We start from the raw sequence: 230,686 nt of genomic DNA on the forward strand, positions 1-230,686 counted from the left end.
CCCTACGGCATAAGCCATCGTTAATACGGTTAAACCAAATGCTAATGCCACACCGGCAAACCCTATCCCCAATTCAGGATATGCCGCCGCCAGCACCGCACTACCACAACCACCAAATACCAACCAGAATGTGCCAAAGAATTCTGCTGCTAATTTCCTGAACATAACACCACCTCTGTATTTCAAAAAAGAATCACGGGCGAGGAAAATAAAAGCGCCTGCCCGATTATTGTTGGTTACCCCCTAAGAGGTGTGCCGCCAATAAAAAAGAGCAGTGATATTAATGAGTTCGCGTAGTCAGAACCAGTCTAATAGATTGGTATAAATTGATTTAGGGCAATGAGATGGCATTCCTTTACGAATATACACGCTGGAAGTATAGAAGATTTTTAATAAAGCAGGATTATTCTTACATTAATTATGTTTGGCGAAGGTTTCCCAGAAAATAGCTAATAAAAATAGCATGGTCATTATTAAAGCAAATAAAAATGGAAAATTGTGCCGTCGCCTGCTACGCGATAAATAACGAGTGATGCGCATCAGCAATTTTAAGTATGAAGGGTTTATACTCGAACGATACGGTGAGTTTGTGTCGGTAAGGAAAGCAACAGTCAATCTGGAGGGAGTATGTTTCTCGAGCGGGTGGAGATTGTCGGATTCAGGGGTATTAACCGCCTTTCGTTAATGCTTGAGCAAAATAACGTCTTAATCGGCGAAAACGCGTGGGGTAAATCCAGCCTGCTGGATGCACTGACTTTGTTGCTCTCGCCGAACGAAACGCTTTATCACTTCAGTCGGGATGATTTCTACTTTCCGCCGGGGGATGTGCAAGGGCGAGAACACCATTTACATATTGTGCTGACCTTTCGGGAAACCGCGCCGGGGCATCATCTTGGGCGGCGCTATCGTTCACTGTCACCGGTTTGGGTCGAGGGCAACGATGGTTTTCAGCGCATCATGTATCGGCTGGTGGGAGAGTTGGCGGAAGATGGCTCGATTGTGACCGTGCGTAGCTTTCTTGATAACAAAGGCCATGCCGTCGAGCTGGATGAAATTGATAATCTGGCGAAACAAATTACCCGTCTCAATCCGGTGCTGCGCTTGCGAGATGCCCGCTTTATGCGCCGGTTGCGAAACGACAGTTTGCCAGCTTTACCCGACACGGAAATGACTGCCCGCCAGCTTGATTTCCTGGCTCGCGAGTTGGTATCCCGCCCGCAGAATCTCACCGATGCTCAGTTGCGCCAGGGGTTATCGGCGATGGTGCAGTTGCTGGAGCACTATTTTTCCGAACAGGGCGCGGCGGCCCATCATCGTTTAATGCGGCGTCGCTCGCATGATGAACAGCGGAGTTGGCGCTATCTGGACATCATCAACCGCATGATAGACAAACCCAACAGCCGCGCTCACCGCATGATTTTGCTGGGTATGTTCTCCACGTTGCTACAGGCAAAAGGCAGCGTGGCGCTGGATAAAGATGCGCGTCCCTTGTTGCTGGTGGAAGATCCTGAAACGCGTCTACACCCCATCATGTTGTCGGTGGCCTGGCATTTATTAAACCTGCTGCCGCTGCAAAAAATCACCACCACCAATTCGGGCGAGCTGTTATCGCTCACGCCAGTGGAACACGTCTGCCGCCTGGTGCGTGAATCGTCAAAAGTTACTGCCTGGCGGCTCGGCCCCGGCGGTATGAATGCTGAAGATAGCCGCCGAATCGCGTTTCATATTCGCTTTAACCGCGCTTCATCGCTGTTTGCTCGCTGTTGGCTGTTAGTCGAAGGGGAAACGGAAGTCTGGGTAATGAACGAACTGGCGCGTCAGTGCGGGCACCATTTCGATGCTGAAGGGGTGAAGGTGATTGAGTTTGCGCAGTCGGGTCTACGTCCTCTGATCAAATTTGCGCGACGAATGGGTATTGAATGGCATGTACTGGTGGATGGTGATGAAGCCGGGAAAAAATATGCGGCCACGGTGCGCGGTATTCTGGAAAACGACCGTGACCAGGAGCGCGATCACTTAACGATGCTGCCTGCGATGGACATGGAACACTTTATGTACCGTCAGGGTTTTGCAGATGTCTATCATCGCGTAGCAATGATTCCTGAAAATGTGCCGATGAATATGCGTCGCATCATTGTGAAAGCCATCCATCGCTCTTCTAAACCCGATTTGGCGATTGAAGTGGCGATGGAGGCCGGAAGGCGGGGCGTGGATGCTGTCCCGTCGCTACTGCGCAAAATGTTCTCAAGAGTCCTGTGGCTTGCGCGTGGCCGGGCTGATTAGCCCGACTGTTTACCTAAAGCTGATGCGCAATTTGTGTTGTCATATCGTCTAGCAAACCGTAGCGGCGGCGGTACTCTGCTCGTTTTTTACTGGCGATCTCTTCAATCGGTTTACGTGCTACACCCATTGGTAGAGCAAACAGCCCATCAGGCAATAGTTCACCGCCCATTGATGCCCAAAAACTGTCGTAATCGGCGTGCATTTTATCTTTTTTCTTTTTCCAGTAACGCCACGAGCGATAGATATGTGCGCTGTTACTGACCGCCAAAATTTGACTTACCCCTAAATGACGCGCGAGCTGGCAGGCCGCCTCCAGCGCCAGACGTTTCGGGAACAGGCCATGGCACGCTTTGGTCGCAAGCTGTATATATTCATGGGGGATATCATTTTTGGCCCCTTGCAGGCCGCCAATAAGCAAGGTGAATTTTCCCTGGTATTCGCACAGCGTGAAGGTTAATTCAGTTAGCACCACGCCATCTTGTCGGGTGAGGGTGATTGTCGCTTCCCCCTCTTTATCAAGATTGGCGAGAGCGCATAAATCAAGATGGTAGAAGTTCTCATCTTTACCCGTTATTGTTGCCAGACGCGCGCCGTGGGCTGAATAGTGCTGCTGTAACAAGCGCTCAGGCAGTTTGTGGCTTATGGCGTGATAGTGGAAAGACAATGCATTAACCGCATCCTTACGGGTAAAATTTGCCGTTAAATAGGGACGATGAGCGCGACATGGCAAGCCTGGCTGCGCGGTTAGCAGCTTTTCCAGCATTGGGTGATGCGATAATTCATTCAATAAATGGGTGGTGGTCAGCGGGGTTGCCAGTGAACGCAGGACAAACTTCCGACGATAAGCCGGGTTCTGCCACGCACTTCCTGGCATCCAGTGTCCTTTTGCTAAAGAAAGAAACAACTGCCAACCATTGAGTTGGGTTGTTGATGTAAATTCGTTGACGGCAACTGGCAACATGATTGAGACCCGGTTGAGAAGTGGTGATGTAATTTCACCACCTGGAAGCTCAACGAACGTTCAATCATGGGCAGGCCGCTAGCGGCTTATGACTTTTGTTGAGACTTTATTTAATTAGCCAGTCTTTTTGCAGGATACCTATGAGATTCAAGGGAAAAATAAAAAAACGTTATTGGCTTCTGGGCCTGTTGATTCTGTTGTTGGGCATCTGGCTTTGGCAATTCCTTAACGCGCCAGCGCCGGTTTATCAGACCATGATTGTGCGCAAAGGCGAGCTGCAACAAAGCGTGCTAGCGACGGGAAAATTGGATGCATTGCGCAAAGTTGACGTTGGCGCTCAGGTGAGTGGGCAGCTTAAAACGTTGTCGGTGAATATCGGCGATAAGGTGAAGAAAGATCAGCTGTTGGGGGTAATCGATCCCGAACAGGCGCAGAACCAGATTAAAGAAGTTGAGGCCACGTTGATGGAGTTGCGTGCCCAGCGCCGCCAGGCCGAGGCACAGGCTAAGCTCGCGCAAGTCACGTTAAATCGCCAGCGTGCGTTGGCAAAAACCCAGGCCATTTCACAACAGGATCTGGACACTGCGGTCACCGATCTGGAAGTCAGGCAGGCACAAATCGGGACTATTGATGCGCAAATTAAACGTAATCAGGCCTCTTTAGATACCGCAAAAACCAATCTCGATTACACGCAGATTGTTGCGCCAATGGCCGGTGAAGTGACTGAAATTACCACCAAACAGGGCCAGACGGTCATTGCAGCCCAGCAGGCGCCAAACATTCTGACCCTTGCCGATCTCAGTACGATGCTGGTGAAAGCGCAGGTTTCGGAAGCTGATGTGATTCATCTTAAACCTGGCCAAAAAGCGTGGTTTACGGTGCTTGGCGATCCGCTGACGCGCTATGAAGGGGTGCTGATCGATATTCTCCCTACGCCTGTAAAAGTGAACGATGCGATTTTCTATAACGCCCGGTTTGAAGTGCCGAACCCGAAAGGCGTGCTGCGCCTGGAGATGACGGCCCAGGTGCATATTCAACTCGGTGGCGTAAAAGACGTGTTAACTGTTCCGCTTGCAGCACTTGGCGAGCCGGTTGGCGATAACCGCTACAAAGTGTCGGTTTTACGCAACGGCGAAACCCGGGATCGCGAAATTACTATCGGCATGCGGAACGATACACAGGTGCAGGTGGCAACCGGTTTGACTGAAGGCGAAGAAGTGGTGATAGGTAAATCCACCGCCGGGAGCGCCCCATGACGGCACTGCTTGAGCTGCGGGATATTCGTCGTAGCTATCCGTCGGGAGACGAGCAAGTTGAGGTGCTAAAAGGTATTAACATCACCATTGAAGCGGGTGAGATGGTGGCGATTGTCGGGGCGTCAGGTTCTGGTAAATCGACGCTGATGAACATTCTCGGCTGCCTCGATAAACCCTCCAGCGGTAGCTACAAAGTGGCGGGGCAGGATACCGCATTGCTTGATAGTGACGCCCTGGCAACGTTACGCCGCGAACACTTTGGATTTATCTTCCAGCGCTATCACTTGCTCTCGCATCTGAACGCTACGCAAAACGTCGAAGTGCCCGCCGTGTATGCGGGTACCGCGCGGGTTTATCGCCAGCAAAGAGCGCGGGCGTTGCTGATGCGTCTGGGGCTTTCCGAGCGTGTGGATTACCTGCCTTCGCAGCTTTCAGGCGGCCAGCAGCAGCGTGTGAGTATTGCCCGTGCGCTGATGAACGGCGGTCAGGTGATTCTTGCCGATGAACCGACAGGGGCGCTGGATAGCCATTCGGGCGAAGAAGTGATGGCAACGCTCAAGCAGCTACGTGAGCAGGGGCATACCGTCATTATTGTGACCCATGACCCGACCATTGCCGCCCAGGCGCAGCGTGTTATTGAAATTCGTGACGGCGAAATTATCAGTAACCCGCCGTCGGTGGTTCAGGAATCTGCCGCGCAGAAAGAGGTGAAACCTCAGCCCGCTAATTCACCCTTCCAGCAAACGATCAGCAGTTTTCGGGAGGCCTTTACCATGGCGTGGCTTGCGCTGGCGGCCAACAAAATGCGTACGCTGCTGACCATGCTAGGGATCATTATTGGTATCGCCTCGGTGGTGTCGATTGTGATTGTCGGCGATGCGGCAAAGCAGATGGTGCTTGAGGATATTCGGTCAATTGGGACTAACACGATTGATGTCTATCCGGGTAAAGATTTTGGCGACGACGACCCGCAATACCAGCAGGCGTTGAAATACGATGATTTGGCGGCAATCAGCCAACAGCCGTGGGTGAGCTCAGCGACACCGGCGTTGTCGAGTAATTTGCGCGTGCGCTATGGCAACGTCGATGCTGCCGCGAGCGTTAACGGCGTTAGCAGCCAATATTTTAATGTTTACGGTATGACCTTCAGCGAAGGTACTACGTTTAACGACGAGCAACTGGCGGGGCGTGCACAGGTTGTCGTGCTCGACAGCAATACCAAACGCCAGCTATTCCCTGATAAAGCCAATGTGGTGGGGGAAATTGTACTGGTGGGGAATATGCCCGCGACGGTAATTGGTGTGGCGCAGGAGAAGCAGTCGATGTTTGGCAGCAGTAAAATCCTCCGCGTCTGGTTGCCGTATAACACGATGGCCGGTCGGGTGATGGGGCAAAGCTGGCTGAACTCCATTACGGTGCGCGTCAAAGAGGGCTATAACAGCCACGAAGCCGAGCAGCAGCTCAATCGTTTATTGCAGTTACGTCACAGCAAGAAAGATTTTTTCACCTACAACATGGATGGTCTGTTGAAAACGGCGGAAAAGACCACACGTACTCTTCAGATGTTCCTGACATTGGTGGCGGTGATTTCCTTGTTGGTGGGCGGTATCGGCGTGATGAATATTATGCTGGTGTCGGTTACCGAGCGTACCAAAGAGATTGGTATTCGTATGGCGGTAGGCGCGCGTGCCAGCGACGTATTGCAGCAGTTTTTGATTGAGGCCGTGTTGGTGTGCCTGGTTGGCGGCGCGTTAGGGATTTCGTTATCGCTGCTGATCGCCTTTACGTTACAGCTAGTTTTACCCGGCTGGCAGATTGGTTTTTCGCCGATGGCGCTGCTAACGGCGTTTGCCTGTTCTACCGCGACAGGGATTATTTTTGGCTGGCTACCGGCGAGAAATGCCGCAAGACTGAACCCTATTGATGCGCTTGCGCGTGAATAATTTCATCTGAGGTATGACGTTTGGTTATAAAAATGCCAGCCGATGGGCTGGCATTTTGACCTCACGATGTACACAATGAAACAAAAGGTCAGGCGACCGCTGCTTCGAGCTCCAGAGGCACGATCAAACTGGCGTGATTGCCTTTTGGCCCCTGATGTACATCAAACCTGACAGTTTGTCCGGCTTTAAGCGTTCTGTAACCATCCATCTGAATGGTGGAGTAATGTGCGAAGATATCTTCGCCACCGCCTTCAGGGCAGATAAAACCGAACCCTTTGGCATTATTGAACCATTTAACTGTACCCGTCTCCATGCTTCTACATCCTTCGTAAATCTTATAAGTGAGATGGAATGAACCGGTGGATGAGGGCGGGCTGTTCAAAACCTCGCCAGCTCACGCTTGTACAATGTAGATAATTTAACCATGTCGTCAAGCGTTCCACGGGGGGGTAAGAATGAAAATGAATCAAAATTTTGAAGCAGTTAACGCTATTGTGATTAATGTGACAGAGCTCTCGCAAATCAATCGCCGACTGTTTTGAACACGATGAGTCACGTTAACTGAAAGCGTATTACACTCAACCTATGGGCTTCGCCTTAATGACAATGGGCGATTAAACATGATGACGATTTGCAATGGGTAAGACGAACGATTGGTTGGATTTTGACCAGGTAGTGGGTGATAAACTGCGCGAAGCGCTAAAACCACCTTCAATGTATAAAGTGATGTTAATGAACGATGACTACACGCCGATGGAATTTGTTATTGACGTGCTGCAAAAGTTCTTTTCTTATGATGTAGAACGTGCAACGCAATTGATGCTCACTGTGCACTATCAGGGTAAAGCTATCTGTGGCATTTTTACTGCAGAAGTGGCGGAAACCAAAGTCGCGTTAGTGAATCAGTATGCAAGGGAGCATGAGCATCCGTTGCTGTGTACGCTAGAAAAAGCCTGAAGAAGGCAAAATTTGGGGGAGGTGCCTATGCTCAATCAAGAACTGGAACTCAGTTTAAACATGGCTTTCGCCAGAGCGCGCGAGCACCGACATGAGTTTATGACTGTCGAGCATCTGTTACTGGCTTTGCTCAGTAACCCATCGGCTCGCGAAGCGCTGGAAGCGTGTAGTGTAGATCTGGTGGCGCTACGACAGGAACTCGAGGCCTTCATCGAACAAACCACACCGGTTCTGCCTGCCAGTGAAGAAGAGCGTGATACTCAACCTACGCTTAGCTTCCAGCGCGTGCTGCAACGTGCGGTGTTCCACGTCCAGTCTTCTGGTCGCAGTGAAGTGACGGGCGCAAATGTGCTGGTCGCTATCTTCAGCGAACAGGAGTCCCAGGCAGCGTACCTGCTGCGTAAACATGAAGTCAGCCGACTTGATGTGGTGAACTTCATCTCTCACGGTACACGTAAAGACGAACCTAATCAGGCACCGGGTGCTGAAAATCCGGTCAATGAAGAGCAAGCAGGCGGGGAGGAACGTATGGAAAACTTCACCACCAATCTCAACCAGCTTGCACGTGTGGGAGGGATCGATCCGCTGATTGGCCGCGAGAAAGAGCTTGAGCGTGCCATTCAGGTACTGTGCCGTCGCCGCAAAAACAACCCGCTGTTAGTGGGTGAATCTGGCGTAGGTAAAACGGCCATTGCTGAAGGGCTTGCCTGGCGTATTGTGCAGGGCGATGTTCCAGAAGTGATTGCCGATTGCACCATTTACGCGCTGGATATCGGTTCATTGCTGGCGGGTACCAAATACCGTGGCGACTTTGAAAAACGCTTCAAAGCGCTGCTTAAACAGCTTGAACAGGATCAGAATAGCATCCTGTTTATTGATGAAATTCATACCATTATTGGTGCGGGTGCCGCATCGGGTGGGCAGGTTGATGCGGCGAACTTGATTAAACCGTTGCTCTCCAGCGGTAAAATTCGCGTCATCGGTTCAACAACTTACCAGGAATTCAGCAATATCTTTGAAAAAGATCGCGCGCTGGCGCGTCGTTTCCAGAAGATTGATATTACTGAGCCAAGCGTTGAAGAAACCGTGCAAATTATTAACGGCCTGAAACCGAAATACGAAGCGCACCATGACGTGCGTTATACCGCGAAAGCGATTCGTGCGGCGGTAGAACTGGCTGTGAAATACATCAACGACCGCCATCTGCCTGATAAAGCCATCGATGTTATCGATGAAGCGGGGGCGCGTAGTCGTCTGATGCCGGTGAGCAAACGGAAGAAAACGGTGAATGTCGCTGACATCGAAACCGTGGTTGCACGTATTGCACGAATTCCTGAGAAAAGCGTTTCGGCAAGCGACCGCGATACGTTGCGCAGCCTGGACGATCGTCTAAAAATGCTGGTGTTTGGCCAGGATAAAGCCATTGAGGCGTTAACCGAAGCCATCAAAATGAGCCGTGCCGGATTAGGGCACGATCATAAGCCAGTCGGGTCATTCCTGTTTGCCGGGCCAACGGGTGTCGGTAAAACGGAAGTCACCGTTCAGTTGGCGAAATCGCTGGGCATTGAGCTGTTGCGTTTTGATATGTCGGAGTACATGGAACGCCACACCGTGAGCCGTTTGATTGGCGCACCTCCGGGTTACGTTGGTTTCGACCAGGGCGGCCTGTTAACGGATGCCGTGATTAAACACCCGCACTCTGTGCTGCTGCTTGATGAAATTGAAAAAGCGCACCCGGATGTCTTTAACCTGCTGCTGCAGGTGATGGATAACGGTACGCTGACCGATAACAACGGGCGCAAAGCAGATTTCCGTAACGTGATTCTGGTAATGACCACCAACGCAGGTGTTCGTGAAACCGAGCGTAAGTCTATCGGCCTGATCCGTCAGGACAACAGCACCGATGCGATGGAAGAGATCAAGAAGATCTTTACTCCAGAATTCCGTAACCGTCTGGATAACATTATTTGGTTCAACCATCTCTCTACAGAGGTGATCCACCAGGTGGTCGACAAATTTATTGTCGAACTTCAGGTGCAGTTGGATCAGAAAGGTGTCTCTCTGGAAGTGAGTCAGGAAGCGCGTGACTGGCTGGCAGAAAAAGGCTATGACCGTGCAATGGGCGCTCGTCCAATGACGCGTGTGATTCAGGACAACCTGAAAAAACCGCTCGCTAACGAACTGCTGTTTGGTTCCCTGGTGGATGGTGGACAGGTGACGGTGGCGCTGGATAAAGAAAATCAGAAACTGATTTATAACTTCCACGGCGCTCAGAAGCATAAGCCGGAAACTGCGCACTAATCGCTCTTTTGTAGGTCGGATTCGCGTAGCTACATCCGACCTACATTAAGACTGAGTGAAGCAATAAAAGAAGGCCAGGTCATTGACCTGGCCTTTCTATTTAAATTTGTTTACGCCGCCTGTTTACGCAGCGCTAAATAAAACTATCAGCGACTACGGAAGACAATGCGGCCTTTGCTCAGGTCGTACGGGGTCAGCTCTACAGTGACTTTGTCACCCGTCAGGATGCGGATATAGTTTTTACGCATTTTACCGGAGATATGAGCGGTTACCACGTGCCCGTTTTCCAGCTCAACGCGGAACATGGTGTTAGGTAACGTATCAAGAACGGTACCCTGCATTTCAATATTGTCTTCTTTGGCCATCTAATCCTCGAGGGTATCACTACCATAGTTTTGAACCGGCAAGATAATGCCCAAGTTCACGTATCATGTAAAGAATTGTTGGTGAAATCACCAGCGAAAGTGCAATTTGCGCATTACCCAAGACCCACTCAAAAGCTGCACTATTGGCGCTTACGATGAGGGCTGCGAAGAGATAAACGATGGGCGATCCCTGTTAAAGCTAATCCCAAACGGCGGTGGGGTAATGAGCAGAGCTCACTCTGCGGTGCTAATTATAACACTCTTAACTGTATTGTGCCGTAAACATTATCGTTCCGAGAGGATTTGTGGTACCCAGCAATAAGCGGCGAGCTGTTGTGGACGAAATATCGACAAATGTTCCAGATATTGGCGACGAGGAATTTCTATCGCACCTAATGAGGCGGTATGCGCATTAAGTACCTGGCAATCAATTAATTTACCGCCATAGCCTAAAAAGTGTTGGCAGAATATTAACAGCGCCGTTTTGGAGGCATTTTCCCGGCGGCTAAACATCGATTCACCACAAAAGAGCGCACCTTGCGCCACGCCATACATTCCCCCCGCCAGTTCATCGCCTTCCCAAACTTCAATTGAGTGGGCGTGGCCTAACTCATGCAGGCGAAGATAGGCGTCAATAATATCTGGCGTAATCCAGGTTCCTTCATCACGGTCATCAGCACACTCGCTAATAACTCGTTCGAAAGCATGGTTTAACGTCACACGATAGGGTGAATGGCGATGAAACCGTTTCATGCTACGGCTGAGATGAAATTGCTCCGGAAAAAGCACCGCACGCGGATCGGGGGACCACCATAAAATAGGGTCACCGGGTGAAAACCAGGGAAAGATGCCGCGCTGATAAGCCATCAACAGGCGAGCGGGGCTTAAATCGCCCCCCAGCGCCAGTAACCCATTAGGTTCACGCAACGCGCCTTCCGGTGAAGGGAAGGCAATTGAGTCACGAGAAAGCTGAATAAGGCGCATGACTTCTGAACTCCAGGGAGCAATAGCAATAATTATTGATAATAGACTAAGTACGAAACCTACAGGCGCTGGTGGAAATGATAATAACGTCCACCGCTCGCCATCAGATCGGCGTGATTACCCTGCTCAATAATTTGCCCGTTGTCCATCACAATGATGTTGTCGAAATTAGCCAGTCCGCGCAGCCGGTGGGTGACCATCAATACGGTTTTCGCTTTCGTGACTTCAGCCAGCAAATCAAGCACCTGACTTTCTGTTTCTGCGTCTAAACCTTCGGTAGGTTCGTCGAGCAAGAACAGGGGGGCATCATGTAATAACGCACGCGCAATCGCCAGGCGGCGCAATTCACCCCCAGAAAGTTGCCGGCCACCTTCGCCCAGCCAACTATTTAAACCCGCATCGCCCAGCAGTTTCTCAAGACCCACGCGCGTTAACGCATGACTTAATGCTTCGTCATGTGCTCCGGGGGCGGCAAGTAACAAGTTGTCGCGCAATGTCGCGCTGAACAAATGAACACGCTGAGACACTACGCTAGTAGACGCGCGCAAAGCGGTTTCATCAAACTGGCTTAGAGCCTCGTTGTTAAGACGAATCTCGCCTTGGTGCGGTTCCCATGCGCGGGTCAAAAGCTGAAGCAGCGTCGATTTCCCACAGCCGGTGCGTCCCAAAATAGCGACATGCTGACCCGCCGTAACGTTAAGAGAAACGTCACGTAGCGCCATCTGAGTCTGTTCAGGGTAGGCAAAGCTCAGGTTGCGAATCTCCAGAGCGACACTTTCAGGTATGGCATGAGACTGCTGCGAGAAAACGACTTCTGGTTTTTGGCTGGTGATTTCAGTTACACGTAGCGCAGAAGCGATAACCTGACCAAGATGTTGGAATGCGCTCGTGACGGGGGCGAGCGCTTCAAAAGCGGCAAGCGCACAGAAGACAAATAACGCGATGAGCGCACCCGGCGTGGTATTTCCACCCACGCCTGCAGCAGCCATCCACATCATTAATATGACGGCTACACCGCTAATCAGCAGCATAATGGCTTGTGAAAGCGCGGTAAGTTCCGCCTGGCGACGCTGCGCTTCTTGCCAGCGATCTTCCGTTTGATCAAGCTGCTCGCGATAACGCTTTGTTGCACCAAAAATGGTGAGTTCGGCGTGACCCTGTAGCCACGCGGTGAGCTGCTGGCGGTATTGTCCGCGTTGAACGGTAATAGCTTCACCCGTCGAGCGACCCGCGTAATAAAACATCGGCGGCAGCAGGACTAAGGTCGCAAGCAAAATACCGCCAAGCGTAAGCGCCAACTGCAAATCCAGCCAGCTCAAGCCAAACGTCACTACCACAATTACTACAAATGCGCCGACCAGCGGGGAGATCACGCGCAGATAAAGGTGATCCAACGTGTCGACGTCCGCAACCAGGCGATTAAGCAATTCGCCCTGACGAAAGCGTGCCAGCCCGGCAGGGGAAAGAGGAAGCAGTCTGCTAAAAGTTGAAACGCGTAAGTGCTGAAGAACGCGGAACGTGGCATCGTGGCTCACCAGGCGTTCAAAATAACGCCCCGCGGTACGCGTAATCGCGCCGCCACGCACACCGGCGGCAGGCAGCATATAGTTAAAACTATAAATGCCCGCCACGCCGACCACCGCTGAAGCCGAAAGGAACCAGCCTGATAGCGTCAGTAATCCAATGCTTGCCAGAAGCGTAATAATTGCCAGCACCACACCTAAAGCGAGGAGCCATTTATGACGGCAATAAAGTGCCAGATACGGAAGTAGAGCGCGCATCAAATTTCCTCCTGACGATGGGCCAGTAATGTCGCAAACGGACCAGGCTGTGAAGCCAGCGCTGCGAAATTCCCTTGTTGCACGATACGACCCTCTCGCATCACCCAAACTTCATCCCAGTCTTTGATGTAATCCAACTGGTGCGTCACCATCAGCGTGGTTTGCTGTTGCGAGGCCTCACTCAAGGCATCCATCACGCGCTGTTCGCTATGGGCATCCAGACTTGCCGCAGGTTCATCCAGCAGTAATAACCCGCATGGCATTAGCAACGCGCGTGCAACGGCAACTCGCTGTGCCTGCCCAACAGATAAGCGTGCGGCGGATTCACCCAGCGGGGTGTCTATTCCCTGCGGCAACAACGGCAAGAACTCGCTGACCGAAGCTTTATTTAGCGCGGCGGTTAACTGCTCGGCGCTGGCATCGGGCGCGGATAATAGTACGTTCTCACGAATCGTCCCCGCCGGTAGCTGCGGGTTTTGCCCAACCCAACTGATTTGCTCGCGCCACCATGTAGGGTCCAGTTCCGCAAGCTCCACACCGTTAATCAGTAATTGCCCTTGATAGGGTAAAAAACCTGACAGCACGTTCAGTAATGAGCTTTTCCCCGCGCCGCTTTGCCCGACCAACACTACGCGTTGCCTGGCTGAAAGAGTGAAGTTCAGGGGCCCTGCGAGCACTTTTTCTTCCGTTGAAAGAATAACTAAATCACGTGCTTCAATGTTTATCGGCTCATTATTGTTGAACTGAGCGGTGCCCTGTTTACGCTGCTGGAGCGGAGCATCCAGGAAAGTCATTAGGCTGTCGGCGGCGCCCACGGCCTGCGCTTTGGCATGATAAAAAGTGCCGAGATCGCGCAGCGGCTGGAAAAATTCAGGTGCCAGAATCAAGGCCAGGAAACCGGCGAAAAGCGTTACGCCTGTGCTGTAGTGGCCAAAGTTTAACTCGCCTAAATACGAGAAACCGAAGTAAACCGCGACGAGGGCGATAGAAAGCGAGGCGAAAAACTCCAGAACGCCAGATGAAAGGAACGCCAGGCGCAACACTTCCATTGTGCGCTGACGAAAATCCTGTGAGGCAAGGCGAATATTTTCGGTTTCTGCATTTCCTCGGTTAAACAGACGCAGCGTTTCCATCCCGCGCAGACGGTCAAGAAAGTGACCACTCAGCCGTGCAAGCGCCTGGAAGTTACGACGGTTAGCATCGGCTGCACCCATTCCCACCATTGCCATAAATAACGGGATAAGCGGGGCGGTGCATAGCAAAATAAGTGCTGCCACCCAGTTTGATGGGAAGATGGCGACCAGAATAAGCACCGGCACCATGACCGCCAGCGACATTTGCGGCAGGTAACGCGCATAGTAATCGTGCATATCCTCGATTTGTTCCAGCACAAGCGTAGCCCAACTGCCGACAGGTTTATCCTGAATCCAGGCGGGGCCCGCTTGATGGACGCGGTCGAGCACTTTTCGGCGAATTTCCTGGCGAATATGCACGCCCGCATAGAAGCCGACTTTTTCGCGCAGCCAGACCACCCAGGCACGTAATACGAAAATCAGTATCAAAATAATGAACAGCAGAAGCAGGGCTTCGCGAGGGATATTATCCATAATCATATGCTGCAACATCCGGGCTAACAGCCAGGCCTGGGCAACAATTAAAAGTCCACTGACCAGACCCAATACGCGGGAAAGTCCTAACCAGCGGCGTGAAATAATACTTTGTTGTTTTAGCCAGCGGCTAAGTTCTTGTTGACGGGTTTTGTTCATAGATGCCAGTCGTTGCCAGTGCAGGTAAATAATGAATTATCAGGCAAAATTTGCGGGCAATGTTACAACGGAGTTAGAAGAAAGGCGACCTATTCAGTCGCCTACCCCTATCCTTCGAGCCAACACCCTTGTGACTCGAATCATAAGGGTAGGAAGCATGTAGAAATTACTTATTCTGTTCCGCTAACCCGTCGAGATAACGTTCAGCATCCAGGGCTGCCATACAGCCAGTCCCTGCAGAGGTAATCGCCTGGCGATAGATATGATCCATTACGTCACCCGCAGCAAACACGCCTGGGATGCTGGTTTGTGTCGCGTTGCCGTGAATACCGGATTGCACTTTGATATAGCCGTTTTCCAGCTCTAGCTGATTGGCAAAAATCGCCGTGTTCGGGCTATGGCCGATAGCTACGAACAAGCCTGCAACTTCCAGTTCTTCAATGGTGTCGGTGTTGTGCACATCGCGCAGACGTAGGCCGCTGACACCCATTTGATCGCCGGTCACTTCTTCTAAAGTGCGGTCGGTGTGCAACACGATATTGCCGTTTTTCACCTTATCCATCAGGCGATTAATCAGGATTTTCTCAGCGCGGAAGCTGTCACGGCGGTGAATCAAATGCACTTCAGAGGCAATGTTTGCCAGATAAAGCGCTTCTTCAACCGCGGTATTTCCGCCGCCAATCACCGCAACTTTTTGATTGCGATAGAAGAAACCGTCGCAGGTTGCGCAGGCAGAAACGCCGCGACCTTTAAACGCTTCCTCAGAAGGCAGACCCAAATACCGAGCAGATGCGCCTGTTGCGATGATCAACGCATCACAGGTGTATTCGCCGCTATCGCCGGTCAAGCGGAACGGACGGTTCTGGAGATCAACTTTAGAGATGTGATCGAACAGAATTTCAGTTTCGAATTTGGTCGCGTGCTCATGCATACGTTCCATTAACGCAGGGCCCGTCAGATCGTTAGGATCGCCCGGCCAGTTCTCAACTTCGGTCGTTGTGGTCAGTTGGCCACCTTTTTCCATCCCGGTAATCAACACGGGCTTGAGGTTGGCGCGCGCCGCGTAGACTGCTGCGGTATAGCCCGCAGGGCCGGAGCCAAGAATTAGCAATTTACTGTGTTTAGCGGTGCCCATGAGATCCTCATTGTTCGTTGGCAGACAATCGAGGGATTGTAGGGAATTTGGCGGGGTAAAAAAAGGGTGCAGCCTCGGTGTAGGCGAATAGTGTTAACTATATGTGTAATAGCTCCCCCCAATTGGCGACGGTTAATGCATGAAAAGCGCATAAAAACCCATCTAACGAGGGTAGTTAGTCACGTAGCTAAAGTGATGAATAATCGTCAAGTGCCCCAGATATATGGCACGTTCCACTAAATTTCGATGTTTTGCTTTGACAATCCGCTAAGCATTTGCGAAAACATTCGAGGAAGAAAAACATTTGGTGTGAGAGCTGTAAAATAATCACGCATACCTGATGCAATTTTACCGGGTTATTGAAATCTACTCATGGCGTGGACAGACGCCATAAGTGATGTCGATATCAGCCATTGGGCACCGGTCTTCTCACGTACACCCGGAACAGTGACGTTACCAGGGTTTTGGCAGGTGAAGGAAGGAACACAGAGAGACAATAATAATGGTAGATAGCAAGAAGCGCCCTGGCAAAGATCTCGACCGTATCGATCGCAACATCCTTAATGAGCTGCAGAAGGATGGGCGTATTTCTAACGTCGAGCTTTCGAAGCGTGTAGGGCTTTCACCGACTCCGTGCCTTGAGCGCGTGCGTCGTCTGGAACGACAGGGTTTCATTCAGGGCTACACAGCGCTGTTGAACCCGCATTATCTGGATGCATCACTTCTGGTTTTTGTTGAGATTACTCTGAATCGTGGCGCACCGGATGTGTTTGAGCAATTTAATGCCGCAGTTCAAAAACTTGAAGAAATTCAAGAATGTCATTTGGTATCCGGTGATTTTGACTATCTGTTGAAAACCCGTGTACCTGATATGTCAGCGTACCGCAAATTATTAGGCGAAACCTTGTTGCGACTGCCGGGTGTGAACGATACCCGTACCTATGTGGTCATGGAAGAGGTCAAACAGAGCAATCGTCTGGTTATTAAGACCCGCTAACAACGGGCCAGGTGCAAAATCTGCGTATTTTGGTTACACTCCTGGTAATTCATACAGCAACAGTGCCGGGAATGCCCGGCGCTGTTGCTCTCCATACTTATTAAGGACCTGGAGAGTCTTACTTGAGCCAGGAATACACCGAAGAAAAAGAAGTTACATTGAGGAAACTCAGCAGCGGGCGTCGTTTATTAGAGGCGTTACTGCTTCTTGTCGCCATTTTTGCCGTCTATTTGATGGGGGCGTTGCTCAGTTTTAATCCTTCCGATCCGAGTTGGTCACAAACCGCATGGCATGAACCTATCCATAATTTGGGCGGGATGCCGGGTGCGTGGTTGGCCGACACTCTGCTATTCATTTTTGGCGTAATGGCCTACACCATCCCGATAATTATTATTGGCGCGTGTTGGTTTACTTACCGCAACCGCGATAGCGAAGAGTTTATCGATTATTTCGCCGTTTCCTTGCGCCTGATTGGCGTATTGGCAATGGTGCTTACGGCTTGTGGCCTTGCTGCTATTAACGCCGATGATATCTGGTACTTCGCCTCGGGCGGTGTCATTGGCAGTTTGCTGAGCACGGCGATGATGCCGGTGCTAAACAGTAGCGGCGGAACTATTGCATTGTTGTGCGTATGGGCTGCAGGCTTAACGCTGTTTACCGGTTGGTCGTGGGTGAGCATTGCTGAGAAAATTGGCAGCGCAACGTTGAGCGTGCTGACTTTTGCCAGCAACCGCACACGCCGTGATAACACATGGCAGGACGACGATTACGACGACGAAGAAGAAGCACATGACGAAGAACACGCGCCAGCAGTAGAAAAGCGCGAATCCCGTCGTGCGCGCATTTTGCGTGGTGCCTTAGCACGTAAGCAGCGTATCTCTGAGAAATTTGCCAATCCTAATGCACGTAAAACAGACTCAGCGCTGTTTTCCGGTAAGCGTATGGATGATGCTGAAGACGATGTTCTGTTCTCGGGCAATAAAGCAACGTTACCGGAAGATGATGTCCTATTCTCAGGTAACAAAGCGACTATGCCTGAAAGTGACGAATACGATCCGCTCCTGCACGGCCAGTCAATCGTTGCTCCAGTCGCAGCATCGGTGGCTACCGGCGCGACAATGGCAAACCCTGCTTATGCGGCAACGGTCATGCCTACGGCAACCGTGTCTCCGGTTAGCGCGCCTGCGCCTGAAGTCGAACAGACTCTGGCTATAGCGTGGGAGCCTGCACCAACGCCTGTCACCCCAGAACCGGTTATTGCCCCTGCGCCTGAGAGTTACCACGCACCTCGCGAAGCAGATCAATACCACCCGCAGCAGGTCACCACCCATTGGGCAGAGGCCGTAGCAGCACAGCCTGTTGTTGAGCAAGCTCCGGTTGAACCAACGTACTATGATCCCTCGTACTTTGAACCCATAAATTCTGAACCGGCGTACCATGAACCCGCTCCGGTTGAGACAGTTGTTCAACCTGAACCTGTTGAAGAGATAAAACCGGCTGTACGCCCGCCTATCTATCACTTTGAAGAAGTTGAAGCGAAGCGTGCTCGCGAACGCGAACAACTTGCAGCCTGGTACCAGCCGGTCAATGAACCTAAGCCTGATCCATACGGCTACGACAGCTCTCCGGCCTTTGCATCTACGTTATCAACGGACAGCTCGCGTGTTGAAGCACCGGCAATGCCGCAAACCAACGCTAATGTAGTGCCTGAAGTTCCGGTCATACCGACGCCGCCAATGCCGCAGGGTGTTAAAGAGGCAGCAAAAGTTGCAGGTGCAGCAGGTGCATTTAGCCCGGTATTTGGTATTGCAGCCGATGCACCGCGTCCGCAGGTAAAAGAGGGGATAGGCCCGCAATTACCCCGTCCAAATCGTGTTCGGGTGCCGACGCGTCGTGAGCTTGCCTCATACGGAATTAAGTTACCGTCGCAGCGCATGGCTGAAGAAGAAGCCCGTCGCCAAAATGGTATAAACAACGAAGAAGATGATTATGCCGATGAGGTAGAAGAACTTCAGCAGCATGAGCTGGCTCGTCAGTTTGCGGCTCAACAACAGCAACGTTATGGCGATGAGTATGAAGAAGACGCATCGCAGCAAGACGAAGATGAGGCCGAGCAGGCAGAATTAGCGCGTCAGTTTGCGGCACAACAGCAACAGCGCTATTCGGCCGTTGAGCAACAACCGGCTCAGCAACAGGTAAGAAATGCCCCATTAACACTGGATGACTTTGAATTTTCGCCTACGAAAATGTTAGTCAACGATGGGCCAAGCGAGCCATTGTTCACGCTGAGTCCGGTTGAGGAACCTGCGCCTGTCCAACAGCCACAAAGCTGGCAGGCAGCAGTGCAACAGCCTGTGCAGCCACAATCTGCACCGGTCGCCGCACCGCAGATCAAAGAAAGTTTGATTCATCCGTTCTTAATGCGTAACGGAGACGATCGTCCTTTACAGCGCCCGACAACGCCGTTGCCGTCTCTGGATTTGCTGACCTCTCCGCCAGCAGAAATTGAGCCGGTAGACACGTTTGCATTAGAGCAAATGGCGCGCCTTGTTGAAGCTCGTTTGGCGGATTACCGCATCAAAGCCGATGTGGTGGATTACTCTCCGGGTCCGGTGATCACCCGTTTTGAACTCGATCTCGCCCCAGGGGTTAAAGCCGCACGTATTTCTAACTTGTCGCGTGACCTTGCGCGTTCGTTATCAACGGTGGCGGTGCGTGTTGTCGAAGTTATTCCAGGCAAACCTTATGTCGGCCTGGAGCTTCCAAACAAAAAGCGCCAGACCGTCTACCTGCGAGAAGTGCTGGATTGCGCTAAATTCCGCGAAAGTGCTTCGCCTTTAACGGTCGTATTGGGTAAAGATATCGGCGGCGAACCGGTCATAGCCGATCTGGCAAAAATGCCGCATTTGCTGGTTGCCGGTACCACCGGTTCTGGTAAGTCCGTGGGCGTTAATGCCATGATCCTCAGCATGCTGTATAAAGCGACGCCAGATGAAGTCCGCTTCATTATGATCGACCCGAAAATGCTTGAGCTATCAGTGTATGAAGGTATTCCACATCTGTTAACTGAAGTGGTTACGGATATGAAAGACGCCGCCAATGCATTGCGCTGGAGCGTAAATGAAATGGAACGCCGCTACAAACTGATGTCTGCATTGGGCGTGCGAAATCTGGCGGGCTATAACGAACGCGTGCTAGAAGCCGAGCGCATGGGCCGCCCGATTCCGGATCCGTTCTGGAAACCAGGCGACAGCATGGAAGTTTCACATCCAATGCTTGAAAAACTGCCGTATATCGTGGTTCTGGTGGACGAATTTGCTGACCTGATGATGACGGTTGGCAAAAAAGTGGAAGAGCTGATCGCTCGTCTCGCGCAGAAAGCACGTGCCGCAGGTATTCACCTGGTGCTGGCAACTCAGCGCCCATCTGTGGATGTTATTACCGGTTTGATTAAAGCGAACATCCCGACGCGCGTTGCGTTTACGGTGTCGAGCAAAATTGACTCCCGCACGATCCTCGATCAGGGCGGCGCTGAATCCCTGCTGGGAATGGGTGACATGCTCTATTCAGGGCCAAACTCGACCCTGCCAGTGCGTGTTCACGGCGCGTTTGTTCGCGATCAGGAAGTGCATGCTGTGGTTCAGGACTGGAAAGCGCGTGGTCGTCCGCAATACATCACCGGTATTACATCTGATAGCGAAGGTGAAGGTGGTTCAGGTGGTGGTCTTGACGGTGATGAAGAGCTCGATCCGCTGTTTGATCAAGCCGTCGCTTTTGTGGTCGAAAAACGTAAAGCGTCTATTTCGGGTGTTCAGCGTCAGTTCCGTATCGGTTACAACCGCGCGGCACGCATTGTTGAGCAGATGGAAGCGCAAGGTATTGTGAGCCCGCAGGGGCATAACGGTAACCGTGAAGTGCTTGCGCCACCGCCATTCGAGTAATTCTTGCAAAGAGTCGCTGTTGCGGCTCTTTTGCAAAGAAGGGTAAATTACCGGAAAATCAGCTTTTTCTTCTGTTGCCCTTCATTTGCTCTCCATTAAAGTGGGCAACAGAAAGCCACAGTGCAGTCGCTTTGTGGCGCATGAATTTAAAGGGATCATAATGAAAAAAATCGCTATTACTTGTGCTTTGTTGACTGCATTGACGGCAACCGCCGCTTGGGCTGATGCCGCAGGCGATCTAAAAGCGCGTCTGGATAAAGTCAGCAGCTTCCACGCCAGTTTTACTCAGAAAGTGACGGATGGCAGCGGGGCGGCTGTTCAGGAAGGTCAGGGTGATTTATGGGTTAAGCGCCCGAACCTGTTCAACTGGCATATGACTCAGCCCGATGAAAGTATTCTGGTGTCAGACGGTAAAACATTATGGTTCTACAATCCGTTTGTTGAACAAGTGAGTGCGACCTGGCTGAAAGATGCAACGGGCAACACACCGTTTATGTTGATTGCACGTAACCAAAGCAGTGACTGGCAGCAATATAACATCAAACAAAACGGTGATGATTTTGTCCTGACGCCAAAAACCAGCGCCGGGAACCTCAAGCAGTTCACGATTAATGTCGGCCGTGACGGGACTATCCATCAGTTCAGTGCGATTGAGCAAGACGATCAACGCAGTAACTATGCGTTGAAAACTCAGCAAAATGGTGCGGTGGATATGAGTAAGTTTACGTTTACCCCGCCTAAAGGCGTGACGGTGGACGACCAACGTAAGTAGAGGTATGAGTGGGCAACCTGTCGCTCGATTTTTCTGAAAATACCTTCCAGCCTCTGGCCGCGCGTATGCGGCCGGAGAACCTCGCGCAGTATATCGGTCAACAACATCTCCTTGCACCCGGCAAGCCGCTTCCTAAAGCAATCGTAGCAGGGCATCTCCATTCAATGATTTTGTGGGGGCCGCCGGGTACCGGCAAAACGACGCTAGCTGAAGTGATTGCTCACTATGCCGATGCGGATGTAGAACGCATTTCTGCTGTTACTTCAGGTGTAAAAGAGATCCGTGAAGCGATAGAGCGAGCGCGTCAAAATCGCAATGCCGGGCGGCGCACAATTCTGTTTGTTGACGAAGTGCATCGCTTCAACAAAAGCCAGCAAGATGCGTTTTTGCCTCATATTGAAGATGGCACCATCACATTTATTGGGGCAACGACCGAAAACCCTTCGTTCGAACTGAATTCAGCACTTCTGTCGCGCGCTCGCGTTTACTTGCTCAAGTCCCTCACCACTGAAGATATTGAGAAAGTGCTCGATCAAGCGATGAGTGATGCTGCGCGCGGCTACGGTGGGCAGAATATTCTTTTGCCAAATGAGACGCGTCTTGCGATCGCAGAGCTGGTCAATGGTGATGCCCGTCGCGCATTGAATACGTTAGAAATGATGGCTGATATGGCTGAAATTGATGCCAGCGGTCAGCGTGTTCTGCACATTGCGTTGTTAACTGAAATTGCAGGTGAGCGCAGCGCGCGCTTCGATAATAAAGGCGACCGTTTCTACGATCTGATTTCTGCCTTACACAAATCGGTTCGCGGTTCATCCCCCGATGCGGCGCTGTACTGGTATGCGCGTATTATTACTGCGGGCGGCGATCCGCTATATGTGGCTCGCCGCTTACTGGCGATTGCCTCTGAAGATGTGGGGAATGCCGATCCCCGTGGTATGCAGGTGGCTATTGCGGCATGGGATTGTTTCACTCGCGTTGGCCCGGCGGAAGGTGAGCGTGCAATTGCTCAGGCCATCGTTTACCTGGCTTGCGCACCCAAAAGTAATGCGGTTTACACGGCATTCAAGGCGGCAATGGCGGATGCCCGTGAGCGCCCGGATTATGACGTTCCTGTTCATCTGCGTAATGCACCGACCAAACTGATGAAAGAAATGGGTTACGGGCAGGAATACCGCTACGCCCACGACGAGCCTAATGCTTATGCTTCAGGTGAGGTCTACTTCCCGCAGGAAATGGCACAAACACGCTACTATCAGCCGACAAACAGAGGTCTTGAAGGCAAGATTGGTGAAAAGCTCGCCTGGCTTGCTGAACAGGATCAAAATAGCCCGACAAAACGCTACCGCTAAAGCAGACGTTGCGGTAAGGTTAGCAAGACTATCAAAGCGGTTGCAGGCTGTGACCGCTATCCCCTTCATTTAATTCGATAAGCACAGGATAAGCATGCTCGATCCCAATCTACTGCGTACAGAGCCAGACGCAGTCGCTGAAAAACTGGCACGCCGAGGCTTCAAGCTGGATGTAGAAACGCTGCGCTCCTTAGAAGAGCGTCGTAAAGTTTTGCAGGTAAAAACGGAAAATCTGCAGGCTGAGCGTAACTCACGATCGAAATCCATCGGCCAGGCGAAAGCGCGTGGGGAAGATATCGAGCCGTTGCGTCTGGAAGTTAACCAGCTCGGCGAAGAGTTAGATGCAGCGAAAGTTGAACTCGACGAGTTGCAGGCACAAATCCGTGATATCGCGCTGGCGATCCCGAATATGCCAGACGACTGCGTACCGAACGGTAAAGACGATAGCGAAAACGTGGAAGTCAGCCGTTGGGGTGAACCACGCAAGTTCGATTTCGAAGTGCGCGATCACGTCACTCTGGGCGAAATGTCTAAAGGTCTGGATTTTGCCTCTGCGGTAAAATTGACCGGTTCTCGCTTTGTGGTGATGCAGGGGCAAGTTGCTCGTATGCACCGCGCCCTGAGCCAGTTCATGCTCGATTTACACACCGAGCAGCATGGTTACATTGAAAATTATGTGCCGTATCTGGTGAATCACGACACGCTGTTTGGCACAGGCCAATTGCCTAAATTTGCAGGGGATCTGTTCCATACGCGTCCGCTGGAAGAAGAAGCCGATGCCAGCAACTATGCACTGATTCCAACGGCAGAAGTTCCGTTGACCAACCTGGTGCGTGATGAAATTCTTGACGACGATTCACTGCCGCTGAAAATGACCGCTCATACACCGTGCTTCCGTTCTGAAGCAGGTTCTTATGGTCGTGATACTCGTGGTCTGATTCGTATGCACCAGTTCGATAAAGTCGAAATGGTTCAGATCGTGCGTCCGGAAGATTCCATGGATGCGTTGGAAGAACTGACTGGTCATGCCGAGAAAGTACTGCAATTGCTGAACCTGCCATACCGCAAAGTATTGCTTTGCACGGGTGATATGGGCTTCGGTGCTTGCAAAACTTACGATCTGGAAGTGTGGTTACCTGCGCAAAATACCTATCGCGAAATCTCATCTTGTTCCAACATGTGGGATTTCCAGGCGCGTCGCATGCAAGCTCGCTGCCGCAGTAAATCCGATAAGAAAACCCGTCTGGTGCATACCCTGAATGGTTCTGGTCTGGCAGTAGGCCGTACACTCGTCGCTGTACTGGAAAACTACCAGCAAGCAGATGGTCGTATTGAAGTTCCTGAAGTGTTACGCCCGTACATGAAAGGGCTTGAGTTCATCGGCTAATGCATTTGTGCTGTTTTATTCTTTAAAAGCGCCTTCGGGCGCTTTTTTATTGCTTAAATATCCCCATTCCCCTGGATAATCTGCCTTTATTGATACCCGACAATAACCCGTACCTCCAAGTGGGTATTATCACATCCGGAAAGAGAGTGATGATTACTCATACAACTCATTCAGTACCTTTATCATTTGGCAGCTTCAGGTTGCACGAGGTAACCGAACTGTCAGGCGTAGGACTGGCATAAATTAAGACACTCCTTTCTCTTTTGGCTGAGCAATGGAAACGCGGGCCGCACTTCCCCTGAGTCACCACTGCCGGCTTGTTTAAATGTGAGCACGAAACAAGTGGGTCATTATGAAAGAGAAAACTTCTAATGCGGTTCTTGCCGCACAAGTGAGCCGCCGTAAACTAATGAAAACTACGGCTATCGGTGGACTTGCTGCAGCGAGTGGCGCATTAACTCTTCCCTTTAGCCGTCTGGCTTATGCACAAACCGCCGCTGATAATGCGAGTGCGGCTGAAAAAGTGGTTTGGAGCGCATGTACTGTAAACTGCGGCAGCCGTTGTCCACTCAGGATGCATGTTGTGGATGGCGAAATTAAATATGTCGAGACAGACAATACCGGTAACGATGATTACGAAGGGTTGCATCAGGTTCGGGCCTGTTTGCGTGGTCGTTCAATGCGACGTCGCGTCTATAACGCCGATCGTCTGAAATACCCTATGAAACGCGTTGGGGCGCGTGGAGAAGGGAAATTTGAGCGCATCAGTTGGGATGAGGCTTTCAGTACCATCGCCAACAGTATGAAAGACATCATCAAAGAGTATGGTAACGAAGCCATTTATCTGAACTACGGCACAGGTACATTAGGTGGCACCATGACTCGCTCATGGCCGCCGGGTTCGACACTCATCGCTCGCCTGATGAACTGCTGCGGTGGTTATCTGAATCATTATGGTGACTATTCAACCGCGCAAATCGCCGCAGGTCTGAACTACACCTATGGCGGCTGGGCGGATGGTAATAGCCCGTCCGATATCGAAAACAGCAAGCTGGTTGTGCTGTTTGGCAATAACCCTGGCGAAACACGGATGAGCGGCGGCGGGGTAACCTATTACCTCGAACAAGCACGCCAGAAATCCAATGCTCGCATGATTATCATCGACCCGCGTTACACCGATACGGGAGCCGGGCGTGAAGATGAGTGGATTCCGATTCGCCCGGGTACGGACGCAGCTCTTATCTCTGCGTTGGCGTGGGTAATGATCACCGAAAACCTCGTTGATCAGCCATTCCTTGATAAATATTGTGTCGGTTACGATGAGAAAACGCTGCCCAACACTGCCCCTGCTAATGGTCACTATAAGGCTTATATTCTCGGCGAGGGTGCTGATGGTTTGGCGAAAACGCCACAATGGGCAGCCCAAATCACCGGTATTCCTGCTGAACGCATCACGCAACTGGCTCGCGAAATTGCTACGGCAAAACCGGCGTTTATCAGCCAGGGCTGGGGGCCGCAGCGCCACTCAAATGGCGAACTGGTTTCCCGTGCCATTGCCATGCTGTCGATCCTTACGGGTAACGTGGGGATTCACGGCGGTAACAGCGGGGCCCGTGAAGGATCTTACAGTTTGCCTTTTGTGCGTATGCCGACGCTGGAAAACCCGGTACAGACCAGTATCTCGATGTTCCTCTGGACCGATGCCATTGAGCGCGGCCCGGAAATGACCGCCACACGCGATGGCGTGCGTGGCAAAGATAAACTGGATGTGCCGATCAAAATGGTCTGGAACTACGCCAGTAACTGTCTGATCAACCAGCATTCGGAAATTAACCGCACCCACGACATCCTCCAGGATGACAAAAAATGCGAGATGATTGTGGTGATCGATAACCACATGACCTCCTCAGCGAAATACGCTGACATTTTGCTGCCGGACTGCACGGCTTCCGAACAGATGGATTTCTGCCTCGATGCCTCTTGCGGCAACATGGCGTACGTGATTTTTGCCGGACAAGCCATCAAACCGCGCTTTGAGTGCAAGACCATTTACGAGATGACCACTGAACTTGCCAGACGCATGGGCGTGGAGTCGCAATTTACCGAAGGCCGCAACCAGGAAGAGTGGATGCGCCATCTGTATAAACAATCTCAGGAAGCGATCCCTGAACTTCCAGGTTTTGAAGAGTTTAGCGAGCAAGGCATTTTCAAAAAACGCGATCCTGAAGGGCATCATGTTGCTTATAAAGCGTTCCGCGAAGATCCCGTTGCTAACCCATTGACTACGCCGTCCGGGAAAATTGAAATCTACTCTGAACAACTGGCAGAGATTGCGGCGACCTGGCAACTCAACGAAGACGATGTCATCGATCCACTGCCGGTTTATAGCGCGGGCTTCGAAAACGTTGGCGATCCTCTGGCCGAGAAATGGCCGTTGCAAATGACAGGGTTCCACTACAAAGCTCGCACTCACTCAACTTACGGCAATGTGGATGTGCTAAAAGCAGCCTGTCGTCAGGAGATGTGGATCAATCCTATTGATGCGCAGCAGCGTGGGATTAAGAACGGCGACATGGTGCGTATCTTCAACGGACGTGGCCAGGTTCAAATCAATGCCAAAGTGACACCGCGTATTATTCCAGGCGTTGTCGCGATGGGGGAAGGGGCATGGTATAGCCCGGATGCCAATAAAGTTGACCATGCTGGCAGCATTAACGTGTTAACCACTCAGCGACCATCGCCGCTGGCGAAAGGTAACCCATCCCACAGTAACCTTGTCCAGGTCGAGAAGGCGTAAGGAATAGCTGATGACAACCCAATACGGATTTTATATTGATTCCAGCCGCTGCACCGGTTGCAAGACTTGCGAGCTGGCTTGTAAAGATTACAAAAACTTAGGCCCGGATGTCAGTTTCCGCCGTATTTATGAATATGCGGGCGGCGACTGGCAGGAAGACAACGGCGTCTGGCAGCAAAATGTGTTCGCCTATTATCTGTCGATTGCCTGTAACCATTGCGAAGATCCGGCGTGCACCAAGGTTTGCCCAAGCGGTGCAATGCATAAGCGTGAAGATGGTTTTGTGGTGGTAAACGAGGATGTTTGTATTGGCTGCCGTTATTGCCACATGGCTTGTCCATACGGTGCGCCGCAATACAATGCCGAAAAAGGTCACATGACGAAATGCGACGGTTGCTATTCGCGTATTGCGGAAGGCAAAAAACCAATTTGTGTCGAGTCGTGCCCGTTGCGTGCGTTGGATATGGCGCCTATCGACGAATTGCGTAAAAAGTATGGCGAGCAGGCGGCTATTGCTCCGCTGCCATCGGCACATTTCACCAGGCCAAATATCGTTATTAAACCGAACGCCAACAGCCGCCCCTGTGGGGATAAAACGGGCTACCTGGCAAACCCTAAGGAGGTGTGAGATGGGTAACGGATGGCATGAATGGCCGCTGATGGTCTTTACCGTGTTGGGGCAGTGCGTCGCTGGTGGTTTTATCGTCATGGCGCTGGCTTTGCTGACAGGTGTTTCCGATCGCGCACAGCAAAAGCGTGTGCACTGGGCGATGATCGTGCTGTGGGTGCTGATGGGGATTGGGTTTATGGCCTCTGTTCTTCATCTCGGTTCACCAATGCGCGCCTTTAACTCACTTAATCGTATTGGTGATTCGGCGCTGAGTAATGAGATTGCCAGTGGGTCGGTCTTCTTTGCGGTAGGCGGTTTCTGGTGGTTGATTACTCTATTGGGCAAAATGCCGCAGACACTGGGTAGGATCTGGATGATTCTGACGATGATTCTGGGCGTGTTTTTTGTCTGGATGATGTGCAAGGTCTATCTGATTGATACTGTGCCGACATGGGATAGCGCTTATACGCCGTTCAGTTTCTTCCTGACGATGTTTATTGGTGGGCCGTTGCTCGGTTATTTGCTACTGCGAGTTGCAGGTGTCACTGGCTGGGGAATGCGTATTCTACCTGCAATTTCTCTGCTGGCAGTGATTGTGAGTACGACTGTGGTGCTGTTGCAGGGTATGGATCTGGCAACGATTCAAAGCTCAATCGCCCAGGCATCTACCCTTGTGCCGCAATACGGCGCGTTAATGTCATGGCGGCTGCTGGTATTGGCTGCAGCTCTGGTTTGTTGGATTATCCCGCAGTTGAAAGGCGGGATGGCAAGCCCTGCAATACTGGCGTTTGCCTTTGTACTGGTGATTGCCGGCGAGCTAATCGGACGCGGTGTGTTCTACGGTCTGCATATGACAGTAGGTATGGCGATCGCCAGCTGAACAATGCTCACTTCTAAATGCGCCTTATGGCGCATTTTTTTAGATTCAGATAAGAAAATATCATCTGATTTACCATGAAATTTTTCATCCAACCCGCTTCGATTTACAATCCCCGATCCCATCAAAAACAGCGAGATAGCCTTTGTGGTTGCTGTTTCGCTTAATAGTTAGATAAGTTTTATCAATCGACAGTTTTCAAATCGTGCCAGCCCCCGTCAGCACTGGATTGACAATCATTTTTCCAGTGGCATGATGCGCACAAATTATTCTCTTCCTCGCGGTTTTTACATGTCCACCTATACCCGGCCAGTGATGCTTTTGCTCTGTGGTCTGATGCTTTTGACCCTGGCGATTGCGGTTTTAAACACGCTGGTTCCACTCTGGTTAGCCCATGAAGATCTTCCCACCTGGCAAGTCGGGATGGTGGGGTCGTCATACTTTACTGGAAACTTACTGGGTACTTTGCTGACCGGCTGGCTGATTAAGCGCCAGGGCTTTAACCGTAGCTACTATCTTGCCTCGCTGATCTTTGCCGCCGGTTGTGCTGGGCTCGGTTTAATGACCGGATTCATGAGCTGGATGATGTGGCGTTTTATCGCAGGCATTGGCTGCGCAATGATTTGGGTGGTGGTTGAGAGCGCATTAATGTGCAGTGGAACCTCCCGTAATCGTGGACGCCTGTTGGCGGCATACATGATGGTTTATTACGTTGGAACGGTTCTCGGCCAATTAATGATCAGCAAAATGCCGACGGATTTAGCCAGCGTTTTGCCGTGGGTTACCGCGCTAATCTTAGCAGCCATTCTTCCTTTGTTGTTTACTCGTATTGTGAACGATAACCGTGAAAACCAGGAAGCGACAGCCGTGTGGCCAATGCTGCGCCTGCGGCATGCGCGTCTTGGCGTGAATGGTTGCATTATTTCGGGCATTGTTCTCGGTTCACTGTACGGATTAATGCCGTTGTATTTAAATCATCAAGGCATTAGTGACGCTGGTATTGGGTTCTGGATGGCGGTGATGGTCAGCGCGGGTATCGTTGGGCAGTGGCCGGTAGGGCGCCTGGCGGATCGTTTTGGCCGGTTACTTGTGCTTCGTGTGCAGGTATTTATTGTTATCCTGGGCTGCATGGCGATGCTGACGCATGCCGCAATGGGGCCGACATTGTTTGTGTTGGGCGCGGCGGGATTCACACTCTATCCGGTGGCGATGGCGTGGGCCTGCGAGAAAGTTGAGCACCATCAACTGGTGGCAATGAATCAGGCTTTATTACTGAGTTACACCGTTGGCAGTTTGCTTGGCCCAACGTTGACTTCCATGCTGATGCAAAGTTATTCCGACAGCCTGCTCTTCGTCATGATCGCGGGCGTTGCGTTTGTTTATTTGCTGATGCTGCTGCGCAAGGCAGGGCATCACTCAACGCCGGTGGCGCATGCCTGATATGAAAAAGCCCTCAATATTTGAGGGCTTTAGACGCTTTGTAGTGGGATAAGCTTGAAACGAGCTTGCGGCGGGTGGCACTTCATTTATCCGCACTACGAATGAAATTAGTACATCACCTTATGACCATACTGTTCCAGAATGCCTTTTACGCGTTCCATGGTCTCTTTCTTCGGAGGGTGTACGCCATCAAGTTTGTACTCTTCGCCCATCGCGACCCATTTGTGTTTGCCCAACTCGTGGTACGGCAGCAGTTCAATTTTTTCCACGTTGCCCATATCACGGGTAAACTCGCCTAAGCGGTGCGCTGAATCGTCATCGTCAGACCAGCCTGGTACCACAACGTAGCGAATCCAGACGTTAACGTTTTTATCTTTCAGATAGCGGGCAAATTCCAGCGTACGATGGTTAGAAACACCCACCAGATTCTGGTGAATTTCATCGTTCATCTGTTTTAAATCCAGCATCACCAGATCGGTCACTTCCAATAATTCGTCGACAACCGGATCATAGCGGCGCACAAAACCGTTTGTATCAAGACAGGTATGAATGCCTTCTTTGCGGCAGGCGCGGAACCAGTCACGTACGAATTCAGCTTGCAACATTGCCTCACCGCCCGAGGCGGTCACGCCGCCACCGGATGCGTTCATAAAGTGGCGATAGGTCACCACTTCTTTCATCAGTTCTTCAACGGTAATCTCTTTGCCGCCGTGCGTATCCCATGTATCACGGTTATGGCAATACAGGCAGCGCATCAGGCAGCCCTGGAAGAAGGTGATAAAACGAATACCGGGACCATCCACGGTACCGCAGGATTCAAAGGAATGAATTCGGCCAATTACTGACATTGCGGTGTTCTCTCCAGTATTGGTTCATGCGTTAAAAGCATGAGCCAGGTTGAGCGCGGTCGAATAAAATCCTTGCCGCGTCGAATCAATTTTGCGAGATACCTTAAACGTAGCAGTTATCTTGCAAAATCGGTTCATACATAAGAAAAGGCCCCACCGGAGTGGAGCCTTCATTCTATACCCGTCGCCCTTCAAATTGCAGGGGTGTTGGCTGCATTCCCTCACCCGAATCACTTACCTGAGTAAGCTCATCGGGATTCACTCTCTTGCCGCCTACCTGCAATTCGAATGTCATAGGGTAATGCCTTTTCAGACAAACCGTGAATTACATGGTTTGAGTGAAGGTACGGGTAATAACGTCCTGCTGTTGTTCTTTAGTCAGGGAGTTAAAACGTACAGCGTAACCAGAAACACGAATGGTCAACTGAGGATATTTCTCAGGGTGTTCCATCGCATCCAGCAACATTTCACGGTTCATTACGTTCACGTTCAGGTGTTGACCACCTTCGATGGACGCTTCGTGGTGGAAGTAACCATCCATCAGACCCGCGAGGTTAGTTTTACGAACTTCGTCGTCTTTACCCAGTGCGTTAGGAACGATAGAGAAGGTGTAAGAGATACCATCTTTAGCGTAAGCAAACGGCAGTTTAGCAACGGAGGTCAGAGAGGCAACAGCACCTTTCTGGTCACGACCGTGCATTGGGTTAGCACCAGGACCGAATGGAGCGCCTGCACGACGACCGTCTGGGGTGTTACCGGTTTTCTTACCATAAACCACGTTAGAGGTGATGGTCAGAACAGACTGAGTCGGGATAGCGTTACGGTAAGTAGTCAGTTTCTGAATTTTCTTCATGAAACGTTCTACCAGGTCAACAGCGATGTCATCTACGCGAGAATCGTTGTTACCGAACTGCGGGTATTCGCCTTCGATTTCGAAGTCTACAGCCAGGCCGTCTTCGTCACGAATTGGTTTAACTTTCGCGTACTTGATTGCAGACAGGGAGTCAGCTGCAACAGACAGACCCGCGATACCACAAGCCATGGTGCGAACAACGTCACGGTCATGCAGAGCCATCAGAGACGCTTCGTAGCTGTACTTATCATGCATGTAGTGAATGATGTTCAGCGCGGTGACGTACTGTTTAGCCAACCAGTCCATGAAGTGATCAAGACGGTCAAGAACGTTATCGTAGTCCAGAACGTCAGCCATGATAGGCGCTTCTTTAGGACCGATCTGCAGTTTCAGTTTTTCATCAACGCCGCCGTTGATTGCATACAGCATGGTTTTCGCGAGGTTAGCACGAGCACCGAAGAACTGCATTTGCTTACCAACAACCATTGGGCTTACGCAGCAAGCGATCGCGTAGTCGTCGTTGTTAAAGTCAGGACGCATCAGATCATCGTTCTCGTATTGCAGAGAAGAGGTATCGATGGAAACTTTAGCAGCAAATTTCTTGAAGTTCAGTGGCAGTTTTTCAGACCACAGAATAGTGATGTTCGGCTCCGGAGACGGCCCCATGGTGTACAGGGTGTTCAGGAAACGGAAGCTGGATTTGGTAACCAGAGTACGGCCATCTACGCCCATACCGGCGATAGATTCAGTTGCCCAGATTGGGTCACCAGAGAACAGCTCATCATACTCAGGGGTACGCAGGAAGCGAACCATACGCAGTTTCATGACCAGGTGGTCAATCATTTCCTGAGCTTCTTGCTCGGTGATTTTGCCTGCTTTCAGGTCACGTTCGATGTATGCATCCAGGAAGGTGGATACGCGGCCGAAGGACATTGCAGCGCCGTTCTGAGATTTAACCGCAGCCAGGTAGCCGAAGTAAGTCCACTGAATCGCTTCTTGAGCATTTTTAGCAGGACCAGAGATATCGCAGCCATATTTAGCAGCCATTTCTTTGATCTGACCCAGAGCACGGTGCTGCTCGGAGATTTCTTCACGCAGACGGATAGTTGCTTCCAGATCTTCGCCGTTTTCCAGTTTGTTCTGCAGAGAATTGAACTGAGCAAATTTGTCTTTCATCAGGAAGTCGATACCGTACAGTGCTACACGACGGTAGTCACCAATGATACGACCACGACCGTAAGCATCCGGCAGACCGGTGATTACGCCTGATTTACGGCAGTTCAGGATGTCTTTGGTGTAAACGTCGAACACACCCTGGTTGTGAGTTTTACGGTATTCGGTGAAGATCTTTTTCAGCATTGGGTCAAGTTCACGACCGTATACTTTGCAAGAACCTTCAACCATTTTGATGCCGCCGAACGGAATAATTGCACGTTTCAGAGGAGCATCAGTTTGCAGACCCACGATAGTTTCGAGGGACTTGTTGATGTAACCAGCATCATGAGAGGTGATGGTGGAAGCGAGGTCAGTGTCGAAATCAACAGGCGCGTGAGTGCGGTTTTCCTGTTTAACACCTTCCATGACGCTGTCCCACAGAGTGGTAGTTGCTTCGGTAGCACCTGCCAGGAAGGATTCGTCGCCCTCGTAAGGGGTGTAGTTTTTCTGAATAAAGTCACGCACGTTGACTTCATTCTGCCATTCGCCTTTGGCAAAACCTTCCCAGGCTGTGGCTAACTTCTCATTAAGCTCGGACATTTAACACCTACCTTCTAATGTGGATTTCTTATTCCCTACGCCGTGGTTAGCACTTAGTGCTTATCGCCACCGCGCAGATAAATTACCCAGTACGTCAACCCAACCAGTAAACCACCGCCGATAATGTTCCCGATTGTCACAGGAATCAGGTTGTCAGTGATGAAGTTCAACACGGTCAAGTGTGTGAAATTGTCCGGAGACGACCCAACTGCGGTCCAGAATTCCGGGCTTGCAAAGTTGCGTACTACAATACCCATAGGGATCATAAACATATTTGCAATGCTGTGTTCAAAACCACAAGCAACAAACATGGCGACCGGGAGGATCATAGCAAACATCTTGTCCATCAAACTGCGACCAGAGTAGCTCATCCAGACGGCCAGACAGACCATCAGGTTAGCTAAAATACCGAGGCACACAGCTTCAATAAAGGTGTGATGCATTTTGTGGTCTGCGGTTTGTAAAACATTCAGACCCCACGCACCGTTCGCTGTCATATACATGCCCGACAGCCAAATCAGCAACACAAAGAGCAGTGCGCCAACCAAGTTACCAACGTAAACGTTGATCCAGTTTTTGGCGAGCTGTCCCCATGTAATACGGCCACTGGCTTTAGCGACAACAATCAACACCGTTGAGGTGAAGAGGTCTGCACCGCAAATGACACAAAGGATAAGCCCTAAGGAGAAGCAAGTCCCGCCAATCAGTTTCGCAATCCCAAAGGGAATGGTTGCAGTACCTGTAGTGGCAGTGATGTAAAAGACAAAGGCAATCGAGATGAACATGCCCGCAGTGATCGCTAAATAAAACGTGGTCAGCGGGTGTTTTGTTGCTTTATAGACGCCAGCATCTTCGGCGACTTTCGCCATAGCAGCGGGGAGCAATAGATCAAAAGGGTTGTCAGCTTTCACACTAACTCTCTCTTATTTAATTCGGCGAGGAGATACTAACAAAGCATTATAGAGTAAAATTTGATATGGATCATATCTCGCCAAGCTTATAGGCCTGAAAAAAGAAGGTGTTTATTCGTTTTTCAGTTCAAGTTGTTGATTGTAATGATAAAAATAAAGTTTAAAATTTATAATGTAATTTGATATTTAGCCTCTCAGCATCAGTGCCAGGTTAATTAGAATGGAGTATTTCAATAATTTGGCAACAATATTTGCAGTATAAAATAATAATATTTTCACTGATATTTAACTATTGAGTTACAAATGAAATTATTACGCTGCCAATAAAAACACGGGGCAATAAAAATCGCCCCGTAATATAGCGTAAACATTATAGTTTACGCACCTTTGAGTGATGTTTTGTTACTTTATTTCCAGAAAGCCGCTTTAGCTCGTTGCAGTTTTTCATAAGCTGCCAGCAGCGCCTGATGAGCCGGGAAAGCTTTAAGGTCACTGTCTACTGCTTGCAGGCCGTAGAATGGCGCTTCACCACTTAGCGCAGCACTGGCGGCCTCAACCGTTTCTGCACCGTACATGCGTACGAAGGCATTCAGATACTGCAGCGGCTGGCGATCTTCTTCCATCGCCAGCAACAGTAACGTTTGCAGGCAACGGTAGTAATTAGCACGCTCGGCGCTGAAAATAGACGCGTTAAACTCCATCGTCCATTCAGTCCAGATGAGTGCTTGCTCGGTATCACCGCCCGCCAACGCTAGCATGGCTTTCAATTCACCAATACGCAGCGTGTACCAACCATTGTCTTTGCCTGTTGCCAGACCAAGCAGTTCACGTACGCGGGTGAAATCATCGTGGCCTTCTTCATCTAATTGCGCGATGAGATCCAGATAGTCTTGCTTCTCCCACTCGCTCCCCGGCAGAGCCAGGATCGTGTCGCGAAGGTGATAACCCATATTGTTGTTAGCAAGCAGCAGATCTTCCGCAGGATAAATATCAGACATGCCAGGCACGATGATACGGCAAGCGTACACATCCAGATGTTGGTAGTCCGCGATGTAAACTTCCTGATCTTCTGCGTTAAAGATTGCCATTAATGTGGCGAACTCTTCTTCGGTTGTACCGGAGAAACTCCAGTCAACAAATGGATAGTCAGCATCTTGCTTGAACATATCCCAGGAGATCAGACCGCTGGAGTCGATAAAGTGAGTTTCGAGGTTGGCGTGCTCAGCCACTTCTTCGTCATCAAACGTTGGTGGAGTGAACACATCCAGATCTTTCAGGCCACGGCCTTGCAAAAGTTCGGTCACGGTGCGCTCTAATGCCACACCAAAGTCTGGGTGAGCACCGAACGACGCAAAACAGGTACCGTTTGCCGGGTTGAACAGTACAACACAGATAACCGGGTATTTGCCGCCTAAAGAACCGTCGTATGCGAAGATTGGGAAACCTTCAGCTTCCAGCGTGTTAATTGACTCAACCACGCCCGGATAGCGAGCCAGCACTTCTTGTGGGATCTCTGGCAGACTGATGCTCTCGGCAATAATGCGATTCTTGATATGGCGTTCGAAAACCTCTGAAAGCCCCTGTACGCGAGCTTCGTTTGCGGTGTTCCCTGCAGACATCCCATTTGAAACATACAGATTACCGATAATGTTCATCGGAATATAAACCGTTTCTAAATCGGACTGACGGGTAAATGGCAGAGCGCAAATTCCGCGTTCTTCATTACCGGATTGCAGGTCGATAAGCATACCCGCAGTCACTTCGTTTTCAGGATCGTAAAACGCACGCAGACGATCGTCGAGAATGCCTTCCGGCAGTTGCTCATCTTCTGGAATCGGGAACCACTTCTCGTTTGGGTAATGTACAAACGGGCCGTTGGCGATGGTTTTACCCAACCAGAAATCAGCAAAGAAATAGTTAGTCGACAGACGTTCGAAATATTCACCGAGGGCTGATGCTAACGCCGCTTTTTTTGTCGCGCCTTTACCATTGGTAAAGCACAGCGCGCTGTCTTTATCACGGATATGCACTGACCAGACGTTAGGCACCGGGTTTAACCAGGAAGCTTCTTCAATATTAAAGCCAAGGTCGGCGAGCTTAGTCTGGAAGCGAGCGATGGAATCTTCCAGTGCGGCATCTTTGCCAGGAATAAAGGTTTGAGTCATGAGGTTTCACTTTTGTCGTACGCAAAGCGCGCAATGATACGGGTTTTAGCGGGCGGACGCTATTGTCAGCCGCAAGCAGGCGGCAATAGCATAACAGGCTATGCTTACTGTCAGTAACCCACTGTTATGGCGGTATAAATGAAGAGCTTTGATCTCCAACGGATGGCTTTAAACGATGTTCCTCTCGATTTTCTCTGGGAAGTCTCTCTTCGTAGCCTCTACACCTTTATATTAGTGTTCCTGTTTTTGAAGATAACCGGGAGACGTGGCGTACGGCAGATGTCGCTCTTTGAAGTGTTGATAATCCTGACGCTCGGCTCAGCGGCTGGGGACGTTGCGTTCTATCATGACGTTCCGATGTTGCCAGTTTTCGTCGTATTTATCACACTCGCCTGTTTGTACCGTTTGGCAATGTGGTTGATGAGCCACAGCGAAAAACTGGAAAATCTCCTCGAAGGAAAACCGGCGGTTATTATCGAAGATGGGGAGTTTGCCTGGGAGAAAATGAATGCCCAGAACATGACCGAATTTGAGTTTTTTATGGAGTTACGCCTGCATGGCGTGGAGCATCTGGGGCAGGTGCGCCTGGCGATTCTTGAAACCGATGGTCAGATTAGCGTTTATTACTTTCCGGACGATCTTGTCCGCCCTGGGCTGTCGATATTGCCAGAATATTGCAGTGAACGCTTCGAAGTGACGCCCGAGGATGGAGATTATGCCTGCATTCATTGTAGCGAAGTGCTGACATTCGATGCCGGGACAAAAATGAAGTGCCCGCGCTGCCAGCATCATTTATGGGTCAAAGCCAGTACCGCCAAACGAGTGACCTGACGGGCATTTATCGGGCGTTTAAATCAGCGGCTGGTTGATTCTGTTGTGTGATTTTGCGCACATTACCCCGCCGCGCCTGATTAACCATTGCAGCCTCTGCCACTGAATGATAAAACCGATACCGTGATAAAACTTATTGCTCTAAGCGTGGTGAGGGGAAATGACTCAGGTATACAATTTTAGTTCCGGCCCGGCGATGCTACCGGCTGATGTGCTCCGTCGTGCGCAACATGAACTTTGCGACTGGCAGGGTTTAGGCACTTCCGTAATGGAGATTAGCCACCGTGGTAAAGAGTTTATTCAGGTTGCTGAAGAAGCAGAAAAAGATTTTCGCGATCTGCTGCAAATCCCCTCGAACTACAAAGTTTTGTTCTGTCATGGCGGCGGTCGCGGTCAATTCGCAGGTGTTCCATTAAACCTGCTGGGCGACAAAACCACGGCTGACTACGTTGATGGCGGCTACTGGGCGAGCAGCGCAGTCAAAGAAGCGCATAAATACTGCACCCCTAATGTTATAGATGCCAAAGTCACCGTCGACGGCTTACGCGCCATCAAACCGATGAGCGAATGGCAGGTTTCTGAAGACAGCGCCTACCTGCATTACTGCCCGAATGAAACGATTGATGGTATCGCAACTCACGAAACGCCTGATTTTGGCGATAAAGTCGTTGTGGCTGATTATTCTTCTTCTATTTTGTCGCACCCGCTTGATATTAGCCGTTTCGGCGTAATCTACGCTGGTGCGCAGAAAAACATCGGCCCTGCGGGGTTGACGTTGGTAATAGTACGTGAAGATTTGCTCGGTAAAGCGCATAAAGCCTGCCCATCAATCCTTGATTACACCGTACTTAACGACAACGACTCCATGTTCAACACCCCGCCAACGTTTGCCTGGTATCTTTCCGGCCTGGTCTTTAAATGGCTGAAAGAGCAGGGGGGGGTGGAAGCCATGGATAAAACTAACAGGGCGAAGGCTGAACTGTTATATGGTGTTATCGATAAAAGCGATTTCTACCGTAACGATGTCGCCGCTGCTAACCGTTCACGCATGAACGTGCCATTCCAGTTGGCTGACAGTGCGCTGGATAAGCTCTTCCTTGAAGAGTCGTTTGCTGCTGGTCTGCATGCTCTGAAGGGCCACCGCGTAGTAGGCGGAATGCGAGCCTCTATCTACAATGCTATGCCGCTGGAAGGCGTAAAAGCATTAACCGACTTTATGGTCGACTTCGAACGTCGCCACGGTTAATTTTTGCTCGTTGTTATTCTCCCCGCGGCATGGTTCGCGGGGTTTTTATTCTGTTTGAGTTGAGAGTATTTTCCCCATGCTGGAATCCCTGACGTTACACCCCATCGCACTGGTCGACGGCACGATTAATCTTCCTGGTTCAAAAAGTGTTTCTAACCGCGCGCTGCTGCTTGCCGCACTCGCTTCTGGCACGACTGAACTGACTAATTTGCTGGATAGTGACGATGTGCGCCATATGCTTAACGCGCTGAAAGCATTGGGTGTAAACTACACGCTTTCTGCCGACCGTACGCGTTGTGAAGTGACAGGTATGGGGGGGCCATTACAGGCTGCAGGTGAACTGGAGTTGTTTTTGGGGAATGCGGGTACAGCAATGCGCCCATTGGCGGCAGCATTATGCCTGGGGAACAACAACATTGTGTTGACCGGTGAGCCGCGCATGAAAGAACGCCCGATTGGCCACCTGGTAGATGCTTTACGGCAGGGCGGCGCGCAGATTGATTATCTGGAGCAGGAAAATTATCCTCCATTGCGTTTACGTGGTGGCTTTAGCGGTGGTCAGGTTTCTGTTGATGGTAGTGTTTCTAGCCAGTTCCTGACCGCTCTCTTAATGACGGCTCCACTTGCTGCAAATGACACAGAAATCGCCATTAAAGGTGAGCTGGTATCGAAACCCTACATCGACATCACATTACACCTGATGAAAACCTTTGGTGTGGAAGTGGAGAACCGCGATTACCGCAGTTTTGTTATTCGTGGCGGCCAGCAATACATTTCACCGGGTGCTTATCTGGTGGAAGGTGATGCGTCTTCAGCGTCTTACTTCCTCGCTGCTGGTGCAATCAAAGGTGGCACGGTAAAAGTGACCGGTATCGGGCGCAACAGCGTGCAGGGCGATATCCGCTTTGCTGACGTTCTGGAAAAAATGGGCGCAAAAATCACCTGGGGTGAGGATTTCATCTCATGCGAACGTGGTGAGTTAAACGCTATTGATATGGACATGAACCACATCCCTGATGCGGCAATGACTATCGCTACAACTGCGTTATTTGCCAAAGGCACAACCACGCTGCGTAATATTTATAACTGGCGCGTCAAAGAAACTGACCGCCTGAGCGCGATGGCAACCGAGTTGCGTAAAGTCGGTGCCGTTGTGGAAGAGGGTGAAGACTACATTACCGTGACGCCACCGGCTCAGCTACAAATCGCGGAAATTGGGACTTATAACGATCACCGTATGGCGATGTGTTTCTCGCTGGTGGCATTGTCTGACACCCCGGTTACAATCCTTGACCCGAAATGTACTGCGAAAACTTTCCCTGACTATTTCGAACAATTAGCACGTATTAGCACCCCCGCTTAATGCGTGAAAACTTGCTCCGGTAGCACTGCGCACCGGAGCGATTTTCTGCAATAAACCTTTCACCGATGCAACTCCGTTTCCGTACCTCTTCCCTTATTGCACCCGCCTGCGCCGCTGTTAATCTCTCTTCCGATTTAGCTGATAAATTAATGATTTATTAAATTTATGATTCATCAACGGAAGATAATTATGAAGATTTTTAAAACGGTAGCACTGGTGACATTCATTGCAGGGGCGCTTGCGGGCTGTCAGGGTATGAATGGCGATAAAATAGCGTCGTCCGGTATGTCAGCTTACAAAGCGGCAACTCTTACCGATGCGGATGTTAAAGCGGTTGCCAACCAGTCTTGCAAAGAGATGGACAACCAAAATGAAATCGCCGGTAAATCGAGCAAGTACACAAAACGCCTGAACAAAATCGCGAAAGCGCTGGGCAACCAAATTAACGGCACCCCGGTAAATTACAAAGTCTATATGACCAGCGATATTAATGCCTGGGCAATGGCGAATGGCTGTGTCCGTGTGTATAGCGGTTTGATGGATATGATGAACGACAATGAAGTCGAAGGCGTTCTGGGCCATGAAATGGGGCACGTTGCGCTGGGGCATTCTCGCGAGAAACTACAAACTGCTTATGCCACTCTCGCCGCGCGAGATGCGGTTTCTGCTACCAGCGGTGTTGCCTCTCAACTTTCCCAGTCTCAGCTCGGTGATTTGGCAGAAGGCGTCATTAATGCCACGTTTTCCCGCAGTGAAGAATCAGAAGCCGATGACTTCTCTTACGATCTGCTGAAAAAACGTAAGATTAACACCCAGGGGCTGGCGAGCAGTTTTGATAAACTTTCCACGCTTGACGGCGGCACATCTAAATCTATGTTTGACTCACACCCTCCATCGGCCGAGCGCGCACAACATATTCGCGATCGTATCGCAGCTGACAAAAAATAATTCTATTTCACACTCTACGAACTGGCCTTCTGCCAGTTCGTACTCAAGTTGCGCAATTCTTCTACACTCAGCTTCATTAACGACGATAATTGGCATGAAAGATAACGGTCAGGATTCTGGCGGCGTATAATATGCGGCGTTGATATTTTAGGTCCGCAATTCCAGCGAGAGGAGAGTACGATGACGGCACCCGCCCCGGTAATAACGATTGATGGCCCAAGCGGCGCAGGTAAAGGCACGCTGTGTAAAGCCATGGCGGAAGCGTTACAATGGCATCTGCTTGATTCTGGAGCAATTTATCGAGTGCTAGCATTGGCGGCCCTGCACCATCAGGTTGACGTTGCCTCCGAAGATGCGCTGGTCCCGCTAGCGGCACACCTTGACGTCCGTTTTGTTGCGAATAATGGCAATCTGGAAGTGATCCTCGAAGGCGAAGACGTTAGCGCAGAAATTCGTACTCAAGAAGTGGCGAACGCGGCTTCCCAGGTGGCGGCTTTCCCTCGAGTTCGCGAAGCATTATTACGTCGTCAACGTGCATTCAGAGAGGCACCAGGCCTGATTGCTGATGGCCGTGATATGGGGACCGTGGTTTTCCCTGATGCGCCAGTAAAAATATTCCTTGACGCCTCCTCCGAAGAACGTGCGCACAGGCGTATGCTGCAGTTGCAGGAGAAGGGCTTTAGTGTTAACTTTGAGCGCCTTTTGGCAGAAATTAAAGAACGTGATGACCGCGATCGCAATCGGGCTGTAGCGCCGTTAGTGCCTGCCGCAGATGCGTTGGTGCTGGATTCAACCAGCATGTCCATCGACGATGTCATCAAACAAGCGCTGACATACGCGCAGAAAATTTTAACACCAGCACAGTAGAAATAGTGTGCTGGTGGCTGTTTTGTCATATTTGTCATGATATTGCCATAATGGTATCCTGACATATCGGGTAGTTTTTTACCCCTGTAACCTAAACCCTGTCGGCATGGAGCCAATGGCGGGGTATGTGAAACAACCCCATTCGGCGGGATGCTAAATGGACGTTAAACTAAAGAACCTTGAAGATTAACAACATGACTGAATCTTTCGCTCAACTCTTTGAAGAATCCCTGAAAACAATCGAAACCCGTCCGGGTTCCATCGTTCGTGGCGTAGTAGTTGCTATCGACAAAGACGTAGTACTGGTTGACGCCGGTCTGAAATCTGAGTCTGCAATTCCTGCAGAGCAGTTCAAAAACGCTGCTGGCGAGCTGGAAATCCAGGTTGGTGACGAAGTTGATGTTGCTCTGGACGCTGTTGAAGATGGCTTTGGCGAAACTCTGCTGTCCCGTGAAAAAGCTAAGCGTCACGAAGCTTGGATCACGCTGGAAAAAGCTTACGAAGAAGCTGAAACTGTGGTCGGTATCATCAACGGCAAAGTTAAGGGTGGCTTCACTGTAGAGCTGAACGGTATTCGTGCGTTCCTGCCAGGTTCCCTGGTTGACGTTCGTCCGGTACGTGACACTCTGCACCTGGAAGGCAAAGAGCTTGAGTTCAAAGTCATCAAGCTGGACCAGAAGCGTAACAACGTTGTTGTTTCTCGTCGTGCAGTTATCGAATCCGAAAACAGCGCAGAACGTGATCAACTGCTGGAAAACCTGCAAGAAGGCATGGAAGTTAAAGGTATCGTTAAGAACCTCACTGACTACGGTGCATTCGTTGATCTGGGCGGCGTTGACGGCCTGCTGCACATCACTGATATGGCATGGAAACGCGTTAAGCATCCAAGCGAAATCGTGAATGTTGGCGATGAAATTACCGTTAAAGTACTGAAGTTCGACCGTGAGCGTACTCGTGTGTCTCTGGGTCTGAAACAACTGGGCGAAGATCCATGGGTCGCAATCGCTAAGCGTTATCCAGAAGGTACCAAACTGACTGGTCGCGTGACTAACCTGACTGATTACGGCTGCTTCGTAGAAATCGAAGAAGGCGTTGAAGGTCTGGTTCACGTTTCCGAAATGGATTGGACCAACAAAAACATCCACCCATCCAAAGTTGTTAACGTTGGTGATGTAGTGGAAGTTATGGTTCTGGATATCGACGAAGAACGTCGTCGTATCTCCCTGGGTCTGAAGCAGTGCAAATCTAACCCATGGCAGCTGTTCGCTGAAACCCACAACAAGGGCGACCGCGTTGAAGGTAAAATCAAGTCTATCACTGACTTCGGTATCTTCATCGGCCTGGACGGTGGCATCGACGGCCTGGTTCACCTGTCTGATATCTCCTGGAACGTTGCAGGCGAAGAAGCAGTTCGTGAATACAAAAAAGGCGACGAAATCGCGGCTGTGGTTCTGCAAGTTGACGCAGAACGTGAGCGTATCTCCCTGGGTGTTAAACAACTCGCAGAAGATCCGTTCAACAACTACGTTGCGCTGAACAAGAAAGGTACTATCGTTACTGGTAAAGTAACAGCAGTTGACGCGAAAGGTGCTACAGTTGAATTAGCAGATGGCGTAGAAGGCTACCTGCGTGCTTCTGAAGCTTCCCGTGACCGCGTTGAAGATGCAACTCTGGTTCTGAGCGTAGGCGACGACGTTGAAGCTAAATTCACTGGCGTTGACCGTAAAAACCGTGTTGTAAGCCTGTCTGTTCGTGCTAAAGACGAAGCTGACGAGAAAGATGCAATCGCTTCTGTTAACAACAAACAGGAAGATGCACCGAACTTCTCTAACGCTATGGCTGAAGCATTCAAAGCAGCTAAAGGCGAGTAATCGTCTGAGCACTAAATCAGGGCGGCTACGGCCGCCCTTGTTCGATTGATTGGTGTAAGCTAATTTTCCTGAAAGGAAACCGGAGGAATCATGACCAAGTCAGAATTGATAGAAAGACTTGCAACTCAGCAATCTCACATCCCAGCGAAAGCTGTAGAAGATGCAGTAAAAGAGATGCTGGAGCATATGGCCTCTACTCTTGCCCAAGGTGAGCGTATTGAAATCCGGGGTTTCGGCAGTTTTTCCTTACACTATCGCGCACCTCGCACCGGACGTAACCCAAAAACTGGCGATAAAGTGGATCTGGAAGGTAAATACGTTCCGCACTTTAAACCAGGTAAAGAGTTGCGTGACCGCGCCAACATTTACGGTAATTAAATCTTCGGATTTAATCCCTAAGAACGGTACCTACGGGTGCCGTTTTTTTATGCCCAAAATCTCTCTTTTCGAGCAGGTTCGCAAAATCGTTAGCTCTATTTTCATTCTTCATAAAATGTCTGGAAACCTCCTCGTAATACTAATAAAGCGTCGCTGACGCAAACATAGAGATACCTCAGACTGCCCGTAACAGGGAGGTGGTCGTGGGAAATCTTATTGGGTTATGTTTCAGCGCAGTGTTTGGCATTGTCCCTTTAATGTGGCTGCCGTCGATTCCTCGTCTTCCGATTATGGCAGCCCTGTTTATTGCTACATTATGTATCGCGCTCATCCGCCATCAATGGGCGCGTTACGCAGCATTTGGCCTGCTCTGTTTGTGCTGGGCGTTATTTAATGCCAGAGAAACTCTGATGCCCTTTGAGCAATGGACGAGAAAAGCAGTAGTTGTTGAAGCCGTTGTTGAACGTAGTGATGGCAAACAGAATCATGAATTAAAAATCGTTTCTCTGGAGGGTAAAAGAGTTTTTCCTCCTGTAGGAATCAGAAGCTTGGGCAGCTATTTATCAGACGATCTTTGTGCTGGGCAACGTTTTCGCATGAAGGTGCACCTACGGCCAGTCCATGGGCAGCTTAACGAGGGGGGCTTCGATAGCCAGCGGTACGCCCTCGCGCAGCACCAACTTTTAAGCGCGCGTATTCTCGATGCAAAACGAATCTCTTCGGTATGCAGCTTGCGTTCCTACTGGCTTACTGCGGTAGAAAAGACGACACAACAGTTACCTTATCAAGGGGTCATTCTGGCCCTCGCTTTTGGTGAACGTGCTGGAGTGAGTGACGAGCAGAAAAACTTACTGCGCCAGAGTGGAACCGCTCATCTTATGGCTATCTCAGGGATGCATATTTCACTGGCTGCGATGGTCGGCTGGCTCATCGCTCGTTTAGTGCAATTCGCTTTTCCCGCTCATCGAATCCATTTCAGAATGCCTCTTCTCGCCAGCGTCTTTGCTGCGGCTATTTATACCTGGCTTGCAGGAGGAAACCCACCTGCTGCAAGAGCGCTAATTGGCGTAACGATCTGGTTATTTCTTCGGTTGCAGGGGCGTTATTGGTCGAGCTGGGAGGTATGGCTTTGTTGTATCGCAGGAATATTGATTTATGATCCCCTAACGGTATTGTCAGATAGCTTTTTGTTATCAGTATTGGCCGTGGCGTCTCTTATCTTCTGGTACCAGTGGATGCCGCTTCCTCGATTCATTGCTACGGCGAAAGGGATTTTTCGTTATCCATTGGCGTTATTGCACTTACAAATTGGCATTATGGTTTTGCTGTTGCCGCTACAAATTTTCATTTTCCACGGGCTCAGCCTCAGTGCACTGCTAGCAAATTTAGTGGCGGTGCCGTTGATTTCTTTTGCCGTTGTGCCGCTGCTATTGGCGGGCTTAGTACTCACTAATATTCCGTGGATAGGGGAGTATTTATGGTGGGGAGTGGATCGACTCTTAGCCCTGCTTTTTACTACGTTGGCATGGTTGCCAGATGGTTGGTTTGAAGTGGCTAAACGCTTTCAGATTCTCAGCCTCAGTGGTTGGATTGCCGTGTTTATCTACCGTTTATCGCTATGGCGCAGTGCGCCTTTCTCTATGATTGCGCTGATGCTGACGCTGGCTGTCTCCACCTCTCGGGAAGAGGAAAAAGACGATGCGTGGCAAGTTAATATGCTCGATGTGGGACACGGCCTGGCGATTGCCATTGTCCGGCAGGGTAAAGTCTTTTTATACGATACAGGGAATGCCTGGCCTGGAGGAGACGCGGCCCGGCAAGTGATTATTCCCTGGCTACGTTGGCACAATTTATCTCTTGAGCAGGTGGTCATCAGTCATGAGCACCTCGATCATCGGGGTGGATTGAATAGTTTGCTCTATGAATGGCCTGCGCTGAAAATTCGAAGCCCTTTGCGATGGGCAGGGCATCATCCCTGTTTTCAGGGGGAGCGGTGGGAATGGCAAGGTTTACAGTTTACCGTGCAGTGGCCACCGCCTCAGCCCGTAATGACGGGTAATAATGGCTCATGCGTGGTGATGGTCAGTGACGGGCACTTTCGCATTTTGCTTACCGGTGATGTGGAAGTCGAAGCGGAATTAGCTATGCTGAAGAGGCGATGGGGGCTGTTACATGCTGATATTGTTCAGGTGCCTCATCACGGTAGCCGTACTTCTTCGGGCGCACCGTTGTTACGTGCGGTAAAGGGAAGTGCTGCCTTAGCGTCCACATCGCGCTACAACGCCTGGCATTTACCGTCCAGTAAAGTAATCAAACACTACCAATCTCAGGGTTACGTTTGGTACGACACAGCACAATCAGGCCAACTCACTATCGATATAAATAGTGATAAATGGCAAATCAATGGCTTCAGAGCGCAAATTTTACCCCGTTGGTATCATCAGTGGTTTGGTGTATCGAGGGATAATGGGTAGAATATGCGGCTATTTCATCTAATGCTGGTTTGACTTAATGCATAACGATAAAGATCTATCCACGTGGCAGACCTTCCGCCGTCTTTGGCCGATAATCGCACCTTTTAAACCCGGTCTGATTGTGGCAGGGATTGCGTTAATCCTTAACGCTGCCAGTGATACCTATATGCTGTCTTTGCTTAAACCGTTACTGGATGATGGTTTTGGAAAAACCGATAAATCGGTTCTGCTATGGATGCCGTTAGTTGTTATCGCACTGATGGTGTTGCGTGGCGTTACGAGCTACGTCTCAAGCTACTGCATATCCTGGGTTTCCGGTCAGGTCGTCATGAACATGCGTCGCCGCCTGTTCAGCCATATGATGGGGATGCCGGTTGCGTTCTTCGACCAACAATCTACCGGTACGCTGCTTTCTCGTATTACTTATGATTCGGAGCAGGTTGCCTCTTCATCCTCAAGTGCACTGATAACGGTTGTGCGCGAAGGTGCGTCCATTATCGGCTTGTTCGTGTTGATGTTCTGGTACAGCTGGCAGCTTTCGTTGATTCTGATTGTCCTCGCACCAATTGTCTCTTTTGCGATTCGCATGGTTTCTAAGCGTTTCCGTAATATCAGCAAAAATATGCAAAACACGATGGGGCAGGTGACTACCAGTGCTGAGCAGATGCTGAAAGGCCATAAAGAAGTTCTGATCTTCGGCGGCCAGGAAGTTGAAACCGAACGCTTCAACAAAGTCAGCAACCGTATGCGTCGCCAGGGGATGAAACTGGTGTCGGCATCGTCTATTTCTGACCCAATTATTCAGCTGATTGCTTCTCTGGCACTGGCTTTCGTTATTTATGCCGCAAGCTTCCCAAGTGTGATGGAAACGCTGACCGCCGGTACCATTACCGTTGTGTTCTCTTCCATGATTGCACTGATGCGCCCACTGAAATCACTGACTAACGTGAATGCTCAGTTCCAGCGCGGTATGGCTGCTTGCCAGACGTTATTCTCTATCCTCGATTCTGAACAGGAAAAAGACGAAGGGACTCGCGTAATTGAGCGTGCTAAAGGCGACGTTGAATTCCGTGACGTAACCTTCACCTATCCTGGTCGTGAAGTGCCTGCGCTTCGCAATATCAATCTGACTATCCCTGCCGGGAAAACCGTGGCACTGGTTGGCCGTTCTGGTTCTGGTAAATCTACCATCGCCAGCCTGATGACGCGTTTTTACGATATTCAGGAAGGTAATATTCTGATTGATGGCGTGGATATTCGTGAGTACACCTTATCTTCTCTGCGTAACCAGGTCGCACTTGTTTCTCAGAATGTCCACTTGTTCAACGATACGGTAGCGAACAATATCGCTTACGCACGTACTGAGCAGTACGGCCGGGAAGATATCGAAAAAGCGGCACGCATGGCTTACGCTATGGACTTCATCGGCAAAATGGATAATGGTCTGGATACCATCATTGGCGAAAACGGTGTGTTGCTGTCTGGTGGTCAACGCCAGCGTATCGCCATCGCTCGTGCTTTGTTGCGCGACAGCCCAATCCTGATTCTTGATGAAGCGACATCTGCTCTGGATACAGAATCAGAACGTGCTATTCAGGCGGCGTTAGATGAGTTGCAGAAAAACCGTACTTCACTGGTGATTGCTCACCGTTTATCAACCATTGAACAGGCGGATGAAATCGTGGTGGTGGAAGACGGGCGCATCGTAGAACGCGGTTCACACGCAGAATTGCTTGAACATCGCGGGGTTTACGCCCAACTGCATCGGATGCAATTCGGTTCATGATAGAACGCATTTGGTCGGGGAAATCTCCTCTCTACCTTTTGCTGTTACCGCTCTCCTGGCTTTATGGCCTGGTGAGCGGTGCTATTCGTCTGAGCTACCGCTTAGGGCTTAAAAAGAGCTGGCATGCGCCCGTACCCGTGGTCGTTGTTGGAAATCTGACAGCGGGTGGTAATGGCAAAACGCCGGTTGTGATCTGGTTGGTAGAACAGTTGCAGCAGCGAGGGATTCGCGTGGGTGTGGTTTCTCGCGGCTACGGCGGTAAAGCAGAGCACTATCCGTTATTACTTGACCAAAAAACCACTACCGCCCAGGCGGGTGATGAACCGGTTCTTATCTACCAGCGTACCGGTGCGGCAGTTGCGGTTGCTCCGCGGCGAAGTGACGCGGTGCAAATGCTGGTGGAAAAAGTACAGCCGCAGTTAATCATCACCGATGACGGTTTGCAGCATTACGCGCTGGCGCGTGATAAAGAGATTGTAGTTGTCGATGGGGTCAGGCGGTTTGGCAACGGCTGGTGGCTTCCTGCCGGGCCAATGCGAGAACGTACTGGTCGCCTTGCTTCCGTTGATGCAGTTATCGCCAACGGTGGTGATGCAAAAGCGGGTGAAATTGCCATGACGTTGCAGCCCGGCGAGGCGGTGAATCTGCTGACGGGTGATCGTCGCCCGGTAAATCAATTGGAAAACGTAGTCGCCATGGCGGGTATTGGCCATCCACCACGCTTTTTCGCTACATTACAACAATGCGGCGTTACCCCTGTTCAGACTGTTAGCCTTGCCGATCATCAGGCTCTGAGCGAAAGCGATGTTGTAAAATTAGTCCAGGCGGGGCAAACCCTGCTTATGACTGAGAAAGATGCGGTGAAGTGCCGGGCATTTGTGAACGGCCACGATAACTGGTGGTATTTACCGGTTGATGCGCATCTGGCACAGCCCCAGGCTGATGCATTATTGCAGTCCCTTGTGGCGCTGGTGCGCGATGCGTAAGTGAGTGCGCCAGGCAAAATCTGAGTTTGCTGACGACAGGATCCCTTCATGTCTGTACCGCAACTGACTTTACGTGCAGCGCGCAACCTTCATCTTTCCGCCCAAGGCTTATTGCTAAAACCTCGCCGTCGCCCTAAGCCTGCCGATGTTACCGCCACGATTTCCCGCATGTCACTGCTTCAGATTGATACCATCAATATCGTTGCCCGCAGCCCCTACCTGGTGCTATTCAGCCGCTTAGGTAATTTCCCGCAACACTGGCTTGATGATGCGCTGCTTCGTGGCGAACTCATGGAGTATTGGGCGCACGAAGCCTGTTTTTTACCCCGAGAAGATTTTTCGCTAATACGCCATCGAATGTTGAACCCAGAGAAAATGGGCTGGAAATACCGCTCTGAATGGATGGTTGAGCATGCTGAAGAGATTGAAAAGTTACTAGCGTACATTGAGAGCAATGGCCCGGTGCGTTCAGTCGATTTTGAACATCCCCGCAAAGGTGCGAGCGGCTGGTGGGAATGGAAGCCTCATAAAAAGCACCTTGAAGGTCTGTTCACCGCTGGCAAAGTGATGGTGATTGAGCGGCGTAACTTCCAGCGCGTCTACGATCTGACTTCTCGCGTGATGCCGCACTGGAATGACGACCTGCATCTGATTCACAAACTCGATGCTGAGCAACAAATGCTGGAAAACAGTGCGCGTAGCCTCGGCATTTTCCGCCCTGAGTGGCTGGCAGATTACTACCGGCTGCGAAATATCCCGCTTAAACCGCTGTTAGCCCAGTGGCAGGAGAAGGGCATTGTGATGCCGGTGAATGTCGATGATATGGGTGAGATGTGGCTTCATCGCGACCAACTACCACTGCTGGAGAAAGCTGAACAAAATGTGCTCCGTGCTACCCATAGCGCAGTGTTATCGCCTTTTGATCCCGTCGTCTGGGATCGCAAGCGTGCTGAGGCACTATTTAACTTTTCTTATCGCCTTGAATGTTATACCCCTGCTGAAAAACGTAAATACGGCTATTTTGTTTTGCCGCTGCTACATCAGGGTGTGTTAGTCGGGCGAATGGATGCAAAAATGCACCGTAAAACTCAGGAGCTGGAAGTGATCAGCCTTTATCTTGAAGAGGGCATTAAGCCCACTCAATCATTGAATAACGGCTTGCACACAGCGCTCACGGATTTCGCTCGCTGGCAGGGGGCAACGCTGATTCGCCTTGGAAATATTCCCGCAATGTTAGCGTCATCATGGGGTAAAGGTTGGGAAATTAGCCCGGTGAACGAATGAGTTATGATATTCTGTTGCCTTTGATGGCAGCCATTCTGGAGTAACCATGGATCATCGATTACTTGAAATCATTGCTTGCCCTGTTTGTAACGGCAAGCTCTACTTTAATCAGGAAAAGCAGGAGCTTATCTGCAAACCTGATCGCCTGGCCTTCCCTCTGCGCGATGGTATTCCCGTGCTGCTGGAGACCGAAGCTCGCGTTCTGACTTCTGACGAGACGAATCCATGAGTTTTGTGGCAATAATTCCAGCTCGCTATGCCTCTACGCGCTTGCCGGGCAAACCGCTTAAAGATATTAACGGTAAACCGATGGTCGTTCACGTTATGGAACGTGCTCGTGAATCGGGCGCCGAACGTATCATCGTAGCAACCGATCACGAAGAAGTGGCTCGCGCGGTTGAAGCCGCAGGCGGTGAAGTTTGTATGACCCGAGCCGACCACCAGTCTGGTACAGAACGTCTTGCTGAAGTCATTGAAAAATGCGGATTTAGCGACGATACCGTGATTGTGAATGTGCAAGGTGATGAGCCGATGATCCCTCCTGCAATCATCAGCCAGGTTGCCAGCAATCTGGCGAATAGCCAGGCGGGCATGGCAACACTTGCCGTGCCAATTGACTCTGCGGAAGAAGCGTTTAACCCGAATGCAGTAAAAGTGGTGATGGATGCGCAAGGCTACGCGCTCTATTTCTCCCGTGCGACCATTCCATGGGACAGAGACCGTTTTGCTCAGTCGCGTGAAGCGATTGGTGATTCTCTACTGCGTCACATTGGTATCTACGGTTACCGCGCTGGTTTCATCCGCCGCTATGTGACCTGGGCACCAAGCCAACTTGAGCAAATCGAAATGCTCGAACAACTGCGTGTTCTGTGGAATGGTGAAAAAATCCACGTCGCCGTAGCGAAAGAGATCCCAAGTATCGGTGTTGATACGCCAGAAGATCTGGAGCGTGTGCGTCAGGCAATGTCTTAATAGCCGTCTTTTAAGGCTCACACGTTAAAAACCGGTGCCCAGCGCCGGTTTTTTTATTATCTGAAGCCATATTGATCTGAGGTGATGACATCTCTAGCAAGCAAGCTCATTATAAAACCACCAGTGTTGTAAGGGGTAATGAGTCATGGAGTTGCTACGCAAGGAATTGAGTCATCTGCTGGGTGAAAAACTAAGCCGGATTGAATGTATCAATGAACAGCCAAACACCTCGCTGTGGTCGCTGTATGACAGCGACGGGAATGCGATGTCGTTGCTGGCAAAAAGTTTTAGTACCCCAGGCATCGCCGCCCAGTTAGCCTGGAAAATGTCCATGCTGGCGCGTTCCGGCACGGTGCGTATGCCAGTGGTTTACGGTGTAGTAACACATGAAGATACGCCGGGGCCGGACGTATTATTGATGGAGCGCTTGCGCGGTGTTCCGGTGGAAGCGCCAACCCGCACGCCTGACCGCTGGGAGCATCTCAAAGATCAAATTGTTGAAGGGCTTCTGGCCTGGCATCGCGTTGACAGTCGCGGCTGCGTTGGCAATGTCGATAGCACCCAGGAAAATATCTGGCCATCCTGGTATCGGCAGCGCGTCGAAACACTCTGGGCCACCATCAATCAATATCCGAATAATGGCCTCACCATGCAGGACAGGCGCATTCTGTTCCGCACCCGCGAATGCTTACCGCGTCTGTTCGAGGGTTTCAACGATAATTGCGTGCTGGTGCATGGCAACTTTACGCTTAGCAGTATGCTAAAAGATGGACGCAGCGACCAGCTACTGGCAATGCTTAATCCAGGCATGACGCTATGGGCACCGCGAGAATATGAAATTTTCCGCCTGTACGAGCAGGGGCAGTCGGAAAGTCTGATGTGGCACTACTTGCAACGCGCACCCGTAGCGGAATCATTCCTGTGGCGGCGCTGGCTGTATGTTCTCTGGGATGGTGTTGCGCAACTGCTACAGACGGGCCGACTCAATCGACCCGCCTTCGATATTGCGGCGAAAAACTTACTGCCCTGGATCGCCTGATGGTCCTTTCAGCCATTGCCAGATGCGACCCAGGGTTTCATACCCGACGCGGTCGCTGTGCATTAACCAAATTGGCGACGGAATGATGCGCTCCCAGGGATTGAGAGGCGAGTCGATCGCCAACTGATTAGCGGGGGCCGGAATAGGGTGCAGGCCAGCATTGCGGAAGAAGATCATCGCCCGTGGCAAATGAGATGCAGATGTCACCAGTAAGAACGGTTGTTGCCCAATCGCTTTTGCAACGGCCTGCGCCTCTTCTTCGGTATCTTTCGGATCATCCAGAGTGATGATTTGCGAACGCGGCACCCCTAAACTTTCTGCAACCCGCGCACCCGCTTCTGCGGTGCTGACTGAATTCGTCATCGCCCGAGCACCGGTAAAGATCATTTTAGCGCCAGGATTTGCCTGCCATAAACGCACACCTTCGGCGAGGCGAGGCAAACTATTGTTAATGAGATTGGAGCTTGGCGCCCATTCTGGGTTCCAGGTATAGCCGCCGCCGAGCACCACGACGTAACTGACCCGCTCACCACCGCGCCACGTCGGGTAAGTATTCTCGATAGGTTTGAGCATTTTATCAGCCACCGGCTGAAGGCTAATCAGCAGCAAAACTAACCAACTCACGCTTAACAGCGCTTTGGCGCTTTTTTGCCAGCGGGTGAACCACAGTAAGCCAAGCGCTGCACCCATCACCAATAACAAAAAGGGTAAAGGCAGCAGTAATCCGCCGATAAATTTTTTAAGGATGAAAAGCATGAATATTGGGTCCTTTTTTAGCCATACAGCAGGTAAACGCCGGTGATATTACACCAGACGGGTTCATTCTTGGCTCGGCTGTGCCAAAATAGCGCCTTTCTGAAATGATCCTTTCCCCTGGAGCCGTACCCGTGCGTGACCGCAATTTTGACGACATTGCTGAGAAGTTCTCACGCAACATCTACGGTACAACCAAAGGGCAGCTCCGCCAGGCCATCTTATGGCAAGATCTTGATGCTTTGCTTACGACTTTACCTGAAAAACTCCGCGTTCTGGATGCGGGTGGCGGAGAAGGGCAAACGGCATGCGGGCTTGCCGAACGTGGTCATGATGTCCTGCTTTGTGATGTCTCCGCCGAAATGATCTCTCGCGCCCAGGCTCAAGCCTGCGAAAAAGGTGTGAGCAGCAACATGCATTTCATACATTCTTCGGCCCAGGATATTGGTCAACATTTGGAAAAACCGGTTGATCTGATATTGTTCCACGCTGTGCTGGAATGGGTTGTCGACCCGCAGGCCGTGCTCAAAACGCTGTGGGATTGCCTGGCACCCGGCGGTGCTTTATCCCTGATGTTCTACAATGCTAACGGCTTGCTGATGCGCAACATGTTTGTCGGCAACTTCGAATATGTTCTTCAGGGTATGAAAAAGAATAAAAGAAAAACACTTTCGCCTGACAATCCGCTACAGCCAGAACAGGTTTATCACTGGCTGGAGCAAATTGGCTGGCAGATTACCGGAAAAACCGGGGTACGAGTGTTCCACGATTACTTGCGTGATAAGCACAAACAACGCGATGGTTTTGACGATTTGCTTGAACTTGAAACGCGTTATTGTCGGCAGGAGCCTTTTGTGAGCTTAGGCCGCTATATCCACGTGACAGCTATCAAGCCGCTTGAGCCAAGGAAAAATTATGAGTGACGTTTCCCAGACAGTGCCGGAACTGGTTGCCTGGGCCAGAAAAAATGACTATTCGATTTCGCTCCCGACGGAACGCCTGACGTTCCTGCTGGCGATCGCCACCTTAAATGGTGAGCGCCTGGACGGCGAAATGAGCGAGGGTGAACTGATCGATGCATTCCGTCACGTGAGTGATGGCTTTGAGCAGACCAGTGAAACCATTAACGTTCGCGCCAATAACGCCATAAATGACATGGTGCGCCAGCGTTTGATCAACCGTTTTGTCAGTGAAATCAACGAAGGTAATGCTATCTATCGCCTGACACCGCTCGGCATTGGCATTACTGACTACTACATTCGCCAGCGCGAATTTTCTACGCTGCGTCTATCTATGCAGTTGTCGATTGTGGCCGGTGAACTGAAACGCGCCGCTGACTCAGCAGACGAAGGCGGCGATGAGTTCCACTGGCACCGTAACGTCTTCGCCCCGCTGAAATACTCCGTGGCCGAGATTTTTGACAGTATCGATCTCACCCAGCGCATTATGGATGAACACCAGCAACAGGTTAAAGACGATATTGCGCAACTGCTGAACAAAGACTGGCGTGCGGCCATTTCCAGTTGCGAAATGTTGCTATCTGAAACCTCCGGCACATTACGTGAGTTACAGGACACCCTGGAAGCCGCGGGTGACAAACTCCAGGCGAATCTGCTGCGTATTCAGGATGCGATCATCGGGCGTGACGATCTGCACTTTGTCGATCGTTTAGTATTTGATCTGCAAAGCAAACTCGACCGCATCGTTAGTTGGGGCCAGCAAGCCATCGACTTATGGATCGGTTATGACCGCCACGTGCATAAATTCATTCGTACCGCTATCGACATGGATAAAAACCGCGTCTTTGCACAACGTTTGCGTGTCTCAGTACAGAACTATTTCGATGCGCCATGGGCTTTGACTTACGCCAACGCCGATCGTCTGCTGGATATGCGTGATGAAGAAATGACGCTCCGCGACGAGGAAGTGACGGGCGAACTGCCAACGGACCTGGAATTCGAAGAGTTTAATGAAATCCGCGAACAGCTCGCCGCCATGATTGAAGCGGCGCTTCAGGTCTATAAAACCAGACAAGTGCCGCTAGATTTAGGTGTAGTAATGCGGGACTATCTCGCGCAATACCCGCGCGCGCGCCATTTTGATGTGGCGAGAATCGTAGTCGACCAGGCCGTGCGCCTGGGTGTGGCTGAAGCAGACTTTACTGGCTTGCCGCCGCAGTGGCAGGCAATTAACGATTACGGAGCCAAGGTACAGGCGCATGTCATCAACAAATATTGAAAAAGTGATGCCAGTTAAACTGGCACAGGCGTTGGCCAATCCGTTATTTCCAGCGCTCGATAGTCAGTTACGTGCCGGTCGGCATGTGGGGCTCGATGAGCTGGATAATCATGCTTACTTGATGGACTTCCAGGATGAGCTGGAAGAGTTTTACACCCGTTATAACGTGGAGCTAATTCGCGCGCCGGAAGGGTTCTTCTATTTGCGCCCGCGCTCCACCACACTCATTCCACGTTCGGTCTTGTCTGAGCTGGACATGATGGTCGGTAAAATTCTCTGTTATCTCTACCTCAGCCCGGAGCGCCTCGCCAACGAAGGTATCTTCACCCAGGCAGAGCTGTACGACGAACTCCTGACGCTGGCTGATGAAAACAAACTGCTAAAACTGGTTAATAACCGCTCCACGGGGTCTGACCTTGACCGCCAGAAGTTGCAAGAAAAAGTCCGCGCCTCGTTAACGCGTTTGCGCCGCCTTGGCATGATCTGGTTTATGGGCCACGACAGCAGCAAATTCCGCATTACCGAATCCGTATTCCGCTTTGGTGCCGATGTGCGCGCCGGTGACGATGCGCGTGAAGCGCAATTACGCATGATCCGCGATGGTGAAGCCATGCCGATAGAAACTCGTTTGCAACTCAATGATGAAACGGAAGAAGAGTCGCAAACTGCTCAGGATAACGCGGAGGATGAACAGGAATGATTGAACGCGGAAAGTTTCGCTCACTAACGCTGATTAACTGGAATGGTTTCTTCGCGCGTACTTTTGATTTAGATGAACTGGTTACCACGCTTTCAGGCGGTAACGGTGCAGGTAAATCCACCACCATGGCGGCGTTCGTTACGGCGCTGATCCCTGATTTAACGCTGCTGCACTTCCGTAACACCACCGAAGCGGGGGCCACATCGGGTTCACGTGACAAAGGTCTGCACGGTAAGTTAAAAGCGGGCGTCTGTTACTCATTACTGGATGTGGTCAATTCACGTAACCAGCGCGTTGTTGTGGGTGTGCGTCTGCAACAGATCGCGGGCCGTGACCGTAAAGTCGACATCAAACCGTTTGCGATTCAAGGTTTACCGTCTTCCATTCAGCCTACTCAGTTGCTGACGGAAACGTTAAACGAGCGCCAGGCGCGTGTGCTGACGCTGCAAGAACTGAAAGACAAAGTGGAAGCCATCGAAGGCGTTCAGTTTAAACAGTTCAACTCAATTACCGATTACCACTCGCTGATGTTCGATTTGGGCATCGTGGCGCGCCGTCTGCGCAGTGCGTCAGATCGTAGCAAGTACTATCGTCTTATCGAAGCCTCGCTGTACGGCGGGATTTCCAGCGCCATCACCCGCTCACTGCGCGACTACCTGTTGCCAGAAAACGGCGGCGTGCGTAAAGCCTTCCAGGATATGGAAGCCGCATTGCGCGAAAACCGTATGACGCTAGAAGCGATTCGCGTCACTCAGTCCGATCGTGACCTGTTTAAGCATTTGATTTCTGAAGCGACCAACTATGTGGCTGCGGATTACATGCGTCACGCCAACGAACGTCGTATCCATCTGGATAAAGCGCTCGAATTCCGCCGTGAATTATTGACCAGCCGTAAGCAACTGGCTGCGGAGCAATATAAACATGTCGAAATGGCGCGTGAGCTTGCGGAACATAGCGGAGCAGAAGGGGATCTGGAAACGGATTACCAGGCGGCCAGCGATCACCTGAACCTGGTGCAAACCGCGATTCGCCAGCAGGAAAAAATCGAGCGCTATGAAGCCGACCTCGACGAACTGCAAATGCGCCTCGAAGAACAGAATGAAATTGTTGCCGAAGCCGCTGAACAGCAGGAAGAGAACGAAGCTCGCGCCGAAGCTGCTGAACTGGAAGTGGACGAACTCAAGAGCCAGCTTGCCGACTACCAGCAAGCGCTGGACGTTCAGCAAACCCGTGCGATTCAGTATCAGCAGGCGTTGCAGGCGCTTGAACGCGCGCGCACGCTTTGCCATATCCCGGATTTAACCGCGCAAAGTGCGGAAGAGTGGCTGGAAACCTTCCAGGCTAAAGAGCAGGAAACCACTGAAAAACTGCTGACGCTCGAACAGAAAATGAGCGTAGCGCAAACGGCGCACAGCCAGTTTGAGCATGCTTATCAGCTAGTTACCGCCATCAGCGGGCCGGTTAGCCGCAGTGAGGCGTGGGAGGTTGCACGCGAATTATTGCGCGACAGCAACAACCAGCGCCACCTGATGGAGCAAGTTCAGCCCCTCCGATCGCGTCTTAACGAACTTGAGCAACGTCTACGCGAGCAGCAAGAAGCGGAGCGAATGCTCGCTGAGTTCTGCAAACGCCAGGGCAAACACTTTGATCCTGAAGATCTTGAAGTGCTGCATGACGAACTGTCTGAACGCATCGAAACCTTACAGCAGCGCGTTTCTGATGCCAGCGACCAGCGTGCAAACCTGCGTCAGGAGCAAGAGCAGATCCAGGCGCGTATTAAACGCCTCCAGCAGCGCGCGCCTGTCTGGTTAGCCGCACAAACGAGCCTTACGCAACTGTGCGAGCAGAGCCACGAGCAGTTTGAAAGCAGCCAGCATGTTACCGAATACATGCAGCAACTGCTCGAGCGTGAGCGTGAAGTTACGGTGGAACGCGATGAAGTCGGGGCGCGTAAACGAGCTATTGACGAAGAAATCGAACGTCTGAGCCAACCTGGCGGTGCGGAAGATCCACGTTTAAATGCGCTGGCTGAACGCTTTGGCGGCGTGCTGTTGTCAGAAATTTATGACGATATTAGCCTTGATGATGCCCCGTACTTCTCGGCGTTGTATGGACCATCACGTCACGCCATTGTGGTGCCAGATTTATCGCTGGTTCGCGAACAGTTAGACAACCTCGAGGATTGCCCGGAAGACCTGTATCTGATTGAAGGGGACCCCTCTTCCTTCGATGACAGCGTGTTTAACGTTGAAGAGCTAAATGCCGCAGTTCTGGTGAAAACCGCCGAACGCCAGTGGCGTTATTCGCGCTTGCCGACGTTGCCAATCTTTGGCCGCGCCGCGCGTGAAAACCGCCTTGAAAACCTGCATGCCGAACGTGAAACCCTGGCTGAACGTTTTGCGACGCTCTCATTTGATGTTCAGAAATCGCAGCGTTTACATCAGGCATTTAGCCGTTTCATCGGCCAGCATCTGGGCGTGGCCTTTGATGACGATCCGGAAGCGGAAATTCGCCAGCTCAACACCCGCCGTGGCGAAGTTGAACGCGCGATTAATAGCCATGAAAACGACAACCAGCAGCAACGTCAGCAGTATGACCAGGCGAAAGAAGGTGTCGATCAACTGAACCGCCTGTTGCCGCGCATCAACTTGCTTAACGATGAAACGCTGGCCGATCGCTGCGATGAAATCCGTGAACGCCTCGATGAAGCGCAAGAAGCTGCTCGTTTCCTGCAGCAGTTTGGCAATCCACTTGCGAAACTCGAAGCCGTGGCGTCGGTGCTGCAAAGCGATCCTGAGCAATTTGAGCAGTTAAAAGAAGATTACCAATACGCACAGCAAGTGCAGCGCGATGCGCGTCAGCAGGCATTTGCCTTGACCGAAGTCGTGCAGCGTCGGGCGCATTTTAGCTACTCCGACTCCGCTGCAATGCTCGACGGCAACAGCGATTTAAATGAGAAATTGCGCAACCGTCTGGAACATGCCGAAGCGGAGCGCACACGTTCTCGCGAAGCATTACGCCAGCACGCGCAGCAGCTCAGCCAGTTCAGCCAGCTAATGGCCTCGCTGAAAAGCTCTTTTGATACCAAAAAAGAGCTGTTAAACGACCTGCACAAAGAGCTGCAAGATATTGGCGTACGTGCCGATCTCGGGGCTGAAGAGCGTGCCCGTGCGCGCCGTGACGAACTTCATACCGCCTTGAGCAACAACCGTTCACGTCGTAACCAGCTCGAAAAAGCGCTGACTTACTGTGAAGCGGAAATGAGCAACCTGACCCGTAAACTGAAACAGCTAGAGCGCAGCTATTTCGAAATGCGCGAGCACGTTGTGACGGCGAAAGCAGGCTGGTGCGCCGTGATGCGTATGGTGAAAGACAATGGTGTTGAGCGCCGTCTCCATCGTCGCGAACTGGCGTATGTCACCGGCGATGAGCTGCGTTCTATCTCGGATAAGGCGTTGGGGGCATTGCGTCTGGCGGTTGCGGATAACGAACACCTGCGCGACGTGCTGCGCATGTCAGAAGATCCAAAACGCCCTGAACGTAAAATCCAGTTCTTCGTTGCGGTTTACCAGCACCTTCGCGAACGTATCCGCCAGGATATTATCCGCACCGACGACCCGGTAGAAGCCATCGAACAGATGGAAATCGAACTGAGCCGTCTGACGGAAGAGCTGACTTCGCGTGAGCAAAAACTGGCGATCAGCTCGCGTAGCGTGGCGAATATTATTCGCAAGACGATCCAGCGCGAGCAGAACCGTATCCGTATGCTCAACCAGGGCTTGCAAAGCGTCTCCTTCGGCCAGGTGAATAGCGTCCGCTTAAACGTGAACGTGCGTGAAACTCACGCCATGCTGCTGGATGTGCTTTCCGAACAGCACGAGCAGCATCAGGATCTGTTTAACAGCAACCGCCTGAGCTTCTCAGAAGCACTGGCGAAGCTGTATCAACGCCTGAATCCACAAATCGATATGGGGCAGCGTACACCGCAAACCATTGGTGAAGAGCTGCTGGATTACCGTAACTACCTGGAAATGGAAGTTGAAGTTAACCGTGGTTCAGACGGCTGGCTGCGTGCGGAAAGTGGTGCGTTGTCCACCGGTGAGGCTATCGGTACCGGGATGTCGATTCTGGTCATGGTTGTGCAAAGCTGGGAAGAGGAGTCACGCCGTCTGCGCGGGAAAGACATTTCGCCTTGCCGTTTGCTGTTCCTTGACGAAGCCGCGCGACTGGATGCCAAGTCGATTGCCACACTCTTTGAGCTGTGCGAACGCCTTGAAATGCAATTGATCATTGCTGCACCAGAGAACATCAGCCCAGAAAAAGGCACCACCTATAAGCTGGTTCGTAAAGTGGTTCAGAACCACGAACACGTACACGTTGTAGGACTCAGAGGCTTCGCGCCAACGCTCCCCGAGCCGGTTGCGGGCACGGTAGATGTAGAGTAAAGAAAGATGTCATAAAAAACGCGAGCTTCGGCCCGCGTTGTGTTTTTCGCTTTTAAAGCCACCTTTTGAAGAGGTGGCTTTTTACTTTTAGCGTCAGGTATTACTTAACGGCCATACCTGCCTGTGCGCCGCTGTCCGGGCTTAGCAGGAAGATATCTTTCCCGCCAGGACCCGCTGCCATCACCATCCCTTCGGAGATGCCAAAGCGCATTTTACGCGGTGCCAGGTTTGCGACCATCACCGTCAGGCGGCCTTCCAGCGCGGACGGTTCAGGGTACGCTGAGCGAATGCCAGAGAACACATTGCGTTTCTCACCGCCCAGATCCAGTGTCAGGCGCAGCAGTTTGTCAGAACCTTCAACAAACTCTGCTTTTTCAATCAGCGCAACGCGCAGATCCACTTTCGCAAAATCATCAAAGGAGATGGTTTCCGCGATCGGATCGTCAGCCAGAGGGCCCGTTACCGGCGCGCTTGCTGCTTTCACTTCTTCTTTTGACGCTTCAACCAAGGCTTCAACCTGTTTCATTTCAATGCGGTTATACAGTGCTTTGAAATTATTCACTTTATGGTTCAGCAGCGGCTGCTGAATAGCATCCCAGGTCATTTCGCTGTTCAGGAACGCTTCAGCACGTTCAGCCAGGGTTGGCAGGACGGGTTTCAGCCAGGTCATCAGCACGCGGAACATGTTGATACCCATGGTGCAGATGCTTTGCAGATCGGCATCACGGCCTTCCTGTTTCGCAACAACCCACGGAGCCTGTTCGTCAACATAGCGGTTTGCCACATCGGCCAGCGCCATGATTTCGCGCACGGCGCGGCCAAACTCACGGCTTTCCCATGCTTCACCAATACTTTGTGCAGCGTCAGTAAAGGTTTTGTACAACGCCGGGTCAGCAATTTCAGCAGACAATTGGCCATCAAAGCGCTTGGCAATAAAGCCTGCGTTACGCGATGCCAGGTTGACGACTTTGTTGACGATGTCGCTGTTCACACGCTGCACGAAATCTTCCAGATTCAGGTCGATATCGTCGATGCGCGAAGACAGTTTTGCGGTGTAGTAATAGCGCAGGCTGTCAGCGTCAAAGTGGTTCAGCCAGGTGCTGGCCTTAATGAAGGTGCCGCGTGACTTGGACATCTTCGCGCCGTTTACCGTCACGTAGCCGTGAACGAACAGGTTAGTTGGCTTGCGGAAGTTGCTGCCTTCGAGCATTGCTGGCCAGAACAGGCTGTGGAAGTAAACGATATCTTTGCCGATGAAGTGATACAGCTCAGCGGTAGAGTCTTTCTTCCAGTATTCGTCAAAGCTTTCGGTATCACCGCGTTTGTCGCACAGGTTTTTGAACGAACCCATATAACCGATTGGCGCATCCAGCCAGACGTAGAAATATTTACCCGGAGCATTCGGGATCTCAAAGCCGAAGTACGGTGCATCGCGGGAAATATCCCACTGTTGCAGACCGTGCTCAAACCACTCCTGCATTTTGTTCGCCACTTGTTCTTGCAGCGCACCAGAACGGGTCCATGCCTGCAACATTTCGCTAAACGACGGCAAATCAAAGAAGAAGTGTTCGGAATCACGCATTTCAGGCGTCGCGCCGGACACTACGGATTTTGGATCGATAAGCTCGGTTGGGCTGTAAGTTGCGCCGCAAACCTCGCAGTTATCGCCGTATTGATCCGGAGATTTACATTTCGGGCAGGTGCCTTTTACGAAACGGTCCGGCAGGAACATGCCTTTTTCCGGATCGTAGAGCTGAGAAATGGTACGGTTTTTAATAAAACCGTTCTCTTTCAGGCGACCATAAATCAGCTCTGACAGCTCGCGGTTTTCATCACTGTGCGTGGAATGATAGTTGTCATAGCTGATGTTAAAGCCAGCAAAATCAGTCTGATGCTCCTGGCTCATTTCGCCAATCATCTGCTCTGGAGTGATCCCTAATTGCTGTGCTTTCAGCATGATAGGGGTGCCGTGAGCATCGTCTGCGCAGATGAAGTTTACCGTGTTGCCGCGCATTCGTTGGTAACGGACCCAGACATCAGCCTGAATGTGCTCCAGCATGTGACCGAGGTGGATTGAACCGTTAGCGTACGGAAGTGCGCACGTTACCAATATTTTTTTCGCGACATGAGCCATAGTAGGAATTGCATCTTCTATAGATAAAAGGGCTTTGATGTTAACCGAAAGCCCGCCCCGCGGTAAACCACACAAGGTGATCAAGGAAATTTTATCGTGGCTGCGGGCCATCTGGTATGCTTGAAGCATTCCAATGTCCGATAAAAAAACATAAGGAGCCGGGATGAATTCTCAATCCCCGTCAAGCCGTTCCCCTGAGCAGTTACGTGCTATGGTCGCCGGGACGCTGGCCAATTTTCAGCACCCAACCCTCAAACACAATCTGACCGCGCTTAAAGCGTTGCACCATGTCGCTATGCTTGATGACACGCTGCATGTCGAATTGTTGATGCCGTTCGTCTGGAGCAGTGGTTTTGAAGCGCTGCAAGAGCAGTGCAGCTCGGATTTGCTGCGTATTACCGGCGCTAAAGCGGTGGACTGGAAACTCAGCCATAACATCGCCACGCTTAAACGCGTGAAAAATCACCCTGGCATTAACGGCGTGAAGAATATTATTGCGGTGAGCTCTGGCAAAGGTGGCGTCGGAAAATCGAGCACTGCGGTAAACCTGGCGCTGGCGCTTATCGCTGAAGGGGCGAAAGTCGGGATTCTGGATGCGGATATTTACGGCCCGTCGATCCCCACAATGTTAGGCGCGGAACACGAACGTCCAACCTCTCCAGACGGCACGCACATGACGCCTATTATGGCGCACGGCCTGGCAACCAACTCCATTGGTTATCTGGTCACGGATGAAAATGCCATGGTGTGGCGCGGCCCGATGGCCAGCAAAGCGCTGATGCAAATGCTGCAAGAAACCATGTGGCCGGATCTGGATTACCTGGTGCTGGATATGCCGCCGGGCACCGGTGACATCCAACTGACGCTTGCGCAAAACATTCCGGTAACGGGGGCCGTTGTCGTCACCACGCCGCAGGATATTGCCCTGATTGACGCCCGCAAAGGCATTGTGATGTTCGAGAAAGTTGACGTGCCGGTGCTGGGTATCGTTGAGAACATGAGCATGCATATTTGCAGCAACTGCGGTCATCATGAAGCGATTTTCGGTACCGGAGGTGCGCAGAAACTCGCGGATCAGTACCACACTAACTTGCTGGGGCAGATGCCGCTGCACATCACGTTGCGCGAAGATCTTGATGCCGGTAAACCGACGGTTATCAACCGCCCGGAAAGCGAATTTACGGCAGTCTATCGCCAGTTAGCAGGTAGCGTTGCGGCACAGCTTTACTGGCAGGGCGAAGTGATCCCTGCGGAGATTTCATTCCGCGCAGTGTAAGTCCAAAAGTCGGGCGGCATTTACGCTTGCCCGACCCATTCATCCCCGCGATTGTCTTAATTTTTGCTTTCATCCCCACTAAATCAAAAATTATTGAAACCCTTCAAAGAAAGTTATGCCGCCAACGTGTATGTTACGCCGCCTCTGAAACGGATTGGCGGATGCAATGTACGAATTTAACCTGGTGTTACTGCTGCTTCAGCAGATGTGTGTCTACCTGGTTATTGCCTGGTTGATGAGTAAAACGCGGCTGTTTATCCCGCTGATGCAGGTCACCGTACGTTTGCCCCACAAACTACTTTGCTACGTCACTTTCTCCATTTTCTGCATTATGGGCACCTATTTTGGGCTGCACATTGATGATTCCATCGCCAACACGCGCGCAATCGGCGCAGTGATGGGCGGACTACTCGGTGGGCCAATGGTCGGCGGCCTGGTAGGGTTAACCGGAGGCTTACATCGCTATTCGATGGGCGGTATGACCGCGTTGAGCTGCATGTTTTCCACCATCGTGGAAGGGTTACTGGGCGGCCTGTTACACCGCTTGCTGATTCGCCGTGGCCGCAGTGATTTGCTGTTTAATCCTCTCACCGCAGGCGGTATTACGCTGGTGGCTGAATTCTTCCAGATGGGCATTATTTTGCTAATTGCCCGCCCGTTTGCCGACGCTCTGCATCTGGTGAAAAGTATTGCCGCGCCGATGGTCGTCACCAACACCGTAGGGGCCGCGTTGTTCATGCGTATTCTGCTGGATAAACGCGCGATGCTTGAAAAATACACCTCGGCTTTCTCAGCCACCGCCTTGAAAGTGGCTGCCTCTACAGAAGGGATTTTGCGCCAGGGTTTTAACCAGGAAAACAGCATGAAAGTGGCGCAGGTGCTGCATCAGGAGCTGGACATCGGCGCGGTCGCGATCACCGATAATGAGAAATTACTGGCTTTTACCGGCATTGGCGCAGACCACCATTTGCCAGGCCGCCCGATCTCCTCTGACTATACCTGGCAGGCCATTGAGCGCGGGGAAGTGGTATATGCCGATGGCAATGAAATGCCGTACCGCTGTTCGCTGCACCCAAATTGCAAATTGGGGTCGACGCTGGTTATCCCGCTATACGGCGAAAATAGCCGCGTGATTGGCACTATCAAACTCTATGAAGCGAAAAACCGACTTTTCAGTTCGATTAACCGCACGCTAGGTGAAGGCATCGCACAACTGTTATCCGCGCAGATTCTGGCGGGTCAGTACGAACGGCAAAAGCAGATGCTGACGCAATCCGAGATCAAACTGCTGCACGCCCAGGTGAATCCCCATTTTCTGTTTAATGCCCTCAATACGCTGGTGGCGGTGATCCGCCGGGATAACGAGCAAGCCTGCCAACTGGTGCAGTATCTTTCGACCTTTTTCCGCAAAAACCTGAAACGCCCGACGGAAATCGTCACGCTGGCTGATGAAATTGAGCATGTGAACGCCTATTTGCAAATTGAACAGGCACGTTTTCAGTCGCGCTTGTGCGTGCAACTGAATGTCCCGCAGGAGTTAGCGCAGGTAAGGCTCCCGGCGTTTACCCTACAGCCGATTGTCGAAAATGCGATTAAACACGGGACTTCGCAGCTACTCGGCGTGGGTGAAATAAGCGTGAGCGCGTGCCAACAAGGTGAGCATCTGCACTTGTCCATCGAAGACAACGCCGGTTTGTATCAGGAAAATATCAGCGCCAACGGATTGGGCATGAGTCTGGTCGATAAACGACTGCGCGCCCGTTACGGTGACGATTGCGGCATTAAAGTGGATGTCGAGCCAGACCGATTTACCCGCATTACCCTACGTTTACCTCTGGAGGAAACCCCATGTTAAAAGTGCTGATTGTCGATGACGAGCCGCTGGCGCGTGAAAATCTGCGAATAATGCTACAAAACGAGCCTGATATTTCAATCGTGGGGGAGTGTGGGAATGCGGTGGAAGCGATTGGCGCGGTGCATCGTTTGCACCCGGACGTGGTGTTTTTAGATATCCAGATGCCGCGCATCAGCGGGCTAGAAATGGCCAGCATGCTCGATCCTGAACAGCGGCCTTACATTGTGTTTCTCACCGCGTTTGATGAATACGCGGTGCAGGCCTTTGAAGAACACGCTTTTGACTACTTGCTCAAACCGATTGATAGCAAACGATTAGAGAAAACCCTGCACCGCTTGCGCCATGAACGTGCCGATCAGGACATCACGCTGCTCGCACCCAATCAGGAAGATCTCAAATTCATTCCCTGCACCGGCCAAAGCCGTATTTACCTGCTGCAAATGGACGATGTGATGTTCGCCAGCAGCCGCATGAGCGGCGTGTATGTCACCAACGTGCAGGGTGCCGAAGGTTTTACCGAGCTAACCTTACGCACGCTGGAAAGCCGCACATCCTTAGTGCGCTGCCATCGGCAATACCTGGTGAATATGGCGCATCTCAAAGAAATCCGCTTTGAAGAGGGTGGGCAGGCCGAGTTGATGCTGCGCGACGGGCAATCTGTACCGGTAAGCCGCCGTTATCTGAAGAGCCTGAAAGAGGCTTTGGGGCTTAAAGCGGTGTAGTTTTTGTACCAATAGTGACATATACTTGTACTGTAAATTGTACAAGTGGAGTGGTTATGCAAGTTATTACTTTTTCTGAAGCACGCAATCGTCTCAAATCCGTTCTTGATGAAGTTGCGGATAATGCAGATATCACCGTTATCACACGCCGTGATGCAGAAGATTCGGTGGTGATGTCCCTGGATTACTACAATTCTCTAATGGAAACGGTTCATCTGCTTAGTTCCCCAGCTAATGCAATGCGTCTGATGGAATCAATGGCGCAAGCCCAGGCAGGCAAAATCTCAAGGAGAGAGATTATTGATGAAGACGACGAATAGAATGCTGGCATGGACGGACCATGCCTGGGACGATTACCTGTGGTGGCAAACGCAGGACAAAAAAACGCTAAAGCGAATCAATAAGCTAATTGAAGATGCCAAACGCGAGCCTTTTACCGGTCTGGGGAAACCTGAACCATTGCGTGAAAATCTCAGTGGATTATGGTCAAGGCGCATTAATAATTCTGACCGTCTGGTGTATAGCGTCAGCGATGAACTCCTCATCATCATTCAATGCCGTCTTCATTACTAAATCTGCATACGGCAGCAGAACGCTATATACTGCCCGCTTTCAAGATTTAGAACGAGAGAATCACCACTATGATGAATAACGATGTATTACGCAGCGTGCGCTACATGCTGAATTTGGGCAATGACGATATGGTGAAAATTTTCGCCCTGACCGACACCGCCGTTACCGCTGAGCAAATTGTTACCTGGACCAAAAAAGAAGACGAAGAGAACTTCAAACTTTGCCCGGACATTCTGATGGCAAACTTCCTTAACGGTTTGATTTACTTCAAACGCGGCAAAGACGAAAGCAAACCGGCTCCGAAAATCGAACGCAAGATGACGAATAACATCATCCTGAAAAAACTGCGTATTGCGTTTGATTTGAAAACCGACGACGTGCTGGAAATTTTGACCTCTCAGGAATTTCGCATCTCCATGCCAGAAATTACCGCGATGATGCGTGCGCCAGAGAACAAAAACTTCCGCGAGTGTGGCGACCAGTTCCTGCGCTACTTCCTGCGTGGGTTAACTTCACGCGTGCACGTCGCGAAGAAGTAAGCTTTATTGCGGCGGATGGCGCTTGCGCTTATCCGCCCTACAAATCATCATCCGACATCAAACCGCGATTATCCCCGCGCTTCGTTCTTCCTTTTCACAATATCTGCCATTACCGCCAGCGCTATTTCAGCCGGCGTTTTGCTGCCCAATGGCAAACCGATTGGCGCGTGAATGCGTTGAAGCTGCGCCGGGCTTAACTCCGCAATTTTCTGCAAACGTTCCAGCCTTCGCGCACTGTTCTTCTGCGAGCCCATCGCCCCTATGTAAAACGCAGGCGTATTTACCGCCTCCATCATCGTCAGGTCATCCATACGCGGATCGTGGGTCAGCGCCACAATTGCGGTGTTGGCGTGGCAGGCGTTTTGTTCGAGATAGTTCGCAGGAAATTGCTTCAGCAGGGTAATGTCAGATTTAAGCGACGCGGCGAAATTTTCCAGCGCGTCCGGGCGATTTTCACAAACCAGCACTTCAAACCCTAACGAACTGGCAAAGTCGGCGCAGTACAACGCAACGCTCGACAGCCCGGCAATCAGCAAGCGCGGCGCGGCGGCAACATGGACCGTAACCTGTTGCCCATTACGTTCGACCTGCGTCACATCAGCAAATTCTGTGATCTCCAGGTGGCGGCACGGCTCGGGAAGCGTGAGGCATTTTTGCAAGGCAAAATGCCCCTTCAGCGCATCAGCCATTTTTTCCAGATACTGCACACTCCCTGTAGTGGCAGGCAGGTACTCAACCAGAATATCCAGAACGCCACCGCAGGGTAGCGCGATTCCCGGCTCCAGCCCGCCTTCTCCATACCGCACAATCTGGCTGGCTTGCTGGTATTCCCCCTGAGCAATACGCTGCAAAAAATCCTCTTCAACACATCCGCCTGAAAGCGAGCCGCAAAAGTGTCTATCGGCGGTTGCTGCCATTAACGCACCGGGCGAGCGGGGCGATGAACCAAAGGTATTTAACACCGTACACAGCCAGACAGGTTGTTGCTCAAGCCACTCACTCGCCTTGCGAATAACACTCATATCAAGATGTTGCATGGTTATGTTCACTCCTTTGAGCCAGATGCGAGGGAAGATCGATATCGCGTTGCGAACCGGCATCATCAATATCTACAAAGTGCATCATGTCCTCGTGTAGTAGTTCACGTGCGCCGCCATCCCCGGTTAACAGACAAAGTTTTGGGTACCAGCACCGGGCAAATCCTACCGGATGCCCTGGTTGCGCATTTGCGCGTGGGCGAGCCAGCTTGTGGGAGTCCAGCGCATCAGCCACCTGTAAAAACACCGCTGGCGGAACAAAAGGCATATCAGCCAGATGAATCAGCCAGCCGTGCCAGTTGGGCGTTGCGCAAACCCCAGCGGCAATTGACTCGCCTAATCCGTTGCTATCAATAAGCGTGACGGGAACCCGTTGTGCGCGGCAAACCGCTTGAATTTCACTATTTTCAGGGCGAGTGACAACATGAATTGCCAGGCCTGACAGTTGGGCATGCCGTAGCGTTTGCGCAAATACCGTGCAATCGCTCAGGCAAGCATTGAGTTTGTTGCCTGTTCCACCCGCTTTTTGGAAGCGTTCTGCCCGTCCGGCGGCGGTAATAATAATGCCTGGTTTCATGTCGGGTGCATGGTCCTTGATTGCGCAAATAAATTTAACAATTAGCTATTGATGTTTTTTTTATGAAAATGAGATGTTAATTCTTACATGATTTAGGTTAAATGAATATACTCATAATCACTACGGAGATGTGTTTTAAATACGCTCAATTAGCTCAAAATAAAGACAATAATAAATTTCAACGGGATGTTTTATGAGTAATTTCAATCCATCACGGCGTCGCTTTATCAAAAGCGCCGTGGTCGCAGGAGTAGCGGTTTACCTGGCCCCTCTTTATAGCCGTGCTTATGCCGCGCTATTCGAACAAAAAATCCTCCACTCCCCCAACTGGGATGACAAAAATAAGCGCATCCGCTTCCGCATTGACGGTCAATCGAAAGTGATGGGGCATAAAGTGTTCGTGCGTGATATTCGTGCCGTGGACATGCCGCACTGGCCGCAGAAACAGGCGCACGCTTTTATTTTACGCACCACCAAAGCAGACAGGCTGTTTAGCGGTATCGACCTCTCATTGTTAGGTGACGATCTGAAACCTGATCGCCTGGTCACCGCTGAGGATTTAGCGCGTGATGGCCTGGCCTTCCCGGCGTTTTATGGCGAAGACATGCTGCTGCCAACCGGCAAAACCCCGGCGTATCTGGGCCAGGCCGTCGCTATTTTGATTTACCATGACTTTGCCCGCTTCCGCTTTGCCAAAGACAAACTGAAATTCAAAGATGAAGTGATCCAGTACGGGGCCGAAACCGGCCCGCTGGAGCGCGATCCCTGGGGAACCTTCCGCTTTGTGCGCGTAGGCGGCGCGACCTCACAAGATGATGACCAATTCTCCAGCCTGAAAGACATGCCTATCTTCCCGGTGTCGATGAAAAAACATCTCCCGGTTTGGCCCGAAGGGCGCGAGGGCGGCAAGCTGGATGAAGAAGGGATGCATTACGCCAGCCAAATTTCTGATGAATTAAAGAATCCGCCGGAAGACTGGCTGGTATTGCAACGCCGCTACACCACGCAATCTATCGACACCGCCGCGCTTGAGCCAGATAACGCCAACGGCTGGTTCGACGAAGCCACGCAAACTTTACATATGGTGGTGCCAACTCAGTCGCCGCAGGAAGTGGCCGACGAGATGCCGCGCATGCTGGCAAAACGCACTCAGCCGGTAAAACAACTGATCCTGCATCCATGTTACACGGTGGGTTACGGCTCAAAAGATCACTATAACTTCCCGTATTACGGCGCAGTGGCGGCGATGTATGGCGACGGGCACCCGGTGCGCCTTGCCAACGACCGTTACGAACAGTTCCAGAGTTCACTCAAACGCCACGCGTTTGACATGGACTACACCATCGCGGTGAATAAAAAGACCGGCATCCTGCAATCATTCCTCGGGGCGATGACCGCTAACGGCGGCGGGCGCAGCAACTTTACCCCGTCCGTATCGATGGTAGGTGCGACCGCCGCGCAATCCATTTATTACTTCCCGAAAAGCGATTTATCGGCAGTGGGCGTGGCTTCCCGGGCAATCGACGCCGGTTCCGCTCGTGGCTACGGCACGTTGCAAAGCATGGCGGCTACGGAAATGATGGTCGATGAAATCGCCGCAGCCTTGGATATCGACCCGATTGAATTTCGTATGCGTAACGCGCTGAAATCCGGCATGAAAAATACCCAGGGGGCGATTCCCGCCGGAGCGATTCGTGTCGACGAAGTATTGGCGAAAGCAGCAAAGCATGAAATCTGGCTTAAACGTGCAGAACGCAAAGCTGAATTTGAAATGAAAAATCCAGGCAAACGCTACGGCGTGGGCTTTGGTTGCGTGCAAAAAGACTTTGGCACGGGGGCTGAAACCTCATTTGCCCGCGTGGAGGTAAGCGCTGATGGGCGCATTACTTTGCACCACAGCGGCGCAGAAATGGGCACCGGGATGTCCACCTCGCAATCCGTACTGTGCGCACAGTGGCTGGGCAAACCGGCGGATGAAGCGCACTTCTCGGTGACTGACTGGTCAACGCTGCCAATTGTCACCAGCGGCGACCCGTACATCATGTCCCAGGAAGAACAGGACAAACTGGCCGCTAATCCGGCCTGGTCACCGTCTTACTGCTCGCCATCCAGCGCCAGTAACTCTGCTTATTACTTCTCACACAGCACCCGTGAAGCGGCGCGTTTAGTCTTTGAACAGGGCTTATGGCCTGCGGCGATGGCTATCTGGACCACCGGCATTGGCGGCGGCCAGGCGGCTCCGCTAGTGGTGCGCATCGACGACGCTCGTTGGGTTGAAGGTGGCTTAACCGCTGCGGGGATGGAAATTTTAAGCCTCGAAATCCTTGCGAAAAAAGCGCATGAAATGGGGCTGATGACCGGAGCCGTGGTTCACGTATTTAACCGCTGGCAGTGGGCAGAAGCCGATTTCAAACTGGGCGAGCAAAGCAAACGCCTGCCGATTGATGCCCTGGCGGTGCGCCACGGCAGCGGTCAATTCACAACGCTTGCGCGCGAGCACGTTTATTACCCGCCAACCCAGCGCAACAACGCGGCGGTGACCTATTACAGCGCCGTCGGCACGCTGGCAGAAGTGGCGGTAAGCCTTGCCACCGGCGACGTTGAACTGCTCAACCACCACTCGATTATGGAGTGCGGCAACTTAATCGTGCCGGAACTGGTCTCCGGGCAGTTGCAGGGCGGGCTGGCAATGGGAATCGGCCACGCGCTACACGAATATTTACCTCTCTATGAAGACGGACCAGGCAACGGGACATGGAACTTCAACCGTTATCACCTGCCGCGAGCAAGCGACGTTGCGGTCTGGAAACAGACCGGCGATGTGCTGCCTGCGCTTTCGGAAACCGACCCGCCAAAAGGTATGGCTGAAGTCGTGATGATTCCGGTTGTCGCCGCCATCGTCAACGCCATTGCCGACGCGACCGGCCACCGTTTCCGTGATCTGCCCGTCCGTGCTGAAAATATTCGTGAGGTATTACCATGAGCATCAAAACTAAACCAATGACCCTGACCATCAACAACAAATCCTACGGCCCGATTGACGTGCCGGAAGGGCTGATGATGATCGATTTCCTGCACGAATACGTCTATCTGACCGGTTCGCGCCTGGGCTGCGGGCAGGGTATTTGCCACGCTTGCGTGGCGATTGTCGATAACCCAAGCGGCACCAGCGAAGAAGTGCGTACCTGCATTACCGGCGCTCATTTCTTTAACGGCAAAAAAGTGCGTACCGTTGAAGGCCACGCCAAAGTGGATGAGCAGGGCGAAGTCGTCGAACTCTCGCCTATTCAGCAGTCATTCCTTGACCACTACAGCTTCCAGTGCGGCTACTGCACGCCGGGCTTTGTGAACGCGGCGACCATTTTTGTGGAAAAGCTCAAACGTGAACCGATCGCTCGTGACGAGCTGGAAGGCGCAATCTCTCACGCGTTGGAAAACCATATCTGCCGTTGTACCGGCTATGTGCGTTACTACGAAGCGGTGCGCGACGTGGTACTGAAAACGCCGGGGCTGGTGAAGGAGGCGGTGAAATGAAAAAGCGTCTCGCGCTGATTGTGCTGGCGATAATCATTATTGTGGTGGCGATTTTGTACTGGCGGGAATACCGAACGTATGACGGCCCGGTGCAAAAAGTGGCCGCCAGCAAAGAGCAAATCGAACGCGGCAGTTATCTGGCAAAAGCCGCTGACTGCGCGGCTTGCCACACGGCTTCTGGCGGTGCGCCGCTTGCGGGGGGCTATCCGCTGGAATCCCCCTACGGCACGATTTATGGCAGCAACCTGACACCATCGGCTGATTACGGCATTGGCCGCTGGACGAAAGATGATTTCTACAAAGCGCTGACTGAAGGCGTGACACCAACCGGTCGTCATCTGTTCCCGGCGATGCCGTATACCTCGTACAAAAACATCTCGCGCCAGGATTCAGACGATATTTATGCTTACCTGATGACGCGCCCGGCGGTAGACGTGGCGACGCCGGATAACGAAATGAGCTTCCCGTTCAACCAGCGTATTGCGCTGATTGGCTGGAATATTCTGTTCCACAGCCAGGTTCCGCTTCCGGCAATTTCAACCGGTGATTCCGCCGACTGGCATCGCGGGCGCTACCTGGCAGATGTGCTTGGGCACTGCGGCGAATGCCATACCGAGCGCGGCTTGTTAGGCCAGATGAAGCTGGATAAAGCAATGCAGGGCGGGGAATTAGGGCGCTTTATGGCGCCGGATATTACGCCTAAAGCATTAGCGCAACGTGGCTGGACGCCGCAGGATGTGAGCCAATTCCTCTCGACCGGCTTCGCACCGCAGGGCAGCGCGTTTAGCGAAATGCACATGGTGGTGGATTTGAGTACTCAACACCTGACCGCCGCCGATCAAAAAGCGATGGCGACATATCTAATGGGTGAGGCGCCTCCCGCTGCGGTTCCGGCACCTCTGGGTAACGGCAATGAAGCAGGGCGCATGACCTATCTGGATCAGTGTTCTGGTTGCCATGCGCGTGAAGGGGAAGGCAAACCACACGTTGCCGTATCGATGCTTAACAACGCAACGCTGCGCCAGCCGGATGCAAAAAACCTGATTGTTTCAGTGCTCGACGGCCTGCCTGCGCAGAGTTTCCCGAACGGGGAAAGTATGCAAAGTATGCCGGGTTTTGGCGACCGTTTGAATGACGAACAAGTGGCCGAACTGGTGAACTACCTGCGAGTGACCTGGGGTGGATTGCCGGGTGATGTGACCGCCGAGCAGGTGAAGGCGTTGCGGGCGGCGAAATAAGGTATCGGCAAGAATCCAGTTCGGACCCCACCCCAACCCTCCCCTTACCAGGTGTACAGTCCGGGGACATGGTAGACAGGTGTTCGGACACATGGTGAACACTTTTTAACATCCTTTACCCATCGTGATCGACCTGTTTTTCAGGTCGATCACGCCCACTCTTGTGCTGTACCACCACACTTCATATTGTCCCTCTCCTGTCTCCTTCAACCCGACATGCTCGCCGATAAACGCCTTGCCCGCCTTCAGTTGCATCCCCTTAATACTGAGTTTTCCGCTTATATCCACCTTCCTGACCATCATCCCGGCATCATACTCTGCCGCCGCCGGACGGGCCTGATACTGCCGCGATGAGGGCTGGTAGCGTGATGCCGGCACCTGCATTCCCAGGGCCTCATGAGGCCGTTCCAGGTTGTATCTGTCCCGCCAGCTGTCGAACGTCTGCTGCAGCTGCTCACTGCTGAGGAACCAGCGCCCCTGCAGCAGTTCAGCCTTCAGGCTGCGGTGAAACCGCTCCAGCTTGCCCTGGGTCTGCGGGTGATAAGGCCGTGAGTGCCCGACGCAGATACCCTGGCGCATCAGCCACAGCTCCAGCGCTGTCCACGTTCCGGTGGTATCTCCCCAGGGCGCGCCGTTGTCCATGGTCATCCGCTCCGGCAAACCGTAGCGTTCGAAGACCTGCCGCAACTGAGCCTGTACGGTCCCGCGGCGCTCGTCGGCACAATGGGCCAGGCACAGGGAGAAACGGGAGTGGTCATCGAGCAGGGTGAGTGGATGGCAGCGACCGGCGGCAAACGGAAAATGCCCTTTAAAATCCATCTGCCAGAGCTGGTTAGGGGCAGCATGTTCGAAACGCCCGGTGGCAGGAATGCCGGACGGGAGGCCGGGCAACAGCCCATGGCGTGCCATCAGGTTATGGACGGTGCTGAAGGCAGGCAGGGTGTGGCCCTGGCGCTCGAGTGCGACCTTTATCTTGCGGGCGCCCCATGCCGGATAGCGTGCGTGAGCCTGGCGTAACAGGTCGACAACAGCCTCAGGCGTGCAGTGGGGAGAATGACGGGGTGTTCGCGGGCGCTCAGTGAGGCCCGCGTGGCCTTCAGCCAGCCAGCGGCGCAGCCACTTGTAACCTGTGGCAGGCGCAATGTTAAAGCGACGACAGAGCGCCCGGATGTTGGCCCCGTCCTGCGAGGCAAAGTGAACGAACTCGGTACGTAATGACATGGTATCTCTCGCATCCCACGGCATAAGCGGCTCCTGAAAGAAGTACTCATGCCTTAGTTGTAAGTGTCTACCATGTCCCCGAACAAGTGTTCACGATGTCCCCGGACTGTACACCAGGGGAGGGAGCTATTAGCGCCGCCATCTGCAACGTCTTTAACTCCTCCCCCTGGTAAGGGGGAGGCTGGGTGGGGGTCATTTAGTTCCCGGCACTGACAGAGAAAAACCACTCATCCCACCAATCCAACCGCTTAACGCCCAATATGACCACTCACTAAAACTCCCACCTATTGCTTCTCAAACCCATGCCAGCATAGCGCTGAATTTTTTCTCTTTGGCCTGGAGTGGGTTATGCAACACGCACTAACTTTTGTTATCGCGACTCTGTGTATTCTTGCTATTTGCTATCGCCTTTATGGGGTGTTCTTCGTCCGTAAAGTGCTGAATGCTGATGACTCAGAAATCACACCGTCACATATTCTTGAGGACGGCAAAGACTACGTCCCGACTAAAAAATGGGTGAACTTCGGCAGTCACTTTGCTGCAATCGCCGCCGCGGGCCCGCTGGTAGGGCCGGTTCTGGCTGCACAATACGGTTATCTGCCAAGTTTCTTATGGCTACTGATTGGTTGTGTTGTCGGCGGGGCGGTGCACGACACCGTGGTGCTGTTTGCCTCCATGAAACATCGCGGTAAGTCGCTCTCAGAAGTGGCAAAAGCGGAACTTGGCCCCGTTGCTGGCTGGTGTACCGGCCTTGCGATGCTGTTTATCATCACTATCACCATGGCAGGTTTGTCGATGGTGGTGGTTCACGCCCTGGAGCGTAACCCGTGGGGCACCTTCGCGGTGTTTATGACTATTCCGGTCGCGATTTGCGTTGGCCTGTGGGAGCGTTATACCGGAAGCATGCGCGGAGCGACCTGGGTCGGCATTATCGTGATTTTTGCCTGCGTCATCATCGGCCCGTACATTCAGGAATCTTCTTTCGGTGAATGGCTGAGCCTGCGCGCCTCAACGGTTAGCCTGGTGCTGCCATTCTATGCGTTCTTCGCAACCGCCCTGCCAGTCTGGATGCTGCTGACTCCGCGCGGTTACCTTTCCAGCTTTATGAAAATTGGCGTGTTCGGCGCGCTGGTGATTGGCGTGGTGTTCATCAACCCGGAAATCCAGTTCCCGGCGGTGACGCAGTTTATCCACGGTAATGGCCCGGTTCTCGCAGGCCCGGTTTGGCCGTTTATCTCCATCACGATTGCCTGTGGCGCGATTTCTGGCTTCCATGCGTTTATCGGTTCCGGCACCACGCCGAAGCAAATCGACAAATGGAACGATATTCTGCCGGTCGCGTTTGGCGCTATGCTGGCGGAATGTGTGGTGGGTGTGATGGCGCTGATTGCCGCCACCGCGCTGCATCCTGCTGACTATTTTGCCATTAACTCCTCGCCGGAAGTGTTTGCCGGCCTGGGGATGAACGTGGTGAATCTGCCGCAGCTCAGCGAGTCTATCGGCCTCGATCTTTATGGTCGTACCGGTGGAGCGGTGACGCTGGCGGTGGGTATGGCGGACATCTTCACCCGCATTCCATGGTTCAGCCATTTAGCCTCTTATTTCTTCCAGTTCGTGGTGATGTTTGAAGCGGTGTTTATTCTGACTGCGGTCGATTCCGGCACCCGTGTTGCGCGCTACCTGCTGCAAGATTTCCTGGGTGACATTTGGGCTCCGCTCAAACGTACTAACTGGATGCCGGGCGCGATTGGTTGCAGCATCGTGGCTTGCCTGCTGTGGGGCTATCTGCTGAACTCCGGCGACATCAATTCCGTGTGGGCGTTGTTTGGTGTTTCTAACCAGTTAATGGCATCCATCGGCCTGATGATTGGGGCAACCATCATCCTGCGTATGTCGGAAAAACGCTGGTATGTGCTGACTTGCCTGGTGCCGCTGTCCTATCTTTATATGACCGTGAACTATGCAGCTTACTGGATGGTGAAAAACGTCTACTTCAACAGCGCAGCGAAAGGCTTCAACATTTTCAACGGCACGATTTCGATTGTGATGGTCGCGCTGGGGCTGGTGATTATGGTGGCGTCGATTCAACGCTGGTTTGTACTGTGGCGTGCTCGCGGGAATAACGAGCCGATTGAATTGCTGTCGTAAATAAAGAATTAAAAATACCTAAAGCCGGTCTTCCATGACCGGTTTTTTATCACTGAATAGTGACAGAATTAGCATGATCCGCGCGGTATTGAATCTTCACGCGTTGACCATTCAGGGTGTACTCGGTGTAAGGGTAAACTTCTTTCCAGCCTGCGGCTTTCAGTTTGCTTTCAACCTGGCTGGTGGTCAGACCCATCAGATCTTTTTTCTCAAGTTTCTTCGCGGCCGTGGTGGTAGCGGTAGTGCTGCTAACCTGCTGCAAAGCGCCATTTTTGTGAGGTGCAGCCCATTCAGCAGACACTTCGCCGTCGGTGCGGGAGAAGCTCAGGGTGTAACCGGCGCCTTTCCATTCTGCAAAATCAGGATTGTTAATGGTGCGAGTGGCTTTTTTGCCGTTGATAGTCACCTGGTTGTTTTTCACGGCGACTTTCACGGGTGCGCCCGCGCCTTGCCAGTTGCCGTTTGACAGATCCAGCGCCATTGCTGCCGGGGATAACACTAAACCGCCCACCAGGGCTGCTGCGATTACGCTGATTTTGTTCATCATTAACTCTCTTGTTGAATAATTAACTTCACATTATTAACCGTAGGTGAATATGCGAAGTGGAATGTCTACGTGGCGAGATAATGCGGCTGACCCGTCCCCATGATGTTGACTTAAATCAATTCGCTGAATGAGATAAAGCTGAGTTATTCTTTGTGATTATGCATTTGTGAAGGGATTGTAGCGGGGTTATCTTGCGGCGCTTACGTATGAAAGGCCACTGACCGATTAACAGCCAGTGGCGCTTCGCTTTACTCCTCTGCCACCGCTTTATGCGGCTGTTCAAGGATCATGGTTTGTGTCTGGCTCAGGCTGATTCCCTCGGCGCGCAGCATTTTGAGGATCTCGTATAGTAGATCGCTGCGCGTTGCGCTCACCATGCGCGGGCTATTCACATAACCCGTCACGCTCAGCACAATGCCGGTTGGTCCAAGTTCTTTAAAACTTACCGACGGCTGTGGGGTTTCCAGAATGGACTCATGCAAGTTGTAGGCTTCCAGCAGCAAATTGCGCACCTGTTCCGGGTCGATATCCAACGGGAAAGTGAGCGCAATAGTCGCAACGCCTTGCGCATTGCCCATGGTGGCGTTACGCACGTTCTGCGAGATAAGCTGCGAATTCGGCACAATCACCGTGGATTTATCGCCTAACTGAATTTCGGTGGCACGCACATTAATGCGGCGAATATCACCTTCAACGCCGCTGATACTCACCAGATCGCCCACTTTGACCGGACGTTCGGTTAACAGAATCAGCCCGGAAATAAAGTTCTTCACAATTTCCTGTAGACCAAAACCGATGCCTACCGACAGGGCGCTGACGATCCACGCCAGTTTGTTCCACTCAATGCCGAGCATCGACAGCGTCAGCATGATGATCAGCACATAGCCGACGTTGGTGAACAGTGTGACCAGGGAGGCGCGCAGGCCACGATCCATCATGGTTTTTGGCAGGAAATCGTTATCCAGCCAACGGCGAGTCGAACGCAGAACATACCAGCCGACGGCCAGGCAGAGCACCGCATTCACGGCGTGTGCCGGAATAATGTTCATGCCTTCGAGGCCTTTTCCGCCCCATATTTCTGCGATTTTAGCCAGTAACTCTAATGGCGTGGTGGTTCCAAATGTGCCGTTAAGCAGGGCCACCGCCGCCATCAGTATTAACGAGGTTTTCCCTAACGCTGAAAAAAGCGTCGCCGCAAGCGACAGATGACGGTCGTTCAGGCTGAGCGAACTTTTGAGGATTTTCCCGCTCTGCGTTGACGGTGAAAACACGGCTTCACACAAATCCACCACGAAATGGATCAGCAGATACAGGCTACTCACCACCAGGCCAATCCACAGCAGCTCGAAGGTGACAAAACGCGCCAGCGGAATGTAGCCGATCAGTAAAGCCATCAGAATAACGAAGGCCGTGACGCTGATAACCAGATGAATCAGCCCGGCAACCGTCGAGCGGGCTTCGGTTTGTTCACCTTCAGCGCGCATTTTGCGCCGCATGCGATTGACGCGGATTGGGGCGATCAGGCAGTTGAGTGCGACCAGCAACGCGGAAAGACCGTTCCCAAATAACGTAGCGGCAATACTGGTGCCTACCAACGCATTCAACTGCTCGATAATCCCGAAAATAAAGATAAACGTTGCCAGCAGAATAGGGAACGAAGCCAGCGTTTTGGCAAGGGGATCGGCGATGCCCGGCAAGCGCCAGGAAGGGTGGCTGTTAGACAGCAGGGCGATACCCAGGCCCGCAATGACCGCCGAGAAGTAAGTCAGCTCGACTAACTGATCGGCAAATTCCAGCACTAATTGAGACGTGTCTGGCAATCGGGTGAATATATAGCACAGTAGCTGCATGCTGATTCCCAGCGTCAGCGTGGTGCTTAATGTGGTGAAACAGGCGAGGAAACTGCGACGAAAACGCCCCTGCGGCAACCAGCGTGGCAGGATCCAGTTCATCGGTTTATCCAGCCCGCGGCGGCCAAATAGCCCAATGCCTAAGGCTAATATCAGGTAAATGCCGGTGCCCAGGCGCCATTCGTCGCTCCAGGCCTGGCTCCACGCGTTGCTGACCTGAGAGCCAAAATCATCAAAACGCGTGGCGTCTTTATCACTGGGATCGATGAGCGGCGTCCAGAATTTTTCCCCCAAAATACTCCCGGTATTGAGCGCAATTTGGGTTTTCAGGGCGTCACGACGTAACCCAGAAATATGGGCCGACAGGGTTTGCGCCCCCAAAGCGATCGCTTTCGCCTGCTCAATTTGCGTGGTGAGAAGCGTTTTGCTGTTATTCAACTGCTTGCGTTGGCTGACCATCTGCGGGGTTTCAGTCAGCGTGCCGGGCTCTGGGGCAGGGCCGAGGACTTCAAGCTGGGCCTGAACCTGCGTGAGCTGCGGGGCAAGAGCTACCGCGAGCTTATCGGCATCGCCAATCAGCTTTTGTGCATCATCGGTCAGGCTGGTGAACTGTTTGTCCGCTTTTGCCGTTGAGGCTCGTTGTTTAAGCGCATCCAGCCGTTTTTGCAACGCGGGTAACTCCGTGTTGGCGTTGACTTTTACGGGTTGCTCGGTAGCTGGCTGCCCGGAGGGCTCGTCCGCGAACGTTTGGAAGGGCATTGTCATTAAACAAGACAACAATGCCAGCAGCAGCGGCAATCTTAATAATTTTTGCATAGTCAGGATCTATCCTGGAAATCAATAAAGTAAAGGCGTAAGAACAATCGGCTAAGAATACCTGTTATCTACGGTAAGGGTACCAGGTATTATCTGTTTAGATTTGTGTCCGCAGATTTTAACCCTTTCGCCGGGCAAGTTATAGCCTCGCTCTCATCGTTAACAAACTCGAAGCATGACGGAGAGAACATCCCAGCACTTTCTTAGGGCTTATTAAGACATTGCTTAGGCCAGATAAAGCCTTCGCATATATTATTCAATTCAGAAAATACTTAAATTGATTAAGTCGAAAACACGTGTTTTGACAAGACGATCTCTTAATCGTTATCGCAAAGGTAACTTAATATCTCTCCAGGGAGAGGAGAGGGGTAAGATCTGTTCAAGACTCAATTAATTTAGCCGGAATAATGAAGGATGCATTATTCGAAAGCATATTTAAATCCGGAAGGGATGTTTATGAAATTCAATAAAATGGCTTTATCTTTGGCTGCGGGAATTGCATTCGCCAGCGGCGCTGCACATGCCGACACAGTTACAGTCAATGGTGGCACTATTCATTTTAATGGTGAGCTCGTCAACGCAGCTTGCGCGGTAAGTACCCAATCTTCCGATCAGACGGTGAAACTCGGCCAATACCGTACCGCGGCGTTCGCTAAAGTAGGTGACACTTCAGCTCAGGTTCCCTTCACCATCGTTTTGAACGACTGTGATACCAGTGTCTCAACTATGGCTTCTGTCTCTTTCTCCGGCCAGACTGATGCAACTGACCCAACGCTGCTGTCGATTAACTCTGGCGGCAATAGCTCCACCGCAACGGGTGTCGGTATCGAGATCCTTGATAGCGCCTCTAAAGTACTGACCCCAGATGGCAGTACGTTCTCTACCAAGAAGACTCTCATTAACGGTACCAACACCCTGCCATTTACCGCGCGTTATAAATCGACAACAACGACTGCAACAGCAGGCCAGGCTAACGCTGACGCCACATTTGTCATGAAATACGAGTAATCGAAAGAGACAGGGACGACTCAAGCCTTACGGATGAGGCTGCCCCAATGAAATTCCTCTTTCTTATTGAATAGCGATCGGCAATTAATTATTCCCGAGCACCATCCGCTGACCTCGGAATAATAACGCTGATATTGGGACGTCTTTATATGCCCGTGAACGCTGGATATTCATAATGACAATAATGATGGTATCTCGTAATGAATAATTTATTTAAATCAGCAATGGCGATAATACTTTGCCTGCTGGTCACCTCTTTTAGTGCGCAAGCGAGTGGGGGAATTGGGTTGGGGGCGACGCGGGTTATTTATCCCGCTGACGCGAAACAAATCTCCCTCTCGATTAATAATAGCGACGTAGAGCAACGCTATCTGATTAACTCATGGATTGAGAATAATCTCGGTGTGAAAGATAAGCATTTTATCGTGACGCCGCCGCTGTTTGTCAGTGAAGGCAAAAGCGAAAACAAGCTGCGAATTATTTATGTCGGGCCGCCGTTGTCATCTGACCGCGAATCCCTTTTCTGGATGAACGTGAAAGCCATTCCGTCAGTCGACAAAGAGAGTCTCGACGGGGCTAACGTCCTGCAACTGGCGATCCTCTCGCGCATCAAGCTGTTTGTCCGTCCTAAAAACCTGGAAATGCAGCCGGAAGAGGCGGCTAAACAATTGCGCTTTAGCCGCAGCGGTGGCGCTCTGAACATTCACAACCCTTCTCCGTACTACGTGACGGCGGTCAATCTGAAAGTCGGCAGCGAAAAGCTGGCTAACACCATGATTGCGCCAAAGAGCGATGCGAAAGTAGCTGTTCCGGCCGGGGTGAGCGGGAAGGTCTCTTTCCAGACGGTGAATGATTATGGCGCGCTAACACCTGTGCAAGCAGGGGCGATGTTGTAACGCAGGCAAGCTGTAGAAAAAGGATACCTGGCAGATGATGAACAAGTCGGTCACCCCGCTTGCGGCGATGATTATGGCGGTACTTTGGCCTGGAACGAGCCTCGGAGCAGGCTACTTTAACCCCGGTTTCTTATCGGCAGATGACACCTCCGTTGCCGACCTGTCGCGTTTTGAAAAAGGCAGCCATCAGGCACCGGGCGTCTACCGCGTCGATATCTGGCGTAATAACGAATTTATTGACACCCAGGATATACGTTTTCTCGCAAGCGATAAGGCGACGGGAAAGGCGAAATCAGGCGGCCTTGTGCCGTGTCTGGACGTTGACTGGCTAAAACGCCTCGGCCTGAACACGGTTGCCTATCCCGCGCTTGCGAAATTTAAGCCCGGAGAATGTGTGCCGATGGCGGAGATGATTCCCGATTCAGAAACCACGCTGGATTTTGCCAATCTGCGTCTGGATATCAGCCTGCCGCAGGCCTCGCTGCTTAATATTGCCCGCGGCTATATCCCGCCTGAACTCTGGGATGAAGGCATTCCGGCCGCGTTGGTCAATTACAACTTTACCGGCAACCGTGGCAGTTACGACGATAACTATTATCTAAGCCTGTTAAGTGGCCTGAACTACGGCCCGTGGCGGCTGCGCAACAGCGGGGCATGGAACTACACCAGGGGCGATAGTTACCATTCCAGCACCTGGAAAAACATCAGTACCTACGCGCAAAGAACGATTATTCCGCTCAAAAGCGAACTGCTGATGGGCGACAGCAACACCGGCAGCGACGTGTTCGATAGCCTTGGTTTTCGCGGGGTGCGACTTTATTCGTCAGATAATATGTATCCGGATAGCCTGCAAGGCTACGCGCCAACGGTGCGTGGTATCGCCCGCACCAACGCTAAAATCACCATTCGTCAAAACGGCTTTGTGATTTACCAGAGTTATGTGTCGCCGGGGGCGTTTACGATTAACGATCTCAATCCGACCTCTTCAAGCGGCGATCTGGACGTTACGCTGGAAGAGAAAGACGGCACGCAGCAAAAATATACGGTGCCGTACTCTACCGTCCCGCTATTGCAGCGTGAAGGGCGGCTGAAATACGACCTGGTTGCCGGGGATTTCCGTAGCGGTAGCGACCAGCAAGAGACGCCATTCTTCGCACAAGGCACATTGATTGCGGGCTTACCGGACGGTTTCACCGCTTACGGCGGAACGCAGCTTGCGGATCGTTACACCGCGATTGCCCTTGGCGCAGGTAAAAACCTGGGTGAATGGGGCGCAATTTCGCTGGATGTCACCTCCGCGCGGAGCAAACTCGCCGATGAGAGTGAACACGAAGGCCAGTCGCTCCGTTTTCTGTACGCTAAATCACTCAGCGGCTACGGCACTAACGTCCAGTTGCTCGGCTACCGTTACTCAACGCGCGGTTTCTACACGCTCGATGAAGTGGCATACAAACAAACTGAAGGTTACGAGTACGCCCCAGACGACCCAGGAAATCGCAACCCTGAGCCGGTGATACAGAGCTATCACAACCTGAACAACAGCAAGCGGGGGCGTTTCCAAATTAACGTTTCTCAATCGCTTGGCGATTACGGTTCGCTCTACGTTTCAGGCAGCCAACAAACCTATTGGGACACAAGTGAGAACAACACCTGGTACCAGGCGGGCTATTCCAGCGGCTGGCACGGTATCAGCTACTCGCTATCGATGTCCTGGAGTAAATCGGTCGGTATCTCCGAGAGCGATCGCATCGTGGCATTTAACCTTTCGGTACCGTTTAGCACCTTACTGGGCCACGGATATTCACGTAACAGCGCTCTCGACCGCGCTTACTCCACGTTTGCCGCAAGTAGCAATTCCGATGGCGACAGTACGCTGCAAACCGGGATTGGCGGCACGCTACTTGACGACCGCAACCTCAGTTACAGCCTGACCCAAGGGCACAGCGACAGCAATGGTTACACCGGTAGCGCAAACGCAAGCTGGCAGGCGACCTACGGCACGTTGGGGCTGGGTTACAACTACGACCACGACCAACATGATTACACCTGGCAGGCGTCTGGCGGCGTGGTCGGGCATGCCGACGGCATCACATTTAGCCAACCGCTGGGAGATACCAACGTGCTCATCAAAGCGCCCGGTGCGAGTGGCGTTAATGTCGAAAACCAGAGGGGGGTGAAAACCGACTGGCGAGGTTACGCCGTTATGCCGTATGCCTCGGTTTATCGCTACAACCGCGTCGCGCTTGATACCAACACCATGAATGACCAGACCGACATCGACAACAACGTCAGCAGCGTGGTGCCGACCAACGGTGCGCTAGTGCGGGCAGAATTTAAGGCGCGAATCGGCGTGCGGGCCATTATCACCGTGACACATGGCGGACGAGCCGTGCCGTTTGGATCGGTGGTGCGCGAAGAAACCAGTGGGGCAACCAGCATGGCTGGGGACGACGGGGAAATTTATCTCAGCGGCCTTCCGTTACAGGGAAAACTTCTCGTTCAGTGGGGCAATGGCAAAGATTCACAATGCCTGGCGCCTTATCAATTACCGCCCCGCAGCCTGACTCAGGCTGTCGTGGTAGCGACCGCCACCTGTTCATAGAGTGGCAGCGCGTTTCAGGGATCTTTTTATGAAATTGATGACATCTTTAATCGGCATAGTGCTATTAAGCTGCGCATTACCGGTAGCAGCAACGGTGTGTAAAAACTCAAATGGCGTGCCTACAGAGGTCTTTTACGATCTGTCCGATGTGTTTACCAGCGCTAACAACAACGTCGGGCAAATCGTCACCCTTGCTCAAAAATCGGGATGGGTAGGCGTCAATGCAACCTGCCCGGCGGGAACCACCGGAAACTCGACGATGCGGAGTTATGTCAGTGCGCTGCCGGTGCAGGAAACCATTGGTGGCTATCAGTACATGCGAATTAATGATTATCTGGAAGGGGCCATGAGCATAACGGATAGCTTTGCCGGGCAGTTTTTCCCGCCGAAAAACTATATCCAGATGGGCCTGCATGAAAATGTCTCCAGACAGCAACCGTTCACGGTCGAGGATTCCCAGCTCATTTTCAAACTCAAAGTGATGCGGCGTTTTATCAACATGGTGCCCATTCCGAAACAGACGATGTTTACGGTTTATGTCACCACGCATAACACCGATCCCCTCACCACGCCGGTCTATACCATTAGCTACAGTGGCAAAATCGAAGTGCCGCAAAGTTGCGAAATTAACGCCGGGCAAATCGTCGAGTTTGATTTTGGCGATATCGGTGCCGCACTTTTTAGCCAGGCTGGGGCGGGGAATCGCCCCCAGGGCGTCACGCCACAAAGTAAAACGGTGGCTATCAAATGCACCAATGTGGCGGCCCAGGCTTACCTGACGCTGCGTCTGGAGGGGGAAAAAGTTTCCGGCAATATGATGGTTTCTGACAATAACGATCTGGGGTTCATTCTCTCCGATAGCAGCGGATTACCCCTCACGCCCAATAACTTGAGCAGTAAAATCCCTTTCCGTCTGGATGATGCCGCACAGGCGCAGGTCGGTATCCGAGCCTGGCCGGTGAGTGTCACCGGGAACAAACCCGCAGAGGGGCCGTTTGTTGCGCGAGGTTATTTGCGGGTGGACTATGACTAAATACTGCTCTAACAAAGCGCTGATGTTTCTGCTATTTGCGTGCATCGTCGTAAATCCGGCGCAGGCTGAGTCGCCCTTGGGTGAAATCAATATTGAACTGCGCGCAAACGTGGTGGATTTTAGCTGTTACGTCGAAACGGCGGATGAAAATAAAACTGTGCAGCTCGGCACATGGCCAACCAAACAACTGCGTACCTCGGGCAGCACCACACAAAGCATGCCATTCACGCTGAAACTCAATGGCTGCCCGCCAGGGTCAGCATCCATCACTTTTTCAGGAAAACAGGCCAGCGGTAACCCTGGGTTGCTGGCATTAAATAGCAGCAGCGGGGCAACCAATGTAGCCGTAGAGCTGCGAGACAAAGACCAAACGCGGTTGCCGCTCGAACAGGCAAGCAAGGATGTGGCTGTTGATGCGAACGGGAATGCATCATTAACCTTTTTTGCCAACTACATTGCCCTGGCGGATAACCCGCAGCCCGGGAAGGCGAATGCCGATGCTACGTTTATGATTAATTACTATTAAAGGGATCAGATTAATCTCACTGAAATATAAAGCCGGGGCATCAGTTCCCGGTTTTATATTTCAAATTGTGATCTTTACCTACAATAATTCTTTCACGCGGGCATAGTTGATGAGTTCCACGATGGAACTGACATGCAGTTTTGAAAATATATTGGACTTATGGGCGCTGATGGTCTTGTTGCTTAGCAAAAGGTGTTCGGCGATCTCTTTATTAGAAAGACCGTTAGCGAGATGCCGTAATACCGTTATTTCCCGATTAGACAATGGCGTGTCGTCCGTTGCACCTTTGCGCGAAGCCGGGTGGCTGATAAATTCTAGTGTTTCAGAAGGAAAGAATGAATATCCTGAAAGCAGCATTTCCACAGCTTTATAGATATCCTCCTGTTCCTTTTTTTTACTCACAAAGCCATTGGCACCGGCCTGAATGGCGCGGCCAGCGTAAAACCTTTCTGATTTAGAAGATAAAAAAAGTATTCGCGTATCTTCCTGTATGCTTTTGATTCTTTTGAGTAAAGTAAACCCATCGATGGTCGGTAATTCAATATCCAGAATCACTAAGTCGACGGTATGGGCGCGCAGGTAGTTAATGACTTCATGGCTATCGTCAGTTTTCAAAACAACATGAATATTTTTATTTTTCTGGAGCAGTACTTCGATAGACATTCTGACAATAGGGTGTTCGTCCATAATAATTACGGATGCAGGTTTCATATTTTTTCCTCATACTTCAAGAAACACATCGCATGACACAGTAAGAGAATGTGAATTGATAAAATAATTAGCTGGCTACTATTTTATCACCCATGACGATGCTCCCTTTAAATTAAAGTCGTCCTTTAAATGATCTGTTTTTTAATATTTGAAATATGCAACAGATTATTCATTTCATTAGGTAAGAGAATGTTTATTATTTGTTTAATGGAAGGTTTGATTATACAGCCATATTATTTCAGAGAAAGGCTAGTGATATCGCCAGCCTATAATTCTGCGATCAAATTCTGATTGAGTAGGTTAATTATTTGTTATTTGGATAATGCATCCATGTTAAGTTAAATCTTTGGACAGAAAGTTTTTTTTAAAGATAAAAAACAGTGGAAAGTCGTAAATGTGTATTATTTGTTACTTGTGGTTAGAACTAAATGCAACCATTATAATGGTAAAGTGGTGTGTCTGGTGGAAATGGCGTTTCCCAGGAATAATTGTAATTGTTAATAACATGATCTAATTTAACAAAAAACAAATATTGAAAATAAGTAGTTTCCTAATTTTCATTCGAAAGTCGGCCAGTTAGTGTCACTAATCTTTCTCAAAACTGCCCAGGGAAAATTTATTCAGCAGGTGTTTCAGCGATTTGTTGTTGTCCAGGCCAATTCGGGCATTCACTTTACCTATTGTATAAACGACCTGGTGGTAGGGTTTTCTTAAAGAGGCGGCAATAGTTTTCAGCGAGTCTCCTTTTGCTACATTCAACAGAATGTTCCATTCCCGGTTAGAAAATGGGGCAGAGGGTAAGGATTGTGCCGGATAAATTTGCTCTGAATGGTGCGGTTTACGCACCAGGAAATCACAAAGTTTGTTAACCTCTTGACGCCGATCGACAACCTGAAAGGAAGCTGCCGCTTTTATGAGGTTGACGGTTTGAACACATCTGGAAGCGGTGAGCAGGGTGATGTTGATGAATGGCCAGCTTTTTTGCCACCGCCGCGTGGCATCAAGTATCCGAATAATGGAATCGTTAACGCAATCAAGATCGATAAGCACTCTCGGTAAAGGGCTTTGTTTAAGCAAATTATCCACCTCATCAACCGTTGCACAAACCTGCGTATGTAGGTGCTTAAAAAGACTTTGGTTAAGCCCCATAGACAGATAGCGATCGCAGGTTAGCAGAACAATATCCAGTGGCTCATGTAGCTGCTTTGCCAGAATTTTCTGTTGCAAAGACTCAAGGCGGTCGAAGACAATCGGCACCGTTGCGCTAAGTGCGTCGGCTGCATCACCATTGCTGATGCGGCGATATCTTCTTTTACGTGCGGCAATATGCAAATGCTTACTCACCCGTTAGACAAATAAAAGAAGGGCTCGCTTTTACCAGGTTTTGAATCAAATTTGAATCAGTTGAGACATTCATATTTTCACTGAAAGTATCATTGAATACGGGAAATAGAAGTCCTGCAAAATCAAACTTAACACGAAGGTTAATATTCACAGTCTCGGCTTAGCCAGGAAGGAGGTATACTGACAGGGAATAACGATAGTGGGTATGAGTAATGACTTAATAAGGCATAAGCCAATTCTTAATAAATTTTTTTATTTCGGAAGGCTACTTATAAAAAACAGGTTGGTGCGAATTTGAATATAAAGACTAATTGTTTATACGCGTTTTGAAAATCACAGTGTGCTATCCCGGAGGGAAATATCAAAAAGCCTTTTTCCAGTAGTAAAAAAGAAAGGCGCTGATAAACAACGCCCCGGACATCAAAAAGATAATCACTCCCTCTGAGGGGGGGTCAGGTTACCGAAGGCGTAAAGTCTGGCATCGGGCTGACATTTTCGACTTGAAGGTATTCCCGGCATTGATTTCGGCCATTATTTTTTGCCTGGTAGAGCACCTGATCGGCATATTTAAACAACGTCTCGTATTTTTGCCCAGCAACTTTTTTCACAATACCTGCGCTGATTGTCAGCGGAAAAGGTTCATTATCAATAATGAGTGGCGTTCGGGCGATTTCCTTGACAATTAACTCGGCTAACTCTCGATTATATTTATCTGAAGCCGTTGAAAGTAGCAGGGCAAACTCCTCCCCACCCACGCGGGCAAAAAGTTGATTGTCAGGAATGATTTTTTCGACCCGTCGACAAAATTCGATCAGAACTTTGTCACCTTTCTGATGGCCCCATTCATCATTGATTCTTTTAAAGAAATCAATATCCATTAAAACCAGTGTACAAAAATGGTTATCTTTAAGGGATGAAATAGCGGCTTCAGCAGCTTTGGTAAAGGCGCGACGATTGAGAATTCCGGTCAAATCATCATGATCTGCGAGTTTGGACAACTTAGAAAAAAGTTTATCTCTCTCGGAAATCGCCACCGCAATGGTGAGCGCGCAAAGAGCCAATACGGTTACGATGGTTCTTACAACGGATAAGTAGATGTTTTCTGTAAAGGGCAGGTGCCTGTGTGACGCATGAATGATCCATATAAAGAAGAACGCGCCATTCAGACTGATGCCAAATGTAGTCAGAAATAAATTACCCGAGAGCGCGAGCCAGATTAAGGTCGGGATAATTAATATGGCGGCCATCAAAAAATAGACTTCACTTTTAATAAAAATGAAGGCGAAGAGTAATAGAGCAGAAGGCAAAAAATGTCGCAACGTACTTAAAAAATGGTCGTCTGACGATCTCGACGTTTTAGGGAACGTTAAAATGACAGGTAAAAAGACAATAAAATTAAGGGATTCGTTAAGATACCAAAAAACCGCGGTAGGCAAAAAAGGCTTACCAAAAATGGCTGATAACCCACCGGCTCCTAATAAAGCGCTTCCAATTAATGCAGGTTGGCAAAGTAAAAGCCACTGCGGAACACTGTATAATGTGCATAACCATTCATTCTCTTCAGACCGCGAGGCGAAACGATTTAAGCAATTATAGGCAAGCCAAATGGTGATGATATTCACCGATGTCATAATAACAATCTGATGGGCGTCTGTGCCCGCTAAATAATCGGGTATCAGCATTCCCAGGGTACAAACTAAAAAATGACGCCAGTTCACGTGCTGATAAAAGCGCAATAACAAACCAATTGAGATAGCGTTTGTCAGCCAGACAAGGGAAAATGGCCCATTAACTCTCTCTAATATACCGACAATTGTCGTCAGTATAGTGATGATAAGTAACGTTATCATTGGATAACGTTTATAAGAGGTCTGTGGAAGAGACAGTATCATAATAAGTCATTTTCTAATGGAACTATTAATGTTGTACAGTTATTAGTGAATGCAAATTTATTTACATTCAGGAATGACTGCACCCACAACTCTTGTCACGAAAAGAGAGTCATCATTTCCGTAGCAACTCAACAGGAACAGGTTTTCCCGTATGATAACCCTGGAGCCAGTCTACATTCATTGATATTAACATCTGTTTTATCTCTTCGCTTTCAACAAATTCGGCGACAACTTCCAGCTTTTTAAATTGCGCAGCTTCACAAAATGATTTAACAATAAAGTGGTCGAATTTTTCATTAACAACATTTCGAATGAAAGAGCCGTCAATTTTAAGTATATCAGCCTCTAAATTTTTCAGGCGTGAATAACTGGATGCGCCGGTTCCGAAGTCATCAATCGCAATCTTACAACCGAGATTGCGAAGCTCTCGCAGAACTTTAGAGGCATTAATATTATCAATAATATCTGATTCAATAATTTCAAAGATAATGCGCTCTGGGCTGATGCCATAATTTTTAAACAAAAAGTACAATCTCTTCTGAAAGTCAGTTTTGATCAGCGACTGCGGCGTCAGATTTATTGAAAAGCGGCTGTTATCCTGCGAGGGATCGAGCGATTGCATGAAACGAAATGCCTGCTCAATGACCGTCATATCAACTTCCGCCAGCAGCCCTGCTTCTTCGGCAAGCGGCAAGAAAGTATTCGGGAAGAAGATTTTATTATTTGAAGCTTTTATTCGAATGAGAATTTCATGGTATTGATCGTCACCTTTCGCGGATACGATAGGTTGAGCCACCAGCATGAAGGATTTCTCATCCAATGCTTTCTGCAAAAAATGGCGCACTTCACCTGGGCCCGCAGCATCATTATCTTGCTGCTGCATATTCAAAACCTGTGGTTTCCCCTGCTGAAGAGAGACAAAAGTGCTGGCGTAAAGCTGACCGACAATATATGACAAATTACTGATGCAATTTTCGTAAACCATATAGGCGATCCCAAAATTCAGGCCTAATTCCATTTCTTCCCATGAAAAACGGAACGAGGACATCGCTTTGTAATAAGGATCTATCAGTGTTTCATCGACCTGATTCAGACGTAATAAAATCCCATACCCTGGGCTGTAATAGATACTTTCATTCTCTTTCAGCAGGGGGGCTATGTAACCGGCAACCGCTTTAACAAACTCAAAACGAAAGGTAATGCCGTGGGTTTGTGTCAGAGAGTTTAATTCCGGGCACTGGATGCTGCACAATCCAGCGCGGGGGTTAAGAATAATATCGTCTTTCAAGGCGCGTAGATTGGGTAAACCGGTGTGAGGTTCAGACAAAGAGACTCTTTTAAGATGCCCGATGTACCTTACAATTCTGGTGGCTAATACACCCACAATAACAATGGTCAATGAGAAGATAAATATCATTGAAGAGATAAGGGCCAGGTGGTTTGTATAATGCTCAAAATGAAATGCGTTAGTCACTGAGATATAATTATCAATATAATTTCCCAGTAGGATGAGCATGAAAACCCATATCGGGTTAATTAAAGCATGACCGAGGCATATCGAACCCCACAGCATAATAGGTAAGAGCCATATTATGGTGTAGTCCGTAAATATCAAAATGTCTTTATTGGTGGACGCCAGGCAATAAATAATCCCGGCTAACAGCGCTATCCACGAAATTTGATAGATTGCGCGCGGGCCATAAACTATCAGGTCTTTAACCTGCCGCAAAAAGTTGAAAAACCAGGCCGGCTTGTAGAAGGCTCTCAGAATGAGGTAACAGAATGGCGTGCCGGTCAGGCATGAGGTGAGCATCCACTGAATATTCAGCAGGGTAGTGATGCTGAAAATATTGGCATCAGACGCAGTGATGAAATGAAATTTCAGCAGTAACCATTGGTGGAACAGGATGAAAAGGAAAGTATTAAAGCAGATAAGCCAGCAAATTCGTTGCAAACTCAGTTGGCTGCGGCCAAAGCTGACCGCCCCGTATTTACCCGTTGCACAAAAATAGAGTTTGCTGCTCACCAGGGCTGCGACGAGTTGAGCCGCAATACCCAGAAATTCATTCAGCGGGTGCGAATAAAAACTACAAACCGCAAACAAAGCAAGGGTAGGAAGGGCGCGCAGATTGTATAAGATTAGCAGGGCCGAAATCACCGGCAGCGTCAGGTCATACAGTCTGAGAGGGGTACCCGCAATATCAATACTGTTGCTAAGACGGCTTGCTAAGGCATACAAAATAAAAAATGATCCACAAAGAACAATGTGTTTTTTTAGACCATCAGAAAATCCCATTTTCCCCAGCGGAAATAGCCAAAACTGGCTTATAAAGGACTGTTGCCCTGAATTATGATTTTTTTTACTCGGTTTAAATGCTGAAATCTCTCGAGTAGCTGATTTTGAAAGCAAGCCCCTAAACTTCATTAAACTTTCTCATAATAACATTTTAACTTTTTATTCATTTTTTTTTGCAAGCATCAAGCGTTACAGGCGTATTAATTGGCGTGAAGTATATTGAGAATATCAGGGGTTCATTAAACACATTTTCAACTAAAGAGTAATCGCTGATTTCATCTTGAATTTATCTGCGAGTCAAATGGATTGCGCCATCTTGTTAAAATCATATGTTGTACTCATGCTGCAAATGTTAGTTGTTGTGGTGGAATGTTCTTATGGCTGTCTATTTAATTACAAACTAATTACTTGAGGCATTTATCTCATTACAATTGTCACTTTGCGAGAGGATATGATCCATCTCTTTCGAGAACGGTGTCTGCAAGTTCAGCTTTAAATAAGGCAGAGGGGTATTAAACCAGGTGTTATGAAGTTTGGCGAAGTCAGGCGAGCGCCGAATTTTACACAGGCTTTGATTGACCAGCGTCTTAAATTCATTGTCATCATGAGGGAGCAGGATGACAAAAAACTGCGGTTTCCCAACCCCTTTTTCGCTGACGGAAAATGATTTTTCATCGTTTCTTGCTTCGATGATCTCTTTTAGGGAAATGTCATTAATAAAGGCCGCAGATGCCGTCCCGTCTTGCATCAAATCAAAGGCCTTTTCCATGGTCGGCGTTGAAATGACTAGCATATTCAAACCCAACTCACGGTTTGCCTGATTCAGCGCAATGGAATCGACAGACCCGGCCGTGACCGTCACGGTATGTCCCGCTAATTGTTCAATGCGGGCGATCTTTTTATCTTTAAGCGTGGCAAATCTTGTGTAGGAGTAAGTATAGGGAGTGGAGTAATCAGCAATGCTCTTCCATTCAACGACATTCGCATTAACTGAGCAGATCATATCCACTTTTTGTTCACGTAGCAGCGCATCCCTCTCAGGCAGGTATTTATTATCAATGTAATTAACTTTTAAATCAGGGATGCTCAGGCGTTTACTCATGTCATTAATAATGACATTACATAAGTCGATAACATAACCAACAACTTTTCCGTTGGCTGTTTTATATGAAAAAGGTGGGGCGTCACGATAAGCGATATTTATTTGATGTGTCTTCGTGATGTTATCTATGGTTTTTGATTTTTGCGCTGTTGCCAGGGAGCTAAACAAACAACAAACAAAAAGAACACATGTCGTTAACGGGTTAAATATTTTTGTCATTCTGTTTTATCCATGCGTTATTTTGTTTTATATAGTTATGAAACTTGTTGAGTTTATGTGTTTTTAACGGCATTTAACAAAAGTAAATATTTTTAGCTAGTTATACACGTAAAGCTGACGGGTGCCAATTTATTATATCGGCTGAGGCTTTGTTTATGGCTATATAATATTCAGGAGGTGTTATTAGCTTCTGTTGGAAAGTAATTAAAAATGTTGTGATTATGTTTTTACTAATTGGTCAAAATAATAATCCTTTAAATATATCACCCCGGCAGATTAGGCGTTTAAACAGCAGTCAGCCATGAGAGGTTTACAGAACGCAAAGGGGGCTTTATTCTGGACGGCGATTAATCATCTTTATGATTTCTCGATGACTCGGGGTGCCCTTCTTTGTGAAGGCTGAGAAATACCCGTACCACCTGATCTGGATAATGCCAGCGTAGGGAAGTCAGATGCCTGCCAGGTCATCCCTTCTTCACGCCGGGCAGGAGCTTTTACGATGCAACCTGACCTGCTACCCGGCCATCGCGCCGCGACGGTTTTACACGATTTACGACACGCTTCCCCTCTGGTTCACTGCATGACCAACGATGTGGTGCAGACTTTTACCGCCAACGTTTTGCTTGCCATAGGTGCTGCACCTGCAATGGTGATCGAGCCCGAAGAGGCCGCGCAATTTGCCGCAGTTGCCGGTGCGCTTCTTATCAATATCGGTACGCTTACCGCCGAACGCAGCGATGCAATGCTGGTCGCCATTCACGCCGCAAATGAATCCTCCACACCCTGGGTGCTTGATCCGGTTGCCGTTGGCGGGCTGACATTTCGCACCCGCTTTGCCCTCGACGTGCTGACTCTCAAACCCGCTGCCATTCGCGGTAATGCCTCAGAAATCTTAGCTCTGGCGGGGGAACAATCCGGTGGTCGTGGCGTGGACAGTACAGACGATGCCTTTTCAGCATTACCCGCGGCACAAAGGCTCGCTCAGTATACCGGGGCGATTGTCGCCATCACGGGTGAGCGAGATTATGTGACCGATGGCAAAAACACATGGCATGTTGCAGGCGGCGGGGAATTGATGACGCGAGTCGTCGGCACAGGGTGTGCGCTTTCTGCAGTTGTGGCCGCCTGCTGCGCGTTGCCCGGCTCGCGTTTGGATAATGTGGCTGCGGCCTGCCAGTTTATGAAGCGTGCGGGGGAGCAGGCGATTACCGTAAGCCACGGGCCCGGCAGTTTTACCCCGGCGTTTTTGGATGCGCTCTACGCGCTTAATGCGGAGGCGCTGGCATGAAAGGTTTAAAACGCATTAACGCGCTGACCATCGCAGGAACTGACCCGAGCGGCGGCGCGGGTATTCAGGCGGATCTGAAAACTTTCTCAGCGCTAGGCGCGTACGGTACCAGCGTGATTACCGCCCTGGTCGCGCAGAACACGCGCGGCGTACAGTCGGTTTATCGTATCGAACCTGAGTTTGTTGCCGCTCAGCTTGATTCGGTGCTAAGCGATGTGCGTATCGATACCATCAAAATCGGCATGCTGGCGGAAACGGATATTGTGGAAGCGGTGGCTGAAAGGCTGGCGTTTTATCAGGCGCAAAACGTGGTGCTTGATACCGTGATGCTGGCAAAAAGCGGCGACCCGCTGCTGGCGCCTTCCGCCGTTGAAAGTTTGCGTCGTCGATTGTTGCCGCAGGTCGCGTTGATTACGCCAAATCTGCCCGAAGCCGCAGCCTTGCTGGCTACCTCGCACGCAAAAAACGAGCGTGAAATGAAAGAGCAGGGCGATGCACTGCTAGGGTTGGGCTGCAAAGCGGTGCTAATGAAAGGCGGGCATCTTGATGATAACGAAAGCCCGGACTGGCTATTCACCCGTAACGGGGCACAGCGTTTTACCGCTCCGCGCGTGCAAACCCGCCATACCCACGGCACAGGCTGTACATTGTCGGCGGCGTTAGCGGCTCTTCGCCCGCGTTATAGCGATTGGTCACAAACCATTGAGGTAGCGAAAGCATGGCTATCAAAAGCGTTGGAGCAGGCGGACTCACTGGAAGTCGGGCATGGGATCGGGCCGGTGCATCATTTTCACGCGTGGTGGTGAGTTAATGTCGGATGGCGCTTGCGCTTATCCGACCTACGATATCCTCATGGTTTTGACGCGGGAATACCATTGCAAGACCATTGGGTTATACTGCTTTTCACCTAATCTTCCTGAGCTTACATGACATGGAACTGGTTCACACTCAGCTAATAGAGCAGCTCACCCGGCGTTTTTCGCAGGCGGATAACATGCCGCTGTATCTGAAATTTGCGGAAACGGTAAAGTCGGCGGTACGCAGCGGTATTTTGCCCCAGGGTAATATTTTGCCCGGCGAGCGCGATCTCAGCCAGTTGACCGGCGTTTCGCGCATCACGGTGCGCAAAGCCATGCAAACGCTGGAAGATGAAGGGGTGGTGACGCGTTCCCGTGGCTATGGCACGCAGATCAACCACACGTTTGAATATTCGCTGAAAGAAGCGCGTGGCTTTTCCCAACAGGTGGTATTGCGGGGGAAAAAGCCGGATACGTTATGGGTGAATAAGCGCGTGGTGAAATGCTCCCCGGAAGTGGCAGAGCAGTTGGGTGTGAAGGAAGATAGCGACGTTTTCTTGCTCAAGCGCATTCGCTATGTGGACGAAGATGCGGTTTCGGTGGAAGAGTCCTACGTGCCTGCGGATCTTATCGCCGATGCTGACGACATCGGCGTTTCGCTGTATGACTACTTCCGCAGCCAGAATATTATCCCGCAGCGTACCCGCAGCCGCGTCAGTGCCAGAATGCCGGACAGCGAATTTCAGTCGCACATTAAACTGGAAACGCCGGTGCCGGTTCTGGTTATCAAACAGGTGGCGTTTGACCCGCAAAATCGACCTATCGAATACAGCATCAGTTACTGCCGCAGCGATTTATACGTCTTTATTTGCGAAGAGTAGCGCCTCAGTCAGTTGCTCAATGAGCGGCGCACAATCGCCGCCGCGATGGCTGACCACGTAAGACGCAACCGCATTGCCGAGACAAACCGCATCACCCAGGCTCCAGCCAGCGGCGAGTCCCGCCAGTGTGCCACCGGCATGGCTGTCTCCGGCCCCAATCGTATCGACCACCTGCGCCGGGAACGGCGCTGCCAGCGCGATGTCTTCCGCTGAGGCAAACCACGCACCTTGCTTGTCGAGGCGCACAATCAGTGGCGAAGCGTAGCGCTCAAGCCACGCCCGGCAAATGCCTTCGATATCATCCCCAGCCACGTTCAACCCCTCTGCGGCAATGGCGGCTTCCTGGCGATTGAGCGACACCAGCGGTTTGCAGGCCATAATTCTTGCCAACAACGGCGCGGGAATATCGGCGATGCGCGGGCCGAAATCGATAAACGCCGTCACCTCTTTCAGCGATTCCAGCCAGCTCACCAGTAATTCTGCGCATGGGCCTGCGAGCTGATAACCGGAAAGCGAAAGCAGAGTACCTGGCGCAAGCTGTAACTGATCCAGCCACGTCTGGTTCCACTGATGTTCGACGCCGCGAAACGACATAAACGTTCTTTCACCGTCAGGCTCAACCAGCGCCAGGCACCAGCCGTTATCCCCGCTATTGGTGTGAATTTCGCTGCGGATGCCCTGTTTTTCAAGACTGGCGCGGATGATGTCGGCCCACGTTCCCTGGCCAATCGGCAGCGCATTTTTTGCCGCAATGCCGAGCCGGGAAAGGGTGAGCGCAATATTCAGGGCGCAGCCGCCGATGTTTACGCTTTGCTGTTGCAGTTCGATATCACACCCGCGCCACGGCAGGGCGTAGGCGTCGGCAATCACATCAATCACCGCCGAACCCAGGACGCAAACCGGGCGTTTTGCTGCGAGTGTCGGGAGCCGGGCGTGAAGATCACTGGCTTTCATTGCGTGCCTCCCGCTGTTTACGATAGGCCGTAAAGATGCGGCTGTAGCGGGTAAAGTCGAACTGATTAACCTCATCAAGCTGCTGTTTTAGCGATGCATCGATACTTCCCACGCCGTGGATCGCGCCGCAAATCGCCGTCGCCATCGCGCCAATGGTATCGGTATCGCCGCCCAAATTTGCGCACAATATCGCACAGCGATTGGGGTTGGTTTGCGCCAGCTCCACCATCGCAATCGCCGCCGCAACGGACTCAATGGTGCTGGTGCCGGTGCCAATCAACTGATAAATCTGCTCCATGCCGGACTCGGTGCCGCGCGCGGTTCGGGCAACGTTTAACGCCAGTTCGATACGTGCGCCGAGTGAGGCATTAAAGGTCGTGACGCGTTTTTCCTGGGCATGGCGCGCAACTGACGGCAGCTCGTCACAAATACTCTCCCAGCTTACCCCTTCTATGGCCTTCGAAATCGCCCAGGCGATAACCACCGCACCCGCAATCGCGAGATCGGATTTATGCGTCGGGCTTGATGCGAGCGCCACTTCATCCACAAACGCATCAAGATTATGCGTCGGCAGCAGGCAACCGAGCGGGGAGGCACGCATCGCCGCGCCGTTGGTGACGCCGTTGTTTTCAAGCTCGCTCACCGGCGTGCCCTGTTTAATCGCCTTGAGGGCAATTTTGGATGTCGGGCCGAGCACGTTTTTGTTAAACGCATCGAACCCTTCTGCCCAATGCAAAATATGGCGGCCAATAGCGTCCGGGTTAATTGCGCCTTCATGTTCGATAATCGCGTCGGCCAGCGCCAGCGCCATGGAGGTGTCGTCGGTAAACTGCGCGCGGTCGAAATAACAGGCGGCGTTGTTTTCGGCAGGCCCCGGCAGGAAACGATCGATCCAGCCGAAGTGCGCTTTTACTCGTGAGCGCGGCCAAAGTTCAGACGGCATGCCCATCGCATCGCCTAACGCCTGGCCGTAAAAGGCCCCGAGAATACGATTTTCCATGATTATGCTTCCTTTAACTCTTTTTCAGTTCGGTTGCCAGCAACCGCAATGGTGGTGATCTCTTTGTCCGATTCGCGGAAGAACACCATAAACAGCACGGTGATCACCGCGATCATTACCGCACCAAAACCCCACATTCCCGCCCAGTTGAAGGTCTGGCCGTTTACCGGCGTTGGGTAAGCGAACATTTTTTCCATTAACCCTGCGCCGATGCGGTAGCCAAGCAGGCTACCAAAGCCCTGGCAGCAAAGCGTGATCAGCCCCTGAGCGGCGGTGCGCATATGTACCGGTGCTTTTTTATCAACGTAGATATAAGCGGTGACGTAATAGAAGTCGTAGCTTACGCCGTGCAACAAAATGCCGAGGAACAGCAGGCCGTAAGTAAAGATGTGGTCGGCACCGCCGTAGACGAAGAAGCCATAACGAATAGCTGCGGTAATAAGACCAAGCAGTAAGACCTTTTTAATGCCAAAGCGTTTAAGGAAGAATGGCAGCGCCAGCATAAAGAAGATTTCGGAGAACTGGCCGAGCGTCATCCATCCGGTTGCGTTATGCATCCCAACTTCGGTCAGATAACCGTTGGCGAAGATGTAATAGAACGCAAGCGGCATGGCAAACAGGAAAGAGCAGAAGAAAAAGACCAGGAAGTTTTTGTCTTTCAGTAACACGATAGCGTCCAGGCCAAGCATTACTTTCAGGCTCATTTTGCCGGTGCTTTTCGGCGGCGTATGCGGCAATACCAGAGCAAAAACCCCCAGTAATGCGGAACTTGCGGCGGTTATTAGCAGCGGCACGTTGGTGGGTGAAATATCGCTATAGCCGAGCATTTGCGGCAGGAATCCGCACACCAGGCCTGATGCAATCCAGCCGATAGTGCCCATCACGCGAATCCGTGGGAAGTCGCGCTCCACATCTTCAACATGGGAAAAAGCGATGCTGTTGGTGAGCGCAATGGTGGGCATGTAAGTCAGGGAATAAGCCAGTAGCAGCGGGAAGAAATAGATGAACTCGGTCTGCTGGGCGGCCAGATACATCAGCCCTGCGCCGACAAACATCAACAGCGCCAGCATCTTTTGAGCGGCAAAGAAGCGGTCGGTTAGCGAGCCGACCAGAATCGGCGACAAAATTGCCGCGATGGCGGTACAGGCGTAAGACCAGCCGATTTCCGTGGCGCTAAATCCGCTTTTACTCAAGAACAGCCAAAGAGGGACGAACCACGCTCCCCAGATAAACCATTCAATAAACATCATGAATGAAAGGCTAAGTGTTGTACGTTTCATACGTTGAACCTTCATGCTTGTGTTGGGTACACCTTGACCATACCAATTAATAATACCTTTTAAATACCTTTGGGTTGCTTTTTTGATCGCTGTTGCAAAAATAACCCGCTGGCCGCTCCGCTTTACATCACGGTTTAGGCCGAAAGTGCTCCTGTAAGTGGCGAATACATGGCACCAGTACCAGGCTTACTGCTTGCCCATTGTTTCCATGGAATCAATGGCTCAGGAATCTTCATCCTCGGCGGGCAGGGGGCTCGCTGAATTTACGGGAGCGTATTATGACTGATATTGCGCAGTTGCTTGGCAAAGACGCCGACAGCTTGTTACAGCATCGTTGTATGACTATTCCGGCAGACCAGTTGTATCTGCCAGGTTCGGATTATGTAGACCGCGTAATGGTGGATAACAATCGCCCACCTGCGGTGCTGCGTAATATGCAGACGCTATATAACACCGGGCGCCTGGCAGGCACGGGTTACCTCTCTATTTTACCGGTTGATCAAGGCGTGGAACACTCCGCAGGGGCATCGTTTGCGGCAAATCCACTCTATTTTGATCCGAAGAATATTGTTGAGCTTGCGATAGAAGCGGGTTGCAACTGTGTCGCCTCGACGTACGGCGTGCTGGCTTCGGTTTCGCGTCGTTATGCACACCGCATTCCTTTCCTCGTCAAACTCAATCACAACGAAACGTTGAGTTATCCAACCACTTACGACCAGACGTTGTATGCAAGCGTTGAACAAGCCTTCAATATGGGCGCGGTAGCGGTTGGGGCGACGATTTACTTCGGCTCGCCAGAATCGCGCCGCCAGATAGAGGAGATCTCAAGCGCGTTTGAACGCGCGCATGAACTCGGCCTGGTGACCGTGCTTTGGGCTTATCTACGTAATTCGGACTTTAAAAAAGACGGGGTGGATTACCACGTGAGCGCCGACCTTACCGGGCAGGCGAACCACCTGGCGGCGACTATCGGGGCCGATATTGTGAAGCAGAAAATGGCGGAAAATAACGGCGGTTATAAGGCAGTGAACTTTGGGTATACCGACGACCGGGTGTACACCAAATTGACCGGCGATAACCCGATAGATCTGGTACGTTATCAGCTCGCCAATTGCTACATGGGACGCGCCGGGCTGATTAACTCCGGTGGTGCCGCGGGCGGTGAAACCGATCTTACCGACGCGGTGCGTACGGCGGTGATTAACAAACGTGCAGGCGGGATGGGGCTGATCCTCGGTCGCAAAGCGTTCAAAAAATCCATGTCGGAAGGTGTGAAGTTAATCAATGCGGTTCAGGATGTTTATCTGAATAGTAAGGTGACGATTGCCTGATTGAACGCCATCTCCCCGGCCCCCACCCCAGCCCTCCCCTTTCCAGGGGAGGGAGTTTTAGCTCTTCCCCCTTAGCAAGGGGGAGGCTGGGTGGGGGTCAGTACACACTTGTTCCCCCTCAGTTACCCCCGTCACAATTCCATAACAATTTGTGAAAAGCGTCACGCCACCCTGGACAGATGTCCAAAAAAACGCATGTATTTACGCACCTTTGACCGAGGAAAAGGTCGCTTTTTACGCATACATTGTTTGATGAAACGCTGTTTTAAATCCGAATATAACCTATCTTTCCCTGACACTCTTTTGCTCTGGCACCAAGTTCGATACTGATTTCTCTCGTATTCGTCGTTAAAAAGGACCATCACGATCGTGAAAATAGAATCCGTAAACGTAACCGTTTTTACCTACCCAACCCGCCGTGTTTCAGACAGCGCAGGCCACTCTCATCCCGGCGCGGAAAGCCTGGCAAAAATGGCAATGCTGACCATCACCACCGATGAAGGGGATTGCGGCTATTCGTTCGCGCCGCCGGAAGTGGTGCGCCCATTTGTGGTAAATGCGTTTTTCCGCAAGGTGCTGGTGGGGCAGGATCCGTTTAACCGCGAGCGCATCTGGCAAGATCTGGTGCACTGGCAGCGCGGGAGCGCACATCAACTCACCGAACGCGCACTTTCATTTGTCGAACAGGCGCTATGGGATTTAATGGGCCGCAAACTGAAAATGCCGGTCTACAAACTGCTCGGCGGTTTCCGTGACAAAGTTCCGGCCTACGGCAGCACCATGTGCGGTGACGAACTGGAAGGCGGATTATCCACACCAGACGAGTTTGGTCAGTTCGCTGAAAAGCTGGTTGCTCGCGGGTATAAAGCCATAAAACTTCATACCTGGATGCCGCCGGTCGCCTTTGCCCCAGATCCTAAAATGGATGTCAAAGCCTGCGCCGCCGTGCGCGAAGCCGTAGGGCCGGACATCGACTTAATGCTTGATGGCTACCACTGGTACAGCCGCAGCCAGGCGCTGTATATCGGCAAAGCGCTGGAAAAACTCAACTTTGCCTGGTTTGAAGAGCCGATGGAAGAAGAGAGCATGGCGTCCTACGTCTGGCTTTCGCAGAATCTTTCCATCGACGTTGTCGGGCCGGAAAGCTTGGGCGGCAAGCATCACAGCCGCGCGGACTGGGTGAAAGCTGGCGCGTGCGACATTCTGCGCGCCGGAGCAAACGGCGTGGGCGGCATTTCACCAACCATGAAAGTGGCGGCGCTGGCTGAATCTTTCGGCATGGATTGCGAAGTTCACGGCAACGGCGCGGCAAGCCTGGCAGTGGTCGGGGCGATCCGCAACTGCCGTTGGTACGAACGCGGTTTACTGCATCCGTTCCTCGAATATGACGAGCCCGCTGCGTACCTCAACAGCATCGTTGACCCGATGGACGCCGATGGTTTTGTGCATCTGCCGCAGCGTCCGGGCCTCGGTGAAGACATCAATTTTGACTATATCGAAACGCATACCGTCAGCCGCGACTGATCCATAGCTGAACAAAGTAGCTGAACAATAATAAGCCCGGCGCACGACGCTGGGTCATTTCTACCCTACAAAAACGGTATCTATCATGAATCGAAGCTCCCGACGGGGGGCGTGGCTGCTCACGCTCCTTTTCATGCTCGGCAGCGGCCCGGCGCTGGCAAAAACGCCGCCTGACCAGCTGATCATCGGCATGAATATGAACAACCTGCTGACTCTGGACCCTGCGGCGATGACCGGGAACGAAGTCGTCGGGCTGGTGGTAAACCTCTATGACTCGCTGGTGGAATTAGACCCGGCAAAACTCACGAATGTGCGCCCCGCGCTGGCAACGTCCTGGGAGATCTCCGAAGACGGGAATCGCCTGACTTTCCATCTGCGCGACGGGGTGAAATTCCACTCTGGCAACGTTTTGAGCGCCGATGATGTCGTGTGGTCGATGCGCCGCATTTTGCACCTGAACCTTGCGCAGGCGTCGGTGTGGAAGTCCTACGGCTTCAGTAAAAAGAACGTTGATGAGCATGTTAAAGCCCTGGATGCCGCAACGGTGGAAATCACGCTGCCGAAAGCCAATGACCCGCAACTGATTATTTATTCCCTGGCAGCACTCGGCAGCGTCGTAGTGCTGGACAGCAAAACCGTGCAGAAGCACGTGCAAAATGACGACTGGGGCAACCGCTGGCTAACCACCAACGAAGCGGGTTCCGGGCCGTTCAGCCTTGACGTATGGCAAGCCAAAGACGTGCTGCGCATGAAGCGAAACCCAGAATACTGGCGCGGCGCACCGAAGCTGTCGCGCGTGGTGTTCCGTCACTTCCAGGAGTCGCAAACCTTACGCCTGATGATTGCCAAGGGCGACCTGGATATTGCCAGCAACATGGCGGTATCGGACGTGAATGCCCTGCGAAAAGACCCGGAATTAACCGTCGATGCCGTTAAGAAAGGCACGATTTATTACGTCGCCATGAGCATGAAAGAGCCGCATTTCGCCAACCCTAAAGTGCGTGAAGCGGTGCGTTACCTGATTGATTATCAGGGCATCAACAAAGCGCTGATGCCGGGCTACGGCGTGCTGCACCAGCGTCCTATCCAATCTGGAATGCCTGCTACGCTTGCGAATCCTGGTTACACGCTGGATATTCCGCGCGCGAAAACGCTGCTGGCGGAGGCGGGCTATCCCGACGGGTTTGATACCACCCTGCGCGTGCTGGCTGACCAACCGTTCCTGAACATCGCCATTGCGGTGCAGTCCACGCTGATGCAGGCGGGCATTAACGCGAAAATCGTCACCGGAACGGGCAACCAGATCTACGGCGCAATGCGCGAGCGCAAGTTCGACATGCTGGTCGGGCGCGGTGGCAGCGGTGTGGAGCCGCATCCCCATTCCAGCCTGCGTTCGCTGGTCTACAACCCAGATAACAGCGACGCGGCACGCCTGACTAACTTCCAGGGCTGGCGGACCAGCTTCTATGACAAAACGCTGAATCAGCAAATCGACCAGGCGCTGGTTGAACGCGACCCGGCGAAACAGCTCGAGGAATACCAGGCGATACAGACCCGTTACGACGCGCTGATCCCCGCGCTGTTGCCGCTTTCACAAATGGTGGACTCGGTGGTGGTACGCAAAGAAGTGCAGAACTACCAGCCGCATCCGTCGGCGACCACTTTCCTGCGTGATGTTTATAAAATGCCTGTTGGGGAGGATAAATCATGAGCATGATTTTACTTGCGCCCGGCGGCCGCGCCCGGCGGTTCTCAAAACGATTAAGCCAGGTGTTGATCACGCTGTTTGGCCTGTTGCTGCTGACCTTTTTTATTGGCCGCGTGATGCCGATCGATCCGGTGCTGGCTATCGTCGGCCCGGATGCGGACCAAAGCACTTATCAGCAGGTTTATCACCAACTGGGCTTTGATCAATCTCTGGCAACGCAGTTCTGGATTTATCTTGGCGGCCTGCTGCACGGGGATTTAGGCAACGCGCTGCTGACCGGTAAACCGGTGGTGGACGATATTCTGCGCGTCTTTCCGGCAACGCTTGAGCTGGCGACGGTGGCGATTATCGTCGGCGCGGGTCTGGGGATTCCGCTGGGCGTTTGGGCGGCGGCTCGCCGCAACAGCGTGGTGGATTACGCGGTGCGCATTATCAGCCTGGCCGGTTATTCCACGCCGATTTTCTGGGTGGGCATGATGGGGCTGCTGCTGTTTTACGCCTGGCTTGGTTGGGTGGGCGGCGCAGGGCGCATTGATTTAGGTCTGGATGGGTTAGTCCCGCGTCGCACAGGGTTGCTGTTGGTCGATTCATTGCTGGCAGGCAACAGCGCGGTATTCTTTAACGCCCTCAATCACCTGATTTTACCTGCCTGTTTATTGGGCTTCCACTCGCTGGCTTACATCAGCCGTATGACGCGCAGCTTTATGCTGGCGCAGCTCTCGCAGGAATTTATTATCACCGCGCGGGTAAAAGGGCTGACCGAACGCCAGGTTATCTGGAATCACGCTTTCCGCAACATTCTTGTGCAGTTGCTGACGGTGGTGGCGCTGGCTTACGGCTCGCTGCTGGAAGGCGCGGTGCTGATTGAAACCGTGTTCTCGTGGCCGGGTTTTGGGTCTTATCTCACCGGCAGCTTGTTGCTGGGCGATATGAATGCGGTGATGGGATGCGTGCTGGTAGTGGGGGTGATTTTCGTTCTGCTCAATCTGCTGTCCGACATGCTTTACCAACTTTTTGATCCGAGGACAAAATCATGACCGTCTCCTTTGGAACTCCACAGCTCACCGCCGCCGATGAACGTTCATTGCGCTTTAAGCGCGCCGGTCTGCAGGCGGTTGGGTTTATCGGCAAAATGGCGCGTAACCCGCTGACGGCGATCGGCGGCGGAATTGTGTTCCTGCTATTGATGGTGGCGATTTTTGCGCCGTGGATAGCGCCGTATAATCCGCTGGTGCAGGATCTGAATAATGCGTTGACCGCCCCGAATGCGGCGCACTGGTTTGGCACCGACGAGTTTGGCCGCGACATTTTTAGCCGCCTGGTTTACGGTTCGCGCATTACGCTCTACATCGTGCTGCTGGTGTCGGTCACCGTTGGCCCGCTGGGTTTGCTGCTTGGCGTCACGGCGGGTTACTTCGGCGGCAAAGTCGATATGGTGCTGATGCGCATCACCGATATTTTCATCTCCTTCCCAAGCCTGGTTTTGGCGCTGGCGTTTGTGGCGGCACTCGGCCCCGGCCTCGAGCACGTGGTTATTGCGATTACGCTCACCGCCTGGCCGCCGATTGCGCGTCTGGCGCGAGCGGAAACGCTCTCTCTGCGGCAGGCCGATTTTATCTCTGCCGTCCGTTTGCAGGGCGCCTCACCGGTGCGCGTGCTGTGGCGTCACATTGTGCCGCTGTGCATGCCGTCGGTGATTATCCGTATCACCATGAATATGGCGGGCATCATCCTCACCGCCGCCGGTCTTGGCTTCTTAGGGCTTGGCGCACAGCCGCCGGAGCCGGAATGGGGGGCGATGATCTCCAGCGGGCGCACTTACATGATGGAGTGCTGGTGGGTAGTAACGATTCCGGGGCTGGCGATTTTAATCAACAGTCTGGCATTCAATTTCCTGGGAGATGGCTTACGTGACATCCTCGATCCTCGCAGCGAATAATTCGCCGCAACTGCTTGATGTACGCGACCTGAACGTCACTTTCGTTAACGGTCGCCTGCAAACCCACGCGGTGCGTGGCGTTTCATTCCAGCTCGGACGCGAGAAGCTGGCGATTGTTGGCGAGTCCGGTTCCGGGAAATCCACCGTAGGGCGCGCGCTGTTACAGCTTCACCCTAAAAAGGCGCAAATCACCGCCGAGCGCATGCAGTTTGCCGAGGTGGATTTGCTGAACGCAACGGATGCGCAAATGCGCGACGTGCGCGGCAAGCGCATCTCAATGATTATGCAGGATCCGAAATACTCGCTAAATCCGGTGATGTGCGTCGGCGATCAAATTGCTGAAGCCTGGCTGACGCACCATCCCGTGGGTCATAAAGAGGCAAAGCAGAAGGTGCTGGAGATGCTGGAAGTGGTGCGTATTCGCCAGCCGGAACGCGTCTACAACCTGTATCCGCATGAGGTTTCCGGCGGCCAGGGCCAGCGCATCATGATTGCCATGATGTTGATCACCGACCCAGAAATGGTGATTGCCGATGAGCCGACCTCTGCGCTGGATGTTTCAGTGCGTTTGCAGGTGCTGGCGCTGCTCGACGATCTCGTGCAGTCGCGCGGTTTGGGGCTGATCTTTATCAGTCACGACATCAATCTGGTGCGCAGCTTCTGCGACCGCGTGCTGGTGATGTACGCCGGGCGGGTGGTGGAATCTATCGCCGCGAAAGATCTCGACAACGCGCAGCATCCTTACACCCAGGGGCTTATCAGCGCGTTGCCGGATATGGACAAACGCCGCGAGCATCTGCCGGTTCTGCAACGCCAGGCCAGTTGGCTAACTGAATAAGGAGCAACGCATGTCATCTATGATTGAAGTCAGCCAGCTTAATTTAACCTTCGGCGAAGGGGCGAAAACCAACCAGGTGCTGTTCGATGTGAATTTTAACGTTGAGGGCGGCGAGATTTTCGGCCTGGTGGGCGAGTCTGGCTCCGGGAAAACCACGGTGCTGAAATGCCTGGCGGGGCTGTTTACCCACTGGCAGGGAAAGCTGGCGATTGACGGCACGGAACTTGAACACAGCATTAGCCGCGAGCGCTGCCGTATGGTGCAGATGGTGTTTCAGGACCCGTACGGTTCTTTGCATCCGCGTCACACTATCGGCGACATTCTGGAAGAGCCGCTGCAAATTCAGAATTTCACCGACCGCGACCGGCGCATTAACATGATGCTGGATAAAGTCGGCTTAAATCGCGCGTTTCGCACCCGTTTCCCGCATCAGCTTTCTGGCGGGCAGCGCCAGCGTGTCGCGATTGCGCGGGCGCTGGTGCTGGAGCCGGAAGTACTGTTGCTTGATGAGCCGACGTCGGCGCTGGATGTTTCGGTGCAGGCAGAAATTCTCAATTTGCTGGCCGATTTGCAGCAGGAATCGAAACTGACCTACTTAATGGTGACGCATGATTTAGGCGTGATCGCCCACTTATGCCATCGCGTCGGGGTGATGCAGCACGGTCGTATTCTGGAATCGCTCAGCACCGATGATCTGATCAGCGGTGCTGCACAGGAGCCTTATACGCAGATGTTGGTTAACGCCAGCCGCCAATATAGCCGTGAAATGGCCCAGCAGGTGGCGAAGTTCTGACGTTTTTTTGTGCCCCCGAACTGCCTGCTGCGCTTAACCGAGCAGCGGGCAATTTGGCGGCAGGCGGCAGTTCAGCGCACTGGGATGGACATCAATGCGGAATTTCTGGCCGGTCAACGGTTCGCCATCCAGGTTGAAGGTGATGTCGTGCGGGGCGGTTATCTCAAACCATGATGAACGTCCATCAATAATATTTGGGCTGTCGTCCGGGCGCGTGAGGGTGTTAAAGATGGCGGGCAGCAGCTCTTCGCCGGTAAAAATTCGCAGCTCCAGCAGCCCGTCGTTAATCAGCGCCTGGGGGCAAAGTTCTTGCCCACCGCCAGCCTGACGGCCATTACCGATGCCAATCACCAGCGCATCACCTTGCCATTCGAAACCCTCGCCGCGAATTTCACAGCGATCGGGTTTAAGGGTATCCATGCGAATCAGGCCGTGAACGAAATAGGCGATCCCGCCCAGCGCGGCTTTCAGTTTTTCCGGTGTTTCGGTGGTAATACGCGTTCCAAAACCGCCGGTCGCCATATTGATAAAGAAGGCGGATTCGTTCACCTGCACAAGATCGATAGCCGTCCCTTTCCCGACAATCGCGAGCTGCAACGCTTTGTCCAACTCCTGCGGAATACCGACGCTGGTGGCAAAATCGTTGGCGGTGCCTAATGGCAGAATCCCCAATACCGGGCGATGTTCAGGAGCAAGTTGCGCCAGCGCGGTTGCCACTTCGTTTATCGTGCCATCTCCGCCGCCTGCCACCACGGTTGCAGCGCCCATCCGGGAGGCTTCTTCGACATAACGAATCGCATCACCTTTTTCCCAGGTGACACGAATATGTAACGTGTATCCCTCATCACGCATGACGTTAACTGCGCTGCGTAAGGTTTCATTTTCGGCACCTTTGCCGTTTAGGATGACGAACGTTACCGGAAACTGCTCCATGGCACACCTCTGGAAAAATAGTTGAATTCTGAGTGTACCGTATGTGCGGGATTTGCGGGTAAGAACAGGCTGAGTCTGCGGGGTGTAGCAAAAAAGAAGGCCTGTGAAAGGGAGATTTCACAGGCCAATGAGGTGGTTCCTGGTACATATCCGTCATACTTCAAATTGCAGATGTGTTGGCTTTCCTCGTTCACCCCCGTCACTTACTTGAGTAAGCTCCCGGGGATTCACTGCGTCGCCGCTTTTCTACAATGCGAATTATTCGGATACAGCTAGCATTTATGGGTTATGTTTTTCAGCCCGGCGATAATAACCGCATCCAGCGAAGCGGTATGTGATCGATTTCTAAGAAATCTCTTACCGTGAAAAAATAACCTAAATGAACTAGTTAGCGTGCGGATCGCGAGAGGTCTGACCGGATAAATTGCGCATCAGCAGCGCATAATCCAGGGACACATCTTGCGGCACAGGCATCCATACGGTGTGCCCATCGCCCGGCGCTACATCAATCGGCTGCGCTTTACCGTTTTCCAGCACTTCAAGCGTGAAAGTGACGTTACCTTGCGGAGTCATTAATTCCAGGCTGTCACCCAGCAAGAATTTATTTTTTACTTTCACTGCGGCTAAATCGCCGCGACGCTCGCCGGTAAATTCCCCGACAAACTGCTGAGTTTCTGAGACAGAATGACCGTAATCGTAATTCTGATAAGAATCGTGGTTATGGCGACGCAGAAAACCTTCGGTGTAGCCGCGGTGCGCCAGGCCTTCCAGCGTGGTCAGCAGAGTAGGGTCGAATGGCTTGCCTGCTGCGGCATCTTCAATCGCACGGCGATAAACCTGAGCGGTACGTGCGCAGTAATAATAGGACTTGGTACGGCCTTCGATTTTCAGCGAGTGCACGCCCATTTTGGTCAGACGTTCTACGTGTTCAATGGCACGCAGGTCTTTGGAGTTCATGATGTACGTGCCGTGCTCGTCTTCAAACGCCGTCATGTATTCGCCAGGACGTTTGGCTTCTTCGAGCATAAAGACCTGGTCGGTCGGTGCGCCCGCACCCAGGGTTGGCTCAATGTTTTTCACCGGAATTGGCTCGTGAAGATGGACGATATTACCGACATCATCTTCTTTGCCTTCTTCAACTTTATATTCCCAGCGGCAGGCGTTAGTGCAGGTGCCCTGGTTTGGGTCGCGCTTGTTGATGTAGCCAGAAAGCAGGCAGCGGCCAGAGTAGGCCATGCACAGCGCGCCGTGAACGAAGATTTCCAGTTCCATCTCTGGCACTTGTTCGCGCACTTCAGCGATCTCTTCAAGGGAGAGTTCGCGGGAAAGAATCACGCGAGTCAGGCCCATTTGTTTCCAGAATTTCACGGTCGCCCAGTTTACGGCGTTCGCCTGTACGGACAGGTGAATGTCCATTTCCGGGAAGGCTTCACGAACCATCATGATTAAACCAGGGTCGGACATAATCAGCGCGTCCGGGCCCATATCAATTACCGGTTTCAGGTCACGGATAAAGGTTTTCAGCTTCGCGTTGTGCGGGGCAATGTTAACAACCACATAGAATTTTTTACCCAGCTCATGGGCTTCGTTGATGCCGAGCTGTAAGTTTTCGTGATTGAATTCGTTATTGCGCACGCGCAGGCTGTAACGCGGTTGGCCTGCGTAGACGGCATCGGCGCCGTAGGCGAAAGCGTAACGCATATTTTTCAGCGTTCCGGCAGGCGACAGGAGTTCTGGTTTAAACATGATTTTCTCGGTCTGATTTCAGGTCAGAACCACTGCATTTGTGCAATGGTTTATGGCGTGCGGTTAACCCACAATTTAAGGGCGGGGATTGTAGCGCTTATTGATGCCAGAAACTACCCTCACGCAATACGGCAGGCGTCCGCTTCCCAGCGATAACCCACACCGTACACCGCACGAATAAACGATTGTTCTTCGTCCAGCGATTCCAGTTTGCGGCGCAGGTTTTTAATGTGGCTATCAATCGTCCGGTCAGTGACCACGCGATAGTCATCGTAGAGATGGTTCAGCAGTTGCTCCCGAGAGAACACTTTGCCCGGTTCGTGGGAAAGGGTTTTTAGCAAACGAAATTCAGCCGGGGTTAAATCCAGCAGTTTGTCACGCCAGCTTGCTTGAAAACGACCTTCGTCGATAATCAGCGGGCTAATTTCATCAGCAGGAACCGGATCGCGCTGGCGTTTGCAGCGACGCAAAATGGTTTTGACGCGCGCCACCACTTCCCGTGGGCTGTAGGGCTTGCAGATGTAATCATCGGCCCCGATCTCCAGCCCCAGCAGGCGGTCGATCTCTTCGATTTTGGCGGTCACCATCACAATGGGAATTTCTGAGAAACGACGGATTTCACGGCACAGCGTTAGCCCGTCGGTGCCTGGCAGCATTAAATCGAGCAGAATTAAATCCGGCGGCGTCTGACGCACGAAAGGCAGCACTTTATCGCCGTGGGTAATCAATTCTGGCGCATAACCCGCAGCGCGCAGGTAATCAATTAATAGCTGTCCGAGCTTGGGCTCGTCCTCAACAATTAAGATACGCGGTGTGTTTTCGTCAATCGGTAACTCGGTCATACGGCTCTCAATGATTCCGGTTCAATCTTTAACTCTACTGTAATGCTAACCCCGCCGAAAGGCGAATGCGAGGCCGAGAGCTTGCCGTTGTGGGCGGCAACAATGTTCTGGCAGATAGACAGGCCAAGGCCCGAACCGCCGCTTGAGCGGTTGCGTGACCCTTCGGTACGGTAAAATCGCTCAAACAGCATAGTTAACTGCTCGTCGCTCACGCCAGGTGCGCTATCGGCAAAATGCATGATGAAACGCTGATTCACGACTTCGCCGGAAATCACTAACTGGCCGCCCGCATCGGTGTAACGCAGGCTATTTTCCAGCAGGTTATTGAATAACTGCATTAGCCGGTCGCTATCACCAAAAATGGTCACGCTGTCCGGCAGGGCGAGGCTAATGGTTAAGCCGCGTGAATTGAAACGCTCGCGGAATGCGCCCGCCGCGATCTCCAGCAAGTTTATGATATCAAGAGATTGTTTCTGATAGGCCAACGCGCCTTCGTCGGACATCGACAACTGATGCAGGTCATCCACCAGTTTGGTCAGCGTCGCCACTTCCATTTGCAATGAGGCCACGGATTCCGGGGTGAATTTGCGCACGCCATCCTGAATCGCTTCCAGCTCGCCGCGTAAAATCGCCAGCGGGGTGCGCAATTCATGGGAAATATCCGCCATATAAGCGCGGCGCATATTGTGGTTTTTCTCAAGCGTACTGGCGAGCTGGTTAAAGTCTTGCGCCAGTTTGCCTAGCTCATCCTGGCTGGTGGAAGCCACACGGGTAGTGAAATCCCCGGCGGCGAGCTGATGTGTGCCTTCTACCAGGCGTTTTACTGGAGCAAGCAAGCCCCGCGCCAGCAAGAAGGTGGCGGCAGCGGCGAGCAGCGTGGAAAGGGCGACGATAATCCAACTGGTGCGGCGTTGCTGGCGGTCAAAGTTAATATCGGTATTGCGTGTCAAGCGTTCAACGGGCGAGGCGATAACCCAACCGGCATCACGGCCATTCACCTTAATGGCGCGGCGGGTGCCGTCAGCGGGAACCGGGCCGCGTGGGCCAACCAGCACTTTATAATCCTGATCGACCACCCAGAACTGCGTGCGCCAGCCGTGCGGCGGCATATCCCGATTACGACCCTCGTCGTCGTGTTCCAGGGATTTCAGGATCTGAAAAACAAAGCGGTCGTTATTGCGTAAAAACTGCCAGTTGCCGTGCAGGGCGTACTGCTCGCCAAGCGCATCGCCAAGCATTTCCAGGCGCTGTTCATTACCGCGTTTAATGTAGTCGATAAAACCGTGCTCGAAACTGAGCCGTACACCCCAATGCATGATGGCTAACACCAGCAAGCAGGTGGAGAAAATGGCGAGGAACAGTTTGCCGGTAATGCCAGGCCGCCAGAGCTTCATGAGCTCCTCCTTTTGCGTCGTGCAATGACGACATTTTTGGTGGTGTCTTTTGGAACGCGAGCGAAAATCAGCGCGGGCAGGGCGATTACCACCGCCATGCTTAACCAGGTGTACATAAAGACGCTATGGACGACGGCGCTGTCAGCCGTCAGTTGATGATGCCCATACATGCCGAGGAATAACCCGGCGATAGTGACGCCGATACTCATGGATAGCTGCATCACCATCGACAGCATACTGTTGCCGGAGCTTGCGAGATCATCGGGTAAATCTTTCAGCGTCAGCGTGTTCATAGAAGAGAAACGGGTGGAGTTCACCATGCCGAGTAAGAACAGCACCACGGGCAGCAAATAGTACCAGCCCATTAACGCCGTCCCCATAAAGAGCAGAATCACCAGGGCTAAACCCAGCGTGGTGGCGACCAGCACGTTGCGGTAGCCAAAGCGGTTTACCACCTGCACCACAATACGTTTCATCCCCATGCTGCCCAATACCATGGGAACCATCATTAAGCCTGCATGGAAGGGGGAAAAACCAAGACCGATTTGCAGAAATACCGGCGTCATAAACGGGATCATGCCGCTCCCGATACGGCCGCAAAAACTGCCTAATAGCCCGAGGGAAAAGGTCTGCGTCTTAAATAAATTGAGGTTGAACAGGGCGTTGTCATTGGCTTTAGCGTGCCATAAATAGAGCGCCAGGGCCGCGCCACCGCCGCCGACCAGCAGCCAAAGCGTTGACGGGGTAATACCCAACCCTTTTGCGCCATCCAGCGCAATCGTCAGCGCCGCCATGCCAAACGCCAGCAGCACAAAACCCATTATGTCGAATTTGCGCGTTTGCATGGTGTAATTCGGCATCAGCCACAGCGTGGCAATCGCGCCGACAATGCCCACCGGCAGGTTAATCAGGAAGATCCAGTGCCAGGAGGCATATTCCACCAGTACACCGCCCAGCGCCGGGCCGAGTAACGGGCCGATTTGGCCGGGCAAGGTGACGAAGGTCATCGCCGCCATATATTGTTCGCGCGGCACGATTTTCATCACCGTTAAACGCCCGACGGGCACCATCATCGCGCCGCCAATCCCTTGTACCACTCGCGCCATCACCAGTTCGTCGAGCGTTGAAGCGCGAGCGCATAACAGTGAACCGATAGTGAATAATACGATGGCGGTGAAAAAGATATTTCGTACACCAACCCGGTCCGCCAGCCAGCCGCTTGCGGGCAGCATTACCGCCACCGTCAGGACATACGACACGATCACCGAGTGCATGTGCAGCGGGCTTTCCCCAAGGCTTGTCGCCATTGAGGGCAGGGCGGTGTTGACGATAGTCGTATCCAGCGACTGCATAAAGAAGCCGAAGGCGACTATCCAGAGTTGCCAGCGGACGGCTGCGGGCAGTTCGGTCATTTAATATCCTTCATACATTTTCCCCTCATCTTAATTCTTTGCGGCTTTTGACCCCACCCCACCCCTCCCCTTTTGTACAGTCCGGGGACATGGTAGACAGGTGTTCGGACACATGGTGAACACTTTTTAACATCCTTTACCCATCGTGATCGACCTGTTTTTCAGGTCGATCACGCCCACTCTTGTGCTGTACCACCACACTTCATATTGTCCCTCTCCTGTCTCCTTCAACCCGACATGCTCGCCGATAAACGCCTTGCCCGCCTTCAGTTGCATCCCCTTAATACTGAGTTTTCCGCTTATATCCACCTTCCTGACCATCATCCCGGCATCATACTCTGCCGCCGCCGGACGGGCCTGATACTGCCGCGATGAGGGCTGGTAGCGTGATGCCGGCACCTGCATTCCCAGGGCCTCATGAGGCCGTTCCAGGTTGTATCTGTCCCGCCAGCTGTCGAACGTCTGCTGCAGCTGCTCACTGCTGAGGAACCAGCGCCCCTGCAGCAGTTCAGCCTTCAGGCTGCGGTGAAACCGCTCCAGCTTGCCCTGGGTCTGCGGGTGATAAGGCCGTGAGTGCCCGACGCAGATACCCTGGCGCATCAGCCACAGCTCCAGCGCTGTCCACGTTCCGGTGGTATCTCCCCAGGGCGCGCCGTTGTCCATGGTCATCCGCTCCGGCAAACCGTAGCGTTCGAAGACCTGCCGCAACTGAGCCTGTACGGTCCCGCGGCGCTCGTCGGCACAATGGGCCAGGCACAGGGAGAAACGGGAGTGGTCATCGAGCAGGGTGAGTGGATGGCAGCGACCGGCGGCAAACGGAAAATGCCCTTTAAAATCCATCTGCCAGAGCTGGTTAGGGGCAGCATGTTCGAAACGCCCGGTGGCAGGAATGCCGGACGGGAGGCCGGGCAACAGCCCATGGCGTGCCATCAGGTTATGGACGGTGCTGAAGGCAGGCAGGGTGTGGCCCTGGCGCTCGAGTGCGACCTTTATCTTGCGGGCGCCCCATGCCGGATAGCGTGCGTGAGCCTGGCGTAACAGGTCGACAACAGCCTCAGGCGTGCAGTGGGGAGAATGACGGGGTGTTCGCGGGCGCTCAGTGAGGCCCGCGTGGCCTTCAGCCAGCCAGCGGCGCAGCCACTTGTAACCTGTGGCAGGCGCAATGTTAAAGCGACGACAGAGCGCCCGGATGTTGGCCCCGTCCTGCGAGGCAAAGTGAACGAACTCGGTACGTAATGACATGGTATCTCTCGCATCCCACGGCATAAGCGGCTCCTGAAAGAAGTACTCATGCCTTAGTTGTAAGTGTCTACCATGTCCCCGAACAAGTGTTCACGATGTCCCCGGACTGTACACCTTTCCAGGGGAGGGAGCCGTTAACTCCTCCCCCTGGCAAGGGGGAGGCTGGGAGGGGGTCTATCACCCTAACTCTCTTTCCGAAGAAACGACGGGACGCCTGAACCGCAGGCGCAAACGGTCAAAGAACAGATAAACCACCGGCGTGGTGTACAGCGTCAGCAGTTGGCTGACCACCAAACCGCCTACAATAGTTATCCCGAGCGGCTGGCGCAGTTCCGCACCGTCACCGCTGGTGAGCACCAGCGGCAATGCCCCAAACAGCGCCGCCAGCGTGGTCATCATAATCGGGCGAAAGCGCAGCAGACAGGCCTGGAAAATCGCCTCTTCAGGCTGCAGGTTCCCGTTACGCTGCGCGTCGATGGCAAAGTCCACCATCATGATGGCGTTTTTCTTCACAATGCCAATTAACAGCATGATCCCGATAAGCGCAATCAGGCTAAACGGTGCGCCAAATAATTCCAGCGCCAGTAACGCGCCGACGCCCGCAGAGGGTAGGGTTGAGAGGATCGTCAGCGGGTGAACGTAGCTCTCGTACAAAATCCCCAGCACGATGTAGACGGTAGCAATGGCGGCGATGATTAGTAGCACCTGGGATTTCATCGTGTCCTGGAACACCTGCGCGGTTCCGGCGTACATGCCGCGCACCGTTGACGGCACGCCGAGCGCGGTCATGGTGCGGTCGATAGCCTCGCTCGCTTCCGATAACGACACCCCGGTTGGCAGGTTAAAGGAAACGGTGGAGGCTGCCGACAGCCCCTGATGATTGACCGAAAGCGGCGCGTTCGCCGGTTGCCATTTGGCAAAATATGAAAGCGGAATCGCTTTGCCTTCTTTATTGATAACGAACATCTGATCCAGGGCGCTGATGTCCTGTGTGTAGCGCGGATCGACCTGCATGACCACTTTGTACTGGTTAAGCGGCTGATAGATAGTCGAGATTTGTCGTTGTCCAAACGCGTTATTTAGCAGATTGTTGGCATCGCTGACGCTAATCCCAAGCCGCGCCATGGTTTCACGGTCATACACCAGATCCATCTCCGCGCCGTTGTTCTGGCTGTCGGAGTTCACATCGGCAAGCTGCGGCAGCTTAGCAAGCGCCTGGCGGATCTTCGGCTCCCAGGTGCGCAAATCGGCCAGATTATCTGACAGCAACGTGTACTGATAGCTGGCGTTAGCCTGGCGTCCGCCGACGCGAATATCCTGAACCGCCATCAGGAACAGGCTGGCTCCGGGCTCTTTTGCCAGCGCTTTACGCAGGCGGTCAATAACCTGTTGCGCGGACTCTTTGCGCTCGGAGAGCGGCTTTAACGAGATGAACATCATGCCGCTGTTGACCCGCGAACCGCCGGTAAACCCTGTCACGTTTTCCACTGCCGGATCTTCACGAATGATTTTCATAAAGTCCTGCAATTTGCCGCGCATCGCCTGGAATGAAATGCTCTGGTCGGCCTGAATATTGCCCATCAAACGCCCGGTGTCTTGCTCCGGGAAGAAGGTTTTCGGGATGGCGATATACAGCCAGATGTTGAGTGCAATGGTCGCTAACAGCACCACGCCCACCAGTCGGGTATGGTTGAGCACCCATTTCAGCGAGCGCCCGTAGCCTTGCTGCATCGCCACTAAAAGGCGGCCAAATCCGCGATTGCGGGTCGGCGCGTGCTGCGGTTTATTCTTCAATAGCCAGCCGCACATCATCGGCGTGAGCGTAATCGACACCAATAGCGAAATGCCGATGGCGACCGACAGCGTGACGGCAAACTCTTTAAATAGTCTTCCCGGTAAACCGCCCATTAACAGCAGCGGCAGGAAAACGGCGACCAGCGATAAGCTCATCGACAGCACCGTAAAACCCACTTCGCGCACGCCCTGAAGCGCCGCCTGCAACGGTTTAACGCCCGCTTCCAGATGGCGAGAAATATTCTCCAGCACCACAATCGCATCATCCACCACAAAGCCGGTGGCGATAGTCAGCGCCATTAACGACAGATTATTCAGGCTGAAGCCGCACAAATACATGGCGATGAAAGTGCCAATCAGCGAAACTGGCACCGCAACGGCAGGAATCAACGTTGCACGCCCGGATCGCAGGAACACGAATACCACCAGGATCACCAGCGCGATGGAGATAATCAGCGACTGTTCGACTTCCGCAAGCGAGGCGCGAATGGTTGGCGAGCGATCCTGCGCAATTTGCAAATCAATCGACGCGGGAATGGTTTCGCGCAGCTCGGGGATTTTCGCCCGAATACGGTCAACCGTCTCGATGATGTTCGCTTCCTGGGATTTGCGAATCATCAGCAAAATGGCCGGTTTCGCGTTGGTCATCCCGGCGTTGCGTACGTCCTGCACGGAGTCGGTGACGTTAGCCACATCACGCAGATGCACTGCGCCCCCGCTATTGTAATGAATAATCAGCGGCTGATATTCCGCCGCGGTTTTCAGCTCGTCGTTGGTTTGCAACTGCCAGCGCTTAGAGTGGTCTTCGACGGCACCTTGCGGGCGTCGTACGTTAGCGTTGTCGATAGCCGTGCGCACCGCATCCAGGGAAACGCCCTGGTTAAACAGCGCCTGCGGGTTGAGATCGACGCGCACCGCCGGGAGCGAACTTCCGCCGACATCCACATCCCCCACGCCGTCAATTTGCGCGACGGTCTGCGCCAGTTGCGTGGAGGCGAAGTCATACAGTTGGCCTTGCGAGAGGGTGTCGGAGGTCAGCGTCAGAATAATGATCGGGGCATCTGATGGGTTGGCTTTACGGTAGGTCGGGCGGCTGGGCATTCCGCTTGGCAACAGGCTTTGAGCGGCGTTAATCGCGGCCTGCACGTCACGCGCGGCACCGTTGATGTCCCGGTCAAAGTTGAATTCCAGAATGATGCGCGTGCTGCCGAGTGAACTGGATGAGGTCATTTCACTGACGCCCGCGATACGCCCAAGCGCGCGTTCAAGCGGCGTTGCCACCGACGACGCCATGGTTTCAGGTGACGCGCCGGGCAGAGAGGCGCTGACCATAATCACCGGGAAATCCACCTGCGGCAGCGGGGCGACCGGCAGCAAACGGAAGCCCAGCACGCCACACAGCGTGAGGGCCACCGTCAGGAGAATGGTGGCGACGGGCCGATAGATGAACAGTGCAAAGAATTTCACAGCACGTCCTCATCACCACGAGCGAAGCGACGACGCACCGCGTGCGACAGGTTATCAAACAACAGGTAAATAACCGGCGTGGTGAACAGCGTTAACACCTGGCTGACCAACAATCCGCCCACCATCCCGATCCCCAATGGGCGGCGCAGCTCTGCCCCAACGCCCGTCGAGAGCATCAGCGGCAGCGCCCCAAGCAGGGCGGCAAGGGTTGTCATCAGAATTGGGCGGAAACGCAAAAGGCAGGCCTGATAAATCGCGTCGTAGGGTTTCATCCCCTGCTCACGTTCAGCCGCCAGCGCGAAGTCGATCATCATGATGGCATTTTTCTTCACGATACCGATTAGCAGGATGATGCCGATTATCGCAATCACATCCAGTTCAGCGCCCGCCAACATCAGCGCCAGCAGCGCGCCCACGCCTGCGGTGGGCAGCGTAGAAAGAATGGTTATCGGATGAATGAAACTCTCATACAGCACGCCGAGCACAATATACATCGCCACTACGGAGGCTACGATCAACCAGATGGTGCTCCCTAACGCGGCCTGGAAGGCCAGGGTGCTGCCCTGGAATTGGGTGGTGATATCCGCCGGCATAGCGAGATCTTTTTCTGCCGCCGTTATCGCGTTGACCGCCTCTTCCAGCGAATAGTTACTGGTGACGTTAAATGAGAAGGTGCTCGACGGGAACTGGTCGAGATGGTTTACCGTCAGCGGGGCTAAGCGCTGCTCGATTTTTGCAATGGCGCTTAGCGGCACGCTGCCACCCTCGGTGCTGGCAAGACGGATATTATCCAGCGCGCTCAGGCCTGGCGTGGCGCTGGTGTCGTGCTCAAGCACCACGCGATACTGGTTCGCCTGCGTGTAAATGGTAGAAATCAGGCGCTGACCAAACGCGTTGTACAGCGCGTTATCCACATCTGACATCGAGATCCCCAGGCGGCTGGCGCTGGCCCGGTCAACGTTGACGTAAGCCACCAGCCCCTGATCCTGCCAGTCGCTGCTGACATCCGCCAGTTGCGGCAAGGTGCGCAATTTTTCTGTCAATTGCGGAACCCAGGTGCTGAGCTCGTCGAGTGATGTGGCCTGCAGGCTGAACTGATATTGCGTGCGGCTCACGGTGGTATCGATAGTCAGATCTTGCACCGGCTGCAGGTAAAGCGCCACGCCAGGGACTTTCGCGACATCACTCTGCAGACGTTCAATCACCACAGGAATGCGGTCGTCACGGTCGCTCAACGGTTTAAGGTTGATTTGCAAACGCGCGCTGTTCAGCGACGGGTTAGTGCCGTCCACGCCAATAAATGACGTCAGGCTTTCCACCGCCGGATCTTTCATTATCACGTCTGCAACCTGCTGCTGGCGCTGAGCCATGTTGGCAAATGAGACGGACTGCGGGGCTTGTAGCGTGCCCTGAATAATGCCGTTATCCTGAATCGGGAAGAAGCCTTTCGGGATGAAAATCCACAGCAAAACGGTGAGCGCCAGGGTACCGAAAGCGACGCCCAGCGTCAGCCACGGGTGATTTAACACGCGCGTTAGCATTCGCCCATAACCGGCAATCACACGGTCGAAAAAGCGCTCGCTGGCGCGGGAAAAACGGTTCTGTTTACGCAGCGATTCGTGGCTTAACATGCGGGCGCACATCATTGGCGTCAGCGTCAGCGACACCACCGCAGAAATCAAAATGGCAATCGCCAGCGTGACGGCAAACTCGCGGAACAAGCGTCCCACGATATCGCCCATAAACAGCAGCGGGATTAGCACCGCAATCAGCGAGAAGGTCAGTGAAATAATGGTAAAGCCAATCTCGCCCGCGCCTTTTAGCGAGGCGGCAAGCGGCTTTTCACCTTTTTCGATATAGCGTGAGATGTTTTCGATAACCACAATGGCGTCATCGACCACAAAACCGGTGGCGATGGTTAGCGCCATGAGCGTCAGGTTATTTATCGAGAAGTCCAAAAAGACCATCACGGCAAAGGTGCCAATCAACGACAGCGGCACTGCAACCGCCGGAATAATGGTCGCCGGAACATTGCGCAGGAACAGATAAATGATCATCACTACCAGCGCGATGGCGAGCATTAATTCGTGCTGCGTATCGGTGACCGAGGCGCGAATATTGGTGGTGCGGTCGCTGAGTAATTTGACCTCGACCGATTTGGGCAAACTTTTGGTTAACGCGGGCAACATCGCACGAATGCTGTCGGCGGTATCGATAATGTTGGCCCCCGGCTGGCGCTGGACGTTCATCACAATCGCGGGCTGTTTGTTCGCCCAGGCACCGAGCCAGGCATTTTCTGCACCTTGCTCAACGGTTGCCACATCCCCAAGACGAATGGGTGCCCCGTTCTGATACGCAATAATCAGGTTGCGGTATTCATCGGCAGACTGCATTTGGTCGTTTGCCGAGAGGGTAACGGCGCGTTCCGGGCCATCCAGGCTGCCCTTTGCCGAGTTGACGTTGGCGCTGGTGATTGCCGTGCGCACCGTTTCGCTGGTTAATCCGAGGGCGGCAATGGCGGGCGCGTTGAGTTTCACGCGCACAGCAGGGCGCTGGCCGCCGGAAAGTGTCACCAGACCGACGCCGGAAACCTGCGAAATTTTTTGCGCGACACGCGTCTCTACCATGTCTTCAACTTGCGTCATTGGCATGGCGGTGGAGGTGACGGCGAGCGTCATAATTGGCGGATCGGCGGGGTTAACTTTGCTGTAAACCGGCGGGTTAGGCAGATCGTTTGGCAGCAGGTTGGTGGCGGCGTTAATCGCGGCTTGAACTTCCTGCTCGGCAACATCTAATGGCAGCGTAAGCTGGAATTGCAGCGTAATGACCGAGGCACCGCCTGCACTCTGCGAGGACATCTGTTTCAGGCCGGACATCTGCCCAAACTGGCGCTCAAGCGGCGCGGTAATCGCCGATGTCACCACATCCGGGCTGGCACCCGGATAAAGGGTGACGACCTGGATTGTCGGGTAATCCACTTCGGGGAGTGCCGAAACCGGCAGGAAGCGATAACCAATAATCCCGGCAAGCAAAATAGCCACCATTAAAAGCGTGGTGGCGACGGGCCGCAGGATAAACAGGCGAGACGGGCCTCCCGTGGCGCTCGGGGGTAACACCTGCATCAGGAAGCCGCTCCGTTACGTTTGTGCTTTTTCTGCGTTTCTGCAGGCACGGAAGGTGTGCTTGCCGTGGCAGATTGCGCCTCGACGACTTCAACTTTTGCGCCTTCGGTCAGGCGGTCAATCCCGTCGGTGACGACACGGTCGCCAGCAGACAGGCCTGCGGTAATCACTACTTTTTGGCTGTCCTGAATGCCTGTCGTCACGAGGTGTTTGCTGACTTTATCTTCGCTATTAAGCACCCAGACGAAGTTGCCTTCGTTACCCATTTGCACGGCGGCAGTTGGGATGACGACCGCATTTTGCTGGGTATCCACCAGCATGTGCGCATTCACAAACTGATTCGGGAAAAGTGCATCGTCTTCGTTATTAAAACGGGCTTTGAGTTTGATGGTGCCGGTGGTGGCGTCAATCTGGTTATCCAGGCTTAACAATGAACCGCTGCTGAGTTTCTGCTTGTTGGTGCGATCCCAGGCCTCAACGCTCAGCGTAGCGCCCGCTTTTTGCGCCTTAACGACGGTGGCGATGTCGCCTTCCGGCAGGGTAAAGATCAGGTCGATAGGGTGAGTTTGCGTCAGAACCACGATCCCGGCGGTGTCGCCGCTGGAAATCTGATTGCCGATATCTACCTGTTTAAGCCCCACGCGGCCATCAATGGGCGCGGTGATGCGGCTCCAGTCGAGCTGCAATTGTGCGCTGGCAACGGCGGCTTCATCCGCTTTGATCGTGCCGACGGACTCATTCACTAACGCTTGTTGAGCATCCATTTCCTGGCGAGAAACCAGATTAGTTTTTACCAGTTGCTGGTAACGCGCCAGATCGCGACGGGCGTTGGCGAGCGTTGCCTGATCTTTGGCGAGCTGGCCTTGTGCCTGGGCGAGGGCGATTTTGAATTGGCTTGGGTCAATTTCTGCCAGTAAATCACCGGCTTTAACCTGTTGCCCTTCCTGGAAGTGAATGGCCTGTAGCTGCCCATCTACACGGCTACGCACGGTAACGGTATTCGCGGCGGTAATCGTCCCGAGCCCGGTGAGATAACGCGGCACCGATTCACTGGCTGCTGTCGCCGCCTGAACCGGGGCGAGCGCACCACCGCGCATCCCTGGTCGACCACCAGCAGGGCGTTGCTGCGCTGATTGCGAGCGAGCGTTATCGTTATCGGTAATCGTGCTGCGCCAGTAAAAAACGGCGGCGATAACGACAATAACGGCTACAGCAATCCATAACCAACGTGCGGTGAAAGTGCCTTTCATATGTGTACTTGTTCTCTTCCTGAAACTATTCGGCCTAATGATACTAGTGTAGTGAGGGAGGAGGGCGGAAAAATGGAGGAATTATGAAGTACTGTATGGATTAGTCCTGGAAGGCGATTTTTTACGAGAAGCCTCGTAGGATTTTGATGAGAAAGTATCCTGACCACGTTTTTGCCAATAACCTGTGGTTTATATTTTAAATATAAACTATAGTTTATAAGGTGATGGTATGGGATGGATTGTTTACACAACACCACGTTTCGATGAGTGGTTTGATAGCCAAAGCGAAGAGCTTCAGGATCGTACATTACATGCGTTAGGGAATTTACAATTTTTGGGGCCAGGCTTGTCTCGCCCTTACGCAGATACGCTAAAGGGGTCTCGCTTCACCAATATGAAAGAGCTAAGAATTCAACATTGCGGCAGGCCTATTCGTGCATTTTATGCTTTTGATTTTTCCCGAAATGCCATCGTGCTTTGTGCGGGAGATAAATCGAAGAGTAAGCGGTTTTACGAAACCATGATGAGTATTGCTGACAAAGAGTTTTTGGCTTGGTTGAAGTCACAGGAGAAATAGCATGAAAAGCGACACGAAAGGTTATAGAACACTTGAAGAAATAATTGCCACGCTTTCGCCAGAAAGACAGAAACGAGTCGCTGAAGCTACCGAGGCACTCATCCTGGAAAGCTGCTTGCATATGATTCGCGAACAAATGGGCTGGTCGCAAAAGCAGTTAGCGGAAGCCATGGGAATCAGCCAGCCTGCGGTTACCGCGATTGAAAAACGGGGCAATGAAGTTAAGTTAGGGACGTTAAAGCGCTACATAGAGGCGTTGGGCGGCAAATTATCGCTGCAAATTGAATTTCCGGATGGCGTTAAGCAACTTAACATTTAAACGCCGCAGGTTTACCCGCGGCGTTGTCGTTAATCCCGGAACACTACATCTGCCCAACGGGCAAGGCCTGCGGTAACGGAGCCGAAATCATCGCCTCCTGCAAGTGGAATTCCGGGCAGTTGCTGAGCCAGCGCCTGTTTAAGCAGGGGCGAACGCGCGCTACCGCCGGTAAGATAAATCACATCGGGCTTCACTGTGCTGTTTTCCAGCGCCAGGGTGACCTGCTCCAGAATGCGTTGCAGCGGCTGGCTGATGGCGCTTTCCAGCTCCGGCTGAGTAATCTCGCAGCCCAGTTCTTTGCTGATAAACGGCAGCAGTGTGGCAACGTGTTTGCTATCGGAAAGCGCAATTTTACTCTCTTCAGCCGCGCGCACCAGGCGATAGCTCAGACGCTGACGCCAGACTTTTTGCAGGAAGGCCACTTTCTCCGGTTCGCGCGAATCGCGCACCAGTTCATTGAGCATGCGGCCATTGGCGCTGCTGTAGAAATCGTTTTGCGCTGGAACATCGTTAATGGCAACCGCATTCCACCATGGCAACACCGGCAGAGCGATACCTTTCTCGGTTTGGCCGCCCATACCCAGTAGAGGGGAAAGCTGCTTAAAGGCCAGCATAATATCGAGATCGTTACCGCCCACGCGGCAACCACTGTGGCCGAGCAGACTCTGTTCACGGTCACGACGGGCGCGCCATTGTGGCCCCATCAGCAGTACGGAACAGTCGGTCGTACCACCGCCGATGTCGACAACCAGGACGCGCTTCTCCTCCGTTAATGTGGCTTCGAAATCAAGCCCCGCGGCGACCGGCTCAAACTGGAACACCACATCTTTAAAACCGGCACGGTGCGCTGCGCGATCGAGGATCCCTTGCGCCTGCTGGTTGGCTTCATCTCCACCCAGACCCTGGAAGTTAATCGGGCGGCCAATCACGGCCTGAGTGATCGGTTCGGCGACCTGGCTTTGCGCCTGATTGCGAATATGCAGCATCATGGCGCAGACTAAATCTTCAAATAGTGCGACCTGTTGGGGTTTCAAACCGCTGGCACCCAGGAAAGATTTTGGCGATTTAACGAAGTAAACCTCTTCCGGATCTTCCATATACTGACGCAGAGAACTTAGCCCGAACTGCACGCTATTCGGCAAGACATCAATATCTTCTTCGCGATTAAAAGAGACCGCGCGACGCAGCAACGCCTGGGTTTCGGTCCCGGTCGCAGGAACATCATGGTGGCGATAGAGCCACTCGCTGACGGATTCACGCGTCGGGGCGCACAACATTGACGGAAGCAATGTCGAGCCGTTTTCCATCTCCAGCGCCTGTGGAACGCCATCGCGCATCACTGCTACCGAGCAGTTTGCTGTACCATAATCGAAGCCTATAAATTGCATAATATCCCCATGCCGGTGAAGAAGGGGGGCGACTTTAGCGGAATGTTAAGCATCGGGCAACTCGAATTATTTGAGCTCGTTAAAGAGAGGATGGAATCATGTATCAGCTGGACTATATCCCGCCTTATGACTGGAAATGGATGTTTGGTTTTCTGGCGGCTCGTGCGGTCGATGGCATCGAATCGGTGAGTGAAACGCGTTATTGCCGCAGTTTTGCCATTGACGGTCACCAAGGGTTACTGACGCTGGAACCTGACGAAACCGCCTGCAAGCTAAACGTGACGCTAAGTGAAGGCTTGCAGCCCGTTGCCCATGAGGTTTTACGCCGCATAAAACAGCTCCTGGATCTGGAATGCCAGCCGAACACTATTCTTGAAAGTCTCGGTGAATTATCAGCGGCGCGTCCTGGCTTGCGGTTACCGGGATGTATGGACACCTTCGAGCAATCGGTGCGCGCGATTTTAGGCCAGTTGGTTAGCGTGGCGATGGCGGCAAAGCTCACTGGTAAGCTTGTACAAAATTTTGGCGAACCGTTGGCTGAAAATCCTGGCTGGCGAGTGTTCCCAACGCCTGAACGGCTGGCATCATTGGTTCCGGATCAGTTGAAACAGCTCGGCATGCCCCTTAAACGCGGTGCCGCGATTATTCATCTGGCGCAATTAAGGGTAAAAGGTGAGCTGCCGCTGCACTGCCCGGCGGACGTAGAACAAGGGGTAAAAGAGCTGATAACTTACCCGGGAATAGGCCGCTGGACGGCAAACTACATCGCGTTACGCGGCTGGCAGGCAAGCGATGTTTTCTTGCCCGACGATTACCTGATTAAGCAGCGTTTCCCCGATATGACACCCGCGCAAATTCGCTGTTACGCAGAGCGCTGGAAACCCTGGCGCTCCTATGCGTTGTTGCATATTTGGTACAGTGAAGGTTTGTTGATTAAAGGTTAGACTAGAATAGTGCCAATATGACTAAAAAGTATTGTTTGAACTTGTAACTCAGTTCGGTAAGTACGAAAATCTCCAGTTGCTACTCTAATTAATAGCCATTCATAAGTAGTGATGATTTAAATCATTGATGTTATTTGAAGTCCTCAAACGAAGAAGGGTAGGCAGTGAAAATTCTGGTGACAGGAGCAACTGGGTTTGTAGGTAGTCAGTTACTTAAAGAACTCAAAACTAAACAATACGATGTGATCGGCACTTCTCGGCGTTCAGTTCAAGCAGAATCGGATCTTGTTAACATCGGTAATATCTCTGAACAAACAGATTGGTCTACAACATTAGTTGGATGTGATGTTGTTGTTCATACCGCTGGGCGAGCGCATATGATGAACGATCAAGCTGATGATAAGTTAGCTGAATTTCGCCGAGTCAACCGAGATGCGACGCTTAAATTAGCTCGTGATGCGCATGCCGCAGATGTGAAGCATTTTATCTTTATTAGTTCGATAGGGGTAAATGGCAACATTACGAAGAATGAAGCTTTTACAGAGGCATCTACCCCAAACCCAACTTCCGATTATGCTATTTCTAAACTAGAGGCTGAATTAGCCTTATGTAACGAATTCAGCAATACCTCTATGGCCATCACGGTCATTCGCCCTGCACTCATTTGTGGGGAAAATGCGCCTGGCAATATCCGACGCTTGCTCAGACTTGTTGAAAGTGGAATTCCTTTGCCTTTTAAAGGGATTAAAAATAAAAGAGGAATGGTTTCACTTAACAATGTTGTGAGTTTTATCATTGCCTGCATAGAAAACCCGTTGTCACAGAATGAGCTTTTCTTGCTTGCAGACATAGATAAACCAACAACAGAAGGCATTGTTCGCTCATTTGCTGCAGGGATGAATAAACCTGCGCGAATCGTTTGGTTCCCGTCCTCTATTTTAAAAGCAGGATTAAAAATTATTAAAAAAGAAAGTCTTTATGAGCAGCTCTTTGGCTCACTAGATATTGATGCTAGCAAAGCAACTAACCTTCTAGGCTGGGTACCCCCAGCAAATATATTTGAAACTATGAAACAAACCTCAGCGTATTATAAGGATGCAAAATAATGCAGGTAATGAGTATAGCCGTGGTCATCTTTGTTTTCTCATTTGTGTTGACCTGGTGTATCCGAATTTATGCGTTAAAGAATAATGTTATCGATATTCCTAACCAGAGAAGCTCACATTCTGTACCGACCCCTCGCGGCGGCGGGGTCGCTATTGTTGTGGCTTTTTTGATTGGTATCATTGTGTTAAACGTTACAGACACTGTCACTTTTGCACAAATGTTGTCTTTATTTATTGCTGGGTTTATTACCGCAGTTGTAGGGTTTCTTGACGATCATGGGCATATCGCCGCGCGTTGGCGTCTATTGATGCATTTCTTGGCCGCCGCCGCAGGGCTCTTTTTCCTTGCGCAATTCCCCACGATTGACCTTTTTGGTTATCAATTTTCTGCCGGATTGGCGGGAATGATTTTTGGCTTGGTTTATCTGGCATGGATGTTAAATCTCTATAATTTTATGGATGGTATAAATGGTCTTGCCAGCATGGAAGCCATTTTCTTTGCCTTAGCCTCTTGTGTCATTATTGTATTTGCTGTTCCAAATGCAATGGAAACCACTCAGGTCGCAATTTTACCTTTACTGGGCTGTGCCGCACTTGGATTTATTGTTTGGAATTTCCCGAAAGCAAAAATCTTTATGGGCGATGCCGGCAGTGGCTTCCTGGGTATTACGATTGGACTTATAGTCCTGCATGTGTCACTGCTTGATAGTAAACTATTTCTTGCTGAAATCTGCCTGCTAGGTGTGTTTATCGTTGATGCAACGACCACATTACTTCGTAGATTAATTGCCGGAAAGAAAATCTATGAAGCACATGCCAGTCATACCTATCAAATTTTTGCTCGTAAATATGGTTCACACAAGCCAGTAACCACAGGGGCTTTTATTATTAATCTCGTGTGGCTGTTCCCTATTGCACTGCTTATCTCTTCTGGAAAAGTTACTGGCGTAGTCGGTGTGTTTATCGCATGGTTGCCATTACTCATTACGGCGTATCGTAGTGGCGCGGGAGTTAAGGATAAGGTTTAAAGTCAGGTGAAAAAAAATTTACTCATTATTGGTGCGGGTGGACATGGACGCTGTATTGCTGAACTTGCAGCGCTGACAGGTGAGTTTTCGCAGGTTAATTTCCTCGATGACGCCTGGCAACCTGAGTTGGCCGCGGAGTCAAAAATTGTTGGGCGAACAGAGCATCTTGCTAAGTATAAACACTCTTTCAGTCATGTTTTTATCGGCATTGGCAACAATAGCGTCCGAGAGAAACTCCACGCGCAAGTGCTCGCGCAAGGCATGAGCCTGGCAACGTTAGTTCATCCTACCGCGTTCATCAGCCCCTCGGCGCAAATTGGTAGAGGTACGGTTGTATTCGCTGGTGTTGTAATAGGGCCAGGTTCACATGTCGGTGATAATGTAATCATTAATTGTAATTCAACAATTGATCATGATGGATTCGTGGATGATTTTGCGCACTTAGGCGTCGGGGTGCAATTGGCTGGGAGCTGCCATATTGGTAAAAGCGTGTTCATTCAGGCCGGATCGTGTGCTGGTTTTGGAGTAGTTGCTGAGCCCTACGCTGTCTTTGCGCCGGGATCCACATTGAAATCACGAGCATGATGCTCAGAGGATAATTGGTTAAAAAATATGCTTACGTATTTGCTGTCACTGCCAAGACCTTTAAAAAGACTTATCACGCTAGCTATTGATACCGTTCTTTTACTTTGTGCTTTCTGGTTCGCGTTTTGGGTGCGCATTGACTCAATGACTCCATTGAGCAGTTGGCCACATTGGGGACTCATTCTTTCAATTGTTGCTGTTACCTTAGCCTTCTTTATCAAGCTTGGTTTATATCGTGCGGTTATTCGCTACATTACAGCGAAAATATTAGTCGCTGTAACTATGGGGATGATTGCTTCAGCTGTTCTTCTCATTATTGCTGCGTTCTATACTAATATTTTCCTGCCGCGCACAATTCCTTTTATCTATTTCTCATTCGGTTTGTTAATGATTGCTGGTTCTCGCCTTGCGTTAAGGATGATCATTAACCGGAGTTTGAAATTGGGCACCAAAATTATCATTTATGGTGCTGGTGCTTCGGGGCGTCAGCTTTTACCTGCGCTAAGCCAGGCTGCTGAATATTTCCCAGTTGCATTTGTGGATGATAATCCTCGTTTACAGGGTACGGTAATGCACGGAGTGACCGTCTATCCTCCCGAAAAACTAGCCATGTTGGTTGAAAAGTTTGAAGTAAAGAAAATCCTTCTTGCTATGCCCAGTGCAAGTCGTTCGCGCAAGAATGCAGTTATTCAGATGCTTGAAGGATTACCCTGTGAAGTTTTATCTATACCGGGTATGGTCGACTTAGTTGAAGGGAAAGCGAGAATCGACAGTCTGCGGAAAGTGTCGATTACCGACCTGCTTGGACGAGATCCTGTTGATCCTGTTCCTGAGCTTATTGCCCGAAATATCACCGAAAAAGTGGTTATGGTCACTGGTGCTGGTGGTTCGATTGGCTCGGAACTTTGTCGGCAGATTTTACAGAACAAACCGAAAGTTCTGGTTCTATATGAGATGTCAGAATTTTCGCTTTATGCTATTGAGCGAGAACTCACCACCTATCTTTCCACTCATTCACTTGATGTAGCGCTTTACCCTGTACTTGGGAATGTTCAGGATCAGGAGCATGTTGAACGAGTTTTAAAAAGTTTCCATGTTCAAACCATCTACCATGCTGCGGCTTACAAACATGTTCCTTTGGTTGAATATAATGTTGCCGATGGAGTGCGTAACAATGTGTTTGGGACATTATCCTGCGCGAAAGCTGCCATTAACTGCCAGGTTGACAATTTTGTACTGATTTCAACGGATAAAGCTGTACGCCCAACAAATACTATGGGGGCGACGAAACGTATGGCTGAGCTTGTGCTGCAAGCCTTATCGGCGCAGTGTTCCTCGACGTGTTTTAGTATGGTACGTTTTGGAAATGTTTTAGGGTCCTCAGGTTCGGTTGTGCCTTTGTTTGAAAAGCAAATTGACACCGGCGGTCCTATTACCCTTACACATCCTGATATCATTCGTTACTTTATGACTATTCCCGAAGCCGCCCAGTTAGTTATCCAGGCAGGCGCTATGGGGAACGGTGGAGATGTCTTCGTATTGGATATGGGGGAGCCGGTTAAAATTATTGATTTGGCACACCGTATGGTGACATTAAGTGGTTTGACCGTACGAGATGAGCATAATGCTGATGGTGACATTGAGATTAAAACCACAGGTTTGCGCCCTGGCGAAAAGCTTTTTGAAGAGTTATTGATCGGCGAAAACGTCTCTGTTACGCAGCATCCGCGAATTTTAACTGCAAATGAAGTCATGCTTCCGTGGGAAGAGCTTAATGATTACATTGAAGAATTAAATCTTGCCTGTAGTCATTTCGATCAAAGGCGTATTAGAGAGCTATTGTTGAAAGCACCTACAGGTTTCAAACCGACAGATGAAATCTGCGATGTAATATGGAATCAATCAAGATAAAGATTACGTAATGAAAAGCCGGTATGGTAAATCCCCACCGGCTTTTTTAGCGCTTAATTAATCGCAAAATAGCTGCTGGTTAACAGCATTTCCAGCGGTGTCGGCGGGCTTACGGCTTCGCCATATATCAGGTCGATGCCGATACCGGAAAGCGTGTCCATCACCATTGGCATATCGGCTGGGCCCGCAATAGTTTGCAGCGACTGGCGTTGGGCGTGGCCGTGAATAATAGTGACCATCATTTCGTCCATCAGATTGCTGTGCACGTTTTGAATCAGCTCTTCATCCACAATAATGTAGCTGAACCAATGGGGTGTAACGCGCTTAAAGATATCCAGATCGCGCCCGACGTGGCTCAGAATCAATGGGCAGCCGCTGTCGCGCAGCCGTTGCAGGTTTCGGTCAATTTTTTCATCTTCGTTTTGCAGCGCTTCGCAGGGGATCATCAAATGCAGCAAGCGTGCAGGCAGCGTTCCGTTGGATAAATGTGCCAACAGCTCATCAACGACATGATCGTTTGCCAGACCGTGAGAGGAGAGGGTAAGCGCTACGCCAAAGCCTTTATTCGTCACCTGTTGGGCAAACTTAGTGAAGAATTCATTAAAAATCCGCCGATCGAGCGCGCATTGCAGCTCTTTGTCGGTCACTGCGTCGCGCAACATCGTTTCGTCAATCACCACGCCGTCGCTTCCCCAGAAACGTAGCGACATCAAATAGAAGCTGGTGGATTCCGGCACGCGCGGCGGGGCAACGCCTCTGGTGATCATCAGAATAGGGTTTTCATGGATGATCCGTTTTTGCTCTTCCAGCGAGAGGCTTTGGCCGTTTTTACCGATCTCATGTTCTGAAGATTCAAAGACCGTCACTCGCCCACGGCCCCCGTTTTTAGAGGCGTAGCATGCAATATCTGCCTGAGAAAGCACTTCGGAGGCGACTCGATTATCGGCATCAATTTGGGTGATTCCGGCGCTCGCACCGATGCGGTGTAAACGTCCGTTCCACGTAAAGTGATAGTCGTTAATGCTCTGGATAATACGCTCAGAAATATGGCGGGCGTTGTCCGCCGAGCAGTCCGGCAATAGCAGACCAAACTCATCCCCACCCAGACGCGCCAGGAAATCCCCGGTGCGTAACATACTGAGCATTAATGACGAAAGCTCGCGCAGCAGCGCATCTCCCGCCGCGTGGCCTGCAGTGTCATTCACCGCTTTGAAGCGGTCGAGATCGATAAACACCAGAGCGTGGCGCTGGCGATTTTCCCCCGCGCTTTGCAACAAACGTTTGAGGTGATTTTCGAAACTGGCACGGTTAGCCAGATGCGTCAGCCCGTCGTGAGAGGCGCTGTAACTCAGTTGCTTGAGCATTTTGCGCGATTCAGTCACATCCTGAATAACCAGTACTGAGCCAATGCTTTGCCCGTCGAGCGTGGTTAAAGGCGTAATGCTGTAATGGATGTCGTAGCTGCCGCCGTTGCGGCAATGCAGAACCACATCGTGTTCAATCGTAGTGCGTGAATAATCGCCGCTGTGAATGTTTTCCATCACGGGCCCTGTGTCGCCGAATGTGATGTGCAAAATCGCCAGAATATGTTGGCCAATTGCCTGCTGTTGCGGCCAGCCGCTGAGTTTCTCGGCGATAGGATTCATAAAGGTGATATTCATATCAACGTCGGTACAGACGACGGCTTCACCAATCGAATCCAGCGTGATGTGCAGACGCTCTTTTTCCTGATACAGCGCTTCGTTCAGTTGCTTAACTTCTGTCATATCCATGTTGATGCCAAGCAGGCGCTCAACATCACCATTTTTATTTAAAACGCGGTTTGCCAGGGAGCGAATATGGCGAATCCCGCCTTTAACATGGATGCGGTACTCCAGTTTAAACGGTACGCGGGCCCGCAAAGCGTCATGTACAACTTTCTCAGCGGCCGGGGCGTCGTCTGCGACAAGACGTTCAAGCCAGAGCGCGTAGGTAGGTTTTATATGCGAAGGGACTTCGTAGAGATCAAACATCCGTTTGTCCCAGCTAATGACATCGCTGCCCAAATCCCATTCCCAGATGCCAATCCCGCCCGCTTCGTTAGCCAGGGTGATGCGTTCCATCAGGCGTTTGTTCACCCATTCGGTCTGTTTGAGGTCATTAATATCTTCGATTTGCGCGATTAAATAGAGGGGCGAGCCGTCAATGTCGCGAACGATTGACACCGCCAGCAGAGCCCACACCACATCACCTTTGCTGGTGTAGTAGCGCTTTTCCATCGAATAACTATTAATGCTGCCGCTGACCAGCATATTGAGCTGCTGCAAATCGGCATGTAAATCTTCCGGATGCGTGATTTGCTGGAACGTCAGTGAACGGAGTTGTTCTGGCGTATAACCGAGAAATTTACTCAACGATTTATTGACTTGCAGCCACTGCCCATCGGTTGAAACCAGCGCCATTCCGATAGCGGAATACTCCATTGCATTGCGAAAGCGCGCTTCGCTTTCAGTGATGTGTTTACGTTCTTCACGAAACGAATACATCACCATGGTCATCACATTCGCGGGCAAGAGAATCATCAGGAAGGGGAGCCAGGGGGCATTTTCCATGACGGCGGTGTGAGGTTGTATGGTGATCGTGTTATGGGTGGCCATCATTAATGAGACAACCATTAGCGTGCCCAAAAATATAACGAAGGCTTCCAGGCGCGGCAGGCGAATTGCGCTCCACATCAGGAAAACAATAATAAAGGTAAAGGGCCACGGCATATAACGCAGCGCAAGATAGCTGAGGGTTAAAGTAATAACAAAAGTGAATATTGTTTCCAGAAATAGTTTCGGGTTTTTATGGCGTAATAAATACTCAGGCTTAAACAATAATGCGGTCGGCACTAATGCCAGGGTGCCAATCGTTTCGGATAACATCCAAACGAAAAATATTTTGGTCACGCTGCCGCCATCCGGGCCCGCCAGCCATACCGCCAGCACACCGCCGATAATCGGTGGGATTATCGCACTACAGATGACAAGGCTCACCCAATTATTCAGATTTTGTAATGGGTTATGTGAAGGTAGAAAACGCCGCAGTAATGATGCGCCCAGTAATGCTTCGATAATATTGATTGCCGTATAGCCGAGATTAATTTCATTTATGGGCAGCAAAACAGCGGAAGCACATAAACTTCCCAGCGCACAAATGACAATGAGCATGGGCCACAGGCGAAGCGGATTACGGAATAATGCCACCATCATGATAGAGGTTGGAAACCATAGCGGCGCTAAAACAGTACCCACCAGAGATAATTTCAGTGAGTAATAAGTAAATATAAAGCTTAAAACCCCCAACCCCACTGGCAGTACGAAGGAAGGCATTGCGATTAACTCTTTTGTGCTTTGTCTGGTCATTACCGCAAATCCGTTAAGGCGTGCCGCCAGGTGCCATGCCCGGATGCAAATAAAAAGATAAGTTTTGGTTTATGCTAGTACAAACAATTTACAATTCCTATGCAGTGCGCTCATAAATTAACATCAAGAACTCGTAAAAAGTGATATTTGAGATACTTATTTCCTCCTCTTGATAATAGTCATGTTATTGGAAAGGGCATTCCTTCATTTTTACCGGTCAGACAGGTGACAGGCGAAAATCGCCCGCTCGTGTGCATTACTCTGGTATCAGCGGGCGGAACTCCCTATAATTGCGGCGTTTGACGCAGTAGCGTCGCCCTTCCTCAACATTTAAGTCAACAAGGCTCGTTACAACATGACTGACAAGTCCCATCAATGCGTCATCATCGGGATAGCCGGTGCGTCGGCTTCAGGAAAAAGTCTTATTGCCAGCACACTGTATCGTGAACTGCGCGACCAGGTTGGTGATGAACACATTGGTGTCATTCCAGAAGACAGTTACTACAAAGACCAAAGCCATCTTTCGATGGACGAACGAGTTAAGACTAACTACGACCATCCTAACGCGATGGACCACAACCTGCTGTTCCAGCATTTACAAATGCTTAAAGCTGGCAACCCTATCGAACTGCCGGTTTACAGCTATGTGGAACACACCCGCACCGGTAACACCGTTCATTTAATGCCGAAGAAAGTCATCATTCTGGAAGGGATTTTGTTGCTGACGGATGCCCGTCTGCGCGAAGAGATGAATTTCTCCATTTTTGTTGATACGCCGCTGGATATTTGCCTGATGCGCCGTATGAAACGCGATGTTAATGAGCGCGGTCGTTCCATGGACTCGGTTATGGCTCAGTACCAGAAAACCGTGCGTCCAATGTTTTTACAGTTCATCGAACCGTCCAAGCAGTATGCTGATATCATCGTGCCGCGCGGGGGTAAAAACCGCATCGCCATTGATATTCTTAAAGCGAAAATCAGTCAGTTCTTTGAATAATCACCCGGCATAACCGCCACAGGCGAGCGCAATATTGACACCCGCTCGCAATTCCCAGTATTTACCCGTCGTAGCGTGGCTATCTCAGCCTCGCTGTGGCAGGGTAGACAAAACTGAGCATGAGATAAGGAGCATCACTGATGCGTTTGTGTGACCGCGACATAGAAGCCTGGCTTGATGACGGGCGCTTAACGATTACCCCTCGTCCGCCAGTTGAACGCATAAGCGGTGCTACCGTTGATGTGCGTTTGGGGAACAAATTCCGTACCTTCAGTGGTCATACCGCTCCGTTTATCGATTTAAGCGGCCCGAAAGATGAAGTGAGCGAAGCCCTGGAGCGCGTGATGAGTGACGAAATCGTCCTCAATGAAGGCGACGCATTTTATCTACATCCGGGCGAGCTGGCTTTGGCCGTCACGCTTGAGTCCGTTACGATTCCCGCTGATTTAGTCGGTTGGTTAGACGGGCGTTCATCTCTGGCGCGTCTGGGGTTGATGGTTCACGTCACCGCGCACCGTATCGATCCGGGCTGGCATGGCTGCATTGTGCTTGAGTTCTATAATTCCGGTAAACTGCCACTGGCGTTACGTCCGGGAATGATGATCGGAGCGCTGAGTTTCGAGCCGCTTTCTGGCCCGGCCGCACGTCCTTATAACAGCCGCCAGGATGCGAAATATCGCGATCAACAAGGCGCTGTTGCAAGTCGTATTGATAAGGACTGAGTTCCCATCGATTTGAGGGCAATATGAAACGATTTTTAACCACGCTGATGATCTTGCTGGTCGTACTGGTTGCCGGTCTTTCAGCGTTGGTGTTGTTGGTTAACCCCAATGATTTTCGTGCATATATGGTGCGCCAGGTTGAAACGCGCAGCGGCTACCAGCTTAATTTGAGTGGGCCGCTACGCTGGCACGTCTGGCCGCAGCTCAGTATTTTATCCGGGCGCATGTCGCTGACGGCACCGGGTGCCAGCCAACCGCTGGTCAGCGCGGACAACATGCGCCTCGATGTGGCGTTAATCCCGCTGTTATCTCACCAGCTTCAGGTTCGTGAGGTGATGCTCAAAGGGGCGGTTATCCAGCTTACGCCGCAAACCGAAGAGCGCCGCCCGAAAGATGCCCCGGTTGGGCCATCAACTACGATTACCCCTCCTGATGAAGACCGTGGCTGGTCATTTGATATCGGTAAATTAAAAGTGGCGGATAGCGTCCTGGTGTTCCAGCACGCGGGCGACGAGCAAATTACCGTGCGCAATATCAATCTGCAAATGGAGCAGAATGATAAAAAACAGGCGCACATTGAGCTGAGCAGCCGTATTAATCGTGACCAGCGAGACCTGAATTTGTCGCTGGTCGCAGACCTTGATGCCAGCGACTATCCGCAGCAACTGAATGCCACAATCTCTAAACTTGATTACCAGCTTCAGGGGGCCGATCTCCCGGCGACAGGAATTGCCGGTAACGGGACGCTCGTCCTGCGCTGGCTTGAGCAGCAGCGTCGGCTTGAACTGAATCAACTTCAACTAACCGCTAACGACAGCGATCTGCAAGGTAACGCCAGCGTTGTGCTGGAAGAGAAACCTCAGTGGGTGCTCGATCTTCATGCCAATAAGTTGAATCTGGATGGCCTTGTTGCCGCCACTGCTGTAACCAGTACCAGGGCGGTGCAACAGGCGCAGCAGCAAAACACGTTACCGCGCCCGATCATCGCCTCCGGTATTGACGACGCCAGTTACCAGAACCTGCGTGCGTTTAGCGCTCAGGTGAAAATCGCCGCTTCCTCGGTACGCTGGCGCGGCCTGGACTTCACCGATGTGCAATCGGCGATAATGAACAAATATGGCCTGCTTACGGTTTCGGAATTAACGGGGAAATTCGGCAAAGGCAGTATGTCGTTCCCCGGCGAGCTTGATGCGCGCCAGAATCACTCTCAGTTAACCTTCCAGCCTAAGGTTGAGGAAATTGAAATCGGGCCGATTCTGACAGCCTTCAACTACCCGATTGCTTTGTCTGGGGTGCTGTCGATGGAAGGTGAGTTCAGCGGCGACAAACTTAATGCCGATGCTTTCCGCCGCAGTTGGCAGGGGGATGCGAGCATCACCATGACCAACACCACCATGCAGGGGATGAACTTCCAACAGTTGATTCAGCAAGCGGTGACCCGCAGTAATGGCGATGTTCAGGCCCAGGAAAACGACGACAACGTTACGAGGCTCGACAGTTTATCCGCCCAGGCGAGTCTGGATAACGGTGATCTGGTGCTCAATAAAATGAGCGGCAAATCTTCCATGCTGGAGCTGACAGGCCAGGGGACGCTCGATCTCATTAAAGAGCAGTGCGATGCCCGCTTTAACGTTACGGTGCTCGGCGGTTGGAAAGGGGACAGCAAGCTGATTGATGTCCTGAAAACCACGCCAATTCCACTGCGCGTTTACGGCCCGTGGCAGAAGATGAACTACTCTTTGCAGGTGGATCAAGTGCTGCGTAAGCAGTTGCAGGGCGAAGCCAAACGCCGTCTGAATGACTGGTTAGATCGCCACAAAGACAGCAGCAAATCGAAAGATGTGAAGCAACTGCTGGATAATCTGTAATCTGCAAGACAAGTCAGAGAGAACCCAGGTTCTCTCTGACTGATTCACTCAAACCTCAAAATCCATCTCTTCATCATTTTCCAGCGGCACAATCTGCACTTTCTGCACGCGATGGCTTTCCACCTGTAACGTTCGCAGCAGAAAATCGCCGACCTGCACGGCTTCTCCGGTTACCGGAATATGCTGCAAGGCTTCCATTAATAACCCGGCAATGGTGTGGTAGTTGCGCTTTTCATCAAGCGGCAGCGGCACATACTGGACGAGATCATCGAGCGGCATATGCCCGTTCGCGGTCCACGTTCCGTCCGGATTTTTTTGGATGTCATGCCGGGCATCTATCTCTTCCACTTCATTCGGCAAATTACCGGCGATGGTTTCCATCACGTCACTTAATGTCACCACGCCTTCTACTGAGCCAAACTCATCCACTACAAATGCAAAGTGCGTTCTGGCATTGCGGAATTGTTCCAGAGCCGCAAGCAGAGGCAGCGTTTCCGGGAAAATCAGCGGCTGGCGAATCAGCACGTTAAGATTAAGCGCTTCGCCTTTAAGCGATTGCTGGAGCAAATCAATAACGTGTACCACGCCTAAAATCTCATCCCCATCGCCGGTAATGACGACGCGGGTATGCTGGTTTTTATCCAGCAGGGTTCGGATTTGCTCTTCCGGGTCGCTAAGCCTGATGTGTTCAACGTCATGGCGGGAGGTCATGATGCTGCTGACCGATCGTTGATTCAGGTTGAGCACGCGTTCAATCATCAGCCGCTCTTGCGGGTCAAAAATCTCATCCTGATGAGAATGGTCGGCAATTAACGATGCGGTCTGCGCGTCCAGTTCGGCCTCTTCCTTTTTGCCATTTAACAGGCGCAGCACGGCTTCGGCAGTGCGCTGGCGTAAAGACTGATCCGCAGATAAAAAGCGGCGGCGGTTAAAGATAGCGAGCTGGTTCAGGCTCTCAATCATCACCGAGAAGCCGATAGCGGCATACAAATAGCCTTTCGGAATATGGTAGCCAAAGCCATCTGCGACGAGGCTGAAGCCAATCATCAGCAGGAAGCTGAGGCAAAGAATGACGATGGTTGGGTGGTTGTTCACAAACCGGGTCAGGGCTTTGCTGGCAAGTAGCATCAGGCAAATCGCGATGATCACCGCCGCCATCATGACCGGCAAATGGTCAACCATGCCCACCGCAGTAATTACGGAATCGAGAGAAAAGACCGCATCCAGAATGACGATTTGCGTCACCACCGGCCAAAAGCGCGCGCCACGCCGCTGGGTTCGCGTTTCGCTATCTTTGCCTTCAAGCCGCTCATTTAACTCAACGGTGGCTTTGAATAACAGGAAAAGCCCGCCGAAGAGCATGATGAGATCCCTGGCGCTAAACGAAAGATCGCTAATATGAAAGAGGGGGCGCGTAAGCGTCACCAGCCAGGAAATAGAGGCCAGCAATAAGAGACGCATCAGCATGGCAAGAATAAGCCCGGTAACGCGCGCCCGGTCACGTTGCGCCGGGGGAAGTTTTTCGGCAAGTATCGCGATAAACACCAGATTATCGATACCGAGGACCAGCTCAATAACCACCAGTGTTATCAGGCCTGCCCAGATTGATGGGTCGGCAATCCATTCCATATCGCTTACGGCACCTTTTACGAGATGACAAATGTCACAATGAAAGAATGGATAACCCCGCGCAAAATTGCAATGTCATGGGCAGGACAAATCTAATACCGCTTAATTCCTCCTAATAACTAAGGTAAACCGTTATTCATTTTTGGGAAATAATAAGGAATTGGTTTTTCTTATAATGAAATTCACATGAGATATATCTGCATATTAACGTGTGACGTATCACTTATTAATTTTCTGTCAATATAAAGAAATTCCTAAACGCATGTAAATGAGTGGTTAATATTATTCTTAAAAGTCCGGGTATCGTTCTATGGTGCCTTGCCTGATATAGGGTTAACTGCAACAATCGATATCGGTGTCTGATAGTAGATTTAATTTTTTATTTTCTCTGAAGGCGGAATATTTAACCTGGCTGCGTGGTAATTATTTCCTAAGAATATTCTTTGGATTTAATCCCCGCATGGATTACCCCTTACAAATCGTCTTTTTTCAGTAGGTTGGTGACTGTAAGCCAGGGGCGGTAGCATGCTCAAAGGCCAGAGAATAAGCCTCAATTATTCTGTCAATAGGATGTCGGGAAATAAGCGTTTTTTAGGATTGATGCCAGTTACACCCAAAATAATTCGAGTTGTAGGAAAGCCAACGCACATGCAACGTGAAGTATGACGGGGATACATCAAACGGCACGCGAGTTTAAATTCATATCTCATTCGTAAACCTAACGAGTCTCTTATTTTATTCGCTCAGGATAATTACTCTGCCATAGTGATAAATACTCAATGATAAAATACAAACTTAAATTGATGCCTTTATTGGTGTCGGTAACCCTGATGAGCGGTTGCACAGTACTCCCCGGGAGCAATATGTCTACCATGGGAAAAGATGTTATCAAGCAGCAGGATTCAGACTTCAATCTGGATCGCATGGTGAATGTGTATCCGTTAACGCCGCGCCTGGTTGAACAATTACGCGTGCGCCCAGCCGTCGCCCAGCCCAATATGTCCCTCGACCAGGAGATTTCGGCTTACCAATATCGTGTGGGGCCAGGGGACGTATTGAACGTCACGGTCTGGGACCACCCTGAACTGACAACGCCTGCAGGTCAGTACCGTAGCTCAAGCGATGCCGGTAACTGGGTACAGTCGGATGGCACCATGTTCTATCCGTATGTCGGTAAAGTGAAAGTCGCGGGTAAAACCCTGTCTGAAATCCGCAGTGATATTACTAGCCGTCTTGCGACGTACATCGCAGACCCGCAGGTGGACGTTAATATCGCTGGTTTCCGCTCACAAAAAGCCTACGTTTCAGGGCAGGTGAATAAGTCTGGTCAACAGCCGATTACCAACGTCCCGCTCACCATCCTTGATGCGATTAACGCCGCGGGCGGCCTCACCGATGCCGCTGACTGGCGCAACGTTGTGCTGACGCATAACGGCCAGGAAAAGCGTATTTCCCTGCAGGCGCTGATGCAAAACGGCGACCTGAGCCAGAACCATCTGCTTTACCCCGGCGACATCCTGTTTGTTCCGCGTAATGACGATTTGAAAGTGTTCGTGATGGGCGAAGTGAAAAAACAGACGACCCTCAAAATGGACTTCAGCGGCATGACGCTGACCGAAGCGCTTGGCCAGGCCGAAGGTCTGGATATGACCGCCTCGAACGCCAGCGGGATCTTCGTCATTCGCCCAATCAAAGAGAAGCAGGGCGGCAAAATTGCCAACATTTATCAGCTTGATATGTCGGATGCGACCTCGCTGGTGATGGGCACTGAGTTCCAGTTGCAGCCTTACGATGTGGTCTATGTGACGACCGCCCCGGTCACCCGTTGGAATCGCTTGATCAACCAACTGCTGCCAACCATCAGTGGCGTTCGTTATATGACGGATACCGCCAAAGATATCCATACCTGGTAACACGCTATGTTCAACAAAATTTTGGTTGTCTGTGTCGGAAATATTTGTCGTTCACCTACCGCTGAGCGGCTGCTGAAAAGTTATCACCCGGCGCTTACCGTGACCTCTGCGGGGCTCGGGGCGCTGGTGGGCAAGGCGGCTGATGAGGCTGCTATGCGCGTGGCGCAACAGCATAACCTCTCGCTTGAGGGCCACTGCGCAAAACAGGTCTCCGGCAAAATGTGCCGTGAATACGATCTGATTCTTGCCATGGAAAAACGCCATATCTCCGCACTGTGCGAGATGGCTCCAGAGATGCGCGGCAAAGTGATGCTGTTTGGTCACTGGGATGCGGAGCGAGAAATCCCCGATCCCTATCGCAAAAGCCATGACGCTTTTGAAGCGGTTTACAGCCTTCTGGATCTCAGCGCCCAAAAATGGGCCCACGCACTCAACGCTCATCAGGGATAACAATGACAGAGAAATCACGCCGTTCGAGCGCCCCGACTGAGGGCAATGACGAAATTGATATTGGCCGGTTGTTTGGTACGGTTCTGGAAGCCCGCTGGTGGGTTTTGGGGATCACCGCCATCTTTGCCGTCCTGGCAACAATCTATGCCCTGTTTGCCACACCGATTTATAAAGCCGATGCGCTGGTGCAGATCGAACAAAACGCCGGTAACTCTCTGGTGAACGACATTAGTTCCGCGCTCTCCAACAAACCGCCTGCGTCCGCTGCCGAAATGCAGTTGATTCAGTCGCGCCTGGTGTTGGGCAAAACCGTTGACGATCTCAATCTTGATATCGCGGTTGAGAAAAACAGCTTCTGGCTGCTCGGTGCGGGCTGGGATCGCCTGCAAGGGCGTCAAAATAATACCGTCGTGGTGGATAGTTTTAATCTGCCCGCCGGTCAGGCCAAAAATGTCTTTACGGTAGAAGTGGTTAGCCCGACACAATATTTGCTGACCAGCGATAACGGCTTTAGCGCCAAAGGGCAGGTGGGGAAAACGCTGAATCAGGGTGGCATCACCATGAATATCAGCGCCATCAAAGCCGATGCTGGCGATACCTTTACCGTAACCAAATACTCCACGCTTGGCATGATAAACCAGCTTCAGGGCAACCTGACGGTGGCAGAAAATGGTAAAGATACCGGCGTATTGAGCCTCTCTTACACCGGTGAAGACAAAGATAAAATTCGCGCGATTCTCGACAGCATCACGCAGAATTACCTTGAGCAGAACGTTCAGCGTAAATCCGAAGAAGCGGCGAAAAGCCTTAAATTCCTGGCCGAACAATTGCCGGATGTGCGCTCTCGCCTTGATGCTGCGGAAAACAAACTGAATGCTTATCGCCAGCAGCAGGATTCGGTTGACCTCTCTTTAGAGGCGAAATCCGTTCTCGACACCATGGTCAATATCGACTCGCAGCTCAACGAGCTAACCTTCAAAGAGGCTGAAATCTCCAAGCTGTATACCAAAGTCCACCCGGCTTATCGCACGCTTCTGGAAAAACGTCACACCCTCGAAGAAGAGAAAGCGCGTTTGAACGGGCGTGTCACGGCGATGCCAAAAACGCAGCAGGAAATTGTGCGTTTAACGCGTGACGTGGAGTCAGGTCAGCAGGTTTATATGCAGCTGTTAAATAAACAGCAAGAGCTGAAAATCACCGAGGCCAGCACCGTTGGCGATGTGCGCATTGTGGATGCGGCGATTGCTCAGCCGGGCGTAGTGAAACCGCAGCGGGCGTTGATTATTCTTGGCAGCATTATTCTCGGCCTGATGTTATCCATCATGGGCGTGCTGTTGCGTTCCCTGTTTAATCGCGGCATCGAAAGCCCGGCGGTCCTTGAAGAAGCGGGAATCGGGGTTTACGCCAGTATTCCGCTTTCGGAATGGCAGAAATCCCGCGATAACGCCACGGTGCGCAACGTTAAAGGGGCGAAGCGCAACAAGCAGAGCCAACTGCTGGCGGTGGGCAACCCAACGGATCTCGCCATCGAATCGATTCGCAGCCTGCGTACCAGCCTCCACTTCGCCATGATGCAGGCGACGAATAACGTTCTGATGCTCACCGGGGTAAGCCCGTCCATCGGTAAAACCTTCGTTTGTGCCAACCTTGCAGCGGTTATCAGCCAGACCAATAAACGCGTACTGCTGATCGACTGCGATATGCGTAAAGGCTATACCCACGAACTGCTGGGCACCACCAACACCAACGGTCTTGCGGAAGTGTTAACCGGGCAGGCGGAAATAAGCCGCTGTGCACAAAAAACCTCCGTACCTAATTTTGACCTTGTACCGCGCGGCGTTGTGCCCTCAAACCCTTCTGAATTGTTGATGAGCGAGCGCTTTGCCGAGCTTATCGCCTGGGCAAGCAAGAATTACGACCTGGTGTTAATTGATACCCCGCCAATTCTCGCCGTCACCGACGCCGCCGTTGTCGGCCGCCATGCGGGCACCACGCTGATGGTTGCGCGTTATGCGGTTAATACGCTTAAAGAAGTTGAAACCAGCCTCAGCCGCTTTGAGCAAAACGGCATCACCGTGCGCGGCGTCATTCTCAACTCAATCTTCCGCCGGGCGGCAGGTTATGAGGATTACGGGTATTACGAGTACGAATATAAATCTGACGCTAAATAGCCGACGGGAACGTAATGCCTTTACCCCCTCCCAACCTCCCCCTTGCCAGGGGGAGGGGCTAACAGGATGTAGATAACGGCTCCCTCCCCTGGAAAGGGGAGGGTTGGGGTGGGGTCCACGGTTTGCGCCTTCTCCCTCAAGGTGAAGGCTGGGATCAGGGGATTTTATATTGTCATCAATAAAATTTTGGGGAGTGTTATGAATACCACTGCATCGCGCCCACTTATTTCTATTTATATGCCGACATGGAATCGTCAACAGTTGGCTATTCGCGCCATTAAATCGGTGCTGCGCCAGGATTATGAACATTGGGAACTGCTTATCGTTGACGACTGCTCTTCTTCTTATGAACAGCTCCAGAGTTTTATTCACGAGCTTGGCGATGAGCGCGTGCGCTATACCCGCAACGATTTTAACTCCGGCGCGTGCTCGGTGCGCAACCAGGCGATCAGCCAGGCCGCGGGTGAACTGATTACAGGTATTGATGACGATGATGAATGGACGCCCAATCGCCTGTCGATATTTCTCGAGCACAAGCCCCAACTCGTGACGCACGCCTTTTTGTACGCCAATGACTACGTTTGTGAAGGGCAGGTCTATTCCCAACCCGCGAGTTTGCCGCTGTATCCGAAATCGCCATTCTCTTTAAAGCTGTTTTATAAGCGCAATATTATTGGTAATCAGGTGTTTACCCGTGCCGATCGCTTTAAAGCCTGCCTGTTCGACACTACCCTTGCGGCAGCTCAGGATTACGATATTTTCCTGCGCATGGTGGTGGAGTACGGTCAGCCGTGGAAAGTGGAAGATGCCACGCAAATTTTGCACATCAATCACGGGGAAATGCAGATAACCAAATCCCCGAAAAAGTTTGCCGGTTACTTCCATTTCTATCAAAAGCACAAAGATAAATTCGACCGCGCCAGTAAGAAATACCAGCTCTTTACTCTCTACCAAATCCGCAATAAGCGTATGTCTTTACGCACGTTATTAGCGTTGCTGAGCGTGCGTAATACCAAACGTCTTGCCGATGGTTTATGGGGGAAATAAAGGTGCTTGAAGACCTACGCGCAAACTCCTGGAGCCTTCGCCCTTGCTGCATGGTAATGGCCTACCGTATCGCCCATTTTTGTTCGGTTTGGCGCAAGAAAAGCGTCATCAACAACCTGTGGGCCGCCCCGATAATCCTGCTTTATCGCTTTGTGACCGAGTGCCTGTTTGGCTATGAAATTCAGGCGGGAGCCACCATCGGACGGCGTTTTACCATTCACCACGGTTATGCCGTCGTCATCAATAAATTCGTTATCGCCGGAGATGATTTCACTATTCGCCACGGCGTCACCATCGGCAACCGTCGCGAAAGTCACGATTGCCCGGTCATTGGCAACGGCGTTGAGCTGGGCGCCAATGTGGTGATGATTGGTGGCATCACGGTGGGGAATAACGTCGTCGTCGGTGCGGGAAGCGTGGTGCTGGATAACGTGCCAGACAATGCGCTGGTGGTGGGTCAGAAGGCGCAGATAAAGGTTTTAAAATGAATATTATGCAATTTAACGTACGCCTCGCAGAAGGCGGGGCGGCAGGTGTGGCGCTGGATCTCCACCAGCGGGCACGTGCGGCAGGCTTTAGTTCACGATTTATCTACGGGTACGGCAAAGGCGGGAAGAAAAGCGCCAGCCACGATAAATTCCAGGGCGTTGAAAAACACACCCCGCGCCTGACCTCTATCGCCAACATCATTCTGTTCCGCTTTTTCAATCGTGACCCGTTCGGCAACCTGAACAATCTCTATCGCAAAGTCACTCGCGCAAGCGGCCCGGTGGTTCTGCATTTCCATGTGGTACACAGCTACTGGCTGAATCTTGAAGAGATGGTGAGCTTTTGCCAGCGCGTGAAAGCGCATAAACCGGATGTGACGTTTGTCTGGACGCTGCACGACCACTGGAGCATTACCGGCCGCTGCGCATTTCTTGACGGCTGCGACGGCTGGAAAACCGGCTGCCAAAAATGCCCGACGTTAGATAACTACCCGCCGGTAAAACGCGACCGCGCCCATCTTCTGGTGGATACCAAGCGCCAGTTATTCCGCGAAATGCTGGCGCTGGGCTGCCAGTTTGTCTCGCCGAGTCAGCATGTGGCTGATGCGTTCAACCGTATCTACGGGGCAGGGCGCTGCAAAATTATCAACAACGGCATTGATGTGGCGACCGAAGCGATTCTCACTGAATTGCCGCTGAACCGCGCTGCGGGCGCTAAGCCAAAAGTGGCGGTGGTGGCACACGATTTACGTTATGACGGTAAAACCAACCAGCGGCTCGTGCAGGGGATTATGGCGCTTGGGGATGCAATAGAGCTGCATACCTTTGGTAAATTCTCACCGTTTAACGGCCCAAACGTGGTGAATCACGGCTACATGACCGATAAAAAAGCGTTAATGAGCCAGCTCAATGAAATGGACTCGCTGGTGTTTAGCTCCCAGGTCGACAACTACCCACTGATTTTGTGCGAAGCGCTATCCATTGGCGTGCCGGTTATCGCTACGCAAAGTGAGGCCGCAGACGAAGTGTTACGCAAAGTCGGGGGCAAAACGTTTAATGATGAACAGGTGCTCTCGTTAATAAAAATGCCAAAAGAAGCGTTGGCGCAACAGGTGTTTGGCCAGGATTTGCAGGCTTTTAAAACGGCAAGCCGCCAGGCGTTCAGTGGACAACAGATGCTGGAGGAGTATGTCTCGTTCTATCAAAATCTGTAGTTATCTGCTGCTACCGTTCATCTATCTGGTCGTCAACGTCAAGTTGGCGTCACTGGGGGAAAGTTTCCCGATAACGATAGTCACCTTCTTGCCCGCGCTTCTTTTTTTGTACATCGAACGTATTAGCGTCAAAAAATTGATGATTGCGTTAGGCATTGGGGGAGGGCTAACGGCATTTAACTATATCTTTGGCCAATCGCTGGATGCCAGTAAATATGTTACCTCGACATTGTTGTTTGTTTATATTGTGCTGATTCTGGCAATGACCTGGAGTTGCCGCTTCAAAACTATTTCACAACACAATCACCGAAAAATACTGAGGTTATTTTATGGCGTGGTGGGCATTATTGTGCTGCTGGCCGCCGCAGAGATGGCGCAGATTATTCTTACCGGTGGAAGCAGCCTGATTGAGAAAATTTCGAAGTTTCTTATTTACAGTAATAGCTATGTACTGAACTTTATTAGCTTTGGCGGGAAGCGAACGACGGCACTCTATTTTGAACCGGCGTTCTTCGCTCTGGCATTAATCTCAATTTGGCTCAGCATCAAACAGTTCGGTATCAAAACACCAAAAACTGATGGTATGATTCTTTTCGGGATAGTACTTTCAGGTTCGTTTTCAGGGGTAATGACATTTATCCTGTTTTATCTGCTTGAGTGGGCATTTCAGTACCTTAATAAAAGTGCCATCAAGAAGAAGTTACCGCTGGCAATTATTTCTCTTTCCGTATTTTTAGTGGGGTTAATATTTGCATTTCCCTATATCGCGACGCGTTTGGGCGATTTAGGCACCGAAGGGTCATCATCGTATTATCGAATTATTGGCCCGTTGGCGATGGTCGGATATTCATTGAGCAATATTGATGGAGTAGTGCGTTTCGGATCTTTATATGAATATGTCGCATCATTCGGAATCTTTAACGGTGCGGATGTCGGTAAAACAGTAGACAATGGTTTGTATCTGTTAATTATCTATTTTTCATGGTTCGCCGTATTACTGACCATTTGTTATATGTGGAAAGTCTTTAAAATGATGCGCACGGCATTTGGTAATAACGAAAATTATCGCGTGCAGTTATGGCTTTTCACACCGGTGTCGTTATTTTTTACCGGCTCAATTTTTAGCCCTGAATATGCGTTCTTGATTGTGTGCCCGTTTATTTTACGAAAAGCACTCAAGATTTCCAGCTCCTGATTAACGAGACCATAATCATGTTATTAAGTGTCATCACTGTTGCCTTTAAAAATCTCGCTGGGATAGAAAAAACCTGGCAGTCGCTGGCCCACCTGGCGAAGGCGCAAGGCATTAAATTTGAATGGATTGTGGTAGACGGCGGCTCAAATGACGGCACGGCGGAATTCCTTGAAAATCTTCACGGGCAATATGGGTTACATTTTGTCAGTGAGAAAGACAGCGGCATTTATGATGCGATGAACAAAGGCATTGATATGTGCTGTGGTCGCTATGCTTTGTTCCTGAATTCCGGCGATGTTTTTCATCATGATATTGCTAATGTGGTACAGCAGCTTGCCGCGCTGCCGCTAACCGATAATGCAATGGTTATCGGCGACGCATTATTAGATTTTGGCGACGGCACAAAATTAGAGCGCCGTGCAAAACAGGGCTGGTATATTTACCACAGCCTGCCCGCAAGCCATCAGGCGATATTTTTCCCTCGCGATGGATTGCTGAAATACCCTTACGATCTGCAATATAAAGTCTCCTCTGATTATGCATTAGCCGCAAAAATGTATAAAAACGGTTATGCATTTAAACGCATCAAAGGACTCGTCTCAGAATTTTCAATGGGTGGTGTGTCCACGTCAAATAATATTGAGTTATGCCGTGATGCAAAAAACGTGCAGCGCAAAATATTAGGCGTGCCGGGTTTTATTGCCGAGCTCTCATACAGGCTTCGCTTACGCACCACCGGTAAAGCAAAGGCGCTCTACAACAAAGTTTAAAGCCTGTAGGTCGGATAAGCGTAAGCACCATCCGACGAAAATAAGGAAATAGTATGCAAGACCTAAGCGGCTTCACTGTGCCGAGGGGCTTTCGCGGCGCAAACGGAATAAAAGTGCAATTATGGTGGGCCGTACAAGCCACATTATTTGCCTGGTCTCCACAAATATTTTATCGCTGGCGTGCATTTTTATTACGGTTATTTGGCGCACGAATTGGCAAGGGCGTGGTGATTCGTCCGTCGGTGAAAATTACTTATCCATGGAAATTAACCCTGGGCGATTATGCCTGGGTAGGCGATGACGCGGTGTTATATACGTTGGGCGATATTACCATCGGCGCAAATTCCGTGGTGTCACAAAAGTGTTATTTGTGTACCGGCAGCCACGATTATATGAGTCAGCATTTTGATATTACCGCGGCCCCGATTGTTATTGGTGAGAAATGCTGGTTAGCCACAGATGTATTTGTTTCACCCGGCGTGACCATTGGCAATAACACCGTGGTTGGGGCCCGCAGCAGTGTTTATAAATCATTACCGGCGAAGGCCGTTTGCCGGGGAAATCCGGCAGTGAAAATACGCGATCGAGTTTTGTAGCCCTGTAGGTCGGATAAGCCTGCGCCATCCGATAAATCGGTGGATGGGACTGCGTTTATCCACCTTAGGGACCTTCAAATAAGAACCTGGTTTAACAGAGGAAAATCCATTATGACTAAAGTAGCTCTCATCACCGGTGTAACCGGACAAGACGGCTCCTATCTGGCGGAACTGCTGCTGGAAAAAGGGTATGAAGTTCACGGCATTAAACGTCGTGCCTCTTCTTTCAACACTGAACGTGTCGACCATATTTACCAGGATCCGCACTCCAGCAACCCGAAATTCCATCTGCACTACGGAGATCTTACAGACAGCTCAAACCTGACCCGTATTCTTTCCGAAGTGCAGCCGGATGAAGTCTACAACCTGGGCGCGATGAGCCACGTTGCCGTCTCTTTTGAGTCTCCGGAATACACCGCCGATGTAGATGCGATGGGGACGTTGCGTCTGCTGGAAGCCATTCGCTTCCTGGGCCTTGAGAAGAAAACCCGTTTCTACCAGGCCTCCACCTCTGAGCTTTACGGCCTGGTGCAGGAAACGCCGCAGAAAGAAACCACGCCTTTCTACCCGCGCTCTCCGTACGCTGTCGCCAAACTTTACGCTTACTGGATAACCGTAAACTACCGCGAATCCTACGGCATGTTTGCCTGCAACGGCATTCTGTTCAACCACGAATCTCCGCGCCGCGGCGAAACCTTCGTGACCCGCAAAATCACCCGTGCGATCGCTAACATCGCTCAGGGTCTCGAGAACTGCCTGCACCTGGGCAACATGGATTCTCTGCGTGACTGGGGCCATGCCAAAGACTACGTAAAAATGCAGTGGATGATGCTGCAGCAGGAGACACCAGAAGATTTCGTGATTGCCACCGGCGTGCAGTATTCCGTCCGTCAGTTCGTCGAAATGGCCGCCGCCCAGTTGGGTATCAAACTGCGCTTTGAAGGCACGGGCGTTGACGAGAAAGGGATTGTGGTTTCCGTAACGGGCCATGACGCCCCGGGCGTGAAGCCGGGCGATGTGATTGTCTCCGTTGACCCGCGTTACTTCCGTCCTGCTGAAGTGGAAACCCTGCTGGGCGACCCAACCAAAGCGCACGAAAAACTGGGCTGGAAACCGGAGATCACCCTTAAAGAAATGGTCGGCGAAATGGTAGCGAAAGATTTGGAAGCGGCGAAAAAACACTCGTTGCTCAAGTCTCACGGCTATGAGGTTGCCATTGCGCTGGAGTCCTGAGTATGAATAAACAACGTATATTTGTAGCCGGCCATCGTGGGATGGTCGGGTCCGCCATCGTCCGCCAGCTTGAGCAACGTGCTGACCTTGAGCTAGTGCTGCGCAGCCGCGACGAGCTCAATCTGTTGGATGGCGCGGCGGTTAACGCCTTTTTTGCCGAAGAACGTATCGACCAGGTTTACCTGGCGGCGGCGAAAGTGGGCGGTATTGTCGCAAATAACACCTATCCGGCAGACTTTATCTACGAAAACATGGCCATCGAAAGCAATATTATTCACGCGGCGCATACGCATAACGTGAATAAGCTGCTGTTCCTCGGTTCATCTTGCATCTATCCGAAAATGGCGAACCAGCCCATGGCGGAGAGCGAGTTGCTGCAAGGCACGTTGGAAGCGACTAACGAGCCGTATGCGATTGCCAAAATCGCCGGGATCAAACTGTGCGAGTCCTACAACCGCCAGTACGGTCGCGATTATCGCTCGGTGATGCCAACCAATTTGTATGGCCCGAACGATAACTTCCACCCGAACAACTCGCACGTCATTCCCGCGCTGCTGCGCCGCTTCCACGAAGCGACTGAGCAAAACGCGCCGGATGTGGTGGTGTGGGGCAGCGGTACGCCAATGCGCGAATTTCTGCACGTTGACGATATGGCCGCCGCCAGCATCCATGTGATGGAGCTGGACCATGAAGTCTGGCAGGAACATACCGACCCGATGCTTTCCCACATCAATGTGGGTACCGGCGTGGACTGCACGATTCGCGAGCTGGCGCAAACCATCGCGAAGGTGACGGGCTACCGTGGACGCGTGGTGTTTGACGCCACAAAACCTGACGGCACGCCGCGCAAACTGTTGGATGTCACACGTCTGCGTCGCCTGGGCTGGTATCCGGAAATCACGCTGGAGCCGGGGCTCGCCAGCACTTATCAGTGGTTCCTCGAAAACCAGCAGCGGTTCCGGGGGTAACGATGTTTCTGAGTGCTGAAGATTTCTCAACCGTCGTCCGTTCCACACCGCTGATCTCAATCGATCTGATTGTTGAAAATCAGGCGGGAGAGTTCCTGTTAGGGCAGCGCACCCAGCGCCCGGCGCAGAAATTTTGGTTTGTGCCAGGGGGCCGGGTTCAGAAAGATGAAACGCTTGAGCGGGCTTTTGCCCGCTTAACCGAGGCTGAATTAGGCACCGCTTTCACCCTGGCTGACGGCGACTTTTATGGCGTATGGCAGCACTTCTATGACGACAACTTCTCCGGGGCGGATTTTTCCACGCACTACATCGTGCTGGGTTTTCACCTGCGCGTAGATGCCGAAAAGTTGCACTTGCCGGATGCGCAGCACAGCGCGTATCGCTGGCTGACACAGGAAGCACTGCTGTCTGCGCAGAACGTCCACGACAACAGTCGCGCTTATTTCCTCGATGAGAAACGCGCGGAGGCACCCGGCCTGTGAAAATTTTAGTGTACGGCATTAACTACTCTCCCGAACTCACAGGCATCGGCAAATACACCGGCGAAATGGTGGAATGGATGACGCGCCAGGGCCATGAGGTGCGGGTCATTACCGCTCCACCTTACTATCCGGTCTGGGAAGTGCATCCCGAATATTCATCCTGGAAATACCGCAAAGAAGTGGGGGCAGCCACGGTCTGGCGCTGCCCGCTGTATGTCCCGAAACAGCCGTCAACGTTAAAGCGCCTGATCCATTTGGGGAGCTTTGCGCTGAGTTCGTTCTTCCCGTTGCTGGCGCAGCGCCGCTGGAAGCCGGATCGCATTATCGGCGTAGTGCCAACGCTATTTTGTGTGCCGGGTATGCGCCTGCTCGCAAAACTGAGCGGGGCGCGCACGCTTTTGCATATTCAGGACTACGAAGTGGACGCCATGCTTGGCCTGGGCATGGCAGGCAAAAAGCAGGGCAAAGTGGCCCGTCTGGCGACTCGTTTTGAACAAAGCGGCCTGCATAACGTCGATAACGTTTCGACTATTTCCCGTTCGATGATGAACAAAGCGGCTGAAAAGGGTGTGGATCCGAAGAAAGTGATCTTCTTCCCTAACTGGTCTGAAGTGGAGCGTTTTCGCGGTATTCCCGAAAGCGAGATCCAGGCGGTACGTGCCAGCCTGCAATTGCCTGAAGATAAAAAAATCATCCTCTATTCCGGCAATATCGGTGAAAAACAGGGGCTGGAAACGGTGATTGACGTTGCGGCGCGTTTTGCGAACCAGCCCTGGTTATTTGTGATTGTCGGGCAGGGCGGGGGCACCGCGCGTCTGAAAAAACTGGCGCAGGAGAAGGGATTGCAAAACGTGGTGTTCCACCCGTTACAGCCTTACAACGCGCTGCCAGCCCTGCTGAGCCTTGCGGATTGCCATCTGGTGATTCAGCGCCGTGGCGCAGCAGACGCCGTGCTGCCATCAAAACTGACCAATATTCTTGCCGTGGGCGGCAATGCGGTGATTACCGCAGAACCGGATACCGAACTCGGCCAACTTTGCGAGGTGTATTCCGGGATTGCCGTGTGTGTTGAGCCTGAATCGGTTGACGCGTTAGCTGAGGGAATCGAGCGCTGCCTGCAATTGCCGGAACACAACACGGTGGCACGTGACTACGCCGAGCGCACACTAGAGAAGAATAGTGTGTTGAATCAATTTATTGCCGCTATATCTTCATAACATGTCGGGGTTAAAAATGAGCCAACTCTATCCAGTCATCATGGCAGGAGGAAACGGCAGCCGCTTATGGCCGTTGTCCCGCGTACTTTATCCAAAACAGTTCCTGTGCCTGAAAGGGGAACTGACGATGTTGCAGGCCACCATTAGCCGTTTAAACGGCGTGGAGTGCGAGAGCCCAGTGGTGATTTGTAACGAAGAGCACCGTTTTATCGTGGCTGAACAGTTACGCGAGCTGAACAAACTGACGGAAAATATCGTGCTGGAGCCCGCCGGGCGCAACACGGCCCCTGCCATCGCGCTTGCAGCTCTGGCGGCGATCCGTAATCAACCTGAAAAAGATCCGCTAATGCTGATTCTGGCAGCGGATCATGTGATTCAGAACGAAGAGGCATTTCGTGAGGCGGTGCGTAACGCTCTCCCGTATGCCGAAGCGGGCAAACTGGTCACTTTCGGTATCGTGCCTGATTTACCGGAAACCGGTTATGGCTATATTCGCCGCGGCGAAGTGGCTAACCCGAACACGCCTGGTGTTGATGCTATCGCGTTCGGCGTGGCGCAGTTCGTTGAAAAACCCGATCTGAACACCGCCCAGGCGTATGTTGCCAGCGGGGAGTATTACTGGAACAGCGGCATGTTCCTGTTCCGCGCCGGGCGCTACCTCGAAGAGCTGAAAAAATTCCGCCCGGATATTCTCACCGCCTGTGAAAAAGCGATGGCGAATATCGACCCGGATCTCGATTTTGTGCGCGTGGATGAAGCGGCGTTTCTGGCCTGCCCGGATGAATCTATCGACTACGCGGTAATGGAAAAGACCGCTGATGCGGTAGTGGTGCCGATGGATGCGGGCTGGAGCGATGTCGGCTCGTGGTCTTCGCTATGGGAAATCAGTACCAAAAACTCGCAGGGCAATGTGCATCATGGTGATGTGATCAGCCACGATACCGAAAACAGCTATATCTATGCCGAATCAGGGCTTGTGACGACGGTTGGCGTGAAAGATCTGGTGGTGGTGCAGACTAAAGATGCGGTGCTGATCGCCGATCGCGATCACGTGCAAAGCGTGAAAAAAGTGGTCGAAAAAATCAAATTCGATGGCCGCCATGAACACCACAATCACCGGGAAGTGTACCGCCCGTGGGGCAAATACGACTCCATTGATTCCGGCGAACGCTACCAGGTGAAACGCATCACCGTGAAGCCGGGCGAAGGGCTCTCTTTGCAGATGCATCACCACCGTGCCGAGCACTGGATTGTGGTGGCGGGCACCGCGAAAGTGACGCTGGGCGACGAGATAAAACTGCTCGGCGAAAACGAGTCCATCTACATTCCGCTGGGCGTCACGCACTGCCTGGAAAACCCCGGAAAAATCCCGCTTGACCTGATTGAAGTGCGTTCCGGCACTTACCTCGAAGAAGACGACATTGTGCGTTTTGAGGACCGGTACGGACGCATTTAACTTTTGTCGGATGCCGCTTCGCTAATCCGATCTACACATTCTGAATATTCCACATCCCCCACAGACAACGCTGTGGGTTGGGCAACTGTTGCCTGGAGGAGACTGAAACGTGCAAAAACTGACCTGTTTTAAAGCCTACGACATCCGTGGTCGTCTGGGCGAAGAGCTGAACGAAGAGATTGCTGAGCGTATTGGCCGCGCCTACGGCGAATATCTGAAACCCAAAACTATCGTACTGGGCGGTGATGTGCGCCTGACCAGCGAGGCGCTGAAACTGGCCCTGGCGAAAGGGTTGCAGGACGCGGGCGTGGACGTGCTGGATATTGGCCTTTCCGGTACCGAAGAGATCTACTTTGCCACCTGGCATCTGAACGTGGATGGCGGCATCGAAGTGACCGCCAGCCATAACCCGATGGATTACAACGGCATGAAGCTGGTGCGCGAGGGCGCCCGCCCGATCAGCGGCGACACCGGCCTGCGCGACGTGCAGCGCCTGGCGGAAGCGAATGACTTCCCTCCGGTGGATGCAGCGAAACGCGGCAGCTATAAGCAGATTTCTGTGGTTCAGGCTTACATCGACCATCTGTTCTCGTACATCAACGTTAAAAATATCAAGCCGCTGAAGCTGGTCATTAATTCCGGCAACGGTGCGGCAGGCCCGATTGTTGACGCCATCGAAGCACGCTTTAAATCCCTGAACGTACCGCTGACGTTTATCAAAGTCCACAACCAGCCTGACGGTAACTTCCCTAACGGTATCCCGAACCCACTGCTGCCGGAGTGCCGCGATGACACCCACAATGCGGTGATTGAGCACGGCGCGGATATGGGCATTGCCTTTGACGGTGATTTCGACCGCTGCTTCCTGTTCGATGAGAAAGGGCAGTTTATCGAGGGGTATTACATCGTCGGCCTGTTGGCGGCGGCGTTCCTCGAAAAACAGCCAGGGGCGAAGATTATTCACGACCCGCGCCTGAGCTGGAACACGGTGGATATCGTTGAGCGGGCAGGCGGCACGCCGGTGATGTCTAAAACCGGGCATGCGTTTATTAAGGAGCGTATGCGCGAGGAAGATGCGATTTACGGCGGCGAGATGAGTGCCCACCACTATTTCCGTGATTTTGCCTACTGTGACAGCGGGATGATCCCGTGGCTGCTGGTGACGGAGCTGCTGTGCCTGAAAGGGAAAACCCTGGGCGAGCTGGTGTGTGACCGCATGGCGGCGTGGCCGGCGAGCGGGGAAATCAACAGCAAGCTGGCCGACCCGAAAGTCGCGATTGCCCGTGTGCAGCAGCATTTTGCCCCGCACGCCGTGGATACCGATAACACCGATGGTGTGAGCATGGCGTTTGCAGACTGGCGTTTTAACCTCAGAAGCTCAAACACCGAGCCGGTGGTACGCCTGAATGTGGAAGCGCGTGGCAATGAGCAACTGATGCAGACGCGAACGCAGGAAATTATGGAACTGTTGAATCAGTGATTCGATTGGCACTTGTCGCCCTTACGGACCCCCTCCCAACCTCCCCCTTGCCAGGGGGAGGGGCTAAAAGGCGTTAAGCTCCCACCCTTGCCAGGGGGAGGGGCTAAAAGGCGTTAAGCTCCCTCCCCTTGCCGGGGGGAGGGGCTAATGGACGTTAAGCTCCCTCCCCTGGAAAGGGGAGGGTTGGGGTGGGGTCCGTGAGAACAATAGTGAACAAAGGTAAAACGATGACAAATCTAAAAAAGCGCGTGCTGCCAAAAACGAACGCATCGTTAATCTCTATGGTGCAACGTTTTTCTGACATAACCATCATGTTTGTTGGGCTATGGGTGGTGTGCAAAGTTAACGCGATACCGTTTTTGTATATGCACTTGCTGATGGCGTTGCTTGCCCTTGTGGTCTTCCAGATGATTGGTGGAATGACCGATTTTTATCGCTCATGGCGAGGGGTGAGAATCTCCAGCGAACTCTTACTGCTGCTACAAAACTGGACGCTAAGCCTGATCTTTAGCGCAGGTCTTTTGGCGTTTAATCCTGATTTTGATGGTTCATTCTGGGTTTATCTCGCCTGGTATGTGTTGAGCAGTTTTGGCATGGTGATGTGCCGCTCAATGATTCGCATCGGTGCCGGTTGGCTGCGCAATATGGGCTACAACACCCGCCGCATCGCTATCGCGGGGTCGCTGCCGGTGGGTTATACCCTGGCGGAAAGTTTTCGCAATGAACCGTGGCTGGGCTTTGATGTCACCGGCGTGTATGACGACCATCAGCCAGAATCGCCGCACGGTGATTATGCGGGCTGTTTCGCAGATTTGGTTGAGCAGGCGCGAGCCGGGCAAATCGATAACATCTACATCGCGATGGCGATGAATGAAGAAGCGCGCATTAAATCGTTGGTACGCGAACTGACGGACACCACCTGTTCGGTCATGCTGATCCCCGATGTTTTCACCTTCAATATTCTTAACTCCCGTACCGAAGAGGTGAACGGTGTACCGGTGGTGCCGCTGTTTGATACCCCACTAAACGGCACGAATCGCGTACTGAAACGCCTCGAAGATATCGTGCTGTCCACAATGATCCTGCTGTTTATCTCCCCGGTCCTGCTGTGCATTAGCGCTGCGGTAAAACTTACTTCCCCTGGCCCGATTATCTTCCGCCAGACCCGCTACGGCATGGACGGCAAGCCTATCAAGGTCTGGAAATTCCGCTCCATGAAAGTGATGGAAAACGATGCGGTGGTGACTCAGGCAACCAAAGGCGATAAGCGCGTAACGCCGGTGGGCAATTTTTTACGCCGCACTTCGCTTGATGAGCTGCCGCAATTTATCAATGTACTGATGGGTGAGATGTCGATCGTCGGCCCGCGTCCGCACGCGGTTGCCCATAACGAGCAGTACCGCTCGCTGATTGAAGGCTACATGCTGCGCCATAAAGTGAAGCCAGGCATTACCGGCTGGGCGCAAATCAACGGCTGGCGCGGGGAAACCGATACGCTTGAGAAAATGGAAAAGCGTGTGGAGTTTGACCTGGAATACATCCGCGAATGGAGCCTGTGGTTCGACATCAAAATTGTCTTTCTGACCATTTTTAAAGGCTTTGTTAACAAAGCAGCCTATTAGATGACAAGCCTTTTGTGTGTAAACGGTGGATGGCGCTTGCGCTTATCCACCCTACAACGGCCTTGCGTAGGTCGGGTAAGCGTAGCGCCACCCGACATTCACTTGACGTAACGGATAACATCATGAGTCTGAGAGAAAAAACCATCAGCGGTGCCAAATGGTCTGCCATCGCCACGGTCATTATTATTAGCCTGGGCCTGGTGCAAATGACCTGGCTTGCGCGCATTTTTGATAATCACGAGTTCGGTTTGCTGACCGTGTCGCTGGTGATTATCGCCCTGGCCGATACGCTGTCGGATTTTGGCATCGCGAACTCGATCATCCAGCGCAAAGAGATCAGCCACCTTGAGCTGACGACGCTCTACTGGCTGAATGTTGGCCTCGGTTTAGTGGTTTTTGCGCTGGTATTTTTGCTCAGCGATGTTATCGCCTCGGTGCTGCATACCCCGGCGCTTTCCCCGCTGATTAAAACGCTCTCTTTCGCGTTTATCGTCATTCCGCACGGCCAGCAGTTCCGCGCGTTAATGCAAAAAGAGCTCGAGTTTTCAAAGATTGGCTCGATTGAGACGTTATCCGTGCTGGCCGGATTTACCGTGACGGTGAGTGCGGCGATGTATTACCCGTTCGCAATGACCGCGATTATTGGCTACTTTGTAAACACCGTGGTGCGCACCTCGCTGTTTGGTTTCTTTGGCCGCAAAATTTACCGCCCAGGCCTGCACTTCTCGCTGAAATCCGTTAGCTCAAATCTCAAGTTTGGCGCATGGCTGACCGCCGACAGCATTATCAATTATGTGAATACCAACCTCTCAACGCTGGTGCTGGCGCGTATTCTCGGCGCGGGCGTGGCGGGCGGGTATAACCTCGCTTACAACGTGGCGGTGGTGCCGCCGATGAAGCTCAACCCGATTATCACTCGCGTGCTGTTTCCGGCGTTTGCCAAAATTCAGGACGATACCGACAAGTTACGCATCAATTTCTACAAACTGCTGTCGATTGTCGGGATCATTAACTTCCCGGCGCTGCTCGGATTGCTGGTGGTGTCGAATAATTTTGTGCCGCTGGTGTTTGGTGAGAAGTGGCTGTTTATTACGCCGATTCTGCAACTGCTCTGCGTGGTGGGCCTGCTGCGTTCTATTGGCAACCCGATTGGCTCGCTGCTGATGGCGAAGGCGCGCGTGGATATCAGCTTTAAATTCAACGTATTCAAAACCTGCCTGTTTATTCCGGCAATTATTGTTGGCGGGCATCTGGCGGGGGCGCTGGGCGTGACGCTTGGTTTCCTGGTTGTGCAGGTGGTGAACACCGTTCTGAGTTATTTCGTGATGATTAAACCGGTGCTGGGTGCGAGTTTCCGCCAGTACATCCAAAGTATCTGGCTGCCGTTTTACCTGTCGATTCCAACGATTGTTATTAGCGCTCTTTTAGGTTTTGCCCTGAAAGAGCAGCTCTCCCTTGGCCTGCTGTTGGGCGCACAAATTACAGCGGGCGCACTGGCGTTTATCGTCATGCTTTTGCTTTCTCGCAATGCGCTGGTGGTTGAGATGAAGCGTCAGTTCATAACCAGAGAACCCCATTTGAAAAAGAGGTCTGTATGAAATTATTGATTCTTGGTAACCACACCTGTGGCAACCGTGGTGACAGCGCCATTTTGCGCGGATTGATCGATGCGATTACCACCCTTGATGAAACCGTCCAGGTCGACGTGATGAGCCGCTACCCGGTGAGTTCCTCCTGGTTGCTGGGCCGCCCGGTGATGGGCGACGGGCTGTATAAGCAGATGAAGCAGCATAACAATGCCGTCGGGCTGATGGGGCGGGTGAAGAAAGTATTGCGCCGCAAATATCAGCACCAGGTTTTGCTGGCGAAAGCCACCGATAACGGGCGCCTACGTAATATCTCCATTCCGCAGGGCTTTATTGATTTCGTGAAATCGCTGCAGAAATATGACGCGATTATTCAGGTCGGCGGCTCGTTTTTTGTCGATCTATACGGGGTTTCGCAGTTTGAGCATGCGCTGTGCAGCTTTATGGCGAAAAAACCGGTTTACATGATTGGCCATAGCGTCGGGCCCTTCCAGGATCCGCAGTTTAATCATCTGGCAAGCTATGTGTTCGGCAATGTGCAATCGCTGATTTTGCGTGAATCCGTCAGCCTTGAATTAATGAAACAGAGCAATATTGATTGCAGCAAAGTGGAGCAGGGGGTTGATACCGCCTGGCTGGTCGAGCATCACAATGACAGTTTTGTTCCGAGCTATGCGGTACAGCACTGGCTGAAAACTATTCAGCGCAAGAAGACGGTGGCAATCACATTGCGTGAACTGGCGCCTTTCGATAAACGCCTCGGCACCACGCAGCAAGCCTATGAGCAGGCGTTTGCTTCGGTGGTTAACCGAGTGATTGACCAGGGTTATCAGGTGCTGGCGCTGTCAACCTGTACCGGCATCGACAGTTACAACAAAGATGACCGTATGGTCGCGCTTAACCTTCGCCAGTATGTGAATGACCCCGAGCAATATCACGTGGTGATGGATGAATTAAACGATCTCGAGATGGGCAAGATTCTTGGCGAATGCGAACTGACCGTCGGCACGCGCCTGCATTCCGCCATTATCTCTATGAACTTTGGTACGCCAGCGATTGCCATCAACTACGAACACAAATCCGCAGGCATCATGCAGCAGCTCGGTATGCCGGAAATGGCGATTGAAATTCGCCAGCTTCTGAACGGTTCTCTCCAGAGTGTGGTTGCGGATGTATTAGGGCAACTCCCGGCTATTAATGAGCGCCTGGCTCATGCGGTGCGTGCGGAGCGTGAAGATGGCCTGCGCATGGTGGAGTCGGTACTTGGGCGTATTAAGGGGGCGAAATGAAAGTTGGCTTTTTCCTGCTCAAATTCCCGGTGGCGTCTGAAACCTTTGTTCTCAATCAGATAACGGCCTTTATCGATATGGGTTATGAGGTGGAAATTGTCGCCATCCAGAAGGGGGATTTGACCAACACGCACGCGGCATTCAAAGAGTACAAACTTGCCGCGAAAACGACCTGGCTGATGGACGAGCCCGCGGGGAAAGTGGCGAAACTTCAGTCCCGGGCGGTAAACACGCTGCGTGGCGCACTTCGCCCGCGCACATGGCGGGCATTAAATTCAGCCCGTTATGGTGAGGAAGCGCGCAATCTGATTCTCTCTTCTATTTGTGGCCGTAACCCGCAAACCGTGCAGGCCGATGTGTTTATTGCGCATTTCGGCCCGGCGGGTGTGACGGCGGCAAAATTGCGGGAGCTGGGTTTGCTGAAAGGCAAAATCGCCACGGTATTCCATGGGATTGATATTTCAGGGCGTGACGCGCTGGAACGCTATACGCCGGAATATCAAAAACTCTTTGTGCGTGGCGATTTGATGCTACCGATAAGCCATTTATGGGCGGGGCGCCTGCAACAAATGGGTTGCCCGGCGGAGAAAATTTCTGTGTCGCGCATGGGCGTAGATATGGAACGGTTCTCCCGGCGTGCGGTAAAAGCGCCAGCCAAAACGCTTGAGATTATTTCGGTCGCCCGTTTGACCGAGAAAAAAGGGTTGCACGTGGCGATTGAAGCCTGCCTGTTGCTGAAAAAGCGCGGCGTGAAATTCCGCTACAACATTCTCGGGATTGGCCCCTGGGAGACGCGTTTACGCACGCTTATCGAACAACATCAGCTCGACGACGTGGTATTTATGCCGGGATTTAAGCCGAACCACGAAGTCAAAGCGATGCTGGATGATGCCGACTTGTTCTTGCTGCCCTCTATCACGGGCGAGGACGGGGATATGGAGGGCATTCCCGTGGCATTAATGGAAGCGATGGCGGTTGGTATTCCGGTTCTTTCAACCGTGCATAGCGGTATCCCTGAACTGATCGATGCGGGCCGTTCTGGCTGGCTGGTGCCGGAGAAAGACGCGGCAGCCCTTGCCGACAGCTTGCAGGCGTTTGGCGATATTGATGAAAATGAGCTGAAAACGATGCTCACTCGCGCGCGCGCGAAAGTTGAAACGGAGTTTAATCAGAAAATTATCTATCGAGAATTAGCCCGCCAGCTCCATACGCTACACACTTTATGAGGCCGTATGCGCAAAAATTTTAAACTCACACCTCCTTCCTTTTCCTCCTCCCGCCGCAAATTACTAAAAGCCAGCTCTCTGCTGGCTGCGGTGCCACTCCTTGTTCCTCGCTGCGTGCTGGCTGCCGCTGGCAAAAGTGAGGCCAGCGTCCAAAAATTCTATAACGGTGACTGGATCGCTGCCTTTAAACAGGCGTTTGCCGCGGCGGACACCGTTTCTGTTCCCGCCGATTTAGTTTGCGACAACATCAACACCGCTATCTTTATGCCCGAAGGCAAAACGCTGCATGTCGCCGGTGGTTTAAAGGGCAATGGCAAAGGGCGTTTTGTGATGCAGGACGGCTGCCAGATTTTGGGCGCGAAGGGCGGGCGGTTTAACAATATCACCCTTGATGTACGGGGGTCGGGCTGCACTATCAAAGGCATTGATATGAGCGGTTTTGTTCCTGTAACGCAGATCTACATTGGCGGTAAAGAGAAGCGGACCATGCGTAATCTGGTCATCGATCAGATTACCGTCCACGACGCGAACTACGCCATTCTGCGGCAGGGGTTCCACAACCGCATGGAGAACGTGAAAATCACTAACGGCCATTTCCGCCATCTACAGGGAGATGCCATCGAATGGAATGTGGCGATTAACGACCACAACCTGCTGATCTCCGACCATGTGATTGAGAACATCGATTGTACGAACGGAAAGATAAACTGGGGGATTGGCATTGGGCTTGCGGGGAGTACTTACGATAACGAGTATCCTGAAGACCAGGCGGTGAAGAATTTTGTGGTGGCGAATATCACCGGCAGTAACTGCCGCCAGTTAATTCACGTCGAGAACGGCAAACACTTTATTATTCGTAATATTAAGGCCCGCAACATTAATCATACTTTTAGTCAAAAAGCGGGGATTGATAACGCCACTGTAGCAATTTATGGCTGTGATAATTTCGTGCTTGATAATATCGATATGAAAGATAGCGCGGGGTTTCTTATTGGTTACGGTGTGATCAAAGGCAAATATTTATCTATTCCGCAAAATTTCAAACTCAACGATATTACGCTCGATAATACCCAGATGCCGTTTAAGAGCCGGGGGATTCAGATCTCCTCAGGTAACGCAACATCGTTTGTCGCTATCACTAACGTTACGATGAAGCGCGCCACACTTGAGCTGCATAACAAACCCCAGCACCTGTTTCTGAGAAACGTGGATGTGATGCAGCATGCCGACGCAGGGCCCGCGTTGAAGCTAAACTTTGACCTGCGCAAAGATGTGCGCGGCCGCTTTATGGCGAAAGAGGATACGCTGCTGTCGCTGGCCAATGTGCGTGCCGTGAACGAGAACGGTGGCCGTTCGGTGGATATTGACCGGGTTGACCAAGTGCATGTGAATGCTAGTGGGTTGAATTTTGCGCTGCCAGTGGCGACGAAGTGAACCGTTATACAGCTTTGCGACTTTTCTGAGTATCAGCAAAGAGCAAAATCAAGGTTTTGGTTTTGCGTACTTTGTTGAGAACGTTAAGATGAAGTATAAATTTTGGGGATCAATTCATGCTGGCATCAAGGCTTGAAAAGACTATAATCCTCCAACCATTTCGAGGTGGAACTGAAGATGATTAATTTGAAAGCAGTTATTCCGGTCGCAGGTTTGGGTATGCATATGTTGCCCGCAACAAAAGCCATTCCAAAAGAGATGTTGCCGATCGTCGATAAGCCGATGATTCAATATATCGTCGATGAAATCGTAGCTGCTGGTATCAAAGAAATCGTGCTGGTGACGCATTCATCCAAGAATGCGGTAGAGAACCATTTCGATACCTCGTATGAACTTGAAGCGCTGCTTGAACAGCGTGTGAAACGCCAGTTGCTGGCGGAAGTTCAGTCCATCTGCCCTCCTGGCGTGACCATTATGAACGTGCGTCAGGCTCAGCCGTTAGGCCTGGGTCACTCTATTTTGTGTGCTCACCCTATCATTGGTGATAATCCTTTTGTCGTAGTATTGCCTGACGTTATCCTCGATGGCGCCAGCGCAGACCCATTGCGCTATAATTTAGCTGCTATCGTCGAACGTTTCCGGGAAACGGGCCGCAGTCAGGTGCTGGCAAAACGCATGACCAACGAAGATTTGTCTGAGTACTCTGTTATCACGACCGAGGAGCCATTAAGCAATGATGGACAGGTTGGGCGCATTGTTGATTTCGTGGAAAAACCAGATCAACCACAGACCCTGGATTCTGACGTTGCCGCTGTTGGGCGCTATGTCCTGTCGGCTGACATTTGGCCTGAGCTTGAGAAAACTGAGCCAGGTGCCTGGGGGCGTATCCAGCTTACGGATGCCATCGCTGCACTGAACCAAAAGCAAGCGGTTGAAGCGGCATTGATGACCGGCGAAAGCTACGACTGTGGCAAGAAAATGGGTTACATGAAGGCGTTCGTGAACTATGGCCTGCGTAACCATAAAGAAGGGCAGAAGTTCAGGGAAAGTATCCAGAAGTTGCTGGCGCGTTGAGAGTTTTGTAATCAATGAAGAACAGCGTCTGATGATAAGAACGGCAATCGATAGTGACAGGGTGGTTTCAATTTAGGACCTCCCTGCAACTGGTTGCCGTTTTTTTTGAGTTGCATGTTTCAAAGTGTAAATTTTAGGGGTTGTGCCTGATATTTGAATGATCAAGATAATTAGTGCTGGTTAAATAGTCTTCTTATCTAACTGCTTGTTCATTCAAATATTTTGTGAAAATCAGCCAAGCGTTAGTCTGCAAAATCGGCTGCGTCAGAGATTTCAGTCCACTGGTAGCTGTTAAGCCAGGGGCGGTAGCGTGGCTAATACTCCACCATTCAGCATTTCGTTTTTCCATTAATTACATCAAATAATTCAATCGCCCGATATTAATTTATCGAAGAAAATCATTACAAGATTAGAGAGATTGTTGCCGTGAAAATTCTTGTTACTGGTGGTGCCGGCTTTATTGGTTCTGCGGTCGTTCGTCATATTATAAATAATACTCAGGACAGCGTCGTTAATGTCGATAAATTAACCTATGCCGGTAATTTAGAATCATTAGCTGAAGTATCAAGTAGTGATCGTTACGCATTTATTCAGGCCAATATTTGCGACAGAAACGCTTTGGACAAAATTTTTTCTGACCATCAACCTGATGCGGTTATGCACCTGGCCGCTGAGAGCCATGTCGATCGCTCTATTACTGGCCCTACGGAATTTATTGAAACCAATATTGTTGGCACTTATACACTCCTGGAAGCCGCGCGTGCATATTGGTCGCAGTTGACTGAAGAAAGCAAAGCTGGTTTTCGCTTCCACCATATTTCAACTGATGAAGTGTATGGCGATCTGCCGCATCCTGATGAATGCCCGGCGGGTGAAGTTCTTCCATTGTTTACTGAAACCACATCGTACGCACCTAGTAGCCCGTATTCTGCATCTAAAGCGTCCAGCGACCATTTAGTCCGTGCCTGGCAACGGACTTATGGCCTGCCATGTATTGTGACTAACTGCTCGAACAACTATGGCCCATACCATTTCCCTGAAAAACTGATTCCTCTGGTCATTCTCAATGCTCTGGAAGGGAAGAACCTGCCTGTTTATGGTAAAGGCGACCAGATTCGTGACTGGCTGTATGTTGAAGATCATGCGCGCGCTTTATACACAGTCGTGACCCACGGCTCCCTTGGTGAGACTTATAATATCGGCGGGCACAACGAGAAGAAAAATCTCGATGTCGTATTAACGATTTGTGATTTGCTGGATGAACTGGTTCCAAAAAATACTTCTTACCGCGAACAAATTACTTATGTTGCGGACCGCCCAGGCCACGACCGTCGTTATGCTATCGATGCCAGTAAAATCAGCCACGAGTTGAACTGGAAACCACAAGAAACGTTTGAAAGTGGGATTCGTAAAACAGTTGAATGGTATTTAACTAATCAACAGTGGGTCGATAATATTAAAAGTGGTGCCTACAAATCCTGGATTGAACAGAATTACGGCGAGCGTAAATGAATATTCTTCTATTCGGAAAAACAGGGCAGGTAGGCTGGGAATTACAGCGTTCATTGGCACCGCTTGGCAACCTTATTGCTGTCGATGTTCATTCTACTGATTACTGCGGCGACTTCAGTAATCCTGAAGGCGTCGCTGAAACAGTGCGTCGTGTAAAACCTGATGTGATTGTTAATGCCGCTGCCCATACTGCCGTCGATAAAGCAGAAAGTGAACGTGATTTTGCACAATTGCTTAACGCAACGAGCGTTGAAGCCATTGCCAAAGAAGCTGAAAAGTTAAATGCGTGGTTGGTTCATTACTCCACCGACTATGTTTTCCCTGGCGATGGTGAAACACCATGGCAAGAAACCGACAAAACAGCGCCGCTTAATGTTTATGGTGAAACTAAGCTTGCCGGCGAAATTGCTGTTCAGCAGTATTGCACCAACCATCTGATTTTCCGGACCAGTTGGGTATACGCAGGGAAGGGAAATAACTTCGCAAAAACCATGCTGCGTCTTGCAAAAGACCGGGAAGAATTAGCCATTATCAACGACCAGTTTGGTGCACCTACTGGTGCTGAACTATTGGCTGACTGCACCGCACATGCGATTACTACCGCAATGCGTAAACCTGAAGTGGCAGGGTTATATCATCTTGTTGCTTCCGGCACGACAACCTGGTTTGATTATGCAAACCTTGTTTTTGCTGAAGCCAAAAATGCAGGCTTGGAACTTGCGTTGAATAATACTAAACCAGTACCGACAAGTGCCTATCCTACACCTGCCCGTCGGCCACATAATTCACGGCTTAATACTGATAAATTCCAGCAGGTCTTTGATTTAACGCTACCTGCATGGGATGTAGGTGTGAAACGTATGCTGGCTGAAATCTTTGCTGCTGCGAATGCATAATAAATAAATTTATTTAGTGGCCTGATTATACGTCACTTTCAAATATTGGAATATTAAAATGACTTCACGTAAAGGTATTATTCTAGCCGGTGGTTCTGGCACTCGCTTGTATCCGGTAACAATGGCGGTTAGTAAACAGCTGCTGCCGATTTATGATAAGCCAATGATTTATTACCCACTTAGCACTCTGATGCTGGCGGGTATTCGTGATATTTTGATTATCAGTACTCCTCAGGATACGCCACGTTTTGAACAGTTGCTTGGCGACGGTTCCCAATGGGGGCTGAATCTGCAATATAAAGTGCAGGAAAGTCCAGATGGCCTGGCGCAGGCATTCATTATTGGCGAAGAGTTTATTGGTAATGATGATTGCGCATTGGTGCTTGGTGACAACATTTTCTATGGTCACGATCTACAAAAACAACTGGAAAATGCGGTTGCTAAAGAATCTGGAGCAACGGTATTTGCTTATCATGTTCATGATCCCGAGCGTTACGGTGTGGTTGAATTTGATAAAGAAGGTAAGGCTATTTCTCTTGAAGAAAAACCGCTGGAGCCAAAAAGCAATTATGCTGTAACGGGCCTATATTTTTACGATAACAGTGTAGTAGAAATGGCGAAAAGCCTCAAACCATCACCACGTGGTGAATTAGAAATTACCGATATCAACCGTATCTATATGGAACAGGGGCGCATGTCCGTGGCTATGATGGGGCGCGGATATGCATGGCTTGATACCGGTACACACCAAAGTCTGATTGAAGCGAGTAACTTTATTCAGACCATTGAGCTTCGTCAAGGTTTAAAAGTTGCTTGTCCCGAAGAGATTGCTTTCCGTAAAGGATTTATTGATGCGGAGCAGGTTAAAAAATTGGCTGCACCGTTAGTGAAGAATGATTATGGTCAGTATTTGTTAAAAATGGTTAAAGGCCTCTAAAGATGAATATCATAAAAACAGAAATTCCAGATGTGTTAATTTTTGAGCCTAAAGTTTTTGGTGATGAACGTGGTTTTTTCATGGAGAGTTACAACCAGAAAGTTTTCGAAGAGGCGATAGGTCGCAAAGTTGATTTTGTGCAGGATAATCATTCGAAATCTTCTAAAGGTGTTTTGCGAGGTTTGCATTATCAATTACCGCCATATGTTCAAGGTAAACTTGTACGTTGTGTTGCAGGTGAAGTTTTTGATGTTGCAGTAGATATTCGAAAAAACTCTCCGACATTTGGAAAATGGGTAGGGGTTTTTTTATCAAGCGAAAATAAAAAACAGTTATGGATACCTGAGGGTTTTGCCCATGGTTTTCTTGCATTGAGTGATGGAGTTGAGTTCTTATATAAAGCGACTAACTTTTATCAACCTAAATACGAACGATGTTTCAAGTGGGATAGTAATTTATTGGGTATTAAATGGCCAACCGTAGAAGGTGTGACTATTTCAGAAAAAGATAATAACGGTGAAGAATTTTACTTTATTAATAATGTGAATTTAGAATGATAAATAAAAAAAATCATATCTATGGTCTACTGAATAATTTAGTTAACCTAATTGCTCCTATTGCTGTTCTACCTTTTGTTATAAATCATACGGGTATAAATAATTATGGGACTTTCGTTCAAGTAAATATTATTTACGCCCTAACAACAGCAGTACTCTTCACTTCTCTGACAGGATATTTTATTAAGGAGTTTGTTACTAATGAAAAACAAATTGGGATCATATTTTTATTACAGATGATTTTCGCGCTCGTATCAGGCATTGCTTTTCTCTTCTATCTATTAATAACTAAAACCTATTCTGACTCTTTTATTTTTTTATTGGCCATTATATCTAATTCGGTTAATTTTGAATGGTTTTTTCATGCTAAAGGAATGCAAAAAGAACTATTTTTCCGAACCCTTATAATTCGGATTTTATTTCTTTCCGCAGTGTTTTTAATAATCCCAATTTATCAAAGTATACACATTTATATTGTAATTTATTCTTTAGTTATTATTTTGGCAAATATTTTAACTTTCATTGTAGTAATAAAAAAAATAACTCTTCATACTCTTCTCTCGAGTATTTCAGATGCTCGCAATCTAAAAAAAATCAGAACCATAATATGGGACGCCAAGTACTTTATGCTGACACCGGCAGTAGGGTCTATCTATCAGTATGGTGATCAAATCCTAGTCAGTTTTTTGTTCGGAAATGCTCAATTAGTTTTTGTCAATTTAGCAAAACAAATAATTGGAGCTTCGGTTATGGTTTCAGGAACATTATGTCGTGTCGAACAGAAGAATATAATAGCAGTGAATGGTAATGAGAGGTTAAAAAGAATTAAAAAAACCTTTTCATATTATAGCCTCTATCTTTTAACCTGTTTCATAGGAATTAACTCTATCTTACCTATAATGCTTAATTTTCTTATAGCTGATACAAAGAGCTTAGCATTTTGGTATTATATTTTAATATCTTTCGTTTTTGTAATTACATCAGTTAGTATATTCATAGACTATCTTATCGGTGTGTCATATCGCCGAGAATTCCTTACTTTGAAATCGAATATAATTTGTGCGATTATTGTAACATCACTCAATCTTACATTCTTAAAGCATTTCGGAGCTTATTTCTCCTTATTTTCACTAACAATAGGTGAAGCCATAGTAGTCACTTTACTACTTTTCTTTCACAGGAAAGCTTTCGGTCGCGAGAAAATAATTTAAATGGAAAGTATTTATTTATACATCAATGTGATTTTGCTTTTCTTAATATGTGTAATATATTTATTCCTACTCAAAAGCACGAGAGCGCCTCGATTATTTATTTTTTACCTTTTATGTTTTGTATTATTTAATGAATCACATATTATTCTAACAGTGTTATCTGATTTCAAATTTGGAAATTCATCATGGTTTTTTTTAGGGGGATTTTCGGATGAAATAAAATTTCAAATGGTGAATTCTTTAAATAGTTATATCATTGGTATGATTCTATCGATGTGTTTATTTTCATCTCTAAGGTATAAGCCTTATAGATATATGAAAAATGCAAAATTTGTAAAAAAAATCTCATTAATCATTTATATTATTTCGATACCTTTTGTCCTTAAATATTTGATTGCGTTATTTTTATTAATTCGAAGTAATGGTTTCTATGCAATATATGAATTGGGAGGTGTGAGTGGTAGTGGAATACTAGATGTAATGTTCATTGCGTTATATTCATTATTAATAAATTCCGAGAAGAAAATCAGAATTTCTATTTTAATAGTTTTAAGTTCGCTCATTTACATTGTTATTGGTTTAAGATTAGAATTTATTTTCAAAATATTTCCGGTTGTATTTTATTTTGTATGCTTACGATATCAACCAAGGAGGATGTTCACCAAAAAAGTCGGCTGGATATTCTTATCTGTCTTTGTGCTAATTTATATTATGCAATATTCAGTAAATAGTAGAAATAATGACGTTACTGGTGATGCGGAACAAAGTTTTGTTTATAATTTTTTAAGCCAGCAGGGTGTAAGCATCAATGTATTAGGCATGGCTATAAAAGAAGAAAAAAATACGTTGCTACAACCTACAGTTATCCTGGCTCCAATTATTGAACCTATTAAAGTTTACATTGATAAAATAGTTAATAATAATATCCAAATAGGTAATTCGTCCCAATATGCAGAGTCATCCTTATCGTTATCTCATAAATTAAGCTATATTGAAGATCGTGATGCTTATTTAAAGGGGTATGGTGTAGGTGGTTCTGCAATTGCTGAATTGTATTTGCTTGGTGGGACTCTTGGTTGCTTCATAGGTGGTTTCTTTACATTCATTTTTATTTTAATAATCGAAAGAATAGCAACTATGAATTTATTCTTTACTCTTTTCGCAATGGGGGCTTCTGCAAAGATGATCTATTCTCCACGTGGAGAGTATCTTTCATTCCTTTCGTTGGATCGAGCGACATTACTATTAGTTTTTATATCAATTATAGTATTATTATTAAAAAATCTATCTATCCCAAAAAGATTTCATGATGGAAAAAATAATGAAACATAAAGTTAGTGTTATTATCCCTTTGTATAATCAGGGGCAATATATTGATGAAACATTAAATTCTGCTCTATCCCAATCTTATGCAAATATAGAAGTTATTGTTGTTAATGATGGCAGTACCGATAAGTACACTATTAATAAAATAAAAGAGCTGGAGCTTGCTGGTATAAATATTCTGCATAAAAGTAATGGTGGGCTAGCTTCTGCAAGAAATGCTGGTATTGAAAAAGCAACAGGTAAGTATATAGTGGCTTTGGACTCTGATGATGTAATAGATAAAGACTATATTGGTAAATTAGTTAAAGTGCTAGACCAGTCGGATGCAAAAATTGCTTATAGCCGTGCTCTACTATTTGGCGCTAGAAGTGGTCTATGGATGTTGCCTAATTATTCAATAAAAAGAATGTTACATGGAAATATTATTTATTGTTCAGCAATGTATCATCGTTCTGACTGGGTGCTAAATCACGGATATGACGAAAAAATTAAAGATGGATTAGAGGATTGGGAGTTCTGGTTATCAATTATCGAAAGAGGAGGATCGGTTGTAAGAGTAAAAGAAGCATTATTTTACTATCGTATTAGAAAGAACTCCATGCTGCGAAGTTTAGATTTTAGTAAGAAAAAAGCTGTGGTTGAATATATTTTTAAAAAACACCAATCTTTTTTTAAAGAAAATAATATAAAACAAGATTCAATATATATACAAGAAGAAAGTAGTATTATATATAGGATAATTAATAAGATTGTGTCTGTATTTCTCGGATATGTATATGCAAAGTATTGATAATCAGAATAAAATTACTATAGCAGTAGTTATGGCTACCTATAATGGGGCGCAATTTATCGCTCAACAATTAGATAGTATTTTAAAGCAAAAAATAGATGATTTTTATATAAATATATATATTAGTGACGACTCATCAATAGATGACACATGGGGAATTATTAGTGCTTATGAATCCAGTTGTTCTAATATAAAAATCGTTCTCAATGAATCTGATCATGGCCCTGCCAATAATTTCATAAATGCATTACGTCTAACAAATGATGAGCAGTATTATATCTTTGCTGACCAAGATGATGTTTGGTTTGATACTAAGGTGGCATGTTTATATAGAGCCGCCGAACAAAAAATGGATAATTACAAACCTGGATTAGTATATTGTAATGCAGAGGTGAATGATAAAACTCTTTCTAAATGTCATAAAAATTTATATGAAAGCAATTATAAACAAGTCAACAACTTTAATGATTTACTTTTTATGAACGGAGGTGTGCAAGGTGCCTCTATGATTATTAATAAAAAAATGAAACTTGAAATACTCAGTTATCGATCATATATATATATGCATGATCAGTTGGCTACTTACTTAGGAGTATTGCATAACAATATATTCTATATACCCAATGTATTAATGAACTATCGGCAGCATGATAATAATGTAATTGGTAGCAATGTTGGCTTTATTAATAAGTTTAAAAAGTTAATAACTACTCCATTGCTAAATGAAAAAAGTTGTCAATTTATTTTTGGTTTTTGCAAGACCTATTCTAATTTAATCCCTGACAGGGATTTTATAAAATTGAAACTTGTTTCTAATATAGAAAACAGCGGAAGAAAATTACTATTTATGGCTATATATAATGATATAAAAATAAACGGTAGTCGTATGCAACTCATCATTAAAATTTTCCTTAAAACCCTATTTTTTAAGGTGAATTAAAGGACATATAATATGCGAATAGCCTATATTACCCCTTCCTTGATGAAGTGCGGACCGAATGTTGTATTATATAATGTGATATTTAATCAATCTCCAGCAGCGCTTTCTCAGTCGAGAATATATTATTTTTCTGACAGTGAAGATGATTTTTTTAAAGATATTGGTATACAAAAAATTAAAGTTTCTTCTCTGAGATTGCTTGCAAAAGAGTTAATTCGATGTGATATCGTGCATTCAAATGGTTTGAGACCTGATATTGCCTGTACTTTATTGAAGATAAGGCTCTGGTTTAGTGGAAAAAAAATTAAAACGATTACTACAATTCACAACTATGTTTTCAAAGACTTGTTTTACTCTTATGGGCTATTGTCTTCCATAATATTTGGCTCCATCTGGTGTCTGTCATGGCTTTTTTTTAACAAGGCTGTTGTCCTGAGTGAACATGCAAAGAAATATTATTGGTTCTTGCCGGAGAAATATAAAACTACTATCCCTAATGGTGTGACTGTAAACTATAAGGAAAATCCGAATTCATCACTAAGGCTTTCTTTAGGGGTTCCCTCAAGTGCTATTTTGATCGGTAGTTGTGCAAATTTAACAGCTAGAAAGGGATTGGACATAGTAATAAAAGGTCTCAAGAGTGCCAGTAATGTACATTTTGTTATTGCTGGTGAGGGGAAGGAAAAAGCATCCCTTCTAAAACTCGTGCAATCATATGATTTGATGGATAAAGTTCATTTCATACCCTATGTAAGTGAACCTCTAAAATTTATAGCCCAGCTCGATATTTTTATGATGCCATCAAGATCAGAAGGTTTCGGCTTGACTATTATTGAAGCCGCGCAACTTAACGTCCCTGTTATAACGTCAGACATTCCTATTTTTAAAGAGTTATTTAGAGATATGGTTATAATGTTTGATTTAAATAAAGCTGAATCCTTATATGATGAAATTGTTTATGTTTATAATAATAAAGAGACTTTGAGCATGCAGGCTAAAAAAATTGCCTTAGAGAAATACAATTCAGAAACTATGACTGCAAGCTATCTTGCATTATATAAAGTCGTAAATAATGGTGAGTGAAGTGAATTTCTCGGTATTAATGTCTCTCTACAATAAAGAATTACCGCAATACTTAAATGAATGTTTATTAAGTTTACATTCGCAAACTTTAAAAGCTGATGAGGTGGTTATTGTATTTGATGGACATGTGGGATATGAACTTGAAAATATAGTTAATAACTGGATGCATCAATTACCTATCAAAATTGTTAAATTAGAGACATCAGTTGGGTTAGGGCAAGCCTTAAACGCAGGTCTAAAAGAATGTACGTATGATATTATTTGCAGAATGGACACTGACGATATTTGCGCTATTGAGCGTTTTAGTACTCAGATTTCCTTTCTGAATAGTCATCCCGATATCTATCTGATGGGATCAAATGTTGTGGAGTTTATGGATTCTAGAACAATTAAAGGTAATATAAAAGAAGTTCCATCAGATTATAAGGAAATACTTAAATTTGCAAAAACTAGAAATCCTTTTAATCATATGACAGTCGTATTTAATAAAAATGTCGTCCAAGAAGTCGGTGGTTATAAACACCATTTATATATGGAAGATTATAATTTATGGCTTCGTATTTTAGCTAAAGGATATAAGGCATATAACTTTTCTGAACCTTTAGTTTTCGCAAGGGCAGGGAGCAACATGGTTAAAAGACGACATGGTTATAATTATTTACTCAGTGAACTAAAATTGGCCAAGCTAAAAATTAAACTGGGTATACAGACCAAGATTGCGGCTTACTGGATCTTTATTTTAAGGGGGGGGCCGCGTATTATGCCTTTATCTTTCTTAGGGATTATTTACGGATTATTAAGAAAAAAGACTGGTAGGTAAGACAGAGAAAGGTCATCAGAATTATGCTTTTCGTATAAATAAAATTGCATTTTTGATTAAAAATCACACGATTTACTGCTCATAAAAACTACTCTTCTACTATCAATTATCATCAACTATCTCCTGATAAATAAAGGAGATAACCGATGGAACTGGAAAAATTAATGATGCACATATTCCTGATTACAGACAACCATGGAAAGTCACACATGAATTATCGGATATTCTTCTTCTGACGATCTGTGCTGTTATTTCTGGTGCTGAAGGTTAGGAAGATGTCCAGGATTTTGGCGAAACCCATCTTGATTTTCTGAAAACAGTATGGTGACTTTGAACACGGTATTCCCGTACATGATACCATCGCCCGTGTAGTTTCGTGTAAAAGCCCTAATAAATTTCATGAATGCTTTATTAACTGGATGCGTGACTGCCATAGTTCAGAAGATGGAAGCGTTATTGCTATTGATGGTAAAACGCTTCGTGGATCTTATGATAAAAGTCGCAGGCGTGGTGCAATCCATGTTATCAGTGCGTTTTGTGCAACGGAGGGAGTTGTCCTTGGTCAATTAAAAAAAGCTGAGAAAAGCAACGAAATTACAGCCATTCCGGGTTTGATTAACTTGTTGGATATCAAAGGAAAAATCATCACTACTGATGCAATAGGCTGCCAGAAAGATATAGCTGAAAAAATTGTTTCACAGGACGGTGATTATTTATTTGCAGTTAAGGGAAATCAGGGGCGATTACACAAGGCGTTTGAAGAAAAATTCCCGCTAAAAGAACTGAATAATCCAAAGTATGATAGTTACGCAATAAATGAAAAAGACATGGGCTTGAAGAAACCCGCTTGCATATTGTGAGTGATGTTCCTGATGGTTTGATTGATTTTACCTTTGAATGGAAAGGGTTAAAGAAATTATGTGTGGCAGTATCTTTTCGTGAAGAAATAGCTGCACAGATGAAAGAACCAGAAATATACGTTCGTTATTATATAAGTTCAGCGGATTTAAGTGCAGAGAAGTTTGCAAGATCAATAAGGGAGCACTGGCACATTGAAAACCGCTTGCACTGGTGCCTAGATGCGGTGATGAACGAAGATGATTGTCGAATAAGAAGAGGGAACGCCGTTGAATTATTTTCAGGCATAAGACATATAGTGGTGAATATTCTTCGACAGGAGAACGTATTCAAGGCGGGATTGCGTCGCAAGATGAGAAAAGCGGCGATGGACAACAACTATCTGGCTACAGTCCTTGCAGACTGCGGGTTTTCGTAATCTTGCCCTGGTAGGGGGGGCGTAATCTTACCCTAGCTTTGATCATGAAGTTGACTCTACCTTCATGAATGAACCTGAGTTAACATCTAAGCCACATTTCAAGCCGCACATATATCGCGGTGACCAAACCTGACAGGAGTATGTAATGTCCAAGCAACAAATCGGCGTCGTCGGCATGGCCGTAATGGGGCGCAACCTGGCGCTTAACATCGAAAGCCGTGGCTATTCCGTTTCAGTGTTCAACCGTTCAGGCGATAAAACTGAAGAGGTTATCGTAGAGAACCCGGGCAAGAAGCTGGTTCCTTACTATACAGTGCAAGATTTTGTGGAATCCCTTGAAACTCCTCGTCGTATTTTATTGATGGTTAAGGCAGGCGAAGCTACAGACAAAACCATTGACTCTCTGAAACCATATCTTGAGAAAGGCGATATCCTGATTGATGGGGGTAACACCTTCTTCTTGGATACCATTCGTCGCAACCGTGAACTATCTGCTGAAGGCTTTAATTTCATCGGTACTGGTGTTTCTGGTGGCGAAGAAGGGGCTCTGAAAGGCCCATCAATTATGCCTGGCGGTCAAAAAGAAGCTTACGAATTGGTTGCTCCAATCTTGAAGCAGATCGCTGCCGTTGCTGAAGATGGCGAACCATGCGTGACTTATATTGGTGCTGATGGTGCTGGTCACTATGTGAAGATGGTTCACAACGGCATCGAATACGGTGATATGCAGTTGATCGCAGAAGCGTACTCACTGCTGAAAGGCGGCCTGAATCTGACCAATGAAGAACTGGCAGAAACCTTCACCGACTGGAACAAAGGTGAGCTGAATAGCTACCTTATCGACATCACCAAAGACATCTTCACTAAGAAAGATGAAGACGGTAAATATCTGGTTGATGTGATTCTTGATGAAGCGGCTAACAAAGGTACTGGCAAGTGGACCAGCCAGAGCTCATTGGATCTCGGTGAACCGCTGTCTTTGATCACTGAGTCAGTGTTCGCACGTTATATCTCCTCTCTCAAGGAACAACGTGTTGCCGCATCTAAAGTGCTAAGTGGCCCACAGGCTAAGCCATTTGCGGGTGATAAAACTGAGTTTGCTGAGAAAGTTCGTCGAGCATTGTATCTGGGTAAGATTGTTTCTTATGCGCAGGGCTTCTCCCAGTTGCGTGCGGCATCTGAAGAGAATAACTGGGATCTGAACTACGGTGAGATTGCTAAGATCTTCCGCGCTGGCTGCATCATCCGCGCTCAGTTCCTGCAGAAAATCACTGATGCGTATGCTGAAAACCCAGCTATTGCAAACTTGTTGCTGGCTCCATACTTCAAGCAAATTGCTGATGAGTACCAACAAGCGCTGCGTGACGTTGTTTCTTACGCGGTACAAAATGGTATCCCAACGCCGACTTTCTCTGCTGCTATCTCTTACTACGACAGCTACCGTTCAGCGGTTCTGCCTGCCAACCTGATTCAGGCGCAGCGCGACTACTTTGGGGCGCACACTTATAAGCGTACTGACAAAGAAGGTGTATTCCACACCGAGTGGCTCGAATAAGTTTTCCAAGTGATATTTTAGAGTAATAATTATACGACCCTCTTATGAGGGTCTTTTTTTGGGATTTACCCTCTGGTTTTCGTTTATATCTATAAGATACAGTAGGCGCTAAAGCGTAGCTCAATGGTGTTTTGATGGTTTTATATTAAAAGTGATGCGATAAAAAATACTTACTTTTCAGTGAGGTATTTTCTTGTGTAGCCATCTATACTTTGCCAAATTTGACAGCAATGAATGTGAACAATTTCTCTTAGGGTAATCATGAACCAGGATAACAATAAAGTTGTGAGTAATGGCTACAATGACTCATCTGAATCCATTGATTTAATTGATCTTTTAATGCAGTTGTGGAAGGGGAAAGTCACCATTATCGCTTTCGCTGTTGCAGCTATCATCCTTGCAGTCATCTATCTGTTTGTTGCCAAAGAGAAATGGACCTCTGAAGCGATCATCACATTGCCAGACTCAGGGCAAATAGCGAACTACAATAATGCCATGGGTGTTCTTTATGACACAGGCGCTCCCACTATTGTTGATGTTCAGCAACGTTTCTTTGGGCGCTTTAACTCTGCTATCTCTGCTCTTTCCGAGCAATTAGATAACCAGGCAAAACCTGAAAAATTAACAATTGAAGAAACAGTAAAAGGTCAGCCTGTTCCTCTGAAAGTGAGTTACGTGGCGACAAGTGCTGGTGAAGCTCAAAAAACGCTCAACACTTATATTCAGCAGATTAATAAACGTGTTGTCACAGAACTGGATGAAGACTTGCAGACCAGCATTAACTCTAAAGTTGACGATCTGAAAGTCGATTTGGCAACCAAAGAGAAAATCGCTCAAGAGAAGAAAGACAAGCGTCTGGAAATTCTGAATCAGGCATTGATTGTCGCGCAGCAATCCAACATCAAAAATACCCTGGTGCAGCAGGCAGAAACGCTGTCAGAAGATACGCTGTTTGTGCTGGGTAGCGATGCGCTTTCGTCCATCATTAAGAATGAAGCAACGCGTCCGCTGCCGCTGGATGAGTCTTACTTCGGAGCACGTCAGGCGTTGTTAGCGATTAATGCGTTGAAGTCTAAGCCAGATACCACCTACGCCTTCCGCTATGTGATGAAACCAAGCTTGCCTATTCGCCGCGATAGCCCGAAAAAAGGTCTGACGTTAGTGTTAGGTGCTCTGGTCGGTCTGATTATTGGTTCCGGTGTAGTCCTTGGTCGTAATGCACTGCGTAACTATAAACCTGTCGTATAAGCACAACGCTTACAACAAAGGCCGCAATCGCGGCCTTTCTCACATCTGAATGCACAACCAAACCTATTTATGCCGTTCCCGCAAATTCTCAATCACCGCGCTTAAATCCAACTCCTGATCCTGCAGCAAAACCAGCAAGTGATACACCAAATCCGACGCCTCGTTCTTGAGCTCAAAGCGATCATTCACCGTTGCGGCGAGCGCGGTTTCCACGCCTTCTTCCCCCACTTTCTGCGCAATGCGCTTGGTGCCGCTGGCATACAACTTCGCGGTATACGAGCTTTGCGGATCGGCGCTTTTTCTCGATGCCAGCAACTCCTCAAGCTGATATAAGAAGTGCCAGTCGTGATGCGTTTCGCCAAAGCAACTCGACGTCCCTAAATGGCATGTTGGGCCAATCGGGTTTGCCAGCACCAGCAGGGTATCGTTGTCGCAATCTGGCGCAATATTTACCACGTTCAGGAAATTGCCGGAGGTTTCGCCTTTGGTCCACAAACGTTGTTTGGTACGCGAGAAGAACGTGACTTTGCCGCTTTCAATCGTCTGCGCAAGCGCCTGCTGATTCATATAGCCCAACATTAATACTTCGCCAGATTTTGCGTGTTGGACGATAACAGGCATCAATCCGTCGGTTTTTTCCCAGTCCAGTTGGTCTTGCTGCTGTTGTGTTAGCACACTCTTATCTCCACGCCTTGCTGAGCTAAATAGAGTTTCAGCTCGCCAATATTAATAATTTGTTTATGGAATACCGATGCGGCAAGGGCTCCGTCGATATCCGCATCGCGGAAGGCTTCGAGGAAGTGTTCCATCGTTCCCGCGCCGCCAGAGGCAATCAGCGGAACGTGGCAAACTTCGCGCACTTTCTTCAGCTGCTCCAGGTCATATCCATTGCGCACGCCATCCTGGTTCATCATATTCAGTACGATTTCCCCGGCCCCGCGTTTTTGCACTTCCTGCACCCAGTCTGCCGTTTCCCATGTTGTAACACGCGTGCGGCTTTCATCGCCGGTATATTGATTGACGTGATATTTCCCGGTTTCGCTATCAAACCAGGTATCAATGCCGACAACAATACACTGCACGCCAAAACGATCCGCCAGACGGGTAATCAGCTCCGGATCCGCCAGAGCAGGGGAGTTGATGGAAATCTTATCCGCGCCAAAGGAGAGGATCTGCGCCGCATCATCAATTGACTTAATGCCGCCTGCCACGCAGAAGGGAATATCGATAACTTCAGCCACGCGTGACACCCAGCTTTTGTCGACTACGCGGCCATCGCTTGAGGCGGTGATGTCGTAAAACACCAGTTCGTCTGCGCCTTCTGCGGCATAGCGCTGAGCCAGCGGCACGATATCGCCGATGATTTCATGGTTGCGGAACTGCACACCCTTCACCACTTGCCCGTTGCGAACGTCCAGGCATGGAATTATCCGTTTTGCCAGCATGAGATCGCCTCCGTTACGTTGAATTTCCCTTCCAGTAGTGCACGCCCGACAATCACCCCTTGCACGCCGGTGCCACGCAATGCCGCGATATCATTGATGCCGCCAATGCCGCCGGAGGACTGAAATGCCACCTGCGGGAAACGGGCGCAAACTTCTTCATACAAAGAGACGTTGGAACCCGCCAGCGTGCCGTCACGGGAAATATCCGTGCACAGCACATGTTTGAGGCCGACCGGCAGATAAGTTTCTACCAATTCTTCGAGCGTTATGCCGGAGTTCTCTTGCCAGCCGCTGACTGCGACTTGCTTGTTGCCTTGTTCGTCAATGCGTACGTCAAGCGCCAGCACCAGGGCGTCCGCGCCAAAACGGTTAAACCAGCCTTTGACCAATTCGGGGGATTTCACCGCCGTTGAGCCGATGACTACGCGCGCAACGCCTGCTTCAAGCAGGGCTGCAACGTCTTCTTCAGTGCGTACGCCGCCGCCTACTTGCACCGGCACATTGACGCCCGCAACCAGTGTTTTAAGCAGTGAGATCTGGCGTTTTGCCGGGTCTTTTGCGCCGGTCAAATCGACCAGGTGCAAAACCTGCGCGCCTTGCGCTGCATATTCCTGCAAGCGCGGCAATGGATCGTTGCCGTAATCGCGCTGCTGGCCGTAATCCCCTTGATGGAGACGCACCACGGTGCCGTCAATTAAATCGAGAGCGGGAATAATCATCGGGCTTACATCTCCAGGAAATTTTTCAGTAATTTCGCCCCGGCGGCACCCGAGCGCTCCGGGTGAAACTGCACGCCGAAGAAATTATCTTTTTGAACCGCAGCCGTGAAGGCCTCGCCATAGCTGGCCTGCGCGATAGTATTGGTGCAAACCGGCATCGCGTAACTGTGCACAAAGTAAAAATAGTCGCCGTCGTCGATGCCACGGAACAGGCGGTCACCAGCTTTGGGATAAACGCGGTTCCAGCCCATGTGCGGCAAAGGCAAACCGTAGTCGACCATTTTCAACACCGGTTCTTCAATGATCCCGAGCATCTCCACGCCGTTACTCTCGTCGCTGCGCGCGCCCAAAAGCTGCATGCCCAGGCAAATACCTAATACCGGCTGGGTGCAGGCTTTAATCAGCTCGATAAGATCGCGTTCGCGAATCTGATCCATTGCCGCCTGCGCGGTGCCTACTCCTGGCAAAAAAAGTTTATCGGCGCGCAGCACTACGTCCGGGTCGCGGCTCACCTGCGGCTCATAGCCGTGGCGCTGGATGGCCGATCTCACCGAGTGCAGGTTGGCGCATCCTGTATCCAGAATCACCACGTTCATTACAGCACTCCTTTTGAGGAGGGCAGCGTGTCGCCTTCGACTTTAATCGCCTGGCGCAGCGTGCGGCCAAAGACTTTAAACAGGCTTTCGACACGGTGGTGATCGTTTTTGCCTTTGGTTTTCAGGTGCAGCGTCACGCCCATGGTGTAAGAGAGCGAGCGGAAGAAGTGCTCAACCATTTCAGTACTGAGATCGCCCACGCGCTGGAAGTTGTACTCGGCTTTATATTCGAGGTGAGGGCGCCCAGAAATATCCAGCGCACAGCGCGCCAGGCATTCGTCCATCGGCAACGTAAAGCCGAAGCGAGTAATGCCGCGTTTGTCGCCGAGGGCGATTTTCAACGCTTCACCGAGCGCAAGGCCGGTGTCTTCGACTGTGTGGTGATCGTCGATATACAAATCGCCTTTCACGCTGATTTCCATGCGGAAGCCGCCGTGGGTCGCAATCTGGTCCAGCATATGGTCGAAGAAACCCACACCAGTGTTAATTTTGCTGCCGCCTTCGCGGTCGAGCCACACCTGCACGTCGATTTGTGTCTCTTTGGTAGCGCGTTCAACATGAGCGTAACGGTCACGTTTAGTCAGTTGTTCGCTGATAGCTGGCCAGTTCAGCGTTTCACCGTGATAGCGCAGCCCTTTAATGCCCATGTTTTCAGCGAGTTCGATGTCTGTCGCGCGGTCGCCAATCACGTAGCTGTTAGGTTTATCCAGCACGCCATCTTCCAGGTAACCTTTCACCATCGCCAGTTTTGGCTTGCGGCAATCGCAGTTATCTGCCGGTAAATGCGGGCAAATAAGCACGTCATCGAAATTCACGCCTTGTGAGGTGAAAACTTGCATCATCAGGTTATGCGGGCCGTCGAAGTCTGCCTGCGGGAAGCTGTCCGTCCCCAGGCCATCCTGATTCGTGATCATAACCAGTTTGTAACCCGCCTTTTGCAATTGCAGCAGGGCAGGGATCACCGCAGGCTCAAAGGCCAGTTTATCCATACGATCCACCTGGAAATCTGCAGGTGGCTCGGAAATTAAAGTGCCGTCACGGTCGATAAAAAGAATTTTCTGGCTCACACGCCCTCCGTGGCCGTCAGGCCGGGTTGTTCACGCAGCGCAGCAATAGTGCGCTCGCATTCAGTACGGGTGCCGACGGTAATTCGCAGGCAACCGCTTAACGATGGTTGTTTGTTTTGGTCACGTAAGATAATGCCCTGATCCCACAAAGATTTAAACACGGCGCTGGAGGCAGTGATACGGGCCAATACATAGTTGGTTTCGGAGTCAAAAACCTGTTCCACGCAGTCAATACTTTGTAGCGCGGTAATTAAGTACTGGCGATTCACCAGCACCTCTGCCACGCGCTCACGCATTGCGTTGATACCCTGGGGGCTTAACGCCTGGGCTGCAATATCCGCAACCGGTGTGGAGAGCGGATAAGGGGCGATCACTTTCATCAGCAAATTAATGACCTCTTCATTCGCCAGCGTGAAGCCGCAGCGCAATCCGGCCAGTGCAAAGGCTTTGGAAAGCGTACGCAGGATGACAAGGTGCGGGTATTCATTCAGCCAGCCAGCCAGCGTCGCCTGCGGGCAAAACTCGATATAGGCTTCGTCTGCTACCACCAGCGCTTTGCCGCGTGCCATCTCCAGCAGTACACGGAAATCCTGCGGATTAATTAACTGCCCGGTTGGGTTATTGGGGCTGCAAACATAAATCACTTTCACGCCATCCAGATTTTCCGCGATGGCGGGTAAATCAAGCTGCCAGTTTTCTAATGTCTGAACGGTGCGGCATTCCACGCCGATGGTTTCAGCGCTCACGCTATACATGCCGTATGTCGGCGGGCAGTAAAGCACCGCATCTTTACCCGGCTCGCAGAATGCGCGAATTAACAGTTCGATACCTTCATCGGCACCACGGCTCACCAACACCTGCTCCGGCTTCACACCTGCATATTCAGCGTAACGCTCGATAACTTGCTTAGGCTGGCATTCCGGATAGCGATTCAGCGTCTGTTGCGTGAGTTCATATTCCACCGCAGTCGGGTATTCATTGGCGTTCAACCACACATCGCCATTGCCACCCAGACGGCGAGCCGACTGATAAGGGGTCAGGGCGCGGACGTTTTCGCGGGCTAACTCTTCAATGCTCATGCTTGCTCCTTCAATGCGGCAACGCGCAGGGTAACGGCATTTTTGTGGGCATCCAGCAGCTCGGCGGCGGCCAGCGTTTCAATCGTTTTAGCGAGGCTTGCAAAGCCCTGGGGGGAGAGTTCCTGAACCGTCATACGTTTCTGGAAATCGGCCAGGCCGAGGCTTGAACAGGTCGAGGTATAACCGTAGGTCGGCAGAACGTGGTTGGTACCCGAGGCATAATCACCCGCTGATTCCGGCGACCAGTCGCCGAGGAATACCGAACCGGCGCTGGTAATGCTGTCGACCAAATCACGGGCGTTGCGCGTCTGAATAATCAGGTGCTCAGGGCCATACAGGTTGGAGATTTCAATGCACTGCTCAAGGTCACGAGCCACAATCAGGCGGCTGCTTTCCAAGGCTTTGCGCGCGGTTTCGGCACGCGGTAGCGCAGCCAACTGGCGTTCGACGGCTTCGGCTACGGCCTGCGCCATGCCATCATCCGGCGTTAACAAAATCACTTGTGAATCCGGGCCGTGTTCGGCCTGAGACAACAAATCAGATGCGATAAAATCAGGCGTCGCGCCGCTGTCGGCAATCACTAAAACTTCTGAAGGCCCTGCGGGCATGTCGATTGCCGCGCCATCAAGGCGCTGGCTGACCTGGCGTTTTGCTTCGGTTACAAAAGCGTTGCCAGGCCCAAAGATTTTATCCACTTTTGGGATGCTTTCGGTGCCGAGCGCGAGGGCGGCAATGGCCTGTGCGCCGCCAACCTGGAATACTTCCTGCACGCCGCAAAGTTGCGCGGCATAAAGGATTTCATCTGCAATCGGGGGTGGCGAGCAGAGCACAACTTTTTTGCACCCAGCGATTCGTGCGGGCGTGGCAAGCATCAATACGGTTGAGAACAGTGGGGCTGAACCGCCAGGAATATACAAGCCGACGGAAGCCACCGGGCGAGTCACCTGCTGGCAGCGCACGCCCGGCATGGTTTCGATATCGACGGTCGCCAGCGTCTGGGCAACGTGGAATTTTTCGATATTGGCAACCGCGACCGCCATGGCGTCCTTTATCTCTGAACCCAGACGCGCCACGGCGGCGGCAATTTCTTCAGCGCTGACCTTGAGCTGTTGCACTTCGGTCTTATCGAATTTGGCACTGTATTCGCGTAATGCCGTATCGCCGTTGGTTTTCACATTATTAAGAATGTCAGCGACGGTGCGCGTAATGCTTTCCGATGCCGAGATTGCCGGGCGGGTCAGCAGCGCTTTTTGCGCCGCTGCATCGCATTCATTCCAGTTAATCAACGTATTGAAGTTTGCCATGGTGTTACTCCATCATCTTCTCAATTGGTAACACCAGAATCGAACTGGCACCCAGCGCTTTCAGTTTTTCCATGGTTTCCCAGAACAGCGTTTCGCTGCTTACCATGTGCATCGCGACACGCTGCTGATCGCCCGCCAGGGGCAGAATAGTTGGGCGTTCAGCGCCCGGCAGCAGGGCAACGATTTCATCCAGGCGCTCGCTTGGTGCATGCAGCATGATGTATTTGGATTCACGCGCCTGAATCACACCCTGAATACGCGTCATTAATTTGTCGATAAGCTGCTGCTTGGCTTCCGGCATCTCGCCGTCGCGCTGAATCAGGCAGGCTTTAGAGCGGTAAATCACTTCTACTTCACGCAGGCCGTTAGCTTCAAGCGTTGCGCCGGTAGAAACCAGGTCGCAAATCGCATCTGCAAGACCGGCGCGTGGAGCCACTTCAACCGAACCGTTTAACAAGCAGGATTTAAACTGCACGCCTTTGCTATCAAGGTAGCGTTTAAGGATGTGAGGATAAGAAGTCGCAATGCGTTTATTGTTAAGGCTTGCCGGGCCGTCCCATGGGTCATCAACGTTAATCGCCAGTGAAAAACGACAGCCGCCAAAATCCAGACGACGCAGCGTGAAGTAACGCGGGTCTTCGCCCTGTGCGCGGCGGTTCAGCAACTCTTCTTCCAGCACGTTCTCGCCGATAATGCCGAGATCGACAACTCCGTCCATCACAAGGCCTGGAATATCATCATCACGAACGCGCAGAATGTCGATCGGCATATTTTCTGCCAGCGCAATCAGGCGCTGAGTGTGCAGATTGATTTTTATGCCACAGCGAGCCAGTAATTCGCGTGAGTCATCGCTCAAACGCCCTGATTTTTGAATAGCTATGCGTAAACGGTTGTTGTCTAACATTGTTGTAATCTCCAGATAAATTCTTGTCTGACGTCCAAAAAAAAGCCCCCGGAAGAAATCTTCCGGGGGCTTATTGACTCGTTCATGCACCACTGGAAGATCTTTTCGTCTCCCAGCACACATCGCCTGAAAGACTAGTCAGGATGATGGTGATGATGGTGGTTAGTAAATTGAACGCTTGTCATAAAATTCTCGTATGAATGGTTATTCATGTGTGTGCAATTAACCTAAACCAGATTCGCCATTCAGTGCAAGAGCTTTTTATCCTGGCAATTAATATTCTGTTTAGCGGCACTGATTGTCAGTTCGTCCATCGTGGCGTAGCCTTATACCCGTCATACTTCAAGTTGTGGGGGTGTTGGCTGCACTCACAAACCCCAGTCACTTACTTTAGTAAGCTCCTGGAAGTTTGCTCCCTTGCCGCCTACCCAAAACTCGAATTATTTAGGGTATATATTGCAATGCAGGTGCAATCCAGGAGTCAGGTTATGAAAAAGGTTGCGATTGTCGGGTTAGGGTGGCTGGGAATGCCGCTGGCGATGTCTTTATCAGCGCGAGGCTGGCAAGTCACAGGGAGTAAAACCATGCTCGACGGCGTAGAAGCCGCGCGCATGAGCGGGATAGACAGTTATCAACTGCAACTCACCCCTGAACTGGTTTGCGATAGCGACGATCTCGATGCGCTGCTTGATGTTGATGCGTTGGTCATCACGCTGCCCGCCCGCCGCACCGGCGAAGGCGACGATTTTTACCTGCAAGCGGTGCAGGAAATTGTCGACAGCGCTTTAGCTCACAACATCCCGCGTATCATTTTTACCAGCTCTACTTCGGTGTACGGCGAAAAGGAAGGAACGGTAAGGGAAACCTCGCCGCTTGAGCCGGTCACCGCCAGTGGCAGGGTGCTTAAAGAGCTTGAATCCTGGCTGCATGATTTACCGGGTACCTCGGTGGATATTTTGCGCCTGGCAGGTTTAGTCGGCCCTGAACGCCATCCGGGGCGCTTTCTGGCGGGTAAAACCGATGTGGCAAATGGTGCGCACGGCGTCAATTTGGTACATCTTGAAGATGTTATTTCAGCAATTACGCTGTTGTTGCAGGCTCCTAAGGGCGGTCACATCTATAATTTATGTGCACCCGATCACCCAACGCGTGCCGAATTTTATTCACTGATGGCGCGTCAGATGAATCTTGATGCGCCCGTGTTTCGCACTGAAGCGCAAAATGGCCGCGGTAAGCTGGTGGATGGCAACCGTATCTGCAACGAACTTGGGTTTGAATATCAATATCCAAACCCGCTGGTAATGCCCATGCAGTAAGGCTGTGGGGCGTTACTCGTGACTGCCAGGAACGAGTATGAAACCACTGCTGGATGTGCTGATAATTCTCGATACCCTCGATAAAGAAGGGAGCTTTGCTGCGGCGGCAACAAAGCTCTTTAAAACGCCGTCCGCGCTCAGTTATACCGTTCAAAAACTCGAAAACGATCTCAACATCCAAATTCTCGATCGCTCCGGCCACCGGGCGCGTTTTACGCGAACGGGTCAGCTTCTGCTGGAAAAAGGTCGCGAAGTGCTACATACCGTACGCGAACTTGAACAGCAGGCCATTAAACTTCACCAGGGCTGGGAAAACGAACTGGTGATTGGCGTCGATGATTCCTTTCCTTTTTCGCTCCTCACGCCCCTTATCGAGGCTTTTTACAAAAGTTACAGCGTGACGCGCCTGAAATTTATCAACGGTGTACTCGGCGGTTCGTGGGAGGCCCTCACCGAAGGGCGAGCCGATATTATCGTCGGGGCGATGAGCGATCCCCCCTCGCTTAGCGGCTTTGGCTTTACGCTTTTGGGCCAGCTCGAAAGTGTATTTGTGGTCGCTCCGCATCATCCCCTTGCGGAAGCGGAAGAACCGTTAACGCGCCGCGTAGTTAAACGCAGCCGGGCCGTGATAGTTGGCGACACTTCGCGGCTTGAGCCCTCACGTTCAATGCATTTGCTCGAAGATCAGGACGCAATTACCGTTTTTGATTTCAAAACTAAACTCGAGCTGCAAATCAGCGGTATAGGCTGCGGCTACGTTCCGCGTTATATGGCCCAGCGGTTTATCGAAAGCGGCGTGCTGGTGGAAAAACAGGTGGTTTCCCATGTGCCATTTGTCCCGGTCTGGATTGGCTGGAATGAGCAAACCGCCGGGCTCGCCAGCGAATGGTGGCGCGAGCAAATCGTGACCAGCCCTGAAATCGCCGTGGTCTACGGAACCACGCAAAATAATACAAATGGGTGACTGGCGGGGCTGAATTGTCACATCTATGGTTAATAGTGGATCGATATCTCTTCTTAAAGTGTCTTCGCGTTTAAATTTTCTCCTCTGCATTGTTTTGTAGAGGCTTTTGTGCGCAAGGAGTCTGTATGAAGCAAACCAATCAGCAATGGCAGTCACGGCGAGAGCAGGCAGTTCCACAGGGTGTTGGCAATGCGCTGCCGGTCTATATCGAAAAAGCGAAAAATGCCGAAATTTGGGATGTGGAAGGCAAACGCTATATTGATTTTGCTTCAGGTATCGCGGTGCTTAATACCGGGCATAATCACCCCGCAGTTATTGACGCTGTGCGTCAACAGCTTGAAAAATTTACCCATCCTTGTTTTCAGGTGACGCCTTACGGCAACTATATTGAACTTGCCGAGCGGCTAAATAAACTGGTGCCGATAAGCGAACCCTGCCAGACACTGTTCCTCACGACGGGTGCAGAAGCGGTTGAGAATGCGATTAAAGTTGCGCGTATTGCGACTGGGCGTTCGGCCATTATCGCGTTTCGTGGCGCGTTCCATGGCCGCACGCTGCTGGGCATGGCACTAACGGGTAAAGTTCAGCCTTATAAAAAAGGCTACGGCCCGTTCCCGGCGGGGATCTATCACGCGCCGTATCCGGCGGCTTACCTGGGCGTAAGTGACACACAAGCACTGGCCTCGCTTGCGGGGATTTTTGCCGCTGATGTTTCACCCGATGAAGTGGCCGCCATTATTATTGAGCCGGTGCAGGGGGAGGGGGGCTTTTATGCCGCATCGCCTTCCTTTATGAAGCAGTTGCGAGCGCTGTGCGATAAACACGGTATTGTGCTGATTGCCGACGAAATCCAAAGTGGTTTCTGCCGTACCGGTAAAACCTTTGCGATTGAACACAGCGGCGTTGAGCCGGATCTCGTCACCATGGCAAAAAGCCTTGCGGGCGGATTCCCTCTTTCGGCGCTGGTGGGCAAGAAATCATTGTTCGAAAAAGCGATGCCGGGAGGGCTGGGGGGCACCTACGCAGGTTCACCCGTGGCGATTGCGGCGGCGCTTGCCGTAACCGAGATAATAGAGAAAGAAAATCTCAATGCGCGCGCGCAAGCTATTGGGGAGCAAATCACCCGCGGTTTGCAAGAGATGGCAGAGCGATTTGACTGCATCGGCGACGTGCGCGGTTACGGAGCAATGATTGCAATGGAACTGGTTGAGGAGCGTGATAGTCACCGTCCGAATAAAGAATTAACTCAAGCACTTGTTAAAGAGGCGGGGAAACAGGGGCTGGTATTATTGTCCTGTGGCGTGCGTGCAAACGTCATCCGTTTTCTTGTTCCGCTAACGGCCGAAAAAGAAATTGTTAATGAAGGCCTCAACATCTTGTCATCCTGCCTCGAATTGGTGCAAAATACGCGCCTCACTAAATGAGAACAAAAAACCGACGTTAAACGCGTCGGTTATTTTTTTGCATTGAGTTCAAGTAGTCAAACAGGCATCCGCCAAAAAATCCAAGAGGCCGGGCTTCGTACCGGATAGATACTAGCTTTTAAAAAACGACAGTCGTGTCGCCGAGGAAATTAAGATGGGGCAATTTTTTGCTTTTGCGCATGTATCCGCCGTTTGGGGGAATGACCATGTCGCTTAACGTCACTGCAGGTACATCTTCACGTGTTGAACTTCGTAAAACCCTGACGCTGCTTCCAGTTGTCATGATGGGTCTGGCTTATATGCAGCCTATGACGTTGTTCGATACATTTGGCATTGTATCTGGCCTTACCGACGGACATGTCGCGACGGCTTACGCGTTTGCCCTTGTGGCAATTTTGTTCACCGCGTTAAGTTATGGAAAGCTGGTACGCCGCTTCCCATCAGCGGGTTCCGCCTATACCTATGCTCAAAAATCAATCCACCCTGTGGTTGGTTTTATGGTGGGCTGGTCCTCTTTGCTTGATTATCTGTTTATGCCGATGATCAACATCCTGCTGGCAAAAATCTATTTTGAAGCCCTGGTGCCGTCTATCCCGTCGTGGATTTTCGTGGTGCTGCTGGTTGGCTTTATGACCATCTCCAACCTGCGCGGCATCAAAACCGTGGCTAACTTCAACAGCCTGATTGTTGTGCTGCAAATGGCCGTCATGGTGGTTATCACCGGTCTGGTTATTTACGGTGTGGCAAACGGCGAAGGCGCGGGCACGTTGACCAGCACTAAACCGTTCTGGTCAGAACATGCGAACGTCGTGCCGATGATCACTGGGGCAACGATTCTGTGCTTCTCGTTCCTCGGGTTTGACGGCATTAGCTCGCTGTCTGAAGAAACTAAAGATGCAGGCCGCGTGATTCCAAAAGCGATTTTCCTGACTGCCCTGATTGGCGGCGCGATCTTCGTTGTGGTGTCGTACTTCCTGCAACTGTACTTCCCGGACATCTCACGCTTTAAAGATCCGGATGCATCGCAGCCAGAAATCATGCTTTACGTGGCGGGCAAAGCCTTCCAGTTCGGCATCCTGATTTTCTCCTGCGTAACCGTTCTGGCTTCTGGCATGGCGGCACATGCGGGCGTTTCTCGCCTGATGTACGTGATGGGTCGTGATGGCGTATTCCCGGAGCGTTTCTTCGGTTACATCCATCCGAAATGGCGCACCCCGGCACTGAACGTTGTGCTGGTGGGTATCATTGCCCTGTTCGCGGTGAAATTTGACCTGGTGACAGCTACTGCGCTGATCAACTTCGGTGCTCTGGTTGCGTTTACCTTTGTAAACCTGTCAGTGATTTCCCAGTTCTGGATTCGCGAAGGGCGCAACAAGTCCATTAAAGATCACATCAACTATCTGGTGCTGCCAATCTGTGGCGCGCTGACGGTTGGTGCACTGTGGATTAACCTGGAAGAAAGCTCGATGATTCTGGGGCTGATTTGGGCGGCTATTGGCCTGACCTATCTGGCCTTTGTAACTCGTCGCTTCCGTAACCCGGTGCCACAGTTCAACGAAGATTTAGCGTAATAGCTAAAGACTAAAAAGGCCGCGCAAGCGGCCTTTTTGCTATATCACCCCACTAAAAACTGCGCGTACTCAAACAACGCTTTCAGCAGCGCCGTCTTTTCTTTATCGCCTTCATGCAGGTTATATAACGCTTCCAGTTCTTGCGCGTAGGCCTGCAACGCTTCCTGAGACAAGACCTCACGACGATGCTGCAACCAGCGCTGCTGTTCAGCTTCATCTAATGTGCCTGGGAAGTTACGAGCCCGGTAGTTAAACAGCAGTTTCTCGATACGTTTATCGACGAAAGTAATATCCAGCGCGGGCAGATTTTGCGGATCGGTTTGTAGCACAATCCGCATTGCGGCACGGTCAGCATCGCTAAAAAAACCGTTATAAAGCTGTGAATCGACATTATCGGAGGGCACAAAAGGCTCTGCTTGGGCAAAAATAGCCACGGCTTTTTCACGTACCGCCGGATTTTCTCGAAGTAATTTCAGATTTTCGAGGCAGCGTTTACGGTCAATGCCTAAGCGATCGGCATCCTCCGGGCGTAACGTATTTGCGACAGCAAGCACCGGGCATTTGTTCAGATGAACCAGTTTAATAGGCACTGCAGCCGCATCGCCCAACGCGGCTTTCGGGGTATATAACCTCTCGCGCAGCGCATCGGCATCGAGTTCCAGCAGGGGAGAAATGTCGCCCGCTAAATCGACCATAATCACCGCATTACGGTTATCCGGATGCCATGCCACAGGGGCAATCCAACTGGTGTTCCCGCGCATGGCGCCGAACATCCCGGAAACATGCACCAGCGGTTTCATCTGAGGAATATCTATCAGCGTGGTGAGTTTGTGCTTAGAGCGGTGGCTATAGAGATACTCAAACAGGCGTGGCTGGCGCGTTTTGACCAACTGAGCCATGGCAATCGTGGCGTATACATCGGACATAGCGTCATGAGCATTGGCGTGTTCAATCCCGTTGGCTTTGGTCAAATGCTCGAGGCGGAAACTTGGCAGGCCATCGTCGTTTTCAGGCCAGACAATCCCTTCCGGGCGCAGGGCGTAGCAGGCCCGCATCACATCCAGCAGATCCCAGCGTGAGTTATCGTTCTGCCAGCTCCAGCCATACGGATCGTAGAAGTTACGATAGAAAATATTACGCGTCACTTCGTCATCGAAACGCACATTGTTGTAACCCACCACGCAGGTTTTCGGCAGAGTAAAAATGCTATGAATGCGTTTTGCAAAATCGGCTTCATTGACACCGCGCGCCAATGCTTGCTGCGGCGTGATGCCGGTTATCATCACCGCTTCGGGCTGAGGGAGGTAATCATCCGCAGGTTTGCAGTAAAAAACTTCAGGCTCACCCATAACATTGAATTGAGCGTCGGTACGAATAGCAGCAAATTGCGCAGGGCGGTCAAGCGACGGGCTTTTGCCGAAAGTCTCATAATCGTGGAAGAGGAAGGTAGGTTGTTGTTCTGAATTATTCAATGTTTATTTCCGTCCAATTGTGTTATCTAACGTATTGTTATTAAACTGAAATATCACTAAATAACCTCTTTATACGTCAATCTAAGTTCCTAAATGTTGTTTACTGTCCACTTTAGTCCATGTGATATTGCGTACCAGAACGGTACCAAATCCACTTTCTGATGCGTACCAAAAATTATTATGGCTCTCAGTGACACTAAACTTCGCTCAATACATGGTAAACCATATTCCGGCCCGCAAGAAGTATCTGATGCTGAAGGGCTCAGTGTGCGCATATCTCCTAACGGAGTTATTCTGTTTCAGTACCGATACCGATGGGGAGCAAAGGCTCAAAGGTTGAGCATTGGCAGATACCCCGCAATTCAGTTAAAAGAGGCTCGCAGTATCACGGCCGATTTGCGAATCCTTTATGACAAAGGGATAGACCCGCGCACACACTTTGAAAGGTCTGCGAATGAGTCAATGACTCTGGCTGATTGTCTGGACTATTGGGAGGAGAACTGCGTCAAAGCAACGCTACGACCAAATACGGTTCAGCTATACCAGTCAACAGTTATTAAACATTTGCATGACTCATTTCCTGGAAGGCCCATTTGCTCTATTACTGTCAAGCAATGGGTTGACCTGTTTACTCAAGAGGAAAGAGCTAATAGCCGACGCGCAAAGCAGATGCTTACTCAATTGCGATCTGCAATCAGTTGGTGCATGAGGCGTCAGGTTATTGATAATTGCTCAATTATGAGTATCCAGCCCAGAGACTTTGGATCAAGATCTGAGGTCGGAAACCGGGTTATGACATACACAGAACTTGCTCAAGTGTGGTTAGCAATTGACAGAAGCAGAGCGGCAACATCAAATAAGCTGCTTCACGAGATGTTGATGCTTTGGGGGGCTAGGGTTTCTGAATTGAGACTTTCGGAAAGGAAAGAGTTTGATTTAACTGAAAAGGTTTGGACTGTTCTAAAAGAGCACAGCAAGGGCTACGAAGTCCATGCTGATAAGCTGTTCTGGCATATCAAGAAGCTTGGTTGACTCCGCCTTTAATGATCCACTCGTTAACCGCTTCCCGGAGATAGGCTTTTGGCCTAGTCCTGATCGGCTTCGGGAAGTTATGCTGGTTCGTGTAGTTCCAGATGGTTTGGCGTGAAGAAATCCCGAGGACGTTCATCACTTCGCTTTCTTGAATAAGTGGACTTGTTTCGCTAATCATAATTTTTCCTTAGTTAAACCGAATTGTTGAACCCTTAAACCACCCACCGCAGACGACGCCTTTCACCCGTTTACCGCTCTGTCCTGTTGCGACAAACTCAGTGCGGTACACGTTATCATCGCTGCACCCTGTGAATGAGTAACCTTCAATTCTGATGTTTGTGAATCCGCTATTCGCCAATACGTTTGTTGCTTCAGTTGGGTCTGTGCAACCGGTTATCGCCAGCACTGCTATCAGTAAAATTCGCTTCAATTGGTTTCCTCCAGGCGTAAAAAAAACCGCACTCGGCGGTCATATATAGTCTTTAATCTGAAAATCTAAGCTGATTAGCTCACTGATAAACTGTGATGTGGCTCGTGGTTTACATGTGAGCTATTTTGTGTGTGGAAATGGTTTTGTGGGTTATTTATGACACTTCTGGATTTGGTGCGGATGCCGAATCACGACAATATGATTCATCGGAAACATACGACAGGGTCCCGTAACCGCTCAAGCTGTATCCTATTAGTTGCGCCAACTGCATGCGGTCGTCGTCGGAAAAATCATCTAGCGCCATCTCATTCAATCCATAGCCATGCGCCGTTGAGAAATCCAGTAACTTTCTGACGATCTGGTTTTCCTTGAAACGCAGCGTGCCGTGCGAATCAAAAACTATTACCTGCATTGGCAACTTGTAAGGCTCGCTTACAGGTTCCAACTGTTCAGGATTACTTGACGGTTGGAGTTGTGGTGCTGCGTATAGCAGGGTGCCACATGGTAGGTTGGCGATGAGCAGTGCGCTGTAAGTTTTACCTGAACCACTTGGCCCGGTAAGTGCCAGCCGTAAAGGAGGTACATTAAGGCTCAATGGATTTTACGATATTAAGTATGGCGCTATCGTTCCTCCACGTGTCACGCTGGAGGGGGGCGGTATGGATTCCTGTGGATTAATTAAAACAGGTAACGATATTAAAACCGTTCCGGATCGCATGTGGCAGGGAGTGCCGCACAGCTTCTCAAAAGACTTTATCGCCGCTGTAGATATGGACAGTGACACGGCGGGCAATCTTGACGGGAATCAGACGCGCAGTACGCGCATTATAGTTCTTAGCCTTTTGTGTACAGCGACAATGCCTAGTGAATTCGGGGTATATAGCGCTATTAGTTACGATGTCAGGCTTGAAGGTTTATATATACACAACGTACAAACCGGATATCGCACTTCTGATAGCTGGCTGCAAACCTGGTAAATATTACAATTAAGGATGTTGCGACAGGGGTAAAAATTGATGTAGGCGGTACCACGTATAATATTAGTAATATGTATGTCCGCAATGTTTCAGATACTGCTTATGACCTAAAAAACATTACATATAGCTCATTAACGTGCTGTGCGGCTGACTTTGTAAATGGTACGGCATATAGATTAAAAGACTGTACGGGTGTTTCACTTTCTGGCTGTGGATGCGAGAGCGTTACAGGCACACAATTTGATATCCAAGGATCGAGGGTATTCTTAGATAGTTTTAGGTCTGTAAATCCAAAGCGTGGAGAGAAGGAGTCGTTAATTATTTTATCATCTGCGGTTGATGTAAATTGTTCTTATTTACCTGATTACTCAGATGGGAGTTCTCCGAAATATACTAAGCTTGATGGTGCTATTGTTAACTCAAATAATTCAATTTTCCCGGATCATTCAAATGATCGTATTGCATGGGGAGTAGTGCAATCAATCATAAATATATCTGATGAAAAAGGAGCATATTCTGTAGCTGGGAATTCCACTTATGTTGTGCTTGGACGGGTTGAAGGTGGAGTGATAACTGTACTTTCTCAAAATCCGCCAACCGGTGATGCAAACACCTACCCAGCAGGGACCAGGTGGGAATTGTTATACCCATCCGTAACCGGCCCTTACAAGTGGATATGGCTAGCTGACAACACATGGCATGTTACTGGTAGCATTCTTTAATATATTTTGTTTGCACTTGCTAAAATATTGTTTAGCATTTCATCTATAAAAATTCTGGTGGCGAAAATAAGAATGGATGAAAAAGCAGTCAACATACGAGCATTAGCAGCAATCATGGTGGTTATACTGCACATAAACTCGCAGTATTTCCACGACATTTCTAGTTACTGGCCTGTTTTTGCGGTAATTGGCGCAGCAATGAGGCCGTGCGTACCACTTTTCTTGATGCTATCTGGATACCTTCTGGTAGGGAAGCCGGTCGGTGTAATAACTTTCATGAAAAAAAGGGTTTCAAGATTGATTCCACCTATTTTATTTTGGGGTGGTTTTTATGTGGTCTTTATTTCTATAGTAGGAGATGCGCCGATATCAATAATTTCATTTATCAGAATACTTATTGAACCACCGATGTTCCACTTATGGTACTTATACTTAATTGTAGGCGTTTATCTAACAGTTCCTATTTTGTCAGGATGGTATGTGTCCTCATCTTTATCTGACAAGATTTTTTATGTGTCTCTATGGCTTACTTGTTTGATTCTTGGTGGCTCATACATTGGTGTTGATGTTATAAATAGATACTATCTTGGTCAGTTCTCTACTTACGTGTTTTATCTTCTCGCCGGGGCTTTGATTAGAGACATCAATACTAGGTTTGAATTTAATAAAAACATATGTCTTATTTTTTTCGCAGTATTTACTGGTGCGATTTCAGCTTTGACTATTGTTAATTCCGCAAAAACAGGGATTCCTTCAGAGGAGTATTATGAATACACAAGCCCACTGGTTGCAATGCAATCGCTTTCTATTTTTTATTACCTCTTGTCATTTGATAAATCTAGCTCAGTGACCAGTGTTATATCAAGTAGATCGCTAGGGATTTATTGTGTTCACGTATCTGTGATTTTATGTATATTTCCATGGGTTAAATTATATATATCCATGCCTTTTGCGTCTTATGTTTTTTCATTTACGTTTACCGTCATTGCATCGTTATCAATATGCTCCGTGATAGGTAGGATAAAATATATAAGAAGGGTGGTTTGATTAGTTATCATGGATACTTAACGACGCCAGGAGTGGAGAGTCCGACGATGTGCAGGTGATGTGATGGGGCATGGATGTGACAAAAAATTAGCGCGAACTCTCATGAACTGTGACCTTTGTTCTCAAAGTTCGCGCTAAGCATCTGTCTAAATGCGTGATGTTTCGTGTACTTCCATGTTCTACAAAATCAGAACCTCATATTAGTAATATGTATGTCCGCAATGTTTCAAATACTGCATATGACCTTAAAAATATCACATATAGTTCATTTACGTGTTGTGCGGCTGACTTTGTAAATGGTACGGCATATAGATTAAAAGACTGTACGGGTGTTTCACTTTCTGGCTGTGGGTGTGAGAGTGTTACAGGTAAGATTATTGAACTCAATGGAAGCAGGGTCTCCGTTTCGGCCTTTAGGGGATTAAATATTCTTGATGGAGGGGGGAGGCTATAGACTTACAATCTTGCTTTGTTTCTTTTGATGCATGTCACTTCTCAGATTTCACTGGCAGTGTGGCCAGCAAGTATGTTTACTTAAATGATGCGACATTAACAAGGAATGGCACAGTCATGCCAGATTATACATCTAACAGAATAAGATGGGGAGAGGCACAAAGCAGGGTCATAAAGATTGATTTTGACGGTGTTTATTGCGTTACTGGCAACAATTCCTGGACAGCCCTTTGCAGATTAGAGTCAGGGTATATGACGGTTTTATCAGTTAGCACTCCAACCGGTGATACTTCGGTATTCCCCCTGGAACAAAATGGGAGTTATTGAATCAATCCACCCCGGGACCATGGAAGTGGACGTACATTTCAGGTCAATGGAAGGTTTCTGCAACAACAGCGGCATAAATTAATTATAAACAGTGGGGCTCGCGCCCCATTAATAATGATTAATCTATGAAATTTTTGAGGAAATAATCTTACCAATTCTCATGGATGGCTTTTCTATTAAAATAAAAGATAAATACCCAAAAATAACACTCAGGATAATACAGAGCGCCTGATTCAAATGCAATGAAAGGCTTGGAAGGTAATAATAAACAATCTGCTCAATCATAAACCCCCATAGATAAACGCCATAGGATATGTCATGTTTTACTTTTATTCTGCGTATTATTTTTAGTGATGACAAATACAGGGCCGAGGTGCATATGAAAAAATAAAAAAGCAGGTGCTTTATGATTTCACTAGAGATGAAGAAATATAATATTGCGATTCCGGCTGGAATGTGAAGTGAAACTAATTTTTTTCTTTATGAATTGCGAATAATGCACCGAGAGCAAAGCATGGTGCCATCAAATATACATCTGCATTGTCAGAGTTTATAAATAAAAACCTATTCCAACCAGTTATTGGTGAGATGATTACAATTAAACATATTAATGATGATATGTATTTGTTTTTATTTTCTGTTAACAGAAAGCATCCCAATAAAACAGCATATGATGCTACCTCATATGGTATTGTCCAAAGTGACCCATTTACTGATCCTTTGTATATATTGGCATCAAATACACCTGGTAGCATAAAAGCCATATCAAAAACTGAGCTATTTTTAATGTAATCGACTGTTAGTGGATTTGAAAAATAACTGGCAATATCTAAACTTGTTACGATAGGCCCAACCACAATAGCCGTAAATAAAATTACAAATATAAATGCTGGATATATTCTAAAAAAACGTGAAACTAAAAAATGAATTGTACTTTTATTTGAAATTAAACTGTTTGTAACTAACAAGCCACTTATAAAGAAAAATATTTTTACTGCAACTGAGCCTGTATAGGTAAATGGCAGTAATGACTGTAGTGGCTCCGGAGCTCCATTGGCGTTAGATAGATAGTAACTATGGGCAAATATTACCATAATAGCGCAAAAAATCCGCAATAAGTCAAAGTTATTATTGTCCCTTTTGAGAACATCAGAAACAGATTTCATAGCACACCAAAGAATAAAGATAAGGAGAAATTATGGCCATATGATATATGGAGCAGAAAAAAAATGATAGAAAACCTTGCGTTGATATAAACACGATGAGTTTCGCGTTCTGCGGTACAAGACCCTGCCGAGTGTGGATCTGGAAGACATCAACAGGCCAGAGCAGAAATTCAAAATGGATGAATATTTTGAAAATGACGGCGTGTTCGGCGTTGTGACATGGATACTTAACGACGCCTGTAGTGGAGAGTCCGACGATGTGCCGGTGATGTGATGGGGCATGGATGGGACAAAAGTTTTCTTCTATATAGTAGAAGAGAGCGAGATGTTAATTGAGTGATGAAATCGAGGCGGTGTACCAAATTGCGTACCAAACTAACCAATTCGTTTCATGAAGTCAGTCGTAGCAAGGGTTTTCTGGCACTGTCTCATAATCATGAAAGAGGAAGGTAGGTTGTTGTTCTGAATTATTCACGATTTATACCCGCCCTTGAGTGCTGTTTAACATGTTGTTATTAAACTGAAATCCCACTAAAACTCTCTCCATGAATCAATCGACATTTTATGATGGTGCCTATGCTCATGGTAAACCATTAGCAGGCTGCCTGCACCATAAGGGAAACCCTGCAAAAGGTGGAGGTAAATTTCTCTGTTCATATCTTTTTGCAATTTAATTGCGAAAAAAGTCGAAAACTCCAGTAAAAGAGGCGGCTGAATTTATTGTCACCGAGGGTATATCGTTGAAGATCCGTCTGTTTGCTGTCTGTTCACTGTTGTCACTTTCTGCTCACTCCGCTTTTGCCGACGATTCCTTTGTTAATGCGCCACCACCGCCACAAATCCAGGCGGGGTCGTGGGTTTTGATGGATTACACCACCGGGCAAGTGCTGACTGCGCAGAATGAACACGTGCGACGCAACCCGGCGAGTCTTACCAAATTGATGACCGGCTATGTGGTCGATCGCGCTATTGATAGCGGGCGCATCACGCCGGACGATATGGTCACGGTCGGGAAAGATGCCTGGGCGAAAGGCAATCCAGTGTTCGACGGCTCTTCGCTGATGTTTCTCAAAGCGGGAGACAGATTAACGGTGCGTGATTTAAGCCGCGGTTTGATTGTTGATTCAGGGAACGATGCCTGTGTCGCGCTGGCCGATTACGTCGCTGGCGGGCAGCCGCAATTTGTGGCGATGATGAACAAATATGTGAAGCAACTCCGTCTGCGCGATACCCACTTTGAAACCGTTCACGGCCTTGATGCGCCTGGCCAGCATAGTTCGGCCTACGATCTTGCGGTGTTATCCCGCGCAATTATCCATGGCGAACCCGATTTTTATCATATGTACAGCGAGCGTAGCCTCACCTGGAACGGCATCACTCAGCAGAACCGTAATGGTCTGCTTTGGGATAAAAATCTCAACGTGGACGGCCTGAAAACAGGCCACACCGCCACTGCGGGTTTTAACATTATCGCTTCCAGCGTTGATGGCGATCGCCGCCTGATTGCCGTCGTGATGGGCGGGGAAAGCCCTAAGGGGCGTGAAGAGCAGGCGCGTAAATTACTGCACTGGGGCCAGGATAATTTCGATACCTTGCAGGTTCTGCATAAAGGCAGAAAAATTGGCAGCGAAACTGTCTGGTATGGCGATAAAAAAAGCGTAGACGTAGGCACAAATCAGGATGTCTATCTGGCGCTGCCAAAAGCCGAAGTGCCTAACATTAAAGCTAAATATGTTCTCGAAAGCCAGGAGATGGAAGCGCCGGTTGCCGCAAACCAACATGTTGGCGAAATCGAGCTATTTGATCGCGACAAACTTATTGCGCACTGGCCCCTGGTGACGCTGGCAGATGTCAAAAAAGGTAGCGCCTGGTCCCGATTCAAGGATTACCTGAGCCACAAGCTGTAATACAAGGTTTGAACAAGAAGGGTCGACAGCAATGTCGGCCCTTTTTTTTGTCTGGACTAAGATCTACAGGACTAAGATCTACAGGCAAAAGAATTGCGAAAAGCGACCATGCTCGCAAAGTAACCACGCCATCCTGACAAAGGATTGTTTACCTGCAATAACGTGGTGTATAAACATACAGTGTTTTAATCTAATCAGGAGGTCATATGGAATTTAACGTGCAGCAAGTTCATGAGCGTAAAGTAGCCGGTTTTCATATGGTTGGGCCTTGGGAAAAGACGGTGCATCAAGGTTTTGAGCAGCTTTCCCTGTGGGTGAAATCGCATAAAATCGTCGGCGAAGAGTGGCTGGCGGTTTACTACGACAACCCTGATGTTGTCCCTGCGGAAAAGCTCCGCTGTGACACCGTCGTCTCCGTTGCCGAAAACTTTACCGTGCCGGAAAACAGCGAAGGCGTAATAGTCACCCACATCGAAGGTGGGCAGTATGCGGTTGCCCGAGCACGCGTCGACAACAATGACTTTCAGCAACAATGGGAAAGTTTCTTCGACGCGGTAGAAGGCGATAAACGCTACCGGATAACAGGCAAACCCTGCTTCGAACACTATCTGAATGATGGTTCCGAAAGCGGCGTTTGGGAAATAGACATGTATATTCCGGTAGCAGATCAAGTCTGAAGCTGATGGGGGCGCAGGCCCCCTAACTTTGTGATGCCCCCACAAGAAAAACAGGTACAATCCCGTTTTTGTTTTCAGGAGAGCCGGGTGTGCGCCCCGACAAATCACTAAGTCCCTTTGAGCTCCGCATCTATCGCAATTACCGAACGGTGCATGGCGTTCGTATCGCGCTGGCATTTATCCTCACATTTCTCATTGTTCGCCTGTTACAGGTTCCTGAGGGAACATGGCCGCTGATCACTCTCGTGGTCGTCATGGGGCCGATCTCTTTTTGGGGCAATGTCGTGCCTCGCGCGTTTGAGCGTATTGGCGGCACCATTTGTGGCGCGGCGATGGGGCTGGTGGCTCTGCGTCTGGAACTTATTTCATTGCCGTTAATGCTGGCCTGGTGTGCCGTTGCGATGTTTATTTGCGGCTTTCTGGCGCTCGGCAAACGCCCGTATCAGGCGTTACTGATTGGTATTACCCTTGCGGTCGTGGTGAGTGCGCCGGCGGGAGACATGAAAATTGCCCTGTGGCGCAGCGGCGATGTCATTTTTGGCTCATTGCTGGCTATGCTTTTTACCAGTATTTATCCGCAGCGCGCCTTTATCCACTGGCGGATACAAATGGCGAATTTTGTCACAGCATTCAGTCGTGTTTATAACGCCGGTTTATCGCCTAACCTGCTGGAGCGCCCGCGCCTCGATAAACACTTACAACGTGTGCTGACGGATGTAGTAAGAATGCGCGCGCTGATTGGGCCGAGCAGCAAAGAAACGCATATTCAGAAATCCATCTTCGAAGCGATACAAACCGTAAGCCGCAATATGGTGTGTACACTGGAGTTACAGGCCAACGCCTATTGGGCCTCTCGTGAAAGCCATTTTCTGATGATCAACGCGCGCACACTGCGCGATACCCAGCAGATGACGCTGCACACGCTTTCGTCTATAGCGCTCGCTTTACACGACGGAAACCCGTCACCCATTTCTGCGAACAATGAAAAACTGACGGAAATCGTCAGTGAGTTGCGCCAGTTAATGCAAGATAGCCAAAATGGGAAACTTCAGGAAACCCCCATTCATGGTTATGTTTGGTTAAGTCTTGAGCTTGCACGCCAGCTTGAATTGCTGTCGCAGTTGATCTGCCGCGCGTTACGCAAATAATTGCATAGCCTGATATGAATTGCTGGTTTCGATTCAGCATCAATTGAGGTTAAGATAGCGAAAGAGACCCATTGTCAGTGGCTGCCGCTACCATTAAGGTTACCTTATGGCGGCTGTCTTAACGAATCCGAGTATGAAATTAGCAGGGGTATAAAAATGGAACCAACAAAACCATCTTTCCAGGACGTGCTTGAGTTCGTGCGTCTGTTCCGTCGCAAAAACAAACTGCAACGTGAAATCCAGGACGTACAGAAAAAAATTCGTGATAACTCAAAACGTGTTCTGCTGCTCGACAACCTGAGCGACTACATCAAGCCAGGCATGAGCATTGAAGCTATCCAGGGCATCATCGCCAGCATGAAAACCGACTACGAAGACCGTGTTGATGACTACATCATCAAAAACGCGGAACTGTCTAAAGAACGTCGTGAAATTTCCAAAAAACTTAAAGTCATGGGCGAAATCAAGCCGGAGTAATCCCCGCTGGTTTCAATCACTACTTAAAAACCGCCGCTGGCGGTTTTTTTTCGCCTTTAAAAAGTTAGGGGGTAGGCTGCACCTACTATAAATGGGGTAATGCCTTATCTGTCAGGGATTACAGGTATCGGATAATAAAAGGTAAATCCAGGCGTGAAGGCTTACCCGCGCTTAAAAAATCAGTAAAAATTGTTATAGCGCAACACTCCATATCCATTAGCTTTTAAACTGTGTCAGCTTTTACATATTCATCTGCATGATGTTTTAAACCTCATGCAGGAAAACCGACATACTGACTCGTTTATGCCATGTCGCTCAAACATGGCTGGGAAGGGGGTGACATTCCCCCGCAGCCCCCGCTGCTGTGATGCCGACGAACCCGCGTAACCACTGATCTAAAGATTGGGAAGGGCGGGCGAGAATGACGCTAAGCCAGAAGACCGACCTGTCAGCCAACTCTAACAACTCCTTCGGTGGGAAGTCAGTTGTCATCAGATGCGTATCGCCTCCGGGCGCGTGCGCGCGTGCTGACAGCCTCTTATTGCCGAAAAAAGTAATAAGGCAACTATGGCAGGGGCAGCGAAACACGCATTCGTTATTGCAGGAACCAGCAGCGGCTGCGGGAAAACCACCGTCACGCTTGGGTTACTTCGTGCACTTATGCAGCGCGAACTGCGTGTTCAACCTTTCAAGATTGGCCCAGATTATCTCGACAGCGGCTGGCACAGCGCCGTCACCGGTATCGCCTCGCGCAATCTTGATGCGTTTATGTTGCCCACTCCCACGCTAAACGGCCTGTTCGCAAAACAGATGCAGCAGGCAGACGTCGCCGTTATCGAAGGCGTGATGGGGTTGTACGACGGCTACGGCACCGACCCGAACTATTGCAGCAGTGCCGCGATGGCAAAGCAGCTCGGTTGCCCGGTAATACTGCTCCTGGACGGCAAAGCCGTTTCAACCTCTATTGCCGCCACGGTGATGGGGTTCCAGCACTTTGACCCAACGCTTAATATTGCGGGCGTCATCCTCAATCGCGTCAACAGCGACAGCCATTATCAACTGCTCGCCGAGGCGATCACCCGCTATTGCGGGCTGCCGGTGTTAGGGCGCGTGCCGGTGATGGCGGACGTGGCTTTACCGTCGCGCCATCTCGGGCTGGTTCCGGCTCAGGAAAATGCTCCTCAGGATGAACGCTGGCAACGTCTGGCGCAGCAGTTTGAAGACACGGTGAATATTGACCGTCTGCTGGAACTCTCTCGCCTGGATGAACTGCCGCACGGCGAAGCGCCCGGTATGCCTGACGCGGCATTAGCCGACGGGCTCACGCTTGCCCTCGCCGAAGACGAAGCCTTCAACTTTTACTACCCCGATAACCTCGAAATGCTGGAGCGTGCAGGGGTGAAAATCCAGCGTTTTAGCCCTCTGCATGATGACAAACTGCCCGATTGCCAGATGATTTGGATAGGCGGCGGCTACCCCGAAGTGCATGCCGCAAAACTTGCCGCCAACGTCAGCATGCGCGAATCCATCCGCAACGCCCATGAAAAACGTATTCCGATGTACGCCGAATGCGGCGGCCTGATGTATCTGGGGGAATCGTTGACCGACGGCAACGGCGAAACCCACGCGATGTGCGGCGTGTTGCCCGGCCACAGCCAGATGGGCAAGCGCCTCACGCGTTTTGGCTACAGTGAAGCGACCGCCATGGTAGACACACTGCTTGCCCGCAAGGGCGAAACGTTACGCGGGCATGAATTCCATTATTCCGACTTTAGCGGCCCATTACCTGCCGCTTTTGATTGCTGCAAATGGCGAGATGGCGTGGCGATTTCGCGCTGGCAGAGCGGCATTCAGCACCACGCAACCTTCGCCAGCTATCTGCATGTGCATTTCGCCCAGCGACCAGGCTTGCTGGACCAATGGCTCACGCTTGCAAGGAATCATCTATGACATTACTCGCATGGGCGGCAGCCTGGCTGCTGGATTACTGGCTCGGCGACCCGCCGCACTGGCCGCATCCGGTGCGCTGGATTGGCAATCTCATCACCGTGACGCAGCGCGTGGTGCGCAAGTTTTGCAAAAGCGAACGCGCCCTGAAAATGGGCGGCGGTGTGCTCTGGCTGGTAGTGGTGGGCACCACTCTGAGCGCCAGTTGGGGGCTTTTGCACCTCGCAAACTTCATTCATCCGTGCGTCGGCTGGTTAGTTGAAGTGTGGATGATTTACACCGTGCTTGCCGCCCGCTGCCTGAGCGATGCGGCTCTTGAGGTCTACCGCGCCCTCAAAGACGGAACGCTTGCCGATAGCCGCGAAAAACTCTCGTGGATTGTCGGGCGCGATACTTCGCAGCTCGAGCGCCCGCAAATCACTCGCGCGGTCGTAGAAACCGTGGCGGAAAACAGCGTTGACGGCGTCATTGCGCCGCTGTTCTTCCTGATGCTGGGGGGCGCACCGCTGGCGATGGCTTACAAAGCCATCAACACCCTCGATTCCATGGTCGGATACAAAACCGAAAAATACCGGGCCATTGGCTACGTGAGCGCCCGACTCGACGATCTCGCCAACTACATTCCTGCCCGTTTGAGCTGGCTGCTGTTAAGCGCCTCCGCCTGGTGCCTGCGGGCCGATTTCAGCCGGGCGCTGCGCATAGGCTGGCGAGATCGCTACCAGCACAGCAGCCCAAACTGCGCCTGGCCTGAGGCCACGGTTGCGGGAGCGCTGGGAATCCGTCTTGGCGGGCCAAACACCTATTTTGGCGAACGGGTAGAAAAACCCTGGATGGGGGATGAGCAGCGCGGCATCGCCCTCGACGACATTACACGCACCATTCAACTCATGATGTTGGCTTCCCTGCAAGCTTTGCTGCTGTTTGCCGCACTGCGCTGGCTGACGTTTGGCATCGCATAAGGATTCTCATGAAATACTTGCAACAACCCCAGCTTATTGAACAACACAGCTTTGAAATTATCAGCGAGATTATTGCCGCTGAACGCCCGGATTACCGCTTTAACGACGCCATTCAGGAAGCGATGATCAAACGGGTTATCCACACTACCGCCGATTTTGAGTGGCTGGATATTCTGTGGTTCTCACCGGATGTCATCGAAAAACTGACCGACAGCGTGAAGCGCGGCTGCACCTTATATACCGACACCACGATGGCGTTATCAGGCATCAACAAAACCCTGCTGGCGCAATTCGGTTGCAGTTGCCGCTGCTTTATTAGCGACCCGCGCGTGGTGGCCCATGCAAAAGAGCAGGGCATGACGCGTTCGATGGCGGCGGTAGATCTCGCATTGCAAGAAGAGGGCGAGAAGATCTTTGTCTTTGGTAACGCGCCAACCGCGCTGTTCCGTCTGCTGGAAAAAGGCGCGCAGCCATCCGCGGTTATCGGTGTGCCGGTCGGTTTTGTCGGTGCCGAAGAGTCCAAAGAAGCGTTAGTGGCAAGTGGCTTACCGGCGATTGCCGCGCGCGGGCGCAAAGGGGGCAGCAATGTGGCCGCCGCCATTGTGAATGCGCTGCTTTACCGCCTGCGGGAGTCTGCGTGAGCGAACAACAGGGCGAATGCGTCTGGCATAAAGGCAAGGCCTATCGCAAAGGTTACACCACCGGATCCTGTGCTACGGCTGCGGCGAAAGTCGCCGCACTCATGGTGTTGCGCCAGCATGTGATCGACCAGGTGTCCATCGTGACGCCTTCCGGTGTCACGCTGCACCTCAACGTGGAAATGCCGATTATCGAAGGCCAGCAGGCGACGGCGGCGATTCGCAAAGACGGCGGGGACGACATCGATGCCACTCACGGCATGTTGATCTTCGCCCGCGTCCAGCTCAATGACAGCGGCACGATCACCCTGCGCGGTGGCATGGGCGTGGGTGTGGTGACGCGCAAAGGCATTGGCCTGGCGATTGGCGAATCCGCGATTAACCGCACCCCGCGTCAAACCATTGAGGCGGGCGTGCGTGAAGTGATTGGCACGGAGCGCGGCGCAGACATTGAAATTTTCGCACCGGAAGGCGAAGAGCGGGCGAAGAAAACCTACAACCACCGCCTGGGCATTCTGGGCGGGATTTCCATTATCGGCACCACCGGCATTGTAATGCCGATGTCCGAAGAGAGCTGGAAACGCTCCCTGGCACTCGAGCTGGAAATGAAGCGCGCCGCAGGCCTTGAGAAAGTCATCCTGGTGCCGGGAAACCACGGCGAACGTTTTGTGCGCGAGCAGTTGCAGTTAGATAGCGACTGCCTGGTAACGATGAGTAATTTCGTCGGCTACATGGTTCAGGAAGCGGTTCGTCTGGAGTTTCGCCACATCGTTCTGATTGGTCATCCGGGCAAACTCGTCAAAGTGGCCGCAGGTATCTTCCACACTCACAGCCACATTGCCGACGGGCGCATGGAGACGCTGGTGGCGCACCTGGCGTTGATGGGCGCGCCCTTTGCCTTGCTTGAAGCCGTAAGCCAGTGCGACACCACCGAAGGTGCGCTTGAGATCATCGCCGAGCAGGGCTTTCAGGGCGTATTTGAACGGCTCGCAACGCGCATCTGCGAGCGCGTGGAAGAGATGCTGCGCTTCACCCAGTCCCCGCCAAAATGCGACGCCATTATGTTCTCATTCGACAACCAGATTTTAGGCAGCAGCCGCCCGGTGGCTGATATTGCGCAGGATTTCAGATGCTAACCGTAGTGGGCATTGGCCCTGGTGCCACGGAATATCTCACCTTCGAGGCGCGTAACGCGATTACCGACGCGCAGATATTGGTCGGCGGCGCACGTCAGTTGTCGCTATTTGCTGAATTTGGCGGTGAAACACGCTTACTCGATAGCGATCTCGACGGCCTGATGACGTGGCTGCGGGGGCGCATCCACCAGCGCGTGGTGATCCTGGCCTCGGGCGACCCGTTAATTTACGGCATCGGCAAACGTCTGTCGGCCAATTTCTCGCCCGCTGAACTGCGCATTATTCCCGGCATTAGCTCGGTGCAATATTTGTGCGCCAAAGCGGCGGTCGACATGAACGATCTGTGGATAACCAGCAGCCACGGACGCGAGCCAGATTTTCAGGCGATTGCCGCGCACCGCAAAGTGGCCATGGTGACCGACAAAATCATCGGGCCCCACGCGATAGCCCAGGCGCTGCTGGCGCGTGGCCTGAATCCCACTCTTATTATTGGCGAGAACCTCTCGTCAGCCGATGAACGAATCCACCGTGTGGCCGCCGCTGATGTGGCGCAGAGCTATGCGATGAACGTGGTAATTATCCTCAATGAAAGATGATCTCTTTTTACGCGGCGCACGCGTGCCGATGACCAAAGAAGTGGTGCGCACCCAGGCGCTGGACCGTTTACAACTTCAGACCGCAAAACGATTTATCGACATTGGCGCAGGCACCGGCAGCGTGTCGCTGGAAGCCGCATTGCGTTACCCGCAACTGCACGTCGCGGCGATTGAACGCAACCCTGACGCGCTGGCGTTAATGGCTGAAAACTGTGAGCTTTTCGCCTGCCCGAACGTGGAGATAATCAGCGGTTATGCGCCGATAGAATTAGATGTGATGGCCGATGCGGTATTTATCGGCGGCAGCGGCGGGCAACTGACCGAGCTTATTGACTGGTCGCTGGCGCACCTGGTCCCCGGCGGGCGTCTGGTGATGACCTTTATTCTGCATGAAAACTTAACCTGCGCCTTAACCCACCTTGAGCAGTGCGCTATTCGCGATTTCGACTGCCTGCAACTTCAGGTCTCCACCCTCGCGAAGCTAGGCAACGGGCATTACTTCAAACCCAATAACCCTACCTTTTTGATTTCTTGCCTCAAGGAAGGAAGCGATGTCTAAAATTTTTGATACCCGCAAAGTCTGGTTCGTCGGCGCGGGGCCAGGCGACAAAGAGCTGATCACCCTGAAAGGCTATCGAATTTTGCAGCAGGCGGAAGTGGTGATTTATGCCGGTTCGCTGATTAACCCTGAACTGCTCGATTACTGCCCGCCAAACGCCGAATGTCACGATAGCGCCGGCCTGAATCTTGAGCAAATTATCGAGCTGATGGAAAACGGCGTGAAAGCTGGAAAGCTGGTGGTGCGCCTGCAAACGGGCGATCTCTCTCTTTACGGCTCGATTCGTGAGCAGGGTGAAGTGCTGACCGAGCGGGGAATCGGTTTTGTTTCGGTGCCTGGCGTCAGTGCATTTTTAGGGGCCGCCGCCCAGCTTGGCGTGGAATACACCGTGCCGGAAGTCTCGCAAAGTCTGATCATCACGCGCATTGAAGGCCGCACGCCGATGCCGCCGCTCGAACAGCTTGAATCGTTCGCAAGGCATCAAACGTCCATGGCGATTTTTCTCTCGGTGCAGCGTATTAACCGCGTTGCCGAACGCCTGATTGAAGGCGGTTATCCTGCGGATACCCCGGTCGCCGTGGTCTATAAAGCGACGTGGCCTGACTGCCAGGAACTACGCGGTACGCTGACGGATATTGCCGAAAAAGTGCGCGAAGCGGGGATCCGTAAAACCGCGTTGATTATGGTCGGCGCATTTTTGGGCGAAGAGTATCACTACTCCAAACTCTACGACGCAGGATTCAGCCATGAATACCGCAAGGCCTGAGTCGGTCGCGCTATTTTGCCTGACGCCCGGCGGCGTGGCGCTTGCCCAGCGTCTGCGGTCTGAGTTTGCGCTGGATTGTTTTACCAGCGAAAAACTGCTGCAACCGGGGTTTATTCCCTTCGGCGGCAGCTTTGCGCAAACCGTAGAGCAGGCGTTTAGCCAATATTCTGCGCTGGTGTTTATCGCCGCCACAGGCATTGTGGTGCGCGTCATCGCGCCGCTGGTATGCGACAAAATGCACGACCCGGCGGTGGTGGTTATGGACGAGCGGGCAGAACACGTCATCAGCTTGCTTTCCGGGCATCTGGGCGGCGCGAATGAATTAACCCGCCATCTGGCGGAAATTCTGGACTCCGATCCGGTGATCACAACCGCGACCGATGTTAACCAACTGGCAGCGCTCGATACGCTGGCGGCAAAGCTCGACGCCACCCTGCTCGATTTCCGCCAGACGGTAAAAACCGTCAACCAAATGTTGGTGAGCCAAAAGCGCGTTGGCCTGTGGTGGGATCGCGATTTTGCGGCCCATGCCAAACAATACGACACGCGCGGGTTTATCCCGGTCGATGATCTCGGGGCGCTACCGGCGCTTGACGCGCTGGTCTGCGTCACGCTGCGCGATGTGCTGCCTGCGCAAACTATTCCACTTTTTAAACTGGTGCCTAAGCGCGTAATAGCCGGAATGGGCTGCCGACGCGATACACCATCGCAAACGGTGGCGACATTGTTTAGCCAGCAACTGGCTGCAAATCATTTTGACCCGCTGGCGTTACGCGTCATCGGCAGCGTGACCCTCAAAAAAGATGAACGTGCGCTGCTCGATCTGGCGCAGCACCATCAAGTCCCTTTCGAAGTTTTTAGCGTTGAACAACTTGCCCAACATGAACATCGATTCCCCGCGTCGGAATTTGTGCGTCAAACCGTGGGCGTGGGCAGCGTTTCACAACCGGCTGCGTGGCTTCTGAGCCACGGAAATTTGGTTGGCACGACTCTGCGCGAGCAGGGCGTCACCATTACTTTAGGAGTTATAGACAGATGTTAACGGTAATCGGCATTGGCCCTGGCAGCGAAGCCATGATGACTCAGGAAGCCATTGCTGCCCTGCAAGAAGCTGAAATTGTTGTCGGCTATAAAACCTATACCCACCTGGTTAAGCCGTTAACCGGCGACAAACAGGTGATCAAAACCGGTATGTGCCGCGAAATTGAACGCTGCCAGACCGCCATTGAACTGGCGCAGGCCGGGCACAACGTCGCGCTGATCAGCAGCGGTGACGCCGGGATTTACGGCATGGCAGGCCTGGTGCTGGAGCTGGTAACCAGCCAGCAACTGGACGTCGAAGTACGCCTGGTGGCGGGGATCACCGCCAGTATTGCCGCCGCTTCTTTGCTGGGCGCGCCGTTAATGCACGATTTCTGCCACATCAGCCTGAGCGATTTGCTCACGCCGTGGCCGGTTATCGAAAAACGCATTATCGCCGCCGCGTCTGCTGATTTTGTTATCTGCTTCTACAACCCGCGCAGCCGCGGCCGCGAAGGGCATCTGGCACGCGCGTTCGAGCTGATGAGCGACTTCACCAAACCGCAAACGCCGGTTGGCGTAGTGAAAGCGGCCGGGCGTAAAAAAGAGCAAAAATGGCTGACGACCTTCGGTGAGATGGACTTCGAGCCGGTCGATATGACGAGCCTTGTGATTGTCGGAAACCAAACCACTTACGTGCGCGACGGCCTGATGATTACTCCGCGAGGCTACGAGCTGTGAGTGAAGCGCTGCCTCCTGTAGGTCGGATAAGCGAAGCGCCATCCGACGTTAATACGCCGGTGCTGGTGTTCGGCGGAACCAGCGATGCGCGCTTTATCTGCCAGATCCTCGATGAACAGCGCATTTCCTACACCTTATCGGTGGCGACCGCGGTCGGGAAATCGCTGGCGGGGAACATAGCCGGAGAGATTCGCGTCGGGCGTATTGATGCCAGTGAAATTGCCGACTGGCTGGTGACGCATGCGGTGCGCTGGGTGATTGACGCCTCGCATCCGTATGCGGAACTGCTTAGCCGCAACATCAGCCACGCCTGCGAAACGGTGGGCGTGACGTTAAGCCGCTATCAACGCCGCAGCGAACTTAACGATCTGGAGCACCCGCTGCTGCGTAAAGTCGCCAACCTGCAAGAAGCGTGCGCGGTGGCGCAGGAGTACGGCCCGCGTGTGCTGCTCACCACCGGCAGTAAAGAGCTGGCGGCGTATCAAAAAGGTCTGCCGGATAAATTCCTGCTGGCGCGCGTGCTGCCGACTTGCGAAGTGATTGCCGAATGCGAAGCCCTGGGCCTGGGTGTAGACAACATTATTGCGATGCGCGGCCCGTTTAGCGCTGAGTTTAACGCCGCAACCTATGACTTTTGCTCCCCCGATGTGGTGATCACTAAAGAGTCCGGGGCGGAAGGCGGGTATCTGGATAAGGTCAATCCAGCCCTTGAGCGCGGTATTCCGTGCGTCGTAGTGACGCGCCCACAGCCGCTGGTTGACGGTCCTGAACTGCTGCAAAACCGTGAAGATGTGAGCCACCGCGTAACGCGCTGGCTGCAAGAGAGAAAATAATGAAAAAAGCCCTGTTAGTTATCAGTTTTGGCACCAGTTATCACGACACCTGTGCCAAAAATATCGTGGCGTGTGAAGAAGCGCTCGCCACCACTTTCCCGGATCGCGATCTGTTCCGCGCGTTTACCTCCGGCATGATTATTCGCAAGCTAAAACAGCGCGATAACCTGGAAATTGACTCCCCGGCGCAGGCGCTCCTTCGCCTGGCTGAACTCGGTTACCAGGATGTCGCGGTGCAATCGCTGCACGTGATTAACGGGGATGAGTTCGAAAAAATCTCCCGTGAGGTACAGACATACAGCCATCTCTTCCAGCGCCTGGTTTTGGGCAATGCGTTGCTGAGTGACTTCAACGATTACGATCTGTTGCTTGCGGCGCTGCAAAACCAAATGCCAGCGCTTGCCCCTGACGAGCGCGTGGTATTTATGGGCCACGGTGCCAGCCACCACGCGTTTTCTGCCTACGCCTGCCTCGATCACTTGATGGCAGCCCGCCAGATCCCTGCGCGTGTTGGTGCGGTAGAAAGCTACCCGGAGATCGACCTGATTCTGCGCGGTTTACAGCAAGAAAAAGTGCGTAAAGTTCACCTGATGCCGCTGATGCTGGTGGCAGGCGACCACGCCATTAATGACATGGCGTCAGACGAAGAAGACTCCTGGAAAACCCAGTTGCAGGACGCGGGCATTGAAGCGCAGCCGTGGCTGCAAGGTCTGGGAGAAAACCCGCAAATTCGCGCGATGTTCGTTAACCATTTGCAGCGTGCATTAGAAAAAGCAACAGGCGAGGTGGCAGCATGACCGGCCGTTTATATGCTCTGGGCACGGGCCCAGGGGCAAGCGATCTCATCACCGTGCGTGCGGCACGTATCATCGGCAAACTCGACGTGCTGTTTGCCCCGGCAGGGCGCAAAGGCGGCGACAGCCTGGCGCTCTCTATCGTGCGCGAATATCTCAGCGATACCACCGAAGTGCGCACCTGCCACTTCCCGATGAGTGCCGATAACGACGAAAAAGCCGTGGTGTGGGATGAAACCGCCGCTGCACTGAAACACGAAGTCGAGCAGGGCAAACAGGTGGGATTCATCACGCTTGGAGATTCGATGCTATTCAGCACCTGGGTGTTTTTGCTGGCGCGAATGGGTAACCCTGAATGGCTGGAAATCGTCCCTGGCGTCACCTCGTTTGCGGCGATTGCTTCTCGGGCACAGCTTCCGCTGGCGATGGAACAGCAATCGATGGCGGTGATGTCTTGCACCGCTTCGCATCAGGAACTGACTCAGGCGTTACGCTCCCATGACTGCGTGGTGCTGATGAAAGTCTATGGGCGTTTCGCGCAGATCAAAGCGCTGTTGCAACACCTCGAACTTATCGACCACGCGGTGCTAATGGCGGAAGCGACATTACCCGGCGAGCAGTGCTGGCGGAGTCTTGATGACGTGCCGGACGACCAAAAACTGCCGTACTTCTCGACCATTTTGGTTAATAAGCAGTGGCGGCGCTAAAAACTTTGGTGGATGTCTCCCCCACAACACCGAAATCGTAGGTCGGATAAGCGAAGCGCCATCCGACATTAAAGGAAAATCATGGAATCGTTACTTAAAAAACTCTCATTGAGCGGCCTGGGCATGGGCATGCTGCTGCTCATCGTGCCGCAGGAAGCCTTCGCCATGCATATCATGGAAGGGTTTCTGCCGCCGATGTGGGCGCTGGCGTGGTGGGTTTTGTTCTTGCCGTGCCTGTACGTTGGGCTGGTGCGTTTGCGCCAGATCGTTGCGCACGACAGCAATCAAAAAGTGCTGCTGGCGCTGTGCGGCGCGTTTATTTTTGTGCTCTCGGCGCTGAAAATTCCTTCCGTTACCGGTAGCTGTTCGCATCCAACGGGGGTAGGCCTTGCTGTCATTCTGTTTGGGCCTGGCGTGGTGGCGGTTTTAGGTGCCATCGTGCTGCTATTCCAGGCACTGTTGCTGGCGCATGGCGGCCTGACGACCCTCGGCGCAAACGGCATGTCGATGGCGGTAATTGGCCCGATTGTCGGCTATCTGGTGTGGAAACTGGCGTGTAAAGCCGGTTTTCGCCGCGATGTCGGCGTGTTCTTATGCGCGATGATTGCCGATCTGACGACCTATTTTGTGACCTCTATTCAGCTTGGCGTGGCCTTCCCCGACCCGCACTTTGGCGTCACCGGTTCTTCCATGAAATTCATGGGGATCTTCTGCCTGACGCAGATCCCGATCGCCATTGCTGAAGGCCTGCTGACGGTGATGATTTACGACCAGTTAACGAAGCGCCAGTTGCTTCCTGCCAGGAGCCAATAACATGAAAAAGACCCTGATTCTGCTCGCCCTGGTTGTGGCATTAATGATTGTGCCATTCTTTATCTCCCACGGCGGTGAATATGGCGGTTCCGACGATCAGGCCGAAGGCCAGATCCTGGTTGTCGCACCTGATTACAAACCGTGGTTTAAACCGTTGTATGAACCTGCCAGTGGCGAAATTGAAAGCCTGCTGTTTACGCTGCAAGGTTCGCTGGGTACCGCGGTGATTTTCTATATTCTGGGTTTTTACCGGGGTAGACGCGAAGACCATGCTGGGGATTGATAAACTCAGCTACCAAAGCCGTTGGTGCCGCGTTTCGCCGCTGCGCAAATTCGCGTTATATCTGGTGATGATGGCTCTGGCCTTTGCGCTTCCCCCGGTGGGGCAAGCGCTTTTGCTGCTGTGTATCGCCGCTTTCACCTGCTGGTTATTGCGCGTGGGGCCGGGGCGTTATCTGCGCTGGCTGGCGGTGCCGCTGGGCTTTTTGCTGGTCGGCGTGGTGACGATTATCTTTAGCGCCGCCCATCAGGCACAGGCGCTGTGGTGGAGCGTGCCGCTCGGCTCGTTTTATATCGGCATTGATACACAAGGGGTGGTTATCGCCAATCAGACTTTCTGGCGCAGCCTTGCGGCACTGGCGGCCACCTACTGGCTGGTACTGAATCTACCGTTTCCGCAATTGATTATCCTGCTGAAACGGCTAAGGGTGCCGCGTTTGCTCACCGAGCAAATCCTGCTCACCTGGCGTTTTATTTTTATTCTGTTGGACGAGGCGCAGGCCATTCACCGTGCTCAGTCATTGCGTTTCGGGTATCGTACTTTGCCCGGCGGTTACCGGTCGCTTGCGATGTTAGTCAGTATGCTGTTTTCCCGCGTGCTGCTGCGTTATCAACACATGGTCACGACGCTGGATGTCAAACTTTACCAGGGTGATTTCCACCTTTGAGAGCCGCACCGATGCTTGCTACCCAAAATTTATCTTTTCGCTATCAGGATGAGACCGTTCTGCATGACTTAACGTTTGATTTTGGACGTTACGCGGTGACCGGGATTGTCGGTGAAAACGGCTGCGGGAAATCCACGCTGTTTATGAATCTGAACGGTGTTTTGCGCCCCCAGCAGGGCGCTGTGTTGTGGCAAGGCAAACCGCTCAATTACAGCAAAGCCGGGCTTATCGAGCACCGCCAACGTGTCACTACCGTCTTCCAGGACCCGGAACAGCAGATTTTCTATACCGATATTGATAGCGACATCGCCTTTAGTTTGCGTAACCTGGGCGTGGATGAAGCGGAAATTAGCCGCCGCGTAGAGCACGCCATTCAGCTTGTCGACGCGCAATCTTTTCGCCATAAACCGATCCAGTATTTAAGCCACGGGCAAAAGAAACGCGTGGCGATTGCCGGGGCGCTGGTGATGGAAGCGGACTACTTGTTGCTGGACGAACCTACCGCCGGGCTTGACCCTTCTGGCCGCCAGCAGATGATTGACATCATCGCCCGCATTGCCGCCCAGGGAAAACACGTGGTGATCTCAAGCCATGACATTGATTTGATCTACGAAGTCTGCGACGGCGTGTATGTGCTGAACGGCGGGAAAATTATGGCTGAAGGTGAACCCAGCGAGGTCTTTAGCCAGGCAGACATGCTGCATGATGCAGGCCTGGTCCAGCCGTGGCTGGTCAAATTACACACCGAACTCGGCTTCCCGCTGTGCAAAACTGAAACCCAATTATTCAACGCCTTGCGCGTATTAAAGGAACCTGCATGAGCCTCGCTATCATGATTCAGGGCACCGCCTCGGATGTCGGCAAAAGTATGCTGGTGGCAGGGCTTTGCCGAATTTTTGCCCAGGATGGCCACCGCACCGCGCCGTTTAAATCGCAAAATATGGCGCTCAATTCTGGCATCACGCCGGACGGTAAAGAGATGGGCAGGGCGCAGATTTTCCAGGCCGAAGCGGCGGGCATCGCCCCCGATGTGCGCATGAATCCGGTGCTGCTAAAGCCGACCAGCGACCGCAAAGCGCAGGTGGTGTTGATGGGTAAAGTCGCCACTAATATGGATGCGGTGACTTATCACAACTACAAACCGCAGTTGAAAACGCAGATCCGCGAGGTCTACCAGAGCCTGGCGTCCGAGCATGACGTGATGGTGCTTGAGGGGGCGGGCAGCCCGGCTGAAATCAACTTGCGTGATCGCGATATCGTCAATATGGGCATGGCGGAATTGGCCGAATGCCCGGTCATTCTGGTGGCGGATATCGACCGGGGCGGCGTGTTCGCGGCGATTTACGGCACCATCGCGCTGCTGCTTGAGCATGAAAAGTGGCGCGTCAAAGGCGTCATCATTAACAAATTCCGTGGCGATGTGGCGCTGCTTTATTCCGGGATCGAACAAATCGAAGCGTTAACCGGCGTGCCGGTGTTGGGCGTAATGCCGTGGCTGGATGTCGATTTGGAAGACGAAGACAGCGTGGTGCTGGATCGCGGGAAATATGATGCCGTGACGCCAAAAGAGCTGGATGTGGCGGTGCTGCAACTGCCGTACATGTCGAATTTCACCGATTTTAACGCCCTCGCAGCGCAGCCTGACGTGCGCCTGCGTTATGTCAGCAAGCCCGAAGAGCTGAAAAACAGCGACCTGGTGATTGTGCCGGGCAGCAAAAATACCCTCGGCGATTTGCGCTGGCTACGTGAAAACGGCCTCGAGAAGGCGCTGCTGGCACACCATAGCCGAGACGGCGCGGTGCTGGGTATTTGCGGCGGCTATCAGATGCTCGGGCAGCATATTTACGACGAAGTGGAATCCGGGCTTGGTGAGATGCCGGGCATTGGCCTGCTTAATGTCGTCACCCGTTTTGCTAACGAAAAAACCACCACCCGCGTGGCAGGCAATGTTCAGACTCACCTGCTCGGAATTTTTTCGGCAAGTTCAGGCGCGCCGTTGCAGGGTTATGAAATTCATATGGGCGAAACAACACGCGGGGAAAACACCTCTGCGTTTGCCACGTTTACCCAATGTAATATGCAGCCTTATCATAATGTTGACGGCGCAATTAGCCATGACGGGCGAGTGCTGGGCACCTATCTGCATGGCCTGTTTGATAGCGGTGAATTTACCCGCAGCCTGCTCGACGGTTTACGTCAGCGCAAAGGGCTAAACGCCTGGGATGGCGAAGCGTTTGACTATCAAAAACATAAAGATCATCAGTTCTCAAAACTGGCCGATGCAATGCGTGAACACATTGATATTTCGCGTATTTACCAGATTATGCGCGAGCACCAGGAGCAAGCGGTATGAAATTAGTGACCGGTGGCGCGCGCAGCGGCAAAAGTGGTCATGCTGAACGGCTGGCAGCAGATTTTGGCCGTGTGATTTATATCGCCACCTCGAAAGTTTTCGATGCGGAAATGGAACAACGCATTCAGCATCATCGCGACAGCCGTCCCGCACACTGGCGCACCGTGGAGCAGTATCGCGAGCTCAATACGGTTATTAACGAGCACAATTCCGCCCAGGAAGCGGTGCTGCTGGAGTGCATCACTACGCTGATTACCAACGTAATGTACGACTTCGCGGGCAGCCAGCCAGAAGATGACTGGGATTTTACGGCGGTGGAGCAGGCGGTGAATCAGCAAATTGATCGTTTGCTGGACGCGTGCGCGGCAAGCCCTGCGGAAGTGATCCTCGTGACTAACGAAGTGGGGATGGGCATCGTGCCGGAAAACCGCCTGGCGCGCCATTTCCGCGATATAGCAGGGCGGGTCAATCAACGACTGGCGCAAAACGCCGACGAGGTATGGCTCGTTGTTTCAGGGATTGGAGTAAAAATTAAATGATCTTCCGTTTGTTCTTCGCCACGTTGCAGTTTATGAGCCGCATTCCCGTTCCCGTTCGCTGGGCGGATGGCATCGAAACGAACCAATATGTGCGCGGTATCGTCACTTTCCCGTTTGTCGGCCTGGTGCTGGGCGCCATCGCGGGCGGGATATTCACGCTGCTGCAACCGTGGGCGGGATTACCGCTGGCGGCGTTGGGTTATGTTCTGGCGCTGGCATTAATTACCGGCGGTTTTCACCTTGATGGCCTCGCCGATACCTGCGACGGAATTTTCTCGGCGCGAACCCGCGATCGCATGTTAGAGATTATGCGCGACAGCCGCCTTGGCACCCACGGCGGGCTGGCGCTGATCTTTGTGATTGTGATGAAGGTGCTGGTGGTGAGCGAGCTGGCTCTGCGCGGCGGCAATATGCTGGCGCTATTAGCCGCGGCCTCTGTCGCCGGGCGTTCGGCGTCTGTTTTGCTGATGTATCGCCATAATTATGCCCGCGAAAAAGGGCTGGGAAATCTGTTCATCGGTAAAGTAACCGGGACGCAAACGCTGCTGACGCTGGCGGGTGGCGCGGGGTTATGCACCGTTCTGCTGCCTGCATCGGGCCTGCTGGCATTTGGCATCACATTGATCGCTATGTGGGGTCTGGGCTGGATGCTCAAGCGCACGCTCGGCGGGCAAACCGGCGATACGCTGGGTGCTGCTATTGAATTAGGCGAAGTTGTTTTCTTGCTGGCGCTGTTGCGTTAATCGTCGGATGGCGCTGCGCTTATCCGACCTACGGTTTCAATTTCGTAGGGGGGATAAGCGTAGCGCCATCCACCGCAATAATTTTATCCCATGCTTATCTGAGAATAAAAAAATGCAAACACTGAACTCTTTATTGGCAATGATCTCCCCGCTGGATAGCGAAGCCATGGCGCGCGCGCAACAGCATATTGATGGCCTGCTAAAACCGTTTGGTAGCCTGGGGCGCCTTGAAGCGCTAGCCGTGCAACTGGCGGGGATGCCCGGGATGAAAAACGGCCTGAATACCCAACGCAAAGCAATTCTTGTGATGTGTGCCGATCACGGTGTGTATGCCGAGGGGGTGGCGATTTCCCCGCAAATCGTCACCGCGATTCAGGCGATGAATATGACGCGCCACAACACCGGCGTATGCGTGTTGGGCAAGACGGTTGGCGCGGAAATTCATGTGGTTGACGTGGGTATCGACAGCGATCCGCTGCCTGGCGTGCTGGATATGAAAGTCGCTCGCGGCAGCGGCAATATTGCGCAAGGCCCGGCGATGAGCCGCCAACAGGCTGAAGAGTTGTTGCTGGCAACCATGAAACTCACCATGGAAAAAGCGGCACAAGGCATCACGCTGTTTGGCGTGGGTGAGCTGGGCATGGCGAACACTACGCCTGCGGCTGCGATGGTCAGCGTGTTAACGGACAGCGCGCCGGATGACGTGGTGGGTATGGGGGCAAACTTCCCAAGTGACAAAATGCACCACAAAATCGCGGTGGTGCGCAACGCTATCGAAACCAATCAGCCCGATGCCGCAGACGGTATTGATGTTTTGGCGAAGGTGGGCGGTTTTGACCTGGTTGGGATGACGGGCGTGATGTTAGGTGCGGCGGCGGCGGGGCTCCCGGTGGTTCTCGACGGTTTCCTCTCCTACGCTTCGGCGCTGGCGGCCTGCCAGATTGCACCGGGCGTACGCGATTACTTAATCCCGTCGCATCTTTCTGCTGAAAAAGGGGCGGTGATTGCGATGAATAAACTTGGGCTTGAGCCGTATTTGCAGATGGGTATGCGCTTAGGTGAGGGCAGCGGCGCGGCGCTGGCGATGCATTTAGTGGATGCGGCCTGTGCGATGCACAACAATATGGGGTCGTTGGCAGACAGCAATATTGTGTTGCCATCTTAAATAGTTAAGTCATGTCGGATGGCGCGTACGCTTATCCGACCGACAAATCAATCAGTTGTAGGTCGGGTAAGCGCTAGCGCCACCCGACACTCACAGACGGTTTATTTCACCTTCACCAACGTACGTCCCTGAATCTCATTACTCATGAAACTCTCAGCAACCTGTGGCGCTTGCTCCAGGGTAATTTCCGTTGTTGCCGTTTCGTAGAAACTTTCTGGCAGCAATTCAGCCAGGCGTTTCCACGCAGCGATGCGGCGTTCTTGCGGGGCGCTTACGGAATCCACGCCTTGCAGACGCACGTTACGCAGAATGAATGGCATCACGGTGGTTGGCAGAGAGAAACCGCCCGCCAGGCCGCAGGCTGCGACACAACCGGAGTAGTTCATTTGCGCCAGCAGTTTAGCGAGCACGTTGCCGCCAACGGTATCGACCGCACCGGCCCAGACCTGTTTTTCCAGCGGGCGCGTTTCGGCAAATTCGCTGCGCGGCAGAATACGGCTGGCGCCTAACTGGCGTAAATAGTCATGGGTGGATTCGCGGCCAGAAACGGCCACAACCTGGTAGCCCAACGCATGAAGCAGAGCGATAGCGGTGCTGCCCACGCCGCCGCTGGCACCGGTCACAACCACTTCACCGCTTTCCGGTGTGATGCCCGCATCTTCGAGTGCCATCACACACAGCATCGCCGTGAAACCCGCGGTACCGACGATCATCGCTTTGCGTGCGCTCAGGCCCGCAGGCAGGGGAACCAGCCATTCAGATTTGACGCGAGCCTGTTCGGCAAGGCCGCCCCAATGATTTTCACCCACGCCCCAACCGGTCAGCACCACTTTCTGGCCCGCGCTGAAAGCGGCGTCGCTGCTGCTTGCCACGCGGCCCGCGAAATCAATCCCTGGCACCATCGGGAAGTTGCGGATGATTTTGCCTTTACCGGTGATCGCCAGGGCATCTTTATAGTTCAGGCTTGACCACTCAACGTCGACCAACACATTTCCAAGCTCTTCAGCCGGGAAGGAAATCTGTTTTACTTCGGCCTGAGTCTGGCCTTCCACTTGTTCAAGTACCACTGCTTTCATAACGAATCCTCATTCTATGCACCGAGCGTTTCGGTTGAGATGTTTCTAATGCCCAACACGGTATACCCGAAGCCGGTGAGAATAAAGAAGACCCGTGCAATTCCTTGTTAATTGCCTGCTTTTTAGCAGGCCTATAAGATTTTCCTATTTTAACTTTTAACCTTACTCCTCGTATGTTTGAAACAAATGTTTCTCGTTGTTGTGACAAATGTTTCACATATGCCCGTCGGGCGGATTCGACCACCTTTGAGGAGATAAGCATGCGTCTATTACCACTCACCACCGCAGTAGCCCTGGCCCTGGCAAGTGCGCATGCCGTGGCGGTCGATAAACTAAAGTTGCAGCTCGACTGGATGCCCAACGGCGGTGATAAAGCGTTTGTTTTTGTGGGCGTAAAAGAGGGGTTTTATGCCGAAGAGGGGCTCGATGTCACTATTTTACCGGGCCGGGGCAGCAGCGACACGCTAACTAAAATCGCCTCCGGTGCGGCAGATATTGGCACCGGTGGTATTGCCTCACTCATGATGGCGCAGGCCGAAGGCGGCATTCCGGTAAAAGCCATCATGAGCATCTACTCAAAACAGCCTGACGCGATTTACACCTGGCAGGGCAGCGGTGTGACTGACATGAAAAGCCTGAAGGGGAAAACGCTGGGCATTCCGACATTCTCGGCCTCTAACGCGATTTTGCCCATCATGCTGCAAAACAACGGCGTCGATCCCGATAGCGTAAAACAGATCAAGGCCGATCCCGGCACGCTGGTACCAATGCTGGCGCAAGGGCGCGTTGACGGCGTTGTCGTGTGGTCAACCAACCGGCCAGGAGTAGAAGCGACGCTTGCGCAGGTGGGTAAAAAACCGCTCGAACTGGCGTGGACGGATTACGGCTTAAATGGTTACGGCCTGTCCTATTTCGCCTCTGAAAAGCTTATCAACGAAAAGCCGGATGTGGTTGCGCGCTTCCTGCGTGCGGCGAAAAAGTCGATTGAATTTAGCCTTGCGCACCCAGACAAAGCGGCCGCTGACCAAAAGGCGATGGTGCCGGAAGCGGATGTCGCCATGCTGGAAGCCGAATTTAACGTCACAAAACCGCTGATTGAGAATGAAATCAGCCAGCGTGACGGCCTGGGGCAATTCGACCCGGCACTGCTCAAAGACACCTGGGAGTGGGTGGCGAAATCGATGAAATATCCCCTCGATAAAGTGAACCCGGAAACGCTGGTCGATCGCCATTACCTCGCTAAATAAGGGAATGCCATGCAGCCTGTTATAGAACTTAGCCACGTTAACCAGACGTTTATTTCGGCGGATGGTACCCAGGTCACGGCGCTGGATGAGGTGAATCTCACGCTCCGTCGCCATGAATTTGTTTCGTTTATTGGCCCGTCGGGCTGCGGGAAATCGACCATTTTGCGTTTGATCGCCGGTTTACTCAAACCGAGCAGCGGCACGATTTCGGTGTACGGAAAACCGGTGACTGAGCCGCGTGACGAAATGGGTTTTGTGTTCCAGAAGCCGACGTTGCTGCCGTGGCTTAACGTGCTGGATAACATCACGTTTCCGATGAAACACAAATATGGCCGAGTCGATGCCAAAGACATTGCCCGCGGGCGTGAACTGTTAGAGATGACGGGCCTGACGCAGTTTGCCGGTAAGCGCCCGGCGGAGCTTTCCGGCGGCATGCAACAGCGCGTGTCCATCGCCCGGTCTTTGCTGCATGACCCGGATATTCTGCTGATGGATGAACCCTTTTCCGCGCTCGATTCCCTGACGCGTGACGAAATGAGTTTTGAATTAATGCGTATCTGGAATGAACGCCCCAAAACGGTGCTGTTTGTGACGCACTCCATTCAGGAGGCGCTGTTACTTTCTGACCGTATCGTGGTTATGAGCGCAAGGCCGGGGCGGGTGAGCGAGATTATTGATGTACCGCTGGCGCGCCCGAGAGATGAAGAAACGCTTAACCATCCGCTGTTCCATGCGCTTACGGCGGAGATTCGCCATAAAGTGTTTAGCCGCCGCAAGGAGCCTGCATGAGAGCTTTTCTGGAAAAATACATTGCACTGCTGGCGCTGATTGCGGCGGTTTTGCTCTGGGAAGGGGCGTGCAGATTATTCGCGATTCCGGTGTTTATCCTGCCGTCGCCGTCCGCGATTTTTGATTCTGTCAGCTCGCTGGATGCTGGGCGTTGGCTGACCCATATTACGGCGACGTTAAGCGTGGCGTTGAGCGGGTTTCTGCTAGCGATTGTGATTGCGCTGCCGCTTGCCATCGCGATTGTCAGCTCAAAATTGCTCGCCCGCCTGGTGCTCCCCTGGCTGATTGTGATTCAGTCCACGCCGGTGGTGGCGATTGCGCCGATTATCGTGGTGACGCTCGGCTCAGGCATGCTGCCGCGCGTGGTCATCACAACACTTATCTCCTTTTTCCCGCTGGTTATCTCTACCGCAACCGGCATGAATGCCGTCCCCGCTGAATTGCTGGAACTTTCAAAAACGCTGCGTGCGCCGCGCAACCGTGAATACTGGCAAATCCGCATGCCTTATGCAGTGCCGTATATTTTCAGTGCGTTAAAAGTGGCGATTACCCTTTCGATAATTGGTGCCGTGGTGGCGGAGTTTGTTGCAGCGGATCAGGGGCTTGGCTACCTGATTTTATTCAGTACGTCGTCGTTCAAAATTCCCCTGGCTTTTGCCAGCCTGTTCCTGCTGGTGGTGTGCAGTTTGACGCTCTACGGGCTGGTGAGCTGGCTGCAAAGACGCCTGTTCCCGTGGAGCATTGACGCGAAATAGAAGAGGAGTGTGAAATGCCAGACTTAAAACGTGGGCCTGCGCCGGGCAAAGAACAGATTCTGCGCCATCTGCGCCGTTCCAATGCCGTTGCCGAGCGGGCAATTGCGCTGGGGCACCATCCTTTCGGTGCGCTGCTGGTCGCGCCGGATAACGAAACTATCCTGCTTGAGCAGTGCAATATCGACACGGTAAACCATGCGGAATCGACGCTGGCACGCATTGCTGCCAGCAATTACACGGCTGACTATTTATGGCAATGCACGTTGTACACCGCGGTAGAACCGTGCTGTATGTGCGCGGGAACCGCCTACTGGGCGAATATCGGGCGGGTGGTTTTCGGGATGTATGAAAGCCAGTTGCTGGAAGCCACAGGCAGCCATGAAGAAAACCCGACCATGAGCGTGTCGTCGAAATATGTCTTTGAACACTGCCAGAAGGCGGTGGAACTGATTGGCCCGGTGCCGGAAATTATGGAGGAGACGCGAGCCATGCAACAGGCTTTTTGGGCGGCGCGATAAATGCTTCAGCGCCGAATGACACGGCGCTGAACCTGGGAAGTTAACCTTGCAGTTGAAGCGTGGTTAAACACGTCTGGCTGCTTTGATGTGTCGCAATAGGCGCGCTGGCAATTTTGCCCTGATAACTCACCTCAAGCGTGCCTTCCATATCCCGCGGCAGCCAGATACCGACGAACCCGTTGGCGTGGCTGGTCATCTTTTTCTGCACTAAAACGTTGCCGTTTTTGTCTGTAACTTTCACATCAAACGGCGTGTTCGCAAGTTCGCCCCGGCAACCGGAAAGGCTGTGGTTAAAACAAGGGTGGGTTTGCGTCAGCCAGGGTGCGAAGGAGAGGTAAAACTTATCCCCCAGCGGATAGCTGAACTGCTGCGTGCCATCGGAAAGTTTTAACTCCGTACTGGTGATGCCCGCGTTATAAGGCAGTGGACGGGCCTGCGTTGAGCTGTCGATCGCCTCAACCATTTGCTCTGTGGTTTTACCCGCTAAACCATGCTCCGCAAGAAATGCCGCATCGGATTGGGCCGCGATTGTGGTGCCGCTGATACACAGCGCCAGCAAAGCGAAAAGCGCCTGTTTTTTCAAACCTGGTTTCATTTTTGATTCCTTTCCAAAAGAGTCAGTTGAGCCTGCTGCGACTCTAAACCTTCCCCTTGGGGGAGGGTCAAAAAGATATGCAATTCTTTACATGTTGGGTGTGTGTTTTGTTCATTTATAGTGTTTAGCCTATATAGGTTTTAACCTATAATTAATGGGCGGTTATGAGATTGTATACATCTGCAAAAAAGTTAAATAAGAAGGAATCACATCTATGAGTAGAACTCTTGACCAGATGTTGGCGACTGAAAAACCTGAGGTTGTTGCCAACGCCAGGGAAAAGGCGGCAGAGATGCTGCTTAACATTCATCTTGCTGAATTACGTGAACGCCTGAACAAGACGCAAAACGAGATGGCGCAGGTGTTGGGCATTAAACAGCCATCGGTTGCTGGCATGGAAAAACCGGGACAGGATCTGAAATTGTCGACACTAAAACGTTATGTTGAGGCAACCGGTAGCAAGCTACGCCTTGAGATTGAGCTGCCTGACGGTAGCCAATATGGTTTCACAGTGTAATCCTCCACATCCGCAAATGCCTTTGCTGTGCATGGGCGAAAGGGGGATGCAAATCAGCCAGGCAATTGGTGTGTTTGCTTATGCTTTCTGGGCGAGCCATAACTTCGATAACAAAATGCTTAAAGAATTAATAGAATGATGCGGATGCTCGTGACTGAAATATATTTATTAAGTTTTCGATTGGTCACTTGAATGAACTCTCTGCACGTCAAGTGGAAACAATCAGCATATTCAAAATCCAACACTAAAAATCCCCCAATAAGTATTCAAAACGGACTCGCATTCCGCGCTGTAATCAACTTTTCACTGATAGGGTGAACAAAATGCAGCTCGCTGGCGTGCAGCATCAGGCGAGGTGTTTGCTCGGTACCTGGCAGCAGGCGGCCGCCGTACAGATCGCAGCCCAAAATAGGGTGGCCCAACTGCTGGCAGTGAATGCGGAGTTGATGAGTGCGCCCGGTTTCCGGGGTGAGCTGCACCCGCGTTAATGGCAGTACCGTCCCGTCATCCTGTTCACGATAAAAGCGCTCCACAACCTGATAATGCGAACGTGCGGGTTTACCGGTGATGGCACAAATCGACATCAGCGGGAACAGCGCCGGGTCTTTGGCTATCGCAGCGTCGATGACCCCTTCGTCGTCGCTCAGGTGACCGCAGAGCAGGGCGCTGTACACTTTGGTGACTGTGCGCTGGCTGAACTGCTGGCAGAGTGCCGCATTGATAGCTTTATTGAGAGCAACCACCATCAGCCCGGAAGTGCCGAAATCCAGGCGGTGGACGAGGGTGCAGCCGGGGAATGTCTTAACCAACCGATGATGCACTGAATCCAGATTTTGCGGGTTTTTCCCCGAAAGACTGAGCAGCCCGGCGGGTTTGTTGATAAGCACCAGGTGATCGTCCTGATAGAGCGTCTCGATCTCGGAATGGCAAGGTGGGGCAATAAAAGTATCGATAATCGTAGACATCAGGCAACCCGGAGGAAAAGTGGGTGCGGATGATAACGAATTTTGAGGCGAGTGGCGAATCAGGCAGAGCCAGAAAGCAAAAAAGCCTGCTCAGTTTCCTGAGCAGGCTTTCGAATTTGGCTCCTCTGACTGGGATCGCCTTAGTCATTAACTGACTGATAATTAATCTAGAAGAGAAAATATTTTTGTCAAGACCACCAGAATGACCACCAGTAGGCGCAGGTTACATAAACCTAGTTTGAGCTTCCCCGCTGCATGTGGTGATCGTTACTATAGTTATATCTTCAAGGGCTGTCTGCTCTATGCCAAAGCGGATGTTGTCCATCTGCAAGTCACTTGGAAAAGAGCTCCGTCACTTCTGTAATCTATCTATATTAATGTAAAGCATCTCGATTAGTTCTTTCGCATTTTGACTGTAGTGCAAGGCCCTATGGCAATTGGGACAAAGTGCAACACAGTTGCTTGTGGTATCAGCACCGGCTGAAGAGAGAGGTATCACGTGATGTACCTCTAGGTATGGGCTGCCATCATTTAAATAAAACGGTGCCTTTTCACCACAGTTTTCACAAACGCCCTTGCTTTGCTGCAAGACCCAAGCTTTCACCGCAGGATCTCTAATATAGACCTTTTGCAGTCGCTCTACTGCGCCTGGTATTTTATATCCTGTGGGCTCGCTCAAAGGTTTTTTTATTAATCTACTAACCCTTATATTCAGAATGCTCTCATCATCTGTAGGTTGCAAGAGAACTAATGATTCTCCATGTATTATCGGTTCCCAAAATTCGCCACTATTGACTTTAGGAACATTTATCATTATTCGTTTGGTCCTGTTACCTGATGGAACTTCTTTTCTGCCTGTTCTGCTGAAATGAGCCTGATAACTGCACATTTCTTGGCGAATATCTCGAGGGCTATTACCCACTAGAGGGAAGTATTCACCAGGATGGATTTTTCTTTCAGCTATGGACGGCATATGTTTTCTGGCTGTCGATGAGGCAAGATACACAACGACATTATCTACATCGGAATTAATCAGTCGCTCAATGATACAATCGAGGGCAATATTGTAGTCTTTGTTTCTATGTGCTGGCCCCCAAGACTCAAGGATTAGGCCATAAACCCCATCTTCTTCATCTACTGAGCACTCTGCGCTCAGTTCAGTGCCATTCTTATCAAAAACATGCATTACAGTGAGCTTTTGTTAGGATTTTTTACAAAAATACTATCTATCCGTATAAATACGCAAATTTTTATTAATAATAGAGCTGACCTGCTACCCGTTGATTAGAACACGAAAATGTTAGTAATTGATATCATTTGAAAACAGCTGCGAACTTCCGCTCCTTGCTCTTAGTTGTCTTCAGATACAACCGAATGTAAAAAGCCCGCCTTAGGCAGCTGAGGCGGGCTTTTCTAGAATTTTAGTTCCTCTGACTGGGGTAGACTTCGTCATTAACTATATGATTTACAAATTAAAAAATAACGAAAACAACACCAAAAACTGATAACCATTTTAACCCATGAAACAGATTTTAAAGCAGCGTCATTCTCAATCCCTGTCCATCATTCTTTTAAAAACGTTTTCAATCTTTCCAGAAGGATATCCGTCTCTTTAAGTTCGCACTCCCACACTACCAAAGCTCGCCAGCCCATTTCGCATAGCTCTGACAAATGTAGAGAATCCCTGACTTTGTTTTTTTCCAACTTAGCAAACCAATATTCCTGATTTGACTTTGGCATACGATGTCGCCGACATCCTTCATGCCCATGCCAAAAGCAGCCATGCACGAAGATAACTTTGTGCTTTCCCCAAAAGACCAGATCGGGCTTGCCCGGCAGTCGCGGATCATATAAACGATAACGAAACCCTGCATGATAAACGAGACGTCTGATGATTCTCTCAGGACTAGTATCTTTTCCCTTAACTCGGGACATAACATAGCTTCGTTTGGCCGGAGTCAGTGTATCCATGAGAAAACCTCGCTATGTTATGCCGTAGTTTAAAGGCGCTTTTGCATTGAAAGCGCCTTCGGATAAAAAATTAACCAGTAACAATAAACGCTACTGCTATATTTTAACTCTGTTAAGGTTCGCCAACGCACGCAGCGGTCGTCTTTCCAGTTCAAACGTATCAATGAATAGTAGCGGCGACTCCCCGTCAGTCAATCCAAAAGAGTCAATCAGGGCATCACGTTCTGCATCTCTCCATTGCCATAAGGGATGCGTTACGGCCGCTCGCCAAAGCTCTTTCCCATCCTTTATTTCAATAAGGACAGGTAATGAATGTTCTTTTGACAATTTGATCGTTGCTGGTCGTAACGCCTCGACATCTTCCGCTAACTCAAACGCTCTTTCTCTCCATCCTTTCATCTCTGGCTGATTCCAGTCGGCGGCGTTCAGACCACATGCGAATTCGGGCATAACCATCGCCCGTAAGTAGGCCATACCTAACCGCCAATCCAGCAAACCGTGATACCGGCGGTTGCCGTAGCGCTGTATGCACTTGTAACATGCGGTTTTACATTGAGTCGGGTGATCCTTTTTCAGAAAATCAGCCATAGGCCAGGCGTGCTGATCTTTCAGAATTTCATGCAATAGTGTGACTATCAAAGTCGGGCCGCCAGCGACTACTGGTTCGGAAAGCCGTCTGCACAACCCTGAACCGTTGATTAACGCGTCGGCGATTTGCAATATGGGTTTACCAAGATGCAGTCGGGGTTCAAGCATTTCGAATTCATCTGGCGAAACATCCAGATAGAGTGCTGCCTTATGCGTCAATATCTGGGTCGCGCTGATAGCCGCCGCGCGCGTAGGCAAATTCATGTACTCGCCGTATCTGGCGACCATGTCCAGATTAAGGCGAGCATCGAATTTAGTTAATTCGATATGAAGCGATTCTGTCTCTTTGCTGGATACAAGCCCAAAACTTTTTTTCTTGCCGCTACACTGCCAGCGCGGGTTATTGTGAGATTCCAACCAACCTGAATCGATAGCCTGTTCACCTTTAACTGACGGGCAATAAGTAGAAAAGGGTATTGGTGCTTTTAGATCATTTGCCAGGTCAACAGTAAATCGCTCACCTTCCTTTTCTCCATTAATGGTGCCATCATTGAGGCGAAGAATGGTCACTTCGCCGCGTCGTACAGTGAAAGAATCGCATTTTGTTGGAACACCCTCATGCAAAACTGTCGCTGTGGTTTTCAACGACATACGGATAAAACTATCTATATCGTCTTTGGGTTTGAAATCCGTGCGAAAAGCTGCTGGCGTGACATAAAGCCTGAACTCCTCAGGACCGATCGGCGTTCGGCAATCCTCGCAATTAATGTCATTGTCAGGTTTATGTAGCTCCAGTTTGGCGGAACCGCATGCA

Annotated in this window: 193 protein-coding genes, 4 pseudogenes, 2 riboswitches and 1 other annotated feature (2 of these 200 cut by a window edge); of the genes and pseudogenes, 139 read left to right on the forward strand and 58 right to left on the reverse strand. The window is 50.9% G+C overall.

The annotated features are described in order from the left end of the window. Window positions 1-165, reverse strand: partial view of an aquaporin Z gene (gene aqpZ / locus AB1E22_RS16340; protein WP_367596286.1) — the start only. It extends 531 nt beyond the left edge of the window; 165 of the gene's 696 nt are visible here — the first part of the coding sequence; its start codon is at window positions 163-165; the stop codon falls past the left edge of the window. Between the two features lie 462 nt (window positions 166-627). Here aqpZ and AB1E22_RS16345 point away from each other — a divergent pair, with 462 nt between their 5' ends. Then, window positions 628-2,283, forward strand: a complete 1,656-nt coding sequence (locus tag AB1E22_RS16345; RefSeq protein WP_367596287.1) for an ATP-dependent endonuclease — start codon at window positions 628-630, stop codon at window positions 2,281-2,283. 13 nt (window positions 2,284-2,296) lie between these two features. On the opposite strand, the gene AB1E22_RS16350 is transcribed toward AB1E22_RS16345, so the two are convergent. Next, the gene (locus AB1E22_RS16350; RefSeq protein ID WP_367596288.1) at window positions 2,297-3,244 is read right to left on the reverse strand and encodes a VirK/YbjX family protein; all 948 of its coding nucleotides are present in this window, start codon (window positions 3,242-3,244) and stop codon (window positions 2,297-2,299) included. A gap of 140 nt (window positions 3,245-3,384) precedes the next feature. On the opposite strand from AB1E22_RS16350, the gene macA reads away from it, so the two are divergent. Both macA and macB read left to right on the forward strand, forming a co-directional pair. Continuing rightward, window positions 3,385-4,500 (forward strand): macrolide transporter subunit MacA, encoded by a 1,116-nt coding sequence (gene macA, locus AB1E22_RS16355; protein WP_367596289.1) that lies wholly within the window; start codon window positions 3,385-3,387, stop codon window positions 4,498-4,500. Continuing rightward, a complete protein-coding gene (gene macB, locus AB1E22_RS16360) occupies window positions 4,497-6,443 on the forward strand; it encodes a macrolide ABC transporter ATP-binding protein/permease MacB (protein ID WP_367596290.1) in 1,947 nt (648 codons plus the stop codon). Before macA ends, macB begins: the two co-directional genes overlap by 4 nt. Before the next feature lie 88 nt (window positions 6,444-6,531). Here macB and cspD read toward each other — a convergent pair whose 3' ends face one another. Then, window positions 6,532-6,756, reverse strand: coding sequence for a cold shock-like protein CspD (gene cspD / locus AB1E22_RS16365; RefSeq protein WP_034456407.1), 225 nt, complete (start codon window positions 6,754-6,756; stop codon window positions 6,532-6,534). A gap of 323 nt (window positions 6,757-7,079) precedes the next feature. Between cspD and clpS the strand changes: the two genes are divergently transcribed. Continuing rightward, window positions 7,080-7,400 (forward strand): ATP-dependent Clp protease adapter ClpS, encoded by a 321-nt coding sequence (clpS, locus tag AB1E22_RS16370; RefSeq protein WP_367596291.1) that lies wholly within the window; start codon window positions 7,080-7,082, stop codon window positions 7,398-7,400. 27 nt (window positions 7,401-7,427) lie between these two features. Continuing rightward, window positions 7,428-9,701 carry an ATP-dependent Clp protease ATP-binding subunit ClpA gene (gene clpA, locus AB1E22_RS16375; protein ID WP_367596292.1) on the forward strand — a complete coding sequence of 758 codons (2,274 nt, stop codon included), beginning with the start codon at window positions 7,428-7,430 and terminating at the stop codon, window positions 9,699-9,701. Between the two features lie 146 nt (window positions 9,702-9,847). On the opposite strand, the gene infA is transcribed toward clpA, so the two are convergent. The 5 genes from infA to trxB form a co-directional block, all read right to left on the reverse strand. Continuing rightward, window positions 9,848-10,066 carry a translation initiation factor IF-1 gene (infA, locus tag AB1E22_RS16380; protein ID WP_002211347.1) on the reverse strand — a complete coding sequence of 73 codons (219 nt, stop codon included), beginning with the start codon at window positions 10,064-10,066 and terminating at the stop codon, window positions 9,848-9,850. A 285-nt stretch (window positions 10,067-10,351) separates the two neighbouring features. Then, on the reverse strand, window positions 10,352-11,050 hold the full coding sequence (gene aat / locus AB1E22_RS16385; protein ID WP_367596293.1) for a leucyl/phenylalanyl-tRNA--protein transferase: 699 nt from the start codon (window positions 11,048-11,050) through the stop codon (window positions 10,352-10,354). A 59-nt stretch (window positions 11,051-11,109) separates the two neighbouring features. Beyond that, window positions 11,110-12,831 (reverse strand): heme ABC transporter ATP-binding protein/permease CydC, encoded by a 1,722-nt coding sequence (gene cydC / locus AB1E22_RS16390; RefSeq protein ID WP_367596294.1) that lies wholly within the window; start codon window positions 12,829-12,831, stop codon window positions 11,110-11,112. Next, a complete protein-coding gene (gene cydD / locus AB1E22_RS16395) occupies window positions 12,831-14,597 on the reverse strand; it encodes a heme ABC transporter permease/ATP-binding protein CydD (RefSeq protein WP_367596295.1) in 1,767 nt (588 codons plus the stop codon). The genes cydC and cydD overlap by 1 nt, the downstream gene beginning before the upstream one ends. Window positions 14,598-14,763: 166 nt before the next feature. Beyond that, window positions 14,764-15,732, reverse strand: a complete 969-nt coding sequence (trxB, locus tag AB1E22_RS16400; RefSeq protein WP_367596296.1) for a thioredoxin-disulfide reductase — start codon at window positions 15,730-15,732, stop codon at window positions 14,764-14,766. 502 nt (window positions 15,733-16,234) lie between these two features. Between trxB and lrp the strand changes: the two genes are divergently transcribed. The 9 genes from lrp to AB1E22_RS16445 all read left to right on the forward strand — a co-directional run bounded on the left by lrp (window position 16,235) and on the right by AB1E22_RS16445 (window position 29,905). Further along, window positions 16,235-16,729, forward strand: a complete 495-nt coding sequence (gene lrp, locus AB1E22_RS16405) for a leucine-responsive transcriptional regulator Lrp (protein WP_000228469.1) — start codon at window positions 16,235-16,237, stop codon at window positions 16,727-16,729. A 122-nt stretch (window positions 16,730-16,851) separates the two neighbouring features. Next, window positions 16,852-20,670 (forward strand): DNA translocase FtsK 4TM domain-containing protein, encoded by a 3,819-nt coding sequence (locus AB1E22_RS16410; RefSeq protein ID WP_367596297.1) that lies wholly within the window; start codon window positions 16,852-16,854, stop codon window positions 20,668-20,670. A gap of 160 nt (window positions 20,671-20,830) precedes the next feature. Then, window positions 20,831-21,442 carry an outer membrane lipoprotein chaperone LolA gene (lolA, locus tag AB1E22_RS16415; protein WP_367596298.1) on the forward strand — a complete coding sequence of 204 codons (612 nt, stop codon included), beginning with the start codon at window positions 20,831-20,833 and terminating at the stop codon, window positions 21,440-21,442. An 8-nt stretch (window positions 21,443-21,450) separates the two neighbouring features. Beyond that, window positions 21,451-22,794, forward strand: coding sequence for a replication-associated recombination protein A (locus AB1E22_RS16420; protein ID WP_367596299.1), 1,344 nt, complete (start codon window positions 21,451-21,453; stop codon window positions 22,792-22,794). 94 nt (window positions 22,795-22,888) lie between these two features. After that, window positions 22,889-24,181 carry a serine--tRNA ligase gene (gene serS / locus AB1E22_RS16425; RefSeq protein WP_367596300.1) on the forward strand — a complete coding sequence of 431 codons (1,293 nt, stop codon included), beginning with the start codon at window positions 22,889-22,891 and terminating at the stop codon, window positions 24,179-24,181. 352 nt (window positions 24,182-24,533) lie between these two features. Beyond that, window positions 24,534-26,978, forward strand: a complete 2,445-nt coding sequence (gene dmsA, locus AB1E22_RS16430; protein WP_367596301.1) for a dimethylsulfoxide reductase subunit A — start codon at window positions 24,534-24,536, stop codon at window positions 26,976-26,978. A 10-nt stretch (window positions 26,979-26,988) separates the two neighbouring features. Further along, complete coding sequence (locus AB1E22_RS16435) at window positions 26,989-27,606, forward strand: DMSO/selenate family reductase complex B subunit (protein ID WP_367596302.1); 618 nt, start codon at window positions 26,989-26,991, stop codon at window positions 27,604-27,606. Window position 27,607: 1 nt separating this feature from the next. Further along, a complete protein-coding gene (locus AB1E22_RS16440) occupies window positions 27,608-28,468 on the forward strand; it encodes a dimethyl sulfoxide reductase anchor subunit family protein (protein WP_367596303.1) in 861 nt (286 codons plus the stop codon). Between the two features lie 288 nt (window positions 28,469-28,756). Further along, window positions 28,757-29,905, forward strand: a complete 1,149-nt coding sequence (locus tag AB1E22_RS16445) for an MFS transporter (RefSeq protein ID WP_367596304.1) — start codon at window positions 28,757-28,759, stop codon at window positions 29,903-29,905. Between the two features lie 107 nt (window positions 29,906-30,012). Here the strand turns inward: AB1E22_RS16445 and pflA are convergent, their stop codons facing one another. From pflA to ycaO, 4 genes are all read right to left on the reverse strand, one after another. Further along, window positions 30,013-30,753 (reverse strand): pyruvate formate lyase 1-activating protein, encoded by a 741-nt coding sequence (pflA, locus tag AB1E22_RS16450; RefSeq protein WP_367596305.1) that lies wholly within the window; start codon window positions 30,751-30,753, stop codon window positions 30,013-30,015. Between the two features lie 325 nt (window positions 30,754-31,078). Further along, window positions 31,079-33,361: a formate C-acetyltransferase gene (pflB, locus tag AB1E22_RS16455; RefSeq protein ID WP_367596306.1), complete on the reverse strand. Its 2,283-nt coding sequence runs from the start codon at window positions 33,359-33,361 to the stop codon at window positions 31,079-31,081. A 53-nt stretch (window positions 33,362-33,414) separates the two neighbouring features. Continuing rightward, entirely contained in the window at window positions 33,415-34,272 is an 858-nt protein-coding gene (gene focA, locus AB1E22_RS16460) for a formate transporter FocA (protein ID WP_367596307.1), read from the reverse strand. 407 nt (window positions 34,273-34,679) lie between these two features. Continuing rightward, window positions 34,680-36,437, reverse strand: coding sequence for a 30S ribosomal protein S12 methylthiotransferase accessory factor YcaO (gene ycaO, locus AB1E22_RS16465; RefSeq protein WP_367596308.1), 1,758 nt, complete (start codon window positions 36,435-36,437; stop codon window positions 34,680-34,682). Window positions 36,438-36,575: 138 nt separating this feature from the next. On the opposite strand from ycaO, the gene AB1E22_RS16470 reads away from it, so the two are divergent. From AB1E22_RS16470 to AB1E22_RS16535, 14 genes are all read left to right on the forward strand, one after another. Next, a complete protein-coding gene (locus tag AB1E22_RS16470) occupies window positions 36,576-37,268 on the forward strand; it encodes a YetF domain-containing protein (protein ID WP_367596309.1) in 693 nt (230 codons plus the stop codon). A gap of 160 nt (window positions 37,269-37,428) precedes the next feature. Continuing rightward, a complete protein-coding gene (gene serC / locus AB1E22_RS16475) occupies window positions 37,429-38,514 on the forward strand; it encodes a 3-phosphoserine/phosphohydroxythreonine transaminase (protein ID WP_367596310.1) in 1,086 nt (361 codons plus the stop codon). Window positions 38,515-38,593: 79 nt separating this feature from the next. Beyond that, the gene (gene aroA, locus AB1E22_RS16480; RefSeq protein ID WP_367597387.1) at window positions 38,594-39,877 is read left to right on the forward strand and encodes a 3-phosphoshikimate 1-carboxyvinyltransferase; all 1,284 of its coding nucleotides are present in this window, start codon (window positions 38,594-38,596) and stop codon (window positions 39,875-39,877) included. Window positions 39,878-40,066: 189 nt separating this feature from the next. After that, on the forward strand, window positions 40,067-40,825 hold the full coding sequence (locus AB1E22_RS16485) for a M48 family metallopeptidase (protein WP_367596311.1): 759 nt from the start codon (window positions 40,067-40,069) through the stop codon (window positions 40,823-40,825). 180 nt (window positions 40,826-41,005) lie between these two features. Continuing rightward, window positions 41,006-41,692 (forward strand): (d)CMP kinase, encoded by a 687-nt coding sequence (cmk, locus tag AB1E22_RS16490; protein WP_367596312.1) that lies wholly within the window; start codon window positions 41,006-41,008, stop codon window positions 41,690-41,692. 194 nt (window positions 41,693-41,886) lie between these two features. Next, window positions 41,887-43,563, forward strand: a complete 1,677-nt coding sequence (gene rpsA / locus AB1E22_RS16495; protein WP_367596313.1) for a 30S ribosomal protein S1 — start codon at window positions 41,887-41,889, stop codon at window positions 43,561-43,563. 90 nt (window positions 43,564-43,653) lie between these two features. Further along, window positions 43,654-43,941 (forward strand): integration host factor subunit beta, encoded by a 288-nt coding sequence (gene ihfB, locus AB1E22_RS16500; protein WP_034456367.1) that lies wholly within the window; start codon window positions 43,654-43,656, stop codon window positions 43,939-43,941. A gap of 203 nt (window positions 43,942-44,144) precedes the next feature. Beyond that, window positions 44,145-46,415 carry a ComEC family protein gene (locus tag AB1E22_RS16505; RefSeq protein WP_367596314.1) on the forward strand — a complete coding sequence of 757 codons (2,271 nt, stop codon included), beginning with the start codon at window positions 44,145-44,147 and terminating at the stop codon, window positions 46,413-46,415. 37 nt (window positions 46,416-46,452) lie between these two features. Further along, window positions 46,453-48,201, forward strand: a complete 1,749-nt coding sequence (gene msbA / locus AB1E22_RS16510) for a lipid A ABC transporter ATP-binding protein/permease MsbA (RefSeq protein ID WP_367596315.1) — start codon at window positions 46,453-46,455, stop codon at window positions 48,199-48,201. After that, window positions 48,198-49,187 (forward strand): tetraacyldisaccharide 4'-kinase, encoded by a 990-nt coding sequence (gene lpxK / locus AB1E22_RS16515; protein WP_367596316.1) that lies wholly within the window; start codon window positions 48,198-48,200, stop codon window positions 49,185-49,187. The genes msbA and lpxK overlap by 4 nt, the downstream gene beginning before the upstream one ends. A gap of 48 nt (window positions 49,188-49,235) precedes the next feature. Continuing rightward, a complete protein-coding gene (locus AB1E22_RS16520; protein ID WP_367596317.1) occupies window positions 49,236-50,471 on the forward strand; it encodes a winged helix-turn-helix domain-containing protein in 1,236 nt (411 codons plus the stop codon). A 46-nt stretch (window positions 50,472-50,517) separates the two neighbouring features. Continuing rightward, window positions 50,518-50,700: a protein YcaR gene (ycaR, locus tag AB1E22_RS16525; protein WP_367596318.1), complete on the forward strand. Its 183-nt coding sequence runs from the start codon at window positions 50,518-50,520 to the stop codon at window positions 50,698-50,700. Next, the gene (kdsB, locus tag AB1E22_RS16530; protein WP_367596319.1) at window positions 50,697-51,443 is read left to right on the forward strand and encodes a 3-deoxy-manno-octulosonate cytidylyltransferase; all 747 of its coding nucleotides are present in this window, start codon (window positions 50,697-50,699) and stop codon (window positions 51,441-51,443) included. The genes ycaR and kdsB overlap by 4 nt, the downstream gene beginning before the upstream one ends. Before the next feature lie 145 nt (window positions 51,444-51,588). Beyond that, window positions 51,589-52,482: a YcbJ family phosphotransferase gene (locus tag AB1E22_RS16535; RefSeq protein ID WP_367596320.1), complete on the forward strand. Its 894-nt coding sequence runs from the start codon at window positions 51,589-51,591 to the stop codon at window positions 52,480-52,482. Here the strand turns inward: AB1E22_RS16535 and elyC are convergent. After that, entirely contained in the window at window positions 52,462-53,238 is a 777-nt protein-coding gene (elyC, locus tag AB1E22_RS16540) for an envelope biogenesis factor ElyC (RefSeq protein ID WP_367596321.1), read from the reverse strand. The two genes, AB1E22_RS16535 and elyC, sit on opposite strands and share 21 nt — an antisense overlap. Before the next feature lie 131 nt (window positions 53,239-53,369). Here elyC and cmoM point away from each other — a divergent pair, with 131 nt between their 5' ends. From cmoM to mukB, 4 genes are read left to right on the forward strand one after another with little or no spacing between them, the layout of a single operon-like run. Beyond that, the gene (gene cmoM / locus AB1E22_RS16545) at window positions 53,370-54,158 is read left to right on the forward strand and encodes a tRNA uridine 5-oxyacetic acid(34) methyltransferase CmoM (protein WP_367596322.1); all 789 of its coding nucleotides are present in this window, start codon (window positions 53,370-53,372) and stop codon (window positions 54,156-54,158) included. Further along, window positions 54,151-55,473, forward strand: a complete 1,323-nt coding sequence (mukF, locus tag AB1E22_RS16550) for a chromosome partition protein MukF (protein ID WP_367596323.1) — start codon at window positions 54,151-54,153, stop codon at window positions 55,471-55,473. Before cmoM ends, mukF begins: the two co-directional genes overlap by 8 nt. Beyond that, the gene (mukE, locus tag AB1E22_RS16555; RefSeq protein ID WP_367596324.1) at window positions 55,454-56,173 is read left to right on the forward strand and encodes a chromosome partition protein MukE; all 720 of its coding nucleotides are present in this window, start codon (window positions 55,454-55,456) and stop codon (window positions 56,171-56,173) included. Before mukF ends, mukE begins: the two co-directional genes overlap by 20 nt. Beyond that, window positions 56,170-60,618 carry a chromosome partition protein MukB gene (gene mukB / locus AB1E22_RS16560; RefSeq protein WP_367596325.1) on the forward strand — a complete coding sequence of 1,483 codons (4,449 nt, stop codon included), beginning with the start codon at window positions 56,170-56,172 and terminating at the stop codon, window positions 60,616-60,618. Before mukE ends, mukB begins: the two co-directional genes overlap by 4 nt. Before the next feature lie 100 nt (window positions 60,619-60,718). Here mukB and metG read toward each other — a convergent pair whose 3' ends face one another. Then, a complete protein-coding gene (metG, locus tag AB1E22_RS16565) occupies window positions 60,719-62,752 on the reverse strand; it encodes a methionine--tRNA ligase (RefSeq protein ID WP_367597388.1) in 2,034 nt (677 codons plus the stop codon). 163 nt (window positions 62,753-62,915) lie between these two features. Between metG and apbC the strand changes: the two genes are divergently transcribed. The 6 genes from apbC to AB1E22_RS16595 all read left to right on the forward strand — a co-directional run bounded on the left by apbC (window position 62,916) and on the right by AB1E22_RS16595 (window position 67,717). After that, window positions 62,916-64,028, forward strand: a complete 1,113-nt coding sequence (apbC, locus tag AB1E22_RS16570; RefSeq protein WP_367596326.1) for an iron-sulfur cluster carrier protein ApbC — start codon at window positions 62,916-62,918, stop codon at window positions 64,026-64,028. A 166-nt stretch (window positions 64,029-64,194) separates the two neighbouring features. After that, window positions 64,195-65,883, forward strand: a complete 1,689-nt coding sequence (locus tag AB1E22_RS16575; RefSeq protein ID WP_367596327.1) for a LytS/YhcK type 5TM receptor domain-containing protein — start codon at window positions 64,195-64,197, stop codon at window positions 65,881-65,883. After that, a complete protein-coding gene (btsR, locus tag AB1E22_RS16580; RefSeq protein ID WP_367596328.1) occupies window positions 65,877-66,605 on the forward strand; it encodes a two-component system response regulator BtsR in 729 nt (242 codons plus the stop codon). The genes AB1E22_RS16575 and btsR overlap by 7 nt, the downstream gene beginning before the upstream one ends. 56 nt (window positions 66,606-66,661) lie before the next feature. Beyond that, window positions 66,662-66,925: a type II toxin-antitoxin system Phd/YefM family antitoxin gene (locus tag AB1E22_RS16585; RefSeq protein WP_367596329.1), complete on the forward strand. Its 264-nt coding sequence runs from the start codon at window positions 66,662-66,664 to the stop codon at window positions 66,923-66,925. Beyond that, on the forward strand, window positions 66,909-67,178 hold the full coding sequence (locus AB1E22_RS16590; RefSeq protein WP_367596330.1) for a Txe/YoeB family addiction module toxin: 270 nt from the start codon (window positions 66,909-66,911) through the stop codon (window positions 67,176-67,178). The genes AB1E22_RS16585 and AB1E22_RS16590 overlap by 17 nt, the downstream gene beginning before the upstream one ends. 68 nt (window positions 67,179-67,246) lie before the next feature. After that, complete coding sequence (locus AB1E22_RS16595; protein ID WP_034496898.1) at window positions 67,247-67,717, forward strand: DUF1456 family protein; 471 nt, start codon at window positions 67,247-67,249, stop codon at window positions 67,715-67,717. 68 nt (window positions 67,718-67,785) lie between these two features. On the opposite strand, the gene AB1E22_RS16600 is transcribed toward AB1E22_RS16595, so the two are convergent. Continuing rightward, complete coding sequence (locus AB1E22_RS16600) at window positions 67,786-68,754, reverse strand: XdhC family protein (RefSeq protein WP_367596331.1); 969 nt, start codon at window positions 68,752-68,754, stop codon at window positions 67,786-67,788. After that, on the reverse strand, window positions 68,741-69,331 hold the full coding sequence (locus AB1E22_RS16605; protein WP_367596332.1) for a nucleotidyltransferase family protein: 591 nt from the start codon (window positions 69,329-69,331) through the stop codon (window positions 68,741-68,743). Before AB1E22_RS16605 ends, AB1E22_RS16600 begins: the two co-directional genes overlap by 14 nt. Window positions 69,332-69,524: 193 nt before the next feature. On the opposite strand from AB1E22_RS16605, the gene AB1E22_RS16610 reads away from it, so the two are divergent. Genes AB1E22_RS16610 through AB1E22_RS16620 form a run of 3 tightly spaced genes read left to right on the forward strand, consistent with a single transcriptional unit; the run spans window position 69,525 to window position 74,103 of the window. After that, a complete protein-coding gene (locus AB1E22_RS16610) occupies window positions 69,525-72,314 on the forward strand; it encodes a xanthine dehydrogenase family protein molybdopterin-binding subunit (RefSeq protein WP_367596333.1) in 2,790 nt (929 codons plus the stop codon). Next, window positions 72,311-72,865: a (2Fe-2S)-binding protein gene (locus tag AB1E22_RS16615; RefSeq protein ID WP_367596334.1), complete on the forward strand. Its 555-nt coding sequence runs from the start codon at window positions 72,311-72,313 to the stop codon at window positions 72,863-72,865. Before AB1E22_RS16610 ends, AB1E22_RS16615 begins: the two co-directional genes overlap by 4 nt. Next, entirely contained in the window at window positions 72,862-74,103 is a 1,242-nt protein-coding gene (locus tag AB1E22_RS16620) for a cytochrome c (protein ID WP_367596335.1), read from the forward strand. Before AB1E22_RS16615 ends, AB1E22_RS16620 begins: the two co-directional genes overlap by 4 nt. Before the next feature lie 123 nt (window positions 74,104-74,226). On the opposite strand, the pseudogene AB1E22_RS16625 reads toward AB1E22_RS16620, so the two are convergent. Next, a pseudogene (locus AB1E22_RS16625) lies at window positions 74,227-75,348 on the reverse strand (IS481 family transposase); the annotation flags it as partial. A gap of 324 nt (window positions 75,349-75,672) precedes the next feature. Here AB1E22_RS16625 and AB1E22_RS16630 point away from each other — a divergent pair. Beyond that, a complete protein-coding gene (locus AB1E22_RS16630; RefSeq protein WP_367596336.1) occupies window positions 75,673-77,472 on the forward strand; it encodes a carbon starvation CstA family protein in 1,800 nt (599 codons plus the stop codon). A 49-nt stretch (window positions 77,473-77,521) separates the two neighbouring features. Here the strand turns inward: AB1E22_RS16630 and AB1E22_RS16635 are convergent, their stop codons facing one another. Together AB1E22_RS16635 and AB1E22_RS16640 are read right to left on the reverse strand one after the other, a co-directional pair. Next, the gene (locus AB1E22_RS16635) at window positions 77,522-78,019 is read right to left on the reverse strand and encodes a hypothetical protein (RefSeq protein WP_367596337.1); all 498 of its coding nucleotides are present in this window, start codon (window positions 78,017-78,019) and stop codon (window positions 77,522-77,524) included. A 248-nt stretch (window positions 78,020-78,267) separates the two neighbouring features. Beyond that, window positions 78,268-80,685, reverse strand: a complete 2,418-nt coding sequence (locus tag AB1E22_RS16640) for a DUF3772 domain-containing protein (protein WP_367596338.1) — start codon at window positions 80,683-80,685, stop codon at window positions 78,268-78,270. 456 nt (window positions 80,686-81,141) lie between these two features. Between AB1E22_RS16640 and fimA the strand changes: the two genes are divergently transcribed. From fimA to sfmF, 5 genes are all read left to right on the forward strand, one after another. Continuing rightward, window positions 81,142-81,693 carry a type 1 fimbrial major subunit FimA gene (fimA, locus tag AB1E22_RS16645; RefSeq protein ID WP_367596339.1) on the forward strand — a complete coding sequence of 184 codons (552 nt, stop codon included), beginning with the start codon at window positions 81,142-81,144 and terminating at the stop codon, window positions 81,691-81,693. 200 nt (window positions 81,694-81,893) lie between these two features. Then, window positions 81,894-82,589: a type 1 fimbria chaperone FimC gene (gene fimC, locus AB1E22_RS16650; RefSeq protein WP_367596341.1), complete on the forward strand. Its 696-nt coding sequence runs from the start codon at window positions 81,894-81,896 to the stop codon at window positions 82,587-82,589. Between the two features lie 37 nt (window positions 82,590-82,626). Further along, window positions 82,627-85,191 carry a fimbrial biogenesis usher protein gene (locus AB1E22_RS16655; RefSeq protein WP_437178420.1) on the forward strand — a complete coding sequence of 855 codons (2,565 nt, stop codon included), beginning with the start codon at window positions 82,627-82,629 and terminating at the stop codon, window positions 85,189-85,191. 28 nt (window positions 85,192-85,219) lie between these two features. Next, window positions 85,220-86,224: a type 1 fimbria D-mannose specific adhesin FimH gene (gene fimH, locus AB1E22_RS16660; RefSeq protein WP_367596344.1), complete on the forward strand. Its 1,005-nt coding sequence runs from the start codon at window positions 85,220-85,222 to the stop codon at window positions 86,222-86,224. Between the two features lie 22 nt (window positions 86,225-86,246). Next, window positions 86,247-86,750: a fimbria assembly protein gene (gene sfmF / locus AB1E22_RS16665; protein ID WP_367597389.1), complete on the forward strand. Its 504-nt coding sequence runs from the start codon at window positions 86,247-86,249 to the stop codon at window positions 86,748-86,750. A gap of 78 nt (window positions 86,751-86,828) precedes the next feature. Here the strand turns inward: sfmF and fimZ are convergent, their stop codons facing one another. The 5 genes from fimZ to AB1E22_RS16690 all read right to left on the reverse strand — a co-directional run bounded on the left by fimZ (window position 86,829) and on the right by AB1E22_RS16690 (window position 94,314). Next, window positions 86,829-87,461 (reverse strand): fimbria biosynthesis transcriptional regulator FimZ, encoded by a 633-nt coding sequence (gene fimZ, locus AB1E22_RS16670; RefSeq protein ID WP_367596345.1) that lies wholly within the window; start codon window positions 87,459-87,461, stop codon window positions 86,829-86,831. A gap of 585 nt (window positions 87,462-88,046) precedes the next feature. After that, entirely contained in the window at window positions 88,047-88,805 is a 759-nt protein-coding gene (locus AB1E22_RS16675) for a hypothetical protein (RefSeq protein WP_367596346.1), read from the reverse strand. 452 nt (window positions 88,806-89,257) lie between these two features. Beyond that, on the reverse strand, window positions 89,258-90,655 hold the full coding sequence (locus AB1E22_RS16680; RefSeq protein ID WP_367596347.1) for a GGDEF domain-containing protein: 1,398 nt from the start codon (window positions 90,653-90,655) through the stop codon (window positions 89,258-89,260). 154 nt (window positions 90,656-90,809) lie between these two features. Beyond that, window positions 90,810-92,993 (reverse strand): sensor domain-containing phosphodiesterase, encoded by a 2,184-nt coding sequence (locus AB1E22_RS16685; RefSeq protein WP_367596348.1) that lies wholly within the window; start codon window positions 92,991-92,993, stop codon window positions 90,810-90,812. A gap of 400 nt (window positions 92,994-93,393) precedes the next feature. Further along, window positions 93,394-94,314 (reverse strand): transporter substrate-binding domain-containing protein, encoded by a 921-nt coding sequence (locus AB1E22_RS16690; RefSeq protein WP_367596349.1) that lies wholly within the window; start codon window positions 94,312-94,314, stop codon window positions 93,394-93,396. 366 nt (window positions 94,315-94,680) lie between these two features. Then, a riboswitch (TPP riboswitch) is annotated at window positions 94,681-94,777 on the forward strand. A 36-nt stretch (window positions 94,778-94,813) separates the two neighbouring features. On the opposite strand from AB1E22_RS16690, the gene thiM reads away from it, so the two are divergent. The 3 genes from thiM (at window position 94,814) to AB1E22_RS16705 (ending at window position 97,280) form a co-directional block, all read left to right on the forward strand. Further along, window positions 94,814-95,602 carry a hydroxyethylthiazole kinase gene (gene thiM, locus AB1E22_RS16695; protein ID WP_367596350.1) on the forward strand — a complete coding sequence of 263 codons (789 nt, stop codon included), beginning with the start codon at window positions 94,814-94,816 and terminating at the stop codon, window positions 95,600-95,602. Continuing rightward, the gene (gene thiD, locus AB1E22_RS16700; protein WP_367596351.1) at window positions 95,599-96,408 is read left to right on the forward strand and encodes a bifunctional hydroxymethylpyrimidine kinase/phosphomethylpyrimidine kinase; all 810 of its coding nucleotides are present in this window, start codon (window positions 95,599-95,601) and stop codon (window positions 96,406-96,408) included. The genes thiM and thiD overlap by 4 nt, the downstream gene beginning before the upstream one ends. A 125-nt stretch (window positions 96,409-96,533) precedes the next feature. Further along, on the forward strand, window positions 96,534-97,280 hold the full coding sequence (locus AB1E22_RS16705) for a GntR family transcriptional regulator (RefSeq protein WP_367596352.1): 747 nt from the start codon (window positions 96,534-96,536) through the stop codon (window positions 97,278-97,280). On the opposite strand, the gene AB1E22_RS16710 is transcribed toward AB1E22_RS16705, so the two are convergent. From AB1E22_RS16710 to AB1E22_RS16720, 3 genes are read right to left on the reverse strand one after another with little or no spacing between them, the layout of a single operon-like run. Further along, window positions 97,254-98,234 (reverse strand): PfkB family carbohydrate kinase, encoded by a 981-nt coding sequence (locus tag AB1E22_RS16710; protein ID WP_367596353.1) that lies wholly within the window; start codon window positions 98,232-98,234, stop codon window positions 97,254-97,256. The two genes, AB1E22_RS16705 and AB1E22_RS16710, sit on opposite strands and share 27 nt — an antisense overlap. Next, entirely contained in the window at window positions 98,221-99,237 is a 1,017-nt protein-coding gene (locus tag AB1E22_RS16715) for an ADP-ribosylglycohydrolase family protein (RefSeq protein WP_367597390.1), read from the reverse strand. The genes AB1E22_RS16710 and AB1E22_RS16715 overlap by 14 nt, the downstream gene beginning before the upstream one ends. Next, entirely contained in the window at window positions 99,237-100,514 is a 1,278-nt protein-coding gene (locus AB1E22_RS16720) for a nucleoside permease (RefSeq protein WP_367596354.1), read from the reverse strand. The genes AB1E22_RS16715 and AB1E22_RS16720 overlap by 1 nt, the downstream gene beginning before the upstream one ends. A gap of 278 nt (window positions 100,515-100,792) precedes the next feature. Between AB1E22_RS16720 and fbaB the strand changes: the two genes are divergently transcribed. The 7 genes from fbaB to AB1E22_RS16755 all read left to right on the forward strand — a co-directional run bounded on the left by fbaB (window position 100,793) and on the right by AB1E22_RS16755 (window position 108,647). Then, window positions 100,793-101,845, forward strand: coding sequence for a class I fructose-bisphosphate aldolase (gene fbaB / locus AB1E22_RS16725; RefSeq protein WP_367596355.1), 1,053 nt, complete (start codon window positions 100,793-100,795; stop codon window positions 101,843-101,845). 369 nt (window positions 101,846-102,214) lie between these two features. Beyond that, a complete protein-coding gene (locus tag AB1E22_RS16730) occupies window positions 102,215-103,369 on the forward strand; it encodes a mandelate racemase family protein (RefSeq protein WP_367596356.1) in 1,155 nt (384 codons plus the stop codon). 85 nt (window positions 103,370-103,454) lie between these two features. Further along, complete coding sequence (locus AB1E22_RS16735; RefSeq protein WP_367596357.1) at window positions 103,455-105,080, forward strand: ABC transporter substrate-binding protein; 1,626 nt, start codon at window positions 103,455-103,457, stop codon at window positions 105,078-105,080. After that, entirely contained in the window at window positions 105,077-106,114 is a 1,038-nt protein-coding gene (locus tag AB1E22_RS16740) for an ABC transporter permease (protein WP_367596358.1), read from the forward strand. Before AB1E22_RS16735 ends, AB1E22_RS16740 begins: the two co-directional genes overlap by 4 nt. Continuing rightward, entirely contained in the window at window positions 106,111-107,016 is a 906-nt protein-coding gene (locus tag AB1E22_RS16745) for an ABC transporter permease (protein WP_367596359.1), read from the forward strand. The genes AB1E22_RS16740 and AB1E22_RS16745 overlap by 4 nt, the downstream gene beginning before the upstream one ends. Then, on the forward strand, window positions 106,988-107,854 hold the full coding sequence (locus AB1E22_RS16750) for an ABC transporter ATP-binding protein (protein WP_367596360.1): 867 nt from the start codon (window positions 106,988-106,990) through the stop codon (window positions 107,852-107,854). Before AB1E22_RS16745 ends, AB1E22_RS16750 begins: the two co-directional genes overlap by 29 nt. A gap of 19 nt (window positions 107,855-107,873) precedes the next feature. Next, window positions 107,874-108,647: an ABC transporter ATP-binding protein gene (locus tag AB1E22_RS16755; RefSeq protein WP_367597391.1), complete on the forward strand. Its 774-nt coding sequence runs from the start codon at window positions 107,874-107,876 to the stop codon at window positions 108,645-108,647. Window positions 108,648-108,680: 33 nt separating this feature from the next. On the opposite strand, the gene yegS is transcribed toward AB1E22_RS16755, so the two are convergent. From yegS to AB1E22_RS16800, 9 genes and pseudogenes are all read right to left on the reverse strand, one after another. Then, complete coding sequence (gene yegS / locus AB1E22_RS16760) at window positions 108,681-109,580, reverse strand: lipid kinase YegS (RefSeq protein ID WP_367596361.1); 900 nt, start codon at window positions 109,578-109,580, stop codon at window positions 108,681-108,683. A 384-nt stretch (window positions 109,581-109,964) separates the two neighbouring features. After that, a complete protein-coding gene (trhP, locus tag AB1E22_RS16765; RefSeq protein WP_367596362.1) occupies window positions 109,965-111,326 on the reverse strand; it encodes a prephenate-dependent tRNA uridine(34) hydroxylase TrhP in 1,362 nt (453 codons plus the stop codon). Between the two features lie 119 nt (window positions 111,327-111,445). Beyond that, the gene (gene baeR, locus AB1E22_RS16770) at window positions 111,446-112,168 is read right to left on the reverse strand and encodes a two-component system response regulator BaeR (RefSeq protein WP_367596363.1); all 723 of its coding nucleotides are present in this window, start codon (window positions 112,166-112,168) and stop codon (window positions 111,446-111,448) included. Further along, a complete protein-coding gene (baeS, locus tag AB1E22_RS16775; RefSeq protein ID WP_367596364.1) occupies window positions 112,165-113,562 on the reverse strand; it encodes a two-component system sensor histidine kinase BaeS in 1,398 nt (465 codons plus the stop codon). The genes baeR and baeS overlap by 4 nt, the downstream gene beginning before the upstream one ends. Then, entirely contained in the window at window positions 113,559-114,974 is a 1,416-nt protein-coding gene (locus tag AB1E22_RS16780) for an MFS transporter (RefSeq protein WP_367596365.1), read from the reverse strand. Before AB1E22_RS16780 ends, baeS begins: the two co-directional genes overlap by 4 nt. A 25-nt stretch (window positions 114,975-114,999) precedes the next feature. Next, window positions 115,000-116,240, reverse strand: a pseudogene (locus tag AB1E22_RS16785) (IS481 family transposase). Between the two features lie 153 nt (window positions 116,241-116,393). Continuing rightward, complete coding sequence (gene mdtC / locus AB1E22_RS16790) at window positions 116,394-119,477, reverse strand: multidrug efflux RND transporter permease subunit MdtC (RefSeq protein ID WP_367596366.1); 3,084 nt, start codon at window positions 119,475-119,477, stop codon at window positions 116,394-116,396. Then, the gene (locus AB1E22_RS16795) at window positions 119,474-122,599 is read right to left on the reverse strand and encodes an MdtB/MuxB family multidrug efflux RND transporter permease subunit (protein WP_367596367.1); all 3,126 of its coding nucleotides are present in this window, start codon (window positions 122,597-122,599) and stop codon (window positions 119,474-119,476) included. The genes mdtC and AB1E22_RS16795 overlap by 4 nt, the downstream gene beginning before the upstream one ends. Next, window positions 122,599-123,849: an MdtA/MuxA family multidrug efflux RND transporter periplasmic adaptor subunit gene (locus AB1E22_RS16800; RefSeq protein WP_367596368.1), complete on the reverse strand. Its 1,251-nt coding sequence runs from the start codon at window positions 123,847-123,849 to the stop codon at window positions 122,599-122,601. The genes AB1E22_RS16795 and AB1E22_RS16800 overlap by 1 nt, the downstream gene beginning before the upstream one ends. Window positions 123,850-124,087: 238 nt before the next feature. On the opposite strand from AB1E22_RS16800, the gene AB1E22_RS16805 reads away from it, so the two are divergent. After that, entirely contained in the window at window positions 124,088-124,426 is a 339-nt protein-coding gene (locus AB1E22_RS16805; protein WP_367597392.1) for a type II toxin-antitoxin system RelE/ParE family toxin, read from the forward strand. Between the two features lies 1 nt (window position 124,427). Next, window positions 124,428-124,745: a helix-turn-helix domain-containing protein gene (locus AB1E22_RS16810; protein ID WP_367596369.1), complete on the forward strand. Its 318-nt coding sequence runs from the start codon at window positions 124,428-124,430 to the stop codon at window positions 124,743-124,745. Window positions 124,746-124,774: 29 nt separating this feature from the next. Here AB1E22_RS16810 and yegD read toward each other — a convergent pair whose 3' ends face one another. After that, window positions 124,775-126,133, reverse strand: a complete 1,359-nt coding sequence (gene yegD / locus AB1E22_RS16815; RefSeq protein ID WP_367596370.1) for a molecular chaperone — start codon at window positions 126,131-126,133, stop codon at window positions 124,775-124,777. A gap of 98 nt (window positions 126,134-126,231) precedes the next feature. On the opposite strand from yegD, the gene alkA reads away from it, so the two are divergent. From alkA to AB1E22_RS16840, 5 genes are all read left to right on the forward strand, one after another. Continuing rightward, window positions 126,232-127,077 (forward strand): DNA-3-methyladenine glycosylase 2, encoded by an 846-nt coding sequence (alkA, locus tag AB1E22_RS16820; protein ID WP_367596371.1) that lies wholly within the window; start codon window positions 126,232-126,234, stop codon window positions 127,075-127,077. Window positions 127,078-127,241: 164 nt separating this feature from the next. Continuing rightward, window positions 127,242-128,183: an NAD-dependent epimerase/dehydratase family protein gene (locus AB1E22_RS16825; protein ID WP_367596372.1), complete on the forward strand. Its 942-nt coding sequence runs from the start codon at window positions 127,242-127,244 to the stop codon at window positions 128,181-128,183. Continuing rightward, window positions 128,183-129,211 carry an MraY family glycosyltransferase gene (locus AB1E22_RS16830; RefSeq protein WP_367596373.1) on the forward strand — a complete coding sequence of 343 codons (1,029 nt, stop codon included), beginning with the start codon at window positions 128,183-128,185 and terminating at the stop codon, window positions 129,209-129,211. The genes AB1E22_RS16825 and AB1E22_RS16830 overlap by 1 nt, the downstream gene beginning before the upstream one ends. 6 nt (window positions 129,212-129,217) lie before the next feature. Continuing rightward, window positions 129,218-129,796 (forward strand): NeuD/PglB/VioB family sugar acetyltransferase, encoded by a 579-nt coding sequence (locus tag AB1E22_RS16835; protein ID WP_367596374.1) that lies wholly within the window; start codon window positions 129,218-129,220, stop codon window positions 129,794-129,796. Window positions 129,797-129,940: 144 nt separating this feature from the next. Then, complete coding sequence (locus tag AB1E22_RS16840) at window positions 129,941-131,707, forward strand: polysaccharide biosynthesis protein (RefSeq protein WP_437178389.1); 1,767 nt, start codon at window positions 129,941-129,943, stop codon at window positions 131,705-131,707. Between the two features lie 53 nt (window positions 131,708-131,760). Here AB1E22_RS16840 and AB1E22_RS16845 read toward each other — a convergent pair whose 3' ends face one another. Further along, window positions 131,761-135,093, reverse strand: a complete 3,333-nt coding sequence (locus AB1E22_RS16845) for a diguanylate cyclase (RefSeq protein WP_367596377.1) — start codon at window positions 135,091-135,093, stop codon at window positions 131,761-131,763. Between the two features lie 355 nt (window positions 135,094-135,448). Here AB1E22_RS16845 and udk point away from each other — a divergent pair, with 355 nt between their 5' ends. The 3 genes from udk to asmA all read left to right on the forward strand — a co-directional run bounded on the left by udk (window position 135,449) and on the right by asmA (window position 138,680). Beyond that, complete coding sequence (gene udk / locus AB1E22_RS16850) at window positions 135,449-136,090, forward strand: uridine kinase (protein WP_367596378.1); 642 nt, start codon at window positions 135,449-135,451, stop codon at window positions 136,088-136,090. A gap of 140 nt (window positions 136,091-136,230) precedes the next feature. Next, entirely contained in the window at window positions 136,231-136,812 is a 582-nt protein-coding gene (dcd, locus tag AB1E22_RS16855; protein WP_367596379.1) for a dCTP deaminase, read from the forward strand. A gap of 23 nt (window positions 136,813-136,835) precedes the next feature. Then, on the forward strand, window positions 136,836-138,680 hold the full coding sequence (gene asmA / locus AB1E22_RS16860; RefSeq protein ID WP_367596380.1) for an outer membrane assembly protein AsmA: 1,845 nt from the start codon (window positions 136,836-136,838) through the stop codon (window positions 138,678-138,680). Window positions 138,681-138,728: 48 nt separating this feature from the next. Here the strand turns inward: asmA and AB1E22_RS16865 are convergent, their stop codons facing one another. Continuing rightward, entirely contained in the window at window positions 138,729-140,309 is a 1,581-nt protein-coding gene (locus tag AB1E22_RS16865) for a TerC family protein (RefSeq protein WP_367596381.1), read from the reverse strand. Window positions 140,310-141,088: 779 nt separating this feature from the next. On the opposite strand from AB1E22_RS16865, the gene AB1E22_RS16870 reads away from it, so the two are divergent. From AB1E22_RS16870 to wzzB, 34 genes and pseudogenes are all read left to right on the forward strand, one after another. Then, window positions 141,089-142,222: a polysaccharide export protein gene (locus tag AB1E22_RS16870; RefSeq protein ID WP_367596382.1), complete on the forward strand. Its 1,134-nt coding sequence runs from the start codon at window positions 141,089-141,091 to the stop codon at window positions 142,220-142,222. Between the two features lie 6 nt (window positions 142,223-142,228). After that, window positions 142,229-142,672 carry a low molecular weight protein-tyrosine-phosphatase Wzb gene (gene wzb, locus AB1E22_RS16875; protein WP_367596383.1) on the forward strand — a complete coding sequence of 148 codons (444 nt, stop codon included), beginning with the start codon at window positions 142,229-142,231 and terminating at the stop codon, window positions 142,670-142,672. A gap of 2 nt (window positions 142,673-142,674) precedes the next feature. Next, window positions 142,675-144,843 (forward strand): tyrosine-protein kinase Wzc, encoded by a 2,169-nt coding sequence (wzc, locus tag AB1E22_RS16880; RefSeq protein WP_367596384.1) that lies wholly within the window; start codon window positions 142,675-142,677, stop codon window positions 144,841-144,843. Between the two features lie 198 nt (window positions 144,844-145,041). Beyond that, window positions 145,042-145,890: a colanic acid biosynthesis glycosyltransferase WcaA gene (wcaA, locus tag AB1E22_RS16885; RefSeq protein ID WP_367596385.1), complete on the forward strand. Its 849-nt coding sequence runs from the start codon at window positions 145,042-145,044 to the stop codon at window positions 145,888-145,890. A 2-nt stretch (window positions 145,891-145,892) separates the two neighbouring features. After that, on the forward strand, window positions 145,893-146,378 hold the full coding sequence (gene wcaB, locus AB1E22_RS16890) for a colanic acid biosynthesis acetyltransferase WcaB (protein WP_367596386.1): 486 nt from the start codon (window positions 145,893-145,895) through the stop codon (window positions 146,376-146,378). After that, the gene (locus AB1E22_RS16895) at window positions 146,375-147,592 is read left to right on the forward strand and encodes a glycosyltransferase (protein ID WP_367596387.1); all 1,218 of its coding nucleotides are present in this window, start codon (window positions 146,375-146,377) and stop codon (window positions 147,590-147,592) included. The genes wcaB and AB1E22_RS16895 overlap by 4 nt, the downstream gene beginning before the upstream one ends. Beyond that, entirely contained in the window at window positions 147,567-148,787 is a 1,221-nt protein-coding gene (gene wcaD, locus AB1E22_RS16900) for a colanic acid polymerase WcaD (protein ID WP_367596388.1), read from the forward strand. The genes AB1E22_RS16895 and wcaD overlap by 26 nt, the downstream gene beginning before the upstream one ends. A 17-nt stretch (window positions 148,788-148,804) precedes the next feature. Beyond that, the gene (gene wcaE, locus AB1E22_RS16905) at window positions 148,805-149,557 is read left to right on the forward strand and encodes a colanic acid biosynthesis glycosyltransferase WcaE (RefSeq protein WP_367596389.1); all 753 of its coding nucleotides are present in this window, start codon (window positions 148,805-148,807) and stop codon (window positions 149,555-149,557) included. A 53-nt stretch (window positions 149,558-149,610) separates the two neighbouring features. Then, on the forward strand, window positions 149,611-150,153 hold the full coding sequence (gene wcaF / locus AB1E22_RS16910) for a colanic acid biosynthesis acetyltransferase WcaF (protein WP_367596390.1): 543 nt from the start codon (window positions 149,611-149,613) through the stop codon (window positions 150,151-150,153). 111 nt (window positions 150,154-150,264) lie between these two features. Beyond that, the gene (gmd, locus tag AB1E22_RS16915) at window positions 150,265-151,386 is read left to right on the forward strand and encodes a GDP-mannose 4,6-dehydratase (protein WP_367596391.1); all 1,122 of its coding nucleotides are present in this window, start codon (window positions 150,265-150,267) and stop codon (window positions 151,384-151,386) included. 2 nt (window positions 151,387-151,388) lie between these two features. Next, window positions 151,389-152,354, forward strand: coding sequence for a GDP-L-fucose synthase (fcl, locus tag AB1E22_RS16920; RefSeq protein ID WP_367596392.1), 966 nt, complete (start codon window positions 151,389-151,391; stop codon window positions 152,352-152,354). Window positions 152,355-152,356: 2 nt separating this feature from the next. Then, window positions 152,357-152,836 carry a GDP-mannose mannosyl hydrolase gene (locus AB1E22_RS16925; protein ID WP_367596393.1) on the forward strand — a complete coding sequence of 160 codons (480 nt, stop codon included), beginning with the start codon at window positions 152,357-152,359 and terminating at the stop codon, window positions 152,834-152,836. Beyond that, entirely contained in the window at window positions 152,833-154,053 is a 1,221-nt protein-coding gene (gene wcaI / locus AB1E22_RS16930; RefSeq protein WP_367596394.1) for a colanic acid biosynthesis fucosyltransferase WcaI, read from the forward strand. The genes AB1E22_RS16925 and wcaI overlap by 4 nt, the downstream gene beginning before the upstream one ends. Window positions 154,054-154,069: 16 nt before the next feature. Further along, entirely contained in the window at window positions 154,070-155,509 is a 1,440-nt protein-coding gene (gene cpsB, locus AB1E22_RS16935; protein WP_437178390.1) for a mannose-1-phosphate guanyltransferase, read from the forward strand. A 109-nt stretch (window positions 155,510-155,618) separates the two neighbouring features. Beyond that, window positions 155,619-156,989: a phosphomannomutase CpsG gene (gene cpsG / locus AB1E22_RS16940; protein WP_367596396.1), complete on the forward strand. Its 1,371-nt coding sequence runs from the start codon at window positions 155,619-155,621 to the stop codon at window positions 156,987-156,989. A 227-nt stretch (window positions 156,990-157,216) separates the two neighbouring features. Continuing rightward, window positions 157,217-158,611, forward strand: coding sequence for an undecaprenyl-phosphate glucose phosphotransferase (gene wcaJ, locus AB1E22_RS16945; protein WP_367596397.1), 1,395 nt, complete (start codon window positions 157,217-157,219; stop codon window positions 158,609-158,611). 122 nt (window positions 158,612-158,733) lie between these two features. Then, on the forward strand, window positions 158,734-160,209 hold the full coding sequence (locus tag AB1E22_RS16950; protein ID WP_367596398.1) for an MOP flippase family protein: 1,476 nt from the start codon (window positions 158,734-158,736) through the stop codon (window positions 160,207-160,209). After that, complete coding sequence (gene wcaK / locus AB1E22_RS16955) at window positions 160,206-161,486, forward strand: colanic acid biosynthesis pyruvyl transferase WcaK (RefSeq protein WP_367596399.1); 1,281 nt, start codon at window positions 160,206-160,208, stop codon at window positions 161,484-161,486. Before AB1E22_RS16950 ends, wcaK begins: the two co-directional genes overlap by 4 nt. Continuing rightward, window positions 161,483-162,712: a colanic acid biosynthesis glycosyltransferase WcaL gene (gene wcaL / locus AB1E22_RS16960; protein WP_367596400.1), complete on the forward strand. Its 1,230-nt coding sequence runs from the start codon at window positions 161,483-161,485 to the stop codon at window positions 162,710-162,712. The genes wcaK and wcaL overlap by 4 nt, the downstream gene beginning before the upstream one ends. Window positions 162,713-162,718: 6 nt before the next feature. Further along, the gene (wcaM, locus tag AB1E22_RS16965) at window positions 162,719-164,146 is read left to right on the forward strand and encodes a colanic acid biosynthesis protein WcaM (RefSeq protein ID WP_367596401.1); all 1,428 of its coding nucleotides are present in this window, start codon (window positions 162,719-162,721) and stop codon (window positions 164,144-164,146) included. A gap of 177 nt (window positions 164,147-164,323) precedes the next feature. Further along, the gene (gene galF / locus AB1E22_RS16970; RefSeq protein ID WP_367596403.1) at window positions 164,324-165,220 is read left to right on the forward strand and encodes a UTP--glucose-1-phosphate uridylyltransferase GalF; all 897 of its coding nucleotides are present in this window, start codon (window positions 164,324-164,326) and stop codon (window positions 165,218-165,220) included. A gap of 426 nt (window positions 165,221-165,646) precedes the next feature. Then, on the forward strand, window positions 165,647-166,732 hold the full coding sequence (rfbB, locus tag AB1E22_RS16975) for a dTDP-glucose 4,6-dehydratase (protein ID WP_367596404.1): 1,086 nt from the start codon (window positions 165,647-165,649) through the stop codon (window positions 166,730-166,732). Continuing rightward, on the forward strand, window positions 166,729-167,628 hold the full coding sequence (gene rfbD, locus AB1E22_RS16980) for a dTDP-4-dehydrorhamnose reductase (protein WP_367596405.1): 900 nt from the start codon (window positions 166,729-166,731) through the stop codon (window positions 167,626-167,628). The genes rfbB and rfbD overlap by 4 nt, the downstream gene beginning before the upstream one ends. A 58-nt stretch (window positions 167,629-167,686) precedes the next feature. After that, entirely contained in the window at window positions 167,687-168,565 is an 879-nt protein-coding gene (gene rfbA, locus AB1E22_RS16985) for a glucose-1-phosphate thymidylyltransferase RfbA (protein WP_367596406.1), read from the forward strand. Window positions 168,566-168,567: 2 nt separating this feature from the next. After that, the gene (gene rfbC, locus AB1E22_RS16990; protein WP_367596407.1) at window positions 168,568-169,122 is read left to right on the forward strand and encodes a dTDP-4-dehydrorhamnose 3,5-epimerase; all 555 of its coding nucleotides are present in this window, start codon (window positions 168,568-168,570) and stop codon (window positions 169,120-169,122) included. Then, on the forward strand, window positions 169,119-170,333 hold the full coding sequence (locus tag AB1E22_RS16995) for a hypothetical protein (protein ID WP_367596408.1): 1,215 nt from the start codon (window positions 169,119-169,121) through the stop codon (window positions 170,331-170,333). The genes rfbC and AB1E22_RS16995 overlap by 4 nt, the downstream gene beginning before the upstream one ends. Further along, complete coding sequence (wzy, locus tag AB1E22_RS17000; RefSeq protein WP_367596409.1) at window positions 170,334-171,665, forward strand: O-antigen polysaccharide polymerase Wzy; 1,332 nt, start codon at window positions 170,334-170,336, stop codon at window positions 171,663-171,665. Beyond that, a complete protein-coding gene (locus AB1E22_RS17005) occupies window positions 171,655-172,449 on the forward strand; it encodes a glycosyltransferase family 2 protein (protein WP_367596410.1) in 795 nt (264 codons plus the stop codon). The genes wzy and AB1E22_RS17005 overlap by 11 nt, the downstream gene beginning before the upstream one ends. Further along, window positions 172,436-173,389, forward strand: coding sequence for a glycosyltransferase (locus AB1E22_RS17010; RefSeq protein WP_367596411.1), 954 nt, complete (start codon window positions 172,436-172,438; stop codon window positions 173,387-173,389). The genes AB1E22_RS17005 and AB1E22_RS17010 overlap by 14 nt, the downstream gene beginning before the upstream one ends. 12 nt (window positions 173,390-173,401) lie before the next feature. Next, the gene (locus AB1E22_RS17015) at window positions 173,402-174,472 is read left to right on the forward strand and encodes a glycosyltransferase family 4 protein (protein ID WP_367596412.1); all 1,071 of its coding nucleotides are present in this window, start codon (window positions 173,402-173,404) and stop codon (window positions 174,470-174,472) included. 1 nt (window position 174,473) lies between these two features. Then, a complete protein-coding gene (locus AB1E22_RS17020) occupies window positions 174,474-175,292 on the forward strand; it encodes a glycosyltransferase (protein WP_367596413.1) in 819 nt (272 codons plus the stop codon). 146 nt (window positions 175,293-175,438) lie between these two features. Further along, a pseudogene (locus AB1E22_RS17025) lies at window positions 175,439-176,568 on the forward strand (ISAs1 family transposase). A gap of 145 nt (window positions 176,569-176,713) precedes the next feature. After that, a complete protein-coding gene (gene gndA, locus AB1E22_RS17030; protein ID WP_367596414.1) occupies window positions 176,714-178,123 on the forward strand; it encodes an NADP-dependent phosphogluconate dehydrogenase in 1,410 nt (469 codons plus the stop codon). A 261-nt stretch (window positions 178,124-178,384) separates the two neighbouring features. Further along, window positions 178,385-179,371 (forward strand): LPS O-antigen chain length determinant protein WzzB, encoded by a 987-nt coding sequence (wzzB, locus tag AB1E22_RS17035; protein ID WP_367596415.1) that lies wholly within the window; start codon window positions 178,385-178,387, stop codon window positions 179,369-179,371. A gap of 63 nt (window positions 179,372-179,434) precedes the next feature. On the opposite strand, the gene hisIE is transcribed toward wzzB, so the two are convergent. From hisIE to hisL, 9 genes are all read right to left on the reverse strand, one after another. Further along, a complete protein-coding gene (hisIE, locus tag AB1E22_RS17040; protein WP_367596416.1) occupies window positions 179,435-180,046 on the reverse strand; it encodes a bifunctional phosphoribosyl-AMP cyclohydrolase/phosphoribosyl-ATP diphosphatase HisIE in 612 nt (203 codons plus the stop codon). Beyond that, complete coding sequence (gene hisF, locus AB1E22_RS17045; RefSeq protein WP_367596417.1) at window positions 180,040-180,816, reverse strand: imidazole glycerol phosphate synthase subunit HisF; 777 nt, start codon at window positions 180,814-180,816, stop codon at window positions 180,040-180,042. The genes hisIE and hisF overlap by 7 nt, the downstream gene beginning before the upstream one ends. Beyond that, complete coding sequence (hisA, locus tag AB1E22_RS17050) at window positions 180,798-181,535, reverse strand: 1-(5-phosphoribosyl)-5-[(5-phosphoribosylamino)methylideneamino]imidazole-4-carboxamide isomerase (RefSeq protein ID WP_367596419.1); 738 nt, start codon at window positions 181,533-181,535, stop codon at window positions 180,798-180,800. Before hisA ends, hisF begins: the two co-directional genes overlap by 19 nt. A gap of 5 nt (window positions 181,536-181,540) precedes the next feature. Next, window positions 181,541-182,131 carry an imidazole glycerol phosphate synthase subunit HisH gene (gene hisH, locus AB1E22_RS17055; RefSeq protein ID WP_367596420.1) on the reverse strand — a complete coding sequence of 197 codons (591 nt, stop codon included), beginning with the start codon at window positions 182,129-182,131 and terminating at the stop codon, window positions 181,541-181,543. After that, window positions 182,131-183,198, reverse strand: a complete 1,068-nt coding sequence (gene hisB / locus AB1E22_RS17060) for a bifunctional histidinol-phosphatase/imidazoleglycerol-phosphate dehydratase HisB (RefSeq protein WP_367596421.1) — start codon at window positions 183,196-183,198, stop codon at window positions 182,131-182,133. The genes hisH and hisB overlap by 1 nt, the downstream gene beginning before the upstream one ends. After that, complete coding sequence (gene hisC / locus AB1E22_RS17065) at window positions 183,195-184,277, reverse strand: histidinol-phosphate transaminase (RefSeq protein ID WP_367596422.1); 1,083 nt, start codon at window positions 184,275-184,277, stop codon at window positions 183,195-183,197. Before hisC ends, hisB begins: the two co-directional genes overlap by 4 nt. Then, on the reverse strand, window positions 184,274-185,581 hold the full coding sequence (hisD, locus tag AB1E22_RS17070; RefSeq protein WP_367596423.1) for a histidinol dehydrogenase: 1,308 nt from the start codon (window positions 185,579-185,581) through the stop codon (window positions 184,274-184,276). Before hisD ends, hisC begins: the two co-directional genes overlap by 4 nt. 4 nt (window positions 185,582-185,585) lie before the next feature. Further along, window positions 185,586-186,485, reverse strand: coding sequence for an ATP phosphoribosyltransferase (hisG, locus tag AB1E22_RS17075; protein ID WP_367596424.1), 900 nt, complete (start codon window positions 186,483-186,485; stop codon window positions 185,586-185,588). A gap of 36 nt (window positions 186,486-186,521) precedes the next feature. Beyond that, window positions 186,522-186,644, reverse strand: a sequence feature (His leader region). Further along, entirely contained in the window at window positions 186,620-186,670 is a 51-nt protein-coding gene (hisL, locus tag AB1E22_RS17080) for a his operon leader peptide (RefSeq protein WP_367597393.1), read from the reverse strand. Its footprint overlaps the feature before it by 25 nt. Window positions 186,671-186,973: 303 nt before the next feature. Here hisL and AB1E22_RS17085 point away from each other — a divergent pair, with 303 nt between their 5' ends. The 5 genes from AB1E22_RS17085 to AB1E22_RS17105 all read left to right on the forward strand — a co-directional run bounded on the left by AB1E22_RS17085 (window position 186,974) and on the right by AB1E22_RS17105 (window position 191,760). Beyond that, a complete protein-coding gene (locus tag AB1E22_RS17085; protein WP_367596426.1) occupies window positions 186,974-187,801 on the forward strand; it encodes an SDR family oxidoreductase in 828 nt (275 codons plus the stop codon). 37 nt (window positions 187,802-187,838) lie between these two features. After that, on the forward strand, window positions 187,839-188,765 hold the full coding sequence (locus tag AB1E22_RS17090) for a LysR substrate-binding domain-containing protein (protein ID WP_367596427.1): 927 nt from the start codon (window positions 187,839-187,841) through the stop codon (window positions 188,763-188,765). A 125-nt stretch (window positions 188,766-188,890) separates the two neighbouring features. Next, window positions 188,891-190,189, forward strand: coding sequence for a 4-aminobutyrate--2-oxoglutarate transaminase (gabT, locus tag AB1E22_RS17095; RefSeq protein WP_367596428.1), 1,299 nt, complete (start codon window positions 188,891-188,893; stop codon window positions 190,187-190,189). 154 nt (window positions 190,190-190,343) lie between these two features. Next, window positions 190,344-190,406 (forward strand): membrane protein YoeI, encoded by a 63-nt coding sequence (gene yoeI / locus AB1E22_RS17100; RefSeq protein WP_367597394.1) that lies wholly within the window; start codon window positions 190,344-190,346, stop codon window positions 190,404-190,406. Continuing rightward, the gene (locus tag AB1E22_RS17105) at window positions 190,396-191,760 is read left to right on the forward strand and encodes an APC family permease (RefSeq protein ID WP_367596429.1); all 1,365 of its coding nucleotides are present in this window, start codon (window positions 190,396-190,398) and stop codon (window positions 191,758-191,760) included. The genes yoeI and AB1E22_RS17105 overlap by 11 nt, the downstream gene beginning before the upstream one ends. Window positions 191,761-191,804: 44 nt before the next feature. On the opposite strand, the gene sbcB is transcribed toward AB1E22_RS17105, so the two are convergent. Beyond that, the gene (sbcB, locus tag AB1E22_RS17110) at window positions 191,805-193,232 is read right to left on the reverse strand and encodes an exodeoxyribonuclease I (RefSeq protein ID WP_367596430.1); all 1,428 of its coding nucleotides are present in this window, start codon (window positions 193,230-193,232) and stop codon (window positions 191,805-191,807) included. Between the two features lie 180 nt (window positions 193,233-193,412). Between sbcB and AB1E22_RS17115 the strand changes: the two are divergent. Continuing rightward, window positions 193,413-194,252 (forward strand): annotated as a pseudogene (locus tag AB1E22_RS17115) (tyrosine-type recombinase/integrase); the annotation flags it as partial. Here AB1E22_RS17115 and AB1E22_RS17120 read toward each other — a convergent pair. Both AB1E22_RS17120 and AB1E22_RS17125 read right to left on the reverse strand, forming a co-directional pair. Then, a complete protein-coding gene (locus AB1E22_RS17120) occupies window positions 194,248-194,442 on the reverse strand; it encodes a helix-turn-helix transcriptional regulator (protein WP_437178391.1) in 195 nt (64 codons plus the stop codon). The pseudogene AB1E22_RS17115 and the gene AB1E22_RS17120 sit on opposite strands and share 5 nt — an antisense overlap. Before the next feature lie 406 nt (window positions 194,443-194,848). After that, a complete protein-coding gene (locus AB1E22_RS17125) occupies window positions 194,849-195,289 on the reverse strand; it encodes an ATP-binding protein (protein ID WP_367596431.1) in 441 nt (146 codons plus the stop codon). Between the two features lie 64 nt (window positions 195,290-195,353). Here AB1E22_RS17125 and AB1E22_RS17130 point away from each other — a divergent pair, with 64 nt between their 5' ends. The 3 genes from AB1E22_RS17130 to AB1E22_RS17140 all read left to right on the forward strand — a co-directional run bounded on the left by AB1E22_RS17130 (window position 195,354) and on the right by AB1E22_RS17140 (window position 197,440). Next, complete coding sequence (locus AB1E22_RS17130) at window positions 195,354-195,671, forward strand: hypothetical protein (RefSeq protein WP_367596432.1); 318 nt, start codon at window positions 195,354-195,356, stop codon at window positions 195,669-195,671. 71 nt (window positions 195,672-195,742) lie between these two features. Next, on the forward strand, window positions 195,743-196,393 hold the full coding sequence (locus AB1E22_RS17135; protein ID WP_367596433.1) for a hypothetical protein: 651 nt from the start codon (window positions 195,743-195,745) through the stop codon (window positions 196,391-196,393). Between the two features lie 72 nt (window positions 196,394-196,465). Next, entirely contained in the window at window positions 196,466-197,440 is a 975-nt protein-coding gene (locus AB1E22_RS17140) for an acyltransferase (RefSeq protein ID WP_367596434.1), read from the forward strand. 1,247 nt (window positions 197,441-198,687) lie between these two features. Here AB1E22_RS17140 and AB1E22_RS17145 read toward each other — a convergent pair. After that, a complete protein-coding gene (locus AB1E22_RS17145; protein ID WP_367596435.1) occupies window positions 198,688-199,386 on the reverse strand; it encodes an acyltransferase family protein in 699 nt (232 codons plus the stop codon). A 740-nt stretch (window positions 199,387-200,126) separates the two neighbouring features. Here AB1E22_RS17145 and dacD point away from each other — a divergent pair. The 24 genes from dacD to cobT all read left to right on the forward strand — a co-directional run bounded on the left by dacD (window position 200,127) and on the right by cobT (window position 220,851). Next, on the forward strand, window positions 200,127-201,293 hold the full coding sequence (gene dacD / locus AB1E22_RS17150; RefSeq protein ID WP_367596436.1) for a serine-type D-Ala-D-Ala carboxypeptidase DacD: 1,167 nt from the start codon (window positions 200,127-200,129) through the stop codon (window positions 201,291-201,293). A gap of 206 nt (window positions 201,294-201,499) precedes the next feature. Next, window positions 201,500-201,970, forward strand: a complete 471-nt coding sequence (sbmC, locus tag AB1E22_RS17155) for a DNA gyrase inhibitor SbmC (RefSeq protein WP_367596437.1) — start codon at window positions 201,500-201,502, stop codon at window positions 201,968-201,970. 89 nt (window positions 201,971-202,059) lie between these two features. Next, window positions 202,060-203,118, forward strand: a complete 1,059-nt coding sequence (locus AB1E22_RS17160) for an FUSC family protein (RefSeq protein WP_367596438.1) — start codon at window positions 202,060-202,062, stop codon at window positions 203,116-203,118. Between the two features lie 156 nt (window positions 203,119-203,274). Beyond that, on the forward strand, window positions 203,275-203,595 hold the full coding sequence (locus AB1E22_RS17165) for a DUF496 family protein (protein WP_064512128.1): 321 nt from the start codon (window positions 203,275-203,277) through the stop codon (window positions 203,593-203,595). A 284-nt stretch (window positions 203,596-203,879) separates the two neighbouring features. Continuing rightward, window positions 203,880-204,054: riboswitch (cobalamin riboswitch) on the forward strand. Between the two features lie 108 nt (window positions 204,055-204,162). Continuing rightward, a complete protein-coding gene (locus tag AB1E22_RS17170) occupies window positions 204,163-205,545 on the forward strand; it encodes a cobyrinate a,c-diamide synthase (RefSeq protein WP_367596439.1) in 1,383 nt (460 codons plus the stop codon). Then, window positions 205,542-206,501: an adenosylcobinamide-phosphate synthase CbiB gene (cbiB, locus tag AB1E22_RS17175; protein WP_367596440.1), complete on the forward strand. Its 960-nt coding sequence runs from the start codon at window positions 205,542-205,544 to the stop codon at window positions 206,499-206,501. Before AB1E22_RS17170 ends, cbiB begins: the two co-directional genes overlap by 4 nt. An 8-nt stretch (window positions 206,502-206,509) precedes the next feature. Further along, window positions 206,510-207,142 carry a cobalt-precorrin-8 methylmutase gene (locus tag AB1E22_RS17180; protein WP_367596441.1) on the forward strand — a complete coding sequence of 211 codons (633 nt, stop codon included), beginning with the start codon at window positions 206,510-206,512 and terminating at the stop codon, window positions 207,140-207,142. Continuing rightward, complete coding sequence (gene cbiD / locus AB1E22_RS17185) at window positions 207,139-208,275, forward strand: cobalt-precorrin-5B (C(1))-methyltransferase CbiD (protein ID WP_367596442.1); 1,137 nt, start codon at window positions 207,139-207,141, stop codon at window positions 208,273-208,275. The genes AB1E22_RS17180 and cbiD overlap by 4 nt, the downstream gene beginning before the upstream one ends. Next, window positions 208,269-208,871, forward strand: coding sequence for a cobalt-precorrin-7 (C(5))-methyltransferase (locus AB1E22_RS17190; protein ID WP_367596443.1), 603 nt, complete (start codon window positions 208,269-208,271; stop codon window positions 208,869-208,871). The genes cbiD and AB1E22_RS17190 overlap by 7 nt, the downstream gene beginning before the upstream one ends. Next, window positions 208,861-209,430 carry a decarboxylating cobalt-precorrin-6B (C(15))-methyltransferase gene (locus tag AB1E22_RS17195; RefSeq protein ID WP_367596445.1) on the forward strand — a complete coding sequence of 190 codons (570 nt, stop codon included), beginning with the start codon at window positions 208,861-208,863 and terminating at the stop codon, window positions 209,428-209,430. Before AB1E22_RS17190 ends, AB1E22_RS17195 begins: the two co-directional genes overlap by 11 nt. Further along, window positions 209,423-210,196, forward strand: a complete 774-nt coding sequence (locus AB1E22_RS17200; RefSeq protein ID WP_367596446.1) for a cobalt-precorrin-4 methyltransferase — start codon at window positions 209,423-209,425, stop codon at window positions 210,194-210,196. Before AB1E22_RS17195 ends, AB1E22_RS17200 begins: the two co-directional genes overlap by 8 nt. Further along, window positions 210,177-211,238, forward strand: coding sequence for a cobalt-precorrin 5A hydrolase (gene cbiG, locus AB1E22_RS17205; RefSeq protein ID WP_367596447.1), 1,062 nt, complete (start codon window positions 210,177-210,179; stop codon window positions 211,236-211,238). The genes AB1E22_RS17200 and cbiG overlap by 20 nt, the downstream gene beginning before the upstream one ends. Beyond that, the gene (locus AB1E22_RS17210; protein ID WP_367596448.1) at window positions 211,232-211,957 is read left to right on the forward strand and encodes a precorrin-3B C(17)-methyltransferase; all 726 of its coding nucleotides are present in this window, start codon (window positions 211,232-211,234) and stop codon (window positions 211,955-211,957) included. The genes cbiG and AB1E22_RS17210 overlap by 7 nt, the downstream gene beginning before the upstream one ends. Window positions 211,958-212,016: 59 nt before the next feature. Next, on the forward strand, window positions 212,017-212,790 hold the full coding sequence (locus AB1E22_RS17215) for a cobalt-precorrin-6A reductase (RefSeq protein WP_367597396.1): 774 nt from the start codon (window positions 212,017-212,019) through the stop codon (window positions 212,788-212,790). Continuing rightward, a complete protein-coding gene (cbiK, locus tag AB1E22_RS17220) occupies window positions 212,790-213,587 on the forward strand; it encodes a sirohydrochlorin cobaltochelatase (protein ID WP_367596449.1) in 798 nt (265 codons plus the stop codon). The genes AB1E22_RS17215 and cbiK overlap by 1 nt, the downstream gene beginning before the upstream one ends. Next, window positions 213,584-214,291 carry a cobalt-factor II C(20)-methyltransferase gene (locus AB1E22_RS17225; RefSeq protein ID WP_367596450.1) on the forward strand — a complete coding sequence of 236 codons (708 nt, stop codon included), beginning with the start codon at window positions 213,584-213,586 and terminating at the stop codon, window positions 214,289-214,291. The genes cbiK and AB1E22_RS17225 overlap by 4 nt, the downstream gene beginning before the upstream one ends. 81 nt (window positions 214,292-214,372) lie before the next feature. Continuing rightward, the gene (gene cbiM / locus AB1E22_RS17230) at window positions 214,373-215,104 is read left to right on the forward strand and encodes a cobalt ECF transporter S component CbiM (protein WP_367596451.1); all 732 of its coding nucleotides are present in this window, start codon (window positions 214,373-214,375) and stop codon (window positions 215,102-215,104) included. A gap of 1 nt (window position 215,105) precedes the next feature. Beyond that, window positions 215,106-215,387, forward strand: coding sequence for an energy-coupling factor ABC transporter substrate-binding protein (locus AB1E22_RS17235; protein WP_367596452.1), 282 nt, complete (start codon window positions 215,106-215,108; stop codon window positions 215,385-215,387). Next, on the forward strand, window positions 215,374-216,051 hold the full coding sequence (locus tag AB1E22_RS17240; protein ID WP_367596453.1) for an energy-coupling factor ABC transporter transmembrane protein: 678 nt from the start codon (window positions 215,374-215,376) through the stop codon (window positions 216,049-216,051). Before AB1E22_RS17235 ends, AB1E22_RS17240 begins: the two co-directional genes overlap by 14 nt. Window positions 216,052-216,062: 11 nt before the next feature. Continuing rightward, window positions 216,063-216,872, forward strand: a complete 810-nt coding sequence (locus tag AB1E22_RS17245; protein ID WP_367596454.1) for an ATP-binding cassette domain-containing protein — start codon at window positions 216,063-216,065, stop codon at window positions 216,870-216,872. Continuing rightward, window positions 216,869-218,404, forward strand: coding sequence for a cobyric acid synthase (locus tag AB1E22_RS17250; RefSeq protein ID WP_367596455.1), 1,536 nt, complete (start codon window positions 216,869-216,871; stop codon window positions 218,402-218,404). The genes AB1E22_RS17245 and AB1E22_RS17250 overlap by 4 nt, the downstream gene beginning before the upstream one ends. Beyond that, complete coding sequence (gene cobU / locus AB1E22_RS17255; protein ID WP_367596456.1) at window positions 218,401-218,943, forward strand: bifunctional adenosylcobinamide kinase/adenosylcobinamide-phosphate guanylyltransferase; 543 nt, start codon at window positions 218,401-218,403, stop codon at window positions 218,941-218,943. The genes AB1E22_RS17250 and cobU overlap by 4 nt, the downstream gene beginning before the upstream one ends. After that, entirely contained in the window at window positions 218,943-219,686 is a 744-nt protein-coding gene (cobS, locus tag AB1E22_RS17260; protein WP_367597397.1) for an adenosylcobinamide-GDP ribazoletransferase, read from the forward strand. Before cobU ends, cobS begins: the two co-directional genes overlap by 1 nt. A gap of 112 nt (window positions 219,687-219,798) precedes the next feature. Continuing rightward, on the forward strand, window positions 219,799-220,851 hold the full coding sequence (gene cobT / locus AB1E22_RS17265) for a nicotinate-nucleotide--dimethylbenzimidazole phosphoribosyltransferase (protein WP_367596458.1): 1,053 nt from the start codon (window positions 219,799-219,801) through the stop codon (window positions 220,849-220,851). 101 nt (window positions 220,852-220,952) lie between these two features. On the opposite strand, the gene acuI is transcribed toward cobT, so the two are convergent. Beyond that, window positions 220,953-221,927, reverse strand: a complete 975-nt coding sequence (gene acuI / locus AB1E22_RS17270; RefSeq protein WP_367596459.1) for an acrylyl-CoA reductase (NADPH) — start codon at window positions 221,925-221,927, stop codon at window positions 220,953-220,955. Window positions 221,928-222,187: 260 nt separating this feature from the next. On the opposite strand from acuI, the gene AB1E22_RS17275 reads away from it, so the two are divergent. The 4 genes from AB1E22_RS17275 to AB1E22_RS17290 are packed head-to-tail and all read left to right on the forward strand — an operon-like array spanning window position 222,188 to window position 225,236. Further along, window positions 222,188-223,174 carry an ABC transporter substrate-binding protein gene (locus AB1E22_RS17275; protein ID WP_367596460.1) on the forward strand — a complete coding sequence of 329 codons (987 nt, stop codon included), beginning with the start codon at window positions 222,188-222,190 and terminating at the stop codon, window positions 223,172-223,174. A gap of 9 nt (window positions 223,175-223,183) precedes the next feature. Further along, window positions 223,184-223,963 carry an ABC transporter ATP-binding protein gene (locus tag AB1E22_RS17280; RefSeq protein WP_367596461.1) on the forward strand — a complete coding sequence of 260 codons (780 nt, stop codon included), beginning with the start codon at window positions 223,184-223,186 and terminating at the stop codon, window positions 223,961-223,963. After that, window positions 223,960-224,718 (forward strand): ABC transporter permease, encoded by a 759-nt coding sequence (locus AB1E22_RS17285; protein ID WP_367596462.1) that lies wholly within the window; start codon window positions 223,960-223,962, stop codon window positions 224,716-224,718. The genes AB1E22_RS17280 and AB1E22_RS17285 overlap by 4 nt, the downstream gene beginning before the upstream one ends. A 14-nt stretch (window positions 224,719-224,732) precedes the next feature. After that, window positions 224,733-225,236, forward strand: coding sequence for a nucleoside deaminase (locus AB1E22_RS17290; protein ID WP_367596463.1), 504 nt, complete (start codon window positions 224,733-224,735; stop codon window positions 225,234-225,236). A gap of 40 nt (window positions 225,237-225,276) precedes the next feature. Here AB1E22_RS17290 and cueP read toward each other — a convergent pair whose 3' ends face one another. After that, window positions 225,277-225,831 (reverse strand): copper-binding periplasmic metallochaperone CueP, encoded by a 555-nt coding sequence (cueP, locus tag AB1E22_RS17295; RefSeq protein ID WP_367596464.1) that lies wholly within the window; start codon window positions 225,829-225,831, stop codon window positions 225,277-225,279. A 214-nt stretch (window positions 225,832-226,045) separates the two neighbouring features. On the opposite strand from cueP, the gene AB1E22_RS17300 reads away from it, so the two are divergent. Further along, window positions 226,046-226,348 carry a helix-turn-helix domain-containing protein gene (locus AB1E22_RS17300; RefSeq protein WP_367596465.1) on the forward strand — a complete coding sequence of 101 codons (303 nt, stop codon included), beginning with the start codon at window positions 226,046-226,048 and terminating at the stop codon, window positions 226,346-226,348. Window positions 226,349-226,614: 266 nt separating this feature from the next. On the opposite strand, the gene AB1E22_RS17305 is transcribed toward AB1E22_RS17300, so the two are convergent. From AB1E22_RS17305 to AB1E22_RS17320, 4 genes are all read right to left on the reverse strand, one after another. Then, entirely contained in the window at window positions 226,615-227,313 is a 699-nt protein-coding gene (locus tag AB1E22_RS17305) for an RluA family pseudouridine synthase (RefSeq protein WP_367596466.1), read from the reverse strand. A 352-nt stretch (window positions 227,314-227,665) separates the two neighbouring features. Beyond that, entirely contained in the window at window positions 227,666-228,499 is an 834-nt protein-coding gene (locus tag AB1E22_RS17310; RefSeq protein WP_367596467.1) for an HNH endonuclease, read from the reverse strand. Window positions 228,500-228,876: 377 nt separating this feature from the next. Beyond that, a complete protein-coding gene (locus AB1E22_RS17315; RefSeq protein ID WP_367596468.1) occupies window positions 228,877-229,284 on the reverse strand; it encodes a very short patch repair endonuclease in 408 nt (135 codons plus the stop codon). A gap of 96 nt (window positions 229,285-229,380) precedes the next feature. Next, window positions 229,381-230,686: the end of a DEAD/DEAH box helicase gene (locus tag AB1E22_RS17320; RefSeq protein ID WP_367596469.1), read on the reverse strand. 4,541 nt of this gene lie beyond the right edge of the window; the window shows 1,306 of its 5,847 coding nt (coding positions 4,542-5,847); its start codon lies beyond the right edge, outside the window; it ends in the stop codon at window positions 229,381-229,383.

Origin of the sequence: Buttiauxella gaviniae (assembly GCF_040786275.1) — a bacterium.
Lineage (GTDB): Bacteria > Pseudomonadota > Gammaproteobacteria > Enterobacterales > Enterobacteriaceae > Buttiauxella > Buttiauxella gaviniae_A.

What these genes read in the sequence shown, in the direction of transcription:
- AB1E22_RS16585 (WP_367596329.1), top strand. Translation starts at nt 66,662, where the DNA reads ATGCAAGTTATTACTTTTTCTGAAGCACGCAATCGTCTCAAATCCGTT.
- AB1E22_RS16950 (WP_367596398.1), top strand. Translation starts at nt 158,734, where the DNA reads ATGAGTCTGAGAGAAAAAACCATCAGCGGTGCCAAATGGTCTGCCATC.
- AB1E22_RS16435 (WP_367596302.1), top strand. Translation starts at nt 26,989, where the DNA reads ATGACAACCCAATACGGATTTTATATTGATTCCAGCCGCTGCACCGGT.
- AB1E22_RS16925 (WP_367596393.1), top strand. Translation starts at nt 152,357, where the DNA reads ATGTTTCTGAGTGCTGAAGATTTCTCAACCGTCGTCCGTTCCACACCG.
- AB1E22_RS16845 (WP_367596377.1), bottom strand. Translation starts at nt 135,093, where the DNA reads ATGACCAGACAAAGCACAAAAGAGTTAATCGCAATGCCTTCCTTCGTA.
- sfmF (WP_367597389.1), top strand. Translation starts at nt 86,247, where the DNA reads ATGTTTCTGCTATTTGCGTGCATCGTCGTAAATCCGGCGCAGGCTGAG.
- AB1E22_RS16755 (WP_367597391.1), top strand. Translation starts at nt 107,874, where the DNA reads ATGATTGAAGTCAGCCAGCTTAATTTAACCTTCGGCGAAGGGGCGAAA.
- rpsA (WP_367596313.1), top strand. Translation starts at nt 41,887, where the DNA reads ATGACTGAATCTTTCGCTCAACTCTTTGAAGAATCCCTGAAAACAATC.
- AB1E22_RS16590 (WP_367596330.1), top strand. Translation starts at nt 66,909, where the DNA reads ATGAAGACGACGAATAGAATGCTGGCATGGACGGACCATGCCTGGGAC.
- AB1E22_RS16690 (WP_367596349.1), bottom strand. Translation starts at nt 94,314, where the DNA reads ATGACAAAAATATTTAACCCGTTAACGACATGTGTTCTTTTTGTTTGT.
- macB (WP_367596290.1), top strand. Translation starts at nt 4,497, where the DNA reads ATGACGGCACTGCTTGAGCTGCGGGATATTCGTCGTAGCTATCCGTCG.
- AB1E22_RS16575 (WP_367596327.1), top strand. Translation starts at nt 64,195, where the DNA reads ATGTACGAATTTAACCTGGTGTTACTGCTGCTTCAGCAGATGTGTGTC.
- cydD (WP_367596295.1), bottom strand. Translation starts at nt 14,597, where the DNA reads ATGAACAAAACCCGTCAACAAGAACTTAGCCGCTGGCTAAAACAACAA.
- AB1E22_RS16800 (WP_367596368.1), bottom strand. Translation starts at nt 123,849, where the DNA reads ATGAAAGGCACTTTCACCGCACGTTGGTTATGGATTGCTGTAGCCGTT.
- AB1E22_RS17200 (WP_367596446.1), top strand. Translation starts at nt 209,423, where the DNA reads ATGTCTAAAATTTTTGATACCCGCAAAGTCTGGTTCGTCGGCGCGGGG.
- AB1E22_RS16745 (WP_367596359.1), top strand. Translation starts at nt 106,111, where the DNA reads ATGACCGTCTCCTTTGGAACTCCACAGCTCACCGCCGCCGATGAACGT.
- AB1E22_RS16445 (WP_367596304.1), top strand. Translation starts at nt 28,757, where the DNA reads ATGTCCACCTATACCCGGCCAGTGATGCTTTTGCTCTGTGGTCTGATG.
- AB1E22_RS17210 (WP_367596448.1), top strand. Translation starts at nt 211,232, where the DNA reads ATGTTAACGGTAATCGGCATTGGCCCTGGCAGCGAAGCCATGATGACT.
- thiM (WP_367596350.1), top strand. Translation starts at nt 94,814, where the DNA reads ATGCAACCTGACCTGCTACCCGGCCATCGCGCCGCGACGGTTTTACAC.
- AB1E22_RS17225 (WP_367596450.1), top strand. Translation starts at nt 213,584, where the DNA reads ATGACCGGCCGTTTATATGCTCTGGGCACGGGCCCAGGGGCAAGCGAT.
- AB1E22_RS17245 (WP_367596454.1), top strand. Translation starts at nt 216,063, where the DNA reads ATGCTTGCTACCCAAAATTTATCTTTTCGCTATCAGGATGAGACCGTT.
- yegS (WP_367596361.1), bottom strand. Translation starts at nt 109,580, where the DNA reads ATGGAGCAGTTTCCGGTAACGTTCGTCATCCTAAACGGCAAAGGTGCC.
- AB1E22_RS17010 (WP_367596411.1), top strand. Translation starts at nt 172,436, where the DNA reads ATGCAAAGTATTGATAATCAGAATAAAATTACTATAGCAGTAGTTATG.
- infA (WP_002211347.1), bottom strand. Translation starts at nt 10,066, where the DNA reads ATGGCCAAAGAAGACAATATTGAAATGCAGGGTACCGTTCTTGATACG.
- lpxK (WP_367596316.1), top strand. Translation starts at nt 48,198, where the DNA reads ATGATAGAACGCATTTGGTCGGGGAAATCTCCTCTCTACCTTTTGCTG.
- wcaE (WP_367596389.1), top strand. Translation starts at nt 148,805, where the DNA reads ATGTTATTAAGTGTCATCACTGTTGCCTTTAAAAATCTCGCTGGGATA.
- macA (WP_367596289.1), top strand. Translation starts at nt 3,385, where the DNA reads ATGAGATTCAAGGGAAAAATAAAAAAACGTTATTGGCTTCTGGGCCTG.
- yegD (WP_367596370.1), bottom strand. Translation starts at nt 126,133, where the DNA reads ATGCAATTTATAGGCTTCGATTATGGTACAGCAAACTGCTCGGTAGCA.
- mukF (WP_367596323.1), top strand. Translation starts at nt 54,151, where the DNA reads ATGAGTGACGTTTCCCAGACAGTGCCGGAACTGGTTGCCTGGGCCAGA.
- dcd (WP_367596379.1), top strand. Translation starts at nt 136,231, where the DNA reads ATGCGTTTGTGTGACCGCGACATAGAAGCCTGGCTTGATGACGGGCGC.
- apbC (WP_367596326.1), top strand. Translation starts at nt 62,916, where the DNA reads ATGAATTCTCAATCCCCGTCAAGCCGTTCCCCTGAGCAGTTACGTGCT.
- AB1E22_RS16830 (WP_367596373.1), top strand. Translation starts at nt 128,183, where the DNA reads ATGCAGGTAATGAGTATAGCCGTGGTCATCTTTGTTTTCTCATTTGTG.
- wcaA (WP_367596385.1), top strand. Translation starts at nt 145,042, where the DNA reads ATGAATACCACTGCATCGCGCCCACTTATTTCTATTTATATGCCGACA.
- clpS (WP_367596291.1), top strand. Translation starts at nt 7,080, where the DNA reads ATGGGTAAGACGAACGATTGGTTGGATTTTGACCAGGTAGTGGGTGAT.
- hisG (WP_367596424.1), bottom strand. Translation starts at nt 186,485, where the DNA reads ATGTTAGACAACAACCGTTTACGCATAGCTATTCAAAAATCAGGGCGT.
- AB1E22_RS16735 (WP_367596357.1), top strand. Translation starts at nt 103,455, where the DNA reads ATGAATCGAAGCTCCCGACGGGGGGCGTGGCTGCTCACGCTCCTTTTC.
- cpsB (WP_437178390.1), top strand. Translation starts at nt 154,070, where the DNA reads ATGAGCCAACTCTATCCAGTCATCATGGCAGGAGGAAACGGCAGCCGC.
- wcaM (WP_367596401.1), top strand. Translation starts at nt 162,719, where the DNA reads ATGCGCAAAAATTTTAAACTCACACCTCCTTCCTTTTCCTCCTCCCGC.
- msbA (WP_367596315.1), top strand. Translation starts at nt 46,453, where the DNA reads ATGCATAACGATAAAGATCTATCCACGTGGCAGACCTTCCGCCGTCTT.
- AB1E22_RS17240 (WP_367596453.1), top strand. Translation starts at nt 215,374, where the DNA reads ATGCTGGGGATTGATAAACTCAGCTACCAAAGCCGTTGGTGCCGCGTT.
- AB1E22_RS17250 (WP_367596455.1), top strand. Translation starts at nt 216,869, where the DNA reads ATGAGCCTCGCTATCATGATTCAGGGCACCGCCTCGGATGTCGGCAAA.
- acuI (WP_367596459.1), bottom strand. Translation starts at nt 221,927, where the DNA reads ATGAAAGCAGTGGTACTTGAACAAGTGGAAGGCCAGACTCAGGCCGAA.
- wcaK (WP_367596399.1), top strand. Translation starts at nt 160,206, where the DNA reads ATGAAATTATTGATTCTTGGTAACCACACCTGTGGCAACCGTGGTGAC.
- hisA (WP_367596419.1), bottom strand. Translation starts at nt 181,535, where the DNA reads ATGATTATTCCCGCTCTCGATTTAATTGACGGCACCGTGGTGCGTCTC.
- thiD (WP_367596351.1), top strand. Translation starts at nt 95,599, where the DNA reads ATGAAAGGTTTAAAACGCATTAACGCGCTGACCATCGCAGGAACTGAC.
- wcaJ (WP_367596397.1), top strand. Translation starts at nt 157,217, where the DNA reads ATGACAAATCTAAAAAAGCGCGTGCTGCCAAAAACGAACGCATCGTTA.
- AB1E22_RS16795 (WP_367596367.1), bottom strand. Translation starts at nt 122,599, where the DNA reads ATGCAGGTGTTACCCCCGAGCGCCACGGGAGGCCCGTCTCGCCTGTTT.
- AB1E22_RS16615 (WP_367596334.1), top strand. Translation starts at nt 72,311, where the DNA reads ATGAGCATCAAAACTAAACCAATGACCCTGACCATCAACAACAAATCC.
- AB1E22_RS17135 (WP_367596433.1), top strand. Translation starts at nt 195,743, where the DNA reads ATGTATGTCCGCAATGTTTCAGATACTGCTTATGACCTAAAAAACATT.
- wzb (WP_367596383.1), top strand. Translation starts at nt 142,229, where the DNA reads ATGTTCAACAAAATTTTGGTTGTCTGTGTCGGAAATATTTGTCGTTCA.
- AB1E22_RS17275 (WP_367596460.1), top strand. Translation starts at nt 222,188, where the DNA reads ATGCGTCTATTACCACTCACCACCGCAGTAGCCCTGGCCCTGGCAAGT.
- galF (WP_367596403.1), top strand. Translation starts at nt 164,324, where the DNA reads ATGATTAATTTGAAAGCAGTTATTCCGGTCGCAGGTTTGGGTATGCAT.
- AB1E22_RS17145 (WP_367596435.1), bottom strand. Translation starts at nt 199,386, where the DNA reads ATGAAATCTGTTTCTGATGTTCTCAAAAGGGACAATAATAACTTTGAC.
- AB1E22_RS17085 (WP_367596426.1), top strand. Translation starts at nt 186,974, where the DNA reads ATGAAAAAGGTTGCGATTGTCGGGTTAGGGTGGCTGGGAATGCCGCTG.
- cobU (WP_367596456.1), top strand. Translation starts at nt 218,401, where the DNA reads ATGAAATTAGTGACCGGTGGCGCGCGCAGCGGCAAAAGTGGTCATGCT.
- ycaO (WP_367596308.1), bottom strand. Translation starts at nt 36,437, where the DNA reads ATGACTCAAACCTTTATTCCTGGCAAAGATGCCGCACTGGAAGATTCC.
- AB1E22_RS16605 (WP_367596332.1), bottom strand. Translation starts at nt 69,331, where the DNA reads ATGAAACCAGGCATTATTATTACCGCCGCCGGACGGGCAGAACGCTTC.
- rfbC (WP_367596407.1), top strand. Translation starts at nt 168,568, where the DNA reads ATGAATATCATAAAAACAGAAATTCCAGATGTGTTAATTTTTGAGCCT.
- AB1E22_RS17005 (WP_367596410.1), top strand. Translation starts at nt 171,655, where the DNA reads ATGAAACATAAAGTTAGTGTTATTATCCCTTTGTATAATCAGGGGCAA.
- udk (WP_367596378.1), top strand. Translation starts at nt 135,449, where the DNA reads ATGACTGACAAGTCCCATCAATGCGTCATCATCGGGATAGCCGGTGCG.
- sbmC (WP_367596437.1), top strand. Translation starts at nt 201,500, where the DNA reads ATGGAATTTAACGTGCAGCAAGTTCATGAGCGTAAAGTAGCCGGTTTT.
- cbiG (WP_367596447.1), top strand. Translation starts at nt 210,177, where the DNA reads ATGAATACCGCAAGGCCTGAGTCGGTCGCGCTATTTTGCCTGACGCCC.
- serS (WP_367596300.1), top strand. Translation starts at nt 22,889, where the DNA reads ATGCTCGATCCCAATCTACTGCGTACAGAGCCAGACGCAGTCGCTGAA.
- cbiM (WP_367596451.1), top strand. Translation starts at nt 214,373, where the DNA reads ATGGAATCGTTACTTAAAAAACTCTCATTGAGCGGCCTGGGCATGGGC.
- kdsB (WP_367596319.1), top strand. Translation starts at nt 50,697, where the DNA reads ATGAGTTTTGTGGCAATAATTCCAGCTCGCTATGCCTCTACGCGCTTG.
- fbaB (WP_367596355.1), top strand. Translation starts at nt 100,793, where the DNA reads ATGACTGATATTGCGCAGTTGCTTGGCAAAGACGCCGACAGCTTGTTA.
- hisC (WP_367596422.1), bottom strand. Translation starts at nt 184,277, where the DNA reads ATGAGCATTGAAGAGTTAGCCCGCGAAAACGTCCGCGCCCTGACCCCT.
- AB1E22_RS16630 (WP_367596336.1), top strand. Translation starts at nt 75,673, where the DNA reads ATGCAACACGCACTAACTTTTGTTATCGCGACTCTGTGTATTCTTGCT.
- hisF (WP_367596417.1), bottom strand. Translation starts at nt 180,816, where the DNA reads ATGCTGGCAAAACGGATAATTCCATGCCTGGACGTTCGCAACGGGCAA.
- ihfB (WP_034456367.1), top strand. Translation starts at nt 43,654, where the DNA reads ATGACCAAGTCAGAATTGATAGAAAGACTTGCAACTCAGCAATCTCAC.
- AB1E22_RS17140 (WP_367596434.1), top strand. Translation starts at nt 196,466, where the DNA reads ATGGATGAAAAAGCAGTCAACATACGAGCATTAGCAGCAATCATGGTG.
- AB1E22_RS16535 (WP_367596320.1), top strand. Translation starts at nt 51,589, where the DNA reads ATGGAGTTGCTACGCAAGGAATTGAGTCATCTGCTGGGTGAAAAACTA.
- AB1E22_RS16655 (WP_437178420.1), top strand. Translation starts at nt 82,627, where the DNA reads ATGAACAAGTCGGTCACCCCGCTTGCGGCGATGATTATGGCGGTACTT.
- AB1E22_RS17120 (WP_437178391.1), bottom strand. Translation starts at nt 194,442, where the DNA reads ATGATTAGCGAAACAAGTCCACTTATTCAAGAAAGCGAAGTGATGAAC.
- AB1E22_RS17285 (WP_367596462.1), top strand. Translation starts at nt 223,960, where the DNA reads ATGAGAGCTTTTCTGGAAAAATACATTGCACTGCTGGCGCTGATTGCG.
- hisD (WP_367596423.1), bottom strand. Translation starts at nt 185,581, where the DNA reads ATGGCAAACTTCAATACGTTGATTAACTGGAATGAATGCGATGCAGCG.
- baeR (WP_367596363.1), bottom strand. Translation starts at nt 112,168, where the DNA reads ATGACCGAGTTACCGATTGACGAAAACACACCGCGTATCTTAATTGTT.
- AB1E22_RS17280 (WP_367596461.1), top strand. Translation starts at nt 223,184, where the DNA reads ATGCAGCCTGTTATAGAACTTAGCCACGTTAACCAGACGTTTATTTCG.
- cueP (WP_367596464.1), bottom strand. Translation starts at nt 225,831, where the DNA reads ATGAAACCAGGTTTGAAAAAACAGGCGCTTTTCGCTTTGCTGGCGCTG.
- dmsA (WP_367596301.1), top strand. Translation starts at nt 24,534, where the DNA reads ATGAAAGAGAAAACTTCTAATGCGGTTCTTGCCGCACAAGTGAGCCGC.
- trxB (WP_367596296.1), bottom strand. Translation starts at nt 15,732, where the DNA reads ATGGGCACCGCTAAACACAGTAAATTGCTAATTCTTGGCTCCGGCCCT.
- AB1E22_RS16485 (WP_367596311.1), top strand. Translation starts at nt 40,067, where the DNA reads ATGAAGATTTTTAAAACGGTAGCACTGGTGACATTCATTGCAGGGGCG.
- fimC (WP_367596341.1), top strand. Translation starts at nt 81,894, where the DNA reads ATGAATAATTTATTTAAATCAGCAATGGCGATAATACTTTGCCTGCTG.
- cydC (WP_367596294.1), bottom strand. Translation starts at nt 12,831, where the DNA reads ATGCGCGCTCTACTTCCGTATCTGGCACTTTATTGCCGTCATAAATGG.
- AB1E22_RS16345 (WP_367596287.1), top strand. Translation starts at nt 628, where the DNA reads ATGTTTCTCGAGCGGGTGGAGATTGTCGGATTCAGGGGTATTAACCGC.
- AB1E22_RS16780 (WP_367596365.1), bottom strand. Translation starts at nt 114,974, where the DNA reads ATGACCGAACTGCCCGCAGCCGTCCGCTGGCAACTCTGGATAGTCGCC.
- fimH (WP_367596344.1), top strand. Translation starts at nt 85,220, where the DNA reads ATGAAATTGATGACATCTTTAATCGGCATAGTGCTATTAAGCTGCGCA.
- AB1E22_RS16710 (WP_367596353.1), bottom strand. Translation starts at nt 98,234, where the DNA reads ATGAAAGCCAGTGATCTTCACGCCCGGCTCCCGACACTCGCAGCAAAA.
- AB1E22_RS16635 (WP_367596337.1), bottom strand. Translation starts at nt 78,019, where the DNA reads ATGATGAACAAAATCAGCGTAATCGCAGCAGCCCTGGTGGGCGGTTTA.
- AB1E22_RS17130 (WP_367596432.1), top strand. Translation starts at nt 195,354, where the DNA reads ATGGATTCCTGTGGATTAATTAAAACAGGTAACGATATTAAAACCGTT.
- cspD (WP_034456407.1), bottom strand. Translation starts at nt 6,756, where the DNA reads ATGGAGACGGGTACAGTTAAATGGTTCAATAATGCCAAAGGGTTCGGT.
- AB1E22_RS16870 (WP_367596382.1), top strand. Translation starts at nt 141,089, where the DNA reads ATGATAAAATACAAACTTAAATTGATGCCTTTATTGGTGTCGGTAACC.
- rfbD (WP_367596405.1), top strand. Translation starts at nt 166,729, where the DNA reads ATGAATATTCTTCTATTCGGAAAAACAGGGCAGGTAGGCTGGGAATTA.
- AB1E22_RS17180 (WP_367596441.1), top strand. Translation starts at nt 206,510, where the DNA reads ATGAAATACTTGCAACAACCCCAGCTTATTGAACAACACAGCTTTGAA.
- fimZ (WP_367596345.1), bottom strand. Translation starts at nt 87,461, where the DNA reads ATGAAACCTGCATCCGTAATTATTATGGACGAACACCCTATTGTCAGA.
- AB1E22_RS17305 (WP_367596466.1), bottom strand. Translation starts at nt 227,313, where the DNA reads ATGTCTACGATTATCGATACTTTTATTGCCCCACCTTGCCATTCCGAG.
- AB1E22_RS17090 (WP_367596427.1), top strand. Translation starts at nt 187,839, where the DNA reads ATGAAACCACTGCTGGATGTGCTGATAATTCTCGATACCCTCGATAAA.
- AB1E22_RS17315 (WP_367596468.1), bottom strand. Translation starts at nt 229,284, where the DNA reads ATGGATACACTGACTCCGGCCAAACGAAGCTATGTTATGTCCCGAGTT.
- lrp (WP_000228469.1), top strand. Translation starts at nt 16,235, where the DNA reads ATGGTAGATAGCAAGAAGCGCCCTGGCAAAGATCTCGACCGTATCGAT.
- wcaF (WP_367596390.1), top strand. Translation starts at nt 149,611, where the DNA reads ATGCAAGACCTAAGCGGCTTCACTGTGCCGAGGGGCTTTCGCGGCGCA.
- AB1E22_RS16840 (WP_437178389.1), top strand. Translation starts at nt 129,941, where the DNA reads ATGACTCCATTGAGCAGTTGGCCACATTGGGGACTCATTCTTTCAATT.
- AB1E22_RS16995 (WP_367596408.1), top strand. Translation starts at nt 169,119, where the DNA reads ATGATAAATAAAAAAAATCATATCTATGGTCTACTGAATAATTTAGTT.
- cbiK (WP_367596449.1), top strand. Translation starts at nt 212,790, where the DNA reads ATGAAAAAAGCCCTGTTAGTTATCAGTTTTGGCACCAGTTATCACGAC.
- fcl (WP_367596392.1), top strand. Translation starts at nt 151,389, where the DNA reads ATGAATAAACAACGTATATTTGTAGCCGGCCATCGTGGGATGGTCGGG.
- hisH (WP_367596420.1), bottom strand. Translation starts at nt 182,131, where the DNA reads ATGAACGTGGTGATTCTGGATACAGGATGCGCCAACCTGCACTCGGTG.
- gndA (WP_367596414.1), top strand. Translation starts at nt 176,714, where the DNA reads ATGTCCAAGCAACAAATCGGCGTCGTCGGCATGGCCGTAATGGGGCGC.
- AB1E22_RS17290 (WP_367596463.1), top strand. Translation starts at nt 224,733, where the DNA reads ATGCCAGACTTAAAACGTGGGCCTGCGCCGGGCAAAGAACAGATTCTG.
- asmA (WP_367596380.1), top strand. Translation starts at nt 136,836, where the DNA reads ATGAAACGATTTTTAACCACGCTGATGATCTTGCTGGTCGTACTGGTT.
- clpA (WP_367596292.1), top strand. Translation starts at nt 7,428, where the DNA reads ATGCTCAATCAAGAACTGGAACTCAGTTTAAACATGGCTTTCGCCAGA.
- trhP (WP_367596362.1), bottom strand. Translation starts at nt 111,326, where the DNA reads ATGTTTAAACCAGAACTCCTGTCGCCTGCCGGAACGCTGAAAAATATG.
- aat (WP_367596293.1), bottom strand. Translation starts at nt 11,050, where the DNA reads ATGCGCCTTATTCAGCTTTCTCGTGACTCAATTGCCTTCCCTTCACCG.
- AB1E22_RS16705 (WP_367596352.1), top strand. Translation starts at nt 96,534, where the DNA reads ATGGAACTGGTTCACACTCAGCTAATAGAGCAGCTCACCCGGCGTTTT.
- AB1E22_RS16685 (WP_367596348.1), bottom strand. Translation starts at nt 92,993, where the DNA reads ATGGGATTTTCTGATGGTCTAAAAAAACACATTGTTCTTTGTGGATCA.
- AB1E22_RS16740 (WP_367596358.1), top strand. Translation starts at nt 105,077, where the DNA reads ATGAGCATGATTTTACTTGCGCCCGGCGGCCGCGCCCGGCGGTTCTCA.
- AB1E22_RS17235 (WP_367596452.1), top strand. Translation starts at nt 215,106, where the DNA reads ATGAAAAAGACCCTGATTCTGCTCGCCCTGGTTGTGGCATTAATGATT.
- gabT (WP_367596428.1), top strand. Translation starts at nt 188,891, where the DNA reads ATGAAGCAAACCAATCAGCAATGGCAGTCACGGCGAGAGCAGGCAGTT.
- AB1E22_RS17105 (WP_367596429.1), top strand. Translation starts at nt 190,396, where the DNA reads ATGTCGCTTAACGTCACTGCAGGTACATCTTCACGTGTTGAACTTCGT.
- AB1E22_RS16470 (WP_367596309.1), top strand. Translation starts at nt 36,576, where the DNA reads ATGAAGAGCTTTGATCTCCAACGGATGGCTTTAAACGATGTTCCTCTC.
- alkA (WP_367596371.1), top strand. Translation starts at nt 126,232, where the DNA reads ATGTATCAGCTGGACTATATCCCGCCTTATGACTGGAAATGGATGTTT.
- AB1E22_RS16600 (WP_367596331.1), bottom strand. Translation starts at nt 68,754, where the DNA reads ATGCAACATCTTGATATGAGTGTTATTCGCAAGGCGAGTGAGTGGCTT.
- btsR (WP_367596328.1), top strand. Translation starts at nt 65,877, where the DNA reads ATGTTAAAAGTGCTGATTGTCGATGACGAGCCGCTGGCGCGTGAAAAT.
- AB1E22_RS16640 (WP_367596338.1), bottom strand. Translation starts at nt 80,685, where the DNA reads ATGCAAAAATTATTAAGATTGCCGCTGCTGCTGGCATTGTTGTCTTGT.
- mukE (WP_367596324.1), top strand. Translation starts at nt 55,454, where the DNA reads ATGTCATCAACAAATATTGAAAAAGTGATGCCAGTTAAACTGGCACAG.
- pflB (WP_367596306.1), bottom strand. Translation starts at nt 33,361, where the DNA reads ATGTCCGAGCTTAATGAGAAGTTAGCCACAGCCTGGGAAGGTTTTGCC.
- cbiB (WP_367596440.1), top strand. Translation starts at nt 205,542, where the DNA reads ATGACATTACTCGCATGGGCGGCAGCCTGGCTGCTGGATTACTGGCTC.
- AB1E22_RS16620 (WP_367596335.1), top strand. Translation starts at nt 72,862, where the DNA reads ATGAAAAAGCGTCTCGCGCTGATTGTGCTGGCGATAATCATTATTGTG.
- rfbA (WP_367596406.1), top strand. Translation starts at nt 167,687, where the DNA reads ATGACTTCACGTAAAGGTATTATTCTAGCCGGTGGTTCTGGCACTCGC.
- AB1E22_RS16520 (WP_367596317.1), top strand. Translation starts at nt 49,236, where the DNA reads ATGTCTGTACCGCAACTGACTTTACGTGCAGCGCGCAACCTTCATCTT.
- wcaL (WP_367596400.1), top strand. Translation starts at nt 161,483, where the DNA reads ATGAAAGTTGGCTTTTTCCTGCTCAAATTCCCGGTGGCGTCTGAAACC.
- AB1E22_RS16680 (WP_367596347.1), bottom strand. Translation starts at nt 90,655, where the DNA reads ATGATAACGTTACTTATCATCACTATACTGACGACAATTGTCGGTATA.
- wzc (WP_367596384.1), top strand. Translation starts at nt 142,675, where the DNA reads ATGACAGAGAAATCACGCCGTTCGAGCGCCCCGACTGAGGGCAATGAC.
- AB1E22_RS16720 (WP_367596354.1), bottom strand. Translation starts at nt 100,514, where the DNA reads ATGAAACGTACAACACTTAGCCTTTCATTCATGATGTTTATTGAATGG.
- fimA (WP_367596339.1), top strand. Translation starts at nt 81,142, where the DNA reads ATGAAATTCAATAAAATGGCTTTATCTTTGGCTGCGGGAATTGCATTC.
- wcaD (WP_367596388.1), top strand. Translation starts at nt 147,567, where the DNA reads ATGTCTCGTTCTATCAAAATCTGTAGTTATCTGCTGCTACCGTTCATC.
- AB1E22_RS16595 (WP_034496898.1), top strand. Translation starts at nt 67,247, where the DNA reads ATGATGAATAACGATGTATTACGCAGCGTGCGCTACATGCTGAATTTG.
- AB1E22_RS16865 (WP_367596381.1), bottom strand. Translation starts at nt 140,309, where the DNA reads ATGGAATGGATTGCCGACCCATCAATCTGGGCAGGCCTGATAACACTG.
- AB1E22_RS16440 (WP_367596303.1), top strand. Translation starts at nt 27,608, where the DNA reads ATGGGTAACGGATGGCATGAATGGCCGCTGATGGTCTTTACCGTGTTG.
- lolA (WP_367596298.1), top strand. Translation starts at nt 20,831, where the DNA reads ATGAAAAAAATCGCTATTACTTGTGCTTTGTTGACTGCATTGACGGCA.
- cobT (WP_367596458.1), top strand. Translation starts at nt 219,799, where the DNA reads ATGCAAACACTGAACTCTTTATTGGCAATGATCTCCCCGCTGGATAGC.
- AB1E22_RS17195 (WP_367596445.1), top strand. Translation starts at nt 208,861, where the DNA reads ATGAAAGATGATCTCTTTTTACGCGGCGCACGCGTGCCGATGACCAAA.
- AB1E22_RS17310 (WP_367596467.1), bottom strand. Translation starts at nt 228,499, where the DNA reads ATGCATGTTTTTGATAAGAATGGCACTGAACTGAGCGCAGAGTGCTCA.
- AB1E22_RS16895 (WP_367596387.1), top strand. Translation starts at nt 146,375, where the DNA reads ATGAATATTATGCAATTTAACGTACGCCTCGCAGAAGGCGGGGCGGCA.
- elyC (WP_367596321.1), bottom strand. Translation starts at nt 53,238, where the DNA reads ATGCTTTTCATCCTTAAAAAATTTATCGGCGGATTACTGCTGCCTTTA.
- AB1E22_RS17300 (WP_367596465.1), top strand. Translation starts at nt 226,046, where the DNA reads ATGAGTAGAACTCTTGACCAGATGTTGGCGACTGAAAAACCTGAGGTT.
- pflA (WP_367596305.1), bottom strand. Translation starts at nt 30,753, where the DNA reads ATGTCAGTAATTGGCCGAATTCATTCCTTTGAATCCTGCGGTACCGTG.
- cmk (WP_367596312.1), top strand. Translation starts at nt 41,006, where the DNA reads ATGACGGCACCCGCCCCGGTAATAACGATTGATGGCCCAAGCGGCGCA.
- mukB (WP_367596325.1), top strand. Translation starts at nt 56,170, where the DNA reads ATGATTGAACGCGGAAAGTTTCGCTCACTAACGCTGATTAACTGGAAT.
- AB1E22_RS16350 (WP_367596288.1), bottom strand. Translation starts at nt 3,244, where the DNA reads ATGTTGCCAGTTGCCGTCAACGAATTTACATCAACAACCCAACTCAAT.
- ycaR (WP_367596318.1), top strand. Translation starts at nt 50,518, where the DNA reads ATGGATCATCGATTACTTGAAATCATTGCTTGCCCTGTTTGTAACGGC.
- AB1E22_RS17165 (WP_064512128.1), top strand. Translation starts at nt 203,275, where the DNA reads ATGGAACCAACAAAACCATCTTTCCAGGACGTGCTTGAGTTCGTGCGT.
- AB1E22_RS16610 (WP_367596333.1), top strand. Translation starts at nt 69,525, where the DNA reads ATGAGTAATTTCAATCCATCACGGCGTCGCTTTATCAAAAGCGCCGTG.
- gmd (WP_367596391.1), top strand. Translation starts at nt 150,265, where the DNA reads ATGACTAAAGTAGCTCTCATCACCGGTGTAACCGGACAAGACGGCTCC.
- wzy (WP_367596409.1), top strand. Translation starts at nt 170,334, where the DNA reads ATGGAAAGTATTTATTTATACATCAATGTGATTTTGCTTTTCTTAATA.
- serC (WP_367596310.1), top strand. Translation starts at nt 37,429, where the DNA reads ATGACTCAGGTATACAATTTTAGTTCCGGCCCGGCGATGCTACCGGCT.
- AB1E22_RS17190 (WP_367596443.1), top strand. Translation starts at nt 208,269, where the DNA reads ATGCTAACCGTAGTGGGCATTGGCCCTGGTGCCACGGAATATCTCACC.
- metG (WP_367597388.1), bottom strand. Translation starts at nt 62,752, where the DNA reads ATGGCTCATGTCGCGAAAAAAATATTGGTAACGTGCGCACTTCCGTAC.
- wzzB (WP_367596415.1), top strand. Translation starts at nt 178,385, where the DNA reads ATGAACCAGGATAACAATAAAGTTGTGAGTAATGGCTACAATGACTCA.
- AB1E22_RS16810 (WP_367596369.1), top strand. Translation starts at nt 124,428, where the DNA reads ATGAAAAGCGACACGAAAGGTTATAGAACACTTGAAGAAATAATTGCC.
- AB1E22_RS17170 (WP_367596439.1), top strand. Translation starts at nt 204,163, where the DNA reads ATGGCAGGGGCAGCGAAACACGCATTCGTTATTGCAGGAACCAGCAGC.
- baeS (WP_367596364.1), bottom strand. Translation starts at nt 113,562, where the DNA reads ATGAAGCTCTGGCGGCCTGGCATTACCGGCAAACTGTTCCTCGCCATT.
- AB1E22_RS17015 (WP_367596412.1), top strand. Translation starts at nt 173,402, where the DNA reads ATGCGAATAGCCTATATTACCCCTTCCTTGATGAAGTGCGGACCGAAT.